Source organism: Bradyrhizobium sp. HKCCYLRH1030, from assembly GCF_051168395.1.
GTDB lineage: Bacteria > Pseudomonadota > Alphaproteobacteria > Rhizobiales > Xanthobacteraceae > Bradyrhizobium.
Genome location: NZ_JBNPUY010000006.1, coordinates 227,759 through 454,804 on the forward strand (window position 1 = coordinate 227,759; position 227,046 = coordinate 454,804).

Annotated in this window: 213 protein-coding genes and 6 tRNA genes (2 of these 219 only partly in view); 129 read left to right on the forward strand and 90 right to left on the reverse strand. The window is 65.8% G+C overall.

The annotated features are described in order from the left end of the window. Positions 1-130, reverse strand: partial view of a glutamate racemase gene (gene murI, locus ACQR1E_RS19440; RefSeq protein ID WP_434843516.1) — the start only. Its footprint begins 668 nt before the window's first position; the window shows 130 of its 798 coding nt (coding positions 1-130); it begins with the start codon at positions 128-130; its stop codon lies off the left edge, out of view. 1,108 nt (positions 131-1,238) lie between these two features. Between murI and ACQR1E_RS19445 the strand changes: the two genes are divergently transcribed. The 13 genes from ACQR1E_RS19445 (at position 1,239) to ACQR1E_RS19505 (ending at position 11,643) form a co-directional block, all read left to right on the forward strand. Then, positions 1,239-1,646: a hypothetical protein gene (locus ACQR1E_RS19445; protein WP_434897442.1), complete on the forward strand. Its 408-nt coding sequence runs from the start codon at positions 1,239-1,241 to the stop codon at positions 1,644-1,646. Continuing rightward, on the forward strand, positions 1,643-2,161 hold the full coding sequence (locus ACQR1E_RS19450; RefSeq protein ID WP_434897443.1) for a hypothetical protein: 519 nt from the start codon (positions 1,643-1,645) through the stop codon (positions 2,159-2,161). The genes ACQR1E_RS19445 and ACQR1E_RS19450 overlap by 4 nt, the downstream gene beginning before the upstream one ends. Before the next feature lie 40 nt (positions 2,162-2,201). After that, positions 2,202-2,900: a transposase gene (locus ACQR1E_RS19455; protein WP_434897444.1), complete on the forward strand. Its 699-nt coding sequence runs from the start codon at positions 2,202-2,204 to the stop codon at positions 2,898-2,900. A gap of 88 nt (positions 2,901-2,988) precedes the next feature. Then, positions 2,989-3,171, forward strand: a complete 183-nt coding sequence (locus ACQR1E_RS19460; RefSeq protein WP_434897445.1) for a hypothetical protein — start codon at positions 2,989-2,991, stop codon at positions 3,169-3,171. 139 nt (positions 3,172-3,310) lie between these two features. Next, positions 3,311-3,640: an ArsR/SmtB family transcription factor gene (locus tag ACQR1E_RS19465; protein ID WP_434897446.1), complete on the forward strand. Its 330-nt coding sequence runs from the start codon at positions 3,311-3,313 to the stop codon at positions 3,638-3,640. Next, positions 3,637-4,116 carry an SRPBCC family protein gene (locus ACQR1E_RS19470; RefSeq protein WP_434897447.1) on the forward strand — a complete coding sequence of 160 codons (480 nt, stop codon included), beginning with the start codon at positions 3,637-3,639 and terminating at the stop codon, positions 4,114-4,116. Before ACQR1E_RS19465 ends, ACQR1E_RS19470 begins: the two co-directional genes overlap by 4 nt. Positions 4,117-4,134: 18 nt before the next feature. Continuing rightward, positions 4,135-4,548 (forward strand): GFA family protein, encoded by a 414-nt coding sequence (locus ACQR1E_RS19475; protein ID WP_434897448.1) that lies wholly within the window; start codon positions 4,135-4,137, stop codon positions 4,546-4,548. 456 nt (positions 4,549-5,004) lie between these two features. Next, the gene (locus ACQR1E_RS19480) at positions 5,005-5,436 is read left to right on the forward strand and encodes a CopG family transcriptional regulator (protein WP_434897505.1); all 432 of its coding nucleotides are present in this window, start codon (positions 5,005-5,007) and stop codon (positions 5,434-5,436) included. Between the two features lie 4 nt (positions 5,437-5,440). Continuing rightward, positions 5,441-6,688: an extracellular catalytic domain type 1 short-chain-length polyhydroxyalkanoate depolymerase gene (locus ACQR1E_RS19485; RefSeq protein WP_434897449.1), complete on the forward strand. Its 1,248-nt coding sequence runs from the start codon at positions 5,441-5,443 to the stop codon at positions 6,686-6,688. Positions 6,689-6,880: 192 nt separating this feature from the next. Then, positions 6,881-7,153, forward strand: coding sequence for a hypothetical protein (locus tag ACQR1E_RS19490; RefSeq protein ID WP_434897450.1), 273 nt, complete (start codon positions 6,881-6,883; stop codon positions 7,151-7,153). 166 nt (positions 7,154-7,319) lie between these two features. Then, a complete protein-coding gene (locus ACQR1E_RS19495; protein ID WP_315714812.1) occupies positions 7,320-8,081 on the forward strand; it encodes an ABC transporter ATP-binding protein in 762 nt (253 codons plus the stop codon). After that, positions 8,075-10,441, forward strand: coding sequence for an ABC transporter permease (locus ACQR1E_RS19500; protein ID WP_434897506.1), 2,367 nt, complete (start codon positions 8,075-8,077; stop codon positions 10,439-10,441). The genes ACQR1E_RS19495 and ACQR1E_RS19500 overlap by 7 nt, the downstream gene beginning before the upstream one ends. 2 nt (positions 10,442-10,443) lie before the next feature. Beyond that, positions 10,444-11,643 (forward strand): efflux RND transporter periplasmic adaptor subunit, encoded by a 1,200-nt coding sequence (locus tag ACQR1E_RS19505; protein WP_434897451.1) that lies wholly within the window; start codon positions 10,444-10,446, stop codon positions 11,641-11,643. 25 nt (positions 11,644-11,668) lie between these two features. Here the strand turns inward: ACQR1E_RS19505 and ACQR1E_RS19510 are convergent, their stop codons facing one another. From ACQR1E_RS19510 to ACQR1E_RS19525, 4 genes are all read right to left on the reverse strand, one after another. After that, positions 11,669-12,766 (reverse strand): D-alanine--D-alanine ligase family protein, encoded by a 1,098-nt coding sequence (locus tag ACQR1E_RS19510; RefSeq protein WP_434897452.1) that lies wholly within the window; start codon positions 12,764-12,766, stop codon positions 11,669-11,671. A 116-nt stretch (positions 12,767-12,882) separates the two neighbouring features. Beyond that, a complete protein-coding gene (locus ACQR1E_RS19515) occupies positions 12,883-13,419 on the reverse strand; it encodes a thermonuclease family protein (RefSeq protein WP_315714986.1) in 537 nt (178 codons plus the stop codon). Between the two features lie 157 nt (positions 13,420-13,576). Beyond that, a complete protein-coding gene (locus ACQR1E_RS19520) occupies positions 13,577-13,762 on the reverse strand; it encodes a hypothetical protein (protein WP_315714985.1) in 186 nt (61 codons plus the stop codon). 166 nt (positions 13,763-13,928) lie between these two features. Then, positions 13,929-14,342: a hypothetical protein gene (locus tag ACQR1E_RS19525; RefSeq protein WP_316164436.1), complete on the reverse strand. Its 414-nt coding sequence runs from the start codon at positions 14,340-14,342 to the stop codon at positions 13,929-13,931. A gap of 500 nt (positions 14,343-14,842) precedes the next feature. On the opposite strand from ACQR1E_RS19525, the gene ACQR1E_RS19530 reads away from it, so the two are divergent. The 3 genes from ACQR1E_RS19530 to ACQR1E_RS19540 all read left to right on the forward strand — a co-directional run bounded on the left by ACQR1E_RS19530 (position 14,843) and on the right by ACQR1E_RS19540 (position 17,075). Continuing rightward, positions 14,843-15,697: an HWE histidine kinase domain-containing protein gene (locus tag ACQR1E_RS19530; RefSeq protein WP_315714808.1), complete on the forward strand. Its 855-nt coding sequence runs from the start codon at positions 14,843-14,845 to the stop codon at positions 15,695-15,697. A 25-nt stretch (positions 15,698-15,722) separates the two neighbouring features. Continuing rightward, entirely contained in the window at positions 15,723-15,905 is a 183-nt protein-coding gene (locus ACQR1E_RS19535; protein ID WP_315749324.1) for a hypothetical protein, read from the forward strand. Between the two features lie 153 nt (positions 15,906-16,058). After that, positions 16,059-17,075 (forward strand): zinc-dependent alcohol dehydrogenase family protein, encoded by a 1,017-nt coding sequence (locus tag ACQR1E_RS19540; RefSeq protein ID WP_315749326.1) that lies wholly within the window; start codon positions 16,059-16,061, stop codon positions 17,073-17,075. A 241-nt stretch (positions 17,076-17,316) separates the two neighbouring features. On the opposite strand, the gene ACQR1E_RS19545 is transcribed toward ACQR1E_RS19540, so the two are convergent. The 7 genes from ACQR1E_RS19545 to ACQR1E_RS19575 form a co-directional block, all read right to left on the reverse strand. Then, complete coding sequence (locus tag ACQR1E_RS19545; protein ID WP_434843508.1) at positions 17,317-18,048, reverse strand: hypothetical protein; 732 nt, start codon at positions 18,046-18,048, stop codon at positions 17,317-17,319. Positions 18,049-18,101: 53 nt separating this feature from the next. Beyond that, positions 18,102-19,016, reverse strand: coding sequence for a DMT family transporter (locus ACQR1E_RS19550; protein WP_434897453.1), 915 nt, complete (start codon positions 19,014-19,016; stop codon positions 18,102-18,104). A gap of 307 nt (positions 19,017-19,323) precedes the next feature. Then, the gene (locus ACQR1E_RS19555; protein ID WP_315714803.1) at positions 19,324-20,496 is read right to left on the reverse strand and encodes a M20 aminoacylase family protein; all 1,173 of its coding nucleotides are present in this window, start codon (positions 20,494-20,496) and stop codon (positions 19,324-19,326) included. A gap of 194 nt (positions 20,497-20,690) precedes the next feature. Next, a complete protein-coding gene (locus ACQR1E_RS19560) occupies positions 20,691-20,903 on the reverse strand; it encodes an MJ0042-type zinc finger domain-containing protein (protein WP_315737382.1) in 213 nt (70 codons plus the stop codon). 83 nt (positions 20,904-20,986) lie between these two features. Beyond that, on the reverse strand, positions 20,987-22,732 hold the full coding sequence (locus tag ACQR1E_RS19565) for a CHAD domain-containing protein (protein ID WP_434897454.1): 1,746 nt from the start codon (positions 22,730-22,732) through the stop codon (positions 20,987-20,989). A gap of 241 nt (positions 22,733-22,973) precedes the next feature. After that, entirely contained in the window at positions 22,974-23,927 is a 954-nt protein-coding gene (locus tag ACQR1E_RS19570; RefSeq protein WP_434897455.1) for an exopolysaccharide biosynthesis protein, read from the reverse strand. A 28-nt stretch (positions 23,928-23,955) separates the two neighbouring features. Next, positions 23,956-24,933 (reverse strand): TerC family protein, encoded by a 978-nt coding sequence (locus ACQR1E_RS19575; protein ID WP_316225232.1) that lies wholly within the window; start codon positions 24,931-24,933, stop codon positions 23,956-23,958. Between the two features lie 577 nt (positions 24,934-25,510). Between ACQR1E_RS19575 and ACQR1E_RS19580 the strand changes: the two genes are divergently transcribed. Continuing rightward, positions 25,511-26,464, forward strand: coding sequence for a lipid kinase (locus tag ACQR1E_RS19580; RefSeq protein ID WP_315749338.1), 954 nt, complete (start codon positions 25,511-25,513; stop codon positions 26,462-26,464). Positions 26,465-26,530: 66 nt separating this feature from the next. After that, positions 26,531-28,378, forward strand: a complete 1,848-nt coding sequence (gene ftsH, locus ACQR1E_RS19585; protein ID WP_315714798.1) for an ATP-dependent zinc metalloprotease FtsH — start codon at positions 26,531-26,533, stop codon at positions 28,376-28,378. 154 nt (positions 28,379-28,532) lie between these two features. Here ftsH and ACQR1E_RS19590 read toward each other — a convergent pair whose 3' ends face one another. Further along, positions 28,533-29,075, reverse strand: a complete 543-nt coding sequence (locus ACQR1E_RS19590; RefSeq protein WP_434897456.1) for a cytochrome b — start codon at positions 29,073-29,075, stop codon at positions 28,533-28,535. A gap of 337 nt (positions 29,076-29,412) precedes the next feature. Between ACQR1E_RS19590 and ACQR1E_RS19595 the strand changes: the two genes are divergently transcribed. Both ACQR1E_RS19595 and ACQR1E_RS19600 read left to right on the forward strand, forming a co-directional pair. Then, positions 29,413-31,851: a DUF2235 domain-containing protein gene (locus tag ACQR1E_RS19595; RefSeq protein WP_315714796.1), complete on the forward strand. Its 2,439-nt coding sequence runs from the start codon at positions 29,413-29,415 to the stop codon at positions 31,849-31,851. Between the two features lie 129 nt (positions 31,852-31,980). Next, entirely contained in the window at positions 31,981-32,745 is a 765-nt protein-coding gene (locus ACQR1E_RS19600; RefSeq protein ID WP_315749342.1) for a hypothetical protein, read from the forward strand. Positions 32,746-32,769: 24 nt separating this feature from the next. On the opposite strand, the gene purB is transcribed toward ACQR1E_RS19600, so the two are convergent. Further along, positions 32,770-34,077 (reverse strand): adenylosuccinate lyase, encoded by a 1,308-nt coding sequence (purB, locus tag ACQR1E_RS19605; protein WP_316225233.1) that lies wholly within the window; start codon positions 34,075-34,077, stop codon positions 32,770-32,772. 281 nt (positions 34,078-34,358) lie between these two features. Between purB and ACQR1E_RS19610 the strand changes: the two genes are divergently transcribed. Beyond that, on the forward strand, positions 34,359-34,532 hold the full coding sequence (locus ACQR1E_RS19610; RefSeq protein WP_316225234.1) for a hypothetical protein: 174 nt from the start codon (positions 34,359-34,361) through the stop codon (positions 34,530-34,532). Beyond that, positions 34,529-35,116, forward strand: a complete 588-nt coding sequence (locus ACQR1E_RS19615) for a TetR family transcriptional regulator (protein WP_315714792.1) — start codon at positions 34,529-34,531, stop codon at positions 35,114-35,116. The genes ACQR1E_RS19610 and ACQR1E_RS19615 overlap by 4 nt, the downstream gene beginning before the upstream one ends. Before the next feature lie 17 nt (positions 35,117-35,133). On the opposite strand, the gene ACQR1E_RS19620 is transcribed toward ACQR1E_RS19615, so the two are convergent. Together ACQR1E_RS19620 and ACQR1E_RS19625 are read right to left on the reverse strand one after the other, a co-directional pair. Further along, positions 35,134-35,781, reverse strand: coding sequence for a response regulator transcription factor (locus ACQR1E_RS19620; protein WP_315714791.1), 648 nt, complete (start codon positions 35,779-35,781; stop codon positions 35,134-35,136). Between the two features lie 10 nt (positions 35,782-35,791). Further along, positions 35,792-37,150, reverse strand: coding sequence for a sensor histidine kinase (locus tag ACQR1E_RS19625; RefSeq protein WP_315749346.1), 1,359 nt, complete (start codon positions 37,148-37,150; stop codon positions 35,792-35,794). A gap of 194 nt (positions 37,151-37,344) precedes the next feature. On the opposite strand from ACQR1E_RS19625, the gene ACQR1E_RS19630 reads away from it, so the two are divergent. The 7 genes from ACQR1E_RS19630 (at position 37,345) to ACQR1E_RS19660 (ending at position 43,386) form a co-directional block, all read left to right on the forward strand. Further along, complete coding sequence (locus ACQR1E_RS19630) at positions 37,345-38,124, forward strand: MotA/TolQ/ExbB proton channel family protein (RefSeq protein ID WP_434844767.1); 780 nt, start codon at positions 37,345-37,347, stop codon at positions 38,122-38,124. Further along, complete coding sequence (locus ACQR1E_RS19635) at positions 38,121-38,792, forward strand: hypothetical protein (protein ID WP_315714788.1); 672 nt, start codon at positions 38,121-38,123, stop codon at positions 38,790-38,792. The genes ACQR1E_RS19630 and ACQR1E_RS19635 overlap by 4 nt, the downstream gene beginning before the upstream one ends. Beyond that, the gene (locus tag ACQR1E_RS19640; RefSeq protein ID WP_315749351.1) at positions 38,789-39,397 is read left to right on the forward strand and encodes a hypothetical protein; all 609 of its coding nucleotides are present in this window, start codon (positions 38,789-38,791) and stop codon (positions 39,395-39,397) included. Before ACQR1E_RS19635 ends, ACQR1E_RS19640 begins: the two co-directional genes overlap by 4 nt. 44 nt (positions 39,398-39,441) lie before the next feature. Continuing rightward, positions 39,442-39,600, forward strand: a complete 159-nt coding sequence (locus ACQR1E_RS19645; protein WP_434844766.1) for a hypothetical protein — start codon at positions 39,442-39,444, stop codon at positions 39,598-39,600. Positions 39,601-39,688: 88 nt separating this feature from the next. Continuing rightward, entirely contained in the window at positions 39,689-40,429 is a 741-nt protein-coding gene (locus ACQR1E_RS19650; RefSeq protein ID WP_316170295.1) for a metallophosphoesterase family protein, read from the forward strand. Between the two features lie 3 nt (positions 40,430-40,432). After that, positions 40,433-41,890 (forward strand): serine/threonine protein kinase, encoded by a 1,458-nt coding sequence (locus ACQR1E_RS19655; RefSeq protein WP_315714784.1) that lies wholly within the window; start codon positions 40,433-40,435, stop codon positions 41,888-41,890. A 164-nt stretch (positions 41,891-42,054) separates the two neighbouring features. Next, positions 42,055-43,386 carry a dicarboxylate/amino acid:cation symporter gene (locus tag ACQR1E_RS19660; RefSeq protein ID WP_315714783.1) on the forward strand — a complete coding sequence of 444 codons (1,332 nt, stop codon included), beginning with the start codon at positions 42,055-42,057 and terminating at the stop codon, positions 43,384-43,386. 133 nt (positions 43,387-43,519) lie between these two features. Here ACQR1E_RS19660 and ACQR1E_RS19665 read toward each other — a convergent pair whose 3' ends face one another. The 4 genes from ACQR1E_RS19665 to rpe are packed head-to-tail and all read right to left on the reverse strand — an operon-like array spanning position 43,520 to position 46,157. Next, on the reverse strand, positions 43,520-44,035 hold the full coding sequence (locus tag ACQR1E_RS19665; RefSeq protein ID WP_315714782.1) for a hypothetical protein: 516 nt from the start codon (positions 44,033-44,035) through the stop codon (positions 43,520-43,522). Between the two features lie 42 nt (positions 44,036-44,077). After that, positions 44,078-44,908 (reverse strand): bifunctional allantoicase/(S)-ureidoglycine aminohydrolase, encoded by an 831-nt coding sequence (locus ACQR1E_RS19670; protein WP_315750015.1) that lies wholly within the window; start codon positions 44,906-44,908, stop codon positions 44,078-44,080. Between the two features lie 45 nt (positions 44,909-44,953). Continuing rightward, positions 44,954-45,439 carry an ureidoglycolate lyase gene (locus ACQR1E_RS19675; protein ID WP_434897457.1) on the reverse strand — a complete coding sequence of 162 codons (486 nt, stop codon included), beginning with the start codon at positions 45,437-45,439 and terminating at the stop codon, positions 44,954-44,956. Between the two features lie 16 nt (positions 45,440-45,455). After that, positions 45,456-46,157 (reverse strand): ribulose-phosphate 3-epimerase, encoded by a 702-nt coding sequence (gene rpe / locus ACQR1E_RS19680; protein ID WP_315719397.1) that lies wholly within the window; start codon positions 46,155-46,157, stop codon positions 45,456-45,458. Between the two features lie 226 nt (positions 46,158-46,383). On the opposite strand from rpe, the gene ACQR1E_RS19685 reads away from it, so the two are divergent. After that, positions 46,384-47,148 (forward strand): EF-hand domain-containing protein, encoded by a 765-nt coding sequence (locus ACQR1E_RS19685; protein WP_315749355.1) that lies wholly within the window; start codon positions 46,384-46,386, stop codon positions 47,146-47,148. Between the two features lie 2 nt (positions 47,149-47,150). Here ACQR1E_RS19685 and ACQR1E_RS19690 read toward each other — a convergent pair whose 3' ends face one another. Continuing rightward, on the reverse strand, positions 47,151-48,149 hold the full coding sequence (locus ACQR1E_RS19690; RefSeq protein ID WP_434897458.1) for a P1 family peptidase: 999 nt from the start codon (positions 48,147-48,149) through the stop codon (positions 47,151-47,153). Between the two features lie 199 nt (positions 48,150-48,348). Then, positions 48,349-51,123, reverse strand: coding sequence for a PAS domain S-box protein (locus ACQR1E_RS19695; RefSeq protein ID WP_434897459.1), 2,775 nt, complete (start codon positions 51,121-51,123; stop codon positions 48,349-48,351). Between the two features lie 237 nt (positions 51,124-51,360). Here ACQR1E_RS19695 and ACQR1E_RS19700 point away from each other — a divergent pair, with 237 nt between their 5' ends. Further along, complete coding sequence (locus ACQR1E_RS19700; protein ID WP_315750016.1) at positions 51,361-51,762, forward strand: response regulator; 402 nt, start codon at positions 51,361-51,363, stop codon at positions 51,760-51,762. 140 nt (positions 51,763-51,902) lie between these two features. On the opposite strand, the gene ACQR1E_RS19705 is transcribed toward ACQR1E_RS19700, so the two are convergent. From ACQR1E_RS19705 to ACQR1E_RS19740, 8 genes are all read right to left on the reverse strand, one after another. Further along, a complete protein-coding gene (locus ACQR1E_RS19705; RefSeq protein WP_315737407.1) occupies positions 51,903-53,021 on the reverse strand; it encodes a branched-chain amino acid ABC transporter substrate-binding protein in 1,119 nt (372 codons plus the stop codon). A 156-nt stretch (positions 53,022-53,177) separates the two neighbouring features. Then, positions 53,178-53,909 carry an ABC transporter ATP-binding protein gene (locus ACQR1E_RS19710; RefSeq protein ID WP_315749359.1) on the reverse strand — a complete coding sequence of 244 codons (732 nt, stop codon included), beginning with the start codon at positions 53,907-53,909 and terminating at the stop codon, positions 53,178-53,180. After that, complete coding sequence (locus ACQR1E_RS19715; protein WP_315714774.1) at positions 53,906-54,739, reverse strand: ABC transporter ATP-binding protein; 834 nt, start codon at positions 54,737-54,739, stop codon at positions 53,906-53,908. The genes ACQR1E_RS19710 and ACQR1E_RS19715 overlap by 4 nt, the downstream gene beginning before the upstream one ends. Continuing rightward, positions 54,736-56,064, reverse strand: coding sequence for a high-affinity branched-chain amino acid ABC transporter permease LivM (gene livM / locus ACQR1E_RS19720; protein ID WP_315714773.1), 1,329 nt, complete (start codon positions 56,062-56,064; stop codon positions 54,736-54,738). Before livM ends, ACQR1E_RS19715 begins: the two co-directional genes overlap by 4 nt. 13 nt (positions 56,065-56,077) lie before the next feature. After that, positions 56,078-56,995, reverse strand: coding sequence for an ABC transporter permease subunit (locus ACQR1E_RS19725; RefSeq protein WP_315714772.1), 918 nt, complete (start codon positions 56,993-56,995; stop codon positions 56,078-56,080). 297 nt (positions 56,996-57,292) lie between these two features. After that, positions 57,293-58,372: a hypothetical protein gene (locus ACQR1E_RS19730; protein ID WP_434897460.1), complete on the reverse strand. Its 1,080-nt coding sequence runs from the start codon at positions 58,370-58,372 to the stop codon at positions 57,293-57,295. A 43-nt stretch (positions 58,373-58,415) separates the two neighbouring features. Continuing rightward, positions 58,416-60,386, reverse strand: a complete 1,971-nt coding sequence (locus tag ACQR1E_RS19735; protein WP_434897461.1) for a glycosyltransferase — start codon at positions 60,384-60,386, stop codon at positions 58,416-58,418. After that, positions 60,386-61,591, reverse strand: a complete 1,206-nt coding sequence (locus ACQR1E_RS19740) for an HlyD family secretion protein (protein ID WP_316191755.1) — start codon at positions 61,589-61,591, stop codon at positions 60,386-60,388. Before ACQR1E_RS19740 ends, ACQR1E_RS19735 begins: the two co-directional genes overlap by 1 nt. Before the next feature lie 437 nt (positions 61,592-62,028). On the opposite strand from ACQR1E_RS19740, the gene ACQR1E_RS19745 reads away from it, so the two are divergent. After that, the gene (locus tag ACQR1E_RS19745; RefSeq protein ID WP_315714767.1) at positions 62,029-62,574 is read left to right on the forward strand and encodes a hypothetical protein; all 546 of its coding nucleotides are present in this window, start codon (positions 62,029-62,031) and stop codon (positions 62,572-62,574) included. A gap of 22 nt (positions 62,575-62,596) precedes the next feature. On the opposite strand, the gene pcaD is transcribed toward ACQR1E_RS19745, so the two are convergent. Further along, complete coding sequence (pcaD, locus tag ACQR1E_RS19750) at positions 62,597-63,379, reverse strand: 3-oxoadipate enol-lactonase (protein WP_316175539.1); 783 nt, start codon at positions 63,377-63,379, stop codon at positions 62,597-62,599. Between the two features lie 231 nt (positions 63,380-63,610). On the opposite strand from pcaD, the gene ACQR1E_RS19755 reads away from it, so the two are divergent. The 18 genes from ACQR1E_RS19755 to ACQR1E_RS19840 all read left to right on the forward strand — a co-directional run bounded on the left by ACQR1E_RS19755 (position 63,611) and on the right by ACQR1E_RS19840 (position 80,961). Next, positions 63,611-64,057: an SRPBCC family protein gene (locus tag ACQR1E_RS19755; protein ID WP_315714765.1), complete on the forward strand. Its 447-nt coding sequence runs from the start codon at positions 63,611-63,613 to the stop codon at positions 64,055-64,057. A 131-nt stretch (positions 64,058-64,188) separates the two neighbouring features. Continuing rightward, positions 64,189-64,674 carry a (2Fe-2S)-binding protein gene (locus tag ACQR1E_RS19760; RefSeq protein ID WP_172180444.1) on the forward strand — a complete coding sequence of 162 codons (486 nt, stop codon included), beginning with the start codon at positions 64,189-64,191 and terminating at the stop codon, positions 64,672-64,674. Positions 64,675-64,722: 48 nt separating this feature from the next. Beyond that, the gene (locus ACQR1E_RS19765; protein ID WP_315714764.1) at positions 64,723-65,580 is read left to right on the forward strand and encodes an FAD binding domain-containing protein; all 858 of its coding nucleotides are present in this window, start codon (positions 64,723-64,725) and stop codon (positions 65,578-65,580) included. Positions 65,581-65,611: 31 nt separating this feature from the next. Beyond that, positions 65,612-66,520: an AAA family ATPase gene (locus tag ACQR1E_RS19770; RefSeq protein ID WP_315714763.1), complete on the forward strand. Its 909-nt coding sequence runs from the start codon at positions 65,612-65,614 to the stop codon at positions 66,518-66,520. 169 nt (positions 66,521-66,689) lie between these two features. Continuing rightward, a complete protein-coding gene (locus ACQR1E_RS19775; RefSeq protein ID WP_316191753.1) occupies positions 66,690-67,895 on the forward strand; it encodes a vWA domain-containing protein in 1,206 nt (401 codons plus the stop codon). 13 nt (positions 67,896-67,908) lie between these two features. Next, positions 67,909-68,232, forward strand: coding sequence for an XdhC family protein (locus ACQR1E_RS19780; RefSeq protein WP_315750017.1), 324 nt, complete (start codon positions 67,909-67,911; stop codon positions 68,230-68,232). 3 nt (positions 68,233-68,235) lie between these two features. Then, positions 68,236-68,937, forward strand: coding sequence for an XdhC family protein (locus tag ACQR1E_RS19785; RefSeq protein ID WP_316194592.1), 702 nt, complete (start codon positions 68,236-68,238; stop codon positions 68,935-68,937). After that, positions 68,934-70,538, forward strand: a complete 1,605-nt coding sequence (locus ACQR1E_RS19790) for an NTP transferase domain-containing protein (protein ID WP_434841525.1) — start codon at positions 68,934-68,936, stop codon at positions 70,536-70,538. Before ACQR1E_RS19785 ends, ACQR1E_RS19790 begins: the two co-directional genes overlap by 4 nt. A 177-nt stretch (positions 70,539-70,715) precedes the next feature. Further along, positions 70,716-71,120, forward strand: coding sequence for a DUF4189 domain-containing protein (locus ACQR1E_RS19795; RefSeq protein WP_316170284.1), 405 nt, complete (start codon positions 70,716-70,718; stop codon positions 71,118-71,120). A gap of 121 nt (positions 71,121-71,241) precedes the next feature. Next, the gene (locus ACQR1E_RS19800; protein ID WP_315826269.1) at positions 71,242-71,655 is read left to right on the forward strand and encodes a DUF2000 family protein; all 414 of its coding nucleotides are present in this window, start codon (positions 71,242-71,244) and stop codon (positions 71,653-71,655) included. Positions 71,656-71,777: 122 nt separating this feature from the next. Continuing rightward, positions 71,778-72,803 (forward strand): alcohol dehydrogenase AdhP, encoded by a 1,026-nt coding sequence (gene adhP, locus ACQR1E_RS19805; RefSeq protein WP_316170283.1) that lies wholly within the window; start codon positions 71,778-71,780, stop codon positions 72,801-72,803. A 97-nt stretch (positions 72,804-72,900) separates the two neighbouring features. Next, positions 72,901-74,181: an alpha-glucosidase/alpha-galactosidase gene (locus tag ACQR1E_RS19810; protein WP_434897462.1), complete on the forward strand. Its 1,281-nt coding sequence runs from the start codon at positions 72,901-72,903 to the stop codon at positions 74,179-74,181. A 114-nt stretch (positions 74,182-74,295) separates the two neighbouring features. Continuing rightward, positions 74,296-74,964, forward strand: a complete 669-nt coding sequence (locus tag ACQR1E_RS19815) for a TetR/AcrR family transcriptional regulator (protein WP_316170281.1) — start codon at positions 74,296-74,298, stop codon at positions 74,962-74,964. Further along, positions 74,961-75,752, forward strand: a complete 792-nt coding sequence (locus ACQR1E_RS19820; protein ID WP_434897463.1) for an HlyD family secretion protein — start codon at positions 74,961-74,963, stop codon at positions 75,750-75,752. Before ACQR1E_RS19815 ends, ACQR1E_RS19820 begins: the two co-directional genes overlap by 4 nt. Continuing rightward, complete coding sequence (locus ACQR1E_RS19825; RefSeq protein WP_315714753.1) at positions 75,749-76,687, forward strand: ABC transporter ATP-binding protein; 939 nt, start codon at positions 75,749-75,751, stop codon at positions 76,685-76,687. The genes ACQR1E_RS19820 and ACQR1E_RS19825 overlap by 4 nt, the downstream gene beginning before the upstream one ends. Continuing rightward, entirely contained in the window at positions 76,684-77,841 is a 1,158-nt protein-coding gene (locus tag ACQR1E_RS19830; RefSeq protein WP_316175543.1) for an ABC transporter permease, read from the forward strand. Before ACQR1E_RS19825 ends, ACQR1E_RS19830 begins: the two co-directional genes overlap by 4 nt. 39 nt (positions 77,842-77,880) lie before the next feature. Further along, positions 77,881-79,185: an adenylate/guanylate cyclase domain-containing protein gene (locus ACQR1E_RS19835; RefSeq protein WP_434843494.1), complete on the forward strand. Its 1,305-nt coding sequence runs from the start codon at positions 77,881-77,883 to the stop codon at positions 79,183-79,185. 90 nt (positions 79,186-79,275) lie between these two features. Then, complete coding sequence (locus ACQR1E_RS19840) at positions 79,276-80,961, forward strand: tannase/feruloyl esterase family alpha/beta hydrolase (RefSeq protein WP_434897464.1); 1,686 nt, start codon at positions 79,276-79,278, stop codon at positions 80,959-80,961. Positions 80,962-80,965: 4 nt separating this feature from the next. Here ACQR1E_RS19840 and ACQR1E_RS19845 read toward each other — a convergent pair whose 3' ends face one another. Together ACQR1E_RS19845 and ACQR1E_RS19850 are read right to left on the reverse strand one after the other, a co-directional pair. Then, positions 80,966-81,427 (reverse strand): DUF488 domain-containing protein, encoded by a 462-nt coding sequence (locus tag ACQR1E_RS19845; protein ID WP_316164459.1) that lies wholly within the window; start codon positions 81,425-81,427, stop codon positions 80,966-80,968. 15 nt (positions 81,428-81,442) lie between these two features. After that, positions 81,443-82,267: a DUF72 domain-containing protein gene (locus ACQR1E_RS19850; protein WP_315714748.1), complete on the reverse strand. Its 825-nt coding sequence runs from the start codon at positions 82,265-82,267 to the stop codon at positions 81,443-81,445. A 158-nt stretch (positions 82,268-82,425) separates the two neighbouring features. On the opposite strand from ACQR1E_RS19850, the gene ACQR1E_RS19855 reads away from it, so the two are divergent. The 3 genes from ACQR1E_RS19855 to ACQR1E_RS19865 all read left to right on the forward strand — a co-directional run bounded on the left by ACQR1E_RS19855 (position 82,426) and on the right by ACQR1E_RS19865 (position 85,539). Then, positions 82,426-82,626, forward strand: a complete 201-nt coding sequence (locus ACQR1E_RS19855; protein WP_315714746.1) for a hypothetical protein — start codon at positions 82,426-82,428, stop codon at positions 82,624-82,626. A 265-nt stretch (positions 82,627-82,891) separates the two neighbouring features. After that, the gene (locus ACQR1E_RS19860; RefSeq protein WP_315749386.1) at positions 82,892-84,025 is read left to right on the forward strand and encodes a glycosyltransferase family 2 protein; all 1,134 of its coding nucleotides are present in this window, start codon (positions 82,892-82,894) and stop codon (positions 84,023-84,025) included. Beyond that, positions 84,022-85,539, forward strand: coding sequence for a glycosyltransferase family 39 protein (locus ACQR1E_RS19865; RefSeq protein WP_434897465.1), 1,518 nt, complete (start codon positions 84,022-84,024; stop codon positions 85,537-85,539). Before ACQR1E_RS19860 ends, ACQR1E_RS19865 begins: the two co-directional genes overlap by 4 nt. An 8-nt stretch (positions 85,540-85,547) precedes the next feature. Here ACQR1E_RS19865 and ACQR1E_RS19870 read toward each other — a convergent pair whose 3' ends face one another. After that, a complete protein-coding gene (locus ACQR1E_RS19870; RefSeq protein WP_315714743.1) occupies positions 85,548-86,348 on the reverse strand; it encodes an FkbM family methyltransferase in 801 nt (266 codons plus the stop codon). A 542-nt stretch (positions 86,349-86,890) separates the two neighbouring features. Between ACQR1E_RS19870 and ACQR1E_RS19875 the strand changes: the two genes are divergently transcribed. From ACQR1E_RS19875 to lepB, 10 genes are all read left to right on the forward strand, one after another. Next, on the forward strand, positions 86,891-88,066 hold the full coding sequence (locus tag ACQR1E_RS19875) for a DUF2778 domain-containing protein (RefSeq protein WP_315749391.1): 1,176 nt from the start codon (positions 86,891-86,893) through the stop codon (positions 88,064-88,066). Between the two features lie 1,395 nt (positions 88,067-89,461). Next, the gene (locus ACQR1E_RS19880) at positions 89,462-89,638 is read left to right on the forward strand and encodes a hypothetical protein (RefSeq protein ID WP_315749393.1); all 177 of its coding nucleotides are present in this window, start codon (positions 89,462-89,464) and stop codon (positions 89,636-89,638) included. 1 nt (position 89,639) lies between these two features. After that, positions 89,640-89,714 (forward strand) — tRNA-Asp (locus tag ACQR1E_RS19885). A gap of 39 nt (positions 89,715-89,753) precedes the next feature. Continuing rightward, positions 89,754-90,290, forward strand: coding sequence for an HNH endonuclease (locus tag ACQR1E_RS19890; RefSeq protein WP_315749395.1), 537 nt, complete (start codon positions 89,754-89,756; stop codon positions 90,288-90,290). Positions 90,291-90,590: 300 nt separating this feature from the next. Next, a tRNA-Phe gene (locus ACQR1E_RS19895) sits at positions 90,591-90,663 on the forward strand. Positions 90,664-90,665: 2 nt separating this feature from the next. Beyond that, a tRNA-His gene (locus ACQR1E_RS19900) sits at positions 90,666-90,731 on the forward strand. 354 nt (positions 90,732-91,085) lie between these two features. Beyond that, the gene (locus ACQR1E_RS19905; RefSeq protein WP_315749397.1) at positions 91,086-92,237 is read left to right on the forward strand and encodes a slipin family protein; all 1,152 of its coding nucleotides are present in this window, start codon (positions 91,086-91,088) and stop codon (positions 92,235-92,237) included. A gap of 215 nt (positions 92,238-92,452) precedes the next feature. Then, a complete protein-coding gene (locus ACQR1E_RS19910; RefSeq protein ID WP_434897507.1) occupies positions 92,453-92,740 on the forward strand; it encodes a GIY-YIG nuclease family protein in 288 nt (95 codons plus the stop codon). 321 nt (positions 92,741-93,061) lie between these two features. Beyond that, positions 93,062-94,405: an RtcB family protein gene (locus ACQR1E_RS19915; protein WP_315749400.1), complete on the forward strand. Its 1,344-nt coding sequence runs from the start codon at positions 93,062-93,064 to the stop codon at positions 94,403-94,405. A gap of 158 nt (positions 94,406-94,563) precedes the next feature. After that, a complete protein-coding gene (gene lepB / locus ACQR1E_RS19920) occupies positions 94,564-95,340 on the forward strand; it encodes a signal peptidase I (RefSeq protein WP_434897466.1) in 777 nt (258 codons plus the stop codon). Positions 95,341-95,596: 256 nt separating this feature from the next. Here lepB and groL read toward each other — a convergent pair whose 3' ends face one another. Together groL and groES are read right to left on the reverse strand one after the other, a co-directional pair. Beyond that, a complete protein-coding gene (gene groL, locus ACQR1E_RS19925; RefSeq protein ID WP_315714737.1) occupies positions 95,597-97,237 on the reverse strand; it encodes a chaperonin GroEL in 1,641 nt (546 codons plus the stop codon). Positions 97,238-97,324: 87 nt separating this feature from the next. Beyond that, on the reverse strand, positions 97,325-97,639 hold the full coding sequence (gene groES, locus ACQR1E_RS19930; RefSeq protein WP_315714736.1) for a co-chaperone GroES: 315 nt from the start codon (positions 97,637-97,639) through the stop codon (positions 97,325-97,327). Between the two features lie 379 nt (positions 97,640-98,018). On the opposite strand from groES, the gene ACQR1E_RS19935 reads away from it, so the two are divergent. The 3 genes from ACQR1E_RS19935 to ACQR1E_RS19945 all read left to right on the forward strand — a co-directional run bounded on the left by ACQR1E_RS19935 (position 98,019) and on the right by ACQR1E_RS19945 (position 101,362). Continuing rightward, positions 98,019-98,303 carry an usg protein gene (locus ACQR1E_RS19935; protein ID WP_315776727.1) on the forward strand — a complete coding sequence of 95 codons (285 nt, stop codon included), beginning with the start codon at positions 98,019-98,021 and terminating at the stop codon, positions 98,301-98,303. Positions 98,304-98,513: 210 nt separating this feature from the next. Continuing rightward, complete coding sequence (locus ACQR1E_RS19940) at positions 98,514-99,119, forward strand: cupin (protein WP_434897467.1); 606 nt, start codon at positions 98,514-98,516, stop codon at positions 99,117-99,119. A gap of 158 nt (positions 99,120-99,277) precedes the next feature. Beyond that, positions 99,278-101,362, forward strand: coding sequence for an acyltransferase family protein (locus ACQR1E_RS19945; protein WP_434897468.1), 2,085 nt, complete (start codon positions 99,278-99,280; stop codon positions 101,360-101,362). Here ACQR1E_RS19945 and ACQR1E_RS19950 read toward each other — a convergent pair. Continuing rightward, positions 101,300-102,550 (reverse strand): NupC/NupG family nucleoside CNT transporter, encoded by a 1,251-nt coding sequence (locus ACQR1E_RS19950; RefSeq protein ID WP_316175558.1) that lies wholly within the window; start codon positions 102,548-102,550, stop codon positions 101,300-101,302. The two genes, ACQR1E_RS19945 and ACQR1E_RS19950, sit on opposite strands and share 63 nt — an antisense overlap. Before the next feature lie 117 nt (positions 102,551-102,667). Here ACQR1E_RS19950 and ACQR1E_RS19955 point away from each other — a divergent pair, with 117 nt between their 5' ends. Then, positions 102,668-103,894, forward strand: a complete 1,227-nt coding sequence (locus ACQR1E_RS19955; protein WP_315749409.1) for an MFS transporter — start codon at positions 102,668-102,670, stop codon at positions 103,892-103,894. 209 nt (positions 103,895-104,103) lie between these two features. On the opposite strand, the gene ACQR1E_RS19960 is transcribed toward ACQR1E_RS19955, so the two are convergent. From ACQR1E_RS19960 to ACQR1E_RS19980, 5 genes are all read right to left on the reverse strand, one after another. After that, positions 104,104-104,859, reverse strand: a complete 756-nt coding sequence (locus ACQR1E_RS19960; protein ID WP_315749410.1) for an SDR family oxidoreductase — start codon at positions 104,857-104,859, stop codon at positions 104,104-104,106. A 34-nt stretch (positions 104,860-104,893) separates the two neighbouring features. Then, entirely contained in the window at positions 104,894-105,652 is a 759-nt protein-coding gene (locus ACQR1E_RS19965; RefSeq protein WP_315714729.1) for a peptidase, read from the reverse strand. A 234-nt stretch (positions 105,653-105,886) separates the two neighbouring features. Beyond that, a complete protein-coding gene (locus tag ACQR1E_RS19970; protein ID WP_315749412.1) occupies positions 105,887-106,735 on the reverse strand; it encodes a transglutaminase family protein in 849 nt (282 codons plus the stop codon). Between the two features lie 172 nt (positions 106,736-106,907). Next, positions 106,908-107,852: an alpha-E domain-containing protein gene (locus ACQR1E_RS19975; RefSeq protein WP_315714727.1), complete on the reverse strand. Its 945-nt coding sequence runs from the start codon at positions 107,850-107,852 to the stop codon at positions 106,908-106,910. Positions 107,853-107,941: 89 nt separating this feature from the next. Next, positions 107,942-109,360: a circularly permuted type 2 ATP-grasp protein gene (locus tag ACQR1E_RS19980; RefSeq protein ID WP_315714726.1), complete on the reverse strand. Its 1,419-nt coding sequence runs from the start codon at positions 109,358-109,360 to the stop codon at positions 107,942-107,944. A 228-nt stretch (positions 109,361-109,588) separates the two neighbouring features. On the opposite strand from ACQR1E_RS19980, the gene ACQR1E_RS19985 reads away from it, so the two are divergent. From ACQR1E_RS19985 to ACQR1E_RS19995, 3 genes are all read left to right on the forward strand, one after another. Then, the gene (locus ACQR1E_RS19985; RefSeq protein WP_316175562.1) at positions 109,589-110,326 is read left to right on the forward strand and encodes a competence/damage-inducible protein A; all 738 of its coding nucleotides are present in this window, start codon (positions 109,589-109,591) and stop codon (positions 110,324-110,326) included. 38 nt (positions 110,327-110,364) lie between these two features. Further along, positions 110,365-110,886 carry a xanthine phosphoribosyltransferase gene (gpt, locus tag ACQR1E_RS19990; RefSeq protein ID WP_315714724.1) on the forward strand — a complete coding sequence of 174 codons (522 nt, stop codon included), beginning with the start codon at positions 110,365-110,367 and terminating at the stop codon, positions 110,884-110,886. 104 nt (positions 110,887-110,990) lie between these two features. Continuing rightward, entirely contained in the window at positions 110,991-111,614 is a 624-nt protein-coding gene (locus tag ACQR1E_RS19995; protein WP_434862746.1) for a hypothetical protein, read from the forward strand. A gap of 40 nt (positions 111,615-111,654) precedes the next feature. Here ACQR1E_RS19995 and ACQR1E_RS20000 read toward each other — a convergent pair whose 3' ends face one another. Further along, the gene (locus tag ACQR1E_RS20000; RefSeq protein ID WP_434897469.1) at positions 111,655-114,861 is read right to left on the reverse strand and encodes an autotransporter domain-containing protein; all 3,207 of its coding nucleotides are present in this window, start codon (positions 114,859-114,861) and stop codon (positions 111,655-111,657) included. A gap of 501 nt (positions 114,862-115,362) precedes the next feature. Next, entirely contained in the window at positions 115,363-116,385 is a 1,023-nt protein-coding gene (locus ACQR1E_RS20005) for a methionine synthase (RefSeq protein WP_316225247.1), read from the reverse strand. Between the two features lie 137 nt (positions 116,386-116,522). Here ACQR1E_RS20005 and ACQR1E_RS20010 point away from each other — a divergent pair, with 137 nt between their 5' ends. From ACQR1E_RS20010 to ACQR1E_RS20025, 4 genes are all read left to right on the forward strand, one after another. Further along, positions 116,523-117,227 (forward strand): glutathione binding-like protein, encoded by a 705-nt coding sequence (locus tag ACQR1E_RS20010; protein ID WP_315749420.1) that lies wholly within the window; start codon positions 116,523-116,525, stop codon positions 117,225-117,227. A gap of 223 nt (positions 117,228-117,450) precedes the next feature. Further along, positions 117,451-118,056: a 2-hydroxychromene-2-carboxylate isomerase gene (locus ACQR1E_RS20015; protein ID WP_316175569.1), complete on the forward strand. Its 606-nt coding sequence runs from the start codon at positions 117,451-117,453 to the stop codon at positions 118,054-118,056. Continuing rightward, positions 118,056-119,033 carry an NADPH:quinone oxidoreductase family protein gene (locus tag ACQR1E_RS20020; RefSeq protein ID WP_434897470.1) on the forward strand — a complete coding sequence of 326 codons (978 nt, stop codon included), beginning with the start codon at positions 118,056-118,058 and terminating at the stop codon, positions 119,031-119,033. The genes ACQR1E_RS20015 and ACQR1E_RS20020 overlap by 1 nt, the downstream gene beginning before the upstream one ends. A 92-nt stretch (positions 119,034-119,125) precedes the next feature. Next, entirely contained in the window at positions 119,126-121,165 is a 2,040-nt protein-coding gene (locus ACQR1E_RS20025) for a methyl-accepting chemotaxis protein (RefSeq protein ID WP_434897471.1), read from the forward strand. A gap of 195 nt (positions 121,166-121,360) precedes the next feature. Here the strand turns inward: ACQR1E_RS20025 and ACQR1E_RS20030 are convergent, their stop codons facing one another. The 8 genes from ACQR1E_RS20030 to ACQR1E_RS20065 all read right to left on the reverse strand — a co-directional run bounded on the left by ACQR1E_RS20030 (position 121,361) and on the right by ACQR1E_RS20065 (position 132,289). Beyond that, entirely contained in the window at positions 121,361-122,251 is an 891-nt protein-coding gene (locus ACQR1E_RS20030; RefSeq protein WP_315714716.1) for a crotonase/enoyl-CoA hydratase family protein, read from the reverse strand. Between the two features lie 410 nt (positions 122,252-122,661). Beyond that, positions 122,662-124,083: an amidase gene (locus ACQR1E_RS20035; protein WP_315749425.1), complete on the reverse strand. Its 1,422-nt coding sequence runs from the start codon at positions 124,081-124,083 to the stop codon at positions 122,662-122,664. Positions 124,084-124,148: 65 nt separating this feature from the next. Continuing rightward, complete coding sequence (locus ACQR1E_RS20040) at positions 124,149-125,312, reverse strand: M20 aminoacylase family protein (RefSeq protein WP_315714714.1); 1,164 nt, start codon at positions 125,310-125,312, stop codon at positions 124,149-124,151. A gap of 20 nt (positions 125,313-125,332) precedes the next feature. Then, positions 125,333-126,832 carry a M81 family metallopeptidase gene (locus ACQR1E_RS20045; RefSeq protein WP_315749427.1) on the reverse strand — a complete coding sequence of 500 codons (1,500 nt, stop codon included), beginning with the start codon at positions 126,830-126,832 and terminating at the stop codon, positions 125,333-125,335. Positions 126,833-127,127: 295 nt separating this feature from the next. Beyond that, the gene (locus ACQR1E_RS20050; protein WP_315749428.1) at positions 127,128-128,774 is read right to left on the reverse strand and encodes an ABC transporter ATP-binding protein; all 1,647 of its coding nucleotides are present in this window, start codon (positions 128,772-128,774) and stop codon (positions 127,128-127,130) included. Positions 128,775-128,907: 133 nt separating this feature from the next. After that, entirely contained in the window at positions 128,908-129,798 is an 891-nt protein-coding gene (locus ACQR1E_RS20055) for an ABC transporter permease (protein WP_316175574.1), read from the reverse strand. Positions 129,799-129,809: 11 nt separating this feature from the next. After that, a complete protein-coding gene (locus tag ACQR1E_RS20060; RefSeq protein ID WP_315749429.1) occupies positions 129,810-130,751 on the reverse strand; it encodes an ABC transporter permease in 942 nt (313 codons plus the stop codon). 407 nt (positions 130,752-131,158) lie between these two features. Further along, positions 131,159-132,289, reverse strand: a complete 1,131-nt coding sequence (locus tag ACQR1E_RS20065) for a M20/M25/M40 family metallo-hydrolase (protein WP_434897472.1) — start codon at positions 132,287-132,289, stop codon at positions 131,159-131,161. 269 nt (positions 132,290-132,558) lie between these two features. On the opposite strand from ACQR1E_RS20065, the gene ACQR1E_RS20070 reads away from it, so the two are divergent. Then, positions 132,559-134,172, forward strand: coding sequence for an ABC transporter substrate-binding protein (locus tag ACQR1E_RS20070; RefSeq protein ID WP_316202213.1), 1,614 nt, complete (start codon positions 132,559-132,561; stop codon positions 134,170-134,172). A gap of 98 nt (positions 134,173-134,270) precedes the next feature. On the opposite strand, the gene ACQR1E_RS20075 is transcribed toward ACQR1E_RS20070, so the two are convergent. Beyond that, the gene (locus ACQR1E_RS20075; protein ID WP_316202212.1) at positions 134,271-134,411 is read right to left on the reverse strand and encodes a hypothetical protein; all 141 of its coding nucleotides are present in this window, start codon (positions 134,409-134,411) and stop codon (positions 134,271-134,273) included. A gap of 264 nt (positions 134,412-134,675) precedes the next feature. Between ACQR1E_RS20075 and ACQR1E_RS20080 the strand changes: the two genes are divergently transcribed. Then, on the forward strand, positions 134,676-136,289 hold the full coding sequence (locus ACQR1E_RS20080; protein WP_434844761.1) for an ABC transporter substrate-binding protein: 1,614 nt from the start codon (positions 134,676-134,678) through the stop codon (positions 136,287-136,289). 333 nt (positions 136,290-136,622) lie between these two features. On the opposite strand, the gene ACQR1E_RS20085 is transcribed toward ACQR1E_RS20080, so the two are convergent. Further along, on the reverse strand, positions 136,623-138,026 hold the full coding sequence (locus tag ACQR1E_RS20085; RefSeq protein WP_434844760.1) for a methyl-accepting chemotaxis protein: 1,404 nt from the start codon (positions 138,024-138,026) through the stop codon (positions 136,623-136,625). Positions 138,027-138,240: 214 nt separating this feature from the next. Between ACQR1E_RS20085 and ACQR1E_RS20090 the strand changes: the two genes are divergently transcribed. From ACQR1E_RS20090 to ACQR1E_RS20105, 4 genes are all read left to right on the forward strand, one after another. Further along, entirely contained in the window at positions 138,241-138,570 is a 330-nt protein-coding gene (locus ACQR1E_RS20090) for an ArsR/SmtB family transcription factor (RefSeq protein WP_316200528.1), read from the forward strand. Further along, positions 138,563-139,048: an SRPBCC family protein gene (locus tag ACQR1E_RS20095; protein ID WP_434897473.1), complete on the forward strand. Its 486-nt coding sequence runs from the start codon at positions 138,563-138,565 to the stop codon at positions 139,046-139,048. The genes ACQR1E_RS20090 and ACQR1E_RS20095 overlap by 8 nt, the downstream gene beginning before the upstream one ends. A gap of 31 nt (positions 139,049-139,079) precedes the next feature. Continuing rightward, on the forward strand, positions 139,080-139,739 hold the full coding sequence (locus ACQR1E_RS20100) for a glutathione S-transferase family protein (RefSeq protein ID WP_315749441.1): 660 nt from the start codon (positions 139,080-139,082) through the stop codon (positions 139,737-139,739). 265 nt (positions 139,740-140,004) lie between these two features. Beyond that, the gene (locus ACQR1E_RS20105) at positions 140,005-140,730 is read left to right on the forward strand and encodes a Crp/Fnr family transcriptional regulator (RefSeq protein WP_434897474.1); all 726 of its coding nucleotides are present in this window, start codon (positions 140,005-140,007) and stop codon (positions 140,728-140,730) included. Between the two features lie 36 nt (positions 140,731-140,766). Here the strand turns inward: ACQR1E_RS20105 and ACQR1E_RS20110 are convergent. From ACQR1E_RS20110 to ACQR1E_RS20130, 5 genes are all read right to left on the reverse strand, one after another. Further along, positions 140,767-140,853 (reverse strand) — tRNA-Leu (locus ACQR1E_RS20110). Further along, a complete protein-coding gene (locus tag ACQR1E_RS20115) occupies positions 140,832-141,764 on the reverse strand; it encodes a hypothetical protein (protein WP_434897475.1) in 933 nt (310 codons plus the stop codon). The genes ACQR1E_RS20110 and ACQR1E_RS20115 overlap by 22 nt, the downstream gene beginning before the upstream one ends. Positions 141,765-141,899: 135 nt before the next feature. After that, positions 141,900-142,352, reverse strand: a complete 453-nt coding sequence (locus tag ACQR1E_RS20120) for a DUF2721 domain-containing protein (protein ID WP_315826231.1) — start codon at positions 142,350-142,352, stop codon at positions 141,900-141,902. Positions 142,353-142,378: 26 nt separating this feature from the next. Continuing rightward, positions 142,379-143,860, reverse strand: a complete 1,482-nt coding sequence (locus ACQR1E_RS20125; RefSeq protein WP_434897476.1) for a DUF1254 domain-containing protein — start codon at positions 143,858-143,860, stop codon at positions 142,379-142,381. Positions 143,861-144,079: 219 nt separating this feature from the next. Further along, entirely contained in the window at positions 144,080-146,566 is a 2,487-nt protein-coding gene (locus tag ACQR1E_RS20130) for an arylsulfatase (RefSeq protein ID WP_434897477.1), read from the reverse strand. A 388-nt stretch (positions 146,567-146,954) separates the two neighbouring features. On the opposite strand from ACQR1E_RS20130, the gene ACQR1E_RS20135 reads away from it, so the two are divergent. The 5 genes from ACQR1E_RS20135 (at position 146,955) to ACQR1E_RS20155 (ending at position 151,068) form a co-directional block, all read left to right on the forward strand. Next, complete coding sequence (locus ACQR1E_RS20135; RefSeq protein ID WP_315826228.1) at positions 146,955-147,092, forward strand: hypothetical protein; 138 nt, start codon at positions 146,955-146,957, stop codon at positions 147,090-147,092. Positions 147,093-147,468: 376 nt separating this feature from the next. Next, positions 147,469-148,512 (forward strand): SphA family protein, encoded by a 1,044-nt coding sequence (locus ACQR1E_RS20140; RefSeq protein ID WP_315714978.1) that lies wholly within the window; start codon positions 147,469-147,471, stop codon positions 148,510-148,512. Between the two features lie 441 nt (positions 148,513-148,953). Continuing rightward, entirely contained in the window at positions 148,954-149,427 is a 474-nt protein-coding gene (locus tag ACQR1E_RS20145; protein WP_315826227.1) for a hypothetical protein, read from the forward strand. Between the two features lie 40 nt (positions 149,428-149,467). Beyond that, on the forward strand, positions 149,468-150,034 hold the full coding sequence (locus tag ACQR1E_RS20150) for a hypothetical protein (protein ID WP_316202845.1): 567 nt from the start codon (positions 149,468-149,470) through the stop codon (positions 150,032-150,034). 659 nt (positions 150,035-150,693) lie between these two features. Then, complete coding sequence (locus ACQR1E_RS20155) at positions 150,694-151,068, forward strand: hypothetical protein (protein ID WP_409999229.1); 375 nt, start codon at positions 150,694-150,696, stop codon at positions 151,066-151,068. A 16-nt stretch (positions 151,069-151,084) separates the two neighbouring features. Here the strand turns inward: ACQR1E_RS20155 and ACQR1E_RS20160 are convergent, their stop codons facing one another. Then, positions 151,085-152,284, reverse strand: coding sequence for an FAD-dependent monooxygenase (locus ACQR1E_RS20160; RefSeq protein WP_315714693.1), 1,200 nt, complete (start codon positions 152,282-152,284; stop codon positions 151,085-151,087). 10 nt (positions 152,285-152,294) lie between these two features. Further along, positions 152,295-152,537 (reverse strand): zinc-finger domain-containing protein, encoded by a 243-nt coding sequence (locus tag ACQR1E_RS20165; protein WP_315714692.1) that lies wholly within the window; start codon positions 152,535-152,537, stop codon positions 152,295-152,297. 292 nt (positions 152,538-152,829) lie between these two features. Here ACQR1E_RS20165 and ACQR1E_RS20170 point away from each other — a divergent pair, with 292 nt between their 5' ends. Next, on the forward strand, positions 152,830-153,981 hold the full coding sequence (locus ACQR1E_RS20170) for a hypothetical protein (protein ID WP_434897478.1): 1,152 nt from the start codon (positions 152,830-152,832) through the stop codon (positions 153,979-153,981). 147 nt (positions 153,982-154,128) lie between these two features. After that, complete coding sequence (locus ACQR1E_RS20175; protein WP_315714691.1) at positions 154,129-154,878, forward strand: alpha/beta fold hydrolase; 750 nt, start codon at positions 154,129-154,131, stop codon at positions 154,876-154,878. A gap of 119 nt (positions 154,879-154,997) precedes the next feature. On the opposite strand, the gene ACQR1E_RS20180 is transcribed toward ACQR1E_RS20175, so the two are convergent. Continuing rightward, the gene (locus ACQR1E_RS20180; protein WP_434897508.1) at positions 154,998-156,362 is read right to left on the reverse strand and encodes a hypothetical protein; all 1,365 of its coding nucleotides are present in this window, start codon (positions 156,360-156,362) and stop codon (positions 154,998-155,000) included. Positions 156,363-156,815: 453 nt separating this feature from the next. Between ACQR1E_RS20180 and cysE the strand changes: the two genes are divergently transcribed. Both cysE and ACQR1E_RS20190 read left to right on the forward strand, forming a co-directional pair. Next, a complete protein-coding gene (gene cysE, locus ACQR1E_RS20185; protein WP_315714689.1) occupies positions 156,816-157,646 on the forward strand; it encodes a serine O-acetyltransferase in 831 nt (276 codons plus the stop codon). 266 nt (positions 157,647-157,912) lie between these two features. Further along, positions 157,913-158,125 (forward strand): DUF3126 family protein, encoded by a 213-nt coding sequence (locus ACQR1E_RS20190; RefSeq protein WP_006611186.1) that lies wholly within the window; start codon positions 157,913-157,915, stop codon positions 158,123-158,125. A gap of 448 nt (positions 158,126-158,573) precedes the next feature. On the opposite strand, the gene ACQR1E_RS20195 is transcribed toward ACQR1E_RS20190, so the two are convergent. Further along, positions 158,574-159,272, reverse strand: coding sequence for a hypothetical protein (locus ACQR1E_RS20195; RefSeq protein ID WP_434897479.1), 699 nt, complete (start codon positions 159,270-159,272; stop codon positions 158,574-158,576). Between the two features lie 196 nt (positions 159,273-159,468). Between ACQR1E_RS20195 and ACQR1E_RS20200 the strand changes: the two genes are divergently transcribed. Then, entirely contained in the window at positions 159,469-159,798 is a 330-nt protein-coding gene (locus ACQR1E_RS20200) for a DUF6949 family protein (RefSeq protein ID WP_009027540.1), read from the forward strand. 83 nt (positions 159,799-159,881) lie between these two features. Then, positions 159,882-160,412, forward strand: coding sequence for a gamma carbonic anhydrase family protein (locus ACQR1E_RS20205; RefSeq protein ID WP_315714687.1), 531 nt, complete (start codon positions 159,882-159,884; stop codon positions 160,410-160,412). 28 nt (positions 160,413-160,440) lie between these two features. On the opposite strand, the gene ACQR1E_RS20210 is transcribed toward ACQR1E_RS20205, so the two are convergent. Together ACQR1E_RS20210 and ACQR1E_RS20215 are read right to left on the reverse strand one after the other, a co-directional pair. Continuing rightward, positions 160,441-160,602: a hypothetical protein gene (locus tag ACQR1E_RS20210; RefSeq protein WP_315714686.1), complete on the reverse strand. Its 162-nt coding sequence runs from the start codon at positions 160,600-160,602 to the stop codon at positions 160,441-160,443. Then, a complete protein-coding gene (locus ACQR1E_RS20215) occupies positions 160,599-160,904 on the reverse strand; it encodes a hypothetical protein (protein WP_315749454.1) in 306 nt (101 codons plus the stop codon). Before ACQR1E_RS20215 ends, ACQR1E_RS20210 begins: the two co-directional genes overlap by 4 nt. 75 nt (positions 160,905-160,979) lie before the next feature. On the opposite strand from ACQR1E_RS20215, the gene ACQR1E_RS20220 reads away from it, so the two are divergent. From ACQR1E_RS20220 to ACQR1E_RS20230, 3 genes are all read left to right on the forward strand, one after another. Then, positions 160,980-161,462, forward strand: coding sequence for a hypothetical protein (locus tag ACQR1E_RS20220; RefSeq protein WP_315714684.1), 483 nt, complete (start codon positions 160,980-160,982; stop codon positions 161,460-161,462). Positions 161,463-161,620: 158 nt separating this feature from the next. Next, positions 161,621-161,920: a hypothetical protein gene (locus tag ACQR1E_RS20225; protein WP_316192748.1), complete on the forward strand. Its 300-nt coding sequence runs from the start codon at positions 161,621-161,623 to the stop codon at positions 161,918-161,920. A gap of 130 nt (positions 161,921-162,050) precedes the next feature. Then, positions 162,051-162,203 carry a hypothetical protein gene (locus ACQR1E_RS20230; RefSeq protein ID WP_315715000.1) on the forward strand — a complete coding sequence of 51 codons (153 nt, stop codon included), beginning with the start codon at positions 162,051-162,053 and terminating at the stop codon, positions 162,201-162,203. A 93-nt stretch (positions 162,204-162,296) separates the two neighbouring features. Here the strand turns inward: ACQR1E_RS20230 and ACQR1E_RS20235 are convergent, their stop codons facing one another. The 5 genes from ACQR1E_RS20235 to ACQR1E_RS20255 all read right to left on the reverse strand — a co-directional run bounded on the left by ACQR1E_RS20235 (position 162,297) and on the right by ACQR1E_RS20255 (position 166,490). Then, positions 162,297-163,109, reverse strand: coding sequence for a dienelactone hydrolase family protein (locus ACQR1E_RS20235; RefSeq protein ID WP_409977902.1), 813 nt, complete (start codon positions 163,107-163,109; stop codon positions 162,297-162,299). A 395-nt stretch (positions 163,110-163,504) separates the two neighbouring features. Then, positions 163,505-164,020 carry a hypothetical protein gene (locus tag ACQR1E_RS20240; RefSeq protein WP_315714681.1) on the reverse strand — a complete coding sequence of 172 codons (516 nt, stop codon included), beginning with the start codon at positions 164,018-164,020 and terminating at the stop codon, positions 163,505-163,507. A 254-nt stretch (positions 164,021-164,274) separates the two neighbouring features. Continuing rightward, entirely contained in the window at positions 164,275-164,691 is a 417-nt protein-coding gene (locus ACQR1E_RS20245; RefSeq protein ID WP_315714680.1) for a hypothetical protein, read from the reverse strand. A 225-nt stretch (positions 164,692-164,916) separates the two neighbouring features. Continuing rightward, the gene (locus tag ACQR1E_RS20250; protein ID WP_315714679.1) at positions 164,917-165,543 is read right to left on the reverse strand and encodes a transglutaminase-like cysteine peptidase; all 627 of its coding nucleotides are present in this window, start codon (positions 165,541-165,543) and stop codon (positions 164,917-164,919) included. Between the two features lie 332 nt (positions 165,544-165,875). Further along, positions 165,876-166,490, reverse strand: a complete 615-nt coding sequence (locus ACQR1E_RS20255; protein ID WP_315714678.1) for a PilZ domain-containing protein — start codon at positions 166,488-166,490, stop codon at positions 165,876-165,878. A gap of 183 nt (positions 166,491-166,673) precedes the next feature. Here ACQR1E_RS20255 and ACQR1E_RS20260 point away from each other — a divergent pair, with 183 nt between their 5' ends. Continuing rightward, entirely contained in the window at positions 166,674-167,660 is a 987-nt protein-coding gene (locus ACQR1E_RS20260; RefSeq protein WP_316203810.1) for an MBL fold metallo-hydrolase, read from the forward strand. Between the two features lie 205 nt (positions 167,661-167,865). Here the strand turns inward: ACQR1E_RS20260 and ACQR1E_RS20265 are convergent, their stop codons facing one another. After that, positions 167,866-168,423: a PAS domain-containing protein gene (locus ACQR1E_RS20265; RefSeq protein WP_316164492.1), complete on the reverse strand. Its 558-nt coding sequence runs from the start codon at positions 168,421-168,423 to the stop codon at positions 167,866-167,868. A 522-nt stretch (positions 168,424-168,945) separates the two neighbouring features. Here ACQR1E_RS20265 and ACQR1E_RS20270 point away from each other — a divergent pair. Together ACQR1E_RS20270 and ACQR1E_RS20275 are read left to right on the forward strand one after the other, a co-directional pair. Continuing rightward, on the forward strand, positions 168,946-169,743 hold the full coding sequence (locus tag ACQR1E_RS20270) for a rhomboid family intramembrane serine protease (protein WP_315714976.1): 798 nt from the start codon (positions 168,946-168,948) through the stop codon (positions 169,741-169,743). Between the two features lie 275 nt (positions 169,744-170,018). Then, complete coding sequence (locus ACQR1E_RS20275) at positions 170,019-170,447, forward strand: CBS domain-containing protein (protein WP_315714675.1); 429 nt, start codon at positions 170,019-170,021, stop codon at positions 170,445-170,447. Here ACQR1E_RS20275 and ACQR1E_RS20280 read toward each other — a convergent pair. Further along, entirely contained in the window at positions 170,434-171,453 is a 1,020-nt protein-coding gene (locus tag ACQR1E_RS20280) for a patatin-like phospholipase family protein (protein WP_315714674.1), read from the reverse strand. The genes ACQR1E_RS20275 and ACQR1E_RS20280 overlap by 14 nt on opposite strands. A gap of 240 nt (positions 171,454-171,693) precedes the next feature. Between ACQR1E_RS20280 and ACQR1E_RS20285 the strand changes: the two genes are divergently transcribed. The 3 genes from ACQR1E_RS20285 to ACQR1E_RS20295 all read left to right on the forward strand — a co-directional run bounded on the left by ACQR1E_RS20285 (position 171,694) and on the right by ACQR1E_RS20295 (position 176,437). Then, a complete protein-coding gene (locus ACQR1E_RS20285) occupies positions 171,694-172,770 on the forward strand; it encodes a hypothetical protein (protein ID WP_315714673.1) in 1,077 nt (358 codons plus the stop codon). Between the two features lie 81 nt (positions 172,771-172,851). Continuing rightward, positions 172,852-173,022, forward strand: a complete 171-nt coding sequence (locus ACQR1E_RS20290) for an RNA polymerase sigma factor region1.1 domain-containing protein (RefSeq protein WP_316170248.1) — start codon at positions 172,852-172,854, stop codon at positions 173,020-173,022. 940 nt (positions 173,023-173,962) lie between these two features. Beyond that, a complete protein-coding gene (locus tag ACQR1E_RS20295) occupies positions 173,963-176,437 on the forward strand; it encodes a putative bifunctional diguanylate cyclase/phosphodiesterase (RefSeq protein WP_316170247.1) in 2,475 nt (824 codons plus the stop codon). A 239-nt stretch (positions 176,438-176,676) separates the two neighbouring features. Here ACQR1E_RS20295 and ACQR1E_RS20300 read toward each other — a convergent pair whose 3' ends face one another. Beyond that, positions 176,677-177,240: a nitroreductase family protein gene (locus ACQR1E_RS20300; RefSeq protein ID WP_316170245.1), complete on the reverse strand. Its 564-nt coding sequence runs from the start codon at positions 177,238-177,240 to the stop codon at positions 176,677-176,679. 286 nt (positions 177,241-177,526) lie between these two features. On the opposite strand from ACQR1E_RS20300, the gene ACQR1E_RS20305 reads away from it, so the two are divergent. After that, entirely contained in the window at positions 177,527-178,429 is a 903-nt protein-coding gene (locus tag ACQR1E_RS20305) for a hypothetical protein (RefSeq protein WP_409999218.1), read from the forward strand. A 127-nt stretch (positions 178,430-178,556) separates the two neighbouring features. On the opposite strand, the gene thrS is transcribed toward ACQR1E_RS20305, so the two are convergent. Further along, entirely contained in the window at positions 178,557-180,623 is a 2,067-nt protein-coding gene (gene thrS, locus ACQR1E_RS20310) for a threonine--tRNA ligase (RefSeq protein ID WP_315826215.1), read from the reverse strand. 315 nt (positions 180,624-180,938) lie between these two features. On the opposite strand from thrS, the gene ACQR1E_RS20315 reads away from it, so the two are divergent. From ACQR1E_RS20315 to ACQR1E_RS20325, 3 genes are all read left to right on the forward strand, one after another. Next, complete coding sequence (locus ACQR1E_RS20315) at positions 180,939-182,237, forward strand: hypothetical protein (RefSeq protein WP_315826472.1); 1,299 nt, start codon at positions 180,939-180,941, stop codon at positions 182,235-182,237. Positions 182,238-182,346: 109 nt separating this feature from the next. After that, the gene (locus ACQR1E_RS20320; RefSeq protein ID WP_316170244.1) at positions 182,347-183,522 is read left to right on the forward strand and encodes an MFS transporter; all 1,176 of its coding nucleotides are present in this window, start codon (positions 182,347-182,349) and stop codon (positions 183,520-183,522) included. 147 nt (positions 183,523-183,669) lie between these two features. Continuing rightward, positions 183,670-184,020: a hypothetical protein gene (locus ACQR1E_RS20325; protein WP_315714667.1), complete on the forward strand. Its 351-nt coding sequence runs from the start codon at positions 183,670-183,672 to the stop codon at positions 184,018-184,020. A gap of 21 nt (positions 184,021-184,041) precedes the next feature. On the opposite strand, the gene ACQR1E_RS20330 is transcribed toward ACQR1E_RS20325, so the two are convergent. Then, the gene (locus ACQR1E_RS20330) at positions 184,042-185,253 is read right to left on the reverse strand and encodes an alpha/beta hydrolase (protein WP_409998609.1); all 1,212 of its coding nucleotides are present in this window, start codon (positions 185,251-185,253) and stop codon (positions 184,042-184,044) included. Between the two features lie 340 nt (positions 185,254-185,593). Here ACQR1E_RS20330 and ACQR1E_RS20335 point away from each other — a divergent pair, with 340 nt between their 5' ends. Both ACQR1E_RS20335 and ACQR1E_RS20340 read left to right on the forward strand, forming a co-directional pair. Continuing rightward, positions 185,594-186,967 carry an APC family permease gene (locus ACQR1E_RS20335; protein WP_315749466.1) on the forward strand — a complete coding sequence of 458 codons (1,374 nt, stop codon included), beginning with the start codon at positions 185,594-185,596 and terminating at the stop codon, positions 186,965-186,967. Between the two features lies 1 nt (position 186,968). After that, positions 186,969-188,207, forward strand: coding sequence for a hypothetical protein (locus ACQR1E_RS20340; RefSeq protein ID WP_409998610.1), 1,239 nt, complete (start codon positions 186,969-186,971; stop codon positions 188,205-188,207). Between the two features lie 9 nt (positions 188,208-188,216). Here ACQR1E_RS20340 and ACQR1E_RS20345 read toward each other — a convergent pair whose 3' ends face one another. Then, the gene (locus tag ACQR1E_RS20345; RefSeq protein WP_434897480.1) at positions 188,217-188,429 is read right to left on the reverse strand and encodes a hypothetical protein; all 213 of its coding nucleotides are present in this window, start codon (positions 188,427-188,429) and stop codon (positions 188,217-188,219) included. Positions 188,430-188,590: 161 nt separating this feature from the next. After that, entirely contained in the window at positions 188,591-188,941 is a 351-nt protein-coding gene (yidD, locus tag ACQR1E_RS20350) for a membrane protein insertion efficiency factor YidD (RefSeq protein ID WP_315749469.1), read from the reverse strand. 262 nt (positions 188,942-189,203) lie between these two features. Here yidD and ACQR1E_RS20355 point away from each other — a divergent pair, with 262 nt between their 5' ends. Then, positions 189,204-190,094: a hypothetical protein gene (locus tag ACQR1E_RS20355; protein WP_315714662.1), complete on the forward strand. Its 891-nt coding sequence runs from the start codon at positions 189,204-189,206 to the stop codon at positions 190,092-190,094. 110 nt (positions 190,095-190,204) lie between these two features. Here ACQR1E_RS20355 and ACQR1E_RS20360 read toward each other — a convergent pair whose 3' ends face one another. Continuing rightward, positions 190,205-190,666: an iron-sulfur cluster assembly scaffold protein gene (locus tag ACQR1E_RS20360; protein ID WP_315826211.1), complete on the reverse strand. Its 462-nt coding sequence runs from the start codon at positions 190,664-190,666 to the stop codon at positions 190,205-190,207. A 228-nt stretch (positions 190,667-190,894) separates the two neighbouring features. Between ACQR1E_RS20360 and folE the strand changes: the two genes are divergently transcribed. From folE to ACQR1E_RS20380, 4 genes are all read left to right on the forward strand, one after another. Next, entirely contained in the window at positions 190,895-191,602 is a 708-nt protein-coding gene (folE, locus tag ACQR1E_RS20365; RefSeq protein WP_315714660.1) for a GTP cyclohydrolase I FolE, read from the forward strand. A 29-nt stretch (positions 191,603-191,631) separates the two neighbouring features. Continuing rightward, positions 191,632-192,060 carry a phosphoribosyl-AMP cyclohydrolase gene (gene hisI, locus ACQR1E_RS20370; protein ID WP_315749472.1) on the forward strand — a complete coding sequence of 143 codons (429 nt, stop codon included), beginning with the start codon at positions 191,632-191,634 and terminating at the stop codon, positions 192,058-192,060. Between the two features lie 149 nt (positions 192,061-192,209). Then, positions 192,210-193,235: a lytic transglycosylase domain-containing protein gene (locus ACQR1E_RS20375; RefSeq protein ID WP_316170242.1), complete on the forward strand. Its 1,026-nt coding sequence runs from the start codon at positions 192,210-192,212 to the stop codon at positions 193,233-193,235. 288 nt (positions 193,236-193,523) lie between these two features. Continuing rightward, positions 193,524-194,699 (forward strand): DUF2336 domain-containing protein, encoded by a 1,176-nt coding sequence (locus ACQR1E_RS20380; RefSeq protein WP_315776675.1) that lies wholly within the window; start codon positions 193,524-193,526, stop codon positions 194,697-194,699. 270 nt (positions 194,700-194,969) lie between these two features. Here the strand turns inward: ACQR1E_RS20380 and ACQR1E_RS20385 are convergent, their stop codons facing one another. The 5 genes from ACQR1E_RS20385 to ACQR1E_RS20405 form a co-directional block, all read right to left on the reverse strand. After that, complete coding sequence (locus ACQR1E_RS20385; RefSeq protein WP_315826209.1) at positions 194,970-195,554, reverse strand: Hpt domain-containing protein; 585 nt, start codon at positions 195,552-195,554, stop codon at positions 194,970-194,972. A 124-nt stretch (positions 195,555-195,678) separates the two neighbouring features. Continuing rightward, complete coding sequence (locus ACQR1E_RS20390; RefSeq protein WP_172107934.1) at positions 195,679-196,224, reverse strand: response regulator; 546 nt, start codon at positions 196,222-196,224, stop codon at positions 195,679-195,681. Positions 196,225-196,348: 124 nt separating this feature from the next. Continuing rightward, positions 196,349-197,128 (reverse strand): NAD kinase, encoded by a 780-nt coding sequence (locus ACQR1E_RS20395; protein ID WP_315714654.1) that lies wholly within the window; start codon positions 197,126-197,128, stop codon positions 196,349-196,351. Between the two features lie 161 nt (positions 197,129-197,289). After that, complete coding sequence (locus ACQR1E_RS20400) at positions 197,290-199,443, reverse strand: CHASE2 domain-containing protein (RefSeq protein ID WP_434897481.1); 2,154 nt, start codon at positions 199,441-199,443, stop codon at positions 197,290-197,292. A gap of 11 nt (positions 199,444-199,454) precedes the next feature. After that, positions 199,455-200,138 carry a hypothetical protein gene (locus tag ACQR1E_RS20405; RefSeq protein ID WP_315714652.1) on the reverse strand — a complete coding sequence of 228 codons (684 nt, stop codon included), beginning with the start codon at positions 200,136-200,138 and terminating at the stop codon, positions 199,455-199,457. Between the two features lie 234 nt (positions 200,139-200,372). Between ACQR1E_RS20405 and ACQR1E_RS20410 the strand changes: the two genes are divergently transcribed. After that, positions 200,373-201,965, forward strand: a complete 1,593-nt coding sequence (locus tag ACQR1E_RS20410; RefSeq protein WP_434897482.1) for a S10 family peptidase — start codon at positions 200,373-200,375, stop codon at positions 201,963-201,965. Positions 201,966-201,982: 17 nt separating this feature from the next. On the opposite strand, the gene ACQR1E_RS20415 is transcribed toward ACQR1E_RS20410, so the two are convergent. Then, the gene (locus ACQR1E_RS20415) at positions 201,983-203,371 is read right to left on the reverse strand and encodes a serine hydrolase domain-containing protein (RefSeq protein WP_316175610.1); all 1,389 of its coding nucleotides are present in this window, start codon (positions 203,369-203,371) and stop codon (positions 201,983-201,985) included. 145 nt (positions 203,372-203,516) lie between these two features. After that, positions 203,517-204,062: a tetratricopeptide repeat protein gene (locus ACQR1E_RS20420; RefSeq protein ID WP_315714649.1), complete on the reverse strand. Its 546-nt coding sequence runs from the start codon at positions 204,060-204,062 to the stop codon at positions 203,517-203,519. Positions 204,063-204,352: 290 nt separating this feature from the next. On the opposite strand from ACQR1E_RS20420, the gene ACQR1E_RS20425 reads away from it, so the two are divergent. The 4 genes from ACQR1E_RS20425 (at position 204,353) to ACQR1E_RS20440 (ending at position 206,775) form a co-directional block, all read left to right on the forward strand. Then, on the forward strand, positions 204,353-204,694 hold the full coding sequence (locus ACQR1E_RS20425) for a hypothetical protein (protein ID WP_434897483.1): 342 nt from the start codon (positions 204,353-204,355) through the stop codon (positions 204,692-204,694). Positions 204,695-204,855: 161 nt separating this feature from the next. Next, a complete protein-coding gene (locus ACQR1E_RS20430) occupies positions 204,856-205,302 on the forward strand; it encodes a hypothetical protein (protein WP_315776666.1) in 447 nt (148 codons plus the stop codon). Positions 205,303-205,601: 299 nt separating this feature from the next. After that, positions 205,602-206,315, forward strand: coding sequence for an outer membrane protein (locus ACQR1E_RS20435; protein WP_316175612.1), 714 nt, complete (start codon positions 205,602-205,604; stop codon positions 206,313-206,315). 220 nt (positions 206,316-206,535) lie between these two features. Continuing rightward, entirely contained in the window at positions 206,536-206,775 is a 240-nt protein-coding gene (locus ACQR1E_RS20440) for a DUF6719 family protein (RefSeq protein WP_315714646.1), read from the forward strand. 247 nt (positions 206,776-207,022) lie between these two features. Here ACQR1E_RS20440 and ACQR1E_RS20445 read toward each other — a convergent pair whose 3' ends face one another. Beyond that, positions 207,023-207,268 carry a hypothetical protein gene (locus ACQR1E_RS20445; RefSeq protein ID WP_315714645.1) on the reverse strand — a complete coding sequence of 82 codons (246 nt, stop codon included), beginning with the start codon at positions 207,266-207,268 and terminating at the stop codon, positions 207,023-207,025. A gap of 180 nt (positions 207,269-207,448) precedes the next feature. Between ACQR1E_RS20445 and ACQR1E_RS20450 the strand changes: the two genes are divergently transcribed. Beyond that, positions 207,449-207,556 carry a hypothetical protein gene (locus ACQR1E_RS20450; RefSeq protein ID WP_041750859.1) on the forward strand — a complete coding sequence of 36 codons (108 nt, stop codon included), beginning with the start codon at positions 207,449-207,451 and terminating at the stop codon, positions 207,554-207,556. Positions 207,557-207,620: 64 nt separating this feature from the next. Here ACQR1E_RS20450 and ACQR1E_RS20455 read toward each other — a convergent pair whose 3' ends face one another. Beyond that, the gene (locus ACQR1E_RS20455; RefSeq protein ID WP_315826204.1) at positions 207,621-208,133 is read right to left on the reverse strand and encodes a hypothetical protein; all 513 of its coding nucleotides are present in this window, start codon (positions 208,131-208,133) and stop codon (positions 207,621-207,623) included. A 241-nt stretch (positions 208,134-208,374) separates the two neighbouring features. On the opposite strand from ACQR1E_RS20455, the gene ACQR1E_RS20460 reads away from it, so the two are divergent. The 3 genes from ACQR1E_RS20460 to ACQR1E_RS20470 all read left to right on the forward strand — a co-directional run bounded on the left by ACQR1E_RS20460 (position 208,375) and on the right by ACQR1E_RS20470 (position 210,700). Then, on the forward strand, positions 208,375-209,040 hold the full coding sequence (locus ACQR1E_RS20460; RefSeq protein WP_316164499.1) for a TetR/AcrR family transcriptional regulator: 666 nt from the start codon (positions 208,375-208,377) through the stop codon (positions 209,038-209,040). A 249-nt stretch (positions 209,041-209,289) separates the two neighbouring features. Further along, entirely contained in the window at positions 209,290-209,931 is a 642-nt protein-coding gene (locus tag ACQR1E_RS20465) for a DUF3313 domain-containing protein (RefSeq protein ID WP_315714642.1), read from the forward strand. A gap of 172 nt (positions 209,932-210,103) precedes the next feature. Further along, positions 210,104-210,700: a DUF2147 domain-containing protein gene (locus ACQR1E_RS20470; protein ID WP_434897484.1), complete on the forward strand. Its 597-nt coding sequence runs from the start codon at positions 210,104-210,106 to the stop codon at positions 210,698-210,700. A 53-nt stretch (positions 210,701-210,753) separates the two neighbouring features. Here ACQR1E_RS20470 and ACQR1E_RS20475 read toward each other — a convergent pair. Continuing rightward, positions 210,754-210,828: transfer RNA gene (locus ACQR1E_RS20475), tRNA-Thr, on the reverse strand. Between the two features lie 193 nt (positions 210,829-211,021). Further along, the gene (locus ACQR1E_RS20480) at positions 211,022-211,522 is read right to left on the reverse strand and encodes a hypothetical protein (RefSeq protein ID WP_315749493.1); all 501 of its coding nucleotides are present in this window, start codon (positions 211,520-211,522) and stop codon (positions 211,022-211,024) included. A gap of 363 nt (positions 211,523-211,885) precedes the next feature. Here ACQR1E_RS20480 and ACQR1E_RS20485 point away from each other — a divergent pair, with 363 nt between their 5' ends. Both ACQR1E_RS20485 and ACQR1E_RS20490 read left to right on the forward strand, forming a co-directional pair. Then, positions 211,886-212,347: a hypothetical protein gene (locus ACQR1E_RS20485; RefSeq protein WP_315714639.1), complete on the forward strand. Its 462-nt coding sequence runs from the start codon at positions 211,886-211,888 to the stop codon at positions 212,345-212,347. Between the two features lie 57 nt (positions 212,348-212,404). After that, a complete protein-coding gene (locus ACQR1E_RS20490; protein WP_315714638.1) occupies positions 212,405-212,869 on the forward strand; it encodes a hypothetical protein in 465 nt (154 codons plus the stop codon). Positions 212,870-212,926: 57 nt separating this feature from the next. Here ACQR1E_RS20490 and rlmB read toward each other — a convergent pair whose 3' ends face one another. Further along, positions 212,927-213,757 (reverse strand): 23S rRNA (guanosine(2251)-2'-O)-methyltransferase RlmB, encoded by an 831-nt coding sequence (rlmB, locus tag ACQR1E_RS20495; protein ID WP_315714637.1) that lies wholly within the window; start codon positions 213,755-213,757, stop codon positions 212,927-212,929. A 216-nt stretch (positions 213,758-213,973) separates the two neighbouring features. Here rlmB and ACQR1E_RS20500 point away from each other — a divergent pair. The 7 genes from ACQR1E_RS20500 to ACQR1E_RS20530 all read left to right on the forward strand — a co-directional run. Further along, positions 213,974-214,059: transfer RNA gene (locus ACQR1E_RS20500), tRNA-Tyr, on the forward strand. Between the two features lie 616 nt (positions 214,060-214,675). After that, entirely contained in the window at positions 214,676-216,205 is a 1,530-nt protein-coding gene (locus ACQR1E_RS20505; RefSeq protein ID WP_315729346.1) for a TolC family outer membrane protein, read from the forward strand. Between the two features lie 252 nt (positions 216,206-216,457). Continuing rightward, positions 216,458-218,641, forward strand: a complete 2,184-nt coding sequence (locus ACQR1E_RS20510) for a type I secretion system permease/ATPase (RefSeq protein WP_315749497.1) — start codon at positions 216,458-216,460, stop codon at positions 218,639-218,641. Position 218,642: 1 nt separating this feature from the next. Further along, complete coding sequence (locus ACQR1E_RS20515; RefSeq protein WP_315749499.1) at positions 218,643-219,977, forward strand: HlyD family type I secretion periplasmic adaptor subunit; 1,335 nt, start codon at positions 218,643-218,645, stop codon at positions 219,975-219,977. Between the two features lie 301 nt (positions 219,978-220,278). Next, positions 220,279-221,259 (forward strand): transglutaminase-like cysteine peptidase, encoded by a 981-nt coding sequence (locus ACQR1E_RS20520; RefSeq protein ID WP_315749501.1) that lies wholly within the window; start codon positions 220,279-220,281, stop codon positions 221,257-221,259. 119 nt (positions 221,260-221,378) lie between these two features. Continuing rightward, complete coding sequence (locus ACQR1E_RS20525; RefSeq protein ID WP_315749503.1) at positions 221,379-221,690, forward strand: hypothetical protein; 312 nt, start codon at positions 221,379-221,381, stop codon at positions 221,688-221,690. Between the two features lie 411 nt (positions 221,691-222,101). After that, positions 222,102-227,046 carry the 5' portion of a VCBS domain-containing protein gene (locus tag ACQR1E_RS20530; RefSeq protein WP_434897485.1) on the forward strand. 10,112 nt of this gene lie beyond the right edge of the window, so the window shows 4,945 of its 15,057 coding nt (coding positions 1-4,945); it begins with the start codon at positions 222,102-222,104; its stop codon lies beyond the right edge, outside the window.

Below are 227,046 nucleotides of genomic sequence, written 5' to 3' on the forward strand. Positions count from 1 at the left end.
CGTACGGAAAGAACGCGTCGTCGGCGACATAGACGTAGTGGGCATCGGGCCGCGCCCGCACCACCTCGCGCAGCACGGACAGGCCGCCGAGGCCTGAGTCGAAGACGAGAATCGTAGGGCGATGGGTCACGCGGCGAGTCTACCGGATCGGGGAGGCGGATTCAGTCGGTTTTTCTGCGGGATTTGGCGGGAGTGAGGCGCTTGGGTGTGTTCGGGCAGCGGTGGCGAAGGTTCAAAGCTGCGCATTGGGGCCACGGTGGCTGTCAAAATCTCAGTGTCATCCGGCGAACGCCGGGATCCATAACCCCACCGGCGGGGTTGGGCGTGCGAGCTGGACGCTCCAGCGTGCGTCACACGACCGCTGCGGAGTATGGTCCCGGGGGGGCGGCGCCGCGCCAACGCTGACGCGTTGCAGCAGCTTGCCCGGGACGACAGTGGAGATGGAGGCGTCATGCCGAGCGAAGCAATCCAGAGTCTCGCGACGACTCTGGATTGCTTCGTCGCTGCGCTCCTCGCAATGACGCTGAAACATGAATGACGCTGAAACATGTGCTCTCATCCTCGCGCCCGCTTCCGCGTCCGAGTGTTGCTCGTCTGATCGCCCTCTTCAGAATGAGGGCGCGGGAAAGGCCGGGTGCCGGTCGCACCCATGGCCCGCCTGCGAAAAAAATGCAGGCGGCAGGAACCACAGGTACGGGCCGGATCATCCCGGCCTTCCCCGCGCAATGGTTTGAACGGCTTATACGTGATCTCCCCGGGGATCGGCTTTCTTGCCCCCGTCGCCCGCGCGCTCGTCGAACTTGCAGCGCCGGCTTGGCATCAGCACCGGGATGCCAGGACCACACGACTTCGCCGTGCGCATCGGATCGTTCGTCGGCATGATCGCTCACGCTGCAACCCGACACGCCCACCGCATCCCGCACTCCACGCTCGTGACGATCGCGATGCGCCCCTCAAGTGAGACGGGATGCGAGCAACATAGCATTGTATTCTGAAAAACGGAAGATAAATCTTCGTCTGCCGTGCTGATCTGGCGATCGCTTCGTAACGATTTGGAAAACCTTATTTTTGGGTGGTCGTGATAGCGCCTTGCGTCTGCGCACCCGGACATATTTGCTGGCGAATTGAAAAAGGGGGCTGCGGCTAGCAGGGCGGTCGCAACGCCGGTCGATAGGCCCGGAGGTTCATACGGACGATTTCGCTTTGGAAGAACGGTTGCGAAGTTTGAAGGTGACTGCATGACGATTAGATTTGATCCGGACCTGCGACGTTCAACGCATGTGGAAAGCGGTCTGGCCGTCCAATGGGTGCGCGACGAGCCTCCGATGGAACGCTCTACGCACTTCAAGTTGCTTGTCGGCGGAGTCGAAGTGCCGTTTACCGCCTCCTACGATTACGGCGAGGACACGATCAAGAAAGCAAATCCCGATCTCGGCGCTATTGAACTCGATCGCCTTTCCACGGCGCTGTGGGAGAAGAACTACCGAGCAGTCAATATTGAGGCCAATTTCGATAAGCAGATATTCGTGGAGGTTTGGCGAGACTTGGTTTCGCAGGGCCACAGTAGCTATCGGATTTCGACCTATTACACGGAAATTCGCACGCCCCACGCCAGTGAAAAGAACGAGTGGGAGTGCCAAGGATGAGCCCTGAATCTGACAATTCGTCGCCCCCGCCAGAGAAGATGTTCGATCCGACGAGTCTCGACGAATTGCTCGAACTGACGGCTTTCCTCCAGGCTGACGAAGCGGCGCGACGGGCATTCGAGCGTATCGGCATTCATGGCGATTTCACGGCTCGCGCCTTCTTGGAGGATCGGTTCTTTCAACGGGCGGGCGATCGCAGCGGCATCCTCACTAGAAAAGCGAGGGCGGAAGAGGTGATGTGGATGGCACGCGATTTGATGGCGAACTCTGCCTATTGGGGCATCATCAAGGAGGTCATCAAGAAGGGCGAATTTGCTGGCGTAGACGACGACCTTCTGAGGGATGTCGTGACGCCACTCGAGGACGCGATCACGGTCAAGTATGGGCTGATCAATCGCGGCTATCTCGGCGCGCACAGTCTTTTGCGTGCTATTGCGATGGGTAAGATCGACAGTTTGGATTCGCCGGAGGCGTGGCAGTCCGTTCGCGCGCGCAAGATGTTTGTGCAGGACTGAAGGAGACGAGCGATGGCTCCGGAACAGTGCATGATCGCTGATGCCGGCGCGCCTCGTTGTCCCCGGTGTGCCGCATCATGTCACTCAGCATGGCAACGGCCGCGCACGGACTTTCTTTGGCGACGACGACTACGCGCTCTATCGGGACCTGCTCGCGACCCATTGCCGGGCGGCCGGCGTCGCGGTGTGGGCATGGTGCCTGATGCCGAACCACGTCCATCTGATCCTGGTGCCCTCGGACGCCGACGGCCTGCGCCGGGCGCTGTCGCGGGTGCATCGCATCTACGCGGGGACCATCCAGGCGCGACGCCGGCGCAGCGGACATTTCTGGCAGGGGCGGTTCGGCGCGGTGGCGATGGACGAGGCGCATCTCGCAGCGGCGCTGCGCTATGTCAGCCTCAACCCGGTGCGGGCACGGCTGGTGGCGCGGGCGCAGGACTGGGCCTGGTCGAGCACGCGCGCGCATCTGCGCGGCCGTGCCGATGGCGTGACCGCGCGCGAGCCGGTCAAGGAGCTTTTCCCGGACATTGCCGGGCTGCTGACGCGCGCGCCCGAAAACGAGGATGCTCTGTTCGCCCGCCTGCGCGCCGCCGAGAGCATTGGCCGGCCGATCGGCAGCGACCGCTTCCTCGCCCGCATCGAGAAGCTGACCGGCCGCGTGCTCAAGCCCGCCAAGCGCGGGCCGAAGCCGGCGGAGGAGAAGGACGGGTGGGGGCGAGGTGCCGGCGAGGCACGCTGAGTTTGGTGCACTGTCACCGAAACCACCGAAACCTCGTCCGGAGGCCGCTTTTGGACCTTAGCTGCGTCCGCGAGTGAAGGCTCAATCAATGGACACCGTCTATACGATGCTGCTGATCACGACCCTCGTTCTGGGGTTCGTCGCAACCGTCCTATGGGGGCCAGACTTCGAGTGGTTTGGGCGCGATGTCGAGGCTGCTTACATCTTCAAGCTGGTCGGCATCGGACTGTTCGTGTTTTTCTTGATCGCGATCACCTTCGGCCTCATCTGAGACTTCACGAACCCAATCCGGTGACAGCACGGAAGACCGGAATCGCGGTTCAGAACGCGGAGGGGGCTGCTACGTCGGGATCTGCGCACCCTATAACATTAGTATTGACTAATGAATTAGTGCTGGCTATTGTTTCTGCATGACCGAAGTTGAAACCGTTACGGCCGTCATGCGCGCGCTGGCCGACCCTACGCGGCGTGCGGTGTTCGAGCGCATCGTCGAGGCCGACGAGATCACTGTCGTCGAACTCACCCGCGGCAGCACCGTCACGCAGGGCGCGATCTCCCAGCATCTGAAATCCTTGAAACAGGCCGGCTTGGTCTGCGAGCGCCCCGAGGGCCGCAAGGTCTATTACCGCGCCGAGCCACGCGGCCTGGAGCCGCTGGCCGACTGGATGAGCCATTACGGTGCGTTCTGGCGCGACCGCTTCGCCAATCTGAGAAACCTGCTGAAGGACATCGATCCATGAACCAAGCCGTGAACGCGGATACGCGGGCCATTGTCGTCGAGGACATCTTTCCGCATGCGCCGGAGATCATCTGGAAAGCCTTGACCAACGGCGAGCTGATCGGCCGCTGGCTGATGGCGCCCAAGGGCTTTGAGCCGATCATCGGCAATCGGTTCACCTTTCAAACGACGCCGGCCGGCCAATGGGATGGCACCATTCACTGCGAGGTGCTGGAGGTCGTGCCGAACGAGCGGCTGTCCTACGCGTGGAAGGGCGGCCACGACAGCAATGTCGGCTACGGCGCGAAGCTGGAGACGGTGGTCACCTTCAGTCTTTCCAAGGCGGACACGGGCACGCGCCTTCGCCTGGTGCATTCCGGCTTCGTGCTGCCGACCAATGACATCGCCTATCGCAAGATGGGCGAGGGCTGGAAGACGGTCGTCAAGAAGCTCGATCAGATCGCCGCCGAACAGGCGTCATCGCCGCGGCCGCATTGAAACAAGCAGGAGAGCGACATGACGAAGTCCTATGCCGGCGGCTGCGCCTGCGGCGCGGTGCGTTACGAGATCACGGGCGAGCCGGCCGTGATGCTGGACTGCCAGTGCCGGCAATGCCAGCGCGACAGCGGCACCGGGCATCAATCGCACCTGACCTTCGTCGCGGCGGAGGTGAGGGTCGAAGGCGAGGTGTCGCATTGGCAGACCACAGGCGACGGCGGCACCGTCAAGCGGCGCGCGTTCTGTCCGACCTGCGGCTCGCACGTTCACCTGACATTTCCCGCGATGCCCGAGGTGTTCATCGTCCCGCCGGCCAGTCTCGACGACCCCAGCCGCTACAAGCCGCAACTGGTGTCGTGGACATCAGCCGGGTACGCCTGGGATCACCTCGATCCGGCGCTGCCGAAATTCGAGAAGATGCCGCCCCGGTGAGTCTTGGTGCTTGGGGCGAACGAGACGAGCATTTCCTGAGAATCGGCAATTGGCCGTGGGATGAGCTCTCGCCGTCTCCAATGCTGTCATGCTCCGCCAAAAGCGGAGCATCCAGTATTCTGCTGCAGAAGATACCGAACCGAAAAACCTCGGCGTACTGGATCGTCCGCCTTCGACGATGACCAGGGTTACGGCTCCGGGGTTACTGTGCACTAGACTAACGACGGCCTGCGCGGCGGTGGGGCAGTGGCGACTGCACGCTCTATCTTGCCCCTCCGATGTTGGACCGGCCCTTTCCTCGGTTGCTGCATCGAGCCGGGCCGCGCTGGCAGGCGATAGGATCGACAGGAAGCTCGCGGCATCACCGGTTCCCTGGCGGAACATTACGCTTGCGCCTTGAATGTCAACGGTGGGCATCCATATGCCATCCATGCACCATCCCAGTGGATGGTAGAAATGGATGCCGCTGTGCCCGACAACGTCCACCCACTCCGCGGGAAAATCCCGGACACCGAGAAGATCACCGTCAATCTCGGCTACGTCGATCTCGGTCAGGTCGATCTGATGGTGCGGGAAGGGTTCTATTCCAATCGCACCGATTTCATTCGCACCGCGATCCGCAATCAGCTCGACCGGCACGCCGACGTGGTCAGGCAGTCGACGGTGCGCAACAGCCTGGACCTCGGCTTGCGGCATTACAGCCGCGCCGATCTCGAAGCGGCGCAGCGGGCAGGGCAGATGCTGCAAATCAACGTGCTTGGGCTTGCCACCATCGCCGCCGATGTGACGCCCGAGCTGGCCCGCGCCACCGTCGCCTCGGTCTCCGTGCTGGGCGCACTCCATGCCACCCCCGCGGTCAAGGCCGCTCTCGCCGACAGAATGAGGTAGCGCGATGCTGAACCAAGAGATCATGCGCGAAGCGACGCGCCTGACGCGGGCCGGCCAGTTGGGCGAGGCCACGGCGTTGCTGCAACGTATGCTGCGCGGCGATGGCTCGCCGGCGGCAGCGGCCAGTCCAGTGCGATCAGCGCCGGCGCGGCTCGCGCCTCCGACCATCGAGGGACAGGCGACGCGCGTCAGTGAGCGCGACCGGCCGTCCGCGAAGGTTGCCCCGGCGCAAGCGCGCGCCACGCAGGCAAAGCCATCGCACAAGCCATCGCAAGCCAAGCCATGGCAAGCCAAGCCGGCTCAGGCGCGCCCGCGACCCGTCCGGCGCGAAGATCTCGGCGAGCTGCCGGGGTTCGGCCTGCGAGGTCCGCATCTGCGCGCGCCTTCGGCGCGCGACACCACCCCCGAAGGTGCAAGATTCGTCCAGGCCAGCTTCGGCAATGCGGCGGGACGCCGGAGCTACAAGCTGTTGATCCCCAGCAGGGCCGAGGGCCGTCAGCTTCCGCTCGTCGTCATGCTGCATGGCTGCACGCAGTCGGCGGACGATTTCGCGGCCGGCACACGGATGAACTTCCTGGGCGAGGAGCAGAGCTGCTTCGTCGTCTATCCGGAGCAGCCGAGCGGTGCCAATCAGTCGAAATGCTGGAACTGGTTTCGCACCGGCGACCAGCAGCGCGAGGGCGGCGAGCCGTCGCTGATCGCGGGCATCACCCGCCAGGTGATGCGCGACCATGCTGTAGATTCCAGGCGCGTCTATGTCGCCGGCCTGTCGGCCGGAGGCGCCACGGCCGCCATCATGGCCGCGACCTATCCCGATCTCTACGCCGCAGCGGGCGTCCATTCCGGTCTCGCCTGCGGGGCCGCGCGCGATCTTCCCTCGGCGTTGATGGCGATGCGCCAAGGCGCCGGCCACGCGGCGGATCGGAGATCGGCTGTGCCGACGATCGTCTTCCATGGCGATCGCGACACGACCGTGCATCCCGCCAACGGCGACCGGGTCGTTGCGCAGGCGACCGGCGCCATGCGCGGGACATCGTCGGTCGTGCACGGGCGGGTGCCCGGTGGCCATGCCTATACGCGGACGATTCTGACGGAGCCGAGCGGGAAGGTGACGTCGGAGCACTGGACCGTCCACGGCGCCGCTCACGCCTGGTCCGGCGGCAGTCCGGCCGGATCCTACACCGATCCGAAAGGACCGGATGCGACGCGGGAGATGCTGCGGTTCTTCCTCGCGCAGTCACGCGCGGACTAGCAAAACGGTGGCGCCCGTGAAAATGCCGGTGGTGCTGCACTCCATCGTGCGGGGGCAATACATCTGCACATCTGCGCGTCGCTGCTACCAGCAACCATGATGCATCTCCCCCGTTAAGCGGGCACGAATATCCTGGCGGGTGTCGTCCTCGGGAGGGCGCATGACCATGTCACGACGAACGCGGGTGGTCCGATGTCGCGATTCCTGAAGTGGTTCTTCCGCGATCGCGCGACCGGCGAGATCACGATCGCCCAGATGCCGAACCCCGCTCTTTGGATCGTGCTGGCGGGCAGCCTCGTCGGCTGGGTCTGGCATCCGCCGGGTCAGACAGGCGCCAATCTGGATTGTCTGGTCAAAGCCAGTCTCTTCGTCTGGGCGTTCGACGAACTCCTGCGCGGCGTCAACCCCTGGCGCCGCTGCCTCGGCGCAGCCGTGCTGGTGTATGTGATCGCGACCGCGGTCTGATGGGCGTCAGCGCGTTGGCCACGTGATGATGTGGTCCGCTTGACATGCATCAACGGATGACGATGGCTGCCGACCGATGGTCGGGGATGCCATCCGATGTCGAGGATTCAGGCGTGAGACGTCTCGCACGTTCGATGCGGGCCTTTGGTGCAGGAACCGCAGCCCGATGAGTTCGGCCGTCACCAACGACGGGGGCCCCGCCGCGCCTTCTGATCGGCCCGGCGCCGCCCCGGTGTTCCGCGCGCGCAAGCTCTCGAAGACCTATCGGATGGGCGAGGTCGAGGTGCATGCGCTGCGCGATGTCGACCTCGACATCTACGAGGGGGAGCTCGTGGTGCTGCTCGGGCCGTCGGGATCGGGCAAGTCGACCCTGCTCAACATCCTCGGCGGACTGGACAGCCCGACGTCGGGCGAAGCGCAATGGCGCGATCATCAACTGGTCGGCGCCGGCGATGCCGAGCTGACGCGCTACCGGCGCGAGCATGTCGGCTTCGTGTTTCAGTTCTACAACCTGATCCCGAGTCTGACGGTGCTCGAGAACGTCGCGCTGGTCACCGAGATCGCCGACAAGCCGCTCGATCCGCTCGAGGTGCTCAAGCTCGTCGGCCTCGAGCGGCGGATCGACCACTTTCCCTCGCAGCTGTCCGGCGGCGAGCAGCAGCGCGTCGCGGTGGCCCGCGCCATGGTCAAGGCGCCCGACGTGCTGTTGTGCGACGAGCCGACCGGCGCGCTGGATTATGAGACGGGGAAGGTCGTGCTCGCCGCGATCGCCCGCGCCAACGCGCAACTCGGGACGACCACCATCATCATCACCCACAACGCGGCGATCGCCGGCATGGCCGATCGAGTGCTGCGGCTCGGCGGCGGGCGCATCGTCGGCGAGACGCGCAATGCGCGGCGCCTCTCGGCCGATGAGGTGCGCTGGTGAGCCTGCTGGACCGCAAGCTGTGGCGCGACATCGGCGCGATGCGCGGACAGGTGGTCACGATCGCGCTGCTGGTGGCGGCTGGTGTCGCCGTGTTCGTCGGCTCGGTCTCGACCTATCTGTCCCTGCGTGGGGGCTGCGAGCAGTTCTATGCCGACGGCCGGTTTCCGCAGATCTTCGTCACGCTGAAGCGGGCGCCGCTCGCGCTGGTGCCACGGCTCAATTCCATTCCTGGCGTGGTCGCGGTCGAGCCGCGCATCGTGCGCGAGGTCATCGTCGATTGGCCGGCCGTCTCGCAACCGGTCTCGGCCCGCCTGGTGTCGCTGACCCATGCCGGCGACGAGCCCCTGGCGCGGTTGCATCTGCGCCGCGGCGCCGCGCCTGAGCCGGGTGCCGCCCGCAGCGCCGCGGTCAACGAGGCGTTTGCCGAGGCCAATGGCGTCAGTCCGGGTGACGACATCCGCGTGCTGCTCAATGGCCGCGTGCAGGGCTTCCGGGTTTCCGGCATCGCGTTGTCGCCGGAATATGTCTACGCGGTGAAGCCTGGATTGCCGATCCCCGACGATCGCCTCTACGCCATCCTGTGGGTCGACCGGAGCGCAGCCGAGGCCGCCTTCGACATGAAAGGAGCGTTCAACGATGCCGTGGTCGCGCTCGCTCCGGGTGTCGATCCCAAGCCCGTGATCGAGGAGCTCGACCGGCTGCTCGAGCCCTATGGCTCGATCGGCGCGATTGCGCGGCGCGACCAGCCGTCGAACCGCTTTCTCGAGGACGAGCTGAACCAGCAGAAGGTGATGTCGATCACCATCCCCATCATCTTCTTCGGTGTCGCCACGTTCCTGCTCAACGGCGCGCTCGGGCGGCTGGTCGCCGCGCAGCGCGAGCAGATCGCGGCGCTGAAGGCGCTCGGCTTTCCGACGCTGCGGCTCACTTTCCATTATCTCAAGCTGATGCTGGTCATCGTGCTGATCGGATCGGTGCTCGGCATCGCCGGCGGCGTCGGCTTCGGCCATGCCATGATCGCGAGCTATCAGGGGTTCTTCCGTCTTCCGGAGCTGCCGTTTCGGCTGGCGCCATGGGCGGCGGTGGCCGGTGTCGCGATCAGCGTCGCGGCGGGCGCCCTCGGCGTCGTCACGGCGCTTCAGGAGGTCGTCGGCCTTGCGCCGGCGGAGGCGATGCGGCCCGCGATGCCGCTGGGGTTCCGCCGCTCCTGGATCGAGCGCATCCTGCCCGGCACGGCGTTCGGCGCGCGGCGGATGATGATGCTGCGCAACGTCGCGGGGCGGCCGTTCCGTTCGCTGTTCACCATCGTCGGCATCGCCTTCGCGGTGCCGATGATGGTGCTCGGGATCTTCTGGCGCGACGCCATCGGCGAGATGATCGAGCTGCAGTTCAACCTGGTCGAGCGCGGCAACGCCACGATCACTTTCATCCATCCGATGGACCGCGCGATCCTGCGTGACCTGGCGCGCCAGCCCGGCGTGCTCGCGATCGAAGGCCAGCGCATCGTTCCGGTGCGCCTGCGGGCCGGGCACCAGAGCTACCTCACCTCGGTGATCGGACTGGCCGCCGCCGACGAGCTGCGCCGACCGCACGATTCCGCGCGTCGTCCGATCGTCGCGGCGCCCGATGGCATCACGCTGACCCGACGCCTTGCCGAGCGCCTGGCGCTGAGCGCAGGGCAGGTCGTGACGGTGGAGGCGATGGAAGGCCACCGCCGGCGGCGCGACCTGCCAGTGAGCGCCATCGTCGACGAGGCGATCGGCATGGCGTCCTACATGGACATCGACACGCTCAACCGCTTCACCGGCGAAGGCGCGGTGATCTCGGCGGCGAGCCTCCAGGTCGAGCCGGCGGCGCTGGCTGCGCTCGGCGCGAGGTTCAAGAGCATGCCGAAAATCGAATCCGTGACGATGAAGGCCTACACCCTCGCATCCTTCATCGAGAAGATCGCGGGCCTCGTGTTCGTCACCGCCGGCATCCTCACCGGCTTCGCCGCGATCATCACCGTGGGCGTGGTCTACAACAGCGCCCGCATCAGCCTGCAGGAGCGCGCCTGGGAGCTCGCGAGCCTGCGGGTGCTGGGCTTCACCCGCGGCGAGGTCGCGGGCATCCTGTTCGGCGAGTTCGCGCTGGACATCGCGGCCGGGATTCCGCTCGGCCTGTGGCTGTCGCACGCCATCATCGGCCTGATCGCGCGCCTGCATTCCAGCGAGAGCTTCCAGATCCCGGGCGTGATCGCGCCGCAGACCTACCTGATCGCGACAGCGGTGGTCTTGGCCAGCGCCGCGATCAGCGCCATCATCGTCCGCAGGAGGGTGGATCGGCTCGATCTGGTCGCGGCCCTCAAGACCAGGGAATGAGCATGCCACCCGTTTTGCGCCGCGTCGTCATCGTATCGAGCGTTGTGGCGGCGGCCGCCGTCATCGCCTGGATGATGATGCCGGGCCCCGTCCCGGTGGAGACGGCCGCGGTGACGAAAGGGCGGTTCGTTGCCACCGTCGAGGACGACGGCAAGACGCGGGTGCGCCAGCGCTACGTCGTGGCCGCGCCGCTCGCCGGCCGTCTCGGCCGCATCCGCTTCAAGGCCGGCGACCAGGTCAAGGCCGACGACGTGGTCGCCACAATCATGCCGGCGCCGGCGCCGCTGCTCGATCCGCGGGCCCGCCGCGAGGTCGAGGAGCTGCTCGGTGCGGCCGAGGCCAATGTCGAGCGCGCCAAGGAGGTGGTGGCCCGAGCGCAGGCGCAGAGCGCACAGGCGAGCGCCGATCTGGCGCGTACCACGGCGCTGGCCGCCAGCGGAGCCGCGACGGCGCAGGCCCGGGAGCGCGCCGAGCTCGCGATGCGGATTGCCGAACGTGACCTGCGCGCCGCCGAATATGCCGACCATGCCGCCGAGCACGAGCTCAGCCAGCTCAGGGCGATGCTGGCGCGCTACGGGAGCAAGACCGATGCCGATGCGCCGGCGGATAGCTGGAGCGTGACCGCGCCGGTCGGCGGGCTGGTGCTGAAAGTGATCCAGGAAAGCGAGACGACGGTGCAGCCAGGCGCGGCGCTGCTCGAGCTCGGCGATCCCCGTGATCTCGAAGTGGTCATCGACGTGCTGAGCACCGACGCGGTCGAGATCCGTCCCGGCGCCGAGGTCACGATCGATCGCTGGGGCGGGGCAGGCCGCCTGTCGGGCCGGGTTCGCCGGGTCGAGCCGGCGGCCTTCACGAAGATCTCCACGCTCGGCGTCGAGGAGCAGCGGGTCAACGTGCTGATCGACATCGTCTCGCCGGCCGAGCAATGGCAGCGGCTCGGCGATGCCTATCAGCTCGATGCGCAGATCGTCGTCTTCACGCAGGAGGATGCGACCATCGTTCCGACCGGCGCGCTGTTCAAGCGCGGTGACGACTGGTCGGTGTTCGCGCTGAAGGATGGGCGCGCCGAGTTGCGCACCGTCCGGCTCATCCGGCGCTCGGGCCGGTTCGCCGCCGTGGCCGACGGCGTCGCCAGCGGCGATGTCGTGATCATCTATCCCAGCGACCGGGTCGCCGCCGGCGTCAAGGTGGCGCCGCGCTGACCTGCGGCGGCCGCAAAAGCGTTCCTCAGCGCTGCGACGCCAGTTGCCTGAGCCGGGCATGGCGCGCCAGCGCGTGTGCGATCAGACTGTCCATCAGCGCCGGCTGGGGCAGGCCGGTGGCCTCCCACATCTTCGGGTACATGCTGATGTTGGTGAAGCCCGGCAGGGTGTTCACCTCGTTGACGTAGACCTCCTCGCCGCGGACGAAGAAGTCGACGCGCGCGAGACTCTCGCAGCAGAGCACGCCGAACACCTCGGTGGCCATTTTGCGAATGCGCGCGGCGAGAGCGGGTTCGACCTGCGCCGGGACGTGCAGCGAGGCGCCCTTGGCATCGGTGTATTTGGCCTCATAGGAATAGAAGCCGTGGCTGTCGGCGGGCACGATCTCGCCGAGCTCGGAGGCGGCGACCTCGCCGTCGGCATGCTCCAGCACCGCGCATTCGATCTCGCGCACCGGGCTGATGCAGCGCTCGATCAGGATCTTCAGGTCGAAGCGCAGCGCCAGGCGGCAGGCGGCTTCGAACTCCTCGGCACTGCGCGCCTTGGAGATGCCGACGGAGGAGCCGAGATTGGCCGGCTTGACGAACAGCTCGGATGACCCGACGGCGTCGACCGCCGCCGCATAGGTCACAGGCGACGCTTCCGTCATGGTGACGAACGGCACGATCGGCAGGCCGGCATCGCGCAGCAGGCGCTTGGCGACGTCCTTGTCCATCGCCGCCGCCGATCCCATCACGCGGCCGCCGACATAGGCGACATCGGCGAGCTCCAGCGCGCCCTGCACGGTGCCGTCCTCGCCGTTCGGACCGTGCAGCACCGGAAACACGACGTCGAAGGCGAGCTCGCGCGGGGCGCCGTCGCCGATGACCAGCGCGCGGCCCTGGCCGGCCGGCAGCAGCACGATCTGCGGGCCGTCAGCGGGTACGGTCAGCGCCGCGCCCGTGCCGTCATTCGCAGCGTCGGCGAGCACCCAGCGTCCGTCGGTGGTGATGCCGATCAGCGTGACGGCGTAGCGACCGGCATCGAGCGAGCGGACGATGTTGGCCGCCGAGGCCCGCGAGACGTCGTGCTCCGCCGAGCGCCCGCCGAACAGGATCGCCACGCGCGTCTTTGTCTCCGTCATCGTCCTCATCCAGCCCTGATCTCTGCGATGCGCGACCGTACAGCCAGAGGCCAACGCGTGGCAATTGAGGTGTTGTGTCGGGTGTGGTGGAAGGCGACGTCGTCATGCGGCGGCGCTCACCGCCAGCCGATCCCGCCGTCCGAGCACACCGACGTCGTACCGCCGGCATGCATGCAGCTCCGATAGAGCGGCGGCGCGATGAAGCGGCCCGACCAGATGCCGCGGCCGGCGCGGCGGGCGGCGCGCTGATCGGCGGTGTAAACGCCGCGCGAATATTGCGGCTCCTCGACCGCAAGCCCGCGCGACACCATGAACTGGCCGAGATCCGTCGCGCCGGCGGCGCAACGCGCGACGATGCGGCCGTAGCGATCGCCATCGACCGGCAGGCAGCGCAGAACCTTGCTGCGCGTGAACGCGTCCAGCGTGTTGGCGGCCAGCGCGCCGCAGCGATATGGCTTGCGGTCGCGGCCGCGGCAGAGCTGCGCGCTTTCGGGCGCGTCGATGCCCCACAGGCGAATCCGTTCGCCGTGAATGTCCAGCGTGTCGCCATCGACGATGCTGACGCGGCCGACGAGCTCAGCGGCTGTGGCGGGGAAAGCGAGGAGAAGCGGCAGAACGAGGCAGGCGAGACGGGGGAGGAGACGTCGCAAGATCGGCACCTGTGGCGCTGAGAGGGGCGTGATCGCTCGCTGCGCGAATCGATCGCGGATCATCCCGATCTATAGCGAATGGGAGGTGCGCGATTGTGTGGCGAGCACCGCAACAGCAGCGGAGCGCAATCGGCGCAGTTCGTCCGGCGAGCGTCGCGGTTCAGCGCAGGCTCGCATTCTCTGCGTGCCCATCCCGTGCGCGCGCCGCGTGCTCGACCTCGGCGGCGAGCATGCTCAGATGCTCGGCCAGGCGCGCGAACAGCTCGCGCTTGTCGCGGTCGGTGGCGAGATCACGAATGAGGGCGCATTCCGCTGCGTCGGCCCGCAGCTTGTCCGGCTGGGTCATCAACTCTGACATGTTCCGCTTCCCTGCCGCGCCGGCAAGTTTTCGAAACAACGGATCGTCATGATTGTTCCGGGTGTCCATGCATTTTTTCGAGCGGCGCCGTCAGCGCCTGATCGGAGTACCTCTATGGGGATGCGAGATGACGCGACGCTCGGCATTCGACTGTCTATCGTTCACCGGGCCACCATGTCGAGGCCGGATGCGCGGCCGAGATCTTGGTCGCGCGCAATGCCACCAGCGCGCTGCGCTTGTAGGGACGACCGCGCAGCCGCGAGCAGTCCTGGCAGCGCATGTAGCGCTCGAGTTCATGGATTGGCGTCGTCTTGGCGCGCCTGATGATGTCGAGCGCAACGGTCTGATTGGTGTCGCAGCCGAGGCAGCGCACTTCGAGATAGTAATAGCCCGCGTTGAGCGCGTCGCCGAGCAGCGGCGACGGCTGCGCCGGTCCCTTGTAGCCGAGCATCCGCTTGTTCCAGGCGTCGCAGGCCAGACGATCCGCTTCCTTGCGCGCGCGCGCGGCCTGCTCCTGCGCGATGCGGATGCCGGCACCGTAGAGTCTCTCGCGCGATTTCGTCGTCATGACCGCCATGATCGACGCTGCGGCGCTCAGCGGCAAGCCGCTAGGGTTAGCGCAGCAAGAGGCGCCGGATACAAGCTCTCTCGCGTGCAGCGTTCCGATACCGTTGTCTTTCAGTTCATCGGCGCAGCCGGCGACGAGCTCATCATGCAACGTCCAGCATTCGTGCTGCGCCGACGCGACGCGGAGTAGCACTGATGGTGTCGAGCAGAGGCGCTGGGGGCGCAGGGGCCATGTAGTCACGCTTGCCGGTGGCGGCGCAGCGGTCGCTTCTCCCACCACGCGGCATGATGCGTTCCGTCTGGCGCAACAGGGCCGTCAAACGCAACGGCGCGGCAAAAGTTCCTAAAATTTTTGCGCCCATGCGGCAGTTGCTTCAGCTTGTTCCTGCAGGCGTCCGGCGATAGACCTTGCGCTCGGGGTCAATCGTGCGCGCGGGTCGGAGTTTCTCAGATTGGATCGTTCGGGGCAGACAGTGGTCGGCGACCACGTTTCTGCTCACCATGCTCGCCGTCGCGATTTCGACCGCGGGCCGGATCGGGCTGGACTATGCCGGCGCGACGCTGCCCTACGCGACGTTCTACCCTGCGGTGGTGTTCGCCGCGCTGCTCGGCGGCATTCCCGCGGCCATTTTTGCCGCCTGGCTGTCTGCCACCGTGGTGCTCGTCGGCTTCACCGATCGTCCCGATCATGCCGAGGCGATCAACCTCGTCGGATTCCTGAGCACCGCGGCGCTGATCATCTGGCTCGGGCATCTCTGTCGCGGCGCGCTGATGGAGCTGAAGCGCAGCGAGCATGCGCGCGAGTTGCTGCTCGGCGAGCTGAGACATCGCGTGAACAATCAGCTCGCGTTGTTTCAGGCGATCGTCAGATCGAGCCTGTCGGGCGAGGATCGCGCCAAAGGGGAAGCGATCGCGCTGCGGCTCGACGCCGTCGCGCGCGCCAACAGTCTCGCCTGGTCGGACCACCGCCTGATGACCTTGCGCATGCTGCTCGACGTCGAGCTGCAGCCGTATCGCGCCTCCGGCGCCGTGACGGTGGACGGCCCGGACATGCCGTTGGGGCCGGAAGCGGTGCGTAATCTCGCGCTGGTGTTCCACGAACTTGCGACCAACGCCGTCAAATACGGCGCGCTGCGCGGCCAGGGTGGACGACTCGAGGTCCAGATCGCGCAGGAGGGCGGCCGCGGCAGCGTGGCCTGGCGCGAGCTCGGTCCGCACCCGATCGAGCCGCCCGGGAAAGAGGGCTTCGGCACGCGCATGATCCGTGCGAGCCTTGCGGCGATCGGCGGCAGCATCGAGCAGGATTATCGCGACGAAGGTCTGGTCTGCCGGATCAGGTTCGACGCGGCGATGTGAAGGCCCGGTTCCTCGCAGGCGTCGCATGTCTCGCGGCGCGTGGCATGGCTGCGATGCGAAACGCGCAGCGGCGTTGCTGCGTATGTGTTCGATGGAACGGCGCGACATGCTGCTGCTGGCTGGATTGCTGCTGCTGGCACTCACCATTACCTGGGTTGGCACGGAATATGTGCTGAACCATGTCGTGATCCCGCTGATCGATGACTGAGAGCCGGCGGCGCCGCGACCATCGGATTTGCGTTGCGTTCGCGTTGTCTGTCCGCCGCGCGGAACGAGGCTCGGCTTGATCGCCGGCACGAAACGCTTCACCATTCCCGGCAGAACAACGAAGCGGCGACGCCGCTTGGGCGGGAGACATCGGATGCAATGTTACGAGCTGCAGGGGCCCGGCGGAATCGATGCGCTGGCGCTGGTCGACAAGCCCGTGCCGCAGCCGGGGAGGGGCGAGGTGCTGGTGCGGCTGACGGCGGCGAGCATCAACTATCGTGACCTGATCACGGTGAGGGGCGGCTACGGCTCGCGGCAGAAATTTCCGCTGGTGCCGCTGTCCGACGGCGCAGGCGTGGTCGAGGCGGTCGGTGAGGGCGTCACAGCATTCGCGACCGGCGACCGAGTCATCGGCAGCTTCTTCGAGAGCTGGACCGGCGGCGAGCCGAGCGAAGCGAAGATGCGTGCGGCGCTGGGCGGCGCCGTCGACGGCACGTTGACGGAGTATCGGGTGTTTCCCATGCACGCGCTGGTGCGGACGCCGGCGCATCTCACCGACGTCGAGGCCGCGACATTGCCGTGCGCCGGCGTCACCGCCTGGAGCGCGGTGATCAAGCTCGGCGGCATCAGGCCCGGCCACACCGTGCTGACGCAAGGCAGCGGCGGCGTCTCGATCTTTGCGCTGCTGATCGCGAAGATGGCCGGCGCGCGGGTGATCGCGACGTCGTCGAGTGAAGCCAAGATCGCGCGGCTGACGGCGCTCGGCGCCGATGTCACGCTGAACTACAAGCAGGTGCCGGATTGGGGCAAGAAGGCGCGCGAGATCACCGGGCAGGGCGTCGATCTCGTGGTCGAGGTCGGCGGCGTCGGCACCTTGAACGAGTCGATCCGCGCCACCCGGATCGGCGGCACCATCGCCTTCATCGGCGTGCTCGCCGGTGCGCCGGCCTCGGAGCTGCGGCTGCCGCTGATGGTGATGCAGCAGCAGCGGCTGCAGGGCGTCACGGTCGGCTCGGTCGACGATCTCCAGGCGCTGGCGAACGCGCTGACGCTGCATCAGGTGAAGCCGGTGGTCGACCGCGTGTTTCCGTTCAGCGAGGCGCGCGAGGCGTTCCACTACATGGCGAGCGGCGCGCATCTCGGCAAGGTGACGATCGCGATCGGGGGATGAGTGACCACGCTGCTGTCGGCGACTGCGTCATCGAAGCAGGGCAGCACTCTTAGCCTCACTCTCTCCGCCGTCATTCCGGGGCGCGTCGCGCAGCGGCGCGAGCCCGGAATCCATAGCCACAGGATGCTGTGCGACGCGAGCTGGCCGGTATGCTCGTCTTCGCCACATGCACAGTCGTGGTTATGGATTCCGGGCTCGTCGCTGCGCGCCGCCCCGGAATGACGGCGAGAGAAACGGGCTGCTAATGACGTGGCGGTTTGCGGTGCTGTTTTGGCAGCTTCAATTGCCAGCGGCCGTTGCTGCGTTCGACAGAGGCCGGGAATGGCTTCATCTCGGTGCCGACCTTGAAGGTGGCGATGAGCTTGACGCGGTCGTCGCCGTCCCAGCCGTCGAACTCGTAGAAGGTGTAGTCGTCGTCAGGGGTGAGATAGGACCAGCCCCCCAGCTTGAGGTCGAACGGCGCGGCAACGATCTCCATCCCGTTGCCGCAGCCGGAGGGACCTTCGCTGGAGCAGACCGAAAACAGCCAGCGGCGGCTTGGCGAGGCGTGCGGCGGCGAATGGATCTTGGTCTCGATGACGCGATTGAGCCACAGCAGCATCCATTGCACGCCTTCCCAATAGCCGATCTCGATCAGCAGGAGTTCGTGCTCCGGAAAGTAGCTGACGAGCTTGTACTCGACCGAGTCGTCCTCATGTCCGGGTAGGTCATCCGGAAGTCGGGTCACGTAGCTTCTGGTGGAACCATCCTTGAATGTGATTTCCAGCGACTTGCCGTTGCGCCTGACGACATCGTTCAACTGAGCGAGGCAGGCCTGCTCGTCGCGGTCGAGGTCGGCCTTGCCGGTGTCTCCTTTGCAGCGGCCGTCTTGTGAAGGATGCTCCGACATCGCGTAGGGGATGTCGGCCGAGGCCGCGGCCGGACCAATCGTGGTTGCCAGCGCGACAAGAAGCAAAACGAAGATGCATTGCATTTTATTGATCCAGCGTTGCCGCTTTGGGTTCAAAGCAGCGCTGGTGCGTGCGGTCAACCTTGGATCGGATCGCCTGTCGGCTTCTTGCGCGCGGGCAGCGTCATCGCGATCACACCAATGAGGACACAGGTGAGGCCGATCCAGGCGGTCGGCGCGAGGTGCTCGCCGAGCCCGGCCACGGCGATCGCAACGCCGATCGGCACCCGCAGATAGGATTGCGCGGTGGCGCCGATCGAGCCGAGCGTCTGCACCAGGCGGAAATAGATCACCATCGCGGCCGCAGTCGAGACGGTCGCGAGCGCGACCAGCGCCAGCACCGAGCGCAGTGACGGTGCCAGCGTCCACGGATGGTCGACGACCAGCGCAAGCGGGATCAGCACCGCGGCGCCCGACAGCAGCGATCCCGCGGCCGGCAACATCGGATCGAGTCCCTTGAAGCTCTTTCCCATGATCGCCGCACCGGCATAGCAGATGGTGGCGGCGACGATCGCAATCTGCGCCCACAGCTCGCGGCCAAGCCCGCCCAGCGCCTCGGTGCCGACGATGAGGCAGGTGCCGGCGAGTCCGGCGGCGACGCCGACCAGCTTGCGCAGGGTGACAGGCTCGTGGTGCGTCACCAGCGCGGTCAGCAGGAAGGTGAAGATCGGCGAGGTCGCGTTGAGGATCGTCGCAAGACCCGCCTCGACGGTGCGCTCGGCCCAGGCGATCAGCGTGAATGGCACGACGCTGTTGAGACCGGCCTGGATCACGAAGCGATGCCAAATCGTCCGGTCACGCGGCCAAGCGAGGCCGCGGCTGCGGATGATCGCGGCCAGCAGCAGCCCCGCAATCAGCGTGCGCGCGGCGATCAGGGTCAGCGGCGGAATGGTTTCGACGCCGATCTTGATGAAGGTGTATGAGGCGCCCCACAAGGTGGACAGAACGAGCAGGAGGGCGAATTCTGTCGTGAGATCGGAGCGGCTCTGCATGGTGCCTCGCGGGCGGGAGAATGGCTTCTCCTAGCCGGGCGGCGGCGCGTGATGTTTCGATACGGGGCGAACTGTTCGTGGAAGGAAGCCGAAGCCATTCCGATCGGTGCATAGCGTCCCTGGATCGCTTCGCTGGCGCTCGCGATGACGGAGCCTGTGGGGCCGGCGATGTCAGCCACACCCGTCATTGCGAGCGGAGCGCGGAGCGAAGCAATCCAGACTGGCGATCCGATGAAGATCCTGGATTGCTTCGTCGCCTACGGCTCCTCGCAATGACGCTCGTTGCGAGCTTGCGCGGTCGCTCCGATCAGTTCGCCGGCATGCTCTTCTCGACCAGCTTCACCCAGTACGATGCGCCGGCGCTGAGGATGTTGTCGTTGAAGCGGTAGGCCGGGTGGTGGCATTCGTTGCCGGGGCCCATGCCGAGGAACACGAAGGCGCCCGGGCGTGCCTCCAGCATGAACGCGAAATCCTCGCCGCCCATCAGCGGAATGGCGCGGTCGTTGACACGCTCAGCGCCGGCGACGTCGCGGGCGACGTCGGCGGCGAAAGCCGCCTGCGCAGGGTGATTCATCGTCACCGGATATTTGCGCTCGTAGATCGCCTCGGCCGAGCCGCCATAGGCGCGCGCGGTGGCCTCGGCGACCTCGACGATGCGCCTCTCGACGAGATCGCGGATCTCCGGATCGAGCGTGCGCACGGTGCCCAGCATCTCGACCGTCTCGGGGATCACGTTGAAGGTGGTGCCGCCATGGATCGAGCACACCGAGATCACCGCCGACTTCAACGGATCGACGTTGCGGGCGACGATCGACTGCAGCGCGTTGACGATCTGCGAGGCGATCAGGATGCTGTCGACCGCCCGGTGCGGGCCGGCGCCGCCATGGCCGCCCTTGCCGGTGACCTTGATGTGGATCGCATCAGCCGAGGCCAGCATCGCGCCGGGCGAGATTTCGAAATGGCCTTCGGGCACGCCCGGCATGTTGTGCATGCCGTAGACCTCCTGGATGCCCCAGCGCGTCATCAGCCCGTCATCGACCATCGCCTTGCCGCCGGCGCCGCCTTCCTCGGCCGGCTGGAAGATGACGATGGCGGTGCCGTCGAAATTGCGGGTCTCGGCGAGATATTTCGCAGCGCCCAGCAGCATCGCGGTGTGGCCGTCGTGGCCGCAGGCGTGCATCAGGCCCGGCGTCTTCGAGGCGTAGGGAACGCCAGAGGTTTCCTCGATCGGGAGCGCATCCATGTCGGCGCGCAGGCCGATGGTCCTGCCGGAGGCCGACTTGCGGCCGCGGATCACGCCGACCACGCCGGTGCGGCCGATGCCCGTCACCACCTCGTCGCAGCCGAATGCGCGCAGCTTGTCGGCGACGATGCCGGCGGTGCGATGCACCTCGTACAGCAGCTCGGGATGTTCGTGGAAGTCGTGGCGCCAGGCGGCCATTTCGTCGGAGAGCGCGGCGATGCTGTTGAGGATGGGCATGAGGACCGGATGACTCGCTGAAGTGGATCGGGACGCTGCAGTGGATGCGGCCAAGCCAGCCGGCAGCACCGCGCGGTGACCGACTATGACCCGGTCAAAAAAGCCAGGCAAGTTGCCGCCGGCCATGGCGCCATGCGCGGATGCGCGGTCACCTCGACGGACCACGCCGGGCGTTCCGGATTGCGGAACGGGAGTCAGGCGAGCGGGGCGGGCGCCGGTACGCGGGGATATTTGCGCTCGGGTGGTACCTCCAGGCGGAAGGCCCGCAGCTTCGGCTCGTCCCACGCCGCCAATGGCGTGCCGCAGACGCCGCAGTCGAACCGCCCGGCAGCGCCAACGGCGGAGGTCGATTCCGCGATCTCGTAGGCGGCACGGCAATGGGGACACGTCACGCTGGATATCTTCATGAGATCACGCTCCCAAACAGCTCGACCAGACGCCTTGAACCAGATCAATGCGGTCCATGAACCGACGTCACCGCGTCCGGTCGTCACGCCTCCTCGGCCTGCCATGGCGTCGGCGCCTTCGTGAAGGCGCGCCACGCCTCGCGCAACGGCTCCTCCACGCCGGCCATGGCATGCGACTGCCAGCCGGTGATCGCGGCGGCCGCGATCGCCGCCTCGGTGGAGGCGGTGCCGAGGGTCTCGATCACGCCGGCGGTGACCGCCATGTCGTTGTAGTGGCCAAGCTGTTCCTGGAAGCCGGCGAGCGTCCTGGCATATTTCTTCGCCGATTTGCTCGCGCCGTAGAGCGGCAGCAGGAAGTCGATGCTGTAGCGCAGCTTCTTCAGCGCGAGACGCAGCCGGTGGCGCCGCTCGGCCGACAGCTTCTTGAAGCGGCGGCCGCGCTTGAGCACCTTCTGGTGGCGCTCCGACAGGACAGGCCCGGCAAAATCGATCGCGGGCGCCGCGAGGCGTCGGAGATCGTCGGGGGAGACGTCGTTGCGCCAGCCGCGGGTCTCGATCCATTCGCCGAGGCCGAGCACGAAAGCGGCGCAGCGGCGCTCGGCAAGCGCGATGCGCAGCGTGCGATAGGCGAGATCGCGCCGCCGCTCGCAGAGCGCCCGGAGCGAGTCGAAGCCTGCAACAGTGGGGCAGGCCTCGGCGATCTCGGGCAGCGTATCGGTCAGGAACACGTCGAGGTCGCGCGCCGCCGAGAGGCTCTGTGCCAGCCAGCGCGCATCCGCCTCGAGACCGTCGAGCGTCGCCGAGGTCCCGAGCGGCCGCATCAGGTGCAACGCGGCGCGCAGGCGGCGCAGCGCCACCCGCAACTGATGCACGCCTTCCGTATCGCGTCCGTCCTCTGCCGCAGGCATGGCCTGCAGCAGATGATGCAGGCTGCCGCGCAGGACGAGGGCGAAGCTCTCGTCGAGAGACACCGCCGGATCGAGACGCAGCTTGGGCGGCTTTTCGGCCCCCGGCGCTGCTCCGGCTGCGAGGTCGAAACCGCGCGCGGATTTGCTGCGGATCGAAGGTCTGATCGGTCCGTGATCGGCGATGCGCTGTGCGATCTCGTAGATGGCGGCGGGGTTGCCGCTCTTGAGCTCCAGCTCGATCTCGCTCACGATCTCACGCTGCTCGCCGGCCTTGATGACACCGCTGTCGAACGCGATCTCGATGGTCGCACCGGGCACGTCGAGCATGCGCGCGTGACGATGCACGTCGGCCGTGAACACCGCCTCGAGCGTTGCCTCGGCCAGCGCGGAGCGAAGCTCCTCCGGCAGCAGCGCGGCCGCCAGCACCGGATCTGGCGCCAGCGAGCCGACGCTGGCCTCCCACTCTCCGCGCTTGAGCGGGTCGTCGCTGTGCTGCTCTTTCACAGTCTGCACGAAGCGCGAGCCGCTCTGGCGCACCCGCAAGGTGAAGCCGTTCTTCCACAGCGTGCGCTTCGGCGTGTCGTAGTAGACCGATGTCAGATGCTTGCGCGAGCCCTTGTTGCGCGCATGCGCGGTGACGACCGGTGCGTTGTTGAAGCCGGCGAGTTGATCGGGCGCGACGAGGAGTTTCAGCTCGATCTCGTGGCCGCTGCCGGCCGCCGGATCCGGCAAGGACGGCGCCGCGACCTCCACGCCAAGCGCTGCGGCATCCTCCTGCGTGGCCGCGTGATCGGCTAGGTGCTGCGCAGTCAAGCGATCGGCGGCGCCACCGGGATCGCTGCTCGCCGACTCACCACTCTCCCGCACGCCGACCGCATGGCCACTGCCGTGGATCGACGCCGGTGCGTTCGAATCGGGCATGTGTCGATTCTGTAACCGTTTAATGACAGTCATCTCTCGTATAGCTGCAGCCGGCACAAAGGGACAGTGGCATTTCTCGCAGGCCGTCGACGATGCGCGACGCGCCAGAGCTTACCGGTCGCATTTTTTGTTGCTGCTTCAATGACAAGTGCTCGCGCTTCCGGCCGGCAGGTGCTCACGAAGATATGTCCGTCGCAGCCGCAATGCACCGTCGTGCGGCCGCGCCGCCACAGGCGGAACTTCAGATCGAGCCGGTGAGCATGAAACGCGTGGCGATGAAGACGGCGGCTGCGGTGGTCGCAATGCTCGCGGCGGCCACGAGGCCGCGGCCGCGACGCGCCAGCGCGCGGGAGCGCTCGCGCGGATCCTGCGCCGGATCGACGGATGCGCGCCGGCTGCGCCGGTGGCGTACCGCCTGCACCCAGAAGGCAAGCGCCGCGATGCCGGTTACCACTGCAAATACGGTTGTCACGCCTGCGGCAAAGCCGAGATCGACACCGACGCTTTCCAGCATCGCCCGCAGATGCACAGCTAAGCGGGCCAGGAGAGTTGCGGCATAGTCGGCTGCTGCGGCGCCGGTGTAGAGCAGAACGGCAGTCCAGACCACCGCAGCCATCGCAATCAGGATCGACACGAGCACGGCGAGGCCGTCGCCTGCCATGAAGCCGATCGAGGCGGCGATCAGCGCCAGCGCCGGCATCACGTTGCCCATCGGGATCGGCAGGATGATGGTGACCGCCATCAGAAGCAGCGGCAGCGCGAGCAGCATCCGCGCCGGCCGGCCGGTCAGCCAGACCAGCCTGTCCTCGCGCAGGCCGCGTTCGGCATAGCCCGCCCAGTCGAGACCGGCGCGGATGATCTTGCGCAGCAGCCGCTGCGGCACCGGCCGGCGGCGCAACTGTTCGGGCAGCCATAGCCGCTCGGCGCCGAACAGGATCTGCAGCGCGACCAGCGCGACGAACATGCCGAACACCATGCCGAATGGGCCCGGCAACGGGATCAGCGCCGGCAGGGTCAGCAGCAGCAGGGTCAGGCCAAGACCTTCCGATTCCAGCCGGTCGAACAACTCGCCGATCGACGGCTCCTCCGACCGCACCGTCCGGGCGATCGCGAGCAGCCGGCGGCTGATCGGCCCGTTGTGACGGCGCGGCGCCGAGGAGTCCTCGTCGTCGGATGCGACATCATTCACTGCCACGCAGCAACCTCTTGTCCTTCGACCTGCCTCACTTCATCGGCTCGACCGCAGGCCGCGTCTTCCACAGCGAATAGGCGATGCCGGCGCCGAGCAGACCGAAGGTGATGCCGAGCGAAATCGCGGGCGGAAACTTCTCGAGCCCGAGCAGGTCGGCCAGGAAGATCTTCGAGCCGATGAAGATCAGCACCGCCGCCAGCGCCAGCTTGAGATACTGGAAGCGATCCACCATCGCGGCAAGCGCGAAATAGAGCGCGCGCAGGCCGAGGATCGCGAAGATGTTCGACGTGTAGACCACGAAGGGGTCGGTCGAGATCGCGAAGATCGCGGGCACCGAGTCGACCGCGAAGATGACGTCGGCAAACTCGATCAGGATCAGCGCCAGGAACAGCGGCGTCATGAACCAGGTCGGCTTGCCGCGCGCATCAGGCTGGCGCACGAAGAAGCGCTCTTCGTGCAGGCGGTCGGTGACGTCGAAGCGGCGGCGCACCCAGGCCAGCGCCGGGTTGGCGCCGATGTCGTGCGGCGTGTCCTTGAACACCAGCATCTTGATGCCGGTCGCGACCAGGAACAGCGCGAACAGATAGAGTACCCAACTCGCCTGGGCGACGATCGCGGCGCCGAGGCCGATCATGATCGCGCGCAGCACGATGACGCCGACGATGCCCCAGAACAGCACGCGGTGCTGATAGGCGCGCGGGATCGAGAAGTAGCTGAAGATCATGGCGATGACGAAGACGTTGTCCATCGCCAGCGCCTTCTCGATCGTGAATGCGGTGAGATAGGCGGTGCCGGCCTCGGCGCCGATTTGCCACCACACCCAGGCGCCGAAGGCGAGGGCGAGCATGATGTAGATGCCGCTCATGACGAGGCTCTCGCGTACCGAGATCTCGCGCGTCTTGCGATGGAGGATGCCGAGATCGAAGACGAGGAGGGCGAGCACGATTGCGAGGAAGGCGAGCCACATCCAGACGGGCTTGCCGGCAAACGCGATGAGCAGGAATTCCACGAGGGGTCCCTCTTTCAAGCCGGTGAGATTGATGTCAGGTCCGACATCGTGAGCGCACCGGCAGCTTCACCAGAGGGGCCCGGACCAGGGGTAGGCGATGGACGTATGTGTCTGCCGAGTGGTTTTCAAGAGCCTGCGGTTTTCAAGAGCCCGCCGTTCGCATCTGCGTTCGGCAAGATGAACGGCGAGGTGCGACAGAGTGTCTGCTGCCCGGCGGCCGTCTTGCGGCCGGGCGGCGGTGAACTAATTCCAGAGGGCCGGAGATCCGGGCCCCTCTGATAGTCCGTGAGACTATGATGTCGGACTCTCTTTCATGACCGCTGCCGCTGGCGGTATTGCGCACTTCGGGCGCTATTGAGGAGTTTGACGAGGTGCGGCCCCACGCGTCGCTTGTTGCTATCGGGCCTTGCGGCTCTCGCCCCCACATCACCATCCCAACAATCGTTACCCCGCTGAAACCTCCCGGCATCGCCTGGATGGGCGGCGGTGATCGTGATGGAACCGGAGCGCCTGCTCGCCACTTTGTATGGAACCTGTGCGCTGGAGCGCGCTGGCATTTTGTGTACGGGAGACAATCGTGACCACGGGGGGTGACCAGGTATCGATCGCGAAGGCGCCGCCGTCGCGCCCGGCCGTGGCAACGCGCCGCCTCTTGATGATCATCAATCGCGGCAGCCGCTCCGGCGGCGAGGCGGCCGGCGTTGCCGTGTCGCGGCTGAGCGCAGCCGGCTATGATCTCGTGATCTCGGCGCCGCATAGTCCGCGCGAGGTGGCGCCGTGGATCGAAGCCCATGCCGACGATGCGGAAGCGGTCGTCGTCGCCGGGGGGGACGGCAGCCTGAACGCGGCTGCGCCTGCACTGCTCAAGACCGGCCTGCCGCTGGGCATCATTCCGGCTGGCACCGCCAATGACCTTGCCCGCACGCTTGGCCTGCCGGCGGATATGGAGGCCGCGGTCGATGTGATTGCGGCCGGCCATCGCCGCCGGATCGATCTCGGCGAGGTCAACGGGCACCCGTTCTTCAACGTCGCCAGCCTCGGCTTGAGCGCCGAGCTCGCGCGGCAGCTGACCAAGGAAACCAAGCGGAGGTTCGGCCGGCTCGGCTATGCGCTCACGGCGCTGAAGGTGCTGACCAATGCACGGCCGTTCCGCGCGATGATCGTATCGTCCGACGGCGCGGTGCGGGTGAAGACACTGCAGATCGCGGTCGGCAATGGCCGCTACTACGGCGGCGGCATGGCGGTCGATCACCGCGCCGAGATCGACGATTCCCATCTCGATCTGTATTCGCTGGAGATCGGCCGCATCTGGAAGCTGCTGGCGATGGCCTATGACTTCCGCAAAGGCCGCCACGGCCTGTGGCAGGAGGTGCGGGCCTCGCGTGATACATCGTTCGAGATCCGCACGCGCCGTCCGCGCCGGATCAATGCCGATGGCGAGCTCGTCACCTTCACGCCGGCGCGCTTCTCCGTGCTGCCGCGTGCGGTCACGGTGTTCGTGCCCGAGGTCGCAGCGCAGGACCGCACCTGACGCGCGGCCGCTTGATCCGCCGTTCGCGGACACTCGATTTCGACTGATCACCCGATTGAGAGACCCATGACCAAGCAGACCCGCTTCAATCTCTGGTACGCAATCGTCGCGATCTTCGTCGCGATGATGATCCACAATGCGTGGACGAGCTATCGCCAGGTCGCCGTCATTCCCTACAGTCAATTCCAGGACCTGCTCGCAGCCGGCAAGGTGAAGGAGGTCGGCGTCTCCGAGAACTACCTGGAAGGCACGCTGAAGGAGCCGCTGCCCAGCGGCCAGTCGCGCTTCGCGACGACGCGCGTCGACCAGGAGTTCGCCAAGGAGCTCAGCAAGGCCAACGTCACCTTCACCGGCCGCGTCGAGAGCAACATCCTCGGCGACATCCTCTCGCTGGTGATGCCGATCGCGCTGTTCTTCGGCGTCTGGTACTGGCTGTCGCGCCGGATGATGGGCGGCGCCGGCGGGCTCGGCGGCGGCCTGATGCAGATCGGCAAGAGCAAGGCCAAGGTCTACGTCGAATCCAACACGGGCGTTCGCTTCGACGACGTTGCCGGTGTCGACGAGGCCAAGGACGAACTGCGCGAGATCGTCTCGTTCCTGAAGGATCCGAAATCCTATGGCCGTCTCGGCGGCCGCATGCCCAAGGGCGTGCTGCTGGTCGGCCCGCCCGGCACCGGCAAGACGCTGCTCGCCAAGGCGGTCGCGGGCGAGGCCGGCGTGCCGTTCTTCTCGATCTCGGGCTCGGAATTCGTCGAGATGTTCGTCGGCGTCGGTGCCGCGCGCGTGCGCGACCTGTTCGAGCAGGCCCGCGCCAAGGCGCCCGCAATCATCTTCATCGACGAGCTCGATGCGCTGGGACGTGCCCGAGGCATGGGCCCGTTCGCCGGCGGCCATGACGAGAAGGAGCAGACCCTGAACCAGTTGCTGGTCGAACTCGACGGCTTCGATTCCTCGACAGGTCTCGTGCTGCTGGCGGCGACCAACCGGCCCGAGATTCTCGATCCGGCGCTGCTGCGCGCCGGCCGCTTCGACCGCCAGGTTCTGGTCGACCGGCCCGACAAGCCGGGTCGCATCCAGATCCTGCAGGTGCATCTGAAGAAGGCCAAGCTCGCCGCCGACGTCGATCCGGAGAAGGTCGCGGCGCTGACGCCCGGCTTCACCGGCGCCGATCTCGCCAACCTCGTCAACGAGGCGACCTTGCTGGCGACGCGGCGCGGCGGCGACGAGGTCACGCTCGATGATTTCAACAATGCGATCGAGCGCATCGTCGCCGGATTGGAGAAGCGCAACCGGCTGCTCAATCCGAAGGAGCGCGAGATCGTCGCCTATCACGAGATGGGGCATGCGATCGTCGCGATGAGCCTGCCGGGCACCGATCCCGTGCACAAGGTGTCGATCATCCCGCGCGGCGTCGGCGCGCTCGGCTACACCATCCAGCGCCCGACGGAAGATCGCTTCCTGATGACGCGCGAGGAGCTCGAGAACAAGATGGCGGTGCTGCTCGGCGGCCGCGCCGCGGAGCTCGTGGTCTACGGCCATCTGTCGACGGGCGCCGCCGACGATCTGCGCCGCGTCACCGACATCGCGCGCTCGATGGTGACCCGCTACGGCATGTCGGAGCAACTGGGCTCGGTCGCCTATGAGCGCGACAACCAGTCGTTTCTTGCGCCGGGCGTCTCACGCAGCGCCGAGTATGGCGAGGCCGCAGGGGATGCGATCGACGCCGAGGTGCGTGCGATCGTGACGAACGCGCTGGAGCGCACCCGCAAGCTGCTCCAGGACAAGCGCGACGTGCTGGAGCGCGCGGCGCGCCGCCTGCTGGTCAAGGAGACGCTCGACGAGAGCGAGCTCGCCGCCCTGCTGAAGCAGGACCAGCGCGCCGGCGATCTCGTTGTGGCAGCGAAGCCGATATAGTTGTCGAGTCGGGGAGCAAAGGCGCGGCCGTGCGGTCTCCACGATCGGGATTGTGTAGCGCCGTGCCCATCGTCTTGGCAATGAGCTCGCCGCACGACGATGGGCACGCTGCCGGCTGACGGCGGCTGCTTTGCCCACCCTACGGCGGCCACGCTCACCGCCGCGGCCACATCCGGGCCAGCGCCTCGTCCTTCTTGACAAACGCGTGCCAGAGCGTGGCCGCAATGTGCAGGCCGACCACGAGATAGGCCAGATAGGCCAGCGTATCATGCGTGATCTCGCCGGCATGGGCGATCGTCCTGTCGCCGGCGAACAGGCGCGGCCAGCTGAAGGTCCCGAAATAGCGCAGCGAGTAGCCGCCGGCCGACGAGAACATGTAGCCGGTGACGGGCATGATCAGCAGCAGCGCATAGAGCGCCCAATGATTGAGCTGCGACAGCGCGCGGACCATCGGTCCGAACGTGGCCGGAGCGGCCGGCGCCGTGGTGCGAGCCCGCACGATCACGCGGATAATGGCCAGCATAAACAGCGTGACGCCGAGCGATTTGTGAACCTCCAGCAGCTCCCGCCGCGGCGACGTCCCGGCCGGCTGAAGGCCGCAATACAGCCCGATCAGCATCGCTGCGATGAACAGCAGGGCGGTCGCCCAATGAATCCATCGCAGCAGGGGATCGTAGCTCGCGATCGTCTCGGGCATGTCGGGCTCGTCAGTGGTGAATTCCGGCGACCTGCTTAGTCGCGGATCTGACCTCTGTCGAAGGATCAGAGGTCGACGACGAGATGTCGGACAACCGCACAAAGGCATCTGCTGATCATTTTTGAGTGATTCCATGCGTGCCGCTCTGTCAGTCGCGCCTCGATAAGCCGTCCCCCGTTCGATGACCGCATTGGATCAAGCGACGATGTTGCCTTGCGGATGACGGGCGGTGCTGAGAACTGAGCGGGTGGTCCTGCGGGCTCGCGCAGGGATTGTGCCTTGATTTTCCTGCAATTGCGGACCAATCTCCCTGCCGGCATTCTGGTCGGGGGGCCTCGTGTCCAATCCTGTTGCAAAGAACATCGTGCTGTTGTCGGACGGGACCGGCAACAGCGCCAAGGCCGTGTTCAAGACCAATGTCTGGCGCCTGTTCCAGCTGCTGGACCTGCGCGATCCGCGCCGGCAAGTTGCCTTTTATGACGATGGCGTCGGAACGTCCTCCTTCAAGCTGTTCGCAGCCCTCGGCGGCATCTTCGGCTTCGGCCTGAAGCGGAATGTGATTGCGATCTACAGCTTCTGCTGTCGCAACTACAAGCCGGGCGACCGCATCTACTGCTTCGGGTTCAGCCGCGGTGCCTTCACCATCCGTATCGTGGCGGCAATGATCGCGGGGCAGGGGCTCGTCGCCTACGACGACAATGAAGCCGATCTCGCCCGGTTCGCCGCAGACGCCTATCGCCGCTATCGGCGTCGCTACAATAGCGGAATTCTCAGATATCTCGGCAAGATCGGCCTGGACCTGCGCGGAGTGCGCGACTGGGGAATCAGAACGCTGCGCAGAGTGCAGGGCGTGGCGCTGCAGGCTCCGCCAGCAGTCGAGGTCGAGAGCGTGCATTTCGTCGGCATTTGGGACACCGTTGACGCCTACGGCGGGCCGATCGAGGAGATGACGCGCGCCATTGACTATTGGATCTGGCCGCTGTCGATGCCGGACCAGTTCATGAATTCCAAGATCCATCGCGCTTGCCACGCCCTCGCGATCGAAGAAGAGCGTGACGCCTTCCGCCCGGTGATCTGGGATGAGCGCTATGTGTGGGGACGGGACGAGGCTGTTTCAGGCCGCAGTGACAAGAAGGACTGGCTGTTCGGCATCGACCACGATCCGCGCAGCGCGGCTGCGAAACTGGCCGAGCCGCCGCCGCATCTGCGCACCGATCTGCCGCCACGTGACCGCGAGCGCATCAGCCAGGTGTGGTTTACCGGCGTGCATTCCGACATCGGCGGCGGCTATCCGCAGGATGGCCTTTCCTATGTGACGCTCGATTGGATGCTCGACCGCGCCCAGGCCTATGGTCTCGTCTATCTCGACGGGCGGCGCAGGCTGCTCTACGATCCCGAGATCGATCCGCTCGACACGCTGAACGACTCGCGCAAGGGGCTTGCGGCCTACTACCGCTACAAGCCGCGCAATCTGCGCGAGATCTATGACGCGCCGCCCTACAAGCTATCGCTCCGGTACGATGTCAGTCGCATCAAGTGGCTGCTTCATTCGCCGTTCAAGGCCCAGACCGGGCTTCTTGCTGACGATCTGCATCCGAGCCTGCCGCAGCCACCTCTGCCGCCGGTGAAGCCGACGATCCACCGCACCGTGTTCGAACGCATTGGGTCGGGTCCCGATCACTATGCACCGGTGGTCGTACCCGCCGCTTACCGCGTCACGGATGAGACCGATACGCCGGTCGATGCGCTGCATCCGCTCGATCACGGGCACGCGCGGACGCGGGTGCAGGACGATGTCTGGAATTGGGTCTGGCTGCGCCGCGTGGTCTATTTCGCCACCATGTTCGCGCTGCTGTTCGTCGCGGCGATCCCATATTTCGTCATCTATTGGCCGCGCGTGCTTTATGAGCCCTTGCATGGGCTGGTAAATCCGCTGGTCAACGGAGCGGCAGCCTTCTTGCCCAAATTTCTCGACCCATGGTTCGTCGCGTTTCGGGATTCGCCGGGTTTGCTGGTGGTCGGTGTGGCCGCTGCGCTCGGCTTGACGGCGTGGGGCACCTCACTGCAGCGAACGATCCGCGACGCCGCACGCATCGCCTGGAACGATCCATCCCGGCACAAGCCGGTGACCGGCTGGCGCGCGACGGTTTATTCGCTGCGACGCCAGGGCTGGTATGTTGCCGGTTTCTATCTGCTGAAAACGTGGATCTTCCCGTTCGCCATCATGTTCTGGCTGTTCTGGTGGCTGGGGTTCGGCGCGGCCAATACGGCCGGGCTGTTCTGCAAGGAGACGCTGAGGCCGATCGAGGTCGAGGAGACAGAGATCGGCGCATACCCTGGTGGAAGCATCCGGCCAGTATTCGAGACGCGTCACCATTGCTATCCGACAGCGCTGACCGTGGCGCAGGGCGAGACCTATCAGATCGTGCTCGACGTCGGGGAGGCATGGAGCGACGGCGGCATCCCTGCGACTCCGGCCGGCTTCGGTTACGGCACCTGGACCCAATTGCCTGGGATACCCTTCAAGCGGCTGATCTGGTCGAACTGGTTCGCACCGATCGTGCGGGTGGGCAGCACCGGGCTGGAGGAGCATCTCCCGGCTTTCCAGCAGGAAACGCCCGGCAGCAGCCGCTGGACAGCCAGGTTCACGGCCCGCAGCGATGGGGAGGTGTTCGTCTACGTCAACGACACGTCCATCATGCTTCCTTGGCTGCTGTTGTATCGATTCTACTTCAACAACAAGGGCAACGCGGTCGTCTCGTTGAAGAAGCTGTAGCTGCAAGCGCTGCCAGGTCTGGCACTTGTCGAGCGTGACGTCGTCACGCTTCAGATGCTGCGCGGCACGGGCTGGTGTTGGCGTCGGGGCTGGGTAGGATACAGGCATTGATCGACTGCGAAGAGTACCATGACCCGACGAAGCTGGACAGGATGGACCGCACGCTTGGCGCTCGCCGCCGTCACGCTCGCCGGTGCCAGCGCCCATGCCGCCGAGCGGACGATGTCCTGGGACAGCGGCTGCCGTTTCACGGTCCGGTACGATCCCGCCAAGCACGACGAGACGCGGCTGCGCAACACCGTCCGTCTGCTGTTTGGCCCGTCCGATTTCGACTCGCCGGGCACGTTGCCGGCATTCGACCCGAAGGCGGTCGCGGCGCTCGACGCCGACAAGATCGACCGCGCCTGCAAGGCCACGCTCGACGCTGCCGCGCGGCTGGAGTTCATCGCGCTGCCCGGCATCGATGACTATCGGCGCGCCAGGGTGGCGGAGCTGAAGGACAGTTGCGATTTCGACCTGGTGCAGACCCGCGGATTCAAGACGCCCTCTACGCTGCGCGACTACCAGCCTGCCGCCGCCTGCGCGCGCTTCGTCGACGCGATCGAGGGCAAGACCGACCTGCAGCAGATGTTTCGCCAGACCGTCGACAAGGGCTGCGCCGACAACGCCAGCCCGAAGGCCTGCGTCGCCCGCTACGTCGCCGAGGCGCAGAAGCCGGACGGCCAGGAGCGCATGCGGATCTATCTGGTCAATTTCGGCTGGAGCAATTGCGCTATCAACTACAACCTCCGCAACACCGGCGAGAAGAAGATGGAGGCGATGCGGAGCGCGCTCGAGACCCAGTTCCGGAAGATGTTCAAGGTCAAGCAGGACAAGTGCGAGGAGGCGGACTGAGGCGTCCGCCCGCTCGACGCGCGCTCAGCTCTCCCCGAACACGCGCTTGAAGATCGTGTCGACGTGCTTGAGGTGGTAGCCGAGGTCGAACTGCTCGTCGATCTCGGCGTCGGTCAGGTACTTCTTCACGTCAGCATCGGCCTTGAGCAGGGTGCGGAAGTCGCCTTCGCCGCGCCAGACCGGCATCGCGTTGCGCTGGACCAGTCTGTAGGAGTCCTCGCGGCTCGCGCCCTTCTGGGTCAACGCGATGAGCACGCGCTGCGAGTGGACGAGGCCGCCGAGCTTGTCGAGGTTCTTCTCCATGTTGGCCGGGTAGACCAGGAGCTTCTCGATCAGGCCGGCGAGGCGGATCAGCGCGAAGTCGAGCGTGACGGTGGCATCGGGGCCGATCATGCGCTCGACCGAGGAGTGCGAGATGTCGCGCTCGTGCCAGAGCACGACGTTCTCCATCGCGGGCGTCACATAGGCGCGCACCATGCGGGCGAGACCGGTGAGGTTCTCCGACAGCACCGGATTGCGCTTGTGCGGCATCGCCGACGAGCCCTTCTGGCCCTCCGAGAAGAACTCCTCGGCTTCGAGCACCTCGGTGCGCTGCAGATGGCGCACTTCGGTCGCCAGGCGCTCCACGGACGATGCGATGACGCCAAGGGTCGCAAAGAACATCGCGTGGCGGTCGCGCGGAATCACCTGGGTCGAGATCGGCTCGGGGCTGAGGCCCATCGCCTTGGCGACGTGCTCCTCCACCCGCGGATCGATCTGCGCGAAGGTGCCGACGGCGCCGGAAATCGCGCAGGTCGCGACTTCCTTCCGCGCGGCGACCAGGCGCTCGCGCGCGCGAGAGAATTCGGCATAGGCATAAGCGAGCTTGAGACCGAACGTCACCGGCTCGGCGTGGATGCCGTGCGAGCGGCCGATGGTCGGCGTCATCTTGTGCTCGAAGGCGCGCGTCTTCAGCGCCGCCAGCACGCGGTCGAGATCGGCGAGCAGCAGGTCGGCCGCACGGGTGAGCTGGACGTTGAGGCAGGTGTCGAGCACGTCCGATGACGTCATGCCCTGGTGCACGAAGCGCGCCTCGGGACCGACGATCTCGGCGAGATGGGTCAGGAAGGCGATGACGTCGTGCTTGGTCTCGCGCTCGATCTCATCGATGCGGGCGACGTCGAAGGTGGCGTCCTTGGCCTTGGCCCAGATCGTCTTGGCGGCCTCCTTCGGGATCACGCCGAGCTCCGCCAGCGCGTCCGCCGCATGCGCCTCGATCTCGAACCAGATCTTGAACCGGGTCTGCGGCTCCCAGATCGAGGCCATTTCGGGACGGGAATAGCGGGGGATCATCGACGGCGCTCCGAGGCGGGAGGGAAGGTGGGCGGGACCAAGCGTCCGCGCCGGCATTTTACGCCGCGCTTTACCAGAGCGGCCGGATCGACACAAACGGCGGTCTTTCCGGCTGCTCGGCATGCCGTTACCGGATCATAATACCATTTTCAAAAAATCGCGCTGACAGATATTGAAATCTGTCAGCGCGATGGTGTATGTCGATCCTGCCATCTTGCTTAAGACCAACTTCCACTGTCTGACCTTGGGTTCAGCGGTTTCAACTGCGAAGGACCGCTTCGATGAAGATTGAAAAGCGATTGTTGCACTCACAATTTCAGGACTGGCTGAATCTCCAGGTCGCGCGTCACCTGGAGGCCCAGGCCACCAGGTTTCGCGCGCCATCGTCCACCGACCAGGCTGAGACGATCCAGATCAAGGCGAATTCGTCCGACGCCGATATGGTGCACGCATGAATGAGGCCGTGGTTCTGACATCCGAGCGCATCCTCGAAGTCACCGAGGACGTGTTGCGCCGTTATGGGCTCGCCAAAGCGACGGTCGTCGACGTCGCGAGAGCGCTCGATGTCAGCCACGGCTCCGTCTACCGTCACTTTCCGAGCAAGGCGTCGCTGCGTGAGGCGGTTGCCAAGCGCTGGCTCGAGCGGGTCAGCGCGCCGCTGGCGCAGATCGCGGCCGAGCCGGGACCGGCGCCGGCGAAGCTGGAGCGCTGGCTGCGCGAGCTGTTCGGCGCCAAGCAGAAACGGGTCTGTGAAGATCCGGAGATGTTCGCGACCTATCTCACCCTGGCGCGCGAGGCGTGCTCGGTAGTCAAGGCGCACAAGCAGAACCTGATCGCCCAGGTCGAGGGCATGATCGCTGAGGGGGTCGCGCAGGGGACGTTCGATGTCGCTGATCCCAAGACCGCGGCCGCGGCGATCTTCGACGCGACCCGAAGCTTCCATCATCCCGCCCACGCTGACGAATGGGGCGAATGCACCTGCTCGGCCCGCGTCGATGCCGTGCTGACCCTGCTGCTCCGTGGACTTCAGGCGCGCTAGGCGCGCGCTCATCCGGGCTACAAATCCGTCAGCCCGCTGGTCACCGCCAGCCGCACCAGCTGCGCATCCGTCTGCAGTCCCGTCTTGGCCTTCACCAGATAATGATAGTTCTGCACCGTCTTGACGCTGAGGTGCAGGTTCGTGGCGATCTGCTCGGTGGTCAGGCCCGACGCGAACTGGCGCAGGATTTCGATCTCACGCTCGCCGAGCCGGTCGAGCACGGTCTGCTGCGGATCGAGACTGTCGGCGGCCAGCACATGGGCGACGTCGTCGCTGAGCGCGCGCTCCCCGCTGATCACCATGCGGATGGCACGGACCAGCGCCGACGGCTCGCTGCTCTTGGTGACGAAGCCGCTCGCGCCGGCGGCGAACGCCGCCTTCACCAACGGCGCCTCGCCATGCATCGAGAACACGAGGATGCAGGCGCGATTGTCGCGAGCGCGGATATTGCGGATCGCCTCCAGCCCGCTGGCGCCCTTCATCGAGATGTCGAGCACGACCACGTCGGGCGCATGCGCCTTGAACGCGGCATAGGCCGCCGCGGCGCTGTCGGCCTCGGCGATGACTCGAAACCCGTCCTGGCTCTCCAGCACGCGGCGATAGCCTTGCCGGACCACCGGGTGGTCGTCGACCAGCAGGATCGAAATGCCTGTGCGCTCGGGCATCCCCGTAATCTCAGGCGGCCAGTGGAATTGTCGCGGAGACGCTGAGCCCGCGCGCGGCCGGTCCGATCGACAGCGAGCCGCCGACGGCGGCGATGCGCTCGCGGATTCCGGTCAGGCCGAAGCCGCTCGATTGCGCCAGCAGGGTCGCATCGCCGCCGCCGTCGTCCTCGACTGAAATCAGCAGCGCACCGTCGGGCCCGGAGCGCCGCTCGACCCGCAACGACACCTCGCTCGCACTGGTGTGGCGCAGGGCGTTGGTCAGGCACTCCTGCGCCATCCGGTAGGCGGTGACCGCGACCGGGCCCTGGATGTCGGCGAGATCACCGTGGAGGTCGAGCCGGATCGCCGGTCGCGCGGCGTGCTGATAGTTCTCGGTCAGCGCGATCAGGCCTGCGGCGAGGCCGAGCTCCTCGGTGAGCGGACGGCGCAGTCGGCTCAAGGTGCCGCGCAGGCACGCCATCAGATGGCTGACGGATCGCGTGATCATGCGTGCGTCCTGGGCGATCTGATCGTTGCGGCCGTTGCCGGCGCTCTCGATCGTCGAGGCAAAAGCGAGGATCGCCGTGAGGTTCTGCCCGAACTCGTCGTGCAGCTCGCGGGCGAGCGCCCGCCGCTCCTCGTCGCGGATGTCGAGCAGGCGCTCGGTCAGCGCGGCGCGCTGCTCATTGGCCTGCGCCAGCCGGTCGCCGAGCTCGCCGACGGCGCGGCCGATCATCGCGAGCTCCATCGAGCGGAAGCGCGGCAGCGAGGGGCGGTGGTCGCCCTCGGCCATCCGCTGCAGCGCCGAGACGATGCTGCGCGCCGGCGCCAGCGCATGGGCGATCGCCAGCGAGGCCAGTACGCCGATCGCGACCGCCATCGCCAGCGCCACGCCAAAGCTGTCCTGGATGCGCAGCCAGGCGAGCTGGATCGCCGCATCGGGATCGGCGATCGCCGAGACGGTTCCCGCCGTGGTGGCGCGCGCGCTGATCGGCTGCGCGACCGCCGCGTGATCGCCGAGGATGGCTTCCACGGCGCTTGAGAACCAGCGCGGCGGCGCGGCGCCGAGGCCCTTGCTCTGGCCGCACAGCGGCTTCTCGAATGCGGCCTCGGGCTTGAACTGTACGCAGATGCCGGGCGCGATCAGCTTCATGGTCTCGGTCGTGCGCCAGTCGGGCAGCGGCAGCAGCCGCTCGCGCGATCGGTTGCCGCGCAGCAGCAGCTCGCGCCAGTACAGCGCCTCCAGCGCCTGCGAGACCCGGTCGGCCGATGCCGCGGTGGCGCGGTCGACGCTGCGATAGGCGTCAACGGTGACCCATACGGCCGCGGCGGCCAGACACAGCAGCACGATCAGCGCAAGGCGCGCAATGAGCTGGAGCACGAGACGCATGCGATCCTCTCCACGGCTTTTGCCGCAGCGTAACAATGGGCTGGTGCTCCGCCAAGCAAATGCACTGCAGCAAGCGGCAGGTTGGGAAATTTTCCCGAGAGCCTCGAGGCAGATGTCTTTGGACGCTGTTCCGCTGCTCTGCTTAACTCGTCTGCGAAGCGCCGAACGAAACGGCGCGCATCGGGAGTTCATGCATGAGCGTGGTCAGCAGTGCCGAACGAGTGGAACCTGCGCGCGACGCAGCCGAGCGCGGGCCGCTGCTGCTCTGGATGATCTTCACCGGCCTCACGATATTCGCCGGCGTGGTGCTCGCCCGCTACGGCTATTTCCACCTGATGGTCGCCTCCGACCGCACCTACATCTCCAGCGTCATCGCCGTGCTCTACGTCGCCACGTGCTGCCATTGCTTCTGGCGCACCAGAGCGATCGCGCGCGAGGCGGATGCGGCGCGGTGCTGCCGCGCCGTGCTGATCGGGCCCGATGCGGCGCGCGCGCTCGAACCTGATGCGCAGTTGCTTCCCAAAGGGCTGGTCACCAACCACATCCGCAGCCTCGTCACCAAGGCGCGGACGCAAGGGGCAGGGCGGCTCGACCAGACGCTGCTGCTGCGGACGCTCGCCGACCGCCTGCGCGGCTCCAACGGCTTCGGCGGCTTCGCATCGGACACGCTGATGAAGCTCGGCCTGCTCGGCACCATCATCGGCTTCATCATCATGCTGGCGCCGATTGCCGGCCTCGACGTCAACGACAAGCTGGCGATGAAATCCTCGATGGGGCTGATGAGCGACGGCATGGCGGTGGCGATGTACACGACGCTCGCCGGCCTCGTCGGCTCGATCCTGGTGCGCATCCAGTACTACATGCTGGACGCGGCGACCGGGCGCGTGTTTTCGGACGCGGTCATGCTCACCGAGACGCGGGTGACGCCGCGGCTCGAGCGCGCGATGGATCGCGCGCCGGAGCAGGGCGCATGATGGACGATTTCGGGCTCTATCCGCGCGAGGAGCAGTTCGACCCGTTCAGCGTCATGCTGTTCAAGGCGCTGCAGATCGTCGCGTTCTTCTTCTTCATCGCGGTGCTCGCGATCTCGCCGGACGCCAAGGACGGCAAGGTCGACTCGAAGGCCGAGTTCCTGATCACGATGGACTGGCCGGATAATCATCCCGACGATCTCGACCTGTTCGTGCAGGACCCCGTCGGCAACATCGCCTGGTACCGGCATCGCGAGGCCGGCTTCCTCACCCTCGATCGCGACGACCGCGGCGGCGCCAACGATTTCATCCTGGTCAACGGTCTGAAGATCCCGTCGCCGATCCGCGAGGAGATCGTGACCATCAGAGGAATCGTCGCCGGCGAATACACCGTCAACATCTCGCATTTCCAGAACGTCAGCGGCGCGCCGGTCGAGGCCACCGTGAAGGTGCAGAAGCTCAACCCGACCGCGCAGGTGATCTTCGACGACAAGGTCGTGCTCGACCATTCCGGCGACGAGAAGACGGCGCTGCGCTTCAAGCTCAATGCCGAGGGCAAGGTGATCGACGTGCAGCGCCGACCGAAATCGCTTTTGGAGACGTTCCGCAGCAATTGGCGCAATGGCGCCGATCTCGATCCCAAGACCGGCGTCAGGGTGATCAGGCGATGATGAGCAGTCTGCAGACCGTCATCGTCACGCTGTCCGTGTGCTACGCGCTGATCGGCGCGCTGCTCTTGCTGGTGCTGGTCTATGCAAGGCTGCCTTGGCAGGCCAAGGCGGTCGCCGTGGTCATCACCAGTGCGTTCTATGTCGGCAGCTTCGCCGGCGCCCGCGGCCTGCTCGGCTGGGCCAGCGTCGACCGGCTGCCGAGGAGCTTCAAGGTGCTGCAGGTGCGGATCGTCGATCCGCACTCCGTCGAGGGCGATCCCGGCGCGGTCTATCTGTGGGTCGAGGCGCTCGACGACGACAACCGTCCGAGCGGCGTGCCGCGCGCCTATCGTATTCCCTACAGCGACACACTTGCCGACAAGGCTCAGCACGCCGCCGACCAGATCGCGGCGGGCCATCCGCAGGGCGGCCGCGCCGCCGATTTCGGCACCGGCGACGGCGGGGTCATCGACGCCGCGCGCGAATACATTCTGCCGAAGACGATCATCGAGACCGCCGGCGGTGATCCCTCCACCGGCGAGTTCAAGGCCGCCAAGAACGCCGGCGACGGCGTCTCGTTCACGCCACTGCTGCCGCCGCGCATGCCGCCGAAGGACGAGCAGTAGGCGGCTGCGGCCGTATCCTCCCGCGCGAAGCTCGCGCGCGGGCAATGGCGAGCATCGGGACGTTCCTGGCACGGCGCCTCGAGCTCAAGATCAACAAGGTCAAGAGTGCGGTCGCCAGACCGAACCGCCGCAAGTTCCTGGGCTTCGGCTTTACCCAGGGAAGAAAGCCGCACCGGCGCATCGCAGGGGACCTGCAACGCTGACATTCCGCATCTCTCCGCCTATCTTGTTTGATGTTCCTCAAGTCTCGTGTGGCCACGGCCGCTAGCCTTGAGAACCGGAGGACACGGGTTGCTGCTGGCGATTTTCACCGATATCCATGCCAATCGGCAGGCCTTCGCGGCCTGCCTAGAGGCGGCGCGTGCGCGTGGCGCGGATCGTCTCATCTGTCTCGGCGACATCGTCGGCTATGGCGCCGATCCGGAATGGTCGGTCGACACCGTCATGGAGATCGTCGCCGGTGGCGGGCTGGCGGTGCGCGGCAATCATGACAATGCCGTCTCGACGGCAAGCGAGAGCATGAATGCCGAGGCGCAGGCGGCGATGGAGTGGACGCGCGGGCGGCTCAGCGCCGAGCAGCGCCGCTTTCTCGCCGAGCTGCCGATGAGTATCGGTGACGACGACCGGTTGTTCGTGCATGCGGAGGCGTCCAGCCCGCCGCGCTGGCGCTATGTGCAGTCGTCCGCCGATGCCGCGCGCAGCATGATCGCGACCGAGGCGCAGGTAACGTTCTGCGGCCACATCCACCGTCCGGCGCTGTACTCGATGTCCGCCACCGCCAAGATGACGAGCTTCACCCCGACCGCCAACATGCCCATTCAGCTGTTGCGCGGCCGGCAATGGCTGGCCGTGGTCGGCTCGGTCGGCCAGCCGCGCGACGGTGATCCCGCCGCGTCGTTCGTGACCTTCGACACCAGGACCCGCGAGCTGACCTATTGCCGCGTGCCCTATGACGTCGAGGCGGCGGCGCAGCGCATTCGCGACAACGGCCTGCCGCCCTGGCTGGCGCAACGGCTCTCGATGGGGCGCTAGAGCATGACGAAATCAAGGCTCAAGCCGGGCGTCGTGATCGACGGCTTCACGGTGGGTGAATGCGTGCATTCCGGCGGCATGGCGACGTTGTGGAGCGTCACCCATCCGGACATCGACCGGCCCATCCTGATGAAGGTGCCGCGCGTCTCCGAGGGCGAGGATCCTGCGGCGATCGTCAGCTTCGAGATGGAGCAGATGATTCTGCCAAAACTGTCGGGACCGCACGTGCCGGCCTGTTTCGGCACCGGCGATTTCGCCACCCAGGCCTATGTGGTGATCGAGCAGATTCCAGGCGATACGCTGTACAAGCGGCTGCCCGAGCTGCCGCTGGCTTACGAGGAGGCGCGGGTGCTGGTCGCGAAGATCGCGACCGCGCTCGCCGATATTCACCGGCAGCACGTCATCCATCACGACATCAAGCCCTCCAGCATCATGTTCCGGCCGACGGGGGAGGCGGTGCTGATCGACTACGGCCTGTCCTGCCACAAGCACTTGCCGGATCTCTTGCAGGAGGAGTTCCGCCTGCCTTACGGCACCGCGCCCTACATGGCGCCGGAGCGCATGATGGGCACGCGTAGCGATCCGCGCAGCGACATCTTTTCGCTCGGCGTGCTGCTCTACTTCTTCACCACCGGCGTGCGGCCGTTCGGCGAGACCGAGACCCTGCGCGGCATGCGCCGGCGGCTGTGGCGCGATCCCTATCCACCGCGACAGCTGAAGCCGGACTATCCGCCGTGGCTGCAGGAGATCGTGCTGCGCTGCCTGGAGATCGAGCCGGTGTGGCGCTACCCGACCGCGGCGCAGCTCGCCTTCGATCTCGGCCATCCCGACCAGGTCAAGCTGACGGCGCGTGCGGAGAAGGTCAAGCGCGACCCGATCACGGCCGTGTGGCGCCGCCGCTTCAACCGCGGCCTGGTGCAGCCGGAACAGAAAACATCCGACGTCGCGGTGCAGATCGCCTCCAGCCCGATCGTGGCGGTCGCGATCGACACCGTGGAAGGCGGCGAGGAGCTCAACGGCGCGCTGCGGCTGACCGCGCAGCGCATCCTCGCCACTTTGCCCGCGGCTCGGCTCGCCTGCGTCAACGTGCTGAAGCTCGGGCGTCTCACCATCGACCGCACCCTGGACGAGGAGGGCAACAACAAGCACATCGACCGCATGGTCGCGCTGAAGCACTGGGCGACGCCGCTCAAGCTCGACACGAGCCGGCTGACGGTGCACGTGCTGGAGGCGGTCGATCCGGCGGCCTCCATCATCGAATTCGCCGAGGCCAACCAGGTCGACCACATCATCATCGGCGCCCGCCGCGATTCCGTGCTGCGCTCGCTGCTCGGCAGCGTCTCGGCGAAGGTCGCCGCGGAGGCGGGGTGTACGGTGACCGTGGTGCGGACACGGCTCGCGGCACGGGAAGCCGAGGGCGACGATGATGATGCGCCGGCAAGGGTCGTGTCGGGGGAATGATGGACATGCGATGAAGATCCACGGCGCCTCCAAGCACGACAGTCAGAACGGCATGCACAGGCTGAAAAGTGAGGCGCGGCTGCGGTTGCGTTTCGAAAGTTCCCCCTCCAAAGTGATCCGGCGCGTGCGGAACGTGTCGGTTTTTTTCTGAGGGGGGACGATCAATGGCGGCAACGGATGTGAGCATGGCGGGGACAGCCGCGCCGAAGCGAGGCCTGTTCGGCTCGCTCTTCTTTCAGGTCGTGGCTGCGCTCGTGCTCGGCATCCTGATCGGCGTCTTCGCGCCCGAGACCGCCCAGGGGCTCAAATTCTTCAGCGACGCTTTCCTGCGTCTGATCGCCATGGTGGTCGCGCCGATCGTGTTCTGCGTCGTCGTGCACGGCATTGCGAGCGCCGGCGATCTCAGGAAGGTCGGCCGCGTCGGCGTCAAGTCGCTGGTCTATTTCGAGGGCATGACCACGATCGCGCTGGCCTTCGGCCTCGTGCTGGCGCTGGTCTTCAGCCCCGGCCACGGCATGAACATCGACGTCTCCAAGCTCGACGCCAAGCAGCTCGCGAGCTTCGCCGACAACGCCCACAAGCTGCAGGGCGGCGGCTTCGGCGGCTTCATCCTCAACATCATTCCGCCGACGGCGTTCGACGCCTTTGCCCGCAACGACGTGCTGCAGGTGCTGTTCTTCGCGGTGATCTTCGGCGTCAGCCTGGCGCTGGTCGGCGAGCCCGGCAAGCCCGTGGTCGACCTGATCGAGTCCGTCGCCAAGGTGCTGTTCAAGGCGATGGGGCTGATCGTGCGCGTCGCGCCGCTCGGCGTGCTCGGCGCCATCGGCTTCACCGTCGGCAAATATGGCGTCGGCTCGCTCAAGCAGCTCTTGGCGCTGGTCGTGCTGTTCTACGTCTCGGTGGCGCTGTTCGTCGTGACCGCGCTTGGCCTCGTGATGCGCATGGCCGGCCTCAGCCTGTTCAAGTTCCTGCGCTATTTGAAGGAGGAGCTCCTGATCGTGCTGGCGACGGCGTCGTCCGACTCGGTGCTGCCGCAGATCATGCGCAAGCTCGAGGCGATGGGCGTCAAGCAGGAGGTCGTCGGCCTGGTCATCCCGACCGGCTATTCCTTCAACCTCGATGCGTTCTCGATCTACCTGACGCTCGCCGTCGTCTTCATCGCCCAGGCCACCAACACGCCGCTGTCGGTCAGCGACCTGCTGCTGGTGCTCGGCGTGTCGCTGGTCACGTCCAAGGGCGCCCATGGCGTGCCCGGCTCGGCCATCGTCATCCTGGCCGCAACGCTCGGCGCCGTGCCGGCGATCCCCGCGATCGGACTTGTGCTCGTGTTGTCGGTCGACTGGTTCGTCGGCATCGCGCGCGCCGTCGGCAACCTGATCGGCAACTGCGTCGCCACCGTCGTCGTCGCCGCCTGGGAGGACGACCTCGACCATGCCAAGGCGAAGGCCGTGCTCGACCGCGGCACGGCGGAAGAGGTGGAGTATCAGGGGGCGTGAGGGAGGATCACTAGGGGGAGAATGAGGGAGCGAGTACGGCGTGGATTGGTCGATCGCGCGATCGAGCCGGTGTTCGAGGCCGATGAGGAGAAGCTCTTCGTCGGCGGTTGCGGCCGAAGATTCGACGAGCGCATCAGGTGGCAGTCTTGCGATAGCCGATGTCGTGGCCGCATTCATAGCGGCCGCTCGGATCATGATTGCGCAATTCGTAGACCCGCTGCCATGTGCTCTCCCACGCGCCTTCGGCGGTCAGACAGGTCCGGGTTCCGTCAGCATCGATGTTGATCACCTTCCAGATTAGAAGCGCCACGCAGGCGAAAGAATCGAAAAATGCATCCAGAAACGAGGTGAACCAGCCGGAGTCCATGCCCATATGGCGGAACTCCGGTTCGTGCGCAGAACTCACCAGGCCCCAGGGGCAGCCCGGTCCGAAGCCGTGCTCACAATAGGCGATCTCGGCACCGGATTGTGCATCGCGAAGCACGAACCAGCAGGGATATTGCTCCCCCGGTTGGCCATAGTCCCAATCGCGCAGCACCATGTGAGGTGCGACGAGCATGCCGCGGATATGCGAGAGCACACGCTTGTCGGACAGCTCAGCCAATTCCCCTTCGATCAAGCTCTCCAGGCGTTCGGGAACGGTCGACATCAGCCGTGTATCCAGGACTCATTCAGCGGATGCTGCTGGCCTTCACCTGAACGGCCGCAGCTTCATGTGCCGGTTGGCGTCCTTGTAGAGCAGGTAGCGGAAGCGGCCGGGGCCACCGGCGTAGCAGGCCTGCGGGCAGAAGGCGCGCAGCCACATGAAGTCGCCGGCCTCGACCTCGACCCAGTCGCGGTTGAGCTTGTAGACCGCCTTTCCCTCGAGCACATAGAGCCCGTGCTCCATCACATGCGTCTCCAGGAACGGGATCACGGCGCCGGGCTCGAAGGTGACGATGTTGACGTGCATGTCGTGGCGAACGTCGAGCGGATCGACGAAGCGCGTGGTGGCCCAGCGGCCCTGCGTCTCCGGCATCGCGGCAGGGGCGATCGTCGCCTCGTTGGTGACGAAGGCCTCGGGCACGGCGATGCCGGGAACGGCCTCATAGGCCTTGCGGATCCAGTGGAAGGTCGCGGGCGCCTGGCTGTCGTTGCGCATCGTCCACTTGCAGGACGGCGGCAGGAAGGCGTAGCCGCCATGGCCCAGGCGATGCTCTTTGCCGGCGATGGTGAGCATGATCTCGCCTGACACCACGAACAGCACGCCCTCGGCCTCCGGATCCGGCTCGGGCTGGGCGCTGCCGCCGCCGGGCGAGACCTCGACGATGTATTGCGAGAACGTTTCCGAGAAGCCGGAGAGGGGACGCGCGATCACCCAGGTTCGCGTCTTGTCCCAGAACGGCAGCGCCGAGGTGACGATGTCGCGCATCACGCCCTTCGGGATGACGGCATACGCCTCGGTGAACACGGCGCGGCCGGTCAGCAGGTCGGTCTGCGGCGGGTGGCCGCCCTGCGGGACGAAATAGTTCGGCTTGTCCATCATCGTCTCTCCTGCGCGCGGATCGTCGATCTCGCGCGCCCACATTCAAGGGATGCTCAAATACAGCGGCTCATCGAGCCACAGCTCCTCGAGATTGTCCGGGCTCATGCGATCGACCACCATGAAGCGCGAGGCCTCGTCGAACACCAGCAGCGGATGGTGCCAGACGTTGCGGGCGTAGTTCACGCCCTGGCGGCCGCTCGCCGTGAAGGCCCGGTAGCTCGCGGGATTGCGCGGGTCGGCGCAGACCAGCACCAGCCAGGGGCGGTCCTGCAGCGGCATGAACAGCTGGGTGCCGAGCGGATGCCGCTCCATCAGCTTGATCTTGATCGGCAGCGGCCGCGGCCTGGCCTCGAACAGGCTGATGTTCACGGCCGCGCCACCGGAGGTCACGTCGATGGCGGCCAGCCCGTTGCAGCGGTGGGCGAAGCCCTGGTTGATCTCGATCGTCTCGGCGCCGTCGGTCTCGACAACGTCGCCGAAGGCAGCGAACGCTGCCTTCGTCAGCGGCTGCGGCGTGAGCTTATGCATTCCGGGTCCGTGCGGCTCAGATCGCTTCGCCGCGTGCCGACGCGGCGGCATCGCGGATCGCGGCGATGTTGCTGCGATAGGCCTCTGTCGTGCCACCCTTGAACACGGCCGAGCCCGCGACGAAGGCGTTGGCGCCGGCCGCGGCCAGCGCGCCGGCATTGTCGCGGCCCACGCCGCCGTCGACCTCGATGTCGATCGGCCGGCCCGCGGTCATCGCGCGGAGATCCTGCACCTTGCCGATCGCCGAGGCGATGAACGCCTGGCCGCCGAAGCCGGGGTTGACCGACATGATCAGCACGAGGTCGACGAGGTCGAGCACGTATTCGATCACGTTGAGCGGCGTCGACGGGTTGAGCGAAACGCCGGCCTTCTTGCCGAGCGCGCGGATCGCCTGCAGCGAGCGATGCAGATGCGGTCCGGCCTCGGCGTGCACCGTGATGTGGTCGCAGCCGGCCTTGGCGAAGGCCTCGAGATAGGGATCGCACGGCGTGATCATCAAATGCGCGTCGAAGATCTTGGTGGTGTGTGGGCGCAGCGCCTTGATGACATCCGGGCCATAGGAAATGTTCGGGACGAAATGCCCGTCCATGACGTCGAGATGGATCCAGTCGGCCCCGGCGGCATCGACGGCGCGCACCTCTTCGCCGAGCTTGGAGAAATCCGACGCCAGGATCGATGGCGCGATGACGAGCGGACGCGGCGTGAAGGACTGGGTCATGGGCGGCTGTTCCAGGACGATCGGGGATGTCGCCGTATCATGCAGGGCCGGCTGCGGCAACGCGAGCGGGAAAAATCTGCCGGGCACGGCACGATCTGCCGGGTTCAGGCCACCGTAACATCGCGAAATATCTGGACATATCAGCGGTTTGGCGCTGGCATGGGGATTGCGACGGCGGTGGGAAGATGTTCTGCCGCCGCGTGGGCGGCCTTGCGGGAGTTTCGCCATGTGGTTTGCACTGGGGGCCGCCTCGTCGGTCCTGGACAGCCTGCAGTCGCTCGGCTCGACCAAGTCGGGCTCCGGCAAGTCGGGCGGCGGTCCGTTCAGCCTCGACACCAAGGGGGCGAGCGGCTCCGGCAATTTCAGCCCGTGGTCGAGCGCGGGCGGCAGCAGCAGCTCGGGGCAGATCGCGCCGGAGACCATGAGCGCGCTGCTCGCAGCGCAGAGCCAGTCGGGCGCGTCGTCGAGCGCAAGCTCATCGACCAATCCGCTACAGGACCTGTTCTCGCAGATCGACGGCGATGGCGATGGTCAGATCAGCAAATCGGAGTTCGAGAGCGCGCTCGGCGCCGGCGGCACCAACGTCGCCAATGCCGACAAGGTGTTCGGCAAGCTGGATACGAACGGCGACGGCAATGTCAGCCTCGACGAGCTGTCCTCGGCGCTGCAGGGCGCCAAGGGGCGACGTGGCCACCATCATCACCAGGAGGCGGGCGGGAGCGGCGGCTCGGGCACCTCATCCAGCGCGGGCGCAGATGCGCTGATGCAGGCGCTGTCGGGCGCGTCGAGCTCCTCGTCCACCAACAGCGACGGCTCGACCACGACCACCATCACCTATGCCGACGGCTCCAAGGTGACGCTGACGACGCCGGCAGCCACAACCGCGTCCAACGCTGCGACCTCGTCCTACAACATGATCGAGAAGCTGATCCAGCGGCAGTCCAACATGCTGTCGGCCTCGACGTCTTCAACGACCGCGGTCAGCGCGTAAGCTCAACTGCCGAAGCGGCCTTGCCAGGACGGCAGCGCGCCGGCGAACGGCAGCGGGCTCGCGTGATAGACGCCGCGGGCGATCGCGCGCGCCAGGACGTTGGCCGCGACCATGCCGAGCTCACTCAGCTCGACCAGCGGCTCGATCGGCCTGGTGCAGGCCGCGGCCGCGAACACGATGTCGCCGTCGAGCGGCAGATGCACCGGATAGATCGCGCGCGCCATGCCGGTCTGCGCCATCATCGCGAGCCGCTTGGCCTGCGCCTTAGTCAGGATGGCATCGGTCACGACGAGGCTGATCGTCGTGTTCTCGGAGGCCGATGCTGCCGGGCCGCCCTTGATGCGCATCGCCAGCATGTCCGGCGTGAAGGCGGCCGGCAGGCCGCGGCCGCCGAACTCGCCGTCGATCTCGTACGGTGCCGCCCAGAACCAGGGACCGTCGCCGACAGTGACGCTGCCGACCGCATTCACCACAACAATGGCCGCAACCTTGATGCCGCCTGTCGTCGTCGCCGACGCCGAGCCGAGCCCGCCCTGCAGGTTGGCCGTGGTGGCGCCGAGCCCGGCACCGACGCTGCCGAGCGCGAAGGTCGTGCTGGCCGCCGCCGCCGCCGCGTAGCCGAGCTCGCGATACGGCGTGTAGCGGCCCCAGGCCTTGTTGCCGCCGTTCAAGAGGTCGAACACGATCGCGCCGGGGACGATCGGGATCAGCGCGTCGCGCACGGCAAAGCCGCGCCCTTGTTCCGCCAGCCACGCCTGAATGCCGCTCGCGGCCTCGAGCCCGAACGCCGAGCCTCCCGACAGGGCAATGCCGTCGACCCGTTCCACCGTATTCGCAGGATCGAGCAGCGCATCCTCGCGCACCCCGGGTCCGCCGCCACGGATGTCGATCGCGGCGACCGCCGGCTGATCGAACAGGATCGCGGTCACGCCGGAAGCGAGCGCGGCGTCATGGGCATGGCCTACGCGCACGCCGGGGATGTCGGTGAGGAGGTTCTGCACGATCGTCCCTCGCTGCAGATGATGATGCCGGATGGATAGCGCGGCCGGCGCGAGGCCTCAATGCAGGAGGGCACGCGCCTCGGCGCTGGTATGAGCGCCCCGCTTGCGTCCAGCGGGCGCGAAGGGGCAGGCGACATCCGGGTCTCACGTGCCGCGCCGGTGGGCCCGGATGTCGCTTACGCCGATCCGGGCGCGTGCTTCAGCGCTCCAGCGCGATACGGATCATGCGGGCCAGCTCTGGCTTCCGGTAAGGCTTGGGCAGCAGCAGCACGCCGGCGTCGAGGCGGCCGTGGTGCACGATCGCGTTCTCGGTATAGCCCGAGGTGAACAGCGTCCGCAGCGCCGGCCGCCGCACCCGCGCGGCGTCGGCGAGCTGGCGGCCGTTCATGGCGCCGGGCATGATGACGTCGGTGAACAGCAGGTCGATCTCCGGATGGCGCTCGAGCACATCGAGCGCCTCGGCGGCATTGGCTGCAGCCAGGGTGGTGTAGCCGAGGCTGCCGACCTGGGCGATCACGTGCTGGCGTACCAGCGGATCGTCCTCCACGATCAGGATCGTCTCATTGCCGCCGCGCGCCTCTGGCGCCTGCAAGCCCGCGCTGGCCGCCGGAGCGGACGCCGAGCGCGGCAGATACAGCTTGATCGAGGTGCCGTGGCCGACCTCGCTGTAGATCTTGATGTGGCCGCCGGACTGCTTGACGAAACCGAACACCATGCTGAGGCCGAGCCCAGTGCCCTTGCCGGTGCCCTTGGTCGAGAAGAACGGATCGAACACCTTCTCGAGATAGGCCGGCGGAATGCCACAGCCGGTGTCGCTCACGGCGATCATCACGTAGTCACCGACGATGACCTCGCTATGGACGTCGGCATAGTCCCGGTCCAGCGTGACGTTCGCGGTCTCCAGCGTGAGCTTGCCGCCCTGCGGCATCGCATCACGCGCATTGAGCGCGAGATTGATGACCGCGGTGGCGAGCTGGTTCGGATCGGCGAGCGCAGTGCAGGGATCGGCGTCAAGGATACGCTCGATCTCGATCTGCGCGCCGAGCGTCGGCTGCAGCAAGGCTGCGGTCTCGTTCAACAGCGCGTTGACGTCGAGATCCGTCGGCTGCAGCGGCTGCTTGCGGGCGAAGGCCAGCAACTGCCGCGTGAGCTGCGCGCCGCGGTCGGCGGAGTCGTCGATCAGCTTGGCGACGGAGGCGAGCTCCGGCCGGTCGGACACGGCGTCGGCAAGAATGCCGATGCTGCCGGTGATGACGGTGAGGATGTTGTTGAAGTCGTGGGCGACGCCGCCGGTGAGCTGACCGACCGCCTCCATCTTCTGCGCCTGGCGGAACTGCGCCTCGGCCGCGCGCTTCTCGGTGAGGTCGCGGCCGACGAAGAAGTGGCGCTGCACCGGCTCCGACCAGCTCGCCATCCAGTTCAGGACGACGCCGCGGCCTTCCTTGTGCATGAGCTGCGCCTCGAAATTACGGACGTCGCGGCCGAGGCGGCAGGCGCGCATCTGGCTACGGACCGCCTCGAGCTCGGGCGGATAGACGAAGTCGCTGGCATTGCGGCCGACCATCTCCTCCGGCCGATAGCCGAGCACGTCCAGCGCGCTCGGGCTGACCTGCATCAATTGTCCGTAGGAGTTGGCAACCAGGATCAGGTCCTGCGAGGTCTCGAAGATGCGGCGGCGCTCCTCGGTCTCACGGGTCAGGGCGGTTCGGGTGCGCTTGCTCTCGGTGATGTCGTGCGCCACCTTCGAGGCGCCGATGACCACACCATGCGCGTCGAGGATCGGCGACACGCCGAGCGATACTTCGATCTCGCGGCCGTCCTTGTGGCGGCGGATCGTCTCGTGATGCTCGATCTTCTCGCCGCCGCCGATCCGGCTCAGGATGCGATCGACTTCGCTGCGCCGTTCGGCGGGCACGATCAGGCCGACGTCGTTGCCAAGCGCCTCGTCTGCGCCGTATCCGAACAGGTGTTCGGCGGCGCGATTCCAGGACGTGATCTTGCCCTGCAGCGTCAGCGTGATGATGGCGTCGTTGGAGGATTCCACCACAGCGCTGAACAGCCGCTCCCGCGCGATGAAGCGTGCCCGCTCGCTTTCGCTCTGCCGGCGCTGCTGCTGCAGCAGCCGCGTGAGCCTCGTCTGCAGCCTGACATTGTCGGCGAGCAGGACGCCGAGGACGAAGCTCGCTGCCAGCAAACCATAGATGCGGCCCGCATAGTAGCCGAGGTCGAACCGGGCGGCGTTGAGCAGCGAGGAGAGCGAGAGATCGAACAGCCAAGCGCACAGCACCACCATGACCCAGAGGTCGAGAATGCTGTGCGGCCTGCGCAACGCCAGGACGAGCAGGGCAGCCGATGTTACGCACCAGATGGCGCCGACCACGATCTTCAAAGCCGGAGTGGCAGCGTCATCGCGGACGAGCGCAGGCAGTGCCGTATCATGGGCGATCACCGCCCAGGTGAGTGCCGCAAGTGCAATCGCCACGCCGAGCACGGCGACCGAGAGAGACAGCGCAACCGACCCAACGGGCGCCGGACGGAGACGGTCGTGCAGCGCATAGACCAGAACGAACAAGGGGAACGCGCCGTGCCAGATCATGTAGACCCAGGCTGCGGTCTGCGGCCCTGCATCGAGCAGGCCGGTCTGAGAATACAGGCCTGGGAACACCAGCGTGTGCAGCAGCGAGGCCGGCGCGGTAAACAGGTAACCGCAGGCCAACCACAGCAACGGTCGCGAGCGAAGCAGCACGAACTGGGAGAACAGCAGGAACGCGGTGATGAGATCGTTCAGCGCCAGCGCCGACTGGTAGCTCGCGACGAACGCAGGCACCGGCGGCAACTGCACCTTGGCAAAGGGAGCGGCGGCGGCAAACAGCAAGGTCGAGATCGCAACCGCGGCGAGTGCTGCGATTTGGTCTCGGCGCGTCGCGGTGGACGTCGACAGGAGGACTTCGCGATGATCCTTGATGCTTTGCATCTCCAAGGGTCCTGCGCAACAGAGCCGACGTGCAAGAGGGGAGGCTTTACAGCTGGTGCGCGAAGAAAATCACTGTTCTAATGAAGGTTGTATGGTACCAGATCGGATCGTTCTGTAGAATGAGTCGATAGTTGGAGTAACCGCACCTTTACCGCAAATGGGATAAATATACTCATAGTTGTGTCCGATTTCTTTCTACGTTGTAGGCTGTCCAACGGAAAAATTCTGGAGAAGTTGATGCCACGGATTCTGGTGGTCGACGATCAGAAGGATGTGCGCGCCATGATCTGTATGGTGCTGCGCGTCAATCAGTTCGACGTGGTCGAAGCGGGAACCGCTGCGTCCGGACTGCAGTTGTTCCGCGACCAGGCATTCGATGCCGTCATCGTCGACATCTATCTCGATGATTCCAACGGGCTCGATCTGGTCAGCAGTATGCGCGCGCTGGTTCCCGACGTTCCGGTGGTCGCCGTCTCCGGCATGACTGCCTTCGATGGCGCGTCGATGTCGGACGAGCTGACCCGTGTCGTTTACCTGCAGAAACCGTTCCGCCCGGCCGAGCTGATGCGTGCCGTTGAAACGGCCCGTGCAGCAGTGGCGGCGAAGGGGGCCCCATCGCTTTCGGCCTGTGCCGGCTGAGCCGGTCTGTTCCTCTGTACGACGTGGTTCCCCACGGTCGGCGGGCCTCAACGACGAACCAAGCGCTCAGCAGAACGCCCCGGTCCAGGACCGGGGCGTTTGCATTTTGCTGATGATGATCGAGACGGTCAGGAGTTCTATCAGGAGCCCTTGCCGCCGAGCTCGGCGTAGCCGCCCTTGGCGTCCCACTTGTAGACGACGTAGTCGATCTGCTTGATGTCGCCCTTGGCGTCGAAGCCGAGCTTGCCCAGCACCGTGTCCCACTCGCCGGCCTTGATGGTGTCCATCACCTTCTTGGCGTCGGTGGTGTTGGCCTTCTTGACGGCCTGCGACCAGACCTGGATCGCGGCGTAGGTGTAGAGCGTATAGCCCTCGGGATCGATGTTCTTGGCCTTGAACTTGTCCACGATCGCCTTCGCGGTCGGCTTGTTGCGCGGCTCGGGGCCGAAGGTGAACAGCGTGCCTTCCGCGGCCGGACCGGTGATCGAAGCGAACTCCTTGTCGTTCATCGCGTCGCCCGCCATCAGGATGGTCTTGAGACCCTGGTCGCGCATCTGGCGCAGGATGAGGCCGGCTTCCTGATGATAGCCGCCGACATAGACGAGATCGATGTTGTCACGCTTCAAGCGGGAGACGATGGCGTTGAAGTCCTTATCGCCCTTGTTGTAGGACTCGAACATCTTCTCGGTGACGCCGGCCTTGTTCAGCGCCTTCTTGGTCTCGTCGGCGAGACCCTTGCCGTAGGTGGTCTTGTCGTTGAGGATCGCGATGTTCTTGCCCTTGAAGTTCTTCGCGATGTAGTTGGCGGCGACGAGACCCTGCTGGTCGTCACGGCCGCAGACGCGCGCCACGTTCCACAGCTTGCGCTCGGTGAACAGCGGGTTGGTCGAGGCCGGCGTGATCTGCAGCACGTTGCTGTCGGCATAGGCCTCGGAGGCCGGGATCGACGACGACGAGCAGAAATGGCCGGCGACGAACGGAATGCCGGAGCCGGCGAGCTTTTCGGCAACCGAACGCGCCTGCTTCGGATCGCAGGCATCGTCACCCACCTGCAGTGCGAGCTTCTTGCCGAGCACGCCACCGGCGGCATTGAGGTCGGCGACCGCCATCTCGGCGCCGTTCTGCATCTGGCGGCCGAAGGCCGATTCACTGCCGGTCATCGGGCCGGCCACGGCGATGTTGATGTCTTCGGCGAAGGCAGCAGTCGAGAGCGCCAGCGATGCGCCCAGAGCCAAGCCGATGAGTTTGAGTGGTTTCATGAGAAATCCTCGCGGGGGTAGGTCGACACGGAACGGCCCGAACGGCGGGCCGCAGACCGCGCGCATTGTGGCTGATTTTCCGGCGAAGTCACCGGCAATTTTTGACCACACCTACGAAGGACTAAGGCCATTCTGGCCGGGTTTTGAGGGCCCGCCTCAGTGGCGGCCGCCCTCCAGATAGGCAGCGCGGATCTCCGGTCGCTGCAGCAGCTCGGTGCCGGTGCCCGACAGCGTAATCAGGCCGTTGACCAGCACGTAGCCGCGATGGGCGAGCTTCAGCGCGTGATTGGCGTTCTGCTCGACGATCAGCACGGTCAGACCGTCCTGGCGGTTGAGTGTCCGAATGGCGTCGAAAATCTGGCGGGCGATCAGCGGCGCCAAGCCGAGCGAGGGCTCATCCAGAAGCAGCAGGCGCGGCCGGCTCATCAGCGCGCGTCCGATCGCCAGCATCTGCTGCTCGCCACCGGATAGCGTGCCGCCGCGCTGGTCGACGCGCTCCTTCAGGCGCGGGAACAGGGCGAAGACGCGCTCCAGCGTGCTGGCCCGCTCCGCGTCGGTCGTCTCGCCGGCGTCGGCGCCCATCTGCAGGTTTTCCGCCACGCTCATGCGCGGAAAGATGCGGCGTCCCTCCGGCGACTGCGCGATGCGCAGCCGCGCGATCTGATGCGTCGGCACCTGTGTGATGTCGTTGCCGTCGTAGACGATGTTGCCGGAGCTTGCGCGCGGGCGGCCGAAGATCGACATCATCAGCGTCGACTTGCCGGCGCCGTTGGCGCCGATCAGCGCGACGATCTCGCCCGGCTTGATGTCGAGATCGACGCCCTTCAGCGCTTCGATCTTGCCGTAGGACGCGCGCAGATTGCGGATCGCGAGCAGGGACGCACTCACGCCTCGGCCTCCATCACGGCTGCGGCCTCTTCCTCGTCGGTGCCGAGATAGGCGGCGATGACCTTCGGATCGTCGCGGATCTCGCGCGGCGTGCCCTCGGCGATCTTGACGCCGTAGTCCATCACGACGACGCGGTCGGAGATTTCCATCACGACGCTCATGTCGTGCTCGATCAGCAGGATCGACGTGGCGTGATCGGCCCGGATCGACAGCAGCAACTCGCTGAGGGCCGCACTCTCGCGCGCGTTGAGGCCGGCGGCCGGTTCGTCGAGGCAGAGCAGGGCCGGCGAGGTGCACATCGCGCGCGCGATCTCCAGCCGACGCTGGTCGCCATAGGCGAGATTGCCGGCCGCGTCGTCGGCGCGGTCGATCAGCCCGACGCGCTTCAGCCAGAACACGGCCGCATCGATCGCGTTCCGCTCGGCCGCGCGCCACGAGGGCACGCCGAGCAGCCCGAGCACCGTCATGCCGGACGCGCGCATCAGCGCGTTGTGCTGCGCGACCATCAGGTTCTCGAGCGCCGTCATGCCCGGAAACAGCCGGATGTTCTGGAACGTCCGCGCCACCTTGGCCTGCTTGGAGATGTTGAAGTCCTTCAGCTTCTGCATCTCGAACTGCGCGCCGTCATCATGGGTCAGGCGGATGACGCCGGAGGTCGGCTTGTAGAAGCCGGTGATGCAGTTGAACACGGTGGTCTTGCCGGCGCCGTTGGGGCCGATCAGGGCCGTGATCTGCGTGCGTTGCGCGGTGAACGACAGCGCATTGACGGCGACGATGCCGCCGAAGCGCATGGTGAGGTTTTCGAGTGCGAGAATGGGAGCGGAGCTCATCCGTGGCCTTCCTTGACGAGGTCCGAAGAGATGCTCTTGGATTTTTCCAGGAATACGGTCGGCGCGCGATGGCCGACAATGCCGCGCGGCCGCCAGATCATCACCAGCACCATGGCGAGACCGAACACCAGCATGCGGTAGCCCTCGAGGCTTCTGAACAGCTCGAAGCCGCCGATCATGGCGAGCGCCGCCAGCGCGACGCCGAGCTGCGACCCCATGCCGCCGAGCACGACGATGGCGAGCACCAGCGCCGATTCCTGGAAGGTGAAGGATTCCGGGCTGATGAAGCCCTGGCGCGTGGCGAAGAAGGCGCCGGCGAAACCGCCGAACATCGCGCCGGTCGCAAATGCGGTCAGCTTGGTGGTGGTGATGTTGATGCCGAGCGCGCGGCAGGCGACCTCGTCCTCGCGCAGCGCTTCCCAGGCCCGGCCGATCGGCAGCCGGCGCAGCCGGATGGTGACCCAGTTGGTCAAGAGTGCCAGCGCCAGGATCAGATAGAACAGAAAAACGATGCGATGCGTCGGCGAGAACGGGATGCCGAGCATCGATGCAAGGCCGCCTTCGCCCGGTGCGAGCGGAATGCCGAACAACGTCGGTCGCGGAATCCCGGAGACGCCGTTGGGACCGCCGGTCACGTCCTGCCAGTTGATGAGGACGAGGCGGATGATCTCGCCAAAGGCCAGGGTGACGATGGCGAGGTAGTCACCGCGCAGCCGCAGCACCGGAAAGCCGAGCAGCACGCCCCAGAAGGCGGCGAGAATGCCGGCGAGCGGCAGGCAGACCCAGAACGACAGGCCGAAGGTGGTCGAGAGCAGGCCGTAGGAATAGGCGCCGACGGCGTAGAACGCGACGTAGCCGAGGTCGAGCAGGCCGGCGAGACCGACCACGACGTTGAGGCCCCAACCCAGCATGACGTAGGTGAGGACCAAAATGCCGAGGTCGAGAATGTAACGCTGATTGTAGAAGATCACCGGCACCAGCAAGGTGAAGATCAGCAGCGCCGGCGCGAGATAGCGACCGGCTACGGACATGCCGCTCCGCACGGACGGCGGCACGAAGCTGCCGAGGCCGCCGCGCGGTCCGAGCCACAGCCGCAGCAGTTCGACCGCGATCGAGCCGACGAACACCGCCACAACCAGGCTGGCGAGGTCGCCGAAGCGGGTCCAGTATACGAGCTGGCCGCTCTGACCCGCTTCGGTGCGGATGCCGACCATCAGGGAGAACAGACCGAGAGCGACCAGTGCGCTGAGAAAGGCCTTCTTGAGGATGAAGGCGGCTCCGACCGGTTCGGAGCCTTTCGACGAGGCGGGAAGGGACGCGCTCACGCGGACTCCATCTTCAGACTTTTTCGACTTCGGGCCGGCCGAGCAGGCCGGTTGGCAGGAAGATCAGCACCACGATCAGGATCGAGAATGCCGCGACGTCCTTGTACTCCACCGAAAAATAGGCCGACCAGAACGTCTCGATCAGTCCGATCGCGAGGCCTCCGAGCATCGCGCCCGGCAGCGAGCCAATGCCGCCGAGCACCGCCGCCGTGAACGCCTTGATGCCGGCGACGAAGCCCATGAAGAAATCGACCAGGCCGTAATACAGCAGGTACATCATGCCGGCGACGGCCGCGAGCGCCGCGCCGATCACGAAGGTCATCGAGATGGTGCGGTCGACGTCGACGCCGAGCAGTGCCGCCATGGTCTGATCCTGCTCGCAGGCGCGCATGTCGCGGCCGAGCCGCGTGCGGGATACCAGCCAGGTGAACAGCGCGAGCAGAACGATGGTGGTGATGACCACCACGATCTGGATGTTGGAGAGCTGGACGACGAAGCCGCCCGCGCCCTCGTGCAGCGTGTAGCCGCCGGTGATGATCGGCGGCACCGGCTTGACGCGCGCGCCCTGCGACACCTGCGAATAGTTGGTGAGCACGAACGACATGCCGATGGCGGACAGCATCGGCGCCAGGCGGAACGAGTGCCGCAGCGGGCGATAGGCGATGCGTTCGATGGTCCAGCCATAGAGCGCCGTGATGGCCATCGACACCAGCAGCACGATCAGCAGGATCACCGGAACCGCAGTCAGGCCCAGCGACACCAGGACCAGGAAGCAGATCAGCGCGATGAAGCCGCCGATCATGAAGATGTCGCCATGGGCGAAATTGATCATGCCGACGATGCCGTAGACCATGGTGTAGCCGATGGCGATCAGGCCGTAGATCGAGCCAAGGACGAGGCCGTTGATGAGCTGTTGCGCGAAATAATCCATGAACTGCCGTGAGTGAGACTGCCGATACCGGTTCGCAACGCGGCGGGGGCCTTGTAGAGCGGGTGCCGGTATGCCTGGAGACGCACCCGCGCCCAAGGCGACGCGTGCGGTAGTACTAACAGTTCGGAACCGGGTGCCGCAACAGCGTGCAGTGCCACAATTGCGGGCTTATCCCGCCTCCTTTGATGGCGCGGTTCCCCTGCCTTCCTCGGGGCCGGCCGTCGCCATCAAATGACCGCTTGGGAACCCAGCACGTAGCGCCGAAAAGGAGGGTTCTCGCACCGGTTGCTGGCGCCGCTATATGCCGCTACCGCTGTCTTCCGTCGAACCAGGCACTTTTGCCATCAGCTTCGACTGGAGCCTGACCAAGGCGTCGCGCAGCCGCGTCGCCTCATCGTACCGGGTTTCCCGAGCCACCATGCCAGAAAACGGATCTTTCACCATGGTCTCGGCGGCCTGGGCAAGACGGCGCATCGGCGTCACCACCCATTTCGCGGCGAAATTGAGCAGCACCAGGATCGAGAACACGCCACCGGCAACGTTGAACCAAAACGAGCGCACAAGCTGGCGGGTCGGCACCATCGCGGCAACGGCGTCCTGCCGGATCAGAAGGGACCAGCCGAAGCTCGGCAGATCGGCGTACTTCACGGTGGGGAACGTGAGGGTGAAATAATCCTTGCCGTCGGGCCATCGCTCGATGAGCGCGACCGAGGCCCCGCGGCTTGCGGCCTGCGCCGAGCCGATCGTCAGTTGCTTGCCGACGAGATCCGGCGGGCCGAACAGCACGATGCTCTCGCGCGACAGCAACACCAGATCGATGTCGCGCGACGCCAGCGCCGCGACGGATTCGATCACCCATTTCCAATCGATCTGGGCCCCGATGACGCCGGCGGGGGCGCCGTCGTGCACGAGCGGAGCCGACATGGCGATCAAGCGGTCCGGTCCCGAAGCGGCCTGCAACATCCGGCCCAGGGCCTCTGATTCGCGATCATCGACCGCCGTCGGCACCCCGAGTCCATGCCGGAACCAGCGCAGGTCGGCGACGTTTTGTCCCTCCAGCATCCGGTCCTTGCTCGCGATGACCTTGCCGCCGGAGTCGGCGATGCCGAGCCAGGCATAGCGCGGCTGGAACTGGCTCACGAACTGGATCTGCCGGCGCGCCTCGGCGACGTCGGCGGGGTCGATGATCGCGGCGAGCCGCGACACGTCGCTCCACGTGCCGTACAACTGTCGCGCCAGCAGGTTTGCGGTGAGCTCGCCGCGCGTCCTCAGTTGCTCGATCGCGAGCTCCTCGCCGCGCCGCTGCAGCGACGCCGAATAGAGGATGGCAACGGCCAGCGCCGTCACGACGATCAGTGTCGTGCCGCCGAGGAACACCGCTGTCTGTAAGCTCCACCGTCGCCTCGTCATTGTCTTCTCCTCAATCGGCCACGGCTCGCGCGAGTTCTTTCAGCATGCGGCCGAGATCGCCGCTGTCGGCGCCGGGCACTCCGCTCGCGGTGTGCAGCCGCTCGATGATCTGGGCGCGCTGCTGCGGCGTCACCGTAAATATGAGCCGGTAGCCGTCGTTCGTCGGAGCCGCGACCTTGGTCTGGATATCGCCGATCAGGGGCAGGGTGAGCGTGCCGATGGCGCCGGTCGCAAGGCCGACCGGACCGCTGACGCGTGCGCCGCCGGGGCCGAGATTGACGATCCAGCCGCGTTGCGGCTCGCCGTCGACCGTCAGGGTTATCGGCTCGACGATCTGGCGTTGCGGCCGGTTGTAGCGTGGACGGTCGATGCACACGGCGATCGCCACCGACAGCACCAGAATGTTGTAGATCGTCCAGAACATCACGACGATGACGCCGTCTCCCGCGGTCCCCGTGGTATTGAAGACGAAATCGGACGTCAGCGACACGATCATGCCACCGATCGTCAGCGCCATCAGGATCAGGAAGGGCCGCATCAGCGGCCATTGGACGATGATCTTGGCGCGATCGCCGCCCTTGGCTGTCACCGAGAATTTGTGCGGACCGGGGGAGAGCAGGCCGAGAGCGGCGGCGCGGAGCACGGGCCAGGCGGCGACGATCTGCGAGACATCGTTGACGATCGGAATGAACAGTCCCTTGGACAGCCAGTTCAGCGTGTACATGATCGAGAGATAATAGGGGCCGTAATACCGGATGATGTCGGCGATCGAGGCGTTCACCACCGTCACCCCGCCCCACCAGTAGAGCAGTGGACAGATCAGCGCGGCGAGGCGGAACGGATAGGTCGACGTCCAATAGAGCAGCGAGTCGAGCACGCTGAGCCGGTGGAAGAAATCGAGACCATGGGAGCCGAATGGATTGTAGACGTTGCGCACGATCTGCATGAGGCCGAGGCACCAGCGACCGCGCTGCGTGACGTATTCCGCAAGGCCTTCCGGCGCCAATCCCTCCGACAACGCCTCGTTCAGGTACACGGTCTGGTAGCCGTGCGCGGACAGGCGCAGTGTGAGCAGGAAATCCTCGGTGACGCTCTCGGTGGGCACGCCGCCGATCATCTCCACGGCGGAGACGCGGAATATCGAGGAGGTGCCGCAGCACATTGCGATGCCCCAGGCGTCGCGCGCCGGCTCGACGTTGTCGAAGAAGTGGCGCTGCTCGTCGGGATAGGCCGCGCCGATGCCGAGATTGTGCTGGATCGGGTCCGGGTTGAAGAAGTGCTGGGGCGTCTGTACGAGGCCGACAGCCGGATCGTGGAACAACGCGAGCGTCCGCTCGACGAAGTCAAGATGAGGTACGAAGTCGGCGTCGAGAACGGCGACGAAATCCGGCCGGTCCGCATCAGCCGCGCGCAGCCGCAAGGCATTGTTGATGTTGCCGGCCTTGGCGTGCGACTTGTCGGTACGGGCGACATAGCCGATGCCGTGCTCGGTGCAGTAATCCCGGAGCCAGGCCCGGCTGCCGTCGTCGAGGACGAAGACGCGCAATGCCGCATAGGTGATCGCCTTGGCGCCGACGATGGTTCGCTCCAGGACCTCGAGCTGCTCGTTGTAGGTGGTGATGAAGATGTCGACCCGAGGCGGCGGCCTCGGAAGCCACCAGCCGGCATGGCGATCAGCCTCCGTCGTCCGCTCCTTGGTCCTGGTCAGGATCAGGAAGGCGAAGGACGACGAAACAACGGTGAGCGCTTCGAGAATGGCGAAGCCCCAGCTGAGGATCCCATCCGGCGTGAGGCCGGGCGGAGCAAGGGTCTCGGTGAAGCGCCAGACGACATAGCGCCAGGCCAGCAGGATCGAGCCGCTGAGGAGCAGGGTCCGCCAGTACCATATCTTCGGGTCCAGGAGGGGCAACGCCAGGACGCGCAGCCCTACGATGATCGCAACGACTGCGAACGCGGACAGGAATGGTGACAACGTCGGCATCAGTAGCCGTACCGGGCGATGAAGCCGCGCAATGCCGCGATCGGTCCGCTGGTGAAGATCACCCGGCCGGTGCGCCCGATGGCGCAGGACAGATCCGGCTGCTTGGCGAGATCTGGCACCGCAACGGTGACGTCGAAGCGCTGCAAGTGCTGCGGCGTCGGGCCGACGGCGAGATTGGCGTAGAGTTGCGAGGCGCCCGAGCCGCCGAGACGTGTCACCGTCCCATCGAATATCCGGTCGTCTCCGAACAGACGGAACTGCACCGGGGCGCCGATCGACAGGCGGGCGTAGAGACTTTCGGGAACGCTCGCGGTCACCACGAGACTGTTGCAGTCCACCAGCTTGACGAGATCCTGACCGCGACGGGCATATTCGCCATCGTCGACGAGGAAATCCCAGGCCATGCCCAGGACGCGGGCCCTCAGCGTCGCCGAGGTCAGCCGGTTGATCCGGACGCGTTCGGCGTTGATCTGCTGCTCGTATTGGACCAGGCGGGATTGGATCTGCTGCTCGTCCACGGCAAGTTCGGCGAGGCGCAGGTCGAGCTCGTGAATGCGCTGCATCGAGAACGGCACGTCGTTGTAGGAGTCGCCGATGAAGACCCCCGATTGCGCGGAGCCGAGCTCGGTCTCGACATAGTTGGTGCGCTGTTTCGCGCTTTCCAAATCCTGCTTGGCGATATCGAGCGAGGCGCTGGCCTGGTCGAGGCCGGCGACCGTCTGGACCCCGCGTTCCTTCAGCTCGTTGGCTCGCGTGAAGGTGAGATCCGCGAGCTTCAGCCGGGCGGCCGCGGCATCCTCCGCCGCCTTGGCCTCGGCGATGCGCGCCGCGATCTGGCGGACGCGGCCGGTCTTGTAGTTGGCCGACTGGGCCGCGAAGGCGGCCCGCGCCTGCTCGAGCGCCGAACGCTGCGCCGGAACCCGCTTGAGCGCGATCTTCTGCTCGTCACGGTCGCGCTCGAGATTGAGCAGGCGCGTGGTGTCGAACCGGTCGTCGACGATCTCGGCCATGAGTTCCCCGGCATTGACCCTGGCGCCGATATTGCTCACCCCCAGCGTCACGCGGCCTTCGATCGGCGCGCGCACGACGTAAAGCCGGGCATTGACGGTCGCGTCTCCCGAAGTTCCGGCGAAATGCTCGCCGACCAGGATGTAGAGGCCGCCGGCCAGCAGGAGGATGCCGATGAAGATCCGAGCTACTCTCATGCGGTACTCCCGCTCGGCAGCTGCCTGCCGCATCACGATCCCGCTGTGCGAAACGCAGCGGCGTTCGCCTCTAAGGTAGTATATCTGTTTCAGACTACTTTGACGCTAGTCAAGAACACCGATGGCGTGGCGCACAGAGTTGCGAGGCGCATGGACGTGAATCAGCGGCCGCCGACGGACGCAATGTCGGATGCGATGCAGATGTTCGAGGAGGCGTCGATGAGGCCCGGAAAGGCCGCTATCACGCGGGAATTCGGGGCCTGATCGGCGAGGTCATCAGCACGGTCTCTGCGGCGATTGGACGGTGGGCTCTCGCGCCCGTCGCCCCCCTGTTAAGGTAAACGAATGGTTTAAATTGCCGGGCGCGTTTGCCGGGCGTTAGCTCGTCTGGAAATCGGCCGGACGGGCGGTTTGTGGGATGCAAAGGTGGGCGTGACATGATCAAGGATTGCGTGATCAGGAATTGGCGGCTCAGCTGCGTCAACGGTGTGCTGCTGGCGCTCTATTTCGTGCCCGCCTGGACCATCATCGCGTTTCAGATCATGGTGTCGCCGATCCAGGGGTTGTTCGCGCGGCCGAATATCGCGGTGGCCTTGTTCATCAGCGACCACCTGCAGCTGTCGGGCATCGAGACGGTTCGCGCCGCCTGGCTGCTTGCGCTGGCGCGACTGACGGTCGCAGGCTTCTTCGCGATGTTCCTGGTGCTGATCCTGGTTCCGCGGGTGCGAAAGGTGGCCGGCTATGTCGAGGCACTGTCGATCGGGCTCGGCTTCGGCAGCATGCTCGCCTTCTTCAGCATGATCATGGCTGCCAAAGTCGGGGAGCCCCAGGCGTTGCGTCTGCATGCCACGGAACTCCTGATGCTGCTCGGCACGGCCATCGTCATGCTGGTGGAGAAGCCGACGACGCAAGCCTCGCCGTCTTCCGCATCCGCTTCGCCGAAGATGGAGCCCACGGCGACGCCGTCGCCGCAGCAGGCATGACGCCCCGATCCATCGCGGTGCATCAGTGCTGGGTCAGAAAGCCCAGCACCGCATCGTTGAACTGGCCCGCCGCTTCGACATTCGAGATGTGCGCGGCATCGACGATGGTCATGCTGGCGCCGGGGATGCGGCTGCGGATTGCTTCCGCCATCGCGATCGGCGTCGATTTGTCGTAGCGGCCGGCCACGACGAGGGTCGCGCTCTTGATGGCCGGCAGATCCTCACGCAGGTCCAGGGCACGCAGCGCCGCGCAGCAGGCAAGATAGCCGCCGACAGGGGTGGCCACGAGCATTGCCTTCATCCGGTCGGCGACATCAGGATTGTGATCACGAAACTCCTGCGTCAGCCAGCCAGCGATGACCGTGTCGGCGATTCCAGCGAGTCCGCTGTCCTCGACCGCCTTGATGCGGGCGTCCCAGATTGCCGGATCGGGGTAGTAGCAGGTGGTGTTGGCGAGCACGAGCTTGCCGATGCGTTCAGGAGCATGGGCGGCGAGCCACTGCCCGACCATGCCGCCCATCGACACGCCGCACCAGTGCACCTTCTCGATGTTGAGGTCATCGAGAATCGCCAGCGCATCGCGGCCAAATCGCTCGATCGAGTAGGGCCCGGGCGGCACTTGCGATTTGCCATGACCGCGCCGGTCATAGCGGATCACGCGGAACACCTGCGTGAAGGCGCGCATCTGCGGCTCCCACATCTGCAGGGTCGAGCCGAGCGAGTTCGAGAGCATCAGGGTCGGCCCGCCGTCGCGGCCCTCGACGGTGACATTCAACAGACAGCCGTCGGCATCGATCATCGGCATGGGCGGAATCCTTGTCGCAGGCGGCCGCGCCGCCGGAGGAATCGTGCAGATTTGATGGCGAACTAACCACCGCCGCCGCCGTCTGCCAATCAAAACCCGACGGCGGCGAGGTCCGGAATGCTGCGGTGCCCGGCTTTTCTGCAACGCTTCCGGGCGCTGCTCGCCCTTCCTTTTGGGCGTTCGGTGCTTTACTTGAATGCCTCTAACCGCGCCAATCGGGGGGAGATGCACATGGCTATGACGATGACGGGCGAAGTCCAGCTGGCCGCTCCGCGAGAGCAGGTCTGGGACAAGCTGAATGATCCGGAGGTGCTCAAGGCCTGCATTCCCGGCTGCGAGGAGCTGGAGAGGACCGAGGATGGCGGCCTCCGCGCCGTTGCCAAGATGAAGGTCGGACCGGTCTCTGCGCGCTTCAAAGGCAAGGTGACCTTGAGCGATCTCGATCCGCCGAACGGCTACAAGATCTCCGGCGAAGGCGAGGGCGGTGTCGCCGGATTCGCCAAGGGTGGCGCGGTCGTCGCGCTGGCGGACAAGGACGGCGGCACGCTGCTGACCTACAATGTCGAAGCGCAGATCGGCGGCAAGCTGGCGCAGCTCGGCCAGCGGCTGATCAACGGCACCGCAAAGAAGCTCGCCGACGAATTCTTCGCCAACTTCGCCAAAGCCGTTCAAGGCTGACCGCAACCGACCCATGCGCGGCCGGGGGCGAGGTTGCCCGCCGCCGGGAGCGCCCATATGATGGTTTTCGACTGATTTTGCTGGGCTGCGCTGCAGTGCAACGCTGTCGCGCGGATAATAGAGAGTCCTGAATGGCCAAGATTTCCATGATTGTGAACGGTAATCCCGTCACGGCGAACGTCGACCCGCGGACGCTGCTGGTGCAGTTCCTGCGCGAGAATCTGCGCCTCACCGGCACCCATGTCGGCTGCGACACGTCGCAATGCGGCGCCTGCGTCGTCCATCTCGACGGCAAGGCAGTGAAGTCCTGCACGACCTTGGCCGTGATGGCCGATGGTCATGAGGTCAGGACGATCGAGGGACTCGCTGCCGACGGCGCGCCGCTGCATCCGATGCAGGAGGCGTTTCGCGAGCATCATGGCCTGCAATGCGGTTTCTGCACGCCGGGCATGATCATGACCGCGGTCGACCTCGTCCACCGTAAGGGACATGAGCTCAGCGACGAGACCATTCGCGAGGAGCTCGAGGGCAATCTCTGCCGCTGCACGGGCTATCAGAACATCGTGCAATCGATCGCCGCCGGCGCCAAGGCGATGGCCAAATCGGACCTCGCCTAAACGTCTGACCTTGCCTTAGTCGGCCCGCTGCGCACAGGACATTCCCCCATGTACGAATTCAAATATCACCGGCCGGCGACCGTGCGCCAGGCCGCCAATCTCCTCACCAAGAACGAAGACGCCAAGCTGGTCGCCGGCGGCCACACGCTGGTGCCGGTCATGAAGCAGCGGCTCGCGAGCCCGCCGCATCTGGTCGATCTCTCCCATGTCGAGGGGCTCGATACGATCGAGGTGAAGGGCCGAAACCTCGTGATCGGCGCGATGGCGCGTCACGCCGACGTCGCCAACTCCGCAACCGTCGGCGAGGCGATTCCGGCGCTGGCCCATCTGGCCAGCCTGATCGGCGATCCCGCGGTGCGCCATCGCGGCACCATTGGCGGCTCGATCGCCAACAACGATCCGACCGCGGACTATCCGGCCGCATGCCTCGCGCTCGGCGCCACCATCGTCACCAACAAGCGCAAGCTGAAGGCCGAGGAGTTCTTCCTCGGGCTGTTCACGACCGCGCTGGAGCCGGACGAGATCATCACCAAGGTGAGCTTCCCGCTGGCCAAGAAGGCGGCCTACGTCAAGTTCCGCAACCAGGCCTCGCGCTACGCGCTGGTCGGCGTGTTCGTCGCCCGCCGTCCGTCCGACGTGCGCGTTGCGGTGACCGGGGCCGGCGGCAATGGCGTGTTCCGCGTCACCGCCTTCGAGGAGGCGCTGCAGAAGCGCTTCTCGCCGAAGGTGCTGGAGGGCATTCCGGTCTCGGCCGAAGGCCTCAACAGCGACATCCACGGCAGCGCCGAATATCGTGCCCATCTGATCGGCGTGCTGGCGCGCCGTGCGGTCGATGCGGCCAATGCCGGCGCCAAGGCCTCAACCGCGTCGGAGGGAGCCGCCGAACCCGAGGCTCCGGCTTCGTGACGGACGCGTGAAGAAGGAAGCGGTCTCGCCCATGAGTGCTCCGGCCCTGCCAGCATCGGTCGACGCGATGCTCGAATTGTTGTCCTCGCGCGGCTATCTGGCCGAGCGATCGCTGGCGACGGTGACCTATCTGTCGCTGCGCATGGGCCGGCCGTTGTTCCTCGAAGGCGAGGCCGGCGTCGGCAAGACCGAGATCGCCAAGGTCCTGTCGGCGGCGCTCGGCCGCAAGCTGATCCGGCTGCAGTGCTACGAGGGTCTCGACGTCGCCTCCGCCGTCTACGAATGGAATTCAGCGGCGCAGATGATCGCGATCCGGCTGGCGGAAGCGGGCGGCGAGGTCGACCGCGATCAATTGACGTCGGACATCTTCGCCGACCGCTACCTGATCAAGCGCCCGCTGCTGCAGGCGCTGGAGCCGGATGTCGCCGGCGCGCCGGTTCTGCTCATTGACGAGCTCGACCGCGCGGACGAGGCGTTCGAGGCCTATCTGCTCGAGATCCTCTCCGACTTCCAGGTCACGATCCCGGAGTTCGGCACCGTCAAGGCGCCGCATCCGCCGATCGTCATCATCACGTCGAACCGGACCCGCGAGATCCATGACGCGCTGAAGCGGCGCTGCCTGTATCACTGGGTCGATTATCCCTCCGCCGAGCGCGAGCTTGCCATCGTCAAAACCCGGCTGCCCGGCATCTCGCAGCGGCTGTCGCAGCAGATCGTGCGCTTCGTCCAGGCGCTGCGCGACCAGGACTTCTACAAGTCGCCGGGGGTCGCCGAGACGCTCGACTGGGCCACGGCGCTGACGGAGCTCGATGCGCGCTCGCTGAACGCCGAGGTCGTCGGCGACACGCTGGGCGCGCTGTTGAAATATCAGGACGACATCGCCCGCATGCAGGGCGATGCGTTGCAGAAGGCGATCAAGGACGCGACCAACGAGACGTAGTTCACGCCGGTGCCCACAATAAAGGTCGTCATTCCGGGATGGGTGCGCAGCACGCAGGCCCGGAATCCATAACCACGATCGTGAGTATGGATTCCGGGCTCGCCCTCCGGGCGCCCCGGAATGACGAGCTCAATTTGAGGCGTGTGCGAAGCGGACGAGGGATCAGAACGTGCCCACAAGCATCAATCACCTCGCGCCGCCGACCGGCGGCATCGCCGACAACATCGCGGGCTTTGCGCGGGCGCTGCGTGCCGCCGGCCTGCCGGTCGGTCCCGGTGCCGTGATCGACGCGATGACCGCGCTCGAGGTCATCGACATCGGCAAGCGTGCGGACGTCTTCACCACGCTTGAATCGATCTTCGTCAAGCGCCACGAGCATGCGCTGATCTTCTCTCAGGCCTTCGACCTGTTCTTCCGCCCCGCCGAGGAGTGGAAGTCGATGCTCGATTCGGTGCCGCTGCCGGATCACGCCAAAAAGAAGCCGCCGCCGGCGTCGCGCCGGGTCCAGGAGGCGATGTCGCAGCCGCAGACCCATGAGGAGCCGAAGGCGCAGGAGCAGGACCTGCGGCTCGCGGTGTCCGACCGCGAGGTGCTGCAGAAGAAGGATTTTGCGCAGATGAGCGCGGCGGAGATCGCCGAGGTCGCGCGCGCCATCGCCAAGATGCGGCTCCCGCAGGCCGAGCTGAAGACCCGCCGCCACACTGCCGATCCGCGCGGCCATCGCATCGACATGCGCAAGACGCTGCGCCAGGCGCTGCGCACCGAGGGCGAGATCATCAACTTCCATCGCTTGGGGCGGATCGAGAAGCCGGCACCGATCGTGGCCTTGCTCGACATCTCCGGCTCGATGAGCGAGTACACCCGCCTGTTCCTGCATTTTCTGCATGCCATCACCGATGCGCGCAAGCGCGTTTCGGTGTTCCTGTTCGGCACGAGGCTGACCAACGTGACCCGGGCGCTGCGCCAGCGCGATCCCGACGAGGCGCTGGCGAGTTGCTCGGCCAATGTCGAGGACTGGGCCGGCGGGACCCGGATCGCCACCTCGCTGCAGACCTTCAACAAGCAGTGGGCGCGCCGCGTGCTCGGGCAGGGCGCGATCGTGCTGTTGATCTCCGACGGGCTGGAGCGTGAGGCCGACAGCAAGCTTGCCTTCGAGATGGACCGGCTGCACCGCTCCTGCCGCCGGCTGATCTGGCTCAATCCGCTGCTGCGCTATTCCGGCTTCGAGGCGAAGGCGCAGGGCATCAAAACCATGCTGCCCCACGTTGACGAATTCCGCCCGGTACATAACTTGACTTCGATCGAGACGCTGATCTCGGCGCTGTCGTCGCCGCTGCCGCCGCACCAGCGCAGCGCGATCCGGCCCGCCGCCTGAGAGGGAGATGACCATGCTCAACCGCGACGAAGACATCCTCAGGGCCGCCGAGGACTGGCACAAATCCGGTCACGGCGTGGCCCTCGCCACGGTGGTCGAGACCTGGGGCTCGGCCCCGCGCCCGGTCGGCTCCAACCTCGTGATCAACGATGAGGGCACCTTCCTGGGCTCGGTGTCCGGCGGCTGTGTCGAGGGCGCCGTCGTCACCGAGGCGCTGGACGTCATCTCCAGCGGCCAGCCCAAGATGCTGGAGTTCGGCGTCGCCGACGAGACGGCCTGGAATGTCGGGCTGTCCTGCGGCGGCACCATCCGCGTGTTCGTCGAGAAGGTGGGTTGATCCATGCAGCTTGCAACGCTGGCCGAACTGAACGCCGAGCGTGCCGCGCGTCGCCCGGCGATTCTCGTCACCGACGTCGGCTCCGGGGCGCAGCGCCTGGTCAGGGCCGCCGCCATCGCCAACGATCCGCTGCGCAACGAGCTGTCGACCCATCTGCGTATGGGCAAGAGCGGCATGGTCGAGGTGGACGGCAAGCGGCTGTTCCTGAACGTCTACGCGCCGACCGCCAAGCTCGTGATCGTCGGCGCCGTCCATATCAGCCAGGCGTTGGCGCCGATCGCCAAGTCGCTGGGCTATGACGTCACCGTCGTCGATCCGCGCACGGCTTTCGCCAGCCCCGAGCGCTTCCCTGACGTGCCGCTGATCGCCGAATGGCCCGACGTGGCGCTGCCCCCGCTCAACGTCGATCACTACACCGCCTTTGTCGCGCTGACGCATGATCCGAAGATCGACGATCCGGCGCTGCTGCACGCCTTCTCGCGCGACTGCTTCTATATCGGCGCGCTCGGCTCGCGGAAGACGCACGCCAAGCGCGGTGACCGGCTGCGCGCGCAGGGCGCCAGCGATGCCGACATTGCCCGCATCCATGCGCCGATCGGGCTCGCCATCGGCGCGGTGTCGCCGTCGGAGATCGCGGTCTCGATCATGGCCGAGATCACCGCGACGTTGCGGCTGCCGGCCAAGGAGAAAGAGCAGGCGGCATGAAGTTCGGTCCTGCCAGTCCAGCCGAGGCGATCGGCGGGGTGACGGTGCACACCCTGCGCAAAGGATCATTGGTGCTGAAGAAGGGCACGCTGATCGGTCCCGCGGAGGTCGAGGCGCTGGTCCGGGAAGGCGTCAAGGAGATCGTCGTCGTCCGGCTCGAGGCCGGCGACGTCTCCGAGGACGAGGCGGCCGCCGACGTCGCCAAGGTCGTCGCCGGCGCGGGCATTCACGTCGATCGCGCCTTCACCGGGCGCGCCAATCTGTTCGCGGCGCAGGCCGGCGTGCTGATGATCGACCGCGCCGCGGTCGAGCGCATCAACGGCGTCGACGAGGCCATCACCTTTGCGACCCTGCCGGCGTTCAAGCCGGTGGTCGAAGGCGAGATGGTCGGCACCGTCAAGCTGATCCCGTTCGGCGTCGAAGGCCGCCTGCGCGATGCCGCCGTCGCGGCGGCGGGCAGGGGCGCGCTCAGCATCGCCTCCTATGTGATCAAGCGCGTCGGCGTGGTCTCGACGCTTCTTCCGGGGCTCGCACCCAAGGTCATCGACAAGACGCTGCGCGTCACCGCAGAGCGGCTCGCACCGGCCGGCGCCACCATCATCGCCGAGCGCCGCGTGCCGCATGAGCAGGCCGCGCTGGCTGCTGCGATCAGGGAGTTGTTGGCGCTGGGCGCCGAGCTCGTCATCGTGTTCGGCGCGTCCGCCATCGCCGACCGCCGCGACGTCATTCCAGCCGCAATCACCGGCATCGGCGGTGCCATCGAGCATTTCGGCATGCCGGTCGATCCCGGCAATCTGCTCTTGATCGGCAATGCCGGCGGTGTGCCGGTGCTCGGCGCGCCCGGCTGCGCCCGTTCGCCGGCGGAGAACGGTTTTGACTGGGTGCTGATGCGGCTGCTCGCCGGCATCAAGGTCAGCCGCGCCGAGCTCACGGCCATGGGCGTGGGTGGCCTCCTCATGGAGATCGTGACGCGGCCGCAGCCGCGCGCCAAGCCGGAGGTCGAGGGCGAACGCAAGGTAGCCGCCGTCGTGCTCGCCGCCGGACGCTCGACCCGCATGGGAGGGCCGAACAAGCTGCTGGCCGAGCTCGACGGCAAGAAGCTGGTGCGCATCGTGACCGAGCAGGCGCTGGCCTCCAAGGCCGGTGAGGTCATCGTCGTCACCGGTCATCAGGCCGAGCTGGTCGAACAGGCGCTGTCCGACCTCAACGTCCGCTTCGTCCGCAACCCGGATTTCGCCGGCGGCCTCGCCAGCTCGGTGAAATCGGGCATTGCCGCGGTGCCTGAGGGCGTCGATGGCGCGGTGGTGTGCCTGGGTGACATGCCGATGGTGTCCTCGGATCTGCTCGACCGCCTGATCGGCGCGTTCGCGCCCGATCGCGGCAATTTGATCGTGGTGCCTGTGTCCGAGGGACGCCGCGGCAACCCCGTGCTGTGGTCGCGCCGCTTCTTCGCCGAGCTGATGACGCTGGACGGCGATGTCGGCGCGCGGCACCTGATCGCCAAGCACACCGAGGCTGTCGCCGAGGTGCCGGTCGACGGTGACAGTGCATTTCTCGACATCGACACGCCGCAGGCGCTGGAAGCCGCGCGGCGCGGTTGAAGCCCGTAGCCCGCATGAGCGTAAGCGACATGCGGGTTCACCGACGCCGTGCGTGAGAGCCCGCATGTCGACTACGCTCATGCGGGCTACGACTTCCCTCCGACTCAACCTCTCATTCACCAAGTTTCAACGACCCCCGGCTAGATTTGCCGACATTGGGCCTCGGGGGAGGAGAGAGTGATCATTTCGACCGCCGCGCGACGTTTCGCGCTGTTTGCATTTGGACTGACCGTGGTCGTTGGTGCCACGCGCATCGCAGACACCAGCGCTATCAGCCCGGCGCATGCGGCCGGCGCGTTCGCCATTGGCCAGTGCGCCGCCTATGGCCAGGCGTTCGACTATCCGGCGGAGCATCTCGCCAAGGCCGCGGCGCTCAAGCAGTGCAAGGGCGACTGCACCGCGGTGACGATGAAGAAGGCCTGCGCGGCGTTCGCGGTCGATCTCACCAATCCCTGCGGCGCCCACGGCTATGCTGTTCGGCCGACGATCTCGACCTCGCTCAACGAAGCGACCCGGGAATGCTACAAATATGGCGGCAAGGAATGCGTCATCCGCGCCTGGGTCTGCGACGCCAAGGGTTGATTGGAGTCTGATGATCTCATCGGCTCGGCTGGGGTTCCACGTCCGCTTTCATTTCGATGCTTCACCCCGAGAACGGCTCGGCTATTCTCGGCGTTCGATGACATCGAACCCTGGAAGTGGCATGCAATTCGACACCAAGATCGCGCTGATCATCCGCAACGATCTCGAGGCCTGGCAGAAGCTCAACGTCGCGGCGTTTCTTTCCAGCGGCATCGCCGCGGCATTTCCCGAATGCATCGGCGCACCTTATGAGGACGGCTCGGCAACCCTGTATCACGCGTTGATCGGACAGCCGATCCTGATCTACGGCGCGCCGGATCGTGCGGCGCTGGCGCGTGCTCTGGATCGGGCGCTGTCGCGCAGCGTGAAGCCGGCGCTCTACACCGAGGACATGTTCAAGACCGCGCATGACGAGGCCAACCGTGATGCCGTGAAGGCGGTGGCGCGCACCGATCTCAATCTGGTGGGATTGGCGTTTCGTGCGGAGCGCAGGGTGGTCGACAAGGTCGTCGACGGACTCAAATTTCACGCCTGACAGCCATGGGCACATTGCGCTGTCATCAAACTGTTACTTCATGCAGCGGCGCGGATTGATGCCGATCAAGCCCGGAATACGCCGACGTCGTTAGTTTGCGCCGCGACATGAGGAGCAGACAGATGCAGACCATGAAAGCCGCCGTCGTCAAAGCCTTCGGCAAGCCGCTCGACATCGAGGACGTTCCGATTCCTGTGCCGGGACCCGGCGAGCTTCTGGTCAGGGTGAAGGCGTGCGGCGTCTGCCACACCGACCTTCACGCCGCCTCCGGCGATTGGCCGGTGAAGCCGGTGCCGCCATTCATCCCAGGACACGAGGCGGCCGGGATCGTCGCGGCGCTCGGGCCCGGGGTCACCGACTTCAAGGTCGGCGACGCCGTGGGCGTGGCGTGGCTGCACGATGCCTGCCTGCGCTGCGAGTATTGCGAGACCGGCTGGGAGACCTTGTGCGAGCACCAGCACAACACCGGCTACAGCGTGAATGGCGGCTTTGCCGAATACGTGATCGCATCCGCGGCGTTCGCTGCGCGTCTGCCGGCCAATGTGGATTTCGCCAGGATCGCGCCGATCCTCTGCGCCGGCGTCACCACCTACAAGGGTTTGAAGGAGACCGACGCGCGGCCGGGCGAGTGGGTGGTGGTCTCCGGCGTCGGCGGCCTCGGTCATGTTGCAATCCAGTATGCGAAGGCGATGGGGCTGAAGGCGATCGGTCTCGACATCGCCGAGGACAAGCTGAAACTCGCGCTGCAGGCCGGCGCCGAACATGCCGTCAACGCGCTCGACAAGGATGCCGTGGCGCAGGTGATCGCAATCACCGGCGGCGGCGCTCATGGCGTGCTGGTCACTGCGGTGTCGACACCGGCTTTTGCCCAGGCGCTGCACATGGTCCGCCGCAAGGGGACGGTCAGCCTCGTCGGCTTGCCGCCGGGCGAATTCCCGACACCGATCTTCGATGTCGTGCTGAAGCGCATCACCGTGCGCGGCTCGATCGTCGGCACCAGGCGTGATCTCGACGAAGCCATCGCGTTCGCCGCGGACGGCAAGGTGACGGCCGAGGTGACCACGGCGCCATTGTCGGAGATCAACACCGTCTTCGACCGCATGAAGGCCGGCAAGATCGACGGTCGCGTGGTGCTCGACTTCGGCTGATCGCAAGACCGATCGACGGCGCCGCCGTGCCGAACATTGGGGCGGCGGTTTGATCTGGATCAGGAATGAAGACGCGCGGCGCTGGCACAAATTGCTCATGGCAGCCGTCACCAAGATCGTCTTCCTCGGCGCGAGCAGCGCGTCCTTTGGACTCAGCGTGTTCCGGGACCTGTTCTCGACGCACGATCTCGCGGGTTCGACGCTCGTGCTGGTCGGCCGCGACCCGACCCGGCTTGCCCGGTCGGAAGCACTGGCCCGGCTGCTCAACGACCTCTCCGGCGCCGGCCTTAAGATCGAAGCGACCACGGATTGGCGCGCGGCGCTCGACGGCGCCGGCTTCGTGATCCATGCCACCGCGATCGACCGCAACCGCCTGTGGAAGCTCGATTTCGAGGTGCCGCGCAAATACGGCATCCGTCACACGCTGGGCGAGAATGGCGGGCCGGGCGCATTGTTCTTCACGCTCCGCACCTTGCCGGTCGTATTCGACTTCGTGCGCGAGATGGAGCGGCGCTGTCCGGACGCGCTGTTCATCAACTTCTCCAATCCCGAGAGCCGCATCATCCTCGCGCTGGGGCTTCACAGCCGCCTCGCGCATATCGGCCTGTGCCACGGCATCTTCATCGCGCGCAGCCAGGTGGCTTCCATTCTGGGACTGGCCGAGGAGCGCGTGGACGTGTGGGGCGCCGGGCTCAACCATTTCCAATGTCTCATGCAGATCCGGGATAGCGAGACCGGGGCCGATCTCTATCCACTGCTCCGCGAAAAGGCTGGCAGCCACGACCCCAAGGTCGCGCCGCTGACGCGGGCGCTGTTGCGCGACTTCGGCTTCTGGCTGGGCTGTGGCGACAGCCATGTCGGCGAGTATCTCGCCTATGGCTGGGAAGCGGGCGAGAGCGGGTACGACTTCGCCTGGGACGAGGCGGAGCGGGCCAAGCTGATCCGGCAGCTCGACGAGGTCCTGGCGGGCAAAGCCGGCATGCCGGACTGGTGGCGAATGCCGTCCGGAGAGCGCGCGGTCACCGTGATCGGCTCGGTGCTGCACGATCGGAAGCAGGTCATCGAGTCCGGCGTCGTTCTGAACCGTCACGTCATTCCCAACCTGGCTGCCGAGGCCGCCGTCGAAGTGCCCGTTGTCGCCGATCGCGTCGGTATCCATCCGGTGTCGCTGGGCCCGCTTCCAGATGCAGTCGCCAAGCTGATGTCGGTCCAGGTTCAGGTTCAGCAACTGGCGGTGCAGGCGGCCATGACCGCCTCCAAGGATCTCGCGCTGCAGGCGCTGCTCATCGATCCCGTCGTCAACTCGGCGGCCGCCGCGCGCCAGATCGTGGACGAGCTCTGGGAGGTCAATCGGCCTTACATCAGGTCCTGTGCGTGATCGCGCCGACTTCGTCTGAAGACGGGGCCGCGCGGTCGGGTAGGGCTCCTGACCCGCGCCGACGGATCTGCGAGGCCTCTTTACAATGACTGACTAGTCAGTCATAATGGCTTAATGTCGAAGCCGTCGAAATTGTCCGAGCGCAGAGTTCAGGCCGTCAAGCCAGCGGGAGCTGGCGCGTCGCGCCGGGCGGATCGCTCCGCCGAGCGCCGCGCGGCGATCGTGCAGGCGGCGATGGACGAGTTCATCGCCCGAGGCTTCGCGGCGACGCGGCTGGACGACGTCGCCAAGCGGGCCGGGGTCGCCAAGGGGACGATCTATCTTCACTTCAAGGACAAGGAATCGATGTTCGAGGAATTGATCCGGACCGCGATCGTGCCCTTCGTCGGCCGTCTTGCGGCGCCGCCGCCGGCCGGCGGCTCGGTGCGCGACATGGTCGAGGCGTTGGCGCGCATGTTCCTGCAGGAGGTCGCCGGCACCCGGCGGGCCGATCTCGTCCGGCTCATCATCGCGGAAGGGCCGCGCTTTCCGGCCATTGCCGATTTCTATTATCGCGAGGTCGTCTCCCGCGGTCTCGCGGCCATGCGCGCGCTGATCCAGTTGGCGATCACGCGCGGCGAGATCCGCGAGCCCAAGCTGGTGCAACACCCGCAATTGATGATCGCGCCAATGATGGTCGCGGTGCTGTGGAAGAGCCTGTTCGAGCGACATGCGCCGCTCGACGCCGAAGCGATGCTGCAGACCCATCTCGATCTGATCTTTGGCGCGAGGAGGCCGACATGAGTCTGCTGCACTGCCTTGCCGTGCTGGTCACGGCCTTCACGTTCAACGGCTGCAAGGAGACGCGCGATCCCGGCTATCAAGGCTGGGTCGAGGCCGACATGATCTTCGTCAGCCCGGACGAAGCGGGTCGGATCACGAAGCTGAACGTGCATGAGGGCGACGTGGTCAAGGTCGGCGATCCGCTCTATTCGGTCGACGACGATCTGCAGCAGGCCGATCTCAACCAGAGCAAGGCGACGCTGGCCAACGCGCAGCAGACCTATGACCGCGCCGCGGCCCTGAGCAAGACGGGCGCGGGGACACAGGCGACGCTCGACTCCGCCGTTTCGGCGCTGCGCGTCGCCGAGGCCCATCTCGTGACCTCGCAGACGCGGCTGGCACGGCGCAAGGGCGTGGCGCCGGTCGCGGGCACCATCCAGCAGATCTACTTCCGCGAGGGCGAGATGGTCGCGGCGCAACGGCCGGTGCTGTCGATCATGCCGCCGGGCAACATGAAGCTGCGCTTCTACGTGCCCGAGCCTGATCTGCCGAAGCTCGCGATCGGTGACGAGGTCCGCGTCACCTGCGACAACTGTGCTGATGATCTGACGGCCAGAATCTATTTCCTCGCGACCTCGGCGGAATACACGCCGCCGGTGATCTACAGCCTCGATGAGCGCAACAAGCTCGTCTATCTGATCCAGGCGCGGCCGTCGCGGCCGGATGCGCTGCGCGTCGGCCAGCCGGTCAGCATCTATCCGCATTCCAGGACGCCTGATCCGAAGACCCCGGTGGCGGACAAGCAATGAACGGAACGGGTCCCGCCGAGATCGCGATCGACGTCCAGGGATTGACCAAGTCCTTCGACGGCCGCGAGGTCGTGCATGATCTGTCGATGCAGGTGAAGCGCGGCTCGATCTACGGCTTTCTCGGCCCGAACGGCTCGGGCAAGACCACGACCATCCGGATGCTGTGCGGCCTGCTGACACCCGACGGCGGCGAGGGCACCTGCCTCGGCTTCGACATCCGTCGCGACGCCGACAAGATCAAGCGCCGGGTGGGCTACATGACGCAGCGCTTCAGCCTCTATCAGGACCTCTCGGTGCGGGAGAACCTCGAATTCGTGGCGCGCCTCTATGGCATGTCCGATCCGCGCCGGGCCGCGCGCGACATGGTGCAGCGGCTCGGGCTTGCCGGCCGCGAGCGGCAGCTCGCCGGCGAGTTGTCGGGCGGCTGGAAGCAGCGGCTGGCGCTCGGGGCCTGCACCCTGCCGAATCCGCAACTGCTGCTGCTCGACGAGCCCACCGCTGGCGTCGATCCCAAGGCGCGGCGGGACTTCTGGAACGAGATCCATGCGCTCGCCGGCGAAGGGCTGACCGTGCTGGTCTCGACCCACTACATGGACGAGGCCGAGCGCTGTCACGAGATCGCCTATATCGCCTATGGTCATCTGCTGGTGCACGGCACCGTCTCGGAGGTGATCGCGCAATCGGCGCTCACCACGTATACGGTGAGCGGCGACGATCTGCGCGAGCTCGCGGCGGACCTCACCGGCAAGCCGGGGGTCGACATGGTGGCGCCGTTCGGCACCAGCCTGCACGTGTCCGGCCGCGATCGCAACGCGCTGGACGCTGCGATCGCGCCCTGGCGCGACAAGGCTGATCTGCACTGGCAGCCCGCCGCGCCCTCGCTTGAGGACGTCTTCATCGACCTGATGAACCGTTCACGGGACAATTTCCAATGAGCGACGCAGCCGTCCATCACGCGTCGTCCGAGCCGCGCTTCGGCTTCTGGCGGCGCACCTACGCGATGCTGGTCAAGGAGTTCATCCAGCTCAAGCGCGACCGGGTCTCGTTTGCGATGATCGTGATGATCCCGGTGATGCAACTGATGCTGTTCGGCTACGCGATCAACACCACGCCGCATCATCTGCCGGCGGCGGTGCTGCTGCAGGAGGACAGCGATCTCGGCCGCTCGATCCTGAAGGCGATGGAGAACACCGCCTATTTCCGCTTCACCCAGGAGGTCAGCAGCGTCGCCGAGTTCGACGATCTCCTGCTGTCCGGCAAGGTCCTGTTCGGCGTCGAGATCCCGCGTGGCTTCGAGCGCGCGGTCCGCCGCGGCGACCGGCCGGCCCTGCTCGTCGCGGCCGACGCGACCGATCCGGTCGCGGCGTCATCGGCGCTGTCCTCGCTCGGCATGATCGTGCAGACCGCGCTCGCGCACGATCTCTACACCGGCAATCCCGTCACGACGCCGTTCGAGATCAGGGCCCACGCGCGCTACAACCCGGCGGCGTCGTCGCGGCTCAACATCGTGCCGGGCCTCGTCGGCACCATCCTGACCATGACCATGCTGATCTTCACCGCGCTCTCGGTGACGCGCGAGATCGAGCGCGGCACGATGGAGAGCCTGCTGTCGATGCCGATCAAGCCGGTCGAGGTCATGCTCGGCAAGATCATCCCCTATGTGATGGTCGGCTTCCTGCAGGCGACGATCATCATCGGCATCGGCGTCCTGCTGTTCGGCGTTCCGATCATGGGCAACCTGCTGCTCTTGGCGCTGCTGTCGACGCTATTCATCGCGACCAACCTCTCGATCGGCTACACCTTCTCGACCCTGGCGCAGAACCAGCTGCAGGCAATGCAGCTCTCGATGATGTTCTTCCTGCCGAGCATCCTGTTGTCCGGATTCATGTTTCCCTTTCTCGGCATGCCGCAATGGGCGCAAGTGCTCGGTGAATGCCTGCCGCTGACGCACTATCTGCGGATCGTCCGCGCCATCATGCTGAAGGGCTCGACGCTCCAGAACCTGCAGCATGATACGATCGCCCTGTTCGGCCTCATGCTGTTCGCCATGACGGTCGCCGTCCTGCGCTTCCGCCGCACCCTCGATTGAGGCACAATGGCGGCCGGGAGCAGGAACGGCTGAGGCAAGATGCAGATCGTGGGAGGAGCAGGACAGGCGAACGAAGCGCCGGCCGAGTTCGACCAGGCGCTGATGCGTCAGACGTTGAACACCGAGCTGCTGCGGGTGAGGGCGCTGATCGCCACTGCGGCTCTGTTTCTCGTGATATCGGTGCTGGTCGAAATCTTCGAGCCCAAGATCTCGGAGTGGATCTGGCCGACCCGAACCGGGGTCCTCTACGTCTACGCGATCATCGTCGCATTCATCAGCTTCCAGACTCTCATCCTGTTCAGGATCAAGGCGGACATCCGCCACGGCCGGGACGTGCCGGTGATCTGGCGCTATGTCAGCGCCCTGGTCGAGACCTCGCTGCCAACGTTCGTCCTCATCCTGCAGATCGAGGGCATCGGCCACGACAAGGCGCTGGGCTTCGGCGCGCCGCTGGTCTATTTCATCTTCATCGTTCTCTCGACGCTTCGTCTCGATTTCTGGCTGTCGAGCTTCACCGGTCTGGTTGCTGCGGTGGAGCTGCTGGTGGTGGCGCTGTTCGACCGGCCTTCGATCGATCTCAGCCAGAATCCGGAGATCTATTATCACGGTGAGCGCAGCTTCATCATCCTGTTGTGCGGGATGCTCGCCGGTGCCGTCAGCGTGCAGCTGCGACGCCAGTTCGCGGCGAGCATCGAGGCCGCGTCGGCGCGCGACCGCGTCACGGATTTGTTTGGCCAGCACGTCTCGCCCCAGGTCGTCGAGCGCCTGATGAAGGAGGGGACGGCGGAGGCGCGCGACATCCACGAGGTCGCGGTGATGTTCGTCGACTTCCGCGGCTTCACCGCGGCGGCGCGGTCGAAGACGCCGCAGCAGGTTGTCGATCGTCTCGACGGAGCGTTCGCGGTGCTGGTGGAGATCCTCGAGCGTCATGGCGGCATCGTCAACAAATTCCTCGGCGATGGCTTCCTGGCGCTGTTCGGCGCGCCGTTCGAGTCGCGCGATGCCGCCGTGCAGGCGGTCGTGGCTGCGCGCGAGATGGTGGCTGCGATGGAGCGCGTCAACGCATCGTCGTCCTGGCAGCTCAGGATCGGGATCGGCATACATCTGGGCGAGGTGGTCGCCGGCAGCATCGGCTCACCGCGGCGCAAAGAGTATACCGTCATCGGTGACACCGTGAACTTCGCCTCGCGGCTCGAGGCGCTGAACAAGGAGTTCGATTCGCAACTCCTGATCTCGAGCGAGGTGCGGCAGGCGGCCGGCGACGGGGCGCGCGACGCCGTCTTCCACGGCGCGGTGTCGGTGCGCGGCTACGACCGGCCGTTCGAGATCTGGCAATTGCACTGACGCAGGCGATACGGCGCGATGTCGGAGATTTACATTGGCTGGCCTCCGCGTTTAACTGCCCCCAACGAGAAGCATCATCAGGGGGAATGCATGATCCGAACCGGGGCGTCGTTTTTGGCCGCAGCAGGCATCGTGTGCGCAGCCGGGCTGGAGGCGGCGCGGGCTGAGGATGTTGCCTGCAGCAAGGTGACGGCCGAGACGCTGAAGGTCCCCGGGCTGACTTTGACGGGATCGAAGCTGCAGGAGGCCGCCGACGGGCTGCCGCGGCATTGCATTCTCTCCGGCAAGGTCAACGAGCGCACCGGCGTCGATGGCCATGCCTATGCGATCCAGTTCGAGATCAGGCTGCCGGAGACCTGGAACGGCCGCTTCCTGCATCAGGTCAATGGCGGCAATGACGGCGTGGTGGTGCCGGCGCTCGGCGACAAGGCCGACGGTCTCGTCAGCGGCGGTGTGACGCCGCTCGCCCGCGGCTTTGCCGTGCTGTCGTCGGACAGCGGCCACTCCGGCAGCGATCCCGCCAACAAGCCGCGCGGGCTTGCGTCCGGCTCAGTCTTCGGGCTCGATCCGCAGGCGCGCCGCGACTACGGCTATTCGGCCGACATCACGCTGGCGCCGATCGCCAAGGCGATCATCTCGGCGCATTACGGCAGGAAGCCGGACTACTCCTACATCGCCGGCTGTTCCAATGGCGGCCGCCACACCATGGTGGCTGCCGAGCGCATGCCCGAGCAGTATGACGGCTTCCTGGTCGGCAATCCCGGCTTCAACCTGCCGCGCGCTGCCGTGCAGCACGCCTGGGACGTGCAGGCGCTGACCAAGGCCGATGTCGACATCCGCAAGTCGATCACGCGGGAGGATGCCAAGCTGATCGCTTCCAAGATCACGGAGGTCTGCGACGAGCTCGACGGCGCCAAGGACGGCCTCACGGCCAACCTGAAAGCCTGCCAGAAGGCGTTCAATTTCGACAGCCTGCGCTGCGCCGCTGGGGCAACCGAAGCCTGTCTGCCGGCCGCCAAGGTCGATGCCTTGAAGAAAGTCTTCGCGGGCCCCCACAATTCCAAAGGCGAGCCGCTGTATTCCGACTGGCCGGTGGATGGTGGCGTCGGCACCGGCAACTGGCGCGCCTGGAAGGTCGAAAGCCCGGTGGCGCCGTGGAACAACCTTCCGATCATTGCCACCATGGGCGGCGCCTCGCTCAACTACATCTTCTCGACGCCGCCGGTCGAGATCGAAGGCTCGCCCGACAAGCTCGTCGAGAAGCTGCAGACCTACGACTTCGACAAGGACGCGCCGAAGATCTACGCCAAGGAAGGCCCATTCACGGAGTCGGCGATGGACTTCATGGCACCGCCCGCGGTCGATAACCCAACCTTGCCGGCGTTCCAGAACGGTGCCCGCAAGATGCTGATCTACCACGGCCAGGCTGATCCGGTGTTCTCAATCAACGACACGATCCGCTGGTATGAGAAGCTCAACGCCAACGTCCAGGGCAAGGCCGACGGTTTCGCGCGGCTGTTTGCGCTGCCCGGCGAGACCCATTGCGGCGGCGGCGTCACGCTGGAGAAGTTCGATGCGCTGGGCGCGCTGATGGACTGGGTCGAGAAGGGCAAGGCGCCGGAGGCGATCACGGCCTCGGTCAATGCGGCCAACAAGGAGCTCCCATCGACATGGAGCCCGCAGCGGACGCGGCCGCTGTGCCCGTGGCCGAAATTCGCCAAATATGTCGGCGGCGACGTCGAGCAGGCGTCATCCTTCACCTGCGCGGCGGAGTGAAACGTCAGACCTGCGGCGCGATCAGATTCTCGACTCGGACATGGTCGCGCTCCTCGATGATCTCGGCGATCCATTGCCGGTGGCAATGGACGTGGTCGCGCTCGTAGCAGAGCAGGCAGACGGGACCGGCGCTCTTCACCAGCGAGGCCAGCTCGTCCATCTGCTCCTTCGCCTGCGGCGTCTTCAGATGGGCGCTGTAGATCTTGTGCAGCGTGTCGTAATGACCGCTGCGGGCGGCCTCGCGGCCCTCCTTCGGCGTGCCGAGCCCGCGCAGGTGCACATAGCCGATGCCTCGCTCGTCGAGCCCGGCCGCAAGCTGGCTCTTGGAGAAGCCCGGTCGGCGCGAGGCCGCCACCGCGCGCACATCGACCAGCAGCTTGACGCCGGCGGCCTGCAACTCATCGAGCACGGCCTTGGCCGGCGTGTGCTCATAACCGATGGTGAACAGGGTCTTGCTCTTGGCCATCATGCAACTCCTGCGTCAACTCACGCGCTCGATGAGCTCCATCGCGCCAGCCGGCGCGCGCACCTTGCCCTCGTGGATGACATAGGCGAACACGTCGCGCGGCATCTTCTTCGCCGGCTTGTCGTCAACCCGTGGCAGGTCGTCCGGTTCGCCGCCGCCGGCCCACAGCTGCAATCGCTTCGCCCAGGCGTCGAGCTGCTTCGGCGGATAGCAGGTCGCAAGCTCGTCATTGCCCTTCTGCAGCCGGGCGTAGACGAAGTCACCCACGACATCGGCGATCGCCGGATATTTGCCGTGCTCGGCGAACACGACCGGCGTTGCAAACTCGCGCAGCAGCGCGACGAAGCCGGGGACGCAGAAACTGTCATGGCGGACCTCGACGACGTGACGCAGCTTGCGGCCGTCGAGCTCGCGCGGCAACAGCTCGAGGAACTTGCCGAAATCGGCCTCGTCGAACTTCTTGGTCGGCGCGAACTGCCACAGCACCGGCCCGAGCCGGTCGCCGAGCTCGAGCACGCCGGTGTCGTAAAAGCGCTTCACCGAATCACCGGCCTCGGCGAGCACGCGGCGGTTGGTCGCGAAGCGCGGCCCCTTCAGCGAGAAGATGAAGCCGTCCGGCACCTCGCGCGCCCATTTGCGGAAGCTCTCCGGCTTCTGCGAGCCATAATAGGTGCCGTTGATCTCGATCGAGGTCAGCTTCGAGGCGGCGTATTCGAGCTCCTTCGATTGCGGCAGCTTGTCCGGATAGAACACGCCGCGCCAGGGCGCGAAGGTCCAGCCGCCGATGCCGATGTAGATGTGGCTCTTGGATTGCGAGGCGCGTGCAGGGGCTTTGCTCACGGATCGATTCCGATGCTGATTGCCGAGGGTGTTGCGGTAGGGGAGACGATAGTCAACCGGGCCGGTTCTGACCAGTTCGGCGCGGTCGCGCCGTCGCTCTTCCCGTGCTCCGGAGCCTCGTGTATCCAGGGCCGGGGCCGGGAAGGGGAGATATGACAATGAGAGCGGAATCGGTCGGCGGCCTGCTGGGGGCAATCGTCGCCGCTGTCGTGCTTGCGGCAGCCTTCTACTATGTTCCCGTCGGGCCGATGGCCCGTCAGATGCAGCCGGCCAAGGTCGAGGTGCCGCCCACGCCGGTGCAGACGGTTCCGGTGGCTCCGGCCGTACGCGGACCGGTGGTCCGGGAGGTTCCGAACTAGGCCGGCCAGGGACCCCTTGCAATCCTGCCGAGGTACCCCATTTTGGTCGGGACGGTGACGTCGAGCTGTAACGGCTCCGGCACCGAGACGACCACGGCAGAGCGGTTGCGCCGGATGTACGCGCGCCCTTTGTTTGTGGTCGTTGGCATTTTGGGCCGCCCGTTCGGCAGCGGTGCACGCCGGCACCACAGTCCGGGCTTTTTGCGCCTTCCTTCAGCCGTTGCGCTTGGCAGTGTGGAACGCGGCAGATATACGCATCCGCACCATGAACGATGTCCTCCGACCGGCCATGCCCGCGCCGCCGCAAACCGCTGATATTCCGATCGTTTCGGTGGTCGTTCCGACCTTCAACGAGCGCGACAATGTCACCACGCTGTACCGGCGGCTGGAGGCGGCGTTCAAGGATGTGCCGTGGGAGGTGGTGTTCGTCGACGACAACTCCCCGGACGGCACCTGGCAGGTGGTGCGCGAATTGTCGCGCAGCGACAAACGCGTCCGCTGCGTCCGCCGGGTCGGCCGGCGCGGCCTGTCCGGCGCCTGCATCGAGGGCATCCTGGCCGCCAGCGCGCCCTTTGCCGCCGTGATCGACGCCGATCTGCAGCATGACGAGACCCAGCTGCCGAAGATGCTGTCGCTGCTGCAGAGCGGCGCGGCCGAGCTCGTCGTCGGCAGCCGCTACATCGAGGGCGGCAGCGCCGCAAGCTTCGACAGCAAGCGGGCCGGGGCCAGCGCCTTCGCCACCGAGATCGCGCGCCGCGCGCTCAAGGTCGAGGTCAACGATCCCATGAGCGGCTTCTTCATGATCCGCCGCGACCGCTTCGAGGAGATCGCGCCGAAGCTCTCCACGCAGGGCTTCAAGATCCTGCTCGACATCATCGCCAGCGCCGAGGGTGGTCTGAAGACGGTCGAGGTGCCCTATACGTTCGGCTCGCGCCTGCACGGCGAGAGCAAGCTCGACTCGATGGTCGCGCTCGACTTCCTCGGCCTCGTGCTGGCCAAGATGACCAACGACGTGGTGTCGCTGCGCTTCCTGTTGTTCGCGATGGTCGGCGGCACCGGCCTGGTGGTCCATCTCGCCACGCTGTTCCTCGGTCTCAATTTGTTCGACCTTCCGTTCGCGGAGTCGCAGGCGCTCGGCGCCTTCGTCGCGATGACCTCGAACTTCATCCTCAACAACTTCCTCACCTATCGCGACCAGCGGCTGAAGGGCTTTGCCATCCTGCGTGGCCTGCTCGTCTTCTATCTGGTCTGCTCGGTCGGCCTGCTGGCCAATGTCGGCGTCGCCTTCTCGGTCTATGACCAGGAGCCGATCTGGTGGCTGGCGGGCGCCGCCGGCGCGCTGATGGGCGTGGTGTGGAATTACGCGATCTCCGGATTGTTCGTCTGGCGCAAGCGATGACCCCTGCGGCAGGTGCCGAGGACGCCCGGCTGGTCCGCAATGTCTGGCTGACCATCGCAGGCCTCGTCGTTGTCAGGCTGATCGCGGCCGCGGTCACGCCGATCACCTTCGACGAAGCCTATTACTGGATGTGGTCGAAGCATCTCGCGGGCGGCTATTACGACCACCCGCCGATGGTTGCGGTCGTGATCCGGCTGGGCACGCTGATCGCCGGCGACAGCGAGCTCGGCGTGCGCCTCGTCTCGATCCTGCTCGGCCTGCCGATGAGCTATGCGGTCTATCGCACGGCCGAGATCCTGTTCGGCGGCGTGCGCGTGGCGGCGACCGCGGCGTTGCTGCTCAACGTCACCCTGATGGCGGCGGTCGGCACGCTGATCGTGACCCCCGACGCGCCGCTGCTGGTCGCCTCCAGCTTCGTGCTGTTCTTCTGCGCCAAGGTGCTGGAGACGGGGAGAGGCGCGTGGTGGCTCGCGGTCGGCGCAGCCGTCGGTGCGGCGCTGCTGTCGAAATACTCCGCGATGTTCTTCGGCGCGGCGATCCTGATCTGGCTCGTCGCCGTGCCGAAACTGCGCCATTGGCTGGCCTCGCCCTGGCCCTATCTCGGCGGCCTCGTGGCATTCGCGCTGTTCGCGCCGGTGATCCTGTGGAATGCCGATCACCAATGGGTGTCGTTCATCAAGCAGCTCGGCCGTGCCAGGGTCGAGGCGGTCAGGCCTGTCTACATCGCCGAGATCATCCCGACGCAGTTCGCCTTTGCGACGCCGCTGGTGTTCATCCTCGGCCTGATGGGCCTCTACGGCCTGGCCCGGCGCAGGGCAGGGGATGCGGCGGCGCGCGTCCTGATCGAGGCGATGGTCTGGGTCATCGTCGCCTATTTCGTCTGGCATTCGCTGCATGCCCGGGTCGAGGCCAACTGGTTCGCGCCGGTCTATCCGGCGTTCGTGGTGGCTGCCGCGGCGGCGGCCCATCTCGTCGCCTGGTCGGCGCGCGAGCAGCGCACCGCGACCTTCTGTCTGCGCTGGGCCGTGCCCGTCGGCGTCGTGATGTTCGTCGCGCTGATCGTGCAGGCCAACACGGGCCTGCTGTCCGGCTACCGGCGCGATGCCACGGTGCGCAGCGTCGGCGTCGGCTGGCGGCCGCTGGCTGCCGAGATCGAGGCGGCGCGGGTGCGCGCCGACGCGTCCTGCGTGCTGGCGATGGATTATGGCACCACCGCCTGGCTGTCGTTCTATCTGCCGCCGGGGACCTGCGTGCTGCAGCCGATCCAGCGCATCCGCTGGGTCAATTTCCCGGAGCCGGATCCGGCCAAGCTCGCGGGCACGCAGCTTTTCGTCGACGAGGCCCAGATCGCGACGCGGGTCTACGTCAGCAACACGTTCGGCCGCATCGAGAAGGTCGGCGAGGCCGCGCGCAAGCGCGGGTCCTTGACCATCGAGACCTACGCCTTCTACGCGCTCAGCGAGCCGAAGGGCGATCTCCTCGACCGCACGCCGCCGCCGGAGCTGCAGCGCTGACACGCGCCTCAGGCCTGCTGCGGAATGATGTCCGCCAGCGCCTTGTCCCCGCCGTGGATCGCGACCATGTTGATGTCGGCGTCGATGGTCTTGTAGCCGCGGCGATCGAACCATTGCCGCAACTGGTCGGCATCGGTCTTGATCTTCTCGACCAGCATGATCGGCGTGCAGCGTTCGATCGTCGCCGCGGCACCTTCGAGCGCCTCGAGCTCCATGCCCTCGACGTCGAGCTTGATCAGGTCGCAACGCGGCAGGTTGAAATCGTCCAGCGGAAGCTTGCGCACCTCGACCGTGTCGTTCGCATAGTCGATGGCCTGGCCAATGAACTCGGTGTTGGGACGCTGGCGCAGCTCGAGGCTGCCAAAGCTCGACGGGGTCAGATAGTTCGGGCTCGGGATGTTGAGCACGCCGCGCTCGGAGGATACCGCGGCATGGATCGCAATCGCGTTGAAGCAGTTGTTGATCGCGATATTGCCGGCGAGCGCGTAGTAGATCCGCTCCTGCGCCTCGATCGAGAGCACGGATCCCCAGCCGGTCATCGCCTTCGCCCATTCGATCGTGTGGACGCCGATATTGGCGCCGCAGTCGATCGCGACCGCGCCGTCCCCATGGTGCCTGCGGCGTACGCCGAGCAGGCGGACGGCCAGCTGCACCTCTCCCGGATCGAAGGCGCCGGTGTTGAGGATCTGGAAGCCGACGCCGTAGCCGCGGTTGGCGTCGATCATGCGATAGTCGAGCCGGTTGACGATCATCGTACCTTGATTGGTCGAGGCCAGCACGAAGGCCAGCTTCCGGCCGGGGATCTGCATGGAGAGGTCCTCTCGTGTCGTCTTGGCCGGGAGCGGACGCGGTACGATTCGCCGACGGCGTGTCGCAGAGAATCGTCCCGTACCATACTGTCGCCAGCGGCCACAGCGCCTGTAACTCCGGGTTGCTACGGATGCGCTTGTCGCGCACCCGGCCTGCCGAAGCAGGGGCTTTCGACTGGCGAGACCTGTGGCCTTTACCTCGTCAGCGCACGCATACGAGAGATCATCGATCGCTCGCCGCCGCCCAGGCCCAATCGTTAACGCGGCGTGCGCTGTTTTACGGATCGGCGCGGCCGACGGATGCTGCCTCTCCCGATTTTCCCGGTACGGCAATATTGCTTCCGGCTGCGGTTTTGCCCTGTTTCTGCCCTCTTTCCCGGCAAAACAGCCCCTGATGGTTAACCCGCCTCTAATCCGCCAAAACTTAATCAGCATTTAACTAAAAGTCGCCTTAATGAAGCTCTGTGCTTCTGCGAGATGCAAAGCGGGTGTCCGTGGCGCATCGAGCGAGAGTTGTCGAGTATTCGTTCGGGCGTGAGTGAATGAGTAACAGTCGAGCTGCGTTGGCCGCACGAAATCGCAGGAAGTCCTCCCTGATCGCGTTCTCTCACAAATTGATCGGTGGCGCGGCAATCGCATGCCTGATCGGGGGCTGCGCCGTAACGGTCTATACCAAGATCATCGCGGCCGACGCCTATCCGACCCTGGGCAGCATCGAGCAGGATGAGCCCGTCGTGCGCCCGGCGCCGCGGCTCGCGACGCGCAGCGCCGCCGATGCTGTGGGTGAGGCCTTCTCGGCATTCCCGGAATCTCCGCCCGTCACCACGGCCGCCGCCATCACGCCGCAGATGTTCAACGACCGCTTCGGCGCGGCCGTGCCGCAGGGCGTCGCCTCCAACGCCGCGAACGGCGCGCCGCCGCTGCCCAAGCTCGCCGAAGCCGCGCCCAAGCAGATCGAGACCAGGCAGATCGAGACCAAGTCGGCCGAGGCCAAGCCGGCCGAGCCTGCGAAGGTCGCCGAGGCGTCGAAGAAGGATGCCCGGCCGCCGATGCAGCTGGCGCTCGCCAACACCAGGCCGGCCGCGCAGCCCGCGACGCCGGCGCAGGCTGCCGAGGCCAATGCGCCGAAGAGCAGCGGCTTCTCGCTGCGCGCGATGACCGAGCGTGCCAAGGCGGCGGTGCTGTCGATCGCGGGTGAGCGCCACTCGATCCAGGAAAAGCTCTGGGGCAAGCCGGAGAACCAGGATGGCGGGCTCCTGGCCTATGCCTCGGCTGATTCCAACATCACTGCCAGCATCGCCAAGGATCCGACCCGCGGCGGCCGGCCGCCGTACGATTTGAGCACGGCCGTGTACGACATCTCGGCCAAGGCGGTGTATCTGCCCGACGGCACCAAGCTCGAGGCGCATTCCGGCCTCGGCGACAACCTCGACAAGCCGAGCTCGGAGAAGATCAAGATGCGCGGCGTCACCCCGCCGCACATCTACGAGCTGAAGCCGCGCGAGGCGCTGTTCCATGGCGTGCCGGCGCTGCGGCTGAACCCGATCGGCGGCGAGGACGCCATCCACGGTCGCAACGGCCTGCTCGCGCACACCTTCATGCTCGGCCCGAACGGCGACTCCAACGGCTGCGTCTCGTTCCGCGACTACTATGCGTTCCTCGATGCCTACAAGAACAAGGGCATCCGCAAGCTCGCCGTGCTCGCCCGCATCGAGTGAGCCGGACAGGCGGCGTTGAGGTGGGATCTGCATGGTCGCCCTCACACTCAGCAGTAGTTCCGAACTGTAGGGCGTGCAAAGGTGCGCCGTGAATCCCGTCGCACGAGTGCTATATCGCCAACTACTACGCTGCGCGATACAGCGCCCTCTTCCCTTGTGGGAGAGGGCGCATTCACTTGCAGCGCTCGTCCGATCTCCCAATCTCCTAGAGCACGCACTTTTAGAGCCACAAGATCGAGAATCCGTTGGCTGCCGTGCAGTCACGAGCGCACGATTTCTGATGCGGCTTCGGGATCGGCGTCGCTCCGGGCGACCGCTTCATGCGATCGCACTGGAAGAAGGAAAAACGGATACACAGCTCGAACACTCCTGGACACGACATCGCATTCTCGCGGCGAATGACGCCCGAGGCTTGCCAGCGACATCGCCCTCGTAAATCAGGAGAGGGCGCGGGGAATGCCGGGTGAGGGCCTCACCCATGGCCCGCCTGCAACAAAGAAAGCAGGCGGCAGTCACCACAGGTTCAGCCGCATCATCCGGCATTCCCCGCGCGATGGACCTACGGCTTATACGTGGTCTCCCTGGTGCGCCGGGCTTTCTGGCCACCATCGGTCGGAGCATTCGTCTCTCTCGACCTTGACACCAGCATCGGGGTGTCAGGACATCACGACTTCGCCGTGCGCACCGGATCGTTCGTCCGCGTGATCAGATCACGCTGCAACCCGACGCGCCCACCGCATCCCGCCCTCCACGTTCATGACGATCGCGAAGCGCCCCTCTCATGAGGGCGGGACCGGCATAGAATGCATGATTTCCGATTTTTGGAAACAAGAAAATGCGAGGCACAGGAGGCGAGCGGGGCGATCTGATTGACCCGGCTCAACAAATCAGCTTTCGCGCGCGCGTCTTCGATCGTTCGAGCGGGCGACAGTGCTCTTGTCGTGCGCGAAAATGCGCAACTGATTTGCCCGACGAGCAGTCCGGCTGTTGCAGATCCGTCGCATTGCGGAAGCCGGCAACGTCATCGCTTCACGCTTTGGTCTTGACGGTTTCGGAAAATTCTGCGCATAGCTCTGCCCCATCGCAATCGGCCGCCGATCATCACCGGCGCGCTCTTGAGGACTACGACCGTGTTGAGCCTACGCTCACATCTCGCGAACGCCGCCACCAACGAACGACCCTTTAATCGGTCGAGCGATTGGTCGGGTCTGCGCGTCGCCTGTCAGGGTCCAAGCGATCTCGTGAAAATCCTGGCCCGACCGGGGCTCCAGATTTCAGCAAGAGCATAACAGCGGCGGGACTGCACCCTCCGCGCACCAAGCGGAGGGTTGGATGACCCGGACGTCAGGCGAAGATCCCGAGACTTGCGACATTGCGCGCGCACTGGATTCACCGGTGGCAGCAGCTTTCGTGCGCATCGTCATGACGTGCCGAGGCGTGACCGAGGCGCGCGCGCGGCAGCTCTATCTCGACTACCTCAATCGCACCGATCCGGACGCGTTTCATCCGCACGCGGTGGACGGCGGGCGCGATGGCCGGCGAGCGTCGAGCGGTGCGCCGGGTAGACCATGAGGCCCATGTCCCCATCTGGCGAAGGGACCGGACCGTCGATCCGGGAAGGCGGGTTCGATTCCCGCCATGGGCGCCAGAACGACCAGGCGGTTGAAGCGAAGAGAGGAGGTCGACGATGTCAGCAACAAATCCGGCGCTGGTTCTCAACGCCGACTTCCAGCCGCTGAGCTACTTCCCGCTGTCAGTGGTCAGCTGGGAGGATGCGATCAGGGCAGTCGTCAGCGGCTCTCACGTCGTCGTCGCGGAATACGACCGGGTCGTTCGTAGCCCGAGCGTCACCATGCGGCTGCCGGCGGTGATCGCGCTGCGCAACTACGTCAGGCCCGCGATGCGCGTGCCTTTCACGCGGTTCAACGTGTTCCTGCGCGATCGCTTCGAATGTCAGTATTGCGGCGGCCGCTATCTGCACGGCGAGTTGACGTTCGACCACGTGGTACCGCGGGCCGATGGCGGCGAGACGTCGTGGACCAACATCGTCGCCGCTTGCAGTCCATGCAACGCGCGCAAGGACCGGCGCTATCTCAAGCCGCGACGGCCGCCCTTCGAGCCGACGCGGCACGAGCTGATGGCCGCGCAGCGCCTGTTTCCGCCGAGATTCCTGCACGAGACGTGGCAGGATTATCTCTATTGGGACGTGGAGCTGGAGCGGTGAGGAGAGGTGGCCCAGATGAGCGTGCGCCGAGGTCCAACGGGCCTCGGCGTAAGCGACATCCGGGCTACGAAATTGCGTCGCCCGCATTTGCATGCGAGCGACGTCGTTATGAGTAGATCGATATGTAGACGATTAGTTACGGAATGAGATCGTTCGAAAATAATCGATGTCTACGTCTTGCGCGTGCCGTTGATTGTGTGTAGTAGCACGGTCCTTCGTGATGACTTTGGTTCGGGCTCGCTGAAATCCCGACTGGCGCGGCCGGTGTCCGGTCCCGTGTTCCGTCGTCGCAAAGAACAAGGAGTCTGTAGCTCATGGAGAGCGTCGGGTTGAAGGCCCGAAGGCATCGGTTCGATTCCGATCGACACCACCAAAGGATAGCTCAGTTAGGTAGAGCAGATGACTGTGAATCATCGGGTCGCGGGTTCGACTCCCGCTCCAGCGCTTCGGTTTAGCCTGAAAAGCTAATCGCCTCTGACGAGGACCGGACGCGCGCTTCAGTCGCGGTCCGGCCGTTTTGCCCAAGAAGAAAGTTCTAGGGCATTTCGACCAGATCAAGACACTGCAGAACCGGCTCTGTGCCGCGGTGGATACCGCGTCTGAAGATGCCGGGAAGGCTGCGCAAGGACGCTCGGGCTGATAGCTCGTGTGACCGCGCGCGTGCGCCCGGCATCGTCAGATGCTCAAGCCTCGGTCCGCTCGGTTCACGCAGGAAGCGTCGTCCGGTCCTCACGTCCTTTGATCAATGAATCGCGTTTCGGCCGATGGGCCGGACGCAAGCTGTGGGAGTGTGTTGTGACTTGGCATCTGGTGACGAAGACCGTGACGGTGGAGGATGGCGAGCGGGCGCTGGTGTGGCGTGACGGCCAGCTCGTGCGCGTGCTCGGTCCTGGCCGTCATGCGCTGCTCGATCCGCTGCACCGGCTGATGGTGCAAGTGTACGACGTGGTCAGGGCCGAATACCCGGCCGAGCGCTACGCGGTGCTGAAGGCCGCGCGGCCCGATCTCGCCGCCGAACTCTTCGAGGCCGTGGAGACCGGCGCGAACGAGATCGCGATCGTCAGCCTCGACGGCCGGCCGACGCATCTGCTCACGCCGTGGCAGACACGTGTCTACTGGAAGGTGGCGACGCAGGTCGAGGTCGAGCGCATCGACATCGCAAGCGACGTGCGTGTGAGCGCGCGGCATCTGGCGATGATCGAGCGTAACCGGCCGAGCGTTGTGACCGAGGTCGTGGTCGAGAACCACGAGGCCGGTCTGCTCCATGTCGACGGCAAGCTGACGGAGCGGCTGGCGCCGGGCCGGCACGCCTTCTGGGCGGTCGGCCGCAAGATCGAGGTCAAGCGCCTGGATATGCGGCCCACAGTGCTGGAGATCACCGCGCAGGAGATGCTGACCAAGGATCGCATCGCGCTGCGGGTGACGCTCACGGCGTTCCGGCGGATTGCCGACGCGGAGGCGGCTGTCGCGACCACGCCCGATGTGGATGCGTGGCTGTACCGGCTGGTGCAGTTCGCGATCCGCGAGGCGGTGGCGTCACGCACGCTCGACGAGGTGCTGGCCGCCAAGGCCTCGCTCGATGCCGAGCTGCGCGACTACGTGCGCGCGCGGCTCGGCGGCTCGGGCGTGGAGGTGACGGAGCTCGGCGTGAAGGACGTGATCCTGCCCGGCGAGATCCGCGAGCTCGTCAACAAGGTGGTGGAGGCGGAGCGGCTGGCCAAGGCCAACCTGATCCGTCGCCAGGAGGAGACCGCGGCGACGCGCTCGCTCCTGAACACCGCCAGGCTGATGGAGGAGAACCCGCTGCTGCTGCGGCTCAAGGAGCTGGAGTCGCTGGAGCGCCTGGTCGAGAAGGTCGGCCGTATCGACCTGCACGCCGGCGACGGCGCCGGCCTCGACGCGCTGCTGACGCGGCTGGTGCGGCTGAAGGCGCCGGAGACGGCGTGATGGACAAGGGAGGCCGCCCACGGGCGGCTTCTCGCTTGCGATGGAGGGAGCGTGGGACAGAATTGAAAAAGCTGCTGGGTTTCGTGAGTATGGATTCCGGGCTCTCGCTGCGCGAGCGCCGGAATGACGGGAGGAGAGATCACACCTCTCTCCACGCGTCATTCCGGGGCAGCCGCGTAGCGGCTGAGCCCGGAATCCATAACCACGGCTCTCGGATGGCATACTACGTCTATCTACTGGCGAGCAAAAAACACGGGACGCTCTATCTGGGCGTCACGAATGATCTCATTCGACGCGTCTACGAACACCGAACCAAGGCGGCTCCGGGCTTCACCTCGCGCTATGACATCGGCAAGCTCGTCTGGTTCGAAATCTACGACAACGCGATCACGGCCGTCGCGCGCGAGAAGGAGCTGAAGAAGTGGCGGCGCGACTGGAAAATCAGGCTGATCGAGGAGAACAACCCGAATTGGGACGATCTGTATCCGGGGATTTGTGGTTGAGACGGTGCCTCACACTGATCGTCGGGAGTATGGATTCCGGGCTCGCGCCGTCTGCGCAAATGGCTTTGCCATTTGCTTGCCGACGCGCCCCGGAATGACGCATCGAGAGATCACGCGCTCTTTCCTCCGCCATTCTCGGCCAGCACAGTGTCGGGGGTATAGATCATCGACGGATGCCATATGCTTGGCCGGCGATGAGCGCAACATCTTGGTGTCACGAACTACGCACGCACAGGCGCCACTGATCGCGCTACGAGCGGCGAATGAACGCAGCTGCCGCTGGATGTTACAAACTGACCTGATTGGAATGTGAGACGAGCCATGATCGACGGAAACACCCTGATCGCCTGGGGCTTCAAGCCCGGTCGCTGGTTCAAGGAGGGACTGGCGACGGCCAATGCGATGCGGGCCGATGGCGCCGATGATGACGCGATCTTCGCCGCGCTGCAGGAACTGCAGCCGGCGGAGACGCTGATGCGCACCAACGGCGTGCCGTTCGCGATGCTGATCGAGGCCGACAACGAGCTGGAGCGCGCCAATGTCGCGGCGGTGACCCAGCACATGGATGCGTTGATGCGGGTGCCGACCATCGTAGCCGGCGCCGTGATGCCGGACGCCTGTCCGTCGGGAACGGCGCTCGGCACCATCCCGGTCGGCGGCGTGGTCGCCTGTGAGGACGCGATCCATCCGGGCTTCCATTCCTCCGACATTTGCTGCTCGGTGGCGGTGACGGTGTTCGCGCGCAAGGACGATCCCAAGCGCATTCTCGATGCGGTTCACGCCGTGACCCATTTCGGTCCCGGCGGACGCGACCGGCTGCATCAGCCGCCCGACGAGGTGATGGCAGGGTTCGAGGCCAACCCCTTCCTGAAGGGGCTCGAGCGCTTCGCGATCGGCCACTTCGCCACGCAGGGCGACGGCAACCACTTCGCCTATGTCGGCCATCTCAGGTCGACCGGGCAGGCGGCGCTGGTGACGCATCACGGCTCGCGCGGCTTCGGCGCACAGCTCTACAAGCGCGGCATGGCGGTGGCGAAGCGGCACACCGCGATCCATGCGCCGAAGGTCCCGGAGCACAGCGCCTGGATCAAGGCGTCGAGCGACGACGGCCGCGCCTATTGGGAGGCGTTGCAGGTCGCGCGGCTGTGGACCAGGGCCAATCACCACGCGATTCACGATCTCGCTGCGGCGAAGCTCGGCAACGCCGTCGCCGACCGGTTCTGGAACGAGCACAACTTCGTCTTCCAGAAGAGCGACGGCCTGTTCTACCACGGCAAGGGGGCGACGCCGAACTGGTCCGGCTTCTCGGCTGACGATGACGGACGCACGATCGTGCCGCTCAACATGGCCGAGCCGGTGCTGATCCTGAAGCATCGCGACAACAAGGATGCGCTCGGCTTCGCGCCGCACGGCGCTGGCCGCAATCTCGGTCGGAAGGCGTTTTTGCGCGCGCATCGCCCGGAGATGCCCGAGGGCATCGATGCGCGGTTCTATTGCGGCAAGCCTGATTTGTCGGAGCTGCCGCAGGCCTACAAGAACGCGGCGTCGGTACGGGCGCAGATCGCACGCTACGGCCTCGGCGAGGTGACCGACGAGGTGATCCCTTACGGCTCGATCATGGCCGGTGACTGGGAAGCCGACGCGCCGTGGCGGAAGGGGCGGTGAAGACTCCAAATCGGTGAGGTCGCCCACGGGCGGCCTCCTGTTGACGGGGCGGCAGGCGCCGGAGGTGATCAGCGGCCGCGTGGCCGCCGGTTCATTTGGCGATTGCGCATGGCCGGGCCTTCCATCATCCTCAGGCTGTGAAGAAGGGGGGAGACGCGATGACGAGCCTGGATGCGGGTGCAATCGGGCCGAAGCGCGAGCCGTGGTGGGCGATCGCGGGGATATTCATCGCGGGCTTTGCGCTGCTGTGCCTGCTGCTGGCCTCACCGGTACTGATCCGCTCCTTCCTGTATCAGCCGTTCAACATCCCTTCATCCTCGAACATTCCAACGCTTCTCGTCGGCGATGTCTTCTTCGTGTCGAAATATCCCTACGGCTACAGCCGCTTCACTTGGCCGTTGTCATGGCCTTGCTCGTTGCCGCCATCGGCGCGCATCTGGGGCGCGACACCTGCGCGCGGTGATGTGGTCGCGTTCTTCCTGCCGAAAGACAATGCGACCGTCTACATCAAGCGCGTCGTCGGACTGCCCGGCGATCGCGTCCAGATGAAGGACGGAGTGCTCTACATCAACGATACGGCCGTCGAGCGGGAGCGCGTCGAGGATCTGACCGGAGAGGCGGCCTGCGGGGGCGATGCGAACGAGCGCGTCACGCGCTGGCGCGAGACCTTGCCGAATGGCGCGAGCTACGAGACGCTGGATTGCGTCAGCCACGGCTTCTTCGACAACACCAACGTCTTCGTTGTGCCGGACGGCCGGCTGTTCATGCTCGGCGACAACCGCGACAACTCGACCGACAGCCGCGTCCTGTCCCAGATCGGCTATGTGCCGATCGAGAACGTGATCGGCCGCGCCGCCATGATCTTTTTCTCCGCCGCCCGCGCCGAGAAGGCGAGCCGGGCCGGATCCGTTTCGAGCGGATCGGGACGATGGTGAAGTAGGGCGGACGCGAACCCGTAGCCCCGCATGAGCGAAGCGACATGCGGGATCACCGGCGCGGTTCGTGAGACCCCGGATGTCGCTTCCGCCCGCGCCCTTCGGGATGCGGCGTGCGCTCATCCGAACTACGCATTGAATGCATCGGGGCACGAGCCCGAAACCGAGGCTGGCGATTCGACAATTCCAGTACAAACGAAAACCCCGGCATCGCTGCCGGGGTTTTGCAATTGTCGTCTGCGACGAAGCGTCGGACTTAGAAGTCCATGCCGCCCATGCCGCCGCCCGGAGGCATCGCGGGGCCGCCGGCGTTCTTCTTCGGCAGCTCGGCGACCATGGCTTCGGTCGTGATCAGCAGCGCGGCCACGGAGGCGGCGTTCTGGATCGCGGCGCGAACCACCTTGGTCGGGTCGATGATGCCCTTGGAGACCAGGTTGCCGTATTCGCCGGTCTGGCTGTCGAAGCCATAGGCGTACTGGTCCTTCTCCAGGATCTTGCCGACGATGACCGAGCCGTCCTCGCCCGCGTTGATCGCGATCTGGCGGGCCGGGGCGGAGAGCGCCTTGCGGACGATCTCGATGCCGGTCTTCTGGTCGTCGTTCTTGGTGCGCAGGCCCTTGAGCTGCTCGGAAGCCCGGAGCAGGGCGACGCCGCCGCCCGGCAGGATGCCTTCCTCGACAGCCGCGCGTGTCGCATGCATCGCGTCATCCACGCGATCCTTGCGCTCCTTGACCTCGACCTCGGTCGCGCCGCCGACGCGGATCACCGCGACGCCGCCGGCGAGCTTGGCCAGACGCTCCTGCAGCTTCTCACGGTCGTAGTCCGAGGTGGTCTCCTCGATCTGCGCCTTGATCTGCTGAACGCGCGCCTCGATGTCGGCCTTCTTGCCGGCGCCGTTGACGATCGTGGTGTTCTCCTTGTCGATCATCACCTTCTTGGCGCGGCCGAGCATGGAGAGGTTGACGTTCTCGAGCTTGATGCCGAGATCTTCCGAGATCGCCTGGCCGCCGGTCAGGATCGCGATGTCCTGCAGCATGGCCTTGCGGCGATCGCCGAAGCCCGGAGCCTTGACGGCCGCGACCTTCAGGCCGCCACGCAGGCGGTTGACGACGAGCGTAGCCAGCGCCTCGCCCTCGACGTCCTCGGCGACGATCACCAGCGGCTTGCCGGTCTGCACCACGGCCTCGAGCAGCGGCAGCAGCTCGTTCAGCGACGACAGCTTCTTCTCGTTGATCAGGATGTAGGCGTCATCCATCTCGACGCGCATCTTGTCGGCGTTGGTGACGAAGTAGGGCGAGATGTAGCCGCGGTCGAACTGCATGCCCTCGACGACGTCGAGCTCGGTCTCGAGCGACTTGGCTTCCTCGACGGTGATGACACCCTCGTTGCCGACCTTCTTCATGGCGTCGGCGAGGAACTTGCCGATCTCGGCGTCGCCGTTGGCGGAGATGGTGCCGACCTGGGCGATCTCGTCGTTCGACGTGACCTTCTTGGAGTTCTTGACGAGGTCGGCAACGACCGCCTCGACCGCGAGGTCGATGCCGCGCTTCAGATCCATCGGGTTCATGCCGGCGGCAACCGCCTTGGCGCCTTCGCGCACGATGGCCTGGGCCAGCACGGTCGCGGTGGTGGTGCCGTCGCCGGCCGCATCAGCGGACTTCGAGGCGACCTCGCGCACCATCTGCGCGCCCATGTTCTCGAACTTGTCGTCGAGCTCGATCTCCTTGGCGACGGTGACGCCGTCCTTGGTGATGCGCGGCGCGCCGAACGACTTGTCGAGGACGACGTTGCGGCCCTTCGGACCGAGCGTGACCTTGACGGCATTGGCGAGGATGTCCACGCCGCGCAGCATGCGGTCGCGAGCGTCGACGCCGAACTTTACGTCTTTTGCTGACATATTGGGTTTCCCTGAGTTGAATTGGTCGTCTCACCCTGGGCAGGGCGCCCGCAGGCGCTCCTCAGGGTGAGCGTTGAGCGGGTTGGCTTAGGCGGCCTTCTTCTTCGACGCGGTGTCGGTGAGCACGCCCATGATGTCGCTTTCCTTCATGATCAGCAGCTCGTGGCCGTCGATCTTGACCTCGGTGCCCGACCACTTGCCGAACAGCACGCGGTCACCGACCTGGACGTCGAGCGGGACCAGCTTGCCGCTCTCGTCGCGGGCGCCCGGGCCCACCGCGATCACTTCGCCCTGCGAGGGCTTTTCCTTGGCCGAGTCGGGGATGATGATGCCGCCAGCGGTCTTCTCTTCGGCGTCGATGCGCTTGACCACGACGCGGTCGTGAAGCGGACGGAAAGCCATACAGTCCTCCTAAGCTATTGAGGCGATTGTCAGTTTCTGGGAATTTGGCAGTCGGCGCCGGCGAGTGCCAGCACGCAGGCTGGATTTAGGGGAGAGCATTCGGCCGGGCAAGGGCTTGTAGCAGAAAAATTAGCAGTCAACTGCGGGCTCTGCCAAAGCGTTCCGATAGCGTTAACGGGAGCGGAACGAACCATGAAACCCCGTATTAGCACCTGGGCTAAGTGGCTGCTAATGCAGCATTTTTCAACATGTCGTTAAACATTTAAGCTTGAGATGGGTTGAGGACATGCGTCACATTTCTAGGCAGTGAGCGCATCTTTGCCGGGTGGCTCCATCCCGGATGGCCACACGGACATGCGCTCCAGAAACGGAGGTTGGCATGGTGTCGAAGGTTGAGGTTTCCGAGGACTTTCGGAAACAGGTGCTGGGTTACGGGCTGACGACGGCGCAGATCCTGTATCGGATGCCGGACCATCGCTCGCTGCTGCAGACCTATGTCTGGCAGAACTACGACCTGTTTCCGAAATTCCCGGCGCTGCAGGACTTCCTGGCGTTCTGGCAGGAGAAGATCGAGGGTCCGCTGTATTCGGTCACGGTGGCGCATTCCAAGCTGATCAAGCCGGCCGAGCTGCGCGCCGTCGACGGCATCTTCCGGCTGCATTGAGGCTGACAGCCACCGCTGCCGCCTCATGACCGGTGTCATTCCGGGGCGCGCGAAGCGCGAGCCCGGAATCCATCGGGCGGCGGAACGCGCGGAGGAATGGATTCCGGGCTCGTGCTTCGCACGCCCCGGAATGACGACCTTTGTTGGAGCGGCTGCTGGGACTCTCCAATATGTGCTACCCTCGCGACGAGGATACGCAGGGAGAGCACCATGGCCACCAAGAGCCGGACGACCAAGCCCGCATCACGCGCCGCCGCCAAGTCAGCGGCGCTGAAGACCGGCAAGAGCAGCAAGGCGACGGCGAAGGCCGTTACGAGAACTAGCGCCAAGCCGCTGGCGAAGACGCCCGCCAAGCCGGGCCGGGCGGCTGCGCCCTCGGCGCGCAAGGCGCTGGCGAGCAAGGGGCGACCAGCGCCGGCGCCGCGCCGCCGCAAACAGAAGGTCGCGATCAGCCATCACCGCGAGGAGGACTTCAAGGCCGACGGCCTGCGCGCTTATGCCCATTACCGCGACCTCGGCATCGCCGACGCGACGCACGGTTTGGCGCGCGCGCATGTCATCCGCATGCTGCCGCCGTGCAATCCGCAGGAAGTCTCCAAGCTGCACACCCATGCGGTCGACTTCCAGATGGTCTACGTGCTCAAGGGCTGGGTGAAGAGCTACCTCGAAGGCGTCGGCGAGACGCTGATGCAGGAGGGCAGCTGCTGGACCCAGCCGCCGAAGATCCGGCACATGATCCTCGACTATTCCGACGACGTCGAGCTGCTGGAAGTGATCATGCCGGCCGACTTCAAAACCGTCGAACTGTCGACGTAAAGCCGACAGAAATGGATGGAAACATTCGCGTGCGATGGACGGCGGTCCCATCGCGCGTGTGTGTTGACATCCGGTCTCGCGTCACTGGGACGGATGGGCCGGCGACGAATCCGTAAGACGTGTTCGCCGCGGGCTTGCGTAAAGGCGTACCCGTCCCGTTGCCGCGCTTCGTCGTCCAGTTCGCTCCCACGATCCCGCGCGCGCCTCGCACGCGCGCATCGATTCAGCCCCGCTTCGCCAGCGCGGGCGCCGGCTCGGCTTCAGGTGTAGGACATCGCGAGGACATCGACTGGCTGCGCGCCATCGCGGTGCTCTCCGTCGTCGCATTCCATTTCGAGGCGCCGGCGATCTTCGGCGGCTTCGTCGGCGTCGACATCTTCTTCGTCATCTCCGGCTACCTGATCACCGGCATCATCGCCGCGGAGATCGCGGCGGGCCGCTTCTCGTTCGTGCAATTCTACGAGCGGAGGGTGCGGCGGCTGCTGCCGGCGCTCTACACCATGGTGGCGTTCGCGGCGCTCCCGGCGTCGCAGGACATGCTGGGCTCCGAGCGCGCCGAATTCTTCCGTTCCGCGGCCGCCGTCGTCACCTTCACTTCGAACGTCTTCTTCTGGCAGCAGTCGGGCTATTTCGACCACGCCGCGGTGGAGAAGCCGCTGCTGCACGCCTGGTCGCTCGCGGTCGAGGAGCAGTTCTATCTGGTGCTGCCGATCGTGGTCTGGGCCGTGTTGCTGATAGCGCGCGGCCGCAGGCTGGCGCTGACTTTCACGCTGGCGCTGCTGGCTGCCGGCTCGTTCGCGCTCGGTTTGCTGCTGATGCGCGAGGGCGCGTCCGCGAGCGCATTCTTCCTCAGCCCGCCGCGCGCCTGGGAATTCCTGCTCGGCAGCCTGGTCGCGATATCCGGCCTTCCCGCACCGCGGCCTGGTCTCGCACGGCGCGGCGCCCGCGCGCTGTCGCTGCTGCTGATGGCGGTGCCGATTCTGGCGCTGCGCCCCGGACCGGGTTTCCCCGGCGTCGACGCGCTGGCGCCATGCCTCGGTGCCGCGCTGTTCCTGTGGAGCGGCGCCGGCGTGGCCAACGTGCCGCGTAGCCCGCTATCGCCGCTCGGCGTGGCGGCGTTCTTCGGCCGCATTTCCTATTCGCTGTATCTGTGGCACTGGCCGTTGTTCGCCTTCGCGCGCTTCGCCAAGCCCGGCCTCGCGCTCGACGGCTGGGAGCGGGTGGCGTTGTTCGCGCTCACGGTCGCAGTCGCCACGCTGTCCTGGCGCTTCATCGAGCAGCCGTTCCGCCATCGCAAACTCGCAGCGACCCCGCGCGCGACCTTCGGTCTTGCGGCGCTGGCAAGCCTGCTGCTGCTGGCCGGCAGCGGCGTGGGCCTGCTGCGCGCCGGCGCCGTGTCGGACGCCGACCGCGCGGCGCAGCGGCTGGACGCCTACAACGCCTACGACATGAAGCCGGTCTATCGCTACGGCACCTGCTTCACGACGCCGGACGGGCGCGTGCCGGAGGATTGTCTCCGTCCAGAGCCTGGCAAGCCCAACTTGCTGCTGTGGGGCGACAGCTTTGCCGCGCACTACTATCACGGCCTCAAGGCCGAGCTCGATCCGGACACCGTCAACATCATGCAGGCGAGCCAGCCCACCTGCATGCCGACCTTCAGCGCGGAGACGCAGGGCGTGGCCGCCTGCCGCGCGCTGGCGGCCCAGATGCGCGACTACTTCGCGGCGCACCGGCCCGACCTGGTGGTGATGTCAGCCGATTGGCTCGAAGATGCCCGATCGCCGCGCTTTGCCGGAATGGTGCGCGACCTCAGGTCGACCCTGTCTCGGCTCAGTGATGCCGGCATTCCGGTGGTGCTGCTCGGCCCCTCCGTGCAATTTCGCGCGCGACTGCCGTCGATGCTGGCGCGCGCCACCTTGCGCGGCATGGCGCCGGATCCCGTGGCTTTCGTCCGGTCGGACATCTTCGCGCTGGATGCGGCCATGCAGGCGGCGCTGCCGAGTGGTGAGGGCTTTTCCTACGTCTCGATCCTGTCGGCGGTCTGCGAGAGCGGCCGCTGTCCGCTCACGGTCGGCGACGTCCCGCTGTCGTTCGATCACGCGCATCTCACGGCGGCGGGCTCGCAGCTCGTGATGGCCCGGATCGTGCCGCAACTGCTGCCGATGACGACCGAGCTCAGCTCACGTCAGCAGGCCGACGATCGCACCCATCAGGCAGGTGGTGAGGGTGCCGGAGACGATTGATTTCAGGCCGAGCGCGTTGATCTCGTCGCGCCGGGTCGGCGCCATGGTGCCGAGGCCGCCGATCATGATGCCGAGGCTGGCGAAGTTGGCGAAGCCGCACATCGCGTACAGCATGATCAGCCGCGCGCGCGGATCGAGCGCGCCTGCATCGAGCTTGGCAAGCTCGACATAGGCGATCAGCTCGTTGAGCACCGTCTTGGTGCCCATCAGGCTGCCGGCGGTGACGGCCTCCGACCACGGCAGGCCCATCAGCCAGCACACCGGCGCCATCACGAGGCCGAGCAGCCGCTGCAGCGAGATGTCGGCGCCGCCGATGGCGGGCAAGAGCGACAGGATCGCGTTGGCGAGATGCACCAGCGCGACCAGCACCAGCAGCAGCGCCACGATGTTCATCAAGAGTTCGAGCCCGGCGCTGGTGCCCTTGACGATCGCGTCCATGGTCGAGGTGGCCTGAGTCCCGGGATCGCCGAGCGCGCCGCCGGTGAGCTGCTTCGACGTCTCCGGCACCATGATCAGGCTGACCAGGATCGACGCCGGCGCGCCGAGCACCGAGGCGATGACGAAATGCGCGGCGGCATCCGGGATCAGTGGCGCCAGCAGCGTGGCGTAGAGCACCAGCACGGTGCCGGCGATGCCGGCCATGCCGCCGGTCATGACGAGAAACAATTCGCTGCGCGTCATCTGCGCCAGATACGGCCGGATGAACAGCGGCGCTTCGACCATGCCGAGGAAGACATTCGCGGCGGTCGACAGGCCGACCGCGCCGCCGACGCCGAGGGTGCGCTCCAGCAGCCAGGCCATGCCGCGCACCAAGGGCGGCAGCACGCGCCAGTAGAACAACAGCGTCGTGAGCACGCTCATGACCAGCACGATCGGCAGCGCCTGGAAGGCGAGCACGAAATCGGCACCGGGCGCCTTCAGCTCGAAGGGCAGGGCGCCGCCGCCGACATAGCCGAAGACGAAGGAGGTGCCGGCCCGGGAGGCCGACGAGATGGCGCCCACGACGTCGTTGATGGCGCCGAACGCGCGGGCGACGGCGGGCACCTTGAGCAGGACGATGGCCGTCACGAGCGTCACCACCAGGCCGAGCCCGGCCTGTTTCAACGACACCGCGCGCCGGTTTTCACCGAGCGCCCATGCGATCGCGAGCAGTGCGATTATCCCGAACGCCGATTGCAGCTGAAGCATCATATCCCCCGAACCCCGTTTCATTATGGGCGCAGGGAACTGCCGCGTGCAATGCCGCGCGGCCATGCGGGGCCCGCGATTGACAAGCAGTGAGGGCTGCGTCACGCAGGCGCCATCATGTCGTCCACCGTCCCGATCGGCGCGCGCGATCTCTTGAAGCAAAGCGCATTCCTGTTCTTCCTGTCGTCCCGCAGCCTGTCGCGCTTTGCGAGCCAGATCGCGGCGGTGGCGATCGGCTGGCAGATCTACGACCTGACCGGGCGCGCCTTCGATCTCGGCATGGTCGGGCTGATCCAGTTCCTGCCAACGGCACTGCTGGTGTTCGTCGCCGGCAGCGCCGCCGACCGATTCCAGCGCAAGCGCGTCGTGCAGCTCTGTCAGCTCGTCGAGGCGCTGACGGCGCTCTATCTGTGCTGGGGCGCTTACGCCGGTCAGCTCGGCGAATTCCAGCTGTTCGCGGCCGTCTTCGTGCTCGGCATTGCCGGCGCCTTCGAAAGCCCGGCCACGGCGGCGCTGCTGCCGCTGATCGCGCCGTCCGGGACCTTGCAGCGGGCCAGCGCGCTGTCCAGCGGTGCAGCGCAGCTCGCGACCATCGCGGGGCCTGCGATCGGCGGCTTCGCCTATGCGGTCGCGCCCGGTGTGCCCTACGGCATCATGATGCTGTTCTGGATCGGAGGCATGGCCCTGACCGGCCTGATGCAGGTGCCTGATGACGTGCCGGCCGAGCGGCTCGAGGGCAGCAAGGACGATCTGTTCGCCGGCGTCCGCTTCATCCGCGCCAATCCGGCGATCCTCGGCACCATCTCGCTCGATCTGTTCGCGGTGTTGCTCGGCGGCGTCACTGCGCTGCTGCCGATCTACGCGCGCGATATTCTCGACACCGGGCCGTTCGGGCTCGGCGTGCTGCGCGCCGCGCCCGCGGTCGGCGCGCTGGCGATGACGGCGGTGCTGGCGCGCTACACCATTCGGCGGCGCGTCGGCCTGCGCATGTTCCAGGCGGTCATCGTGTTCGGTGCGGCGACGGTCGTGTTCGCCGTCTCGCATGTGATGTGGATCTCGGTCGCTGCGCTCGCCGTTCTCGGCGCCGCCGACACCGTCAGCGTCGTGATCCGCTTTTCTCTCGTTCAGCTCGCCACGCCCAACGAGATGCGCGGTCGCGTCGGCGCGGTGAACTTCCTGTTCATCAACGCCTCCAACCAGCTCGGCCAGTTCGAGAGCGGCGTCACCGCCGCGCTGCTAGGGGCCATGCCCGCCGCCATCCTCGGCGGCGTCGGCACCATCGCGATCGCGCTGGCGTGGATGAAGCTGTTTCCCGAGCTGCGGAAGGTGGAGCGGTTGGAGTAGGGCGAGCCGGCCGCGCTCTCTCCGTCATTCCGGGGCATCGCGCAGCGATGAGCCCGGAATCCATCACCGTGAGACGTCGTGTGACGAAGATAAATGCCACATCCATCTCGCGCCACACCACCGCGTGTGGCTATGGATTCCGGGCTCGCGCTTCGCGCGCCCCGGAATGACGAGTGGAGAGAGCAGGGTGCGGGATCTGAAAGAAGTGATCACCCCCGTCCGACGAACGGCATCTTCGTCGCCATCACCGTGATGAACAGGACGTTGGCGTCGAGCGGCAGGCCGGCCATGTAGGCGACGGCGTCGCCGACCGCCTTCACGTCCATGCGGGGCTCCGGCATCATGCGGCCGTCGGGCTGCAGCACGCCGCCGACCATGCGCTCGGTCATCGGCGTCTCGGCGTTGCCGATGTCGATCTGGCCGACCGCGATGTCATAGGCGCGGCCGTCGAGGTTCGACGCTTTCGTCAGACCCGTGATCGCGTGCTTCGTCGAGGTGTAGGGCGAGGAGAACGGCCGCGGCGCGTGCGCCGAGATCGAGCCGTTGTTGATGATGCGGCCGCCGCGCGGCGATTGATCCTTCATGATGCGGAAGGCGTGCTGCGTGCACAGGAACGGCGCCGTGAGGTTGGTCGCCACCACCGACTGCCATTGCTGCAGGGTGAGGTCCTCGAATGGCACCGGTGGCGCGCCCATGCCGGCATTGTTGAACAGCACGTCGAGCCGGCCGTAGGTCGACTTCACGGTGTCGAACAGCGCCGCGATCGAGGCGGGGTCCATCATATCGGCGGAGACGGGGAGGCTCATGCCGGCTGGGCCGAGCTTGGCGGTCTCCTCCAGCATCTCCTTGCGGCGACCGGCCAGCACCACGGTGAAGCCGGAGTTCATCAACGCGAGCGATGCGGCGCGGCCGACCCCCGTGCCTGCGCCTGTCACCAGCGCGATCTTCTTTGCCGCTTCAGCCATGTTTCCTCACCTTCAGTTCAAGTGTTTTGCAGTTTCAGTGTTTTGACTCGCTCTGAGTCTTATAGGGCGGCCTTGGAATGTTGTTATGCGCAGCGCGCAGGGCCGCCGACCAGCGCGAGCGGAGATCGTGGAAATAGGGCTCGCCGGCCTCGATGCGATGATTGAGGTCGGCCTCGCAGGCCTCCGCGCGCACGACCAGCACGTCGATCGGCAGGCCGACGCCGAGATTGGAGCGCATCGTCGAGTCCATCGAGATCAGGCCCGTCTTCAGCGCCTCGTAGAGCTCGACGTCGTAATGCATGGCGCGGTCGAGCACCGGCTTGCCGTATTTGTGCTCGCCGATCTGCAAGTACGGCGTGTCGGTGGTGCATTCGATGAAGTTGCCGGCGGTGTAGACCATGAACAGCCGCATCCGCGAGCCCTTGATCTGGCCGCCGAACAGGAACGAGACGTCGAACGAGATGTCTTCGGCCTTCAGCGCCGGGCCTTCGGTGGCGTGCACCATGCGGATCGCCTTGCCGATGCGCTGTGCGGCCTGAAACATCGTCGGCGCGTTCATCAGGGTCTCGACCTCGCCGGTGTCGGGGTCTTCCATCCCTTCGGTCAAGGTCGATAGGACGGACTGGCTGATGGCGAGATTGCCGGCGCTGGCGACCGCCACGATGCGCTCGCCCGGATTGGAGAAGATGTGCAGCTTGCGGAAGGTCGAGACGTTGTCGAGACCGGCATTGGTTCGGGTGTCCGCGATCATGACGAGGCCGTCACGCACCAGAATTCCGCAGCAATAGGTCATCTCAGTCCCCTCGAGCCATTGCGCGAATTACTAGCGAAAATCGGCCTCCCGTCCACCCCCGCCAATGTCGAAGCCGGAATGAGCGGTCGCTCCACAAAAGGTCGTCATTCCGGGGCGGAGCGAAGCGACGAGCCCGGAATCCATCCCTCCGTGCATTCTGCCGCCCGATGGATTCCGGGCACGCGCTTCGCGCGCCCCGGAACGACACCATGGCTGGAGCGCGCGTTCCAGAATTCAGGACTGCCGCTGCGACTGGGATTGCGACGGACCGCCGCGGCCGACCTGCTCGACCTTCACTTTCACGGTGAGCGTCTCGGTGCCGCCGCCATAGCGTGTGCCGCGCACCGGCGCCGCGCCGAGATAATCGAGTCCGATCGCGACCCGGACATGAGCGTCGGTGGTGCAGATGCAGTTGGCGGCGTCGAAACCGACCCAGCCGAGATCCGGTACATAGGCTTCCGCCCAGGCATGGCCGGCCTCCTGGTGCACTGCACCATCGGAACGCAGGAAGTGGCCGGATACGAAACGCGCGGGAATGCCGGCGGCGCGCGCGCAGGCGATGAAGATATGCGCATAGTCCTGGCAGACGCCGCGCTTCAGCACGAAGGCTTCCGCCGCCGAGGTGCCGCTGTGGGTCGGATCCTCGTCGAAGGTCATGTGCTCGTAGACCTGCATCATCAGCGTGTGCAGGAGGCCGAGTACGTCGCTCTCCGACTCCGCGCGCAGATCGCGCACGACGGCAGCCATGGCCGCATTTGCGGCCGTGAGCGGCGTCTGCCGGAGGAAGAAGCTGGGCGGGAAGCGCTCGTCCGCTCCCTTCAGCACACCGCCGGTGTCGTGGGTCTCGACCAGGCCTTCGGCCGTGATCGTGAGGTCCTCGAGCGCGCCGTGGGTGATCACATGGGTGACGTTGCCGAATGCGTCCTCGTGCATGTCGAGGCGGGAATCGGTCGACACGTCGATCTGCCACTCCGCCACATATTGGCCGTCATTGCTGCCGGGCGTCATGCGGATGATCTGGATCGCGCCGGTCGCCGCCGGCTCGTAGCGGTAGGTGGTGGAATGGGAGATACGCAGGCGCATGGCGGTCGACCAGTCTTCGTCAGATGTACTGTCCGCGGTAGCTCGTTTCACCTCTCCCTGAAAGGGGGAAGGAGGATCCCTCGGGCGGAGGGCAGGGGGCCGGGTGCCGGACGTGGTCTCGCAGTCACAGTCCGACGGCCGCCCATCGCCGTATTCGCCGCGCTCCAGGCGCTCAGATCAGATACTGCTTGGTGATGATCTCTCCGAGCCGTGAATTGTCGGCGATGAACTCCTGGATGAACTCGTGCACGCCGCGCTGGAAGATGTCGTCCATGTTGGAGTGGTCGAGCCGGTTGCGGACGCCGCGGGCATGGCGCTGCGCGGCCCCCTGGCGGCCATAGGCGACGCCGATCTGGTCGAGATTGCGGACGAGGTTGCCGTAGCAGCTTGCCAGCGAGCGCGGCAGCGTGTCGTTGAGGATTAGCAGGTCCGCGATCAGCCAGGGCTTCAGCGTCTCGCGATAGACCCAGTGATAGGCCGTGAGCGCCGAGACCGAACGCAGGATCGAGGTCCACTGATAATAGTCCAGCGGGCCGCCGACATGCTCCTCCTCGGGCAGCAGCACGTGATATTTGACGTCGAGGATGCGGGCGGTGTTGTCGGCGCGCTCCAGATGCAGGCCGAGCCGCGAGAACCAATAGGCGTCGTTGCGCAGCATGGTCCGGTAGGCCGAGCCGTCGAAGCGCAGCGAGGTCTCCTGCACGAAGCGCAGGAAGCGCGCCAGCTCCTCGCGCGTCTTGGTGCCCTTGCTCCAGACCTCCTGGAGCTCGATCCAGGAGCCGTTGAGGGTGTCCCACATCTCCGACGTCAGCGCCGTCCGCACCGAGCGGGCGTTGAGGCGGGCGGCCTCGATGCAGTTCTTGATCGAGGACGGGTTCGACTGGTTGAACGAGAGATATTCGACGACGTTCTGCTCGTTGGCCTCGGAGTAATGCTCGTAGAAGCTGACATTGACGCCGGCGGTCATCAGCGCCGATTCCCACTCATTGGTCTTGCCGATATAGGCCGCGGGAAGCGCCGTGACGCGCAGGGTGGCGTCGATGGTGCGGGCGAGGTACTCGGCGCGCTCGACGTAGCGGGCCAGCCAGTACAGGTTTTCGGCGGTGCGCGACAGCATGGGCAATCTATGAGGTGCGATGTGAACCCGCCCCGGCGAGGGGGAAGGCATGCACGGGAACGAAGCGCGTGAAGCGAGGGCGGCGAGGCTTACTCATCCAGCACCCATGTGTCCTTGGTGCCGCCGCCCTGGCTGGAATTCACCACCAGCGAGCCTTCCTTCAGCGCCACGCGGGTGAGGCCGCCGGGCACGATGGTGGTGCGGTCGCGTCCCGTCAGCACGAAGGGGCGCAAATCGACATGGCGCGGCGCCAGGCCAGACGCGACGCAGGTGGGGCAGGTCGAGAGCGCCAGCGTCGGCTGCGCGATGAAGCCCTCCGGCTCGCGCTTCAGCTTGTCGCGGAACGCCTCGATGGTCGCCTTGGTCGCGGCCGGGCCGATCAGCATGCCGTAGCCGCCGGAGCCGTGCACCTCCTTGACCACGAGCTCGCCGAGATGGTCGAGCACGTAGGACAGATCCTGCGGCTCGCGGCAGCGCCAGGTCTGCACGTTCTTCAGGATCGGCTCCTCGCCGAGATAGAACTTCACGACATCGGGCATGTAGGAGTAGATCGCCTTGTCGTCGGCGATGCCGGTGCCGACCGCGTTGGCGAGCGTCACGTTGCCGGCGACATAGGCCGACATCAGGCCGGGCACGCCGAGCGCCGAGTCCGGGCGGAAGGTGAGGGGGTCGAGGAAGTCGTCGTCGACGCGGCGGTAGATCACGTCGACCCGCTTCAGCCCCTCGGTCGTACGCATGAACACCTCGTCGTTCTTGACGATGAGGTCGCGGCCCTCGACCAGCTCGATGCCGAGCTTGTCGGCCAGGAACGAGTGCTCGTAATAGGCGGAATTGTAGATGCCCGGTGTCATCAGCGCCACCGTCGGCTCGGCCGAGGCGCTGAGCGGCGCCACCGAGCGCAACGCCGACAGCAATTCGTCCGGATAGCGCTCGACCGGCGCGACGCGGTGGCGCGCGAACAGGTCCGGAAACAGCCGCATCATGATCTCGCGGTTTTCCAGCATGTAGGACACGCCCGACGGCGTACGCGCGTTGTCCTCGAGCACGATGAAGTCGTTGGCGTCGACACGGACGATGTCGATGCCGGCGATATGGACGTAGACGTCGTGCGGCACGTCCTGGCCGTTCATCTCCGGGCGGAACACCGGGTTCTGGAAGATCAAGTCATCCGGGATGACGTTGGCGCGGAGGATGTCCCGGCCATGATAGATGTCGCGCAGGAACATGTTCAGCGCCTTGACGCGCTGCTTCAGTCCCTTCTCCAGCAGGGTCCATTCCTTGCCCGAGAGGATGCGCGGGATGACGTCGAACGGGATCAGCCGCTCCTGCGCCTCCGCCTCGCCGTAGACCGCGAAGGTGATGCCGATTCGCCGGAACAACAGCTCCGCCTCGTGGCGGCGATACTCCAGCGCCTCCGGCGGCGTTTCCTTCAGCCACCGCGACAGCTCCTGATAAGCCTGACGGACCTCGCCGCCCGGCCCGTTCATTTCGTCGAACGCAACTGCCATAGATGCCCGTGTGTCCCAGCCTCGCCATACACTGCATGACTCCTCGGGATGGTAGCAAGGGGCGGGCCAGCGCGATATGCATTCTCCTGCGGCATTTCGTGGGGGGTGCGAAGGCCGTGCCCGAAAAACCGGCTGCGTGGTGCTCAAATCCGCGGCATAGACTGCGACGTTCCGGATGACATTGGCGCCGTGGCGGGCCAAAAGAGACGACAGATGCGAGGAGAAACCATGAGCGAGATCGTCACCGCGGGGTTGCTGGTCATCGGCGACGAGATCCTGTCCGGCCGCACCAAGGACAAGAACATCGGCTTCATCGCCGAATACCTGACCAATCTGGGCATCGACCTCAAGGAGGTCCGGGTGGTCTCGGACGACGAGCCGGACATCATCGCGGCGCTCGATGCGCTGCGGCACCGCTACACCTATGTGTTCACGACCGGCGGCATCGGTCCGACCCATGACGACATCACCGCGGATGCGATCGCCAAGGCGTTCGGCGTCGGCATCGACCACCATCCCGAGGTGGTGGCGCGCTTCCGCGAGCGCTGGAGCGAGCAGGAGCTCAACGAGGCGCGGCTGCGCATGGCGCGCATCCCCGACGGCGCCGAGCTGATCCAGAGCGCCACCATCCTGGCGCCCGGCTTCAAGCTCGGCAACGTCATCGTCATGGCCGGCGTGCCGTCGATCATGCAGGCGATGATGGACATCGTCGCGCCGAAGCTGAAATCGGGCGTGCGCATGCTGTCGGAGACCGTGCGCGCCAATGCCCGCGAGGGCGACATCGGCGGCCCCCTGCGCGAGATCGCCAAGGCGCATCCGGACACCATCATCGGCAGCTATCCCTTCATCGACGAGGATCAGAAGCCGAACACGCATCTCGTCGTGCGCTCGCGCGACCAGGACAAGCTGTCGGCCGCGATGGCAGCCGTGAAGGAGATGCTCGCCGGGCTCGACGTGACGCGCTAAAGCAGGTGCAGCTGTCGAGAACTCACGGACGAGATGAGATGCCAGACAAGACTTTGAGTGCAGAGGAGCGCGCGGGCCGGGCCTTCCCGGTGTCCTGGGACCAGTTTCATCGCGATTGCCGGGCGCTGACCTGGCGGCTGAACGAGATCGGGCCGTTTCATGCCGTCGTGGCCATCACCCGCGGCGGACTGGTGCCGGCGGCGATCGTGGCGCGCGAGCTTGGCGTGCGCGTCATCGATACGATCTGCATCGCGAGCTATGACCACACCAAGCAGGGCGAGCTGCAGGTCCTGAAGGGCATCTCGGCCGACACGGCGCAACTCGGCGGCGGCACCGGCAAGGGGCTCCTGATCGTCGATGATCTCGTCGACACCGGCAAGACCGGACGCATGGTCCGCGAGATCCTCCCCGACGCCCATTTCGCCACCGTCTATGCCAAGCCGAAGGGCCGACCGCTGGTCGACACCTTCATCACCGAGGTGTCGCAGGACACCTGGATCTTCTTCCCCTGGGACACCGCGCTGTCGTTCGCGCCGCCACTGCGCGACGGGGCGGCGTAAGCCCGGAGAGTGGCGAATAGGGAGTAGCGAATAGGGAATTCGGGTGGGCGAGGCGTTCGTTATTCGCTACTCCCCATTCGCTATTCGCCAGCCGAAGGCTCGCCATGCCGCTGCAGAACCGCGTCACGCCGATGGGCGATATCGTCGCCGCGCCGCATCGCGGCCTCTTCACCGGAAATCGCGGCATCATCCACGACCCCGCGACGAAGACGCTGTTGCGGAAGCGCTGGTCGAGCCCCGCCTGGCTGGTCTGCCTGTGCGAGTTTCGCGGCAAGCGCCGCAAGGTCATGGCAACGCAAAGCTGGACCGAGCTGTTCTTCCTTGACGAGGCGACCGCGCTCGCCGCCGGCCATCGCCCCTGCTTCTACTGCCGCCGCGACGACGCCAAGAGGTTTCGTGCGGCGTGGGAGGAGGGCAACGGCGTCGGGGCACTGCGCATCTCCGAGATCGATCGCGTGCTCCATCGCGAGCGCCTCGATCGCGGTCGCAAGCGCCTGCATCCGCTGCCGACGCCGCTCGCCGCCTTGCCTGACGGGGCCATGGTGCAGGCAGGCGAGGAGAGCTTTCTGATCCGAAAAGGCAGGGCGCTGCCCTGGTCGGCGGCGGGCTATGACGCGCCACGCGCAGGGATCACCGACGCGTTGCTGCTGACCCCGCCCTCGACGCTGCGCGCGATCAAGGCGGGCTACGCGCCGGTGCTGCATCCGAGCGCGATGACCGTCGGGTGATCGGGGCGCCGTGCGGATGTGCCGCGCGGAGCTCCGCGCGTCACCACGTGTAGCGCACGATGCCCTTGCCGGCGTAGCTGCGGGTCACATCCGAGAACTCGCCCTCGAAGCTCGCGGCGGCCGACCAGCCATTCCGCCACTTCATTTCAGCGGAGACCGTGGTCAGCGCTGAATTCTGCGCCTGCCGCGCGCCGTTGACGACGAAGGATGCGCCCGGAAGGGTCTGGAACGTGGCCCCGGCCGACCGGCTGGGGTTGAAGTCATAGGCCCAGGCGAAGCGGCTGCGCAGCGTGAAAACGCCGTCAGCCAGCGCATAGGCCTTGTCGGTGCGCAGGCCCAGCTCCGACCGCGTATCGGTGACGTTCTGCGATCCAAAGCGCAGCGCGAAGGTATTGGCGCCGGAGACCGCATTCTCCGCATAGCCCGGCAGGCTGAACGTCGTGAACTGCGCCGCGGCGTAGGGCGTGATCCCGAACCCCATCCAGGGCGACACGAAGCGATAGCCGCCCTCGACCCGGCCGGCAAAGGTGTTGGCGTCGAAGTTGGCGCGCAGCTGGTCGACGCCGGCCACGGTCACGGTGCGGTTGGTGGTGATGTTCTGCCAGCCATAGGCCAATGCCGCGGAGATATAGGCCGGGCCGACCGTGTGCCGGACGAAGGCGCCGGCCTGGAACAGGTCGGACCGGCCGCTGCCGCCATTGGCGACGCTGAACGTGGTGCCGCCGCCGGCCATCGAGAACCCGGCGATCGTGGACGGCGAGAAGCGGTAGTCGGCGCCGACGGCCGTGCCGTAGATGTTGCTGGTGGTATTGTTGGACCCGAGCGCGGTGTTGCCATCAGTGGTCTGCGAGCCGCCGAAGCCGGCTGCCCACACGCTCCAGCCCGGCCTGACCACGGGCGCGGCCGGCGCCTTGGTGTAGATCGCGGCCAGCGCGTCGTTCGGATTGCGCTTGGACGCAAAAGCAAGCGTCTCTTCCGCGTAGCCGATCGCGCCGCTGGGCGCAGAGCCCTGGTCGCCGCGGCCGCCGATGAACGGATCGGTCATGACGCCCATGAATTGCGTCATCGCATTGAACGTCGTCTGCTGCGAGCCGGTCGCGGTCTCGCCCGAGATCTGCGTCAGCCCCGCTGGCGTCAGCCCGGTGAAGACGACGGGAATGCTGCCGTTCGTGTTGAAGTAGTTGCTGAGCGCGTTGCTGACGTTCTGCTGGTTGATGTTCCCCGACGAGCTCATCGTCAGATTGAGGAAGGCGTTGTTGGCGTCGTAGCTCAACGTCGCGCTGAAGCCCGCCGGCAGGTTGGTGTTGGTGACGCCGCCGAAGGTGCCGCTGACGCCGCCGGTGGCGGTGAGAATGGTGTATTGCTTGGAGATGTAGCTGCCGTTTGCGAAGGTCGCGGTGACGGCGGCGCCCCCGAGCGTCGCAGTGCCGGTGACGGTGGCGAACGACGCCGTGCTCGGATTCACCTGCACCAGGTATTGCGCGCCCGACTGGAACGCGAGGTTGCCGACGATAGCCATGGAGGACGCCGGGGTGCCGTTGCCCGGCGCGAACGAACCTGAGATCGTCGCGTTGGCGCCGGTGACGGTGCCATCTCCGCTCAGCGTGCCGAACGTCTTGTTGAAGCCGTTGAGATCCAGCGTGGCGCCGGACAGCACGCTGAACACCGTGCTGGCGCCGAACGCGCCGGCCGAGCCCGCGCGCAGCGTACCTGCGTCGACATTGGTCGCGCCGGTGTAGGTGTTGGTGCCCGAGAGCAGCAGGATGCCGCCGCCCGCCTTCACCAGGGTGCCGGCGGAAGCGCCGTCGCCGACGATGCCTTGCAACGTGGTCGTGGTCGCGCCGGCTATGTAGATCGTCGACAGCCCGGCAATCTTGAAGTCGCGGCCGTTGGCGAACGTCGTCGTGCCGGTGACCGCCAATGTGCCGCCGTTGGAAATGATCACGTCGTTGGCGACGTTGCCGAGATTGGCGGTGGCGCCGACCGAGAGCGTGCCGGCGCTGATGTTGACGTTGCCGGTGAACGTATTGGCCGCCGACAGCACCAACGTGCCGATGCCGGTCTTGTTGATCGCCGTGTTGACGCCGCCGGTCGTCAGTCCGGTGCCGCCGATGGAGTCGCCGTAGGTCACGGTGCCGCCGGACACGCTGATATTGGCCGTCACGCCGCTCAGGAAGATGCCGGCGCCCTGCGCTGCACCGGCCGCTGCCGAAAACCCGTTGATGGCGCTTGGCCCGATGCCGATGCCGGGGGTGCCGGCGGCGCCACCGGTGACGGTGTTGCCCGAAATCGGCGAGTCGAGAATCGTCAGCGTGCCGCCGGTGGCGACATAGATGGCGCCGCCATTGGCTGCGCCGCCATTGCCGCCGGCGCCGCCGTCGGAGCCGGGCCCAGGCCCGCCCGCGCCGCTGGCATTCGTCGCGCCGTCGCCGCCGGTGCCGCCGTTGCCGCCATTGGCGTTGCCGGTGCCGCCCGGATTGTTGTTGGTGTAGGTGTTGCTGTTGGTGGTGCCTGAGCCGCCGCCGCCACCGCCGCCGTCGCCGAGCGCGGCGCCCGCGGTGCCGGCCGTGCCTTGCGTGCCGGTATGTCCGCCGGTGCCGCCCGCGCCGCCGCCGCCGCTGGCACCGCCGTTGTTCGCGGCACCGCCCGCGCCGCCGTTGCCGCCATTCACCGGGTCGGCCGCCGCATTCTGTGCGCTGCCGCCATTGCCGCCGGCGCCACCGGTGGCGCTGTTGCTGGTGAAGGTCACCGCGGCGATCGTGACGTTGGCGCCGCTGCCGACCAGCAGGCCGCCGCCGGCACCGAGACCGCCACCGCCGCCGCCGCCGGAGCCATAGGCCAGACCGCCGCTATAATAGCCGTTCTGGCCGTTCTGGCCGTTGCCGCCGATCGCGGCCGTGTTGGTGATCGCCAGGCTGGAGATGTTCACGGTCGGCGCGTTGGCACCGTTGACGACGATGCCCTGAAACGAGGAGGCGCCGTTGATCGTCTGGCCGTTGCCGGTGATGTTCACCGTGACGTTGCTGTTGGCGGCCTGCAGTTGCGCAAGCGAGCTCGACAGCGTGAAGCCGCTGGTGATGTTGATGGTGACGGTCGAGTTGGCGCCGGCGGCCGCGACCGCTGCCACCGCCGTATTCCAGTCGGTCTGGTTGGCGACATCGATCGCCAGGGCCTGGGTGCTCAACATGGTGCCCGCAAGAAGAACCGAGAGGGTCAGCCAGCGCCGCGACTTCGGCGCAGCAAACATCGTTCTCGCAAGGCAAGCCATTGCATTCCCCAATAATGAAAGCGGAGGTCAGATACGAACTGGATTAAGCAGCAAAAAATTCACGCCACACTTGTGGCCAAGAAATGAAATGTTAGGACACATACTGTCAAGCGCAGCAAAGACACACAGCGTCGGGAATGTTGTGCGTCTGGTATTTTGCTACCAAGGATAGATTTTCCCCATCCGGCGACCGTGATCGATGATCGCTGCGATCTGCTGCAAAACACAGAGCAGTGCATATGAAAGGCTGACGTGGCCATCGCGGCGGTCGTGCAGGGGCAGCAAAGGCGCGGCCGTGCTGTTGCGGCGAATCGCGCGTGGTGAGACCGTGCTCACCTCGGATGCGCTCTTACTTTGATTCCAGGACCGTGTGCGTGTCGCCTCCCGGCGCGATCGCGATTGAGCCAGGGCCCCGAGCGCGATGCCTGGGGGGCGGCGAGCCGTCGACGCCCTTGCTTCGGGTCTGACCTGACATCTGAGTCAGGCAAACCTCTGCCGTGCCAGCTTTGCGCCGGTGCCGAGCGCCATCAGCTTGGCCTCGGCGATCTCGCGCCGCATCGGCGCCATGCCGCAATTGGTGGTGGCGATGATGTTCTCCTTCGGCACCACCTTCATGACGTCCTCGAGGGTCTTGCAGACGTCCTCGGCGGTCTCGATCGCGTCGCTGGCGACGTCGATGACGCCGGCCTGCACGATCTTGTTCTTGAGCAGGCCGAGCAGCTCGATCGGCACCTTCGAATTGCGGCATTCGACGGCGACCTGCTGGATGGTGCTGGCGTCGATGACCGGGAAGGTCTCCTCATACTGCCGCCACTCGCCGCCCAGCGTCTCCTTCCAGTCGGTGTTGGCCTTGATGCCGTAGCCGTAGCAGATGTGCACGGCAGTCGGGCAGGTCAGCCCTTCGGCGGCGCGCTCCAGCGCCTTGATGCCCCAGTCGCGCACCTCGTCCATGTAGACGTTGAAGGCGGGCTCGTCGAACTGGATCATGTCGATGCCGTCGTCGTGCAGCGCCTTGGCCTCCTGGTTCAGCAGCTCGGCGAAGGCGAACGCCATCTTCACGCGGTCGCCATAGTAGTTGTCGGCGATGGTGTCGATGATCGTCATCGGTCCGGGCAGCGTGAACTTCAGCGCGCGCGTGGTGTGCGTGCGCGCGATCCGCGCCTCGTCGCTATGGACGCGGCCCTTCAGCGACAGCGGCGCCACCACCTGCGGCACCATCGCCTTGTAGCGGTCCTTGCGGATGCCCATCTCGACCTTGTGGGCGAAGTCGATGCCCTCGACACGTTCCAGGAAACCGTGCACGAAATGCTGGCGCGACTGCTCGCCCTCGGTGAGAATGTCGATGCCGGAATCCTCCTGCAGCTTCAGCGCCAGGATCGTCGCATCGCGCTTGGCACGCGCCAGCTCCTCGCCCTTCGACTTCCACGGAGCCCACAGCACGTTGGGCTCGGCCAGCCATTCCGGCTTCGGCAGCGAGCCTGCGATGGTCGATGGAAACAGCATGGTCGAACTCTCCAGCATAAAGGCGGTCAGGCTTGAGCGCCTGTCTGCCATGGCTTACCCTTCAGGTACAGAAGAACGAAGCCGCCTCGCGTGTTCCGCAGCGCGGCATAATGGTCCGGGGAAGGAATCGTGGAAGGATGATCGATCTCCATTATGCGCCGACGCCGAACGGCTGGAAGATCTCGATCATGCTCGAGGAACTCGGGCTGCCCTATACCGTCATTCCCGTCGACATCCGCGCCGGCGACCAGTTCAAGCCGGAGTTCCTGGCGATCAGCCCGAACAACCGGATTCCCGCGATCGTCGATCACGCGCCGGCCGACGGCGGCGCGCCGTTCCCGGTGTTCGAGACCGGTGCCATCCTGATCTATCTCGCCGACAAGACCGGCCGTTTCCTGCCGCAGGAGACGCGGGCGCGCTCGCGTGTCATCCAATGGGTGATGTGGCAGATGGCCGGACTGGGACCGATGATGGGGCAGCACGGCCATTTCGCGCTCTATGCGGCTGAGAAGATCCCTTACGCGATCCAGCGCTACCGCGACGAGGTGGCCAGGCTGTTCCACGTGCTCGACGTGCAGCTCGGCAAGACCGGCGCCTATGTCGCCGGCGACGACTATTCGATCGCGGACATCGCCTGCTTTCCCTGGATGATGACGCACAAGGCCCAGGGATTCACGCTCGACGACTATCCCGACATCCAGCGCTGGTACGCGGACCTGCGCGCGCGGCCCAAGCTGCAGGCGGGGCTGGCGATCGGCAAGTTCGTCAAGGAGCCGTTCAACGAGCAGTCGCGTCATGTGATGTTCGGCGCGCGCGCGAAGGAGATGACGGGGCGGTCGTGAGCGAGCTCCGCGGCATCGCGAGGAGCATGGGGATAAGCCATCCAGACCGTATGTTGCAGCCCCTGGATTGCTTCGTCGCTACGCTCCTCGCAATGACGGAAAGAGTGGTTTGCACCAACTCTCTCCGTCATTGCGAGCGAAGCGAAGCAATCCAGGGCCACGACCACACTCCGGATTTTTGCGCGCGCAAAGGCGAACTTATCAAGACCTTGAGGAAACACACATGATCGAATTCTTCTTCGACTGCTCCAGCCCCTGGACCTATCTCGCCTTCCACAACATCCAACCGCTCGCGCAAGAATTCGGCGTCGACATCGTCTGGCGGCCGATCCTGGTCGGCGGCATCTTCAACACCGTCAATCCCAGCGTCTATGCGCAGCGCGAGAAGCCGGTGCCGGCCAAGGCGGCCTACACGCTGAAGGACCTCGACGACTGGTCCCGCTCGGCCGGGCTCAAGATCAAGATGCCGCCATCGGTGTTTCCGGTGAACAGCGTCAAGGCGATGCGCGGCTGCATCTGGCTGGGCCAGGACATGGTGCCGTTCGCGCGGGCCGTGTTCGAGGTCTATTGGGGCGAGGACCAGGACATCTCGCAGGATGCGGTGCTGACCGAGGTGTGCCGGCGCGTCGGCGTCGATCCGAAGGCGTTCTTCGATGGGATCGCGCAGCAGGGCATCAAGGACCAGCTGCGCATCAACACCGAGGAGGTCGTCAAGCGCGGCGGCTTCGGCTCGCCGACGATCTTCCTCGACGTGACCGACATGTATTTCGGCAATGATCGGCTGCCGCTGATCCGCGAGGCGCTGGCGCGGGCGAAGGGGCGCGCCTGATGCCGCGTGCGATCGTCTGCCGCGAGCTCGGTCCGCCGGAGACGCTGCGGCTGGAGGCCCTACCGCCGCGCTCACTCGGTGACGGCGAGGTGCGGGTGAAGATCCGCGCTGCCGGCATCAACTTTCCGGACATATTGATGGCGGCCGGCGAGTATCAGCTCAAGCCTGAGCTGCCGTTCACGCCCGGCGTCGAGGCCGCCGGTGACGTCGTCGAAACCGGGGCCGCCGTGACCGGCCGCGCCGTCGGCGACAAGGTGATCGTCCGCATGCGCTTCGGCGCCTATGCGGAGGAGGCGGTGGTTGCGGCCAGCCAGCTCACGCCGCTGCCGTCGACTTTCGACTACGCGGAAGGCGCGACCTATCTCGCCGGCCACGGCACCGCCCATCACGCCCTGGTCGATCGCGGCCAGCTCAAGCCCGGCGAGACGCTGCTGGTGCACGGCGCCGGCGGTGGCGTCGGCCTCGCCGCCGTCGAGATCGGCAAGCTGCTCGGCGCAACGGTGATCGCGGCGGCGTCGTCGGAGGAGAAACTCGCGGTGGCACGCGCGCGTGGCGCCGATCATCTCATTCTGTATTCACGCGGGCCGTTCCGCGACGCCGTCAAACACATCACCGATGGCCGCGGCGTCGACGTCGTGTTCGATCCCGTCGGCGGCGAGGTGTTCGAGAACAGCGTGCGCTGCATCGCCTGGGGCGCGCGGCTGCTGGTGGTCGGCTTCACCGGCGGCATCGGGCTCGCACGCACCAATCTGATCCTCATGAAGGGCGCAAGCGTGCTCGGCGTTCGCGCCGGCGAGGCGGTGCGGAAGGATCCCGAGCTGGGCGAGCGACGGATGGCTGCACTGCTCGCGTTCGCCGAGCAAGGCAAGCTGCGGCCCAACGTCTCCCACCGCGTGCCGTTCGACAATTACGCATCGGCGATGCGGCTTCTGATCGAGCGCAGGGCCATCGGACGCGTCGCGCTGGTGATGGATTAGTTGGCAGGCGTCTGCCCAAAAATTCGGCGGATGGGGCTGTGTATTTTTTTACCACTGGATTCATAGAGTGATCGGACAGGTCGAGGCCGATCATGTTGAAGACGTCGAAGATACTTCACCGCATAGCCCTGTCTGCATTGCTGCCCATCGTCACACTGGCCGCGTTGGCGGCCTACGAGATTTCCACGAAATGGGCGGTGCGTGTCGAGATGACGCGCATGCAGCCGGCGGCGGACGCCGTCGCCAGGCTCAGCCGCTTCGTTCATGAGCTGCAGCGTGAGCGCGGCATGTCGTCGGCATTTCTGAGCAGCAAGGGCACGCAGATGCGTGCCGAGCTGGATCAGCAGCGCAAGCTGACCGATGGCGAGCGCGCGCACGCGGTTGCCGCGCTGGACGGGCTGCGCCGGAGCGCCGCACTGGCCGAGGCGGCGCAGGCGAGCGAACAGGCGTTGACGCAGCTCGATCGCCGCCGCGGCGACATCGATGCCCAAGCCGTCACGCCGGCGGCAGCGGTCAGCTCGCTCACCGAGATCGTCAGCCGGCTGATCAGCCTGATCAGCGGCATATCGAGGCTCAGCGACGACGACGATATCTCCAAGGCGATCATTGCCTATGGCAATCTGACCGAAGGCAAGGAGCGCGCCGGCCTGGAGCGCGCGGTCGTGGCGGGAGGCCTTGCCGCCGGTCGCTTCGAGCAGGCCGCCTACGCGCGCGCCATAGGGCTGGCTGCGGCGCAGGACAGCTATTTCGCGGCCTTTCGCGCCGCCGCCTCGGCGAAAGGACGTGCGGCGTTCGATGCGGCGATGACGGGACCGGCGATCGAGGGCGTCGTTGCCATGCGCAAGGTGGTGGAGCAGGGCGGCGTCAGCGGTGATTTCAAAGGGCTCGCGAGCAAGGCCTGGTTCGATGCGGCCACGCTGCGGATCGATCTGCTGAAGCAGGTCGAAGACGCTCTGGCCGTCGAGCTGTCCGAGCTGATGGCCGGCAAGCAGGCCGCGGCCACGGCCAGCCTCGCCGCCGTCGGCGCGCTGCTGCTGGTCGCCTTGGCGCTGAGCCTCGCGATCGTCGTTGCGCTGGCGCGCAGCATCACCGGGCCGATCAACGCGCTTGCCGATACGATGACGCGGCTGGCGAAGGGCGATGTGAGCACTGCAATCGACGCGGTCGATCGGCGCGACGAGGTCGGCCTGATGGCGAGGGCAGTGCAGGTCTTCAAGGAGAACATGATCCATGGTGCCGAGCTCGCTGCCAGGGATGCGGAAGCGATGAGCCAGCGCGCCGAAAAAGCCAAGCGCGTCGGCGAACTGACCGACCGTTTCAGCGGTGACATCGCGGCCGTGATCGACAGCGTGATCTCAGCCTCGGCACAGCTCGAATCGACGGCCGCCGTGATGAATCGGACGGCGAGCCGGACCTGCAGTGAAGCGAGCAGCGTCGCGCAGGCGACCGAGGCCGCGTCGAGCAACATGCAGACGATGGCCGCTGCGACGGACCAGCTGTCGAGCTCGGTCGCGGGCATCGGCGGTCAGGTGACGCAGTCGGCCGACATGGCGCAGAGGGCGGCCGCGGAGGGGCAGAGGACCAACGAGACCGTGCAGGGCCTTTCCAGCATGGCCGAGCGGATCGGCGACATCGTGCGGCTGATCAGCGACATTGCCGGCCAGACCAATCTTCTCGCGCTCAATGCGACCATCGAGGCCGCGCGGGCGGGCGAAGCCGGCCGCGGCTTTGCCGTCGTCGCCGGCGAGGTGAAGCTGCTCGCCGAGCAGACCGCCAAGGCGACCGGCGAGATCCGCGCGCAGATCTCCGGAATGCAGGAGGTGTCGAGCGAGGCCGTCCGGGCCATCCGCGGCATCACCACGACCATCGGCGAGCTGAACGAGATCGCGTCGTCGATCGCGAATGCCGTCGAGGAGCAGGGCGCGGCGACGCGCGAGATGGCGCGGAATGTCCAGCACGCAGCCAAAGGGACCGACGAAATCTCGCAGAACATCCAGCAGGTCACGGCCGCCGCAAACGAATCCGGCGCCACCGCCAGCCAGGTGCTCGGGGCGTCGGCGGAGCTGCTGCGTCAGTCCGAGAGCATGCGCCGCCATGTCGACGACTTCATTCGCGGCATCAAGGCGGCGTGAGCGATCGCGCGCGATGTGATTGGCGCGGTGATTGGCTGCCGGGGTCGATTGCGATCCTGGTGCTGGTGATGGAGTCGTTGCAGTTGCCGCCCACGCGGCGTCGTCCCGGCCTTGAGCCAGGACCCATACCGCGCCATCTATCGCGTGGCGCTCTGGACGCCGTTCTTTGCCAAATGGTGTCCTGGGGCCGTGGCGCTACTTATACTCCCGCTCGTCCCACCACGGGAAATAGTCGGGCATATCGGCCGTCACCGTGTTCTTGAATTGCGCAGGGCGCTTCTCCAGGAACGACACCACGCCTTCCTTGACGTCGTCGGAGCGGCCGCGCGCGTAGATGCCGCGGCTGTCGACCTTGTGCGCCTCCATCGGATCGTCGGCGCCCATCATGCGCCACATCATCTGGCGGATCAGCGCGATCGACACCGGCGCGGTCTTGTCGGCGATCTCGCGGGCCAGCGCACGGGCGGTGGGCAGCAGATCATCCGGCGGCACGACCTTGCTGACGAGGCGGCCGGCGAGCGCCTCCTGCGCCGGAAACACGCGGCCGGTGTAGCACCATTCCAGCGCCTGCGAGATGCCGACGATGCGCGGCAGGAACCAGCTCGACGCCGCCTCCGGCACGATGCCGCGCTGGGAGAACACGAAGCCGAACCGCGCCGCGTCAGAGGCGATGCGGATGTCCATCGCGAGCTGCATGGTGACGCCGATGCCGACGGCGGGGCCGTTGACCGCGGCGATGACCGGCTTCAACGACTTGAAGATGCGCAAGGTGACCTGGCCACCGCCATCGCGCACCTGCGGATCGGAATAGTCGACGCGGCCATCGGCGTGGCGCTTCACCGGTCCGCGCTTGGCATCGCGATCGAACGTGTCGGCCCCGGAGGAGAGGTCAGCACCCGCGCAGAACGCGCGGCCCGATCCGGTGACGATGATCGCCCTGACGCCGTCGTCCTTGTCGGCGCGATCGAAGGCGTCGATCAGTTCCTCCATCATGGTGCCGGTGAAGGCGTTGAGCTTTTCCGGGCGGTTCAGCGTGATGGTGAGGATCTTGTCGGCGACGTCGTAGAGGATGGTCTGATAAGCCATTGGCGCTTCCTGATGTTGTCGTGGCGCTTATTAGTTGTTTGCTCGTGCCACAATCTCCGCCGTCATTCCGGGATGCGCCCTCTTGGGCGCAGGCCCGGAATCCATAACCACCATCGTGAGTATGGATTCCGGGCTCGTGCTTCGCACGCCCCGGAATGACGACGACTGGGATCGACGATAGGGAGTACAATAGTTCAGCGAGAGGCCGCGTCAAATCGTGCCGACATTCCGCATGGCGGGCAAAGAGCCGCGCTTTTCATTGGTCTCCCAGCACGCGATCCGGCAGCGATGTGGCCCACGCTCTTTCCCCGTCATTGCGAGCGCAAGCGAAGCAATCCAGAGTCGTGGGCGGGACTCTGGATTGCTTCGCTTCGCTCGCAATGACGGAGGAAGGAGTGGGGTGACGCGAATCAGGAGGCCGGCGGTATCGGCCATGGCCGCTGCTCGCCGCGTAATCCCTCGAACGTCTTGGCCATCCCGAGTACGCCGACATCATCGAAGCGGCGGCCGACGATCTGCAGGCCGATCGGGAAGCCGTCGGGGTCGTAGCCGGCATTGACGGAGATTGCCGGGTTCTCCGACATGTTCCAGGGCACGGTGTAGGTGATGTGCTCGAACGGCCTCTCGGGATCGTTGACCGGCGAGGCGAGCTCGGCGGGGAATTTCACGCCGGGCGAGACTGGCGAGATGATGTAGTCGTAGTCGCAGAACAGTCTTGCCGCGGCGGCGCGTAGCGCCATCGTGACGTTGAAGCCTCTGACGACTTCGACGCCGGAGAGCGCGGCGCCGCGTTCGGCCCAGCGCAGGATGTAGGGCAGGGTCTTCGCGCGCACCTCGGGCGCCAGCCGCGCCAGATCGTCCCACAGCCGTGCACGCCAGAAATTGTCGAGACCGTCGAGCATCTCGCGCGTCAGGAAGCCCTTGACCTCGCTGATCACGGCGCCGGCGTCCTCGAACGCTTTCGCCGCAGCCAGGGTCGTCGCGCGCACAGGCTCCTCCAGTGGCTGGCCGACGCCGCCGAGATCGAGCATCAGGCCGATGCGCAGCTTGCGCACCGGCTTCTCCGTGACCTTCCAGTGCAGGTCCGACGGCGGCAGGCTGGTGCCGTCGCGGCGGTCGGGCTTGGACAGCACGCTCATCATCAGCGCGGCATCGTCGACGATGCGCGTCATCGGACCGGCGACGCGGCCGACATAAGGCGGGTCGATCGGCACGCGGCCGAAGCTCGGCTTCAATCCGACGAGGCCGCACCACGACGCGGGCAGCCGGATCGAGCCGCCGATGTCGGTGCCGACATGCAGCGGACCGTAGCCCGCGGCGGCTGCGGCACCCGCACCGGCGCTCGAACCGCCGGGGTTCATGCGGAGATCCCATGGATTGCGCGTCAGCGGATGGAAGCTCGACAGGCCCGACGACAGCATGCCGTAGTCGGGCATCGTGGTCTTGGCGAAGATGATCGCGCCGGCCTCGCGCAGCCGCGCCACCGGCGGCGCATCGGCGGCGAGCGGCGTGCGCGTGACGCTGGCTGCGCCGAGCGGCATCGGCTGGCCCTTGGTGGCGAGATTGTCCTTCACCGTCGCCGGTACGCCGTCGAGCACGCCGGCCGGCTCGTCATTGGCCCAGCGCGCGGTCGACGCCTCGGCCGCGGCCCGCGCGGCGTCGGCGTCGAGCAGATACAGCGCCTTGATGTGCGGCTCCCACGCCGCCACGTGCGCCAGGACCTCGTCCATCACCTCGGACGGCGAGAACTGGCGCGCGCGATAGCCGGCGATCAGGTCGACGGCGGAGAGATCGTGAAGCGAGGTGACGTCATCCGAGACGGGCTTGTGCATGCTGGTACTCCCACGCCGAAGTTCATCTCGATCTGCCGCCCGCTCATTGACGTATGTCAGTCGCGCTAGGCCGCCGGCAGCCGCGTCTCGATGATGCGGGCGAACATGCTGGCGCCGATCGGCAGGATCTTGTCGTCGAGCACGTAGCCGGGATTGTGCACCGGCACCGAGCCGTCATGGCCGACCCAGAAATAGGCGCCCGGAATCGTCTGCAGCATGTCGGCGAAATCCTCGCTGCCCATCTTCGGCGTCGAGCGGGTCAGCACCTTGGACGGCTCCACCACGGTGCGCGCGACCTGCTCGACGACCTTGGACTGCTCCTCCTGGTTCACCAGCACGCTGAACGTGTCGCGGATGTCTACGTCGATCTCGCAATTGAAGGCGGCCGCCATGCCGGCGCAGATCGCGCGCATGCGCTCGCGCACCAACGCGCGCACGGGGTCCGAGAACGCGCGCACGGTGCCGCACAGCCAGGCATCGCCGGGAATGACGTTGTAGGCCGAGCCGGCGTGGATCTGCGTAATCGAGACGACCGCGGCCTGCAGTGGCTCGACATTGCGGCTGACGATGGTCTGGATCGCCTGCGCCACGGTGGTCGCGATCACCACCGCATCCTTGGAACGCTCGGGCATGGCGCCATGAGCGCCGTAGCCGGAAATCCGGATGTCGAAGAAGTCGGCGCCGGCCATTGCCGGACCGGGCAGGATCGCGATCTCGCCGTGCTCCAAGTCCGGCGCGTTGTGCAGGCCGTAGAGCTCGTCGCAGGGAAACTTCTGGAACAGGCCGTCCTTGATCATCGCGCGTGCGCCGCCGAGGCCTTCCTCCGCCGGCTGGAAGATGAAGTGCACGGTGCCGTCGAAGTTGCGGGTCTCGGCGAGATAGCGCGCGGTGCCGAGCAGCATCGTGGTGTGGCCGTCATGGCCGCAGCCGTGGAAACGGCCGGGGATGGTCGAGCGCCACGGCAGGTTCGTGTTCTCCTCCATCGGCAGCGCATCCATGTCGGCGCGCAGGCCGATCTTCCTGCCGCTGTCGTTCTTACCCTTGAGCACGCCGATCACCCCGGTGCCGCCGAGGCCGCGATGCACCTCGATGCCCCATTGCGCAAGCTTCTCGGCGACGATGCCGGAGGTGCGCGTCTCCTCGAAGCCGATCTCCGGATGCGCGTGCAGGTCGCGGCGGATGGCGGTGAGCTCGTCGGCGTAAGCCTGGATGCGATCGATGGTGGGCATGGAGCGTTTCCGTTGTCGGGTTAAGCTTCGAACGCCGGGCCGTTCGGCTTGAGGCGGATGCCCGGACGCAAGCTGGTCCAGGGCAGGGTGGAGGGATCGGCGGGCATCGCGCCGGGCGCGGCGCAGATCAGGAGATGTTCGGCGATCGGTTCGAAATCGGCGCGGAAATGCACCGAGCTCTTGTTGACCAGGATCGCCTGCGCGGTCGGCTCGATGCCGACGAAGCGGTACATCTCCTGGTCGGCAAGCTGGGACTTGTGCGAGGCCACGACGACGCGGACGTCGCCAATGCGCAAACACGCTGACGGTCCCATTTCCATCTTGCGGCCGCCGTAGAACGGGCCGGGTGCGACGAAGCGGCCGTCGGAGATCTTCTCGACGATGAAGCTCTCCTCGAACGGCGCATCGCCGGGAATACCGCTCTTGCCGCCGAGCGACAGCGTCACGGTGGCCCCTTCGCCGGCCGCATGCGCGGCGATCGCCGCTTGCGGATCGTAGATCATGCCGATCGCGGCGCGGCTGGCGCGATTGCGCACCAGCGCGCGCAGCATGCCGGTCGTATCGGAATCGCCGCCCGCGCCGGGATTGTCCTGGGTGTCGGCGATCACGATCGGACGCGTCGCTGTCTTCGCCAGCGTCATCGCATGGCGCACGCCGTCATCGGGCGTGTAGATGCGGCCGTCGAAATCATCCTCGTGGCCCGCGACGATCGCCGCGATCGCATCCGCCGCGGCGTCCGCGTCGGCCTGCGTCCGGCCATAGGCGAACACGCTTGGGCCGCAATGCGCGAAATCGGCGGCGGGAAAGCCGGGCGCGAACGACAGCGTCGGCACCGCCTCGCTCTGCAGCGCCGCAAGCTTCTCGTAGATGCCCTTGGTCGGCTGGTCATTGGTGCACTGCCAGCTGATCGGGATCAGGAACGGCAACTGCCGGAAGGCTTTCGCCAGCGGCGTCTTTGCGCGCAGCAGCAGCGCGAGGTGCTCGGCGCTGGCGCGGCCGGTGTCGGCCATGTCGGTGTGCGGATATTTCCGGTAGGCGATCAGCGCATCGGCATGTGCCATCATCTCGGGGGTGACGTTGGCATGCAGGTCGAGGCTCGCGACGAGCGGCACGTTCGGGCCGATCACCTCGCGCACGCGCGCCAGGATCTCGCCTTCGCCGTCGTCGAGATGCTCCGTCACCATCGCACCATGCAGGTCGAGATAGACGCCGTCGAGCGGGCCGGCGGCCTTGATGCGGTCGACCATCACGCCCGTGATGCGCTCGAACGCATCCCTGGTGACATGCGCGGAGGGACTCGCCGCGCAGGCGATGGTGGGCACGACGTCCCAACCGTTGGCTTCTGCGACCGCCATGAAGCCGGCCTGGCCGGCATTGATGCCGCGCATCGTCGTGAGCACGGAGGCCGCATCGGCGATCGAGGCGCGGCCGCCGCCATGCATGAACGCGTCGTAGTCCGCTTTCGTCGGTGCGAATGTGTTGGTCTCGTGCAGAAAGCCGCCGATCGCGACGCGCGTCATGACTTCGCCTCAGGCCGTTGAACGTGTCATGACGTTAGACCGGCCCTCGCGGCGCAGGCAAGCGAAGGAGCGATGCCGTTTTGCATGCGGGCCACGATGACGGCGCGCCGGCCTGCACGGACTCTCTCCGCGCGTCATTCCGGGGCATGGCGCGGCGATGAGCCCGGAATCCATACCCACAGACGGTCGTTGGGAAGCAGGCTGTCGACCACCCGATATCACCACACCCGCCGGTGGGTATGGATTCCGGGTTCGTGCTGCGCTCGCCCCGGAATGACAGCGGTGGGTGACGCTGCTACGCCACCGCCTCCGCCACCGGCCGGAAGTTCGCGAAATCCCAGTTCCGTCCCGGCGCGGCCTCGAGCAGAGACTTGGTATAGGCCTCCTTCGGATGCGTCAGGATCTCGCCGGCCGGGCCCTGTTCGACGATGCGGCCCTTCTGCATCACGACGACGTCGTCGCATATCTGCGCGGCGACGCGCAGGTCATGCGTGATGAACAGGATGGCGATGCCGAGCCGTTGCTGGATCTCGTCGAGCAGTTCCAGGACCTGCGCCTGCACCGAGACGTCGAGCGCGGAGACCGCTTCATCCGCCACCAGCACGTCGGGATCGAGCGCGAGCGCGCGCGCAATCGCGATGCGCTGGCGCTGGCCGCCGGAGAACTGGTGCGGGTAGCGCGAGATCGCGTCCGCGGGCAGGCCGACCAGCTCGAGCAGCTCGCGCGCCCGCGCCATCGCCTTGTCATGCGAGGTGCCGTAGTTGACCGGTCCCTCGGCGATGCTCTCGCCGACGGTCAGCCGCGGGTTGAGCGAGCGGTAGGGGTCCTGGAACACGATCTGGATGCGCTTGCGGTGCGGCTGCAGCAGCCGGCGGGTCAGGATCGAGATCTCGTGGCCGGCGAGGCGGACGCCGCCGGAGGTCGGATCGATCAGCCGCACGATGCAGCGGGCCACGGTCGATTTGCCGGAGCCGCTTTCGCCGACGATGCCGAGCGTGCGGCCCTTGCGCAGGGTGAGCGTGACGTTCTGCGCAGCGACGACTTCGCGCGCTTTGCCGAGGAACGAGCGCTCGCGATAGACCTTGCCGAGCTCGTTGGTCTCCAGCACCACCGGCTCGGTGCTCTCGGGCCGCGGCGGGCGTGGGATCAGGCTGGGGACGGAAGCGAGCAGGTTGCGCGTGTAGTCCATCTCGGGGCTGCGCAGGATCTTGTCGAGCGCGCCGGTCTCGACCAGGCGGCCCTGGCGCATCACCGAGACGCGGTCGGCGATCTCGGCGACGACGCCCATGTCGTGGGTGATGAACAGCACGGCGGTGCCGTGATCGCGCTGCAACTCGCGGATCAGCGAGAGGATCTGCTTCTGCGTGGTGACGTCGAGTGCGGTGGTCGGCTCGTCGGCGATCAGGAGTTTCGGCTCGAGCACCAGCGCCATCGCGATCATGATGCGCTGGCGCTGGCCGCCGGACAGGCGATGGGGATAGGAGCCGAAAATGCGCTCGACGTCGGGCAGGTGGACCTGCTCCATCATGTCGAGGATGCGCTTGCGCCGCGTCCGCGCATCGAGGGACGTATGCGCGCGCAGGACCTCGTCGATCTGGCGGCCCACCGGCACGACCGGATTGAGCGCGGTCATCGGCTCCTGGAAGATCATCGCCATCCGGGTGGCGCGCAGCTCGCGCAGCCGGCGATCGCTCGCCGTGAGCAGCTCTTCGCCGACCAGCTTGACGCTGCCGCCGACGGCATGCAGCGCGTTCTTCGGCAGCAGGCCCATCGTAGTCAGCGAGGTCACCGATTTGCCGGAGCCGCTTTCGCCGACGACGCAGAGCGTCTCGCCCTTTTCGACCTTGATCGAGACGCCGTCGATGATGCGCGGGCCGTTAGGGTTCTTCGTCTTGCCGACGGTGACGACGAGATTGTCGATGTCGAGGATGGTGTCGGTCATGTGTTCATTTCTCCAGCGTCATTGCGAGGAGCGAAGCGACGAAGCAATCCAGAGTTCCGGGCGTGGCCCTGGATTGCTTCGCTTCGCTCGCAATGACGAAAAGTGAGATGATCATCCGGGCTACGAAAGGCCGTCACTTGCCGGCCTCGCGCTGCTTCATGCGCGGGTCGAGCGCGTCGCGCGCGGCATCGCCGATCAGGTTGATCGAGAGGATGGCGATCGACAGCAGCAGGCCCGGCCAGAAGATCAACGACGGCTTGATCTGGAAGTAGGAACGGCCCTCGGCCATGATGTTGCCCCAGGTCGGCGTCTCCGGGCTGATGCCGGCGCCGAGGAACGACAGGATCGCCTCGGTGAGGATCGCGGCGGCGCAGATGTAGGTGCCCTGGACGATCAGCGGCGCGATCGTGTTCGGCATCAGATGCCGCCACATGATCTTGGGCATCGACGTCCCCAGCGAAATCGCAGCTTCGACATAGGGCTCCTCGCGTGCCGTCAGCACGACCGAGCGGACCAGGCGCGCGACGCGCGGGATCTCGACGATGGTGATCGCGATCATCACGGTGCCTACGCTGGCGCCCGACAGCGAGACGACGGCGATGGCGAGCAGGATGCTCGGGATCGCCATCAGGCCGTCCATCACGCGCATCAGGATGGCGTCCACCCAGCGGAAGAAGCCGGAGACGAGGCCGATCACGAGTCCGATCGCGATCGAGATGATCGCGGCGCCGACGCCGACCAGAAGCGAGATGCGGCCGCCATAGATCGTGCGCGACAGCAGGTCGCGGCCATAGGCGTCGGTGCCGAGCAGGTGCTGCGCGCTCGACGGCTTGAGCCGCTGCGCCGGCGCGAGCAGCACGGGATCGTGCGGCGCCAGCAGCGGTGCAAGGACCGATATCAGCACGATGAGCGACAGGCAGACGGTCGCCACGGCGATGATCGGGGTCGAGGTGAGAAAGCCGAACCGGGGCCCCAGTCGCGTGGTGACCGGGATCGACGGCTCAGGGGTGGTGACGATCGCCATCGGAAAGGGCCTCAGTAGCGGATGCGTGGATCGAGCAGGGTGTAGGCGAGGTCGATCAGGAGATTGACCGCGAGATAGATGAAGGAGGTCAGAAGGATCATGCCCTGGATGACCGGATAGTCGCGCGCCAGCACGGCGTCGACGGTGAGGCGGCCGATGCCGGGCAGGTTGAACACGCTCTCGGTGACCACGACGCCGGAGATCAACAGCGCGAAGCCGGAGCCGATCACCGTGATGACGGGCACGGCCGCATTGCGCAACGCGTGGCGCAGCAGCACCGCGATCTCGCTGACGCCCTTGGCGCGCGCGGTGCGCACGAAGTCCTCGCCGAGCACGTCGAGCATCGCGGCGCGCGTCATGCGCGCAATCAGCGCGACGTAGATGAAGGACAATGCGCAGGTCGGCAGGATGATGCGCTCGAAGAACGGGCCGAAGCCGGCGCTGAGACTCTTGAAGCCCTGGACGGGGACCCAGCGCAGGTTGATCGCGAACAGCTGGATCAGGATGTAGCCGATGACGAACACCGGCACCGAGAAGCCGATCACCGAGAGCGCCATCACGAAACGATCGATCCAGGTGCCGTGCTTCCAGGCCGCGATGACGCCGAGCGGGACAGCGACGAGAATCGACAGGATGATGGTCGAGACCGCGACCGAGATCGACGGCTCGATGCGCTGGCCGATCATCTGCAGCACCGGCACCTTGGAGATCAGCGACACGCCGAGATCGCCATGCAGCAACTGATTGATCCAGGTGATGAACTGGATGTAGAGCGGCTCGTTCAGTCCGAGCGTGGTGCGGATGCGCTCGAGCTGCTCCGGAGTCGCGTTGTCGCCGGCGAGAATCGCGGCGGGATCGCCCGGCGTCAGCCGCAGCAGGAGAAAGACGAACAGCGCCACCACGCCCATCACGGGGATGGATGCGAGGATGCGGCGAAGCAGATAACCGATCATCTTGAGAGAACCACCTTGATGGTGCTGGGGCGACGCGCGCAACGTCGTGAGAAAGTGTGCATGTCACCGATATCCATCGCTTTCAAGGTCTCCGGTGTTCGCTCGTCCGCTCGTGCACGCGCGATGACACGGTGTTCGTGATCCGCGCGAACCGTCGCATTTGCGAACAATGTCGCAGCACTTTGCGGCGAACCCTGCGCGAAACTTTGCAAGCCGCATGCCATCATGCGCGCGCCGTGGAGCCGTTGTCTACTCACCGTCCTGGTCCCGGAAAATGAAACCGTGCTGCTGCGCAGCAGGCGGTGCGTAGCCGGGAGAGCGAAGCGACCCCGGGGTCTCGCGCTGCGGCGATGACCCCGCATGTCGCTGCGCTCATGCGGGCTACGAGATCTTGCCCGGAGGCAATCCTACGCCAGGGTCGCGAGCAGTCCCGCCATCAGGCGGCCACGCTCGGCAAGGCTGTCGATCTCGATGTGCTCGTTCAGGGTGTGCATGTCGGTGCCGCGCACCCCGAGGCCGTCGAGGGTCGGAATGCCGAGCGCGCCGGTAAAGTTGCCATCCGAGCCGCCGCCTGCCGAGCCGTGCGGCAGCGACAGGCCGAGCTGTTCGGCGATGCCGCGCGCCTTCTCGTAAAGCGCCATGGTTCCGGAATCCGGCTCCCACACCGGCCGCGTCACGCCGCGCGTCACCTTGAAGGTCACGTCGTCGGTGGTGCCGGACAGCGCCAGCATCCGCTCCACGCCGTGGTCGAGATCGGCCTGCCGCTTCGCCATGCTGAGGGCTTCGCCGGTGGCGGTGGTGGCGACGCAGTTGACCCACTGGCCGGCATGCACGATGCCGACCGAGAAGGTGCAGTCCTCCGTCGTCATGCCGTCGATGGCGAGGATCTGTCGCGCCATTTCCCGGATCGCGGAACGGCCCGCGCCGAGCCGCGCGCCGGCATGGCTCGGACGTCCGATCGCCTCGAGATTGAAGCGGGCGATGGCATAGCGGCCGGTCACCACGCCATTGTCCTGACGGCCCGGCTCGGGCACCAGCACGTATTTGTTGCGCTGCGCCTCGGCTTCGATGATGTCTCGGGTCGAGGGCGTGCCGACCTCCTCGTCCGGCGTGAACAGGATGGTGATCGGCAGCGGCGTCACGATGGAAGCCTTGATCAGCTGGCGGATCGCTTCCAGCGTGAGATAGTTGCCGCCTTTCATGTCGCAGATGCCGGGCCCGTAGCATTTGTTGCCCTCGCGGCGCCAAGGCAGCCTGGCCAGCGTGCCGACGGGGTGAACGGTATCCATGTGGCCGGCGATCAGGATGCCGGGCTCACCCTGCCGCGGGTGCGGGAAGCGGGCGCGCACGCAGCCGGCGAAACCCTGGCGCCCGGCGATGCGCTCGATCGTCGCACCCAGGATGGCCATGTCGCGCGCGGCAAGATCCAGCATGCGCTCCACCGCGGCGGCGTCCCAGGTCGGACTTTCGCACTCGACCCAGCCGCGCAAGCCCCGCAGCATGATTTCGGTATCAAAGGGAAGATGGGCTGGATTCATTGGTGCTCTCTCAAGGCATTGTCGCGATCTCATGACACGAGACGCAGGCGGGCGCGCTTTGTAAAGCGAAAGCTATGCAGACGTTAACGGCATTGTCAGCCACGGGCCGCATGCGCTGAATGCGGATTGACGCGAAAGGCGACCTCTGCAACTGTCGAAAGCTTGCGACTTACAGCATGTTAGTTCGCACAAGGATTGATCTGCACGCCCAACGAATGGTCTGGATCTGATCAGTTTCAGGTCAGGCCATCCACTCAGGAGACCTCGTAATGTTCCACAGCCCGCGCTGGAAACGTCTGACGCTCGCGACGAGCCTCGCCGTTTCCATGCTTTCGCTCTCGACGGCGCTGAGCACCCAGGCCATCGCAGCCGGCAAGAAGACGATCACGGCGGTGATGCATTCGGATCTGCGCGTCATCGATCCCGGATTCACGACGGCCTACATCACCCGCGACCATGGCTACATGGTTTACGACACGCTGCTGGCGACCGATTCGAATTTCAAGGTCCAGCCGCAGATGGCGGACTGGAAGGTTTCCGACGACAAGCTGACCTACACCTTCACGCTGCGCGACGGTCTGAAGTGGCACGACGGAACGCCGGTCACGGCCGAGGATTGCGTCGCCTCGCTGAAGCGCTGGGGCCGCAATGACGGCATGGGCCAGAAGCTGATGGACTTCACGGCGAGCCTGGAGGCGCCGGATGCCAAGACCATCGTGCTCAAGTTGAAGGAGCCTTACGGACTCGTCCTGGAGTCGATCGCCAAGCCGTCCTCGCTGGTGCCGTTCATGATGCCGAAGCGTCTCGCCGAGACGCCGCAGGGCCAGCAGATTCCCGAGCAGATCGGCTCGGGCCCGTTCAAATTCGTCAAGGCGGAATTCCAGCCGGGCGTGAAGGCGGTGTACGAGAAGAACACCGACTACGTGCCGCGCAAGGAGCCGGCGAGCTGGACGTCCGGCGGCAAGGTGGTGAAGGTCGACCGCGTCGAGTGGATCACGATGCCTGACGCGCAGACCGCCGTGAACGCGCTGCAGTCCGGCGACATCGACTTCATGGAGAACCTTCCCTACGACATGCTGCCGGTGCTGGAGTCGAACTCCGAGCTCAAGATCGACGTGCTGAACAAGTTCGGCTACCAGACGCTCGGCCGCATGAACTTCCTCAACCCGCCGTTCGACAACGTGAAGGTGCGCCGCGCGGCCTTCCTCGCCCTGAACCAGAAGGACGTGCTCGACGCGCTGGTCGGCAACGAGAAGTACCAGAAGGTCTGCGGCGCCGTGTTCGTGTGCGGCACGCCGCTCGAGACCGACGTCGGTGCCGAGACGCTGATCAAGGGCAACGGCATGGCCGAGGCCAAGAAGGCGCTCGCCGAGTCCGGCTATGACGGCACGCCGATCGCGATCATGGCGCCGGGCGACGTCACCACCTTGAAGGCGCAGCCCGTGGTGGCGGCGCAGCTGTTGCGCGAGGCCGGCTTCAAGGTCGACCTGCAGGCCACCGACTGGCAGACGGTGGTGACGCGGCGCGCCAGCCAGAAGCCCGTGAAGGAGGGCGGCTGGAACATGTTCTTCACCAACTGGGTCGGCGCCGACGTCGCCAATCCCGTGGCGAACGTCTCGGTCGGCGGCCGCGGCACCAAGGGCGGCTGGTTCGGCTGGGCCGAGGATGCCGAGATCGAGAAGCTGCGCGACGCCTATGCGCGGTCGTCCTCGCCCGACGAGCAGAAGAAGATCGCCACCGAAATCCAGAAGCAGAACTACGAGAAGGTGATCTACATCCCGCTCGGACAATATCTGCTGCCGAGTGGCTGGCGCAAATCGCTGACTGGCGTGCTCGACGGCCCGGCGACACCGGTGTTCTGGAATGTCGACAAGAGCGAGTAGGCGGCGGACGCACTCGTGATGCAAACAAAGACGCGGCGAAGTGGAGACTTCGCCGCGTCTCTTTCTTGTTCCTGCATTCGCCCGTGCGTTAGCGCCCTTCAGCAGTGCGGATCGCGCACCGCTTCGAGACCCTCGACCATCAAGGGTGGGCTGATCTGATCCCGGGACGGGTTCTTATCGGTGCGGATCGGCATGGCCGGATGTCGACCGTCCCGCGGTTTGGTGACTTCATTCGGCATCATCAGGCTCCTTGCTGCTGCGCATAACGGACGGGGCGCAGCCGAGTTCCAGATGGCGGGACGCCATCGTCGGCAGTCACGATGTGTGCAGCCGCTTGATGCGGTGACCCATGCGTCCATGGCGATTGACCTCCGATGGAACTGCTGCAAATCTTCCTCGCCGAGACTGTTTGCTGAGCGTTTGCAGACGCGACGCAGGACGCCTCGTCAGGCCTTGATCGGTATCGGGGCCCTCGGATGGATGCTCACGCCAAGAGAGATCGCATGTCACATACTCCGCGCCGGACCGCATCCGCGCTCGTTTCATGGTTCGTCGCCTCGATCATGGCCGTGTCGATGGCGGGCGTGACGACCCAGGCCTTCGCCGCCGGCAAGAAGACGATCACGGCGGTGATGCATTCGGACCTGCGCGTCATCGATCCCGTGTTCACGCCGGCCTACATCACCCGCGACCACGGCTACATGGTGTACGACACCCTGCTCGGGACCGACGCCAAGTTTCAGGTCCAGCCGCAGATGGCAGAATGGACGGTCTCGGACGACAAACTGACCTACAGCTTCACCTTGCGCGACGGCCTGAAGTGGCACGACGGCACGCCGGTCACCGCCGAGGATTGCGTCGCCTCGCTGAAGCGCTGGAGCCGCAACGACAGCATGGGCCAGAAGCTGATGGAGGCCACGGCCTCGCTCGAGGCCACCGATGCCAAGACCATCACCTTGAAGCTGAAGGAGCCGTACGGCCTGGTGCTGGAGTCGATCGGCAAGCCGTCCTCCTACGTACCGTTCATGATGCCGAAGCGTTTGGCCGAGACGCCTGCGAACCAGCAGATCTCGGAGCAGATCGGCTCCGGACCGTTCAAGTTCGTCAAGGCGGAATTCCAGCCGGGCGTGAAGGCGGTGTATGAGAAGAACACCGACTACGTGCCGCGCAAGGAGCCGCCGAGCTGGACGGCCGGCGGCAAGGTGGTGAAGGTCGACCGCGTCGAGTGGGTCTCGATGCCCGATGCGCAGACGGCCGTCAACGCGCTGCAGGCCGGCGACATCGACTTCATGGAATTCCCGCCGCTCGATCTCGAGTCGGTGCTATCAGCCAATCCCGATCTTTCGATGAACGTGCTGAACAAGTTCGGCTACCAGACCTTGGGACGCATGAACTTCCTGTTTCCGCCGTTCGACAATGTGAAGATCCGCCGTGCGGCGTTCCTGGCGCTGAACCAGAAGGATGTGCTCGACGCGCTCGTCGGTAACGCCAAGTACTACACGATCTGCGGCGCCGTGTTCGGCTGCGGCACGCCGCTCGAATCCGACATCGGCTCGGAGACGCTGGTGAAGGGCAACGGCATGGAGCAGGCCAAGAAGCTGCTGGCCGAGGCCGGCTATGACGGTACGCCCGTCGTGATCCTCGCGCCGGGCGACGCGATCACCCTGAAGGCGCAGCCGGTGGTCGCCGCGCAGCTGTTGCGCGAGGCCGGCTTCAAGGTCGATCTGCAGACGACGGACTGGCAGACCGTGGTGACGCGGCGTGCCAGCCAGAAGCCGCCCAAGGAGGGCGGCTGGAACATGTTCTTCACCAACTCGGTGATCGCCGACTCCGGCAATCCGATCGGCAGCACCTTCGTCGGCGCACGCGGCCAGAAGAGCCCGTTCGGCTGGCCCGACGATCCCAAGATGGAGGAGCTGCGCGACGCCTTCGCCAAGGCCACCAAGCCGGAGGACCAGAAGCGGATCGCCGCCCAGATTCAGCAGGAGGTCTACGACCAGGTGATCTACGTGCCGCTCGGCCAATGGTTCATGCCGAGCGCCTGGCGCAAATCGATCACCGGCGTCTTGGAAGGGCAGGCCGTGCCGGTGTTCTGGAACGTCGACAAGAGCGAGTGACGAGATGTCGGCCGCGGCCCGTAGCCGTAGCCGTAGCCCGGATGAGCGATAGCGACATCCGGGTTCAAACGCGCTGTGGAGGAGACCCGGATGTCGCCGCGCTCATCCGGGCTACACGACTGCCGACGGGGCCGGCTCTCTCGCCGTCATTCCGGGGCATCGCGCAGCGATGAGCCCGGAATCCATATCCACGCGCCGTCATGTGGCGAAGACAAGCGCCACGGCCATCTCACACCACACCCTGTCCTGTGGCTATGGATTCCGGGCTCGTGCTGCACACGCCCCGGAATGACGCGAGGATGGAGTGACGTGACGTCGGCAGCAGCCTCGTAGCTATGAGGCCCTGATCTCGTCCAGCGCCGCCAACACCTCGCTGGAAGCGACCTCGACCCTGCCGATCTCGTTGAGCGCTTCCTCGATGCGCCCTGAGCTGAACAGGCGCGCGGCTTCCTTGCCGTGGCGGTGCACCGCCTCGTGAGGGCGCTCGAGGTTGCGGAATGCCGGATCCCCGGCCAATTGCCGGCCGCCTTCGCCATAGTACCATTTGCCGAGCCGGCACGTGTGATGATCGGAGAGCTCGTCGGCCCGCAGTTGCAGCCGGCCGACCGACATGTCGACCAGCCGCTTTTTCCAGATCACGTGGTCGGCCTTGGCCAGTCTCACCACCTGGTTGTCGAGCGAGAGCTTGGCGATCTCGCCCAGCATCTTGCCGACCTTCGCGTCCGTCTTGCCCATGGTGTCCGCGAGCGACATCACCTCGTTGGCATTGGCGGTCGCGAGATCGGCGATGATGGTGATGCCCTGCGCGACCTCGTCGGTCGCGGCGGACTGCTCGGCGAGAATGCCGGAGATCTCGTCCATCTTGGTGCTGACCACCGCGGTCCGGGTGCCGGCCTGATCGATCGCCTGTGCCAGATCGTTCATCTCGGACATGCCGACCTCGACCGCCTTGGCGCCGCCGGCCATGGCCTCGACGATGCCGCTCATCTCGGCCTGCAGCCGCTCGATGCGACCCTTGATGTCCTCGGTCGCCTTGGTCGTCTGCTGCGACAGGTTCTTGACCTCCGCGGCGACAACCGCGAAGCCCCTGCCGAATTCGCCGGCGCGCGCCGCCTCGATGGTGGCATTGAGTGCCAGCAGGTTGGTCTGGTTGGCGATCGCGTCGATGGTGCCGACGATGGATCCGATCTCGGCGGAGGCGGCGCTGAGATCGGCGATCTTCGCCGAGGTGTCGCGCACGGAGCTGGCGATGCCGTTCATCGTCTGCAACGTTCGTTGTACCGCGGTCACGCTGTTCTCGACGGCCCGGCGCGTCGCGGCGGCCTCGGCAGCGGCTTCGGTCGACGTCGACCGGATGGTGTGCACGGAGGCCTGCATCTCCACCGATGCGGCAGCGAGACTCTGACAGCGTTCGGACTGATTGTTGGAGGCGCCGATCAGGCGCGCCGCGCTGATCGAGGCTTCGTTGCTGTTGATGCAGATGTCGACGACGGAATCGAGATCCTGGGACGCGCGGGCCGCGAGCGCGGTGCCGAGACGATGGATGGCCTCGATCAGTTGCGGCTTGAGCTGGGCGCGCAGCGCGGCAGCATCGACGCCTCCGGTATCGCGATTGAGCTTGCCGTCCGCCCAGTCACCGAGGCACTGCGCCAGCGCGTCCTGGAAGGCGTCGTGTGCGGAGGTGTCGGACGCAAGCGGGGCGTCCGATGGTTCGTTCTTTCGGCGGAATCCCAGCATCGTGCCTCTCATTGATGGCGAGCCCCGGCCAGCCTGAGCGACGTCGCACAACCCGCCCGGACGCCGGCAACCGTTGGTTCCACCCTGGTTCGGTTATGGTTAATGGCGGGTTTCTCCTTGCAACCGGCGGTGGCGAGATCTGCAGGGATCGGGGCTCTCGCGTTCTCCGGCGTGCCGCCTTGACGTTTATGTAAGTAGTGGCTTACAGTAAGTCATGGCTTACGGAACGACACTGAATGTGCTGGCGGACCCGACGCGGCGGGAGGTGTTCGAACGGCTGCGCGGTGGACCGCGGCCGGTCCATGCGATCGCGGCCGGGATGCCGGTGTCGCGGCCGGCGGTCTCGCAGCATCTGAAGGTGCTGAAGGATGCCGGGCTGGTCGAGGAACGCAGCGAAGGCGTGCGCCGCATCTACGCGTTGCGCCGTGAGGGGTTGGCCGAGCTGCGCGACTGGCTCGACAGCTTCTGGGACGACGCGCTGCTCGCCTTCAAGATCGAGGCGGAGCGCACGCATCGACAGACGAAAGGGGGGATCGATGAGTGAGGGTGTCGTGATCGCGCCGGTGCGGAAGCTCGTCCATGTCCGGGCGCCGATCGATCATGCCTTCGACGTGTTCACGCGCGGCCTGACGCGCTGGTGGCCGCATACGCATGGGGTCGGCCGCAAGCCGATCGAGAAGGTGCTGCTGGAGCCGAAGCTCGGCGGCCACTGGCTCGAGATCGCCGAGGACGGCACGGCGACCACGGTCGCGACCATCACGCTATGGGAGCCGCCGCATCGCTTCGTCATGCTGTGGCAGGTCGATGCGCAGTGGAGGCCGGATGCGGCGATGCGCTCGGAGGTCGATGTGCAATTCGTTGCCGAGGGCCCGGATGTGACCCGCGTCGAGCTGCTGCACCACAAGTTCGAAACCATGGGCCGCGAGGCCGGCGCGTCGATGCGGCGGGATGTCGACGGCGGTTGGCCGGGGCTGCTGCAGCGCTTCGTGGCCGAGGCCGAGCGGCCGCCGGCGTCATCGTGAGCAGTTCATCATCAGCGTGGGGGAGATCGTGATGTCCGAGTTCGTCGTCCATTCCGTGCCGGGGAGCCCGTTCGGGCGCAGCGTGCTGATCGCACTGGAGGAGAAAGGCGCGCCGTATCGGCTCGCGGCGCTGGCGCCGGGCGACTCCAAGGGCGCGGCGCATCTGGCGCGTCATCCCTTCGGGCGCGTGCCGGTGCTCGCGCATGACGGCTTCGTGTTGTACGAGACCCAGGCGATCCTGCGCTATCTCGATCGTGTGCTGCCCGAGCCGGCACTGACGCCCGCGGATGTCAGGCAGGCCGCGCGCATGGACCAGGTGATGAACATCAGCGACTGGTACCTGTTCCAGGGCGTGTGCAACGTCATCCTCTTCCAGCGCATCGTCGGTCCGCAATTCTTCGGCACGACCACCGATGAGGCCGCGATCGCACGCGCGATGCCGCAGGCGAGAACTGTCATCGCCGAGTTGTCGCGGCTGCTCGGCGAGCAGCCGTTCATGGTCGGCGATCATCTGTCGCTGGCCGATCTGCAGGCCGCGCCGCAGGCGAGCTTCCTGTCGTTGACGCCGGAATGGGCGGAGCTGACCGCCGGCCATCCCAACCTCGTAGCCTGGATCGAACGGCTGGAGGCGCGACCGAGCTTCAAGTCCACCACCATGGCGGAGCTGACGGCGCGAGCGCAGGCGGCGTAGGCGCGTGCGGCGTCAATGATGCTTCGGGTGAGATCCAAAGCCCAAGCGAGCGATCGCGCTGCGACGGCCGTCGGCATGGATACGCGACTTTCAGCCGCGTGATTAATCCAGGTTATATCGCGGCGGGCCGGTTCCATTTTAGCTGCGACGTAGGTCGAAGGGCCTCGGCATCCGCCGCCCCCGATCGACCGCCACAGCGTCCCGATGACCGAATGACGAAGCCGGGTCGGCGGGACGGATTGGACGCAAGCGCGCGCACCCCTTGATGCTGCGATCAGAACCCGATCTCCCCGGCTGCTGCGTCTCCTGCACCCACGTCGATTCCGGATTCTGTGCCGCGCTTTTCAAGGCCTGCCGGGAGCAGTCGGCCCTGCCGCGGCTCCATCAGCAGTTCTTCACCGTCCGGGCCGGCCAGCAGATCAAATGCCAGAGCGAGGCGCGCGACGATGTGCTCGTGCTCTGCGGCGGCTGGGCATTCCGTTACATCCAGTTGTCGGATGGCGGCCGCCAGATCCTGCGCTTCCTGCTGCCGGGCGACATCTTCTCGCCGGCGGCGATCTTCGCCAAAGGCATGAGCTTCTCGGCCAAGGCATTGACCCAGGTCCAGGTCAGCCGGCTCGATGGCGAGGAGGTCCGCAAGCAGTGCCGCGCCGACGAGCTGGTCATGATGGAGGTGTTCCGCTCTCTCGGCGACAACGGCCGGGCCTCCTACGAGCTCATCACCGTGCTCGGCCAGCGTCCGGCCGAGCGTCGGATCGCGCATCTGCTGCTCAGCCTGATGCGGCGCGTCGCGGTGGACGGTGTGGTCCAGCACCACCGCTATCCGTTTCCCTTGAAGCAGCTGCACATCGCCGACGCCGTCGGCCTGACCTCGGTCCATGTCAGCCGCGTGCTGGCGCTGTTTCGCGATCGCAAGATCCTGACGATCACGGAGGGCAGGCTGGAGGTCACCGATCTCGCCGAGCTCGAGCGGCTGGCGGCGTTGAACTGAGCCGGGCAGGGCGGCCGAGCGGGGCGTGCACAGGGCTGGTGCGGACGGTGGGACTCGAACCCACACGACGTTGCCATCGAGGGATTTTAAGTCCCTTGCGTCTACCAATTCCGCCACGTCCGCCCTATTGATTTCCATAGCTTTTTCGTTCCAGGCCGGCAAATGTTTTCCAATCGAACCCTTGCGTTTCCATTTCGGTTACAAAACCCGTTCACGCCTTGTCCTGACCGTCTTTGATCCTGCTGAATGCTCGGATGATGTTCTGCTCGGCCTCGACGTGCCGGGTATAGTGGGCGCCCATGCGTTCCGGCTCGTCGCCGATCAGATCGGCCACCTCGCGGGTGTTGGCGCCGTTGCGCCTCCACCAAGCAGCGTAGGACACGCGCAGGACCGTGCAGCGTGGTGCCGGCGCCAATGTGGCCGGCGCGCTCCCGGTCGCGCAGCCAGTGGCTCACCCGGGTCTGCATCTCCTTCTCGGACGGCCACACCGTCCCGTCGTCGCGGACAGCGATCAGCCTGTTCGCCCGCTGCACCTTCAGCTCGCCCATGAAGGCCTGCAACTCGGGCAGCACCGGTAGGTTCACGAATTTGTCGTTCGTGCGCGTCTTGTAACGTGCGAGGAACAGGCAAATCTTGATCTCGAGCGGAGCGTTCTCGCGCGCGAATTGCCACTCCTCTGGCTCCCACTCGCGGTTAGCGTTGGGATCGGCCTTGTGGGCCTTCTCGACCAAGAATTTCCGGTCTTTGCGGAAGGAGCGCGAGCGCGTTCCGGCATATTCGAACGCGGTATCGTTGAAGTCGCCGCGGACCGACGTGTCGTTCGCGTGATCCATAGCGTGGCGATGTTGCGAGCTTTGCCATAGCCCTGTCTCCGCCTGATGGCAGCCGCTGCACGCTTGGCTGCCGACAAAGCTCAGCTCTGCTACGCTGGTCGGCTGAGACGAGGTATCCGGCGTCTTGAACCAGGACAGCCCGCTTGCAAGCAGAGGAAACAGCGCACCCGACCCGATTGCCAACAGCGCGGCAGTCCGCAAGCGGAATGTTGGCGCGGAGCGTTGAGCAGGAGTCGGGCTTGTTCAGGCCGGGCCGTCGCGGTGGCCTTCTGACGCCCGCGGCTCTTCCGAGACCTCTTCGTCACATCCGATCACCCCTCGACTGCCCTGGAAGACTTACACGCGCAGGTCGTTGTCGTGAAGTGCAATTCGGGTTTCGCGGGCGAGGTCGATGAGAGAAGCGCAGAACGTCAGCAGCGCAGCCATGAATAGCAGCGCCACGCCATATTCGTGGGCAACATCGAACAGGGCGCTGATGAAGGCAACGATGATGATGAGGGCGGTGAGGATCGCAGAAAGGATGGAGCAGAACAGCGACCTGTTCAGGAGCGAAGCCCGGTGCCGCAGCCGGGGAATATCCGTCTTGAGGTAAGCCTTTGAAGCATCATCATCGGTGATGCCGTGAAGGAACTGGGCCCGGTCGACCACACGGTTGATGCGGGAAATAAGAACCGAGATGAAGGACGCGACGGCTCCCAGCAGGAAAGCCGGGGCCGCCACGTTGCCGATGATCCGTGCCAGTTGGTCGATTGAAGGCGTTACCGGCACTAACTGGATTACACTGTCCATCTCCTCGCGCAGTCCTTGCAAGTTCTTCAGGTGTCGCGAACGCGCCGGATGGGCGGGATCTTGAACGTCCCGTCCTTAAGGGCAGTCTTGGGCTGATAGACCCTGACGCTGAGATTGAAGGGCAGGCTCGGCGGACACGGAAGCCAATTCGTTTCCTTGTCGCCGCCTGGTGATTGCGCCTGGATGTAGATATCGAGCGAGCCGTCTGGATTGTATTTGATCGGCATCGCAGAAGTTATGCCGTAGCGGTTGATCGCGTTCCGAACATAGAAATTCTCGCGATAGGGCGAGACCGACCAGACCCCAGCTTCGGATGGGAATATCTCGTCCTTCTCCAGATGGAGAACATACTTCGCCGCGCCGTCCAGCACGTTGCCGTCGCCATCGACAAAGGCGGTTGGATAGACCGCATCGTCCGACGTCAGCGCCCCCAATCCAAACCAGGCGATGAATGCCCGCGTGGTGTAGTCGGTACCGAAGCGACCGATATTCAGCGCGCCCTGCCAGCCGTTCACGGTCGGCGCAGTGTAGGGGCCTGTTTCCAGCTTGTACCAGACCTCGGCCGGCGCCCGGTTGATCCCCCGCAGAACGGCCGGATCGAGCTTGGACGGTTCAAAGTCCTTGCCGACCTCGATCCCGATGCGCTTGAGCTTGTCGATAGTCTTGGCGTCGTCAGGGTAAGGCGGGTTGTCCTTCAACGCAGCGGCGAGGCGCTTGAAGAACATCTCGCCGGTCATGAGCCGCACCTGATCGTACGGCGTCGCCGTTGTATCGACACTGGTGTCGATCGGCACATCGGAGGGTGGCGTGTAGGACTTGCCCCAGGCGCTGAGCGGCGTCAGTTGCAATTCATCCTGCAGCTTGTTGATTGCAACGAACTCCTTGGGGCTGTCGCATGCGATCTGGACCAGAACAGATGCGTAGCGCGTCGTCGATCGGAACGTTTGCTTGATGCCATTGGGCGCAACACCGTTCCATTTGGGGCCGGCGATCAGAAAGTTTCCGGCGCCAGTTCCGGTCGTCCGACTGCCCGCCGAGGCGAAATCGTCGGTCCACATGTTGAGCGCCTGCATGATGATGTATCGCCCCTGAGTGTCGGGCTGAGAATAGACGAACGGCTCCTTGTCCAGGTCGATGAATGAAAACGCCCAGAGGGAGTTGACGCTGATGCGGACGCAGTCTTTGAAATCCGGATCGACATAAGTCCGCATCCTGCCGAACTGGTTGACAGGCGCTTTATACTGTTCGGACTTCGACGTGGCAGTCATCACCGCTCGGGTTGCGTCCATCATGACAAGCGGAAAGCCGTAGACATAGCATTCCAACGCAAGAACATACGCCAGTTCTTCCTCGACATCGCCCTTCAGGTCGCCGAGTGCGCGCAGCAGCGGGCCGGCCGCCTCGCTTCTTGTGGATGACAAGGCTGTGCCCAGCCCGGCACCGAGTGCGGTCGTGAGCAGGCAGCGGCGATGAAGCGAAATGCCTTCCTGTCCAGCAGATGAATTCATGAGCGATCTCCTTTTCATTAGTGCGCCGCTCGACCCATATTTGACCTAAGCTCGAAACGTCCTGTCTTTCGGTCGCAAGCCGTCGAAGAGGGAGGCCACCGCAGATGACGCAGATGGCAGGTCCATATAAGCGACTATCCCCGATGCGAGACCCGGAACACATCGGGTTCTGAGAGTGGGGAGCTTTTGCTCCCCACTGCTTTGCTGGGAATGACCAGGCTAGTCGTTTGCTTTGGTCGCGGCCTTCTGCATGGCTTTGCGATCTTCCTCAGCCAACTGTTCCGGCTTGATGTTGTAGGTCAGTTTGTCGATCGTGCCTGTGAATCGGAATGGCAGCGTATAGCTATCATCGACCGCGGTGCGGGTATCGAGCCCAACGTCCATGGATTCATCGATCGCCATCATGAATGGAATCGTGTGTTCCATTTTTTGTTGCGACAGCACTCGGCCGTCAACCGAAAGGACACCGCTGCCGCCTTTGCCGAGTCCGGGTCCATCGTATTTGAAGTCGAAGACGATCTTGTGCTTACCCGGACTGAGCGCCTGGCCCAGCCAGTCATCGGCTCCAACGCCGCCCTCCCAGCGGTAACGTTTGAGATTGAGAAGATTGTAGACGAAGACCGGTTTGCCCTTGAGCAGGTAAAGGCCGTAGCCACCGAACCTCCCGCCCATTGTAGCGATCATCCCTTCGGCACCGCCACTGGGCACGGTGATCTCGGCTGTGATCGTGTAGTCCCTGTTCAGGAGGCTGGGAGCATTGGCAATCGGAATGTCAGCGTTCTCACCGACATAGGTGAACTCCGTTCGCCCTGCCGTCCCACTCGGCCGCGGCGTGAGAAGCCGCGGGAGCACCGAGTTATCCAGCGGAAACACCTGGTACCTGCTCGCCTCCGCCGCAAACACCGCCTGCAGTTCCTTGAGCTTCTCGGGATTCGTCGCCGCAAGGTCGTCCGCCTGCGAGAAGTCCTCGGCAAGGTTGTAGAGCTCCCACTTGTACTGCTCGACCGGCGGCAGCGCCTTCGTGCCGACAAGCCACGGCGGCTCGGGTGGTGTGGTCGCGGCGTACCAGCCTTCGTGGTAAATGCCGCGGTTGGCGAACATCTCGAAGTACTGGGTCGTGCGCTTCGACGGTGCGTTGGCATTTGCCTTGTCGAACGTGTACGCCATGCTAACGCCTTCAATGGGCTTCTGCTTGATGCCGTCGACCATGTCGGGCGCCTTGATGCCGGCCGCCTCAAGGATTGTGGGCACGATGTCGATCACGTGATGAAACTGGGGGCGAATGCCTCCGACATCGTTGATGTGGCCGGGCCACGAGATAGCCATACCCTGCCGCGTCCCACCGAAATGCGACGCGATCTGCTTGGTCCACTTGAAGGGCGTGTCGAACGCCCACGCCCACGGCACGGCCATGTGCGGATAGGTCTGGTCCGAACCCCAGGATTCGTAATATCGAAGATACTCGACCTCCGGCAAATCGAGCACGCCATTGGCGACCGTCAGCCAGTTTGGCGTACCCATCATCGAGCCTTCCGAACTCGTGCCGTTGTCGCCGTTGATGTAGATGATCAACGTGTTGTCGAGCTTGCCCATGTCTTCGACGGCCTGGATCACCCGGCCGATCTCATCGTCGACATAGGCGGTATAGGCCGCGAACACGTCGGCCTCGCGAATGACGATCTTTTTCTTCACCTCCGAGAGCGAATCCCACTTCGGCAAGACGTCCGGCCACGGCGTGAGCTGCGTGTTTGCGGGAATCACGCCCAATCGCTTCTGGTTGGCGAAGATCTGGTCTCGCAACTTCTCCCAGCCCTGGTCGAACAGGTGCATCTTGCTGATCTTGTCGATCCATTCCTTGGTTGGCTGGTGCGGGTCATGGGTCGCGCCAGGTACGTAGTAGACGAAGAACGGTTTCTCGGGCGCCGCGGCGTCAAGTTCCTTCATGTAACGGATCGCGTCGTCCGCCATGTCGGTGATCAGGTTGTAGCCCTTCTTCCCGACCCACGGGTAAACGGGGGTGTGGTCGCGGAACAGGTACGGCGTCCACTGGTCGGTCTCGCCACCCATGAAGCCGTAGAAGTACTGGAAGCCCATCCCGCTCGGCCATTGGTCGAACGGACCGGCCGCGCTGTATTGGAAGGACGGCGTGTTGTGGTTCTTGCCGAACCACGATGTGGCATATCCGTTGTCGCTCAGAATCCGGCCGATAGTCGCGTTCTCCGGACCGATGACCGAGTCATAACCCGGATATCCAGTCGCCAGTTCACTGATCTGGCCGAAGCCGACCGAGTGATGGTTGCGACCGGTGATCAGAGCCGCTCGCGTCGGCGAGCAGAGCGCCGTCGAGTGGAATTGGGTGTAGCGCAGGCCATTCTTGGCGATGCGATCGAGCGTTGGCGTTGGGATCACCCCGCCGAATGTGCTCGGCACGCCATAACCGGAATCGTCGGTCATGATCAGCAGAACGTTCGGCGCACCTTTACGTGGCACGACCGTCGGAGGCCACCACGGCTTCGAGGTCTTCGCATCCTCCGTGATCGTGCCGCCGAATTTCGGCGGTGGCGGTGGAAGCTGGTCGCCCGGAATGGTGATGGTCGCGGCCGGGGAGCCGAGCGGCGGCGTAGTCGGTTGCGCTTGCTGTGCAAACGCGGGGGCGGATATCGCCGACGTCAAAAACAATATGGAAGCAATCGCACGAAAATTCATCGCAGGCCCTCCCCAAGAGGTGCGCGCAACCGCGCAGATGCTTGTGATCCTCTAGGACGGCGCAAGGAGCGACGTTGACGCAGATCAACCCACGCGCGAAGGCGCCTAGGGCAGATGCGATCGCCTGGCTGTGCTAACCAGCGGGGCACGCTCATCTATTGTATTATTGTATGGACCTGCCGATGTCTCACGCCGGTCAGGCATCTGCAAAGAACCATCAAATATCGAAGAAATATTGAAGAGCAGGACACGCGCACACGCTCGGCATCGTGCTGCACCGAACAAGTCGAATAACGGACCTTGAGCGAAATCAATGGGGAACATTTTCTGAGTCTCAAACCGTCAAGGGCAAGCTTTCCTGGTCTTCCTGGATCGACAGCGATACGCTATGCTCGCCTACAAGCTCAATCATCCCGTCGTCGGCGCCGCGCTCGCGATCACCTTGGTTGCAGCAGTTTCGTTGGTTTCTTGGCAGAAGCTTTCTGCGAAGCATCGGCTTGCGATCAAGAGCGATCGTCTCGAGTAGGGCAATCGTCTTGACCTGGGAGATGGCTGTGCGGAGGCCGTGTGGCCCTATGGATGTAGCTGGCAACTGCCTCCTGAAAGACGAGAAACCAAAAGGCACTTTCCCAAACGGCGACGAGGTTTGTCTCTCATGATCACGCGCGAGGCTATCCTGTCTCTCAAAGCGCCGCGTGAATTTCCTTAGGAACAAACAGCAATTCTTTGCTAAGCGGCGGACCAGCGCGACACTGTGCTCCATTTGCAACATCCGGTTGCAAATTGTTCCCTATCATCGTGACGGCTATCGCCCGGCGCAGTACGGCCTGTCATGCTGTCAGCATCATGCTCGTCACTCACTATGAGCGAGGGTCGTGGTTCGGCAGGAGATTGCCATGAGAATGACGAGGGCGCTTGGCGCTATTGCATTTGCGACCATTGCATCAGTACCGACGATTGTCTCGGCAGATGAGAGCGGCATCAGCTTTTGGATTCCGGGCACATTCGGTAGCCTTGCCGCCACGCCTCAGCAGCCCGGTTGGTCGGCTGCGTCAATTTATTATCATACCTCAGTGTCTGCCGGCAGGGACGTGGCGCGCGCTCGTGAGATCCAGATCGGCCGTATTCCTGCGAATCTGACAGCTACCTTGAACGCAAACGTCAATGCGAACGTCGATCTTGGCCTGCTGAATGCGACCTACGTCTTCGCGACACCGGTTCTCGGTGGTCAGGCGTCTGCAAGCCTGATCGGAATCTACGGCGCAAATACAACCTCGCTCAATGGATTGGTGACGGGCTCGCTTTCAACACCGGGCGGCTCAATTCCGTTCTCGCGCTTTGATTCCGTCAGCGATTCCATCACTGGCTTCGGCGATTTGATCCCCCAATTCGCACTGCGCTGGAACGCGGGCGTCAACAACTACATGACCTACGTGATGGGTGACATCCCTGTCGGCGCTTACCAGTCCACGCGCCTCGCCAATATCGGGATCGGGCATGGGACGATCGATGCGGGCGGCGGCTACACCTATTTCAATCCACAGAGCGGACATGAGCTCTCCGGCGTGCTAGGCTTCACCTACAATTTCACAAATCCTGACACGCAGTATCAAAGCGGCGTCGACATGCACTTCGACTGGGGCGCTTCGCAATTCCTGAGCAAGCAGGTCCAGATCGGGCTGGTGGGCTACGTCTACAAGCAACTTGGCTGCGATAGCGGCTCCGGCGATCGCGTCGGCTGCTTCCGCTCGCAGGTCGCGGGTGTCGGCCCGCAGGTCGGGTTTATCTTCCCGGTCGGTGACATGCAAGGCTACCTCAACTTCAAGGCCTACAAGGAATTTGCCGCGGAAAACCGGCCTGACGGCTGGAACGCCTGGGTGACGTTTGTCATCTCGCCGGCGGCACCAACGCCGACCGCGCCACCGAGGCGGATGATAACGAAATAAGGCTTGGTGAGCCGTGGCGGCCCAGCTCCCGCCCCGGCAATCGCCAGCTGACCTGCCCGGCTCTCCCCGGCGAACGCGCTGCCCCACCGCTAGCTACACCACCACCGGGGACACGACCTCGGATCCCGCACGGCTGGTTGTGGATGCACGAGGAGCGGGGACTGATGTGGAGATTGCGCCTGCTGGAGTCGAGCTGTTCGTATGAGAAATTGCCGCAGAGCATTCAACTCTTGCGAGTGCGGCGTTATTTTGCAGCTTTGTTACTAACAACGACTAATCGTCATCTTTGCGGCATATGGTACCTCCAGCCCACGCAAGGGCGATCATTCGATCAGGGAGGCTACTTTGCATCGCTCTTCTATTCTGGTCCTCGTCGGTATCACTGCAAGCGCGGCGGCGTTTGCTCATGATCACCCCAGTCGGCTTCACGGGACCTATGCGATGACGGGCGCATCGGACTGTATCCAGAACTCGGCGTCGATCGGATTCGATTCGAACTTCTTGCCGAAGGGGCCGGTCGTGTTCTTCGCCACCACCGTCGACGGCGTCATGGTGTTTCGCGCCGACGGCACCGGCACGGTGAACAACCGGTCCTTCACGGTCGACGCAGGCGAAGGCACGACCAGCGATATCTCGTACCAGATCACCTACTCGATTGACCCCGGTGGCAAGCTGTCGGTCAAGGCGGTGCCAGGTACGTACAGCTCCACGACCCTGACCGGACCGAACGCCGGGTTGACGCAAGTCGTCGATGTTCCCGACACCAGCGGATTCATCGGCGAAGGAGCACGGGCCATCGTCCTCGCTCCGCCCGCGCCGACCGTCCTGACGGTCAGTCGTTCCAATGGCACCCAGTTTGCCCGGATCTGCAATGGATCTCTCATCATGACCCGCCTCAGCGACGACGACCGCTGATGTAAGGGCGAGCCATTGTTCGGATCGGGGAGGAAACCATATGCACCGCTTTCTTATTTTGGCCGCCGCTGCGACGGCAAGCACGGCCGCGTCTGCGAATGATCATGCAAGTCTACGCGGAACCTATGCGTTAGCTGGCAAATCGTTGTGCATCCGGAATCCGGCCGCTGTCGGATTCAATTCGAACTTCACGCCAAAGGGCGGCCCGCTGAAGCTCTTTTCCTTCACCGTCGAAGGCGTCATGGTGCTTCGCGCCGATGGCACCGGGATGATGGATGTCCAGGACTTCTCGGTGGACACCGGCGGAGGCGAGACCGGCGTTACCTCATACAAGTTCACCTACACGATCGCCTCCGATGAGAGAGTGTTGCTCAAGGCGGTGCCGGGCACGTACAGCCACACGATCCTGACCGGCCCGATCGCCGGGCTGACGCAAGTCGCCGACGTTGCAGATGCGACTGGGGTGATCAGCGAGGGCGCGCGGACCATCACATTCGCCCAGCCCGCGCCGATCGTCCAATTGGTCAGCCGTTCCGATGGCAACCGGTACGCTCAGATCTGCAATGGATCGCGCATCTATATTCGCATCGGTGATGCCGATCGCTGATCTCGCCAACGGCGGCGCTCTGTGGCCGGCGCCGCCGTCCCGCCCCGAAGCTTGTTTCTCTCGCTCGGGCGGCCTCCTCGTCGCTCCCTTGGGCGCGGGGAGATCGGGGCCGACCTGTCCCGCCGCCCGCAGCAAGGGATAAGAGGGGATGGTGTCGAAACCGATTGACCGCCCGCACCATGAAAGGGATCGGATCAAGGTGAAAAACCGTAAGCGTCCGGCAATGGCGTGCCTGACGAAGCTCCTGCTCAAGCCAGCGCGAGCGCCTTGGTAAAGCCTCAATCCGGCCGTCACCAGCTGCTTTGAGATGCCTTCGCGTTGAGGCGCTTTGCCAAGTCTGGGATCACGTGGTGCAAGACATGGACGAAGCGGCCGTTGTAAGGCACGGACCCATCACGAGAATCCGATTCGGATCCGCATCCCTTGCGGGCCGGTCGTTGGGCGAGGTGAGCGTGACGAATCCGAGGACCATCGCAGAGACGAATGCTGCCGCCGTTCGGGCCGATGTCCGCGGCCGATCAGCCCATGATCGAGCCCAGGATCGAGCCAATGGCTCGACGCCGCTGCACGGTCGAGGCTGCGTGACCAGCGATCGGCTTCGCGTCGCGCTGGCCGCGGGACTGCTGGGGTTGGGATCGTTGCTGTCGGGCTGCGCCGGCATGAGCGACAGCGTGTCGACCGCCTTCGCGGATCCGGCCAAGTATGAGCTCTATGACTGCAAGCAGCTCGAGGCCGAGCGCAAGGCGCTGGCCGGGCGCGCAGCCGAGCTGCAGGGCCTGATGGCCAAGGCAGAGACCGGAGCCGGCGGCGCGGTGGTGGCCGAGGTCGCCTATCGCAACGACTATATCGCGATCCGTGGCCAGACCCAGTTCGCCGAAGAGGCCTGGCGCCGCAACAAGTGCCAGGAGACCCCGGCACCGCAGCCGGCTGCTGCGAAATCCGGCAAGCCGGTCAAGCCGGCGCGTCCCGCGCGGCCGATGGCCTCCGGTGCGGGCACGCCGTCGACCCTGCCGCGGGACGGCTCGGTCTACTGAGACCGGGCCGCTTCGCCTACGGCCGCCAGTCGTAGATCCAGCTCTGCCGCGCCGACAGGCGCTGCGGGCCGAGCGCCTTGATGCTGAGGTCGCGGGCCAGCGCCAGCGGTCCGGTCATGTGATAGAGGCGGCCCTGATTGCGTGCGGTGCGCTGCACCTGGCCGACGCGCGGGCGGCGCAGCTTGGCGTAGCGTTTCAGCGCAGCCGGGATCGCGCCCGGACCGTCCGGGCGCGCCTCGCTCAGGCACTTGGCGAGCACCACCGCGTCCTCGATCGCCATTCCCGCGCCCTGCGCTGCAAAGGGCAGCATGGCGTGCGCGGCGTCGCCCAGCAGCGCGACGCTGCCCTCGGTCCATTCGATGCCTTCGGGGACGCCGAACAGCGCCCATTTGCGCCAGCCGTCGACCGCATTGAGCAGCAGCCGCGCCGTCGCGGGCCAGCGCGGCGGCGCGAACGCCGCCTTCAGCTCGCTCGGATCACCCTCCGTGCTCCAGCCCGGCCGGTTCCAGGTCCCCGGCACCACCGCGACCACGTTGACCTGGCGGCCGGCCGAAATCGGATAGGCGACGAGATGGGCCTCGGGGCCCATCCAGAGCTGCACCCGCGCTGCCGTCAATTCGCGTGGCAATTGCCGGGCGTCGAGCGTGCCACGCCAGGCGATCAGGCCGGAGAACTCGGCGCGGACCTGCGGAAACAGGTGGTGCCGGACCGCCGACCACACGCCGTCGGCGCCGATCAGCGCCAGCGCCACGTCCTGGCGGCGCTCATTGCCGCGGCGATGCACCACGGTCAGACCCTTGGCGTGGGCGGCGACGTCCTCGAACTGGCAGCCGAGCCGCAGTTCGACGTCCGGATGCGCCATCACCTCCGCGGCCAGCGCCGCCTGCAGATCGGCGCGGTGGATCACCCAATAAGGCGCGCCAGCCGCCTGGCTCGCGGCCTCGCCGAGCGGCAGGCGGGCGATCTCGCCGCCGGCCCGCGCGCTCATGATGCTGACGGCGTCGGGCACCACGGCACGCGCGGTCAGCCGCGGCCCCAGGCCGAGATCGAGCAGGATACGGCTGGCGTTGGGCGAGAGCTGCAGGCCGGCGCCGACCTCCTCGAGCCGTTCGGCCTTCTCCAGCACGACGACGCGGAAGCCCTTGGTGGCGAGCGCGAGCGCAGCCGTCAGGCCGCCAATTCCGGCCCCCGCCACATAGACGGTACGCGATGCCACGACACGCCGATCAGGCGACGTCCTTCAGCACGCATTCCGGCGGCCGCGCCTCGCCGGCGGCGAGGTCCGGCGCATAGCGGTACAGCGTCGAGCAGTACGGGCAGATGATCTCTTTGTCGTTGCCGAGATCGAGGAACACGTGCGGATGATCGAACGGCGGATTGGCGCCCACGCACATGAACTCATGCGAGCCGATCTCGATGACGGGGACTCCGGCATCGTTGTTGAAATGCGGGACGATGTTATCGGCCATCGGTATCACCTCGCGTGGCAACGGGAGCGTATGCGGTCAGCACGACGGAGCAGGACGGGACTGAGGTCGCACGGCCGCGCGCGTCGAAAACGGCGCGACCATACTGAGCCTTAAGGCCAATTCCTAGTGCTGGGAACCCGCGTTTGGTGCAACGCACGCCGTTATGTTGTGGCCTGTGGATTCGACACAAACTCAGGGCCGCCGAGAAGCCCTTCTTTCGTCGGGGCCGTTGTGCCAGGCACGGGAATTACTATGTGTCTCCGCATCGTTCCCGCGAAAACGTGAAGGCGGCGTGATCTCGAAGCGAATCAAGCTGGGACTCGGTCTGGCGCTGGCCGGGCTCGCCGTGAGCGCCGCGGTTGGCGCTGCGATATGGCCGCACGCCTATGGCGCCGGCGCCATCGTCGTGGCGCAGGACGATCCGGCGAGGTTGTCGGAGCTTCAGATCGCGTCCGTTCTGCAGAACGATCCGGCGCGGATCATCAGCAATATCGAGGACGCGCTCGCCGCCGGCGATCCAGATCTCGCGGAGAGCTTCGTCGCGCTCGCGCGGGATCAGCAGGTCGCGCTCGACGAAGGGCTGGTGCAGCGCGTGAGCGATGCGGTGGCCGCCGAGAAGGCGCCGGCCAGCGTTGCCAAGCGGTTCGCGACCGGGCTCGTCACCGGCCAGGCCGACGACGTCGCGAGCCTGTCCGGCACGGTGGCCGGCGATCTCTTCGTGTTCGGCGACATCCGCGACGCGGTGCGCGAAGGCAAGCATCTGGTGATGGGCGAGGAGACCGACCGCCTGGTGCTGGGCCTGGCCACGGCCGGTCTTGCCGTCACCGCCGTAACCTATGCCTCGGCCGGCACCGCCGCGCCAGTGCGGGCCGGGCTGACGCTGGTGAAGGATGCGCGAAAGGTTGGCCGGCTGGGCGAGGGGCTCGCCGCCTGGGCGGGACGTTCCGCGCGCGAGGTGGTCGATGCGCCTCTGTTGCAGCAGGCGGTGGCCTCGGGCTCGGTGCTTCGTCCGGGCCAGACCGCGACCGCGATCCGGGCGGCGTTCCGCGCTGAGAAGGCCGGCGCGCTGGTGCGGCTCGCCAAGGATGTCGGCCGCATCACCGAAAAGGCCGGCACGCGCGGCGCACTGGATTCGCTCAAGCTCGCCGAAGGACCGAAGGACATCGCCCGCGCGGCCCGCCTGGCGGAGGCCAAGGGCGGGCAGACGCGGGCGATCCTGAAGCTGCTCGGCCGCGGCGCGCTGCTGCTGACCGCGGGGGCATTCAATCTCGCGCTCTGGCTGTTCGGCGCGCTGATGACGCTGCTCAGCTTCGTCGCATCGCTGAAGGCGATGAGCGAGCGGGCCACCCAGGCCTGGCTCGACCGGAGCCGGCGGCGCCGCCTGCGCCGGATGCAGGCCGCGGCCGTCGCTCCCGAACTGGCCGCAACCGCGTCCTGCGGCTAGAGCATGATCCGGAAAAGTGGAAGCCGGTTTTCCGAAAAGATCATGCTCAAACAAAGGGATAAGATCATGATGCGATTCCGTGGAATCGCATCATGATCTAGACTTCGTCCGACCAGCTTCACTCCAGCGTTCCGGGATTCGCGACCGATGCCGAGCTTTCACAACGGCGCCGTTGAAATTGCCTTCATCGACGAGGGGGAGGGCGATCCGATCGTGCTCGTCCATGGCTTTGCTTCGAGCAAGAACGTCAACTGGGTCTATCCGGCCTGGATCTCCGAATTGCGCAAGGATGGCCGCCGGGTGATCGCGCTCGACAACCGCGGCCATGGCGATTCGGCCAAGCTGTACGACCCCACGCTGTATTCGATCGCGGAGATGGCGAGCGACGTCACGGCGCTGATGGATCATCTCGGCCTCGCCAGCGCCGACGTGATGGGCTACTCGCTCGGCGGCCGCATCGCCGCGCATATCGCGCTGACCGCGCCAGAGCGGCTGCGTTCGGCGATCTTCGGCGGCATCGGCATGGCGATGATCGAAGGCGGCGGTCCCGGCGAGAACGTCGCCGCCGCGCTCGAGGCGCCCTCGATCGATAACGTGACCGATCCCGTGGGCCGCACCTTCCGCGCCTTCGCCGACCAGACCCGCTCGGACCGTCTGGCGCTGGCCGCCTGCATGCGCGGCTCGCGCGGCCTGATCTCGCGCGACGACGCCCGCCGTATCGCCGTGCCGGTGCTGGTCGCGGTCGGCACGGCCGACGAAGTGTCGGGCTCCGGTCCGGCGCTCGGCGCGCTCATCCCCGGTGCCGAAGTGCTCGATATCCCCAATCGCGATCACATGCGCGCGGTCGGCGACAAGGTCTACAAGGCCGGGGTGATCGACTTTCTGTCACGGCGGTGAAGCCGTAGCCCGGGCAAGCGCAGCGCCCCCGGGTTCTCCGGCACAGCGCGCGAGACCCCGCATGTCGCTATCCCGACGCCTTGCGGCGCCGGCTGTCGCTCATGCGGGCCACGGGGGCGTCATGCGGCGGAGCCGTCCACACGCTCGCCGCTGAACCACCTCGTCGCCGCGATCAGCGCGGTGAAGGTGGCGATCCACACCATCCGGGCGCCGTAGCGGTCATGCGGGCCGGAGATGACGCCGCAGATCACGGCATTGCCGAGCAGTGCCAGGGTCACGGTGATGGCGAGCAGGGCCACGTCGTCGCGTCGCCGGCGCCAGATCGCGTGCGCCGCGATCGCCACCGCCGCCAGCATCGAGGCCAGCGCAACCGGCACGTGCAGCCAGTTGATGACGGCGAAACTGATCTCCCAGTGCTGCTGGTGTGCGGCGCGCATCTTCTTGACCTGCGAGGGGATGTAGCGCTCGATGATGCCATAGGTGTGCGGCAGCCAGCCGTTGGTGCCCTCGCCGGTCGCCACATGCACCAGCTGCTCGGCGGTGGCGACCGCGGCGGCCCTGGCCTGCCACAGCGGGTAGGCCGCGAGCGACCGCTTCACGATGAAGCCCATCTCGTCGTTCATGCCCTCGAAGCGGCCGAGCTTGTTGAACATGCTGTTGCCCCACAGGAAGTCGTCGGCGGTGGGCGGCAGCTCGTTGCGATAGGGGCAGAGCTTCAGCTTCTCGCGGGCGCAATGGTCCTTCAGATATTGCGCCACGATGCCGTCCTGGAGCATGCGGCCGAAGGCGACGCCTGTACCGCCCGGCGTCCACGCGAGCTGGCCGGACAGGGCAAAGTTGGCCGCGAGCAGCATCGCCGCACCCGCGACGATCGTCATGCTGGCCTGGAGCAGGCCGGAGAGCGCGATCTGCCGGCGCAGCCAGGGATAGGCGATCCAGCCGGCGCAGCACAGGCCGAACAGCACGCCGAGCGTGGCGCTGTGGGTGGCGGAGGCGAACGCGACGAAGCCGAACAGCGCGCACTTTTCCAGGACGGTGGTCCGGCGCGCCTGAGTGACCATGATGTAGAGCGCGAGCACCGACAGGCCGGCGAAGATGTCGGTCAGCAGCATGCTGGCGAGCCAGGGCAGGGCGGTGGTCAGGATCAGCAGCAGGCCGATCCAGAGCAGTCGCAGCGGTTGGGCCAGTCCCAGCAGGCGCAAGGTGAGCTGCAGGATCCACAGCGTCGCCAGCGCCTGCAGGCCGAGATTGAGCCAGAAGCTCGAGCCCTCGCCCCAATGCAGATAGAGCCCGAACACGGTCGAGCGGCTCGGCACCAGATAGCCTTCGTACCAGCGCGCGAGATAGCCCCCGGTGTCCCACTGCAGCAGCGGGTAGCCGTTCCACAGCGCCGGCGCGACCAGGAAGAGCGGGATGACGATGACGGGGAGCCAAGCCAATCCGGCCTCGGTCGCGCGTTCGTCCAGGATCTGAGTGTTACTGATACCCGTGTCCCCCCGATCAGGAGCACCGTGGCCGAAGTATGGTCAGGGCGATATTCACTAGTAGACGCAGAGCGATGGATGGTAAAGCCGATCCCGTGATCGAACGGGGGGCCGCCGGCCTTCGATCCTCCGGGTGGTTCCTTTTTGCCGCAGCCACCGGTATCCGCCCCATCCGCTCTCCCGCAGCGTGCTCCAGGGGGCGGGAACGGATTGCTTCCCCGATGATCGTCTTGATTTTGGGTTCCTGCTGCCCACCTTGAGCCGACGCGGTGCCGAATGGCATGGCGGCGCAACCGGGACGTCACCGGCGGGGCGTAACGGAAATGTCTCAATCCCGTGTTCTCTGGGAGGCAGGCTGGCTGGAATGGATCCCCGGCGTCGCGCAGCCCACTGAGGACATCGTTCCATGCGCCGTGCTATAAGGCCCGCCCACTGAAACTGCGAGAAGCAGCCATGGCTATGCATCAGACCAATCCGCAGCAGGGCAGCAAGCTGGCGACGCTTGATCCGATATGGGATCGGATCCGCCACGAAGCAGAAGAGATCGTGCGTCGCGAGCCCGAGCTTGCGACCTTCATCTATTCAACCGTTCTGCACCACGGCCGTCTCGAGGATTCGGTCGTGCACCGGGTTGCCGATCGTCTCGATCATTCCGCGCTGTCGGGCGACCTGATCCGCCAGACCTTCGACGACGCGCTGCGCGACGAGCCGGACCTCGGCCATGCGTTTCGCGCCGATCTCGTCGCCGTCTACGATCGCGATCCCGCCACCACGCGCTTCATCGATCCGTTGCTCTACTTCAAGGGCTTTCACGCGCTGCAGACGCACCGGCTGGCGCATTGGCTGTACCGCAAGAGCCGCAAGGATTTCGCGTTCTATCTGCAGAGCCGGTCTTCGGCGGTGTTCCAGACCGACATCAATCCGGCGGCGCGCATCGGCCGCGGCATCTTCCTCGATCACGCCACCGGCTTCGTCTGCGGCGAAACGGCCATCATCGAGGACAACGTCTCGATTCTGCACGGCGTGACGCTCGGCGGCACCGGCAAGGAGAACGAGGATCGGCATCCCAAGATTCGTCACGGCGTGCTGATCGGCGCCGGCGCCAAGGTGCTCGGCAACATCGAAGTCGGTCATTGCGCGCGCATTGCCGCCGGCTCAGTCGTCGTAAAGCCGGTGCCGAACAACGTCACCGTCGCAGGCGTGCCGGCGAAGATCGTCGGCGAGGCCGGTTGTGCGGAGCCGTCGCGCACCATGGATCAGATGATCAACGCGATCGGGATCTGAGCCGCGACCGCGTCGGCGACCGCGAAGTCAAGACCTTCTCATCAAGGGATTTTCGTGCCAACACATCGGCGTCTGTGGATTTGACGATCCGCCGTTTGTCTCGGCGGAATGAATGTGAGATCCACGGCGTCCCTTTCAGGTCGTTCGACATCGCCGGCTCGTCTTGCCTCGATCGATGGGCTGGAATGTCGAACTCACAAGGACACGGACGTTCGCGCTGCAACGTCCGCATCATCTGCAAACCTCGCTGTCGATTGGAGATCACCGTGGACGTTCAGGAAGTCAGGAAGCTCGACGCGTATCTGAAGCGCGTGTTCGGCAATCCCAAGATCCGTGTGGTGCCGCGGCCGAAGAAGGAAGACTCCGCCGAGGTCTATATCGGCGAAGAGTTCATCGGCGTGCTGTTCGTCGACGACGAGGACGACGACCGCTCGTTCCAGTTCCAGATGGCGATCCTGGAAGACGATCTGGTCGAGTAGTTGCCGGATGCAGCGGCCCGCATGAGCGCGAAGCGCATGCGGGGACGCTTGCGAAGATGGCGGCGTTGCCAGAACGAATCGTGGTGCAGGCGCGCCCAGGGGCGCGCTCGCGCGGGTTGAGAGAGCAGCTCCCGCAGACCGGCTCCGGCGTGCTTACGCACACGCTGTCAGCACGCAATCCGTCCGCGGATGAGCCCGGCTTCCATCCACGCCGTCATTCCGGGGCGCGCGAAGCGCGAGCCCGGAATCCATAGCCCCAGGACGGCGTGAGACGCGCGATGGCCGTGGCGCATGTGGTCGCCCCAACATCCGCTCGTGAGTATGGATTCCGGGCTCACGCTTCGCGTGCCCCGGAATGACGATCGGAGAGAGTTTGGCAGCTCTCACATTCGACGTCCGTGCGCGGGCTGCGCTCATCCGGGCCACGATTTCAACGATTGCCTACGACCTACTTCACCGCGTGCATCTGCGCAGTCAGCCGCTCCATCGCGCTCGCCACGTCCTGCCATTGCGACAGCCAGCTGCGGGGGTAGCGAAACACGAGATCCGCGCCCTCGACGCGGCGCTCGCTGAGGCACATGCCCGGCGTGGCGGCATCACGCGTGCAGCGGGCGACCAGCAAAGGCTGCTCGGCCGTGAACAGATCCTCCATGTCGTACGCTGTGCCCGCGCGGAAGCTTCGCATGCTCAATCCGTCCTGCACCGGCACGGCCGTCGGATTGAGATAGCGCGGATAGATCGTCTTCAGTCGCGTCTCGGGCGACATTGCGTCGTGATGCGCCGATATCGAGACGAAGATGCGATCGATCGGGTGCGGCGCCTGATCGATCTGGTCGGCGCTGACGTGATGCGGCGCCTCGGGCGGCGTGAGCGAGGGATATTCGAAGCCGAGATCGACGCGCTCCTGCGGCCCCGTATGGCGCTGGACCTTCACCCGGATGGCGGCCGCCGGCACGTTGAACACGGTGCCGCCGATGCTGACCGGCAGGCGCTCGGGCCCCTTGAAGGTGCTGGCGCGCCAGGTCGGCCAGAGCAGGTAGGCGACCAGCGCGATTGCCGCCGCCGCCAGCACGCAGCCCAGGATGATCGGCACGGCATGGCCATGTCCGTTCGAAGGGCGGGCACTGCGGACCGAAAACATCGTCATGGCGGGCAGGGGATCTCAAGGACCGAATCAGCGCCGACTATGCCATGGCGATGCGGCATTCTGCAGAAACTTACCTGTAGGGAGCCGCGCACCGGCCGCGGCCGCCATTAACCCTTCCTTAAGGATAATGTGGCGGGCGCGGTCGCTTTTTGCCAAACCAGCATCGGTCAGTTCTGCAAGTGTGTGAGTGCGTACGATGTCGGCAGAGGCGTTCAATTCCCTGTTCTCGCTCCTCATCGGTTTCGCCTTGGCCGGCGCCTTGGCGAGCGGCTACCAGGCCTATGCCGAACGTCCGCCGGGATTCGAGCTGCTGCAGGAGGGCGTCACGCCCCGGCGGTTCGCCGCGGTGCCATTCCTGGTGTTCGCCGCGCCCTTCATCATCATGCGCAACACGCTGCGCGGCGCCCGCATCGAGCGCCGTCGCTTCGAGTTCGTGATGCTGGCGACCGTGATCGCCGGCTTCTGGAGCATGATGTGCGGCACCTTCGTGGTCATGACGCTGCGCGCCGCGGGCGTGCTGGCCTAGTTCCCGTGCCGGGCGCCGCAGCGGCGCTTGCTTGAAATCGCTCTGGGGGCTGTGCCAAGGTCGCCTGCGAACGGGAGACCTCGATGGCCATCTACGAACTCGACGGGCAGGCGCCCGAGCTGCCGGCGGACGGCAACTACTACATCGCCGACAATGCCACCGTGATCGGCCGGGTGAAGCTCGCCAAGGAGGTCACGGTCTGGTTTGGCGCGGTGATCCGCGGCGACAATGACTGGATCGAGATCGGCGAGAGCTCCAACATCCAGGACAACGCCACCTGTCACGTCGATCCTGGCTTCCCGCTACGCGTCGGCCGCAACGTCACCGTCGGCCACAACGTGATCCTGCACGGCTGCACCGTCGAGGATGATGCCCTGATCGGCATGGGCTCGATCATCATGAATGGCGCGCATATCCGCCGCGGCAGCGTCGTTGGCGCCGGCGCCATCATCACCGAGGGCAAGGATTTTCCGGAATACTCGCTGATCGTCGGCGCGCCCGCGCGTGTCGTGCGCACGCTGGAGCCGGCGCAGGTCGAGCGCATGGGCATCGCGGCCAAGGCCTATGTCGCCAAGGGACCGCGCTACACCAAGGGTCTGAAGAAGATCGGCTGACATCACGGCCGATGGAGTCGGAGATTCTTCACGTCCCTTCGGACTCGCCTGCCTCCGCTGCGCTGGCGACACGTTCGTGGCCGCTCGCCCACAGCGCATGCTGTTCGCTGCCGTCCTGATAGGGATTGGCCTCGGCCGGAATGTTCTCGCGCGCGGCGCGCTCGCCCTGTTCGAACGGGTCGGTGCTCATGCTGACGTCCTGCTCCTCTGCTTCGGCTTGTGCTTCGACTGGTTTCTGGACTTGTCGTCGGGCTCGTTCTTGCGTTTGCGCGCAGGCTTGCCTGCGCCATCGCCATCCTCCGCAGCGCTCTTGCGCAGCGCGTCCTTCAGATCCGCCGGTACGCCGTGCTTTTCCAACAGGTCCATGAACGCCTCGTCGGCGAGGTCCTGCAGACTCAGCATCTGATCGCGGCCGAGCTGCTTGAGCTTGTCGAACGTGTCCTCGTCGAAGGCGATCAGCTTGCGCACGGCTCCTTGCTCTCCTCGCCCCATCAATCCTCTCCGATCAACATTCGTTCCGGAACGCGGTCCGTCCGGTTGGGTTGAAGTGTAAAGGGAGACGGTCCCATGGCCAGGTTTTCATTGGGCACTTTGATCGTGATTGCAGGCCTCGGCACGGCCACTGCGGTGTTTGCGCAAGGCGGTGGCGGCGGTGCGGGAGGCGCTGGCGGTGGAGCGAGCGCAGGTGGCGCGGCGAGCGCGGGAGCCGCCGGCATCGGCACGACCGGTACCGCTGCAGGATCAGGGAACGTCGCCGGTCTCGGCAACGCGCAGAACGGAGCCGGAAGCGGCAGCAATCCCTCGCGGCTGTCGCAACCGGGGGCGGCAGCTGCAAACGGGACTAACAGCCTCGGCACAGCGCAGTCGTCCGGCTCGGGCGCAAGCCGGGTGGGGTCGAGCAATTCCGGCGTCACGACCGGCGTGGGTCGTGGAGCGGCGGGAGGCACCGCGGCGACGGGACCGAACCGCGCCAGTGATACCGATGAGCAGGTTCAGCAGGAGAACAAGACGGTCGACCGGAAGGTGAAGAGCATCTGCCGCGGTTGCTGAATATTGCCCGCGGCTCCGGACGTCACGTAACGACATCGAAATCGCGCAGATGTGAGCGGGGTTGCCCGCGCGCCGTTCCAAATCCGGCTTAGAGACATCCCGCTGGGAGCACAGAGTACAATGACGCTCTCATGCCGGTTAAATTTGGAGACGGATCGATGCGCAAGAGATTGATGGGATTGCTGGCGGGCGCCGTAATCGCGGCCGCAATGATGCCGGGCATGGCGTCGGCGCACGGGCCGGGCGGTTTCCATCATGGCTTCGGCCATCGTGGCTTTGGCCCGGGTTTTGGACTCGGGTTTGGCTTGGGTTTTGGTTATCCCGGCTACTACGGATACGGAGGCTATCCCTATTACTACCCGTACACCTACGAGGACCTCGGCGGCTGTTACGTCGCCCGCAAGCGTGTGCGGACAGCGCGCGGCTGGCGCTTCCGCAACGTCGAGGTGTGTGAATGAAGCTTGGGTGAGGCGACCGGCCGATCCGGTCACTTCGCCTTAACGACATCTCGTGACGATTTGTTGCCGCTCCGATCGGCGGAGCGGCGGCGGAGAAGTAGCTGGCGCAACGCTTGCATGGGATCCAGGCATGATCAACACACTCACATCCCCTGAACTCACGTTTGTCTTCATGGGCGTCGTCGTCAGCCTGGGCGCCGCGCTGGTCTGGATGGCCTGGGAGCTCGAGCAGGGCGGCAGGCAGCTGGCGAAGATCCGTCGCGACGATCGTCGCCTGCGCTAACAGCCGACGGTCCGGCGCCCGCATGAACGCAAGCGACATGCGGGAAGCCTCGCGGGCGCAGTCTGACGGGTTCGCTCGCCCGGGCCGCGGCTGTCAGCTCAGCACGCCATATTTCTTGAACCACGCCTGCATCTGCGCCCAGCCGTCCTCGGCGGCGTCCTTGCGATAGCTGGGGCGATAATCGGCGTGGAAGCCATGCGGCGCGCCTGGATAGATCTTGAACTCAGCGGTCTTCTTGTTGTCGGCGAGCGCGGTCTTCATGGCTTCGACGCTGGCGACGGGAATGCCGGTGTCGGCTTCGCCGTAGAGGCCGAGCACGGGCGCCTTCATCTCGGGTGCGAGCTGCGTCGGGCTCTTCGGCCAGGCGGGATTGGGCGGATCGATCAGCGGGCCGTAGAACGCAACGCCCGCCTTCAGCGCCGAACTATGCGCCGCATATTCCCACACGGTGCGGCCGCCGCGGCAGAAGCCGACGATGCCGAGACGCGAGGTGTCGCCGCCCTGCGACTTGGCCCAGGCCACCGTCGCGTCGAGGTCCGACAGCAGCTCCGCGTCGGGCTTGGCATTCACGATCGGCAGCAGGTCCTTGATCTCGGTGATCTTGGTGAGGTCGGTCCCGCTGCGGAAGTAGTAGTCCGGCGCCACGGCGAGCGCGCCGAGCTTGGCGAGACGGCGCGTCACGTCCTTGATGTACTGATGCAGGCCGAAGATCTCCATCGCGACCAGCACGACGGGCGGATTGCTGGCGCTGGCGGGGCGCGCGAAATAGGCCGGCATGTCGCGGTCGCCGACCTTGATCTTCGCATCTCCGGCATTCAGGCCGCTGGTGTCGGTGGTAATGACCTCGGCCCGCACCGGGCCAGCAGCCAGCGTGTAGCCGGCCGTCACGGCAGCGGACGCGGTCATGAAGCCGCGGCGTGAGAAGGGGGCGACTTTTGTCAGCCCGATGACATCGGACGTCAGTGCTGGATCGGCGGACATGGGGGCTCCTCTGCGTCTTACGGGCGCATTGAGCCGAGAATTGACGGGGAAAAGCAAGTCACCAGCCGGAGAGCCGCGGCGTCGGATCCGTTCCGGGCGGTCGAACGCGCCGCCACAAAAAACAAGGCCGTCGGCGCAGTATGGCGCCAACGACCTTGCCAGCCCCGGATATTGAAATTGGCCCTGTGCCATCCTGAAATTGGCTCGCCATCCGGTGAAGGCAGGATGGCGTGACTCCCGGTTTCAATCTGTGAAGCACTTCACAGGATCCTGGGAATATTCGGCGGGAATTCTACGAGCAGGCGTCGGGACCGGCCGTCTCAGGATCGGTTGCGACGATGCCGATGGCCGCCGCGGCTGGCATGGGCGCGGGCGCGGATGCTGCGGTTGCGTGGAGCAGGCGCGGCCTGCTCCGAGCTCTGCGTGCTGGCGAACGACTGGCGCAGGCCATCGATGGAGTCCTTCAGGGTCGAGACCTGGTCCGACAGGCGCTTGGTGTCGGCCTGCTGGGCCGCGAGCAGGCGGCGCATGCTCTGCAACTGCTCCTGCATCATCTGCAACTGGTCGATCGATTCCTGCTGGGTGGCCTCCAGGCCCTTGGTCTTCTCCACCAACTGCTCGGACGCCTGCACCGTGCGCGCCTGCAACTGCCGCGTCACCGCGCCGCGCTCGGCTTCCGGCGCGCCGCCATAGGCACGCCACAACATGATGCCGCCGATGCCCGCGATCAGCACCACGAGCGTCGCGGCTGCGAGCGCGATCGGCTGGGCGCCCTTGACGGGGGCCGGGCTGAGCTTCTCGGGGTAGCGTCTGGTGTCGCGCGTCACCGGATTCATCACGAAACCACCCAAATTGAAAAAGCTTCGGATGCTCCTCCCGAAAACTGGGAGAGGCGAAAAACTCGAGCAGAGAACGCTGTCCGCCCAGCCCGCAAATCGTGCATCTGGCGAACGAACCAAGTCGTCAGCTTTTGATTAGGAAATCCGACAAAAGCGAGGCCTGCAAGCCCGAAATGGCGCGCCCGCCGCATGCACCACGCCGGTTCCGGGGCGCGGTCGCGACCAGCCGAAAACTGCGGCCGGACAAATGCTTACTGCGTTGCGCTGCAGTTCCGGCAGATCGTGAGCTTCTGCTTGAGGCGGGCCTCGTCGGCGAGGTCGGCCGCCTGTTCCTCCTCCCAGCTCATCCGGCCGCGATAGCCGGAGCTCGACTGCGCGGACATCACGTCGACCCGCGAGTCGCCACGGCGCTTCGCGCCTTTGCGCGACGTGCCGATGTCCGGCTCCGTCACCATCTCGGTGTCGGCGTCGGAGGTGGCGACACGGCCGTCCCAGTCGGCCGCAGCGCTCGTCGGCTGCGCGGTAATCACCGCGGGCGTAGCGGCCATCGCCGGCGCGGCTGGGCCGGCCGCGGCCAGCGGTCCCGAGCAGCCGGCGCCGGACATGCAGCAGTTCGCCAGGGTCAGGGCCGCGGCCAGCAAGGTCGCGCTTCGCAGGATCATCATCATGCCGACAACCTAAACCCGACGGTCGAGGGAAAACAAGGTTGGCCGGCCGTTGCCGCGCCCCGCCTGCGACATATCGTCAAAGCAAGGCCAAAAAAAGTTGCGGCCAGGCCTTGGGGGAGGCCTGGCCGCGCGCGAACCGGTCTGGGACGGGGAGGGGTGGGGATGTGACCGGGTCGCGTAACTCGAATTCGTGTCTCGCCTCTCTGATCAGCGCTTGCGGACGCCTTAGCGTTCTCTGGCGCTGGCGGTGGCCACTGCCGGGCGACCGTCGCCGAGCGAGACCCAGACGTTGGGGTCGCTCTGCGACTGCCGCTTGACGAAGCGGTAGCCGGTCTCGGTCCAGGCGACGACGCTCTCGTTCTGATTGTCGAGCACGTACTCGCCCTTGTCGGTCTTCACGGTGAGGACCGCGTGTCCTTCACCCTTCTTGTCGCGCACCACCGTGATCAGCAGCGCCTCGCGGGGCCAGCCGGCATCGATCAGCAGCTTGCGCTTCAGCAGCACGTAATCCTCGCAGTCGCCGTAGCCGTCCGTCGGCAGCGACCATTTCTCGACCACGCCCCAATGGTCCATGTCGGTGATGGGCTTGACGTTCTCGTTGACCCAGCGATTGACCTTTAGCAGATCGCGCCAGGCGGTCTGGGACAGCACGATGTCGCGGGGCTGCGACGCGCCGCCGCGGCATTCCTCGGGCGCCTCGGTGCAGAACTCGACCCAGCCGATCGGCGCCCGTGCGGTGTCGCCCAGGCTCGCATAGAGCACCCGGTCATCACCGGCATGCGCCATCCCGCCCATCGCCATCAGGAAGGCTGCGACCGCCCACCCCGTTGCCTGTCCCGTCCGCTTGACCATTTTGGCCCCCGTTTTCGTTGGGACCATGTGTCTCACAAAGATTTTTCGCTGCCGCTAAATCGCCACGATGGATTTGACGCAAATCCAAGTAAAACAAAGGGCTTATTCGACTTTCACTTGAATCGAATCTAGCTAAAATTTGAATCATTCGCGGTTGAATCGAATGCGCTGCATTAAGCCGGGAACCGCTGCCGTTGCAGGGTCCCCTGCGCTTTTCCCGTCAACTATTAACTGCGCCGGATCACCTGTGCGCTGGCCGAACGCCACACGGCGCCCGTGGTGGCGGACGCCGTGTGCTCCGTGAAGTTGCGGGATTTCAGAGGCTTGCGGCTTTACCGCGCGGTAACGCTGTCTTCGAGCGTTTCGGCGAGCTGGGCGTGCGTGAACTCGATCGCGAAGCCGCCTTCGAGATTTCGCACCACGCGCGCCTGGACGCGGCCGAGCATGACCTGCGATTTCAGCGGCGGCCTGGTCTCGGCCGCAATCGCCGCGCCCGACAGCGACATGTCGATGATGCGGCAGGTCATCTTGGTGCCGTCCTCGAGCGTCAGCACCGCGATCGGGTTGCGCGGAATGATACGGTCGTGGCGGCGATCCTCCGGCAGATTGAGGATGTCGCGATTGGCGAGCCAGGTCAGCTGCGCGGCGAGCTTGTCGCGCTTGCGCGCGGTGGCGCCGATCGTCATGGCGAAGCCGTTGTCGATGATGCGGGTGATCTTGCCCTCGACGCGGCCGATATGGTCGAGATAGGCGATCACGCGGTCGCCGACATTGCCGATGCCGGGCGCGAGCAGCGCCAGCCCGCCCGGCGACATGTTGATCACCTGGCAGGGAAACTCGCGCCGGTCGGGCAGCATGTAGCGGCCGAGCAGGTGGACCTTGACCCGCTGGAAACGGCGGCGCTCCTCGGCGGCCGGAAGAGAGAGTTTTTTGTTCGGCAACGCCATGTTTCGCCACTCAAAGCCGGCTCTTAGCGTGCCGGATGATCCAGTGTTGAAACTAAGTCCTTCACGGTTAATTCAGCGTTACGTTGTGCTCCTGCAGCACTCTGCCGCGGGCCATGACGAGCTGATAGAATGGGCAGGCGCGACATCGCGCCAATGACGCCAACGGAGATGGGAGAGACGTTCATGCGGAGCTTGTTGGGAGCCGTCGTGGCGGTCGTGGTCTGCGTGGTGGCTGGATCGCCGCCGGCCGCGGCAGCCGAGATGAAGGTGACCCTGCTCGGGACAGGCACGCCGACGCCGCGGCTGTCGAGCTTCAGCGCCTCGACCCTGATCGAGGCCGGGCCTGAGCGGCTGCTGTTCGACCTCGGACGCGGCTCCACGATCCGCCTGTTCCAGAAGAGCATCCCGCTCGGCAGCATCACCGCGCATTTCCTCACCCATCTGCATTCCGATCACGTGGTGGGACTGCCCGACATGTGGCTGAGCGGCTGGATCGGCACGCCCTGGGCCTCGCGCAAGGGGCCGATGGTCGTGTTCGGACCGAAGGGGACAGTGGCGATGACGGAGAATCTCACCAAGGCCTTCTCCGAGGACATCCGCATCCGCATCGATGACGAGCACTATCCGCCGGAAGGCGTCGCCTTCGCCGCGGCCGACATTGGGCCCGGCGTCGTCTACGAGCGCAACGGCGTCAGGGTGAGCGCCATCGAGGTCAATCACGGCGAGAAGATCAAGCCGGCGCTCGGCTATGTCGTCGAATTCGACGGCAAGAAGGTCGTGCTGTCCGGCGACACCAAGCCCGATCCGCGGGTGGAGAAGGCGGCGGAGGGAGCCGATCTTCTGATCCACGAGGTGGCGGTGATCGATCCCGAACTGATCAAGACCTATCCGAACTATCGTGCGATCGAGGACCACCACACCTCGCCGGAGGAGGCCGGCAGGATCTTCACCGAGGCGAAGCCGAAGCTGGCGGTCTACTCGCACATCGTGTTCGCCACCGTGAAGCCGGTCCAGGACGTGCCCGAAGAGGCGCTGATCGCGCGCACGCGGACGAGCTATCAGGGCCCGCTCGTGGTCGGGCGCGATCTCACGTCGTTCGTCATCTCGGATCAGGTCGCCGCGTTTGCTCCCGACGGCAGTCCGATCACGCCGCTGACCGGCTCACATTGAGGAGGCGGGACGGCAGCCCAGATCCCGTAGCCCGCATGAGCGCAGCGACATGCGGGGACGTCTGTCCGCCGGCGATTCACCGTCGGCGTGCGACAGCTTCGACGCGGGCACGCGATGTAAGGATGGTCTGTCCCGGATGTCGCTTTCGCCTGCGCCCTTCGGGCTCCGGCTGGCGCTCATCCGGGCCACGAGATCGGCGCTGCACTCAGCGCAGTCCCTCATACACCATCAGGCCGCGGGCGAGCGCGAGCTTGCGCAACGCGCGCGGCACGATCGGTCCGGCGGGCGGATGGATGTAGCGCCATGACACCATCTCCAGCGGACCGAGCGCGCCTTGCGGCGTCTCGAACGGGGCGAGCAGGCCGGTCAGGCTGATCGGCTCATGCGCGCGGGTGGCGAACGGCAGCAGCAGCAGTTCGAAATGCGCGGTCGTGCGATCCGGCGCCTGCGCCGTCACGCCGGCGATCGCCGGCAGCGTCTCTTCGCAGACCACCGCGGTGATCTCCTCGATCTCGCGGCGGCTGGCGGGCGCGAACTGCGCCGGAAAGCTCCTGTCCTTGACGTCGCCGCCGAGCAGGGCGCACAGCCGCGTGCCGGCCATGCGGAACGGAAAGCCGCTGTCGGCATCGCAGGACAAGACGAAGATGTCGCCGAGCAGCTCGCGCACGGCCGACGGCTCGAAGTCGCAGCGCTCCGGCGCCTTGGCATGGCCGCGCCTGTCGTTCCAATAGGCGAAGAGCTCGCGATTGGACGGATGTTTCATCTCGGTGATCCCTCGCGCCCTCGACGTCACGGAGGACATTGCTGTCCCGCTTTCGTCCAGGCGCCTCCCTGGTTTGTTTTCGCAGGAGGGGTGGTGCAGCGTCCATGCCGATGGTGCGATCGTGCCGGCTTTCCCCCGGCCTTCCGCGCGTTAAGGTTAAATTAACGATGAGCTTGGCGGCCGCCGAGCGATCGTTAACAATGCGTTCATCAGATCGCGGCCGGAAGGTGGAAGGTCCGCCGCGATACGGTGAGTTACACGCAGGCGGCGTCAAACAAGTCTGGTCGTCGCGACGGGGCGGGGTGGGGAAAACGACCCCGGGCGCTCCGGACGCGGCAAAGGCCGGCAGGTCTCGGAGGGAGGGTTTTCTCAGAACCCTCCCTCTTTCTTTTGGCGGATCGGCTGTCCTTTCGCCTCCGCGGCCCGGGGCTGCACATCAACTCTGCCGCCATGCGCTTGCACAGGCCGGCCAAAGCCGCCTATCTGACGGATCTGTTCCTCTCGTCGAAGGCGTGCGTTCCGTTGGATTCCCCCTCGTCAGACCTCACGCAGGATCCGCCGCTCCAGCAGGCGCGGGAGCCGATCCTCAATCTGCCGGGCGCACTGACCGCCTACATCCTGCTGATCGCGGTGATCCATCTGCGTGTGCTGCTGCCGGACGAGTGGAACGGCTGGATCATCGACCTGTTCGCCTTCGTCCCGAAACGATACGACCAGACCCTGATGGACGGGGCGTTTCCCGGCGGCACGCCGGCCAAGATCTGGACCTTTTTCAGCTACTCGCTGCTGCACGCCAATCTGGCGCATATCGGTTTCAACGTGCTTTGGCTGCTGCCGTTCGGCAGCGCGCTCGCGCGCCGCTTCGGGGCGGTCCGGTTCTATCTGTTCATGGCGGTGACGGCGGCGGCCGGTGCGCTGGCGCATCTGCTCACGCACGAGCACGCGCTGGCGCCGATGATCGGCGCCTCGGCCTCGGTGTCCGGCACCATGGCGGCGGCGATGCGCTTTGCCTTCGTGAGCGGCAGCTTCCTGTCGTTCACCCGCGGCGATGCCGAGGCGGCGGCCAGGGTTCCGGCGCTGTCGCTGACGCGTGCGCTGCGCAATCCGCGGGTGCTCGGCTTTCTGGCAGTGTGGTTCGGCGTCAACATCGTGTTCGGCATTGGCGGCATCACGCCCGGCGCCGAGGGCGCCGACGTCGCCTGGCAGGCTCATATCGGCGGATTCATCGCCGGACTGATCCTGTTTGCGCTGTTCGATCCCACCCCGCATGTGCGTGACGATGCTGCACCTGCGTTGCCGTCCGACGTGGTCGACCGTTAGGTGCCGCGATCCTGCGCTTGCGAGCGCAGGTGATTTCATTCATCATTTGCGTCCACTGCAACCGGGGCACGATTCCGGATGAACGAAAGCAGGCGATTTGTGCCGCGCAGGCCAGCTTGCGGAGTGCAATGCAACCAAAGCGCGATCAGAAGGATTGGATCCGTTGCATTGCCAGACTGTTGATTGAAGACTCGCTTGACTGACGATCGCTGGAAGCATCGGCCGCAACGACGCCTCGCTCAAGAAGGCACACCGGCCCCTCAAGGAGACGAGCAATGACAGTACGTGCGATCCTCGACACCAAGGGCCATCAGGTCGAGAGCGTCGAGTCCCAGACCACACTCGCCGAAGCCGCCAAGCGGCTCGCCGACCGCAAGATCGGCGCGGTGCTGGTGATGTCGGGTTCCCGGATGGAGGGCATCCTCTCGGAGCGCGACATCGTCCGCGCGCTCGGCGAGCGCGGCGCCGCCGCGCTGACCGAGCCGGTGTCGAACGTGATGACGCGGCGGGTGGTGAGCTGCAAGCCCGCGGATACCGTCGCCTCGATCATGGAAATGATGACCAACGGCAAGTTCCGCCATCTGCCGGTGATCGAGGGCGGCGTCGTGGCCGGCCTGATCTCGATCGGCGACGTCGTGAAGTGGCGCGTCCAGGAATACGAGGCCGAGCAGGAAGCACTGCGCCAGTACATCAAGACGGCGTAGTCGCTCCGCCGCCGGTCGGCGTCACCGCGCCGATCGCTTCCTGGATGGAATCCAGCGCACGTTCGGCCGCCCTCGTGCCGAACGCGATGAGGTCGGCCGCGCGATGAAAGTCGAACCAGCCGATCTGGCCGACACGCGGCGAGATCAGAAGGTCCGGCGGATCGCCCGCGAGGCGCGCGCGGGTGATGCGGTCCTGCATGATGTTGAAGGCGTCGACCATCACCGACGAGATGCCCGGCCGGCCGCCCTCGCCGAAGAACTGCCGCTTCACCGCGCGCTCCGGCGAGAACAGCCTGCGGAAGCGCCGCTTCGGCGGCGCGCTCTCCATCACTGTCTCCGGCACCTCGACCGGCTGGCCATGCGAGTAGATCGTCGTCGAATGCGTGAACACGTCGCTCGACAGGTTGGCGGCGATCACGATCTCGGCGCCGAGCGCGCGCGCCGCCGACACCGGCACCGGATTGACCATGGCGCCGTCGACCAGCCAGCGGTCGCCGATCAGGACCGGCGCGAAGATGCCGGGCAGGGCGTAGGAGGCGCGCATCGCGTCGACGAGGCTGCCATGGGTCAGCCAGATCTCGTGCCCGGTGCGGATCTCCGTCGCCACCGTCGCCACCTTCATCGGCAGCTCCTCGATGGTGACGCGGCCGAGCGAGGCTTCGAGTTGGGCGGCGAGCTTCTCGCCGCCGATCAGGCCGGAGCCGTTGAGGCGGATGTCGAGATAGCCGAGGATGTTGCGCATCTGCAGGCTGCGCGCCCATTCCTCCAGCGTATCGAGCTGGCCGGCCGCATAGGCGCCGCCGACCACGGCGCCGATCGAGGTGCCGACCACGACATCGGGCACGATTCCGTGCGCCATCAGGGTCCGGATCACGCCGATATGGGCAAAACCGCGCGCCGCGCCGCCGCCAAGCGCAAGGCCGATGACCGGCTTGCGGATCGTGCCGAGACCGACATCGGAACCTTCGGTTCCGTTCGCACGGCGTCCTTTCAGAATGTCCAGCACCGAGATCTCCACGCCTACGCAAACTGTGTGCAACGAGTCGGCAACGGACTCATGACGCATGACAGCCTAGCACCAGCCTACCAGAAGCATCCTTTATGCCGGGTCGACGGGAGCGCCGGATGCCGCTGATTTGAACTCTCCGCCGGAGAATGCGACCAAGTCGCGCGCTGCTTACGGGGTTCCTCCGGGACAGTTGAGTAGAGGCTTGAATTTGCCGCGTTTTTGTTCAAAAGCAAGACGATGACGACAGGTCGCGGGTTCACCAGATTCCGGCGCAGCGGGCGGCTATGGCTTGTGCTCGCCTTGTCGTGGCCGCTGACCGGGCTCGTGACGCCGCCGGCCGCGGCGCAACTGTTCAGCGACCGGCCACCGCCGATTCCGCCGGCTTCGGTGCCCGATCCCGGGGCGGCGGTGAGCCTGGCGCCACCCTCCGGCCCCGCCGCCGGTCCCATTCCGCCACCGGCCCCGCAGGTGCTGCCGGGACCGCCCGTCGCCGCGATCCCACCCGGCGCGCCGGCTGCGATCCCGCCGGTTGCTGCTCCACCCGCCGCGGCTCCCAATCAGGGCGTGCTGTCGCTGTCGGCGCGGTTCGGAAAGGACCTGCCGAACATCAATGGCGGTCTGGTCTGGCGCGTGTTCGCCGACCGGCCGGACGAATCCGGCGCCTTCAAGATGCTGCGCGAGGATCGCGGCCCGACGCCGAACATCGTGCTGCCGCCCGGCACCTATGTCGTGCATGTCGCGCTCGGCCTCGTCAGCGCGGTCAGGTCGGTGAACCTGAAGACGGAGACCGATCGCGAATCTTTCGTGCTGCCGGCCGGGGGCCTGCGCCTCGAGGGCAGGGTCGGCACCAGCAAGATCCCGCAGAACCAGATATCGTTTGCCATCTACAAGGGCAGCCAGTTCGACGGCCGCGAGCGGGCGCCGCTGGTGCCGAACGTCGCCGCCGGCGACATGCTGATGCTGCCGGAGGGCACCTATTACATCGTCTCCAACTATGGCGACGCCAACTCGGTGGTGCGCTCCGACATCCGCGTCCAGGCTGGCAAGCTCACCGACGTCACGGTGACGCACCGCGCCGCGGTCATCACCTTGAAGCTCGTCTCCGACAAGGGCGGCGAGGCGCTCGCCAACACCGCCTGGTCGGTCATCAACCCCGGCGGCGACGTGATCAAGGAATCGATCGGCGCCTTCCCCAAGGTCGTGCTGTCCGAAGGCGACTACCGCGCGATCGCCAAGAATGAAGGCAAGGTGTTCGAACGCTCCTTCAGCGTCGTCAACGGCGTTGACGGCGAGGTCGAGGTGCTCGCGCGCTGAGCGGCTCGCACGCGAAATGGCCCCGCAGAAGGACACCGACTCTCCCCGCTATCTATGAGAGCCAGTCTCCGGGAGAGCCGCATGCAGATATCCCACATCATCCGCCAGGCCATCGAGATCGGCGAGCGCAAGGGCTGGATCACGTTCGACGAGCTGAACGCACTTTGCCCGGGTAACACAGTCGAACCCGAGGACATCGAGCGGATCATGCGGGCGCTCAGCGACGCAGGCATCCGTCTCGAGGAGGACTGATGCAAGAACAGCGTTTTTGGCAGGAGCGCGCCTGACCACGGGTGTCGTCCCGGCGAACGCCGGACCCATACCGCGGATGCTATCGGGGGACGTCGCTGTCAGTGGTCCGCATCACCGCGGCCGGTGGCTATGGGTCCGGCTCAAGGCCGGGACGACAGCGGTGATTGTCGAAGCAGTGGTGCGCGACACGACTCGCTAAGTCGTGCACATCTGCCCGTCGGGTTACTTTGTCGCAGTTATTAGTTCTTGTGTCGTCGGGCAAATCAGGTCGATCTTTCCGCGCATCCCGCCTCGAGATGAGGGGCGTATCGCGGTCGTCACGAGACGCGAGGCGGGGAGCGGTGGGCGTAGTGGATTGCAGCGCGAGTCTCTCGTGCCGACGAACAATTCGCTGCGCACGGTCAAGTCGCGCGGTCCTGATATCCCGATGCTGATATCAACCTCACAGCGACGCTCGCGCGTCGTGCGGGGCATGGTGGCCAGAAAGCCCGGCGCACCAGGGAGAACGCGAAGCAGCCGTTCAGCCATCGCGCAGGGAGGGCCGGGTTTCCGGCTGACCTGTGGTACCTGCCGCCTGCATTTTTTTCGCAGGCGGGCCACGGGCCTCAGTCGAGGTCCGGCTCTCCCTGCGCCCTCACATCATCATCGAGGGTGGAGAACGATGCATCAACCCGGGCGGATTCCGCCGCGGGATCGCGAGGTCGCATCATGTGCAGGGCAAGACGAGAGCGACACTACAGCGGGCGAGCAACATCATCGGACGATCGCCGTCGACCTCACGACCGGTGTCACAGTCGCTAATGCGCGATAACCATGGAACCACTTAAAACTGTCACAATCGCTGCGCGCAACGCGCGAAGCCAATGCATTTACAGCTCGTTAAAGCCGTGTCTGCTTCAGATACCGTCGGGACCGACAGGGTGGCGATTGAGTGGGAATGATGCGTGCCGCGACGACCAAGGCGTTGACGACGATCAGCAGCGATCTTTTTGACGACATTCCGGTGCTCAGGCGCAAATGGCAGGCGGCATTGAAGCCGGGCCAGCGCCTGCCGCGCTACGAGGACGTCATGCTGGGCAGCCTCGGCCGTCTCGCCGATCATATCGCGGTGCTCAACAACGAGGACGGTGGCCTCCAGATTTCGCGCAGCGGCCGCTACGTCCAGCAATGGCTGCAGGACGAGCGCTGGGACGTCGCGGTCGAAGCCGTGTCGCCGGATTGCGCCACCGTGCTGGTGGAGGCGGCCAATTGCGCGCTCGTTAGCGGCCAGCCCTATCTCGCTCATGCGCATTGCGTCCGCGACGGCATGGTCCGCAGTTATGACGTGCTGGCGCTGCCGACCAACTCGCGGTGGGGCAGTACGCTGGTCGGGACCTACGTCAACGAGCGCGACGCGCAATATAATCTGCTCGATGCGATCTTCTCGACGACGGACGACGGCGTGGTCTCGCTCGCGACCATCCGCGACAGCGTCGGCATGCCCTGCGATTTCCAGGTGGTTCATCACAATCGCGCGGCGGCCGACCTGCTCAGGCTGCCGTCGGCGACGCTGCAATGGCATCGGCTGAAGCAGGGCGGCAACATGCTGTGCACGCCCGAGGTGATGGCGCGGCTGTTCGACGTCGTCACGCACGGGCGGAGCGACCAGTTCGAGCTCGACAGCGAGGCGCGCAGTCTCAGGCTCGGCGCCCACGCCTTTGGCGACATCATTTCATTGACCATTGCCGACGTGACCGCGCTGAAGCGGCGCGAGGCCTCGTTCCGGCTGCTGTTCGACGCCAACCCGGTGCCGATGTGCATCCTCGATGCGAAGACCGCGCAGATCCTCAATGTCAACGATGCGATGGTCGGGCACTATGGCTACGGCCGGGCGGATCTGCTGTGCATGAATGTCTGGGATCTCTGGCCGCCGGGCGAATGGGAAAGCCTCGATGACGCGCTGCTGCGGCTGGCCGACGGTGATCTGTTTCACCGCGACTGGCGCCATCGCAAGGCCGATGGCAGCGAGATCGAGGTGCTGACCTACGGCCGCGAGATCACCTTCGATGGCCGCGACGGCGTGCTGGTCGCGATCGTCGACATCACCGAGCGTCGTCGCGCCGAGGCGCGCATCGCCTACATGGCGCACCACGACGGGCTGACCGGCCTGCCGAACCGCGAATTCTTCCAGCAGCGCCTCGCGCAGGAGCTCGACGGCGCCGGGGCGGCCGACCGCCGCATCGTGGTGATGTGCATCGACCTCGATCTGTTCAAGACCGTCAACGACTCCTTCGGTCATCCGATGGGCGACCGGCTGCTGCAGGCGGTCGCGGGCCGCCTGACACAGCAGATGCATGGCGGCAAGCTGGCGGCGCGGCTGGGCGGCGACGAGTTCGCGGTGATCATCAGTCAGAGCTGCGGCGCCAGCGACGCCAGTGAGTGTGCCGCCCGCCTGATCGCGGCGCTCAGCGCGCCCTATGACATCGACGGCAACGAGCTCGTGATCGGTGCCTCCATCGGCATCGCGCTGTCGCCGGGCGACGGCGCGAGCTGCGAGGAGCTGATGAAGAACGCCGACATGGCGCTGTACCGCGCCAAGCAGGACGGCGGCCGCGTGCATCGGTTCTTCGAAAAGGAGATGGACCGCCAGGCGCAGAAGCGCCGCGACATGGAGCACGATCTGCGCCGTGCCTTCGCCCAGGGCGAGTTCGAACTGCACTACCAGCCGTTGGTCGACGTCGCGACCGGCGCGATCTCCGCATTCGAATGCCTGCTGCGCTGGCGTCATCCCGACAAGGGCATGATCTCGCCCGCCGATTTCATTCCCGTGGCCGAGGACATCGGCCTGATCGTGCCGCTCGGCGAGTGGGTGCTGCGCGAGGCCTGTCACGAGGCGGCGCGATGGCCCGACGGCATCAAGGTCGCGGTGAATCTCTCTGCGGTGCAGTTCCGCAGCCGCAACCTCGTGCAGGTCGTGGTCCAGGCGCTGGCGCAGTCGGCGCTGGCGCCGGAGCGGCTCGAGCTGGAGATCACCGAGTCTATCCTGCTGGCCGAGACCGAGGCCAATCTGGCGACGCTGCATCAGCTTCGCCAGCTCGGCATCCGCATCTCGATGGACGATTTCGGCACCGGCTATTCCAGCCTCAGCTATCTGCGCAGCTTCCCGTTCGACAAGATCAAGATCGACCGCTCCTTCGTGAAGGACCTCGCGCAGCGCTCCGACTGCCTCGCCATCGTCCGCGCCATCTCCGGCCTCGGCAAGAGCCTCAACATCATCACCACCGCCGAGGGTGTCGAGACATCGGATCAGCTCGAGTGGCTGCGCGCCGAGGGCTGCAATCAGGTCCAGGGCTTTCTGTTCAGCGCGGCCAAGCCGGCCTCGGAGATCGCGGGCCTGCTGGCGCAGTTCGGCACGAGATCATCGAAGGCGGCGTGAGGATTAGAGGGAAGCGTACGGAATGTTGCACGCGGCTTCGGAGTGCCAATTAGTTGGGGGCTGAGGCGTCTCCGCACGTCATTGCGCGGCGCGGCGAAGCAATCCAGACGGCCTCCGCGGAGGAATCCTGGATTGTTTGCGCTCGCAAGGTTGGGCGGATGGAGCGTGGCGCGGCAATGAGCCGAGCGATCGCCGGGCGTCTGGTCCTCAAGGTCGCGCCGGTCCCGCGCGTGCCTTCGTCAGAACCGCGTCACGATGTCCGCGAGCGCCGGACGCGGCCGGTCCTCGCTCGGCTTGGCCGGCTTGCCGATGTGAATGAGCCCGGCGAGCTTCTCCTCCGGCTTGAGGCCGAGACCGTCCATCACGTCGCGGTCGAACATGAACCAGCCAGACAGCCAGCAGCCGCCATAGCCGAGTGCGGTGGCCGCGGTCAGGATGTTCATCGCGCTCGCGCCGGCGGAGAGCTCCTGCTCATAGGCCGGCACCTTGGGATGCGGCCGGGTGAAGCTGACGAGGCCGATCACCAGCGGCGCCTCCATGAGGCGATTCTTCTCGACCTCCAGCTCGGCGGCGCTCGCCTGCGGGTTCTTCCTGGCGAACACGGCCGCGATGACCTCGCCGGCGCGGCGGCGGCCGTCGCCCTCGAACACGATGAAGCGCCATGGCGCAAGCTTGCCGTGGTCTGGCACGCGGGCGCCGATGGTCAGAATGGTGTCGAGCTCGGCGGGCGAGGGGCCGGGGCCGCTCATCTCGCGCGGCTTCACGGAGCGGCGGGTCTTCAGCAGTTCAATCGCGTCGGTCACGTCGGTGGGTCTCGTTCGTTGCACGCGCGACAGATAGCATGGGCCTCCGCCTGCAACGAGACCACGGCACGGCGTTTTGATCGGTTCTACTGCACCCGGTGCTGCAGCCTTTGCGGGTTTCGGCGAAGACTTCGCGCGGGACGACGCGGATCAGGGCATATCCGATGCGGCCATCTGTCCTAAGCACGATATTCCCAGCGAATTGTCGAACCTTGGGCGGGCCGGTAAAAACATAGTGCTAAGAGATCCGCCGGGAGTTGCCTCGAGTGCAAGATCTGACGTGCCGATGACCGCACTGATTCCGTCACCTGACGCCGTCGCGCGGCTGCGCGGGACGGCTGGTTTCGCACGGGCGATGCGCGCGTCGACGGCATCGGCGATCAGGCTGTATCGGGGCGATCGCATCCTCAATGCGCTGCTGAGCGACCGGGCGCGGGCGCTGTTTCCGCACGTCGCGCTGTATCTGCATTTTGCCGAGCAGCGCGACGGCGAGCTCGGTCTCACCGTCGGCGCCATGAAGGAGATGTGTGCCAGGCTCGACCTGTGCAGCGGCGGCCGCTGCGAGGCCATGCTGGCGCTGATGCGGGCGACCGGGCTGGTGGCGTCGGCCTCGAATCTGGACCGCCGGCGGCGGCCGCTGGTCCCGACCGACAAGCTGATCGCGCTGCATCGCGAGCGCTGGGGCGTACAGTTCGACGCCATGAGCGCGGTGCTGCCGGCCGCCGTGGGTTACCGGGCTGCGTTGAACGATCCGGCCTTCGTGAAGAGCTTCGTGCTCGAGCTCGGCCGTCGCTTCATCGCCGGCGTCCGGATCCTCGACGGAGCGCCGGAGCTTGAGCCGTTTGCCGAACGGACCGCGGGCATGGTGATCCTGTTCAGCCTGGCCCAAGGCGCCGGGCCGGACCAGCCATTCCCGCCCGACGGCCCCGTGCCGTTCTCAATCAACGGTCTGGCGACCCGCTTTTCGGTGTCGCGCAAGCACGTGCTGACGCTGCTGCGAGACGCAGAGGAGAAGCGCCTGCTCATCCGCAGCACCGACGCCATCACCATTCTGCCGCTGGGGCGCGAGGCGATCGAGCGGATGCTCGCGACGATGTTTCTCTACATGGCCGAATGCGCCGACGTGGCGCTGCAGGCCGCGGGTCGAGACAGAGGTTCGGCGGATGCTGTCGCCAGTCTATCGGCGTAGCCGCGTAGCCCGGATGAGCGCGCGCCGGAGCCCGTCAGGGCGACGGCGGGAGCGACATCCGGGATCTCACGCGCTGTCGCGGCGACACCGCATGTCGCTGCGCTCGTGCGGGCTACGCGCTACGACGTCACGCCGCCTCGCGCTGACGGCGCCGCACGTCCGGCGGCGTCGCCTCGTCCACCAGGGCGGCGATGGCCTCCGCGGTCGGCATCACGGTCTGGCCGTCGCGGCCGAGCCGGCGGACGGAGACTGAATGCGTCTCGGCCTCCTTCTTGCCGACGACGAGCAGGGCCGGGATCTTCTGCAGCGAGTGCTCGCGGACCTTGTAGTTGATCTTCTCGTTGCGCAGGTCGATCTCGCATCTGAGCCCGGCGCGGCGCAGCGCAGCCAGCACCTGCTTGGCGTATTCGTCGCCTTCCGAGGTGATGGTGGTGACGACGACCTGGGTCGGCGCCAGCCACAGCGGGAAGCTGCCGGCATAGTGCTCGATCAGGATGCCGATGAAGCGCTCCATCGAGCCGCAGATCGCGCGATGGACCATCACCGGCGCCTTCTTGGCGCCGTCGGCGTCGATGTAGAACGCACCGAACCGCTCCGGCAGGTTGAAGTCGACCTGCGTGGTGCCGCACTGCCAGTCGCGGCCGATGGCATCGCGCAGCACATATTCGAACTTCGGCCCGTAGAACGCGCCTTCGCCCGGATTGATCTCGGTGCGGATGTGGTTGCTCTGCGCCTTGATCTCGTTCAGCACGGTCGCCATCACGCGCTCGGCGTGATCCCACATCTCGTCGGTGCCGACGCGCTTCTCCGGGCGGGTCGAGAGCTTCACCGTCAGTTCACCCTCGAAGCCGAAATCCGAGTAGGTCGACAGAATCAGGTCGTTGATCTTCAGGCACTCGTCGGCGAGCTGGTCCTCGGTGCAGAACACATGCGCGTCGTCCTGGGTGAAGCCGCGCACGCGCATCAGGCCGTGCATCGCGCCGGAGGCCTCGTAGCGGTGCACGACGCCGAATTCGGCGAGCCGCAGCGGCAGGTCGCGGTAACTCTTCAGGCCATGCTTGAAGATCTGCACGTGACCCGGGCAGTTCATCGGCTTCAGCGCGAACCAGCGCTTGTCCTCGGCCTCGTCGCCGGCGGACTGCGCCGCGAACATGTTCTCGCGATACCAGTTCCAGTGGCCGGAGGTCTCCCACAGCGACTTGTCGAGGATCTGCGGCGCGTTCACCTCGTCATAGTCGCCGGCGAGGCGCCGGCGCATATAGGCGATCAGCGCCTGGAAGATGCTCCAGCCTTTCGGATGCCAGAACACGACGCCTGGGCCTTCCTCCTGGAAGTGGAACAGGTCGAGCTCGCGGCCGAGCTTGCGGTGGTCGCGCTTTTCGGCCTCCTCGATCTGCTTGAGGTAGGCGTCGAGCTGCTCCTGCTTGGCGAACGCCGTGCCGTAGATGCGGGTCAGCATCGGATTGTTGGAGTCACCGCGCCAATACGCGCCCGCCACCTTCATCAGCTTGAAGGCGTTGCCGATCTTGCCGGTCGAGGTCATGTGCGGACCGCGGCAGAGGTCGAACCAGTCGCCCTGGTAGTAGATCTTGATCGGCTCCTCGCCGGGAATAGCGTCGACCAGCTCGACCTTGAAGGCCTCGCCCTTGTCGCGGAACACCTGCTTGGTCTTCTCGCGGTCCCAAACCTCCTTGGTGAAGGGTTTGTCGCGGCCGATGATCTCGCGCATCTTCTTCTCGATCGCGGCGAAGTCTTCGGGCGTGAACGGCTCGTTGCGGAAGAAGTCGTAGTAGAAGCCGTTCTCGATGACAGGGCCGATGGTGACCTGGGTGCCCGGCCACAGCGCCTGCACGGCCTCGGCCAGCACATGCGCGCAGTCGTGCCGGATCAATTCCAGCGCGCGCGGATCGTCGCGGTCGACGAGCTCGAGCCTGGCATCCTCATTGATCGGATCGTTGAGGTCGACGAGATCGCCGTTCAGCGCCATGGCGACGGTGCGTTTGGCGAGCGAGGGCGAGATGCCCTTGGCGATGTCGAAGCCGGTGGTGCCCCGGGGATATTCACGCCGGGCGCCGTCGGGGAAGCTGATGGTGATCTTCTCGACCGGGGCGGCGGGCTTCAGGTTGCTGAGGCTGTATTGGAAATTGGACTTTTGCTGGTCGGACTTGGAATCAGGCGATTTCGGATCGGACATGGGTCACTCCTTGAGCTCACTCCTGCGAACGAGCGCAGGTAAGCGGGAGCAAGGGGTATAGCAGGGGATTTTCAGGCTGCAACCGGGAGAGGGACGGGAAAACCGCCCAATTGCGGCTGGTGCGGCGATGCGGAGATTGCCGCCGCGGGCCGGTATGATACAACTTCAAGTGTTCGGGGCGTGGGGACGCGTTTGGCGATGGAGTCTGCAGGAGAGGCGCCGCTGTCTGTGTATCGGCGCGGCGGCATTCATGTTGGGGCCGCGCTGATCGTGTTCGTGTTGTCGAGCCTGTCGTCGTTCGCGGCCGTTCCGGCGATGCCAAAGCCGGCGACCCAGCCAAAGCCCGCGGCACATGCGAGGCCGGGTGCCCCGGCCAGGCCTGCAACGGAGTCCAGGCCGGCCGCGCGCCGCGCCGCGTCGCCGCGGGTCGCCGACGGCTCGACGCCGATTGCGTTCGCTCTCGTCAAGGGCTCCTCGGACGCCTGTGGACATGGCTGTGACAGCTGGATCGCCGCCGAAGGCAAGATCGACGGCGGCGCCGCGGCGCGCTTTCGCAAGTTCATGAAGCAGATCGGGGAGCGCAGACTGCCGATCTACTTCAATTCTCCAGGCGGCAATCTGCAGCAGGCGCTCGCCATCGGCGACATGCTGCGCGAGCGCAAGGCCGCCGTGCGGGTGGGACGCACCACCTTGCGCGAGTGCGGCTTCGAGCCTCAGGAGGGCGAAGCTTGTACCAAGCTGAAGCTGTCCGGGCGCGAGCTGCATGGCGAGGTCTGGACGCGGGGGGCGATGTGCAATTCGGCCTGTCCCTACATGCTGCTCGGCGCGCCCACGCGTGAGATCGCAGCGGATGCGACGCTCGCGGTGCATTCGCCGCGCGTCATCCTGAACTTCACCGGCGGCGTGCCGACCCGCGAGATGCGGGCGCAGGCGATGCAGCAGGCGATGGCGCGGGCCGACAAGATGGTGCTCGACTACATCACCAAGCTCGGCGCGGATCCCGCTCTGCTCACGGTGGCGCGGTCCGTCCCGTTCGAGAGCATGCGCATCCTGACGCGGGAGGAGATCGCGCGGTTTGCGCTCGACAGGCGGCAGCGGGTGGAAAGCCCCTGGATGTTCGAGACCGCCAGCCGTGGGATTGCCTACAAGACCATTCTCGCACGCAAGGACGGTGAGAGCACGTTCCAGACCACGCGCTTGCAGATGGTCTGCTTCGATCAGGACCGCTTCGAGCTCGACGTCGAGCGCATCGCGCCGGCCGGCTCGCCGCCGGGTCCGCTGGCGATGGCGAGCGGAGATATGCGGCTCAATTTCCTCTCGCCGCCGCGGCGGTCGGGCGATCGCGAGACCTGGGGCGTGTTCCTGAATGCAAGCCAGGTGAAAACGCTGTCCTTGATGCCGTCGGCCGAGCTGAGCGATTCCCTGTTGAATGTCGCGCGTCGCAATGTCTCGACATTTCCGGTGAGCAGCGAAGGCCTGCAATCTGCTCTGAAGATGCTGACCGAGAGCTGCCCGCCGTCCAAGGCCATCGCCCGTCCGACGAGTACGCCGGTTCCGTGGACGCAGATTCCCTCGCCGCAGGCCTCGGCGGCGCAGTCCGCCCCCGCGCCCTGACGAGAAGGGCGGCCAGGACGAAGGAGGGAGGAGGGAGGACGAGAGAAAGTCATGGGCGGCATGAGACATTTTCATGCAAATGCATGAAATTCTCTGCTATTGAGGCGCGATGACATCCACTTTCGCTTCCGGGCGCTTTGCGCCGACCGCGCTCATGCTCGGCAATCTCGTCACCGGCTGCTCGGTGCTCGCGCCCGCCGGCCTGCTGTCCGAGCTCGCCGCGGATCTCGCTGTCGGCGTTCAGACGGCGGGACTCCTGATCACCTTCGGCGCGGTGGTGCTCTGCATCTGCTCGCCCTTGACCGCCTGGCTGACGAGCCGCTTCGATCGCCGCCGTCTGCTCGCAGCGACGCTCATGGTCCTCACGCTCGGCAATCTCGCCTCGGCGTTTGCGCCCGATTATGCGAGCCTGCTGGTGCTGCGGCTCGTGATGCTCGCGGTCGGCGCGCTCTATACACCGCAGGCCGCCGGGACGGCGGCGCTGATCAGCCCGATCGAGAGACGCGGCAGCACCATCGCCTATGTCTTCCTGGGCTGGTCGCTGGCGGCCGCCGTGGGGCTGCCCATGATCACCTTCATCGGCAGTCATTCCGGTTGGCGGGCTGCCTATCTCGCCGTCGGTGCGGCCGGCGCGGTCAGCTTTGTTCTGCTGACATGGCGCCTGCCATCCGGCCTGAAGGGCGCGCCGGTTGCGTTGAAGACCTGGACCGAGCTCGGCCGTAACCGTCTGGTGGTTCTGCTGCTCCTGGTCACGACCCTGCAGATGTCGGGGCAGTTCGTGATCTTCACCTTCATGGGACCGCTGTTGAAGCGCCTGACTGGCGCGGACTCCAACCAGATCGGGCTGGTGTTCGCGATCTACGGCGCCTGCGGCTTTCTCGGCGTCGTCATCGCAACCCGGATCGTCGATGGCTGGGGGGCCTACCGGACATCGCTCTTGTTCACCTGCCTGATGTTCGCCGGTGTGTCGGCCTGGACGCTGGCGGCGGGCACCTACGGCCTCATGGCGGTGGCGGTCGCCATCTGGGGGTTGGGGTTTGCGTCCACCAATTCGATGCAGCAGGTTCGGCTGGTGGCAGCCGCGCCGCCGCTTGCCTCGGCCTCGGTGTCGCTCAACACCTCCGTGCTCTATATCGGCCAGGCCATCGGCTCCGCGATCGGCGGCAGCCTGTTTGCACGCGACCTGCTCGGAGCCACCGGCTACGTCGCACTGATGTTCCTAACTCTGGCGTTGCTGGCAATTCTGGCCAGCCGCCAGCGCGCGCGGACCGCGGTTCCGGCCTGAGCAGCGGGTTGGCGCTTGGCAAAGCCGGCCCGACCGGATTAAAGGCCGATGTCGTGGGGGTTGCTGGGGCGTGGATTCTGCCACGGCCGGCGAGTAGCATCGACGGACGTCCTCGCGTGCCCACGGGTCGGATGAGAGAGATATGGCATGAAGAAGATGATGTTGAGCCTGGCCGCAGTGCTGCTGTGCACCCCTGCGCTGGCCCAGAGCGCGCCGATGGTCGGTGACCGTCCGCTGGTGCAGGTCAAGCCGAAGGGGACGAAGACCGCCGCCGCCGCGCCGGCCAAGCCGCAATCGGCGGCCGCCAAGCTCCAGGCCTGCCTGGAGATCGACGACGGAACCAAGGAGCGCCTGAACTGCTACGACGCCGTCATTCCGCCGGCAGCCAAGCCGAAGGCGATGAAGGCCAAGGTGGTCGGCGACTGCAAGTTCACCAAGGAAGAGGATGAGCGGCTCGCCTGCTTCAACGGCTTCGTCGAGAAGCTTCCCAAGTCCTGAGGCATTGCGGCGGCCTCTGTCTCAGCGGCTCGACACGCGGTTCGACATGTCCTGGGCTCCGGCCGCGATCCGGATCGGCGGCTGGGCGGCCGCCATCTTGACCAGCACATCCTTGATCGGGTTGCGGGTCCATGCCTGCGTGACGTAGTCGCGATGGGTGATGCCCTCGTCGGTTTCGACGAAGACGACGCTGCCCGGGCGCAGCGGCCGGTCCATGTCCTCGGAGACTTCGATGCCGCGATTGCGCAGCATCGCCATCAGTTCCTGATCATGCCGCGCAGTGTAGCGCGTGTAGGAGCTGATGAAAAAGCCGGAGCGGTTGCGCTCGACCCAGTTGGCGAACTTGTCGAGCTGGCCGTAGACCGCATCGAGCAACACGACGCCGCGCACGCGGTCGCCGATGCCGCCGACCTCGAGGCTCCAGGCCGTGGGAAGGAAGCCACCGCTGTAGCCGACGATCACGATGGGCATGCCGGCGAACGTCTTCGCGGCGGCCGGATTGCCGGTCAGGCGGGCGAGGCTGGCCGCAGCCTCGTCCATGAAGCGCTTGAAGCCGCCGGGCTGCCAGAACTTGCCGGCGCTCGAATCGGCGGCGTCGACGGCCATCTGCGGCGCGAGCAGCACCGCGTTGACGCCGGCCGCAGTGATCTGCTGCGGCACCAACTGGCGGTCGCGCACGTCGCGCTCCAGCGTGGCGCCGTTGCCGTGGAAGAACACGACGATCACGCCCGGCTTGCGCACATCGAATTGTTCGGGGACGTGCACCAGCACACGGCTGTCGTTGTAGGTCTGGTCCTGCCAGTAGACGCGGCCGGACAAGCTGCGGTGGCCGCGGCGCTCACCGTTGCTGACGTTCAGGAATGGCGCGTCGGATGCCGGATTGTTACCGAAATAGGGAAAGGCCGACGACTGCATGCTGACGAGGGTCGTCAGATCCTCACGCTGCCGCCGTTCTGACCGTTGCGGCTCCAGCGATGCGATCTGTGAGGGCGCCGGCTTCGGAGCGAAGTCGGAGGGCGTGTGAAGCCGGAAGCTCTCCTGCGCGGACGGGAAGCGGTCGCTGAATTCAGGTGCCGGAAAACGATCGTCGAAGGTCAGCCCCTGGGCCGTCGATGCGTTGGCGGCCAACGCCTCGGGATTGGGCGCCTTGCCGCAATGCGTGAAGGAAAGGCAGATTGCCAGCGCCGATGCCGCGCGCCACCAGAGGCACGAGCCCCTGCGCACAGACGTCACCACTTTCTCGTCTTCCCCGATCATCCGTCCCCAAAGACGCGTTCGAGCCGCAACACGGCTCTTCAACCAGCGGATTTCGTTCAACCTGCGCCGCCGAAATTGAGGTCGCGTTAAGGATCGTGTCCGGTCGACCCCGGGCGTACCGGGACACACCACGCGAACGTGTCGCGATTGTGGGACGGCCGGCGGCCCGATGCAATGCCGCAGCCCAGCCCAGCCGAAATCGGTTCAAAAATACCCTTGAGGAAGGTCATATTTAACGCCCGTTAACGATGTTTGAATGCTTCGGCGGGAACCTGGGCTGAGGCAGAGGAAGGGGCGCCGGGCGTCCCTCGACGAGATGGCTGCATCCGAGGCGGACGATCCCGGCCGGGGCCGGACAGACGGCGACCGGGTTCCATCCGTGTCCTTGCCGGTCGCGACCGCGATCGTCATCGCCGACATGATCGGAGTCGGCGTCTTCACCAGCCTCGGCTTCCAGGTCCGGGACATCCCGTCCGGCTTCTCCATTCTGGCGCTGTGGGCGGTCGGGGGACTGGTGTCGATCTGCGGGGCGCTGTCCTATGCCGAACTCGGCACGATGTTTCCGCGCTCGAGCGGCGAATACAATTTCCTCACACGGGCGTTCCATCCGGCGATCGGCTTCATGGCCGGGTGGGTCTCGGCGACGGTGGGCTTCGCGGCGCCGGTGGCGCTCGCGGCCATGGCGTTCGGCGAATATGGTCGGGCCGTCATCACCAGTGCTCCGCCGATGCTGCTCGCCACGGGTGCAGTCTGGCTCGTGACAGCGGTGCAGCTCGGCGGCATCAGGCAGTCGAGCCGCTTCCAGCTGTTGTCGACCATGCTGAAGCTCGCGCTCATCACCGCCTTTCTCATCGCAGGCTACACCATTGCCGCCCCGCAGTCGGTCACTTTCCTGCCGACCGCGGCCGATATCGGCCACGTGACGAGTGCGGCGTTCGCAACCGGACTGGTGTTCGTGATGTACGCGTTTTCCGGCTGGAACGCGGCGACCTACATCATCGGCGAGCTGCATGCGCCGGAGCGGACCTTGCCGCGCGCGCTGCTGTTGGGCACCGTGATCGTTCTGGTGCTCTACATTGCGCTCAACGCTGTTTTCCTGCGGGCTGCACCGATGGACGCGCTCGCAGGCCAGCTCCAGGTCGCGAGCATCGCGGGCAGTCATATCTTCGGCGAGACCGGCGGGCGCTTCGTGGCCGCGATGATCTGCGTCGGACTGGTTCCTTCCATTGCCGCGATGATGTGGATCGGCCCGCGCGTGCTGATGACGATGGGCGAGGACATTCCGGCGCTGTCGGTGTTTGCGCGGCGCTCGCGTAATGGGGCGCCGGCCTATGCCGTGCTGTTCCAGCTCACGGTCGCCACCCTGATGCTGTTCACGGAAAGCTTCGAGGCGGTGCTGGACGTCGTCCAGTTCTCGCTGTTGTCCTGCTCGTTTCTCGCTGTGCTCGGACTGATCAAGCTGCGCATCGCGCAGCCCGAACTCACGCGACCCTACCGCGCTTGGGGCTATCCGGTCACGCCGTTGATCTTCCTCAGCGTGACCTTCTTCATGATGTACTATCTCATCACGACGCGGCCCTTGCAGGCAGGGCTCGGCGCAGGCGCAATGGCGTCGGGATTGGTGATCTATTGGTTCGCTCACGCGCGATCGCGCCGTATCGCCGCAACGCTCGCATCGGGTTCGGATTGAAATGCTGTTGGTCTCGAGAGTCTGGTTCGCCGTCGCATGTCTGATCCTTGCCATGAGCTTCGAGGCTCGGGCTCAGACCACCACGCCGGACGATACGGCGCGGGTGCTGGCGGGCATGCCGCCAGCAGCGGGCTCGCCGCTCCTGCCCTTCGTGCAGGATCCGGCGTGGCGGCGCCACGCGGCGTTCTTCGACAACGCCTTCAATCAGCTCGAGCAGCGACAATTGTCGAAGATCAGGGCCTGGGCGGATGCCAATCTGGCCGCGCCGCGGCCGTCGATGTTCTATTTCTTCTCGGGGCCGGATTTTCTCTATGCCGATGCCTTTCATCCGAAGGCAACGACCTATGTCCTGGCGGCACTCGAGCCGACGGGCCCGATCCCGGACCTGACCAGATTGCCCCGAGGCAGCATCGGCCCGGCGCTGTCCTATGTCGAACGCTCGTTGCAATCGGTCCTGAGCTTCTCCTTCTTCATCACCAAGGACATGAAGGTCGACTTGCGCGAAGGCGAGCTCGAAGGGACCTTGCCGATCCTCTACGTCTTCCTGGCGCGCACCGGCAAGACGATCCGCGAGGCCAGTCTGATCTGGTTGGACGAGAACGGCGGATTGCACGGCAACGACGAGGCGCCGACGCGCAATGCGACCAAGGGCGCGCGCATCCTGTTTGCCGGCGCCGACGGGGTCGCCAAGACGCTCTACTACTTCTCCAGCGATCTCTCCGATTCCGGCGTGAAGGCGAGCGGGTTGCTCAAGTTCTGCGAGCCGCTGGGGCCGGGCGACAGTCTCCTGAAGAGCGCGTCCTATCTGTTGCATGAGAACGGCTTCGGGCGGGTCCGTAGCTGGCTGCTGAAGAACAGCGCCACCATCATCCAGGACGATTCCGGCATCCCGCTCGCAAGCTACGAAGCGCGGGCTTGGCGTTTCCTGCCGTTCGGACGCTACGCCGGGCCGATCGACAAGTTTCCGGACATGTATCAGAGGAGCTATGCGAAGCTGTTCGAGCGCGCGCAGCCGCTGGAGTTCGGGATCGGCTATCGCTGGCGCACGCGTGAATCGAATGTCCTGCTCGCGGTGAGATCGCCTCCGGCCGACGCGACAGTCTCGGCCGAAGCGAGCGTCCTTCCAGAGACGGATTACCAGCCGCCGCCGCGCGCCCGGCGCGTGCCGCGGGCGCCGGAGCCGGTTCCTCTCTATCCGCCGCCGCGGCGCGACGATTTCATCTTCTGGCCGAGATGGTAGGGGCGAATCTCACCAGTGCACGCTCTGGCTGGGCACGATGTAGGACGTCGTCGGCGGGGGCAGGGCGGTGCTGTCCGTGAGATAGCGCCAGGCACCGACAATGACGATCAACAAAGCGATGATGCAGAGCAGGTCCACCTGGCGTGCGTCATGATGGCCGGCACGATCGGGACCGACACTCTTGCGCGCTCGGTGGCTTCTGGGGCTGATTGTCCAGCGCATCGTTGTTTCCTCCCGAAGGAAGGGTCACATCAATGCCAGTCCAAGCGGCGCGGTTCCTGCTGACAGCGCCGTCGCATTGCAGAAGCATAGTCCTGGCGTGGGATTTCGCCAGCGCCATCTGCGAGGTCGATCGATCGATTCGGTGCTTGTTGCGCTGCACCTCAGTTCGGCCCGTTGACGCCGCGCCATCGCGCATAGCGCCAAGGCAGGTACCAGCGGGCGCGCGCAGGAGCCGTCGTTGGGACGTTGTCGATGCCGGAGGTGCCAAAGGGCTGGCAGCGCAGCAGCCGGGCGAGCGTCATCCAGCCGCCTGCCCAGAGCCCGAAGCGCTCGATGGCTTCATCAGCATAGACCGAGCACGTCGGCAGGTGCCGGCAATTGTAGCCGACCAGCGGCGACAATGTGTGGCGATAAAGCCAGATCAGCGCGTGAGCCGCGCGGCGCGGGAGTCGCCCCAGCAGCGACCCGATGTGCGCAGAATGGCAGCCGATGTCGGAGCATGAGTGCTTCATGAGCGAAATGCCAGATGGATGTGCGAGCTTCTGACCGGTTCCTCGGCAGGGAACCCTGCTCTCGTTCATTTGTGGTGATGTGATGCAACAATGGCCAGTTTTCAGCGGCGCCGCAGCACGCCGCAGCTGGACGGTCGGTGATTGCCCGGATACGTTTCCCGACAAGGATGTGACAGACTAATAACGGATTTGAGGCCAGCTTGTCAGGTCTTTCCGCAAGAAAACCGAGGAACTGCGTACCGAGCTATACGAGGGGGACGGATTGCGCGTGAGATTGCTGCGGTCGCATGAATTGCGCTGGATGCTACTCGGTGTGGCAGCGCTTGGTTTGGTGGTCGGTGGGGCGATCACCGTTATGTCCAACACGGCGCGCGCCGGCGGCGCGCTCGAAGAGCGCAAACTCCCGATGCGGTTCGGTTGGGTCGCCTGCGAGCCGAATTGCGGCTGGGTCAGCGCGGTCGGGATCGTTACCGGCGACACGCCGAAGGATTTCGAGGATTTCGCGAGGGATCGGGACCTGACGGGCGCCACCCTGGTGCTCGACTCCAGCGGTGGTTCGGTCAACGACGCCATAACCCTGGGTCGCCGGTTCCGTGGGCTGAAGATGCGCACCACGGTCGGCATGACCCAGCGTCCGAGCCGCGCGGGTGACCGGCCGCGCGTGGTGCCCGAGGCCTATTGCGAGTCGATGTGCGTGTTCCTGCTGCTGGCTGGAACCACGCGTTATGTTCCGGACACCGCCCATGTCCGCGTTCACCAGATCTGGATGGGAGACCGAGCGGACGACGCCAAGGCGGCGAGCTATACGGCGCAGGACCTGATGATCGTCGAGCGCGACATCGGGCGTCTCGCCAAATACACCTTCGACATGGGCGGAGCGGGCGATCTGCTGTCGCTGGCGCTGAACGTGCCGCCCTGGGAGGACCTGCATGAGCTGTCGCGCGCCGAGCTGCGCCTCACCAATATCGTGACCACGGATCTGGTCGCCGAGGTGCTGCCGCCAAAGGGGGCGGTGCCCGTCGCCGAGCTCGCGCCGAAGCCGCAGGCCAGGGACAAGCAGCAGGACCGCTTCCCGGCCGCGCTCGACAAGCAACTCTCCCGCACCGCCGAAGCGCTTCCGGCGGCGACGGTGGCGGCGACGCCGCCGCAATAGGCAGCGACGTCGCTGGCGAACCGGCGCCAGCGTCCGAAAGGGGCGACCGGTGCCGTCACCCTCGTGCGAGCTGGCTATGTGATTTCGACGTGCGGGGGAATGATGCCGCCTCAGCCCTGGGCCGCGGCCGGCTGCTCGCCGTTGGCTTTGGCCTCGATCTGGCCGATCGCGTCCACCACGGCATCGAACGTCAGCATCGTGGAGGCGTGGCGGGCCTTGTAGTCGCGCACCGGCTCAAGCAGGGCGATGTCGGCCCATTTGCCTTCCGGCGGCGCACCGTTCTCCTTCAGCATCCTTCGCACCGTCTCCCGCAGCTCGCGCAGCTCCGCGGCGCTGGAACCGATGACGTGGCGGGCCATGATCGAGGAGGAGGCCTGGCCGAGGGCGCAGGCCTTCACGTCGTGGGCGAAGTCGGTCACCACGGGCCCGTCCATCTTGAGGTCGACCTTGACGGTCGAGCCGCACAGCTTGGAATGGGCGGTGGCGGTGGCGTCCGGGTGGTCCAGCCGTCCGAGCCGCGGAATGTTGCCGGCCAGCTCGATGATGCGCTTGTTGTAGATGTCGTTCAGCATTGTGCCTGACGTCCCGGAATTACCGGCGTGGCGGCCTTGGCGGCCGGGTTTCATCGCCCTATATTGCGAGTATATGGAAACGATTGGCAGGAATTCCAGCCACATCCACAGGCGTCCGGCGCGAGAGGCGCCAAGCCTGCGTGTGGCACCTCTGCAGGTGACGCCCTCAAGGTGATGCTGTGCCGGTGACACTCCGGTCGGACCGCCGACCGGTCGAACGGAGTTGAGATGGACACTTTGATCAAGACGTTGCGCGCGAACAAGCCCGAGGGCAAGCCGTTAGACGCCAAGCTGACTGACCCCCGCGCTGCAGAGCTCGATCCTGCCGATTTTCTCGCCGCCGCCGTGCGGCCGGATCGGCCACGGCCGTCGCGCGCGGAAGCCGAGGCCGCGGTTTACACGCTCCTGAATTACATCGGCGAGGATCCGACCCGCGAGGGGCTGGTCGACACGCCGCGCCGGGTCGTCGAGGCCTATGATGAATTGTACCAGGGCTATCACCAGTGCCCGGCCGAGGTGCTCGACCGCACCTTCGGCGAGACCGCGGGCTATGACGACTTCGTGCTGATTCGCGACATCGAGTTCACGTCGCAATGCGAGCATCACATGATGCCCTTCTACGGCCGCGCGCATATCGCCTATACGCCGGTCGAGCGGGTGGTCGGCCTGTCCAAGCTGGCGCGCCTGACCGACATCTTCGCCCGCCGCCTGCAGACCCAGGAGCATCTCACCGCCCAGATCGCGGCCGCGATCGACGAGGTGCTGAAGCCGCGCGGCGTCGCCGTCATGATCGAGGCCGAGCACACCTGCATGTCGGTGCGGGGCGTCGCCAAGCACGGCGCCATCACCTTCACCAGCCGCTTCACCGGCATGTTCAGGGACAATCCGGCCGAGCAGTCGCGCTTCCTGTCCATGGTGCGGTCGCCGCAACGGTAGGCCTGCCAACCCGTTGAGCAGAGAGTTTCGTGTCTTCATCCTCAGTTGAGCGCGAGGAGGGCTTGGCCTTCCTGCCCAAGTTCGACGCGGCCGGCCTCGTCACCTGTGTGACGACCGATGCCGTGAGCGGCGACGTGCTGATGGTCGCCCACATGAACGAGGAGGCCCTGCGCAAGACGGTGGCGACCGGCGAAGCCTGGTATTTCAGCCGCTCGCGCAATGCGTTGTGGCGCAAGGGTGAGAGCTCGGGCCAGACCCAGCGCGTGGTCGAGATGCGCACCGATTGCGACCAGGACGCGGTCTGGCTGCGCGTCGAGCAGGCCGGCGCGGCGTGCCACACCGGCCGCCATTCCTGCTTCTATCGCAAGGTCGAGCGATCGGATGACGGCAGCGGCGCGCGGCTCGTCTTCGTCGATGCCGACCGGCTGTTCGATCCGGCCGAGGTCTATCGCAAGTAGGCCAGCGACCTGCCTCCGGGCCTGTCCGGTCGTTCATTGGCCCGGCCGGGCCCGGCGAATTAACTCGCCATTAACCATACCCGCCGCATTTTGCCGGACGTTTCCGGCGCGTTCGTCTGCCAGCGAATCTGCAAACAGCGGGTCTTCCCATGTCGGTCGACGCATCCAACTCCTCGTCCACCGGTTTCCTCGATGGCGTCCGGGCGAAGGTCGCCGGCGCGATCAAGCAGGCCGCTGACAGCGTCGGCACCAGCTTCGAATATCTGCTGTCGACCGCCAAGATGGAGTCCGACTTCAATCCGACCGCCGGCGCCTCGACGTCATCAGCGCGCGGGCTCTACCAGTTCATCGACCAGACCTGGCTCGGCACGGTGAAGGAAGCCGGCGCCGATCTCGGCTATGGCCAATATGCCGACGCAATCACCCGGACACCGTCGGGCGACTACACCGTCAGCGATCCCGCCATGCGGCAGGCGATCATGAAGCTGCGCGACGACCCGCAGGCGTCGTCCGCGATGGCGGCTGCGCTCACGCAATCGAACAGCTTCCAGCTCGCCGGCAAGATCGGCCGCCGGCCGACCGATGCCGAGCTCTACATGGCGCACTTCATGGGTGTCGGCGGCGCCGCGAAGCTGATCACCAGCACCCAGGAGACGCCGAATGCGTCGGCCGCGCGGATGTTTCCCAGCGCCGCCGCGGCCAACCGGCCGATCTTCTACGATCGCGACGGACAAGCCCGCAGCGTGTCCCAGGTCTATGCGGTCCTGAACACGCGCTATGCAGGCGCCGCCAATTCCTCGGCCACCCGGGGCGCGCTTGCACTCTATGGTGGGACGAATGTCGCGGCCAATGCGGCCGGCGGCGGCGCGCTGCCGACCACCGACACCGCAACCTTCCTGTCGATGTTTCCGGATGCGCGCGGCTCATCCCGGTCCGGCTCCTCGACGACGGCCGATGCGTCGGCGGTCAACCGGCCGGCGGATCCGATGTTTCGTTCGCTATTCCAGGTTGATGGCCAGTCGAGCCAGGCGGTCTCGCCGACCGTGCGCGAGTTGTGGGGCCATTCATCGGTTGCCAGCGCGACCCCGTCGGAGAGCGGCAGTATCGACGCCAGCGGCAATGGTCAGCGCAGGCTCGACCTGTTCAGCGATCCGCACGGCACCTTCTCGGGCTGATGCGCCGGCGAAGGCGGTCGCGCTCGTCGCTGAACCATTGATCAAAAAGAACTATTTTGAAGTCCCGCCGCGGCTCGCGCCGCTGGCGGCGGCCGCATTTCCCCCGTCGGATTACGGCCAAATGCGACGTTGAGTGGTACCATAGTATGTAAACAATCTGCCGCCTTAACAAAACATCAACAAAACCAGCCACTTATGGTGAACGCTTTGTTAAGCGTCGTGGTTTATTTTCGGTGCTGTTGAGGCCCTCGTGGCCTTTGTCTGCAAGTTGCGTAAGCCGGAAAGACCATGATCGTTCGGCAGTTTCTCAGTTGGGTCAGAACCGCACCCGCCGGTGAGCGGGCAGAGGCCACCAGGGCGCTCGCGCGGGCGTGGTTGTTGTCGGATCTCTGCGATGAGGATCGCGGCGCCGCGGAGGGCGCGCTCCTCATGCTGCTGGACGATCCGTCGCCGTTGGTGCGTCAGGCCATGGCGGAGGTGTTCGCCCGCTCGGAGGAGGCGCCGGCCGCCATCGTCCAGGCGCTCGCCACCGACCAGGCTTCCGTGGCCGCCATCATCCTCGAACATTCGCCGCTGCTGATCGATGCCGACCTCGTCGACATCGTCGCGACCGGCAACTCCGACACGCAATGCGCGATCGCGCGCCGCGTCGGCCTGCCGGCGCCGGTCTGCGCCGCGATCGCCGAGGTCGGCAGCGCCGCCGCCGCGCTCGAGCTGATCGAGAACGCCTATGCCGAGCTCGCGCCGTTCTCCTGGGACCGCATCGTCGAGCGCCACGGCCATCTCGCCGCCATCCGCGAAGCGATGCTGGTGCTGGACGACCTGCCGGCCGCGACGCGGGCGGCGCTGGTCGACAAGCTCTCCGAGACACTGGCGCAGTTCGTCGTCGCCAGGAATTGGCTCAGTGCCGACAAAGCAGGGCGCATCACCAATGAGGCGCGCGACCGCTCGACCATCACCATCGCGGCGCGCTCGCGCGGCGAGGAGCTGCGCGGGCTGGTCCAGCATCTGCGCGCAACCTCGCAACTCACCGCGGGCCTGATCCTGCGCGCGCTTCTCTCCGGCAACGTCGAATTGTTCGAGATCGCGCTATCGGAGCTCGCCGACATGCCGCGGGCGCGGGTGTCGGCGCTGCTCAACGATCGCGGTCGCGCCAGCCTGCAGGGGCTGCTGCGCAAGGCCGGCATTCCCGACACCACCTTCGACGCGTTCAGCATCGCGCTCGAGGTCTGCCGCGAGAACGGATTTGCCGACACCTTGAGCGGAGCAGCGATCCTGCGCCGCAAGATGGTGGAGCGCGTGCTCACCCATTGCGCCACCGACCGTGATGCCGCCGAGCCGTTGCTGATCCTGCTGCGGCGCTTCGCCACCGAATCCGCACGCGACGAGGCCCGCGAGTTCTGCGACGAGGTGATGGCGGAGGATTTCGTCGCCGGGCTGGAGTTCGGACTGATCGCGGCCTAGCGCAGCTCGCCTGTTCGTCCGCGGATTCCTCAGCAGATCAAGGCCGACATCTCTCCGCCCGTCATTCCAGGGCGCGCGAAGCGCGAGCCCGGAATCCATAACCACAGGGCAACGTGCCGAGGCAAGCCGTCACCGCTCGCGCGCCTCACATTCCATTCTATGGCGATGGATTCCGGGCTCATCGCTGCGCGATGCCCCGAAATGACGCCAGGATGGATGGCGGCCAACGATCCTGCGATGGAATACACGGATAGTGAGCGGCCTGCCGGCCTATGGCTGATCGCTCGGCACGAGGCTCGGCGCCAGGATCGCTTCGAGATGCTCAGGCCGGTTGCGGTTGACCTGGATCAGATAGTCGTCCGCCACGCGGCGCAGCCGGCGGCTCAATTCGCCTGCGACCGTCGCGCTGTCATACTTCGTATGATCATGCACGATCGCCTGGATGGCGTTGACGTGATGCTCGAACAGCTCGGCGGGGACCTTTTCGAGGTCGGGCGCGTGCTCGATGATCCGGCACAGGCTATCGGCAACCTCGGCAGCGGCGGGATAGCCGAAGGTCGCTGCGTCGCCCTTGATGTCGTGGGCGGCGCGAAACATCTCCTCGCAGGCGTCGTCGTCGAAGCCGGTCTTGAGCACTGCTGCATAGGCCTTGGTCAGACGATCGGCCTCGGTGTCCATCCACGATTTGAACTCGCCGGACAGTCCGGCCAGCGCGGCTTCCGCGCGTGCGATCGGATCGTCGAGATCCTTCTCCTCGGCGCGGCGCAGCACCTTCTTCAGCGGATTGGGCTGGGTGATGACGTGATGCGAGGCGTAGGTCTTGACCTGGACCGCCGGGGCCTTGTCTTTCGCCATCTCGATATCCCCTGATGATGCCGACCAACGCAAATCGACTCACTTCCCCGATTCATAGCCGAGGACCTTGGCGCGCTGGGCGCCGATCCCCCGATTGCGTTAACGCGGGCTCACTGCCGCGCCCCTAAACTGCGGAGCGCGCTTTATCCAGAAGTGACGGCTGCTGGAAGATCTCCGCCTCGCCGCCGATCCGGCGCTCCGGCCCGATATAGGCGGTGTTGGTGTTGCGGCGCCGGTCCGGGCCGAAATAGGTCTTGGTCTTGATGAAGGGCCGCGGATTGGCGACCACGTTGAGGATGCGCTGATACAGGCCCTTGGCCGAGATCGGCTTGGCGAGGAATTCCGTGACGCCGGCGTCGCGCGCGACGGTGACGCGGCGCTTCTCCGAATGTCCCGTCAGCATGATGATCGGCGCGTAGGGATTGCCCTTGGCTTCCGGCTGCCGGATCATCTGCGCGAGCTCGAGGCCGTCGAAGATCGGCATTGCCCAGTCGGTGATGACGATATCCGGCGAGAAATGAGTATACATCTCGAGTGCGGTCGCGCCGTCCTCGGCCTCGTTGACCTCGCGGGCGCCGAACGAATGCAGCAGCGTGCGCAGGATGCGGCGCATGTGCGGATTGTCGTCGCAGACGAGAAAGCGCAGCTTGTTGAAGTCGATGCGGTACATTTGGCCGGCCCGAAGGGATCACCGGTGATGGCGGTATACCCGCATTAACCATACGGAGCCGCGGGTTAACAAAGCGTTGCGCAGGGCGGCCACGGAGCAAAAAGGCGCGGAAAACCGCCCGATGTCAGTAGCCGAACTGCTCGCTCAGGATCCGCTCTTCCAGGCTGTGGCCGGCGTCGAACAGCATCCGCATCGAGATCGTCTTGTCGGAGAGCACCTCGACCCGCTGGACGTTGCGGACCTCGTCATGGTCGGCCACCGCCGCGACCGGCCGCTTGTCGCCTTCGAGCACCTCGATGATCACATAGGCCGTGTTCGGCAGCAGGGCGCCGCGCCAGCGACGCGGCCGGAACGCGCTGATCGGCGTCAGCGCCAGCAGCGCGGCGTTGATCGGCAGGATCGGGCCCTGCACCGAGAGGTTATAGGCGGTGGAGCCTGCGGGCGTGGCGACGAGCACGCCGTCGGCGATCAGCTCCGGCATGCGCTCGCGCTCATCGATCAGGATGCGCAGCCGCGCCGTCTGTGCCGTCTGTCGGAACAGGTAGACCTCGTTGATGGCGTGGTGGATGTGAACGACGCCCGCGGCATCGGTCGCCCGCATCAGCAGCGGATGGATCACCGATTCCTGGGCCGCTTCGAGCCGTCCGTGCAGATCGATCGTGCTGAACTCGTTCATCAGGAAGCCGACCGTGCCGCGATGCATGCCGTAGATCGGCTTGCCCGAGCGCATGTGGTCGTGCAGCGTCTGGAGCATCAGGCCGTCGCCGCCGAGCGCGACCACGACGTCCGCGAGGTCCGGATCGGAGTTGCCGTACAGCGCGGAGAGCTGCGTCAGGGCGGCCTGGGCTTCGGCACTCGGACTCGCGACGAAGGCGATCCGCTCATATCGCTTGGACGTGGTCATGCGTCGCAGGGCTCGCTGGTCGGTTGGCCGGTGACAGGCGCCGTGTCGTCTAGCCGACCTTGCCCGTGCTTGTCCATCGCGGCCGGTATCCTGGGGCAATGGGGCCGGGATGAGGCTGATATGGCCCGGACGTGCGCGCACGCACGGAAGTCATCGTGGCGTCATTTTTCCTGCAGGCTGCGCACGGGGTCCCAGGCCAGGGACCCGGTCGCCAAGCTTGCTTTCACGCGTTCGGCGAAGAAGTGGCTTGGCGGATCGCTCAGTGCGCTTTGCGCGAAGCAGTCGACCGCTTGCGGCAGCTCGCCGGCGCGCCAGTGCGCAAGGCCTGTGGCATAGCTGGTGAGGAGGGCCTGTTCCTCCGGCGTGAGCTCGGCTGCGCGGCCATGCAGCTCGTAGATCTTCAGTGACTGCTCGCGGCCCTTGACCCGGATGGTGTCGAGCTCGCGCCAGGCAAACTCGGTGCCGGCGAGCGCCACCGTGCTCTCGGAGGCGATGATCGTGGTGCCGTAGAATTTGTTGGCGCCCTCCAGACGCGAGGCCACGTTCACGGCGTCGCTCATGACGGAGTAATTGAAGCGGCGTTGCGAGCCAAAATTGCCGACCAGCGCGGCACCGCTGTTGATGCCGATGCGCTGCGCCACCTTGATGCCCTGGAACGCCGTCGACGAATGGTTGAGCTCGGCGAGCTTCGCCTTGCAGTCGAGCGCCGCACGCGCCGCGCTGTGCGCATGGTCGGGATCGTCGAGCGGAGCGCCGAACACGGCGACCACGGAGTCGCCGATGTATTTGTCGACATAGCCGTCGTGGCTTTCGATGACGTCGGTCATGGCCGAGAGATATTCGTTGGTGAGCGCCATGAGCTGCTCCGGCGTCATCTGCTCGGCGAGGCGCGAGAAGCCCTCGATGTCGGAGAAGAACACGGTGACCTCGCGGGTCTCGCCGCCGAGCTGCGGCAGCCGGCGCGAGGCGAGCATGCGGTCGATCTCGTGCGGTGCGAGGTAATAGGCAAAGCTCTTCTGCAGCAGCCTGCGGTCCTTGTCGGTGACCATGAAACGATAGCCGGTGGTCGCAGCCAGCGCGAGCACGCCGGCTGCGAGCGGCTCCGTCAAGGGCAGCCCGTAAGAATGGTCGAAGAGGATGGTGGCGAGCGCGGTATAGAGCAGCGCGAGCCCTGCCAGGATTGCCGCTGCAGAGGCGGGGCGCAGCAATCGGGCGAGCAGCGCAGCCAGCAGGGCGATGGTTGCGGCGATGGCGAAGATCGCTGGGCGTCCGAGCTCGGTGATCGCGTCGTGCCGAACCAGATTGTTCACCGCCGTGGCGTGGATGTAGACGCCGGCAATGGTGCTGCGGGCGAACGTCTCGGAGATCCTGCGCTCGTCCAGAACGCAGCGCGGCCGCCGCGCGCCCTCGGCGCGGGTTGCGAAGCGCTTCGAGGTGAGCCGCCGATCCTCGATCCCGACGGTGCCGAGCAGGACGACCTTGCCGGCGAACTCGCGGCGAAAATAGTCCTTGTCGCCCTTGAGCGCGCAGGCGCGCAAGTCGGCAAACGAATAGGTTGGAATGTCCTGCGCGCCGCCGGCGAAATTCAGGGTCATGGTGCTCGGCACGCTGCCGGGCACCTCGTACGCACCGAGTGTGACGCCATCCGCGGCAATGACCGGCGCGGTGCTGGCTGCGCGCCCCGCCAATTCCAGCGCCATGCTCGGAACGGCCTTGCCGTCGACCGACAGCGTCAGCGGATGGCGGCGGACGACATCGTCGCTGTCGGTATAGGTGTTGAGCGGACGAAGGTTCTGCTGCTGGCGCACCGCGATGCGCTGTCCGGGCGCGGGCAGGATCGGCGGCTCGGCAAAGATCTCGCCCAGCACCACCTTGCCGCCGGCGGCCGCGGCCGCGAGCGCACGCAGGAAGTCGCGATCGAAGCCGCGCGTCTTCTCGCCGAGAGTGCTGTCGCCGAGCGGAATCTCCGACTGCTCGATCGAAGTCTGGAACACGATGTCGAAGCCGACCACCTTGGCGCCGCCGTCGAGGACGGCCGTCAGCACGCGCCCGATCTCGCCGGTCCAGGTCAACAGCGGCGCGCCCTTGAAGGGGGGCGCCTGGTAGCTCTCCTCGTCGACCGCGATCACCACCGCCGGACTCGCTGCTGCATCGTGACGGTTGCCGAAGGTCTCGAAGCGCAGCCATGTCAGTGCATCCAGCGACAGGCCGCGGCCGCGCTCGAAGAGGGGCGACACGAACAGGCCCGCGCACGCCAGCGCGATGGCGATGACGGCAAGCGCGTCGCGCGTCCGGCGTCCGATCGCCACCGACAAGAGCTTTCGGCTCAGTTGAACCGGATCAATCGCCCGACCGCAGGGCCGGGGCCTGCCTTGGCCTGTGCATCGACCTTGAACACGATGCGCAAGTTGCTGAAGCTCGCGACATAGGTGCCGCCGGGCGTGAGCGGGTGACTGGTGCCGGCGAAATCGTAGAATCGTCCCTTGTACTGCCGGCCCGAAAGCTCGACCTGCTGGCGCTCGCCGGGCTGGTCGAGGCGTTCGACGGTCAGCGTGCCGCGCCCTTTGGCCTCGAAGATGGGCGACGCGCTGTAGATGATCGCCTGCGCCACCGGCGCGCTGTCCGGTCCGACGCTGCGCACGATCGTCGCCGCGACCTCGCTGGTCTCGCGCGAGGTGGCCTGTGCATGGCTGGCGTCGCAATTGACGATGTCGCTCTTGAGCGTCGCGCCGTCGACCGTGCTTTCGCCGGGGCCGACGGTGACACTGCCGGCGCCGTTGACCGTCTCGCGCCGGCACGATTTGAGGTAGCTCATCACCACGGCGCCATCCGGGCCGAGCTTGATCACCTGGCCGGGCGCGACATAGTCCATCAGCTCGGCGCCGGCCACATCACCCTGGACGTCCTCGACCAGCGCCGCCGGCGGACCGGCCCAGGCCGCCGGCGATCCGATCACGGCCGGTCCGGCGAGCCCGGAGAGGGCTGCGATGATGAGCGTCGGCAACTTCATGATGAACTCCGTGATCGCAATCGGCGGCGGGCCTCTTGCCCCAAACCTGGGTGTCCCAGTGATGGGACGTCGGAGGCGATGGAGAGGTTCGAGCCCATAACACACCTGAGGGGAACAGGCACTGGTGCGGATGTGACTTGGATCACGGAAGAGTTGCTTGAGCTTGCTCCCAAGCCGCGGTTCATGGCCTTGCAGAGGTGGCGTGTTGCGCCAAGCGCCTAGGGGAGTGAGCTGATGGCAGGGATGAGATCATCCGTCGCGTGGCCGAGACTGATGGCTTTGGCCTTGACGGCACTGCTCGCCGGCCCGGCCCTGCACGCCGAGGATGCGCCACCGGCGGCGCACGACGCCGCAGCGCCGGGCTCGCATCGCACCGGCTCGGCCGGAAATCGCGCCGCGAGCCCGCCCGGCTCAGCATCGACCGCCGAGCAGCACAAGCTGCCGCCGGACTCCACCACGACACAGAAGCTCGAACTGCCCGGCCGCACGCTGTCGTTCACGGCGACTGCCGGTTCGGTCCGCCTGTTCGACGACAAGAGCGAGCCGCAGGCCGACATCGCCTACACTTCGTATCAGCTCGATGGCGCCGATCGCGCCAGCCGCCCGGTGACCTTCTTCTTCAACGGCGGGCCGGGTGCCTCGTCCGCCTATCTGCAGCTCGGCAATGCCGGTCCGTGGCGGATCGGAATCGATGCGGCCAGCGTGACGCCGTCGTCGAAGCTGGAGCTGATGCCGAATGCAGACACCTGGCTCGACTTTACCGATCTGGTGTTCATCGATCCCGTCGGGACCGGCTACAGCCGTTTCGTCGCAGCCGGCGACGAGGTGCGCAAACGGTTCTTCTCGGTCGACGGCGACGTGCGTTCGCTGTCGCTCGTGGTGCGTCGCTGGCTGGAGAAGCACGACCGTCTCGCATCGCCCAAATTCATCACGGCCGAGAGCTATGGCGGCATTCGCGGTCCGAAGATCGTCAACAACCTGCAGCATGACCAGGGCATCGGCATCAGCGGCCTGATCCTGCTGTCGCCGCTGATGGACTTTCGCGACTATTCCGGCTCGAGCCTGATGCAATATGTCGCGAGCCTGCCGAGCTATGCGGCCGTCGCGAAGCAGATGAAGGGGCCGGTGACCCGCGCCGATCTTGCCGATGTCGAGCGTTACGCCAGCGGCGACTTCCTGCTCGATCTCGTCAAGGGCGAGGCCGATACGGAAGCCACCAATCGGCTCGCCGACAGGGTCGCGACCCTGACCGGCATCGACCAGGTGGTCAGCCGCAGGCTGGCCGGCCGCTTCGACGTCTCGGAGTTTCGCCGTGAGTTCGACCGCAAGAACGGCCGCATCACCGGGCGCTATGACGGCTCGGTGCTGGGCATCGATCCCTATCCGGATTCGAGCCGCTCGCGCAGCTCTGATCCATCCGGGGACGTGCTCACCGCGCCGTTGACCAGCGCCGCGGTCGAGCTGACGACACGCAAGCTGAGCTGGCACCCCGACGGCTCCTATGAGCTGTTGAGCGGGGCGGTGAACCGGTCATGGGATTTCGGAAAGGGCACCAACCCGCCGGAGTCCACCGGCGAACTCCGGCAGATTCTCGCGCTCGATCCCAAGCTCAAACTCCTGGTCGGCCACGGCCTGTTCGATCTCGCCACGCCATATTACGGCTCGAAGATCCTGCTCGACCAATTGCCGGCCTTCGCGCGGCCGCCGCGGGTCAAGCTCGTGGTCTATCCGGGCGGCCACATGTTCTATTCCCGCGACGATGCGCGCAAAGCCTTCCGCGGCGAGGCCGAGGCGTTGATGAAGGAGGGCAGGGAGGAGGCCCGATGAATGCAGCGACACCCGGGCTATGAGTCTTTCTTGCGCCGGCCCTTGGGATATTTCCGCTCCATCTCGGCCTTCACCACGCGCTCCGGCCGCACCCGTGCGCCGGCGAGCCAGATCTCGCTGACGCCGGACTTGGTGCGCACGCGCCGCACCGCCTCACCATGGCTGGCATAGCCGGCCGCGTGCACGATGCGCCCGGTGTCGCGTCCGGTCACCTCGATGCGGGCGGCATCGAGGAACGGGTTGATGAATACCGGATTGGCGACCATGACCTTGTCGCCAAACGGGACGAGATCGACGGCGCCCCACAGCGTCCACCAGCGGCCGGTCCAGTCGCGCGTCTTGCGCGACGGCGCGCCGTGGGTGGCGAAGGCCTGCAGGATGAACTTGACGCCATTGGCCCAGCCGGGTGCCCAGCCGTCGACGGCATTGGTCAGCACGGTGATCGTGATGTCGCGGGCGGGAATGACCGACGTCCGCGAGATGTAGCCCTGGAAGCCGCCGCCATGGCCGAACCAGTCGAAGCCGGCCGTTGTCCCGCTCATGAGCGCCAGGCCGTAATAGGCCTCTTCGACGTCCTGGGGCACGCGCCATTGCCGGCGCACCATCTCGCGCCGGCTAGCGACCGACAGCAGGCTCTTCTTCGCGTTCGGGGCAAGCTGGGCGAAGAAGCGGGCGGTGTCGGCCGCGGTCGCGACGATGCCCGCTGCCGGCATGATCGCGTTGGTCGGATTGTCGCCGGGAATCACGACCCGGCGGCCCACGGGGACGACGCGTGAATGGCCGCGCGCGAATGGGACACTCTTGCCGAGCAGCGTCATGTCGGGCGCGCTTTCTCGCAAAGCCAGCGGCGTCATGATCTCGCGCTGCAGCCAGGCCGGGTAGGGCTCGCCGGTGATCGCCTCGATGACCAGGCCGAGCAGGCCGTAGCCATGGTTGGAATATTTGAACCGGCTGTTGGGATCGATCGCCGGCGGCTGCTTCAGCTCGGCCAGCAGTTCGTCCTTGTCGAGATAGGACCGGCCATCCGTGAACTGGCCGGAATCCTTGCCGTCACGGATCAGGCCTGCCGTGTGCGACAGCAGCTGGTTCAGTGTGGCCGCGGCGACATCCGGATGCAGATCCTTGACGTATTGTCCGACGGTGTCGTCGAGCTTCAACCGCTTGTGCTCGCGCAGGCGCATGATGGCGGCGGCGGTGAACGCCTTGGTGTGCGAAGCAATGCGGAAGCGGTGCCGCGGCGTCAGCTTCTCGCCGCTGTCGAGATTGGCGTGCCCGAAGGCCGCCTCCAGGACGATCTCACCGCGATGGGCGATCGCAATAATGCAACCGGGTTGCTCGGAGACCGCGACCTGAAAGGCCAGCCAATCCCTGATGTAATCGAGTGCTGCGCCAAGCCAGGACTCCACGAGGCAATCTCCCATTCAAAAATCTGATGAAAATGGTCTGCACGAGGTTTCATCCATAACGGATCAACGACAGCGGACAAACGAAAATGGCGCAACCCTTTCGGGTTGCGCCACTGTCGAGATCGGAGCTGGTCCGATCGCGTCGTCAGTAGACGAGGCCGGTGCCCGGCTGCTTCTCGAGCGCGTCGGCCAGCGAGCGATATTCGGGGCTGTTGGTGCCGGCGAGCTGCGCGACCTTGTCGAGGTGGTACTTGGCCTGCTCGCGGTTGCCCTGTTCGAGCTGCCACAGGCCGTAGTACTGCCAGGTGCGCACGTGGTTCGGATCATCCGCCAGGGCCTGCTCGTAGTACTGCTTGGAGGCCTGGTAGTTGCCGAGCTTGCGATAGGAGTAGCCGATCAGATTGGCAACGTCGGCGACGTCCTCGCGGTTCAGCGCCTTGAGCTGCTGGATCGCGGTGGCGTAGTCGCCGCGATCATAGATCGAGGTATAGGCCGTGCGATAGGCCGCCAGGAACTTCGGATCTTCGATGCTCGAGCTCTTGTCCTTCTTCTTCTTGCCCGAATCCGACGCCGGCGGCGACGACGGGGTATCGCTGCCCGCGGCATAGGCCTTCGACAGAAGCAGCGGCCCGGAGGCCACGGCCATCGAGAACAGAGCCAGCGTGGCAATCCTGAGCGCAGACTTTTTCATTCGTATCTCCCGAGTTGTCGATCCAACAGGTGACTGCGTACGGGGAAGAACTCCCGCAGCTGCGAAATATTCCCGGCCATTTGCGCGGATTTTGCGCCGCGATCGGTGCATTATACGGACGACATGATGACAGACCAGTCACCTCGATGACTATCCCTTCATGTCCATGAACCGAAAACAGCGCTTTACTTCAGGGTGGGTTCAGTGCCGGTTCCCTATCGTCGTCTCCATGATCACGAGCCCATCCAGACTGGATGGTGCCTCCAGATCTTCACATCACGGAGACGACCATGCTGAAGTCAATGTCTGTTGCGCTGCTCGCCGCGTCGATCCTGACTGCGCCCGCATTCGCTGCTGGTGCTGCAAAAACCGATACGTCCGCGAAGTCCAGCCAGACCACTGGCACCGCGAAGACCGATGTGAGCAAGACCGATGCGGCCAAGACCAACGCCACCAAGCCGGGCGCGACGCAGGCCGGCGACAAGGCGAACGAGATGAAGCCCACCGTCGGCAAGACGAAGACCAAGCCGCATGCCTCGCTTGTCCGCCACAAGCATCGCCACGTGGCGCATCTCAGCCATCACAACAAGGTGAGCTTCAAGCGCATGACGCCGGCGACCCGCCGCGGCTGATCCAGCCAAGGCCACGCAGAGCCGATCTGGTCGTTGACCGCCGGAGCGCGCCAGAGCGCTCCGGCGGCAGCGGCTTGACGAAGGCGTGAGCCGGGACGGATTTCCCGGCCTCTGGCTTTGAGCTAGAACGGCCGCGGGATTGGCTTTCAAGAGTTGGGCGCCTGGGGATGGGGAGAACGAGCTGGTGGCCGGCAACCGCGCTGGCGCTGCTGTTGGCGGGGTGCGCCAGCGGAGGTCCCGCCGCGTTCATGAGCGAGGACAATCGCGGCATCTCCTACACCGGCGATCGCGGCGTCGGCAGCCAGCCGTTTCCGGCCAACCACCGCAGCGAGATCCTGTCCTATCTCAGGACCTACCTGAACAATCCGGTCGGGGTGCGCGACGGCGTCATGGCGGAGCCGGTGCAACGGACGGTCGGTGGCCGGCTGCGCTATGTGAGCTGCCTCCGTTATGCGGCGCGCGAGTCCGACGGCAGCTACCGTCCGGCGCAGGAGCGCGCGGCGGTGTTCGTCGACGGCCGGTTCGACCGTCTGGTCGAGGATGCCGGCGAGCTCTGTGCCGGGTCGACTTACGCGCCATTCCCGGAGCTGGCCGGCCTCACGCGCTAGGCCGCGGCGTTTTCAGGTCCCGGCGTTTTCGAAGGATTGCCACGTCGTCGCAGCGCCTTGCCAAGCCGCTTGCCCGATCACAAATCAGGGGTGGACCGAACGCTTTGTCGCCTCGCGGCGACCAAATATCGGGCGAGGCGTCAGCTTCACGAAATATTCGGGAAGCCTATGGAACAAAAGGCCTTTGTTGCCCTCTGGTGACACCGCAGCAGCAATCACAGCTGCGTCACCGCCACCGGGCAACCCAAATGCGGCCATGATGTTCGATAGATGTCGCAAACGAATAACGGGGACGTCCCATGAAGCGGTTTTTATTCAGTGCAGTGGCTTTGACCACATTGGCTGCCCCGGCTTTCGCCGCCGATATGCCTCCGCGCACCTACACCAAGGCGCCGGTCTACACGCCGCCTCAGGCGATCTACAACTGGACCGGCTTCTATCTCGGTGGTCACCTCGGCGGCGCCTTCGCGGGCAATAGCAGCCTGGAAGGCAACAACGGCCGCTTCCTGGGCGGCGTGCAGGGCGGCTTCGACTACCAGTTCGCCCCGAACTGGGTGCTCGGCATCGAAGCCCAGTACAGCTGGATGGATCGCAATACGACCAATTTCGGCTTCCCGGGGGCTGCGGTCGTGACCTCGACCGGCGCCAACCAGCTCGGCTCGGTCACCGGCCGTCTCGGCTACACCTGGGGACCGGCGTTGCTCTATGCCAAGGGCGGTTATGCCTGGCGGGACGGCAACAATCTCGGGGTGAGCGTCGCCGGCGTGCCGACGGGCTTCACCACGTCCGGCAATAGCAAGGACGGCTACACCGTCGGCGCCGGCCTCGAATACATGTTCGCGCCGAACTGGTCGGCCAAGGCTGAGTACCAGTACTACAATTTCGGCAATACGACCTTCACGGGTGGGCCGGCTCCGGTTGTGGGCAGCCGCTTCAACAGCGACGAGCATACGGTCAAGGTCGGGGTGAATTACCGCTTCGGCTGGGGCGGACCAGCCGCCAGCAAGTACTAAGCGAGATCGCCGAGCCCGTGACCGGCGGCGTTCGGCTGGAAGCGGATCACGCCTCAATTCCAACACGCCCGCGCCGTCTGGTGCGGGCGTGTTGCTGTCCGGTGGTTGGCTGGCGATGGTTTCGGGATCGCTCACGCAGTGCGAAAAAATTTTCAAACCTTCGTGAAACTTTCGCCATCAGTTGATATTATCGGTGCGCCGGTTTGATGGATCATCCCACATGCGTATCTTGGTGTCCGTGCTGTTGTTGTCGGCGGCTGTTTTGCCGTGCTCCGCCCAGACCGTTCTGAAGACCGAACCGTTGATGCTGGCCCCCTACGAGGTGGCGCTGGTGCAAACCGCGTCCTGCCCGTCGGGCAAGGTGCTGAAGGTGACCGGTGCGATCCGCGGTGTCAGCCGCAAGCGTGCCTGTGTCGCCCTTCCGGCCGAAACGGCATCGCTGGCGACGGCGACGCCCTGAGAACGGGCTTCATGGCGACCTTCCAGCGGGCAGCTCCGGCTGCCCGCTGATCGCGGGTCTGTCTGTCGAAAAATCCTTGATGAAGGCAAGTCGTCCGCGGGACCGGACTGGCATGAAGACGTGAATGTCTTCTGCCGGCGGCTTCCGTCCAGGCACGCCGAGGCTCGGGGACAGCAGCGCACAGAGACTAGAGTCTATAAGTATCACCAGAGAAGTATCACCCGCGGCGCGCTTCCGCCGCAGCCGCTCAGGATGCGAACGGGATGTTGAACTCCTGCTCGGCTTCGGCACGGTTCTGCCAGGGATCTTCCTCGGGCTCGGCGGCGCAAGGCCGGATCTCGTAATCATTGTCGAGCTGCAGATGCGCGGTCGATCGCGCATTGATCATCACGTCCACCACCAGCCCGCTCTGCCGCGCCAGCCGCCAGACATCCCCCTCGGTCGGATAGGCCTTGCTCAACTTGGCGTCGTTGCAAAACAGCGCGTAGGGCATTCCAAACAGCTCCAGAGAAGCGAAGGATGAACCGAGAATGAACGGCACGTGCAGCGAGACACTGGCGCGCCTGGGGCAGGAAAGGGGCCTTTTCGGGCGGCCGAGTCGTAAACGAGTCCTAAATTTTTGAAAAAAGAATCCGTGGGACTCCGGGGCTAGAATCGCCAGATGGTTAAGCCCATGGGAACCGATCTCCACATCTTCTGCGGGCGGATCCAGCTGACGCTCGCCTTTGGGCTGCTGCTCGCCTTCGTCGCCAATGTGGCGCTGCTGTGCGCCTGGCTGTGAGCCGGCGCGGCGATTGCGGATATGTTTGTGTACCCTCGGCCATAGATCCTCAGCGCGGTCGCCTTTAGTCCTCAGGGAGGGCGCTCCGTCCGGCCGATGCTTTCAGGCGCGCGAGTGTCGCGCTGAAATATTCCTGACGCTCCCGATTGAAGCGCTCCTGATGGGCCCGGAAGCGCGCGACGCGGGCGCGAATCTCCGCCTGCATGTCGCGCTGGAGATCGAGCTGCGAGGCGATGCTGGTGAAACGCTCCGCAGGGACCGGGCTCGGGGCGGCGAACGAAGCCTCGGATGCAATGGCGTCGGGCGCTCTCGGCCTTGCAGGCTCCCCCACGGCATTGGGGATTGCGACTTGCACGTTGCCGCCGCGACGTGCCTCGGTTTCAACGGTGTTCGCGATCACGTGCTCGACAGCCGCGTGCGTCGGGCGATCGGCCACGGCCTGCTGCGGTGTGATGGGGGTGCCGACCGGAACGGTAGGCAGCTCGAACTGGGCGAAGTCGGCCGGCTTGCCGGTCACAGACTGCACGAAGGCCATGGTCTGCGCGATCAGCGCATCACGCTCTTCCTTCCACGTCATGACGCTTGTCCCCCGATGCCTCAATTGCAACAAAAGCGGCTGACGAAATCAAGTTGAAGACCAGTGACTTCTGGGGATAAGCAGGAGTTCTAGGTGAGATGTGACAACAATGTTGCCACAGTCTGAACTCGTTTCGTCCCCCACCCGCGAAAGGCGATACCGGAAATCCAATCCCGCATAGATGGTTCCTAAGCGGCGTTTTTCCGGAGCTCTTCTTGACAGAGGAGTGCGGCTCGCCCCTATGGCCGAGCCGCCTCGGTCTTCGGGGCATCATCTGCTCGCAACCTTCGTGCACCGTCCGGGCACTTCGCAGACTTCGATGGACAACCCTTCACGCTCCGAGCGGTCGCGCAAGGCCGCGCTCACCGCCGCCCTTACCATCATCGCCCGCGATGGTCCGGGGCGGCTGACGCTCGACGCCATCGCCCGCGAGAGCGGGCTGAGCAAGGGCGGCCTGATGCACCAGTTTCCCAACAAGGAAGCGGTGCTCAAGGCTCTGCTGGAACAGCAATTCCTGCATTTCGACGAATTCGCCAGCAGGTACAGGGCTGGAGCCGGTAAAGCGGCTGATCAGCCCGAACTCGCGACGCAGATCGCGATCTCGCGGGAGCTGATCGCCCAGCAATATTCGGTGGCTCAGGCCATGCTCGGGGCGCTCGCCCAGGAGCCGGGATTGCTGGCCGATGCCCGTGCCAAGGATGCCGAGAGAGTAGCCGAGATCCGCGGCGAGGCCGATGACGCTGATCTCGCGGTCCTGCGATGGGCGGCGGCACGTGGGCTTGCCTTGATGACGATGCTACGCGTCTCGCCGCTGGAGCAGCCGGACCTGGACCGTCTGTTTGCCCGCCTGCTCGACGACCAACAATGGACCACATTCCGGCAGGCCGGGACGACTGGGGAGCGATGACACGCTCGAGCTCGGCGCCATCTCCATCATTGGACGGTTCGATCTGAGCGAAGTCGGGCTGGCTTGCCGTCCGACTTCCGTCCGCCGATGCCTCCTGGAGGTCCCGTGCCGACCGCATCGACGTGTGAACAATTCATTTCATTCGATTTGTATTTACAAACCGCCTGGTCGGTTTATTGGGGTGGCCATGTCGACGCGCTGGCAACGGCGCCGCAATCGTGGAGGAGGGGGATGAGGAGTCGATTTCCGATGTCTGGCTTCGCGGCGATCGCCGCGAGCCTCTGTGCCGGATGCAACACGGTGACGCCGGTGGCCTATTCCGGGGTGGCGTCGGCGCACTATCTGGCGCCCAACACATCCGATCCATCGGGCCGGGTGCCTTACCGCTACGGGACTGCCACCGACTGGCGCAGCTACGACAAGGTGACGCTCGATCCGGTCGTGATCTATCGCGGCGCGGATCATCAGTTCGGCGACATGTCCGACCGGGACAAGGCTGCGCTCGCCGCCTACATGCAGCGGCGTTTCCTGGAAAGTCTCTCGGCGCGCTTCCAGATCGTCCATCAGCGGGGGCCGAATACGCTGCGCGTGCGGCTCACCCTGACCGGCGCCGTCGCCAACACGCCGGTGCTCGGCACCGCCTCGCGCTTTGATCTCGCGGGAGCCCTCTACAACGGCGTGCAGAGTGCACGCGACGGTGAGGGACTGCTGACCGGCTCGGTATTCTACGCGGCCGAGATCTTCGATGCCGCGAGCGGGCGACTGCTGAGCGCCTTCGTCAGCAAGCAATATCCCTCGCCCTACGACATCAAGGCCAGCGTTGGTGCGCTCGCGGCCGCCGAGGCCGGAATCGACAAGGGCGCCGAGGCCCTGGTCGCGCAGCTCCAGTGAGCGGGCCGTGCGAACGATCGCGTCGCGCGGGCAGATGGCCCCGCATCGGGGCGCCTTCGTGTGCGCGCTTTGGCATCGAGGGCACGGCCAGATCTCGGGCAGTCAGCGGTGACGTCAACCCGGCCGTACGAGCGCGTGGCTCGAGGCCATGGAGACAGTGAGGTCCCTGGACATGACATTGAGATTCGTTCTGCGCGTCGGCTTACGCATCGTCGTCGGCCTGCTGCTGTCGATGGCGGAGGGCCGCGGTCACGCCGCTCCCGTCGGCGATCCGTTCGGCACATGGTTGACCGAGGACGGCCGCGCCCGCGTCCGCGTCGAGCGCTGTGGCGCGATGGCCGACCGCGTCTGCGGCTACATCGTGTGGATGAAGGCGACGGCGGATGCCAAGGGGCAGCCGTTCCGCGACCGGCTGAATCCCGATCCGGCCAGGCGCGGCCGTCTGCTGCTGGGCCACCAGATGCTGCTCGGCCTGAAGCTGAACGCCGAAGGCCGCCACAGCGGCGAGGTCTACAACGCCGAGGACGGCAAGACCTATGCCGTCTCGATCTGGCGCGAGGGCACGAAGATGCTGGCGGTCAAGGGCTGTCTGCTCGGGCTGTTCTGCGCGACGCAAGGCTGGGTGCTGGTCACGGATCAGGTGCCCGGCCAACTCATCGGAGCGACCGGCGAGGGTGGCGGGCCGTTGCCGGATCCAGAGTGGACTGCGCCCAGGCCGCCGTCGGCGACCGGCATCGCCAAACCCGCGGTCAGGACGAGGGCGAATTGACGCCTAAAGCCGGTGACAGCCATTGCCGCAGCAAATCCCAACTTCACGGAAGCTGGTGCCGGCTGAGGGGATTGAACCCCCGACCTTCGGTTTACAAAACCGCTGCTCTACCGCTGAGCTAAGCCGGCGAATGCACATTGGTGGCGGAGATCTCGTCGTCAGTTTGCGACGAGGTCTCGCGAAGCGCGGTGTTCCTACCAGAGTTGATGCAGTCCGGCTACTCCCCGCGTGAGCGCCGCTTCTGCCATCAGCCCAGCAAAAAGGGCGGCCGTTGGGCCGCCCCTGTCGGAGCCGATCGTCGAAGCCGCTCCGGCTCGATCTTTACTGGCAGATGTGCATCAGCCCGTCGCTGCCCTTGAACATGGTGCCGGGGCGGCAGACCAGGCCGTTGCGGGTCGCGTAACTGTTCCAGTCGCCATAATAGCCGTTCGGGCCGCGATCATAGCTCGGTTGGCCGTAAGAGGGGCCGGGACTGTACGCATAGGCATCCGCGGTGCGGAACGGCGCGGTCGCGATGGCGCCGGCGGTTCCGATGGCTGCGCCTGCGATGCCGGCAGCGGTGCCGACCGCTCCAGCGGCGACGTCAGCCGGCCAGAAGCCGCTGTTGCGGCGATCGCTGTTGCGGCGATCCCAGCCGTTGTTGTTCCATCCGGTATCGGTGCGCTGCTGCATCATGGCCCCGTCCTGGCGGGCCATGTGCCGGTGCTGCATCATTCCTTCCTGCTGGTGGTTCATATGCCGGTGGTGCACGTCGCGCGCCATGGCCGGGCCGGCGAGCGCCGTTGCGAGTACCGCAGCCCCGAGAATAGCAAATCGTGTCATGGAATACTCCATCGTTGCGCCCCACCTGCTAAGCGCAAGCCGGCCCCGTCGTTCCCGCCGCGACGGGAATGTTTTGGAACGACATGAGGCCCGGTGCCTTCGGAGGCCGGAGCCGCGGTTGCGGTCCGGCTTGCTCCGACCCGAAGGCTGTTAGTCTTGCGGACAGGGCAGCGGGGTTGATGCTGGCAATATTGTCGCTCATCGGCTGATGATCAGCCATTAACCCTCGCACTCGAACCCCACCCGGGCTTTAACCCGGAATGGTGGCTCCCGCGTTAGTCTTACCAGCAGATTGATGTGCGCGTTTAACCCATCGGGGCGCGCGTTGCGGTATTGGTAGGATGGCAACCGGGGCGTGAATTCATGCGTACTACAACGGCTCTTGTGATTCTGATTGGAGCGTCTTCGGCCGCGCTCGCCAGCGAAGGCTTCGAGATCGTCATTCCGCAGCGGCCCGGCGTGCCCGTCGTCATCAACGGCATCGATGCGTCCTACGCCGTCGTCGAAGGCCAGTACGGTCTTGGCAGGGGCAACTACATGCAGCCGACGATCTATGGCGGCCGGCCGGTCGAGCCCGAGCCATATGTTGGCCATTACTATCCAACCCTCGGAGCAAGGCCCGGCTATGGCCGGATGGAGATCGAGCCGCCGGCCGATCGCAAGCTGCCGAAGCCGGCCGAGAGCTATTCCCGCTCGTGGGGCGCCCAATCCCAGATGCAGCCGCCGGAGCCGGCGGTGCCGATGTATCCGCCTGCCGTCATCCTGGCTCCGCCCGATGGTGATCCTCGCGGCTATCCCAATCGGCCGCCGGCCTACCGCCGCTAGCCAGCAACTCACCATCGACAGCCAGACCAAGCAAGAACAGATCAACAGGAGAGAGTTATGCGTGGAGTAGTTTCAGGACTTGTCGCCATTGCCGGCCTCGCCGTCGCCGGCAGCGCGCCGGCCGCGGCCTGCGGCGCCACCGCCTGCGGCCCGTGCGGCTACGCCGCGCCGTGCGCGCCGCAGGTCACCTATCAGCCGACCGTCACCTATCAGCCGACCGTGACGTACCAGCCCACGGTGACGTATCGGCCGCAATATTTCTATCAGCCCGGCTACACCTACACCTACGGCCATGGCTGCGGCGCCTGCGGCGCGAGCTATGAGCGGCTGCCCGAGCCGACCCGGCAGTATTACTATGTCAACCAGGGCCCGACCTACAGCGGTCCTGGCGCCTTCGCGCCGTATCCTGCCTATGAGGAGCAGGCGCTTCCGGTCTACAGCTATCATCACCGCCGCCACGCCTATCGCTGGGGCGCTTCGCCTTATTATCACGGGCAGCGCGTGCTGCGCCGCTATTACTGATCAGACGGACGTTCGTTCGCGCCAACGCCCGTGCGCCTCATGCGCGCGGGCGTTTCGTCATTTTGACATCAAGCCGAGCCGGCTCGCGCCGATATAGAGCGCGAGCACGGCGGCATTGGAGACGTTGAGGCTCTTGATCGCGCCGGGCATGTCGAGCCGCGCCACGACGCTGCAGGTCTCGCGCGTCAATTGCCGCAGGCCCTTGCCCTCGGCGCCCAGCACCAGTGCGAGCGGCTCGCGCAAGGCGACCGCCGCGATGTCCTCCTCGCCCGCGCTGTCCAGCCCCACCGTCTGAAAGCCGCGCTCGTTCAGCCGCGTCAGCGCGCGTGCGAGGTTCTGCACCGTGATGATCGGCACCAGCTCCAGGGCGCCCGATGCGGACTTGGCCAGTACACCGGTGGCCTCCGGACTGTGGCGGGCGGTGGTCACGATCGCCTTTACGCCGAACGCCGCTGCCGAGCGCAAGATCGCGCCGACATTGTGCGGGTCGGTGATCTGGTCGAGCACCAGGATCAGTCCCTCGGCCGCGAGCGTGTCGATGTCCGGCGAGGGCAGGGGCTCGGCCTCCGCCAACAGGCCCTGGTGCACGGCGTCCGGACCGAGCCGCTGGTCGATCTGGCTGGGGCGCACGATCTCGGGCGTCACCCGCGTCTCGATCCGCTCGTCGGCAAGCCGCCTGGCGGCGTTCTCGGTCAGGTAAAGCTTGCGAATCCGCCGCTTCGGATTGGCGAGCGCCAGGGTCACGGTGTGCCAGCCATAGAGAATGACGGGCGCATCCGAGTCCTGGTCGCGCTCCCGCCACGGCTGGGGGCGCTCGAATCCGCGCGGTTTGCCGGAGAATTTACCGCCCGGACGGCGAAAAGGGGGCTTTCGGTCGCGTTCGCTCATGGCCCGAGCTTCTGTCACGGCCTGCGGATTCTGGCAATTTGGCACCGCTGAGACGGGAAAATTCGTCGTCCCTTGGTTGACTTCGAGGGCCGGGTTCGATCATAAGGGCCCCGGCCGCGCGCGCCCGCTCCTTCGGGCCCCGCGGTCTTACCGTCTCCATGGCGCTGATGGTCCCGACGCTGCTGTTCCGCGGCCGGCCCGAATTGCCATCGATACGGGGGAGTGTCCCGAGTGGCAAAGGGAGCTGACTGTAAATCAGCCGCCTCATGGCTTCGCAGGTTCGAGTCCTGCCTCCCCCACCATTCACTGCCTCTCAGCTCCACGAGATTTTTCGAGGACAATGGACCCCATTGGCCATTGCTTCCCTGCAGACTATGCGTCGAAATATATGGGTCGCATCTGGGTCTGCCGGCCGGTCGTGATCTTCATTGGATCCTTCGTTGTTCGCGATCCCTGGGCGGCGATCGCTCACGGCTGTCGTGACGACGCGCCAGAACCCAGGCTTCCGACATCTGCGGGGCCGACGTGGCAATGGCGGGCGACTGATCGCCTGTTGCCGTTCCGCCGTCTCGGGTTGAGGGCCCCGGCTGCGACATCTCAGTTAATGCCGCGGAAGCGGTCCATATTGAAGATAAACACGAAAAACTCGACATTCTCTGACGCGAGATTTTTCTTTATGAAATAAATAGCTGACTTTAAATCACCGCCTCAGCCTCACGTCATCCCCACGACCTTGATTTCGCTTCAGATTCTGAAATCTTTGCCCTGAGGAATATGGCGGAGCGTAGCTATTCTGCCACAACCGGGCGGCTTTTCGCCGCAAATGTGGCGAGTCACATTGCGAGCCGATCTCGGGTTTGTTATCGGTTCCCTATGTTGAAGATCGTATATACACCCATTTTCATATGTGTTGTGGGAATGAGCTTTAGCCCGGCATTGGGCGCTGAGCCGTTCACCATCCAGGACGCCATCAACCAGGCGGTGAAGACCAATCCCGGTGTCGGAGAGGCCGCCGCCAATCGGCGGGCCACCGAAGCCGAGCTTCGCCAGTCCCAGGGGACGCTGCTGCCGCAGGTCCGGCTCGATGCGAGCGCCGGACCGGAGATGCTCAAGCAGTATGTCTCGCCGGCGCCGAGCAACAATGGCCGCTACCTGCGCGGCCGCGAGGCCGGCGTGGTGGTCCGTCAATTGCTGTTCGATGGCTTTTCCTCGATCAATGAAGTGTGGCGACAGGCCGCGCGGGTCGATGCCGCCGCGTACCGCGTGCTGGAGCGAACCGAACTGATTGGTCTCGATGCCGCCGAAGCCTATGTCGACGTGGTGCGCTACTCCAGGCTGGTCGCTCTGGCCGAGAAGAACCTCAAGGTTCATCTCGAACTGCGCAAGAACGTGCTGGCCCGTTTCCAGGGCGGCCGGGCCGGCGAGGGCGACACGCAGCAGGCCGAGGAACGGGTTGCGGCAGCGCAGGCCGTGCTCGAGGAATTCCGTCTCAGCCTCGAAGTGGCGCGCGCGAAGTACCGCAAGGTCGTCGGCGTCGAGCCTTATAACCTGCGTTTCCCCGGCCGGCTGTCCGACATGCCGCGGGACAAGGCGGAATCGCTCGACATCGCCTACAAGTTCAATCCGACCCTGCGCGCTGCCGCGGCGGATGTGACGGCCGCCAAGCGGGGATTCGATGCCACCACCGGCACCTTCCTGCCGACGCTTTCGCTCGAAGGCCGCGCGACGACCGGCAAGGAATCGATCACCTACAACAATCGTTACGACGAGGTCAGCGGCAAGGTCGTTGCATCCTGGGATATCTTCAACGGCGGCCAGAACAGCTGGCGCCGCGAAGAAGCCGCGCAGCGGATGATCCAGGAGCAGCAGAAGCATGCTCGTCTGCAGCGCGATGCGCTGGAGTCGATCGACAAGGCCTGGGCGGCCCGGATCATCACCGCCGATCGCGTCTCAGCTCTTGTCCGCGATGTCGAAGCGGCCCGCCGCACGTTCGTCGCCTACAACAAGGAGTATGAGCTCGGCCAGCGCACGCTGATCGATCTCTTGAACTCCCAGAACCAGTACTTCAACGCCAACGTGTCGCTGGTGTCGGCGCGCGGTGTGGTGGTGTTTGCCGACTATCAGCTGCTCGCCGCGATGGGCCAGATGCTGAACTACCTGAAGACCGGGCATCCGCCGGAGACCGAGCCGGTGGACACGCCGAGTGGCTTCATCGGCTACAGCCTGGCGCCCATTCGGCTGAGTGCGCCGGCGCCCGGACCGCAGCCGCTGAGCTCCGCCGGTCCGGTGCCGATGTTCGGCCTGCATGACGGTACGCCGAAGCATCCCGCGCCGATTACCTTTGGCGATCGGTGGGCCTCGAGCGATCCCGAGGATACGACGCTGTTCGTCGCGTCCGGAAAATACGGCGGATACGCTCAGAGCCCCAACGGGCACGCGCCGAAATAGGTGAGACTAACAAGAGCCGGTGCATGTCGCGCCGGCTTTTCACCATACGCATTTACTTTGCGCTGAGTTTGTCGCGAAACACCTGTAAAAATCTCAGAAAAGCCAAGTGCGGGCCAAAGAATTAGGCTAAGGCAAATTATTAGCAAGAAGCAATGGGTGCCGGTCCGCGTTGCTCGGTGGGCCAGATGGATTTCCGAGGCGTCGTTGAACATTCGTCCGACAAGGTTCGAGCTCGAAGAGACGGCGCACGTGATGCCCCAGATGAGCGCAGCCGCACCAGCAGCTGATCCTCTCAGTGACAGTCTGCTTTACCTCGCTGCTCATCACGGCCGCGCCCTGAGCCGCAGCGCGCTGCTGTCCGGATTGCCGCTCGACAGCGGCGTGCTCAGCATCGCGCTCTACGAGCGCGCCGCGCAGCGGGCCGGGCTCGAGGCGCAACTGGTCGAACGGCCGCTGAGCGATATTCCCGCGCTGGTGCTGCCCTGCGTGCTGATGTTTCACGACGGCACCACGCGCATCCTGCTGACGATCGACGAGGCCGCCGGCCGTCTCACCATCATCGATCCTTCGCGCCGCGAACAGCCGGCGATCGAGCGCTTCGAGGCGGTCGCGGCGCGGTATGTCGGCTTCGCCTATCTGGTGCGGCCCGCCACAATTGCCGATCCGCGCGTGGCGGCAGCCGGTGAAGTGCCGAAGACGCACTGGTTCTGGTCGGTGGTCAGCCGCTTCGGCGCCAATTACGGCCATGTCGCGATCGCCGCGTTCATCGTCAACATCCTGGCGCTGGCCGCGCCCCTGTTCACGATGAGCGTCTACGACCGCGTGATCCCGAACGGCGCGATCCCCTCGCTGGTCGCACTCGGCGTTGGCCTCATGTTGGCCATCGGATTCGACTTCCTGCTCAAGGTGGTGCGCAGCCGCATCATCGACATGACCGGAAAGAAGATCGACGTGGTGCTCGCCGCGAACATCTTCGAGCACGTGATGTCGCTGAAGATGGACAAGCGGCCGCCATCGGTCGGCATCCTCGCCAATCAGCTCCGCGACTTCGATTCGGTGCGCGAGTTCTTTACCTCCGGCACCGTGGTGTCGGCGACCGACATGCTGTTCGCGGTCGTGTTCATCATCGTGCTGTTCATCATCGCCGGTCCCATCGCCTGGATTCCGCTGCTGATGCTGCCGGTGATGATCGCCGTCGGGCTGCTGATCCAGCGGCCGCTCGAACGCGCGATGCGGCAGATGCAGGCGCAATCCGCCGCGCGTCACGGCATTCTCGTGGAATCGCTCAACGGGATGGAGACGGTCCGCGCGGTGGCCGGCGAGAGCCGGGTGCAGACGGTGTGGGAGCGTTCGGTGGCGGCGCAGGCGCGCTCCAGCGAGGACGTCCAGTTCTGGGCCTCGATGGCGATGACAGCGGCGAGCGTCGCGAGCCAGTTCTGCAGCCTGCTGCTGGTCGTCGTCGGCGTGTTCCTGATCCTCGACGGCAAGCTCTCGGTCGGCGCGCTGGTGGCGGCCAACATGCTGTCGGGTCGCGTGCTCGGTCCGATCGCAGGCATCGCCGGCCTGATGACGCGCTTCACCCAGACGACGTCGGCGTTGCGCTCGATCGACCGGCTGATGTCGCTGGACCGTGAGCGTCCGCCGGAGAAGATCTACGTCGCGCGCGAGATCAACCAGGGCCGCATCCAGTTCAAGAATGTCAGCTTCTCCTATCCGGGAAGCCAGACCAAGGCGCTCGACAACGTCTCCTTCGACATCAAGCCCGGCGAGAAGATCGGCATCATCGGTCGCGTCGGCTCGGGCAAGACCACGGTCGGTCGCCTCGCCACCGCGTTCTATCCGCCGACCGAAGGCAGCATCCTGATCGATGGGATCGACATCCAGCAATACGACCCGGCCGATCTGCGCGCCGGCATCGGCTTCGTGCTGCAGGATACCGACCTGTTCTACGGCAAGCTGCGCGACAACATCACGCTCGGCCGTCCGGCGGCGACCGATGAGGAGGTGCTGGAGGCCGCGCGGCTCGCCGGCGTCGAGACCTTCATCGCCGGTCATCCGCAGGGCTACGAGATGATGATCGCCGAAGGCGGCCGCAGCCTGTCGGGCGGGCAGAAGCAGGCGATCGGGCTCGCGCGCGTCCTGATCCGCAAGCCGCGCGTGCTGTTCCTCGACGAGCCGACCGCGCATTTCGACGTCCGCAGCGAGGGCGAATTCCTCGAGCGCCTGAAGTCTCTGGCCAAAGGCGAGATGTCCATCATCGTCTCGACCCACCGACCGTCGTTGTTGTCGCTGGTCGACCGCATCCTGGTATTCGACTCCGGCAAGATCGTCGCCGACGGGCCGACCGCGCAGATCCTCACCATGCTGCGTCCGCAGCAGCCCGCGGCGGCGCCGGCCGCGAGCCACGCGGTGAAGCCGGTCCAGGGGACGAGGTGACATGGCGCACAGCGATTTCGCGTTCTCCAACGACATCAGGGCTGCCGTCGAGCTGCGCACGCCGAAGACGGCGCGGATGCTGCTGCTCGCCTCGCTCGGCCTGTTCTTCACCTTCCTGATCTGGGCGCATTTCGCCGTGCTCGACGAGGTCAAGCGCGGCAACGGCAAGGTCGTGCCGTCGCGCCAGACCCAGGTGGTGCAGTCGCTGGAAGGCGGCATCATCGCCGACCTCCTGGTGCAGGAAGGCGCGATCGTCGAGAAGGATCAGCCGCTGGCGCGCATCGAGGACACCAATTTCGCCTCGCAGTTCGGCGAGATCCGCGAGCGCCGCGGCGCGATGGCGGCCCGGGTGATCCGGCTCGCGGCGGAGACCGAGGGCCGCAGCCCGGTCGAGTTTCCCGACGACCTCGTCGCCGACGCCCCGCGCGCGGTGCAGACCGAGCGCGCGGTGTTCGACGCCCATGCACGCAAGCTCGCGCAGGACATCGACGTGGTGCAGCAGCAGGAACAGCAGAAGAGCAAGGAGATCGACGAGCTCAGGGCCACCGAGAAGCGCTTCTCGGAGACGCTGGCGCTGCTCAATCGCGAGCTGGGACTGACCCGCAAGCTGTTCGACCAGAAGGTGGTGCCGGAGATCGAGATGCTGCGCGCCGACCGCCAGGCGACCGACATGCGCGGCCAGCTCGCGGTGGTGCAGGCGAGCATCGTGAAGACCGAGGCGGCGGTGCAGGAGGCGCGCTCGCGCCGGCTCAACATCGTCACCGCCTTCCGCGCGCAGGCCGAAGACGATCTCGCCAAGTCCCGCGGCGATCTCGCAGTGCTCGACGAGAACATCAAGTCGGCCCAGGACCGGGTGCGGCGCACCGAGCTGCGCTCGCCGGTGCGCGGCATCGTCAACAAGCTCAACGTCACCACCATCGGCGCGGTGGTCGCGCCGGGCGCCAGCCTGATGGAGATCACGCCGCTCGACGACACGCTGCTGGTCGAGGGCCGCATCCGTCCGCAGGACATCGCCTTCATCCGTCCCAACCACGAGGCGGTGGTCAAGCTCAGCGCCTATGATTCATCTGTGTACGGCTCGTTGCACGGGCGCGTCGAGCGCATCAGTGCCGACACGATCACCGATGAGAAGGGCGACAAGAACGAGCGCGGCGAGACCTTCTATCGCGTGATGGTGCGCACCGAGAAGAACCATCTCGGCACCGCCCAGCAGCCGCTTCCGATCCTCCCAGGCATGGTCGCGACCGTGGAGATCCTGACGGGCAAGAAATCGGTGCTGGACTATCTGGTCAAGCCTGCCCGCATGCTGCGTGACGAGGCGCTGCGCGAGCGCTGAGCAGGCGTCCGCGCGAGCGCACCGAAACCGGGGTTCTCCACGAAAGCGCGTGTGACCCAGAATGCCGCTGCGCTCATCCGGGGCGCCCCGTGCGGCGGACAGCGTTGCCAAAATCTGAATCGTTCAAATGCGACGCGATTTGGTCGGCCGTGATTAGTCGCGTTCGCAGCTTGGCGGCGAACATCACCGCGGTTTAACCGGCCCGCAGCAGCGCCGGCCCTATCCCTGATCCGATAACAACCGGGACAGGGATCGACGCGATGACGTCGGCCGATGCCCCGGAGCATACGGGGCGTCACTGATGTTGCGGATCGATCGGCCGCGGGTTCTCCCGCGCGCGCTGGGACTTGCGCTGGTGTTGTCGGTCGTGGCCGGTTGTGCCGGCGCTGCGTTCGCCGAGACTTCAAATCGTAGATCTCCGCAAGGCACTGCGGATGGCGCGCTGCCGGTACCGCCGCCCGTCCGTTTCTTCACCATCAATGCCGTGCTTGCCAAGCATGACGGCCTGCGTCGCTCCGCCTCCGCTGCTGTGGAAGTCGCATCGACCGACCCGGCCGGGCCTGCGGGATCAGTCAGCGACGCTCCGCAGGGACCCGCGGTCGCGACTCCCAGCGACGAGCCGTTCGGCCTGATGACGTTCCGCGCACCCGAGGGTGTGCTGTGGGTGAAGTGGCGCGGCATTCAGGGGGCGATGGCGAGCGAGCGGATCTCGGTCGAACGTTGCAACCGCGATGACGCGCGCTGCTCGGCCTCGGAGCGCCTCTTCGTCGCGCTGACCCGGTCGGCGTCTGCGGTGAGCGACGGCCGCACGCGCGCGGAAATGATCAATCGCGGCGTCAACCAGGCGGTGCGCTACGTCAGCGACGATCAGCAACACGGCCTGCCGGACGTCTGGAGTTCGCCACTGCAGACCTTGCGCAGTGGACTCGGTGACTGCGAAGACTACTCGATTGCCAAATACGCGCTGCTGCTGGCGGCGGGGACGCCCGAATCGGATCTCAAGCTGCTGCTGGTCCGAGACCTCGCCGTGCGGCAGGATCACGCCGTCGTCGCCGTGCGGCTCGACGGCAAATGGTCCGTGCTCGACAACCGGCGGGCCGCTCTGATGGAAGGCCGCGATCTGCAGTCCTTCATGCCGTTGTTTGCCATCGATCACCGCGGCGTCAGCCTGTTCGCTGCGCCCTATGCCGAGCGGCTGCACCACGAAAGCGAGAGCGACGTCACGCCGGCGGCGGAGGCCGACATCGGCGGCGGGAATCCGGGGCGGCCGCTGCTGCTCTGAATGTCGCAGGTGAACGGCTTGTAGCCGAGGTCATTTGCGGTCTTAATGCGCGCAGGGAAGCTGGCGAGCAGGGGGCTGCGGTGAATATCAAGCAAGTCATGGTTTGCGGGGCATTGGCCTTGTCGGCGATCGGTGGATTCATCGGCGGTGCACAGGCTCACGCGGTGATGCTGCCGGGCGCTGCGTTTTCGATCGCCTGCGAGAATGGCGGCAGCTACGTGCTGCGCTCTCGTCCCGTGCTCGCGCCGGGCGAGATCGTTACCGCGCAACTCTACCTCCATCCTCACCGTGCGATTCCGGTCCGTCTCGTCCCGATGGGCGACGGCTATCGCTATGCGGGCCGCGGCGTGTGGCTCGATGGCATCGGTGACCAGGCATTGTTGTATTTCCGCAAATACGAACCGGTGGCCTGCGTGGTCAGTCGCATCTGAGGCAATCTGCCGCGACTTCGACGCTCCTCAAGAATAGTTCCTGCCTTTCGCAAATAATTCGCGAGAGGCCGGTTCCATTTCGGCCGTTTCATGGCGGCAAGCTTTTATTCCCAACAGCGTGCGTGTTGTTCCCCAAGTATTGTGTGATCGAATAACTGCCAATTAGCAGTAATTCTCCGGGCTCTGTCTCCATTTATTCTTGTCGTTCCGCCCCTGCCTCGCGGGGGACGGAAGCATAGGCACAGCCTTGTTTCCCTTCATAAATGCCGCTGCACTTGACTGCATTTACCCAAAGTCCCTAAAATCCGATTAACAAGAACCGGTAATATTGACCCGTATTCTCGTTTAATAATAGTTTAACGATAGAAATGGAGCGCCACCAAAGCGCCCCATATTTGGAGGTTTTGGCGCATGAATGCTCCTGTCCTGCTGGCCCAGTTGACCGGCACGTCCACGCAGCCATCCAGCGCCTCGGCCAAGCACCTCAAGATCGGGAAACCGCCGGGCAACCAAGCCGTTACGGTTCATCTCGACGGCCAGAGCCAGATCGATTTCAGCGATATCGCCAGCGAGCGGCTGACCTTCGTCAAGATCGGCGACCGCCTGATCATCCTGTTCGACAATCAGTCGACGGTCTCGATCGACCCGGTTTTCGACGCCAACGGCGCCCCGCTGAAGGACGTCAGCTTCGAAGTCGGCCCCGACCGAATCATCAATGGCGATCAGTTCGCCGAGTTGTTTCCGATCACCACCGACCAGTCGGTGCTGCCCGCCGCGGGTACGCCCGGTGCGCCCGGCGTGCCTGCCGGCGCGAACTTCGGGACGTTCAAGGTCGACCCGCTGACCGTCGGCACGCCGCTCGGGCTGCTGGGACCCGAGGACTCCACCACCAAATTCGGCGACAACCCGGTCACGCCGAATCCGACGCCAATCGCCGGCGTTGCCGACAGCGTAGTGCTCAACGAGGACGGCCTGTCCGAAGGCCGGCCCGGCGGCAGCGGCGACATTGGCGGCGCGGTGACGAGCTTCACCGGTTCGCTGAACGTCGACTTCGGCACCGACGTGATCGGCCGCGCCTTTGCGTTCGCGGCGTCACAGCCTGGTCTTGCCGGGCTGACGTCCGGCGGCCAGGAGGTGCATTTTGCGATCACCACCGTCAACGGCCAGCCGGAGCTGATCGGTTATATCGGCAGCGATCCCTCGATCGTCGCCAACCAGGTCTTCACCGTCACGCTCGACGCCAACTCGACGATCGCGGGGACCTACACGGTCACGCTGCTGCAGCCGCTCGATCATCCGGTCTTCGGCACCGAAGACACGCTGAATCTCACCATCAACGTCATCGCCATCGACGGCAGCGGCGACACCGCGCCGGTGACGATCGTGATCGGCGTCAACGACGATTCGCCGGTCGCCGGCACCGTCGAGGCGATCAATGTCGCCGAGCACACCGGCGGCGGAAGCGAAGGCGGCGGCGAGAGCGAGCTCTTCGCCAAGGTCGTGGGCGGCGACGGCTTCGAGCCGACCACCGCGAGCGTGGACCTCAACATCGGCTGGGGCGCCGACAACGGCAACAGCAAGGTCGATGGCGGCTCCAACGGCACCGTGGTCGACGGCGACCGCTCGCTGGTGTTCGATGCGTCCGAGATCGCGACCTTGCAGGCGCTGGGCCTGACCTCGAACGGCGAGGCCATCTCCTACACGCTGTCGGCCAACGGCACCGAGATCATCGCGACCGCAGGCGAGGGTGAGGGCGCACGCACCATCTTCACCGTGTCGCTGTCCGACACCGGCTCCGGCAGCGCCACCTTCACGCTGTCCGACAATATCGACCACAACGGCGCCAACGACGCCTCGCTGCCGCTGACCTTCAAGGTGGTTGCGACCGACGCCGACGGCGACCCCGTCAACAGCGCCTTCACCGTCAACGTCGCGGATGACGGCCCGAGCTTCGGCGAGAAGCCGAGCTATTCGGTGGTCGACGAAGACGGGCTCGGCAATGCCGGCAACAGCTACGCCGACGGCCATGATGCCTATGGCGAAGACCTGACGGTCACGGATACGCTCGGAATCCGCTGGGGCTCCGACGACGCCAACAACAATGTCGACGGCGGCATCAACGGAACGCCGGTCAATGGCGACCGCGCCGTCACCTTCGCCGCGAACGTGGCGGCCTCGCTCGAGGCAAAGGATCTGACCTCAGACGGCTTTGCCCTGCGCTACGAGGTGTCGGGGAACGGCACCGTGCTGACCGCCTATCGCTATGATGCCGCGCACGAGACCTATGTCGACGCCAACGGCAAGCCGCTGGAAGGCGAGGGCCTGTCGGGCGCCGTGGTGTTCACGGTGTCGCTGTCAGACCAGGGCCATGGCTCCTATACCTTCGCGCTGTCGGGCAACCTGGATCACCCGGTGCACGGCACCGAGGACGACATCACCCTCAACATCGGCTTCGTCGCGACCGATTCCGATGGCGATGCCATCACTGATACCTTCACGGTGAAGGTCAATGACGACGCACCGAGCTTCGGCGAGAAGCCGAGCTATTCGGTGGTCGACGAGGACGGCCTCGGCAACGCCGGCAACAGCTACAAGGACGACGGCGACGCCTATGGCGAAGACCTGAAGGTCACCGATACGCTCGGCATCCGCTGGGGCGCCGACAGCGCCAACAGCCATGTCGATGGCGGCATCGATGGCACGCCGGTCAACGGCGACCGCGCCGTGACCTTCGCGGCCGACGTGGTCGCGACGCTCGACGCCCAGAATCTCACCTCGAACGGCTTCGGTCTCACCTACGTCGTGTCCGAGAACGGCACGCTGCTGACCGCCTATCGCTATGACGCCGAGCACGAGACCTATGTCGGCGCAGACGGCAAGCCGACGGATTCGGCCCACGCGACGGTGTTCACCGTGGCGCTGTCCGATCAGGATCACGGCTCCTACACGTTCGAGCTGAAAGGCAATCTCGATCACCCGGTGCACGGCACCGAGGACGACATCACGCTCAACATCGGCTTCGTCGCCACCGATTCCGACGGCGACGCAGTCACCGACAGCTTCACCCTGAAAGTCAACGACGACGCGCCGGTGTTCGGCGATGCGCCGAGCGCCGGCGTGGTCGACGAGGACGGCCTCGGCAATGCCGGCGACAGCTATGCGCAAGGCAGCGACGTCGCCGGCGCCGATCTCACGGTGACCAAGACGCTCGCGATCCTGTGGGGTGCCGATAGCGCCAACAGCCATGTCGACGGCGGCATCGATGGCGCCCCGGTCAAGGGTGATCGCGCCGTCACTTTCGCCGCCGACACCGTTCCCTCGCTCGAGGAACTGGGGCTGACGTCGAACGGGATTGCGCTGAGCTATCAGGTCTCCGAGAACGGCACGCTGCTGACCGCCTATCGCTACGACGCCGCCCACGAGACCTATGTCGACGCGAACGGCAAGCCGACGGAGGACCTCGCCAGCGCCACGGTGTTCACCGTCTCGCTGTCGGATCAGGACCAGGGCTCCTACACGTTCAATCTCACCGGCAATCTCGATCATTCGGTCCACGGCAGCGAGGATAATCAAGGGCTGTATTTCGGCTTCGTCGCCACCGATTCCGACGGCGACGCAATCCACGGCAGCTTCAATGTCGAGGTCAACGACGACGCTCCGGTGTTTGGAGAGCGCGTCAGCTACTCCGTGGTCGACGAGGATGGTCTCGGCAATCCCGGCAACTCCTATTCGGACGGCAAGGACGCAGCCGGCGCCAATCTGACGGTGACCGATTTCCTCGGCATCCGTTGGGGCGCCGACAGTGCCAACAGCCATGTCGACGGCGGCATCAACGGTACGCCGGTCAATGGCGACCGCGCCGTCACCTTTGCCTCCGACGTGATCTCGACGCTCACCGGCCAGCATCTGACGTCGAACGGCGTCGCGCTGACCTACACCGTGTCCCCAGACGGCACGCTGCTGACCGCTTACCGCTACGATGAAGCGCATCACACCTACGTCGACGGCGAGGGCCATGCCACCGGTGATCCGGCCAAGGCTGCGGTGTTCACGGTGTCGCTGTCCGACCAGGGGCAGGGGTCCTACAGCTTCACGCTGATCGACAATATCGATCATCCGGCCCACAACACCGAGGACGACGTCACGCTCACCCTCGGCTTCGTCGCCACGGATTCGGATGGCGATGCGGTCTCCGACACCTTCACGGTCAAGATCAACGACGACGCGCCGGTGCTGAACCGGGAGATTGCGACCGGCGTGGTCGATGAGGACGGGCTCCCGACCGGGCTCGCGGGCGGGTCTGGCGACGTCCCCGGCCAGAACACCGTCGCAACGGGCGATCTCGGCATCTCCTGGGGCAGCGACAGCGCCAACAATCTCGGCAATGTCGGGATCACCGGTGCGTCCCCGGTGAACGGCGACCGCGCCGTCACCTTCGCGTCCGACGCCACCACCACGCTCGCCGCGCAGCACCTGACCTCGAACGGCGTCGCGTTGACCTACGACGTCAGCGAAGGCGGCACGTTGATCACGGCCTACCGCTTCGATGGACAGCATTACATCGACGGCAACGGCAACTGGACCGGCAACAAGGCCAATGCCGCCGTGTTCACGGTGAAGCTGTCCGACCTCGATTCCGGATCCTACAGCTTCACGCTGCTCGACAATCTCGACCACCCGGTGCCCAACACCGAGGACAGCATCGCGCTGACGTTGAAATACGTCGCCACGGATTCCGACGGCGACCAGGTCAGCGGCACGTTCAAGGTCAGCGTCAACGACGACAGCCCGGAGGCGCATACCGGGACGGCCAAGAGCATCAGCGAAGCTGATCTCAACGCTGGCGGTGGCGATTGCGGCCCCGATTTCGGCGGTCACGATTTCGGCGGTCACGATGGCGGCAGCCGCGATCCCCAGGTGACCGGCGCGCTCAACATCAAATGGGGGGCCGACAACAACGACAGCGGCGCCGCCGATCGCTCGGTTCGCTTCACCAATACGTCCAACGCAGCCGCCGACGTCCATGTGACCAACGACAGCGACGTCGGCCTCAGTGGCCTGACGTCGGACGGTCAACAGGTGAAATACGCCTTCGATCATGGCGTGCTGGTCGGCTACACCGGCAACAGCCTCAATTCCGGTCAGCGCGTGTTCGAGGCCTCGCTCGATGACGACGGCACCGGCACCTACACCTTCAAGCTGCTCGGCAATCTCGATCATCCGGCCGGGCGGGAGAGCAACGTCGTCAAGCTGACCTTCGATTACACCGCGACCGATTCCGACGGCGATTCGAGCAGCAGCACGTTCACCGTCACCGTGGTCGACGACGTCCCGACGATCGGACACGCCGAGAGCG

Bases quoted from the DNA above. Each gene is read 5' to 3' on its own strand.
- ACQR1E_RS19495 (WP_315714812.1), top strand. From the start codon at position 7,320: ATGAGTTCGGCCGTCACCAACGACGGGGGCCCCGCCGCGCCTTCTGAT.
- groL (WP_315714737.1), bottom strand. From the start codon at position 97,237: ATGTCAGCAAAAGACGTAAAGTTCGGCGTCGACGCTCGCGACCGCATG.
- ACQR1E_RS19870 (WP_315714743.1), bottom strand. From the start codon at position 86,348: ATGCAGATCCCCGGCCGGAAGCTGGCCTTCGTGCTGGCCTCGACCAAT.
- ACQR1E_RS19560 (WP_315737382.1), bottom strand. From the start codon at position 20,903: ATGAAGATATCCAGCGTGACGTGTCCCCATTGCCGTGCCGCCTACGAG.
- ACQR1E_RS20245 (WP_315714680.1), bottom strand. From the start codon at position 164,691: ATGATGATGATCCTGCGAAGCGCGACCTTGCTGGCCGCGGCCCTGACC.
- ACQR1E_RS20035 (WP_315749425.1), bottom strand. From the start codon at position 124,083: ATGCACAAGCCCGTCTCGGATGACGTCACCTCGCTTCACGATCTCTCC.
- ACQR1E_RS19520 (WP_315714985.1), bottom strand. From the start codon at position 13,762: ATGACCCAGCCGGACAAGCTGCGGGCCGACGCAGCGGAATGCGCCCTC.
- ACQR1E_RS20465 (WP_315714642.1), top strand. From the start codon at position 209,290: ATGTCTGGCTTCGCGGCGATCGCCGCGAGCCTCTGTGCCGGATGCAAC.
- ACQR1E_RS19755 (WP_315714765.1), top strand. From the start codon at position 63,611: ATGGCTATGACGATGACGGGCGAAGTCCAGCTGGCCGCTCCGCGAGAG.
- pcaD (WP_316175539.1), bottom strand. From the start codon at position 63,379: ATGCCGATGATCGATGCCGACGGCTGTCTGTTGAATGTCACCGTCGAG.
- ACQR1E_RS19975 (WP_315714727.1), bottom strand. From the start codon at position 107,852: ATGCTGTCGCGCACCGCCGAAAACCTGTACTGGCTGGCCCGCTACGTC.
- ACQR1E_RS19490 (WP_434897450.1), top strand. From the start codon at position 6,881: ATGTCGCGATTCCTGAAGTGGTTCTTCCGCGATCGCGCGACCGGCGAG.
- ACQR1E_RS19840 (WP_434897464.1), top strand. From the start codon at position 79,276: ATGATCCGAACCGGGGCGTCGTTTTTGGCCGCAGCAGGCATCGTGTGC.
- ACQR1E_RS20065 (WP_434897472.1), bottom strand. From the start codon at position 132,289: ATGAATCCAGCCCATCTTCCCTTTGATACCGAAATCATGCTGCGGGGC.
- ACQR1E_RS20045 (WP_315749427.1), bottom strand. From the start codon at position 126,832: ATGACGCGCGTCGCGATCGGCGGCTTTCTGCACGAGACCAACACATTC.
- ACQR1E_RS19780 (WP_315750017.1), top strand. From the start codon at position 67,909: ATGCTCAACCGCGACGAAGACATCCTCAGGGCCGCCGAGGACTGGCAC.
- ACQR1E_RS19545 (WP_434843508.1), bottom strand. From the start codon at position 18,048: ATGCAATGCATCTTCGTTTTGCTTCTTGTCGCGCTGGCAACCACGATT.
- ACQR1E_RS20320 (WP_316170244.1), top strand. From the start codon at position 182,347: ATGACATCCACTTTCGCTTCCGGGCGCTTTGCGCCGACCGCGCTCATG.
- ACQR1E_RS20030 (WP_315714716.1), bottom strand. From the start codon at position 122,251: ATGGCTTATCAGACCATCCTCTACGACGTCGCCGACAAGATCCTCACC.
- ACQR1E_RS19525 (WP_316164436.1), bottom strand. From the start codon at position 14,342: ATGACGACGAAATCGCGCGAGAGACTCTACGGTGCCGGCATCCGCATC.
- ACQR1E_RS20405 (WP_315714652.1), bottom strand. From the start codon at position 200,138: ATGAAGTTGCCGACGCTCATCATCGCAGCCCTCTCCGGGCTCGCCGGA.
- ACQR1E_RS19785 (WP_316194592.1), top strand. From the start codon at position 68,236: ATGCAGCTTGCAACGCTGGCCGAACTGAACGCCGAGCGTGCCGCGCGT.
- ACQR1E_RS20255 (WP_315714678.1), bottom strand. From the start codon at position 166,490: ATGGCGTTGCCGAACAAAAAACTCTCTCTTCCGGCCGCCGAGGAGCGC.
- ACQR1E_RS19995 (WP_434862746.1), top strand. From the start codon at position 110,991: ATGCCGCTGCAGAACCGCGTCACGCCGATGGGCGATATCGTCGCCGCG.
- ACQR1E_RS20240 (WP_315714681.1), bottom strand. From the start codon at position 164,020: ATGAATCCGGTGACGCGCGACACCAGACGCTACCCCGAGAAGCTCAGC.
- ACQR1E_RS20040 (WP_315714714.1), bottom strand. From the start codon at position 125,312: ATGCCCACCATCGATCGCATCCAGGCTTACGCCGACGAGCTCACCGCC.
- ACQR1E_RS19675 (WP_434897457.1), bottom strand. From the start codon at position 45,439: ATGCATAAGCTCACGCCGCAGCCGCTGACGAAGGCAGCGTTCGCTGCC.
- ACQR1E_RS19610 (WP_316225234.1), top strand. From the start codon at position 34,359: ATGAAGATTGAAAAGCGATTGTTGCACTCACAATTTCAGGACTGGCTG.
- ACQR1E_RS20305 (WP_409999218.1), top strand. From the start codon at position 177,527: ATGACCGCACTGATTCCGTCACCTGACGCCGTCGCGCGGCTGCGCGGG.
- ACQR1E_RS20055 (WP_316175574.1), bottom strand. From the start codon at position 129,798: ATGGCGATCGTCACCACCCCTGAGCCGTCGATCCCGGTCACCACGCGA.
- ACQR1E_RS20340 (WP_409998610.1), top strand. From the start codon at position 186,969: ATGCTGTTGGTCTCGAGAGTCTGGTTCGCCGTCGCATGTCTGATCCTT.
- ACQR1E_RS19815 (WP_316170281.1), top strand. From the start codon at position 74,296: ATGTCGAAGCCGTCGAAATTGTCCGAGCGCAGAGTTCAGGCCGTCAAG.
- ACQR1E_RS19715 (WP_315714774.1), bottom strand. From the start codon at position 54,739: ATGAGCTCCGCTCCCATTCTCGCACTCGAAAACCTCACCATGCGCTTC.
- ACQR1E_RS19685 (WP_315749355.1), top strand. From the start codon at position 46,384: ATGTGGTTTGCACTGGGGGCCGCCTCGTCGGTCCTGGACAGCCTGCAG.
- ACQR1E_RS19790 (WP_434841525.1), top strand. From the start codon at position 68,934: ATGAAGTTCGGTCCTGCCAGTCCAGCCGAGGCGATCGGCGGGGTGACG.
- ACQR1E_RS19445 (WP_434897442.1), top strand. From the start codon at position 1,239: ATGACGATTAGATTTGATCCGGACCTGCGACGTTCAACGCATGTGGAA.
- ACQR1E_RS19620 (WP_315714791.1), bottom strand. From the start codon at position 35,781: ATGCCCGAGCGCACAGGCATTTCGATCCTGCTGGTCGACGACCACCCG.
- ACQR1E_RS19630 (WP_434844767.1), top strand. From the start codon at position 37,345: ATGAGCGTGGTCAGCAGTGCCGAACGAGTGGAACCTGCGCGCGACGCA.
- thrS (WP_315826215.1), bottom strand. From the start codon at position 180,623: ATGTCCGATCCGAAATCGCCTGATTCCAAGTCCGACCAGCAAAAGTCC.
- ACQR1E_RS19740 (WP_316191755.1), bottom strand. From the start codon at position 61,591: ATGAGAGTAGCTCGGATCTTCATCGGCATCCTCCTGCTGGCCGGCGGC.
- ACQR1E_RS19635 (WP_315714788.1), top strand. From the start codon at position 38,121: ATGATGGACGATTTCGGGCTCTATCCGCGCGAGGAGCAGTTCGACCCG.
- ACQR1E_RS19455 (WP_434897444.1), top strand. From the start codon at position 2,202: ATGCCGGCGCGCCTCGTTGTCCCCGGTGTGCCGCATCATGTCACTCAG.
- cysE (WP_315714689.1), top strand. From the start codon at position 156,816: ATGGCTATGCATCAGACCAATCCGCAGCAGGGCAGCAAGCTGGCGACG.
- ACQR1E_RS20380 (WP_315776675.1), top strand. From the start codon at position 193,524: ATGATCGTTCGGCAGTTTCTCAGTTGGGTCAGAACCGCACCCGCCGGT.
- ACQR1E_RS20075 (WP_316202212.1), bottom strand. From the start codon at position 134,411: ATGCCGAATGAAGTCACCAAACCGCGGGACGGTCGACATCCGGCCATG.
- ACQR1E_RS20165 (WP_315714692.1), bottom strand. From the start codon at position 152,537: ATGGCCGATAACATCGTCCCGCATTTCAACAACGATGCCGGAGTCCCC.
- ACQR1E_RS20410 (WP_434897482.1), top strand. From the start codon at position 200,373: ATGGCAGGGATGAGATCATCCGTCGCGTGGCCGAGACTGATGGCTTTG.
- folE (WP_315714660.1), top strand. From the start codon at position 190,895: ATGGACACTTTGATCAAGACGTTGCGCGCGAACAAGCCCGAGGGCAAG.
- ACQR1E_RS19510 (WP_434897452.1), bottom strand. From the start codon at position 12,766: ATGACGGAGACAAAGACGCGCGTGGCGATCCTGTTCGGCGGGCGCTCG.
- ACQR1E_RS20230 (WP_315715000.1), top strand. From the start codon at position 162,051: ATGATCAACACACTCACATCCCCTGAACTCACGTTTGTCTTCATGGGC.
- ACQR1E_RS19640 (WP_315749351.1), top strand. From the start codon at position 38,789: ATGATGAGCAGTCTGCAGACCGTCATCGTCACGCTGTCCGTGTGCTAC.
- ACQR1E_RS20150 (WP_316202845.1), top strand. From the start codon at position 149,468: ATGCACCGCTTTCTTATTTTGGCCGCCGCTGCGACGGCAAGCACGGCC.
- ACQR1E_RS20050 (WP_315749428.1), bottom strand. From the start codon at position 128,774: ATGACCGACACCATCCTCGACATCGACAATCTCGTCGTCACCGTCGGC.
- ACQR1E_RS20395 (WP_315714654.1), bottom strand. From the start codon at position 197,128: ATGACCACGTCCAAGCGATATGAGCGGATCGCCTTCGTCGCGAGTCCG.
- ACQR1E_RS19960 (WP_315749410.1), bottom strand. From the start codon at position 104,859: ATGGCTGAAGCGGCAAAGAAGATCGCGCTGGTGACAGGCGCAGGCACG.
- ACQR1E_RS19530 (WP_315714808.1), top strand. From the start codon at position 14,843: ATGCTCGCCGTCGCGATTTCGACCGCGGGCCGGATCGGGCTGGACTAT.
- ACQR1E_RS20445 (WP_315714645.1), bottom strand. From the start codon at position 207,268: ATGCCCTACGCGCTGTTTTGCAACGACGCCAAGTTGAGCAAGGCCTAT.
- ACQR1E_RS19670 (WP_315750015.1), bottom strand. From the start codon at position 44,908: ATGGACAAGCCGAACTATTTCGTCCCGCAGGGCGGCCACCCGCCGCAG.
- rlmB (WP_315714637.1), bottom strand. From the start codon at position 213,757: ATGAGCGAACGCGACCGAAAGCCCCCTTTTCGCCGTCCGGGCGGTAAA.
- yidD (WP_315749469.1), bottom strand. From the start codon at position 188,941: ATGAAGCACTCATGCTCCGACATCGGCTGCCATTCTGCGCACATCGGG.
- ACQR1E_RS20135 (WP_315826228.1), top strand. From the start codon at position 146,955: ATGCTCGCCTACAAGCTCAATCATCCCGTCGTCGGCGCCGCGCTCGCG.
- ACQR1E_RS19465 (WP_434897446.1), top strand. From the start codon at position 3,311: ATGACCGAAGTTGAAACCGTTACGGCCGTCATGCGCGCGCTGGCCGAC.
- ACQR1E_RS20520 (WP_315749501.1), top strand. From the start codon at position 220,279: ATGTTGCGGATCGATCGGCCGCGGGTTCTCCCGCGCGCGCTGGGACTT.
- ACQR1E_RS19970 (WP_315749412.1), bottom strand. From the start codon at position 106,735: ATGCGCCTGCGTATCTCCCATTCCACCACCTACCGCTACGAGCCGGCG.
- ACQR1E_RS20015 (WP_316175569.1), top strand. From the start codon at position 117,451: ATGATCGAATTCTTCTTCGACTGCTCCAGCCCCTGGACCTATCTCGCC.
- ACQR1E_RS19705 (WP_315737407.1), bottom strand. From the start codon at position 53,021: ATGAAACCACTCAAACTCATCGGCTTGGCTCTGGGCGCATCGCTGGCG.
- ACQR1E_RS20290 (WP_316170248.1), top strand. From the start codon at position 172,852: ATGCAGATATCCCACATCATCCGCCAGGCCATCGAGATCGGCGAGCGC.
- ACQR1E_RS20265 (WP_316164492.1), bottom strand. From the start codon at position 168,423: ATGAAACATCCGTCCAATCGCGAGCTCTTCGCCTATTGGAACGACAGG.
- ACQR1E_RS20275 (WP_315714675.1), top strand. From the start codon at position 170,019: ATGACAGTACGTGCGATCCTCGACACCAAGGGCCATCAGGTCGAGAGC.
- ACQR1E_RS19655 (WP_315714784.1), top strand. From the start codon at position 40,433: ATGACGAAATCAAGGCTCAAGCCGGGCGTCGTGATCGACGGCTTCACG.
- ACQR1E_RS19450 (WP_434897443.1), top strand. From the start codon at position 1,643: ATGAGCCCTGAATCTGACAATTCGTCGCCCCCGCCAGAGAAGATGTTC.
- ACQR1E_RS19765 (WP_315714764.1), top strand. From the start codon at position 64,723: ATGTACGAATTCAAATATCACCGGCCGGCGACCGTGCGCCAGGCCGCC.
- ACQR1E_RS19735 (WP_434897461.1), bottom strand. From the start codon at position 60,386: ATGCCGACGTTGTCACCATTCCTGTCCGCGTTCGCAGTCGTTGCGATC.
- ACQR1E_RS19625 (WP_315749346.1), bottom strand. From the start codon at position 37,150: ATGCGTCTCGTGCTCCAGCTCATTGCGCGCCTTGCGCTGATCGTGCTG.
- ACQR1E_RS20375 (WP_316170242.1), top strand. From the start codon at position 192,210: ATGTCGGTCGACGCATCCAACTCCTCGTCCACCGGTTTCCTCGATGGC.
- ACQR1E_RS19700 (WP_315750016.1), top strand. From the start codon at position 51,361: ATGCCACGGATTCTGGTGGTCGACGATCAGAAGGATGTGCGCGCCATG.
- ACQR1E_RS19485 (WP_434897449.1), top strand. From the start codon at position 5,441: ATGCTGAACCAAGAGATCATGCGCGAAGCGACGCGCCTGACGCGGGCC.
- ACQR1E_RS19590 (WP_434897456.1), bottom strand. From the start codon at position 29,075: ATGCCCGAGACGATCGCGAGCTACGATCCCCTGCTGCGATGGATTCAT.
- ACQR1E_RS20145 (WP_315826227.1), top strand. From the start codon at position 148,954: ATGACGGGCGCATCGGACTGTATCCAGAACTCGGCGTCGATCGGATTC.
- ACQR1E_RS20335 (WP_315749466.1), top strand. From the start codon at position 185,594: ATGGCTGCATCCGAGGCGGACGATCCCGGCCGGGGCCGGACAGACGGC.
- ACQR1E_RS20480 (WP_315749493.1), bottom strand. From the start codon at position 211,522: ATGACACGATTTGCTATTCTCGGGGCTGCGGTACTCGCAACGGCGCTC.
- ACQR1E_RS19665 (WP_315714782.1), bottom strand. From the start codon at position 44,035: ATGTCGACCGTTCCCGAACGCCTGGAGAGCTTGATCGAAGGGGAATTG.
- ACQR1E_RS20295 (WP_316170247.1), top strand. From the start codon at position 173,963: ATGCGTGCCGCGACGACCAAGGCGTTGACGACGATCAGCAGCGATCTT.
- ACQR1E_RS20220 (WP_315714684.1), top strand. From the start codon at position 160,980: ATGGCCAGGTTTTCATTGGGCACTTTGATCGTGATTGCAGGCCTCGGC.
- ACQR1E_RS19745 (WP_315714767.1), top strand. From the start codon at position 62,029: ATGATCAAGGATTGCGTGATCAGGAATTGGCGGCTCAGCTGCGTCAAC.
- ACQR1E_RS20155 (WP_409999229.1), top strand. From the start codon at position 150,694: ATGAGCGACAGCGTGTCGACCGCCTTCGCGGATCCGGCCAAGTATGAG.
- ACQR1E_RS19505 (WP_434897451.1), top strand. From the start codon at position 10,444: ATGCCACCCGTTTTGCGCCGCGTCGTCATCGTATCGAGCGTTGTGGCG.
- adhP (WP_316170283.1), top strand. From the start codon at position 71,778: ATGCAGACCATGAAAGCCGCCGTCGTCAAAGCCTTCGGCAAGCCGCTC.
- ACQR1E_RS19565 (WP_434897454.1), bottom strand. From the start codon at position 22,732: ATGCCCGATTCGAACGCACCGGCGTCGATCCACGGCAGTGGCCATGCG.
- ACQR1E_RS20120 (WP_315826231.1), bottom strand. From the start codon at position 142,352: ATGGACAGTGTAATCCAGTTAGTGCCGGTAACGCCTTCAATCGACCAA.
- ACQR1E_RS19695 (WP_434897459.1), bottom strand. From the start codon at position 51,123: ATGCAAAGCATCAAGGATCATCGCGAAGTCCTCCTGTCGACGTCCACC.
- ACQR1E_RS20020 (WP_434897470.1), top strand. From the start codon at position 118,056: ATGCCGCGTGCGATCGTCTGCCGCGAGCTCGGTCCGCCGGAGACGCTG.
- ACQR1E_RS20360 (WP_315826211.1), bottom strand. From the start codon at position 190,666: ATGCTGAACGACATCTACAACAAGCGCATCATCGAGCTGGCCGGCAAC.
- ACQR1E_RS20515 (WP_315749499.1), top strand. From the start codon at position 218,643: ATGGCGCACAGCGATTTCGCGTTCTCCAACGACATCAGGGCTGCCGTC.
- ACQR1E_RS20025 (WP_434897471.1), top strand. From the start codon at position 119,126: ATGTTGAAGACGTCGAAGATACTTCACCGCATAGCCCTGTCTGCATTG.
- ACQR1E_RS19845 (WP_316164459.1), bottom strand. From the start codon at position 81,427: ATGGCCAAGAGCAAGACCCTGTTCACCATCGGTTATGAGCACACGCCG.
- ACQR1E_RS20440 (WP_315714646.1), top strand. From the start codon at position 206,536: ATGCGTATCTTGGTGTCCGTGCTGTTGTTGTCGGCGGCTGTTTTGCCG.
- ACQR1E_RS20095 (WP_434897473.1), top strand. From the start codon at position 138,563: ATGAGTGAGGGTGTCGTGATCGCGCCGGTGCGGAAGCTCGTCCATGTC.
- ACQR1E_RS19855 (WP_315714746.1), top strand. From the start codon at position 82,426: ATGAGAGCGGAATCGGTCGGCGGCCTGCTGGGGGCAATCGTCGCCGCT.
- ACQR1E_RS20010 (WP_315749420.1), top strand. From the start codon at position 116,523: ATGATCGATCTCCATTATGCGCCGACGCCGAACGGCTGGAAGATCTCG.
- ACQR1E_RS20385 (WP_315826209.1), bottom strand. From the start codon at position 195,554: ATGGCGAAAGACAAGGCCCCGGCGGTCCAGGTCAAGACCTACGCCTCG.
- ACQR1E_RS20000 (WP_434897469.1), bottom strand. From the start codon at position 114,861: ATGTTTGCTGCGCCGAAGTCGCGGCGCTGGCTGACCCTCTCGGTTCTT.
- ACQR1E_RS20225 (WP_316192748.1), top strand. From the start codon at position 161,621: ATGCGCAAGAGATTGATGGGATTGCTGGCGGGCGCCGTAATCGCGGCC.
- ACQR1E_RS19825 (WP_315714753.1), top strand. From the start codon at position 75,749: ATGAACGGAACGGGTCCCGCCGAGATCGCGATCGACGTCCAGGGATTG.
- ACQR1E_RS20345 (WP_434897480.1), bottom strand. From the start codon at position 188,429: ATGCGCTGGACAATCAGCCCCAGAAGCCACCGAGCGCGCAAGAGTGTC.
- groES (WP_315714736.1), bottom strand. From the start codon at position 97,639: ATGGCTTTCCGTCCGCTTCACGACCGCGTCGTGGTCAAGCGCATCGAC.
- ACQR1E_RS20420 (WP_315714649.1), bottom strand. From the start codon at position 204,062: ATGAAAAAGTCTGCGCTCAGGATTGCCACGCTGGCTCTGTTCTCGATG.
- ACQR1E_RS19475 (WP_434897448.1), top strand. From the start codon at position 4,135: ATGACGAAGTCCTATGCCGGCGGCTGCGCCTGCGGCGCGGTGCGTTAC.
- ACQR1E_RS20510 (WP_315749497.1), top strand. From the start codon at position 216,458: ATGCCCCAGATGAGCGCAGCCGCACCAGCAGCTGATCCTCTCAGTGAC.
- ACQR1E_RS20105 (WP_434897474.1), top strand. From the start codon at position 140,005: ATGCTGCGATCAGAACCCGATCTCCCCGGCTGCTGCGTCTCCTGCACC.
- ACQR1E_RS19535 (WP_315749324.1), top strand. From the start codon at position 15,723: ATGTCTCGCGGCGCGTGGCATGGCTGCGATGCGAAACGCGCAGCGGCG.
- ACQR1E_RS19540 (WP_315749326.1), top strand. From the start codon at position 16,059: ATGCAATGTTACGAGCTGCAGGGGCCCGGCGGAATCGATGCGCTGGCG.
- ACQR1E_RS20130 (WP_434897477.1), bottom strand. From the start codon at position 146,566: ATGAATTTTCGTGCGATTGCTTCCATATTGTTTTTGACGTCGGCGATA.
- ACQR1E_RS19800 (WP_315826269.1), top strand. From the start codon at position 71,242: ATGCAATTCGACACCAAGATCGCGCTGATCATCCGCAACGATCTCGAG.
- ACQR1E_RS20460 (WP_316164499.1), top strand. From the start codon at position 208,375: ATGGCCGAGCCGCCTCGGTCTTCGGGGCATCATCTGCTCGCAACCTTC.
- ACQR1E_RS19980 (WP_315714726.1), bottom strand. From the start codon at position 109,360: ATGGCAGTTGCGTTCGACGAAATGAACGGGCCGGGCGGCGAGGTCCGT.
- ACQR1E_RS19600 (WP_315749342.1), top strand. From the start codon at position 31,981: ATGACCCGACGAAGCTGGACAGGATGGACCGCACGCTTGGCGCTCGCC.
- ACQR1E_RS19875 (WP_315749391.1), top strand. From the start codon at position 86,891: ATGAGTAACAGTCGAGCTGCGTTGGCCGCACGAAATCGCAGGAAGTCC.
- ACQR1E_RS20470 (WP_434897484.1), top strand. From the start codon at position 210,104: ATGACATTGAGATTCGTTCTGCGCGTCGGCTTACGCATCGTCGTCGGC.
- ACQR1E_RS20005 (WP_316225247.1), bottom strand. From the start codon at position 116,385: ATGCTGTTTCCATCGACCATCGCAGGCTCGCTGCCGAAGCCGGAATGG.
- ACQR1E_RS19660 (WP_315714783.1), top strand. From the start codon at position 42,055: ATGGCGGCAACGGATGTGAGCATGGCGGGGACAGCCGCGCCGAAGCGA.
- ACQR1E_RS20235 (WP_409977902.1), bottom strand. From the start codon at position 163,109: ATGACCGCGTCCGCTGCCGTGACGGCCGGCTACACGCTGGCTGCTGGC.
- ACQR1E_RS19985 (WP_316175562.1), top strand. From the start codon at position 109,589: ATGAGCGAGATCGTCACCGCGGGGTTGCTGGTCATCGGCGACGAGATC.
- ACQR1E_RS20450 (WP_041750859.1), top strand. From the start codon at position 207,449: ATGGGAACCGATCTCCACATCTTCTGCGGGCGGATCCAGCTGACGCTC.
- lepB (WP_434897466.1), top strand. From the start codon at position 94,564: ATGACGAGCCTGGATGCGGGTGCAATCGGGCCGAAGCGCGAGCCGTGG.
- ACQR1E_RS19965 (WP_315714729.1), bottom strand. From the start codon at position 105,652: ATGACCTATTGCTGCGGAATTCTGGTGCGTGACGGCCTCGTCATGATC.
- ACQR1E_RS19820 (WP_434897463.1), top strand. From the start codon at position 74,961: ATGAGTCTGCTGCACTGCCTTGCCGTGCTGGTCACGGCCTTCACGTTC.
- ACQR1E_RS20325 (WP_315714667.1), top strand. From the start codon at position 183,670: ATGAAGAAGATGATGTTGAGCCTGGCCGCAGTGCTGCTGTGCACCCCT.
- ACQR1E_RS20200 (WP_009027540.1), top strand. From the start codon at position 159,469: ATGTCGGCAGAGGCGTTCAATTCCCTGTTCTCGCTCCTCATCGGTTTC.
- ACQR1E_RS19725 (WP_315714772.1), bottom strand. From the start codon at position 56,995: ATGGATTATTTCGCGCAACAGCTCATCAACGGCCTCGTCCTTGGCTCG.
- ACQR1E_RS20070 (WP_316202213.1), top strand. From the start codon at position 132,559: ATGTTCCACAGCCCGCGCTGGAAACGTCTGACGCTCGCGACGAGCCTC.
- ACQR1E_RS20205 (WP_315714687.1), top strand. From the start codon at position 159,882: ATGGCCATCTACGAACTCGACGGGCAGGCGCCCGAGCTGCCGGCGGAC.
- ACQR1E_RS20425 (WP_434897483.1), top strand. From the start codon at position 204,353: ATGCTGAAGTCAATGTCTGTTGCGCTGCTCGCCGCGTCGATCCTGACT.
- ACQR1E_RS19550 (WP_434897453.1), bottom strand. From the start codon at position 19,016: ATGCAGAGCCGCTCCGATCTCACGACAGAATTCGCCCTCCTGCTCGTT.
- ACQR1E_RS20455 (WP_315826204.1), bottom strand. From the start codon at position 208,133: ATGACGTGGAAGGAAGAGCGTGATGCGCTGATCGCGCAGACCATGGCC.
- ACQR1E_RS20490 (WP_315714638.1), top strand. From the start codon at position 212,405: ATGCGTGGAGTAGTTTCAGGACTTGTCGCCATTGCCGGCCTCGCCGTC.
- ftsH (WP_315714798.1), top strand. From the start codon at position 26,531: ATGACCAAGCAGACCCGCTTCAATCTCTGGTACGCAATCGTCGCGATC.
- ACQR1E_RS20140 (WP_315714978.1), top strand. From the start codon at position 147,469: ATGACGAGGGCGCTTGGCGCTATTGCATTTGCGACCATTGCATCAGTA.
- ACQR1E_RS19835 (WP_434843494.1), top strand. From the start codon at position 77,881: ATGCAGATCGTGGGAGGAGCAGGACAGGCGAACGAAGCGCCGGCCGAG.
- ACQR1E_RS20090 (WP_316200528.1), top strand. From the start codon at position 138,241: ATGGCTTACGGAACGACACTGAATGTGCTGGCGGACCCGACGCGGCGG.
- ACQR1E_RS20195 (WP_434897479.1), bottom strand. From the start codon at position 159,272: ATGACGATGTTTTCGGTCCGCAGTGCCCGCCCTTCGAACGGACATGGC.
- ACQR1E_RS19830 (WP_316175543.1), top strand. From the start codon at position 76,684: ATGAGCGACGCAGCCGTCCATCACGCGTCGTCCGAGCCGCGCTTCGGC.
- ACQR1E_RS20210 (WP_315714686.1), bottom strand. From the start codon at position 160,602: ATGAGCACCGACCCGTTCGAACAGGGCGAGCGCGCCGCGCGCGAGAAC.
- ACQR1E_RS20435 (WP_316175612.1), top strand. From the start codon at position 205,602: ATGAAGCGGTTTTTATTCAGTGCAGTGGCTTTGACCACATTGGCTGCC.
- ACQR1E_RS20285 (WP_315714673.1), top strand. From the start codon at position 171,694: ATGACGACAGGTCGCGGGTTCACCAGATTCCGGCGCAGCGGGCGGCTA.
- ACQR1E_RS20250 (WP_315714679.1), bottom strand. From the start codon at position 165,543: ATGGTCAAGCGGACGGGACAGGCAACGGGGTGGGCGGTCGCAGCCTTC.
- ACQR1E_RS19645 (WP_434844766.1), top strand. From the start codon at position 39,442: ATGGCGAGCATCGGGACGTTCCTGGCACGGCGCCTCGAGCTCAAGATC.
- ACQR1E_RS20485 (WP_315714639.1), top strand. From the start codon at position 211,886: ATGCGTACTACAACGGCTCTTGTGATTCTGATTGGAGCGTCTTCGGCC.
- ACQR1E_RS20390 (WP_172107934.1), bottom strand. From the start codon at position 196,224: ATGTACCGCATCGACTTCAACAAGCTGCGCTTTCTCGTCTGCGACGAC.
- ACQR1E_RS19865 (WP_434897465.1), top strand. From the start codon at position 84,022: ATGACCCCTGCGGCAGGTGCCGAGGACGCCCGGCTGGTCCGCAATGTC.
- ACQR1E_RS19935 (WP_315776727.1), top strand. From the start codon at position 98,019: ATGGTGTCGAAGGTTGAGGTTTCCGAGGACTTTCGGAAACAGGTGCTG.
- gpt (WP_315714724.1), top strand. From the start codon at position 110,365: ATGCCAGACAAGACTTTGAGTGCAGAGGAGCGCGCGGGCCGGGCCTTC.
- ACQR1E_RS20260 (WP_316203810.1), top strand. From the start codon at position 166,674: ATGCGGAGCTTGTTGGGAGCCGTCGTGGCGGTCGTGGTCTGCGTGGTG.
- ACQR1E_RS19915 (WP_315749400.1), top strand. From the start codon at position 93,062: ATGATCGACGGAAACACCCTGATCGCCTGGGGCTTCAAGCCCGGTCGC.
- ACQR1E_RS19760 (WP_172180444.1), top strand. From the start codon at position 64,189: ATGGCCAAGATTTCCATGATTGTGAACGGTAATCCCGTCACGGCGAAC.
- ACQR1E_RS20315 (WP_315826472.1), top strand. From the start codon at position 180,939: ATGCCAAAGCCGGCGACCCAGCCAAAGCCCGCGGCACATGCGAGGCCG.
- ACQR1E_RS20215 (WP_315749454.1), bottom strand. From the start codon at position 160,904: ATGGGGCGAGGAGAGCAAGGAGCCGTGCGCAAGCTGATCGCCTTCGAC.
- ACQR1E_RS19480 (WP_434897505.1), top strand. From the start codon at position 5,005: ATGGATGCCGCTGTGCCCGACAACGTCCACCCACTCCGCGGGAAAATC.
- ACQR1E_RS19470 (WP_434897447.1), top strand. From the start codon at position 3,637: ATGAACCAAGCCGTGAACGCGGATACGCGGGCCATTGTCGTCGAGGAC.
- ACQR1E_RS20100 (WP_315749441.1), top strand. From the start codon at position 139,080: ATGTCCGAGTTCGTCGTCCATTCCGTGCCGGGGAGCCCGTTCGGGCGC.
- ACQR1E_RS19955 (WP_315749409.1), top strand. From the start codon at position 102,668: ATGTCGTCCACCGTCCCGATCGGCGCGCGCGATCTCTTGAAGCAAAGC.
- ACQR1E_RS19555 (WP_315714803.1), bottom strand. From the start codon at position 20,496: ATGCCCATCCTCAACAGCATCGCCGCGCTCTCCGACGAAATGGCCGCC.
- ACQR1E_RS19810 (WP_434897462.1), top strand. From the start codon at position 72,901: ATGGCAGCCGTCACCAAGATCGTCTTCCTCGGCGCGAGCAGCGCGTCC.
- ACQR1E_RS19460 (WP_434897445.1), top strand. From the start codon at position 2,989: ATGGACACCGTCTATACGATGCTGCTGATCACGACCCTCGTTCTGGGG.
- ACQR1E_RS19890 (WP_315749395.1), top strand. From the start codon at position 89,754: ATGTCAGCAACAAATCCGGCGCTGGTTCTCAACGCCGACTTCCAGCCG.
- ACQR1E_RS19770 (WP_315714763.1), top strand. From the start codon at position 65,612: ATGAGTGCTCCGGCCCTGCCAGCATCGGTCGACGCGATGCTCGAATTG.
- ACQR1E_RS20085 (WP_434844760.1), bottom strand. From the start codon at position 138,026: ATGCTGGGATTCCGCCGAAAGAACGAACCATCGGACGCCCCGCTTGCG.
- purB (WP_316225233.1), bottom strand. From the start codon at position 34,077: ATGATCCCCCGCTATTCCCGTCCCGAAATGGCCTCGATCTGGGAGCCG.
- ACQR1E_RS20175 (WP_315714691.1), top strand. From the start codon at position 154,129: ATGCCGAGCTTTCACAACGGCGCCGTTGAAATTGCCTTCATCGACGAG.
- ACQR1E_RS19860 (WP_315749386.1), top strand. From the start codon at position 82,892: ATGAACGATGTCCTCCGACCGGCCATGCCCGCGCCGCCGCAAACCGCT.
- ACQR1E_RS20125 (WP_434897476.1), bottom strand. From the start codon at position 143,860: ATGAATTCATCTGCTGGACAGGAAGGCATTTCGCTTCATCGCCGCTGC.
- ACQR1E_RS19950 (WP_316175558.1), bottom strand. From the start codon at position 102,550: ATGCTTCAGCTGCAATCGGCGTTCGGGATAATCGCACTGCTCGCGATC.
- ACQR1E_RS20060 (WP_315749429.1), bottom strand. From the start codon at position 130,751: ATGATCGGTTATCTGCTTCGCCGCATCCTCGCATCCATCCCCGTGATG.
- ACQR1E_RS20505 (WP_315729346.1), top strand. From the start codon at position 214,676: ATGAGCTTTAGCCCGGCATTGGGCGCTGAGCCGTTCACCATCCAGGAC.
- ACQR1E_RS19615 (WP_315714792.1), top strand. From the start codon at position 34,529: ATGAATGAGGCCGTGGTTCTGACATCCGAGCGCATCCTCGAAGTCACC.
- ACQR1E_RS20080 (WP_434844761.1), top strand. From the start codon at position 134,676: ATGTCACATACTCCGCGCCGGACCGCATCCGCGCTCGTTTCATGGTTC.
- ACQR1E_RS19910 (WP_434897507.1), top strand. From the start codon at position 92,453: ATGGCATACTACGTCTATCTACTGGCGAGCAAAAAACACGGGACGCTC.
- rpe (WP_315719397.1), bottom strand. From the start codon at position 46,157: ATGACCCAGTCCTTCACGCCGCGTCCGCTCGTCATCGCGCCATCGATC.
- ACQR1E_RS19940 (WP_434897467.1), top strand. From the start codon at position 98,514: ATGGCCACCAAGAGCCGGACGACCAAGCCCGCATCACGCGCCGCCGCC.